This is a genomic window from Mesorhizobium sp. M1E.F.Ca.ET.045.02.1.1 (assembly GCF_003952485.1).
Lineage (GTDB): Bacteria > Pseudomonadota > Alphaproteobacteria > Rhizobiales > Rhizobiaceae > Mesorhizobium.
The window spans coordinates 1,031,391-1,257,947 of the sequence record NZ_CP034447.1 but is presented as its reverse complement, the minus strand read 5'-3'; the positions used below and the strand labels follow the sequence as shown (position 1 = coordinate 1,257,947).

Sequence of the window (226,557 nt, the reverse complement as noted above, 5' to 3'; positions counted from 1 at the left end):
TAGGCGAAGCTGACATTGTCGAATCGGATCTCGCCCGGACCTGGCCGTAGCGGCTTGGCGTCGGGTTTTTCGGCGAGAGTCAGCGGCCGGTCGGCAAGCTGGAACATCATGCGCACGCCGACGATGCCGGTTTCCAGCGAAATGCGCACGCGCGCCAGGCGCTTGGCCGGCTCATAGGCAAGCAGCAGCGCTCCAATGAAGGCCATGATGTTGCCGGGCATCTGGCCGCCTTGCAGCACCAGGAAACCGCTGACGAAAACGGCGCCGGCGATTGCCAGGCCGGCCAGCGTTTCCATCACCGGGCTGGTGGCGGCCTCCAGCGTGGCGATGTTGTTGGCGCGGTTCTCGACGTCGGAAACTGCCTTGTACATGCGCTTGCGCATTGCGCCTTCGAGATTGAAGGATTTGACGACGCGCACGCCGATCGCCGTCTCCTGCATCACATGCACGATCTGGCCGAGCGAGCGGAATTCCATCGAGGCGATCTTGCGGACGCGCTTCAGGATGCGGTTCACCCCATAGATTGCGACCGGCCCGATGACGAAGCAGATCAGCGACAGCGCCGGCTGCTTCCAGACCATAACTGCCACCAGGGCAATCAAAGTCACCAGATCACGCACATAGGATGTGACGACGAGATCAAGCACGCTGCGAGCCGCCTGCGCGTTGTTGGTCATGCGAGTGATCAGTTCGGACGATGAGGTCGCATGGTAGAACTCGATGCCTTGCGCGAGGATACGGTCATAGATCTTGCGTTGCCGGTCGGCGATGATGGCGTTGCCAACGCGGCTCATGAGGTACGCTTGGACGAAATTGGCGATGCCCTTGGCGATGAAGATCGCTGCGACCGCCAAGGCAATCCAGTTAACGCGTTCGACTCTTTTATAGATCACGAATTCATTGGTGATTACGCTAAGGATCCAGGCGCTGGCTGCGGTCGTGGCGGCAACCACCAGCATCGACACCATGGCGGCGCCATAGCCGAATTTATGCTCGTGGAAGGATTCCCTCACCAGCCTTGCGATGAGGTGCTGGTTTTCCGTCGAACGGAAGAAGCGAAACAACGGCAGATCCCACGCCTGTGATTTTCGGATTCGCCATGGGGGCGAGAGGCGGCTTATAGAGCGAGTTGCCGCCGGATGGAACCTTTCGCTATCGGCGATAGAAACCACTGCGGCAGGGTGTCTTTTCGGCCACGATGGCTGCTGATTCTACCAAGGGGATGACGAGAATGGATTTCGACCTCATCGTGCGCGGCGGCACGCTGCCGGATGGCAGGATTGCCGACATCGGCATTGCCGGCGAAACCATCCGCGCCATCGAGCCTCAACTGTCGGGCTCGGCCCATACCGAGGTCGACGCGCGCGGCAACCTTGTCTCGCCGCCTTTCGTCGATCCGCACTTCCATATGGACGCCACGCTCTCCTACGGCATCCCGCGCATCAACGCCTCCGGCACGCTGTTGGAGGGCATCGCGCTCTGGGGCGAGCTGAAGCCGCTGTTGACGCACGAGGCCGTGCGCGACCGCGCGCTCGCCTATTGCGACTGGGCGGTGTCGATGGGCCTGCTCGCCATCCGCAGCCATGTCGACGTCTGCGACGACCGGCTGCTCGCGGTGGAGGCGCTGCTCGACGTCAAGCAAACGGTCGCACCCTATATCGACCTGCAACTGGTCGCCTTTCCGCAGGACGGGCTCTACCGCTCGCCGACGGCGCGCGAAAACACCATCCGGGCGCTCGATCTCGGCGTCGACATCGTCGGCGGCATCCCGCATTTCGAACGCACCATGGCCGACGGCACCCGCTCGGTGACGGAGCTCTGCGAGATCGCCGCCAAGCGCGGCCTGATGGTCGACATGCATTGCGACGAGACCGACGACCCGCTGTCGCGCCATATCGAGCAGCTCGCCTATGAAGCGCAGCGCCTCGGTCTGCAGGGCAGGGTGGCCGGCTCGCACCTCACCTCCATGCACTCCATGGACAATTACTATGTCTCGAAGCTCTTGCCGATGATTGCCGAAGCCGGCGTCTCGGCGATCCCCAACCCGCTGATCAACATCATGCTGCAGGGGCGTCACGACACCTTCCCGAAGCGGCGCGGCCTGACCCGGGTGAAGGAGATGCTGGGGCTCGGCATCCGCGTCGGCTGGGGCCAGGACTGCGTGCTCGACCCTTGGTATTCGCTAGGCACGGCCGACATGCTCGACGTCGCCTTCATGGGCCTGCATGTCGCCCAGATGTCGAGCCCGGCCGACATGGCGCGCTGCTTCGACATGGTGACCAATGTCAACGCCGCCATCATGGGCCTCGACCATCTCGGACTTGCGGTCGGCAAGCGCGCCAGCCTTGTCGTGCTCGACGCCGGCAATCCGATCGAGGCCGTACGCCTTCGCCCCGAACGTCTTTGCGTCATCGCCAGGGGCAAGGTGGTGGCGGAGCGCACCAGGCAGGAGACCAGGCTGTCGATCGCCGGGCGGCCGGAGAGCGTCAACCGAAGGCATAAGTCTGCTTAGTGTCTCCGCGTGGAGCAGGGAACGAAGCGACGCGTAAAGCCGCTACAAGGTCGAAGAACGCGGCGCGCAACGTGAGATTTGCAGCGTTCCTTCGCGCCCCCCTCTGGCCTGCCGGCCCCTCAAAGTTCCTGCATCGCCGCAACGCCCTGTGCACTCACCACTAGAACCGGCGGCTTTCCGCCGCTGGTCTTACGGATTTCGCTCGTCAAGCCGCCGGCTTACGGCTAGGGAGCCGGCATGGCCCAGACCATCGCCCGCAATTTCACGATCCGCAACGTCCTGCTCGCCGGCATCCTCTTGATGCTGGCCGGCGACTTCATGTTCGCGCTGAACGACGCGATGGGCAAATGGCTGGTTGCCTCCTTCTCCGTCGGCCAGGTGGTGCTGATCCGCTCCATCGGCGCCTTTTTCGTGCTAGGGCCGATGATCGCCAACCAGGGCGCGGGCAAGCTGTTCCAGATGGAAAGGCCGCTGCTGCAGCTCCTGCGCGTGGTGGCGACCACGCTCGATACCGGGCTCTTCTATGCGGCTGTCGTCTATCTGCCGCTCGCCGACGTGATGAGCTTCTACATGGCCGGACCGATCTATGTCGCCGCGCTCTCGCACCTCCTGCTTGGCGAGAAGGTCGGCTGGCGGCGCTGGCTGGCGATCCTGGTCGGCTTCTGCGGCGTGCTGATCATCCTGAAACCCTCCTCGGCGGCCTTCTCGCTGTCGTCGACCTACGCCCTGATCGGCAGCATCGCCTTCGGCTTCGCCATCATCCTCGGCCGGCGTTTGCGTGGAACGAGTGACACGACCCTGGTCACATGGCAGACAATCGGCACGCTGATTGTCGGCGGGGCGTTCACCATCGGCACCTGGCGGACACCCTCCAGGCTTGATTTCGGCGCCATGCTCTTGCTCGGCGTCGTCTCCTGCGCCGCCCATCTGATGATCACCAGGGCTCTCAAGCTGGCGCCGGCCTCGACGCTGGCGCCGCTGCATTACAGCCTGCTTCTGTGGGCCATTGTCTTCGGCCTGGTCTTCTTCGGCGACGTGCCGAGCCCGCGCATCCTCGCCGGCTCGGCGATCGTCGTGCTCGCCGGCATCTTCATCTTCCATCGCCAGAAGGTGGTCGAAACCGTCGTGCCGCCCGAGAACGTGCCTAAGGGCGTCAACTAGAGCAATTCCAGGAAAAGTGTGTAACGGTTAGGCTCGGCGACTTCGCCGTAGCCTTCCGTCCGGAATTGCGTCGAAACAATCCGTTTCCGTGGAACGGTGAGCTCAACGGCAATTTCACGAAAGCATTTTACGGTGCAAATCGCCTGTCGAATGCAATCGGCGATTGATTCTTGGCGGGACAGGCAGGATATTCGCAACCTGGGAAACCGGGGTATAGGGGGAATGATGGGTAGTTTCTCTATATGGCATTGGCTTATAATTCTGGTCCTTATCGCCTTGCCGTTGGTATTTGTCTTAAGAGCGCCGCCCTCTGGAGCCAATCGTTTCGGAGACACGCCGCCTTCAATGAATTTCGGTGAGGCTGTTTCAAGTTTTTTCCGAAACTATGTGAATTTTTCCGGCAGGGCCAGTCGGTCGGAGTTCTGGTACACCTACCTCTTCATCTTCATCGTCGGCGTCATTGTGGTCATAGTTGATGCTGTTGTCGGAAATGAAGCTGTCTCATCGATCTGGAATCTTGCCATCCTTGTGCCGACGCTTGCCATGACAACTCGCCGGCTGCATGACATCAACAGAAGCGGCTGGCATCAACTTCTTGCATGGTTATTCCCCGTCGGTACCATCGCTCTGCTTATTTGGTATTGCAGAAAGTCTGACGAGACAGGGTCGCTGAATGAGATCCAGAGGGTTTTCACGTAAGGTCGCTGGAACTCTGCAACCGATCTCATTTGGAACTGCTCGAGCCCAGCCGCACGGCCGCAAGATGGCGTGAGAATTCGGATGTCTCCATCAGCGCCTTGCAGCGGGCGAAGCGGCCGTCGGCATAGGCGCGGAAATCGTCGACCGGGTTGTCGTTGGCGAGTTGGATCAGCCCCCACAGCGTCCAGAGCAGGTCGCACATCGCCTTGTGGATGACGACGCGGCCGCGCTCGGCCGGCCTCGCCTCGCCGCCGAAATAGGCGCGCATCATCTCCTCGTCCTGGGCGGCGTCGAACTTGCCCTCGACGGAGAGGTCGCCGAGGTCCCACAGCGGATCGTTCATGCCGGAATATTCCCAGTCGACGATCCACATCCGCTCGCCCGTATCGAGGAAGTTCTCGCAAAGCGGATCGCAGTGGCAGGCGGCGAGCTGGATCGGGTGTGCGGCCAATGCTTCGCGCACGCTGCCTGCCTCGCGCACCACGTCGTGATAGCCCGGTGGCAGCGCGACATCCTTGGTCGACAGCACCTTCAGATAGTCGTCGATCATCGCGAACAGCTCGAAGCGGAAAGGAAAGACGGCGCCGGACGAATGCAGCTTGCGGAAGGCCTCGCCCGCGCGCGCCGGGCTCCCCTTGCGCGTCTTGAACTTCTCCGGCGACATCGTCTCGGCACCGGCGATGAAGCGCGTCGCCATCACGCCCGATGCCGGATCGGCATAGAGCACCTCGGGGCTGACGCCGGCCTTGGCCGCCTCGCGCGCCGCTACCGCCTCATTGGCGCGGTTGATGTATTCCTGCGTGCCCTTGCCGGGAATGCGCAGGCAGACGTCGCCAGCTTGGTAAACACGGTTGGTGAGGCCGCCCAGCCGCTCCAGCGGACCCTCGTAGCCGGCAAGCGCCGGAATGGCGGCCAACGCCGCGCGCGCCTCTTCCATCGTCACCCCCTTTACCATCACGCCATGTTTATGGCGAAACGGTTCCACAGTTTTTGCCGCTTGGCTACCATGGGGCGCGCGAATCGGCAGCGGGAGCGGCAATGACGGACGGCAAGCACAACAGCGCGCTGGGCGCGGCTTACGCGGCGACCCGGCCGGACGAAGTGGCGGCGATCTACGACAACTGGTCCGAGACCTATGACGCCGACATGTCGGCCGCCGGCTATCGCCATCCGACGATCTGCCTGGCGCTGCTTGCCCGGCATCTGCCGCGCGGTGCCGAACCCTTGCTCGATGCCGGCGCCGGCACCGGCCTGATCGGCGAGTGGCTCGCCATCACCGGCTATCCTCAGGTCGAGGCGCTCGACATCTCGCAGGGCATGCTGGACAAGGCTGGGGCGAAGGGCGTCTACACGGCCCTGCATCGCCTGGCGCTGGGCGGACCTTTGCCCTTCGCCGACGGCTATTACGCCGGCATCGTCTCGGCGGGCGTCTTCACCTCGGGCCATGTCGGGATCGACGGCCTGGACGAGCTGATCCGCATCTGCCGCCCGGGCGGCATCATCGTGCTGACGGTCAAGAACACGCTCTGGCAGTCCGGCTTTGCGGAGCGGATCGCCGACTTCGAGAAGCAGGGCGTCATAAGCCGCGTCGAAGAGACACGGCCTTACGCCTCGATGCCCGGCGAGGCCGACACGGTGCCGAGCCGAGGCCTGGTGCTGCGCGTCGGCTGACCGCTTCCCGAGCTTAGGCCCTGATCTTCTCTCCCGCCGGATCATACATCGGCTCGAGATGGATCTTGGCCGGCGTGCGTTCCATCGCCACCACCAGCTCGTAGTCGCCGGAAGCGAGGAAATCGTCGCTGACGCCATCGGCGTTGCGCACGTAGCCGTAGCCGATGTTCTTCTCCACCGTGTAGCCGTAGCCGCCGCTGGTGAGATAGCCGACCGCCTCGCCATTGCGCAGGATCGTCTCGCGGCCGAGCAGCACGATCTCCGGATCGGCCACCGTGAAGCCGGCAAAACGTTTGGCGAGCGGCTTGGCAGCCACTTTCTCCAGCGCCCGCCGCCCGACGAAATAGGTGTTCTTCCTGAGCTTCACAGCCCAGCCAAGGCCAGCCTCCTGCGGCGTGTCGTTAGGCGTGATGTCCGAGCCCCAGGCGCGGTAGCCTTTCTCCAGCCGGAGCGATTCCAGCGCCCGGTAGCCGACCGGCCGGATGTCATGCTTCTTTCCCGCCGCCATTAGCGCGTCAAAAATCTCGCCGGTAGCGGCGATAGGCACATGCAGTTCCCAGCCGAGCTCGCCGACATAGGTGACGCGCAACGCCCGCACCGTGTGGCCGGCAATTCCGACTTCGCGGGCGTGGCCGAAGGGGAAGGCTGTGTTCGAGACATCGGCGTCAGTTACCGCCGACAGCACGTCGCGGGCGCGCGGCCCCATCAGCGACAGCGTGCCGAACTCCTCGGTGACGTCTTTCAGCGTCGTGTCGAGACCCTGTTCGATATGGTCGCCGATCCAGGAAAAATCATGCGTGCGGAAGCCGGTGCCGGTGACGATGTAGAACCGGCTCTCGCCAAGCCTCGCCACGGTGAGGTCGGCCTCGATGCCGCCGCGCGTGTTGAGAAGCTGCGTGTAGGTCAGCCGTCCCACCGGCTTGTCGACGTCGTTGGCGCAGATCCAGGCGAGCGCCTTCAGCGCATCAGTGCCGGCCATCTCGTATTTGGCGAAGGAGGATTGATCGAAGATGCCGACCTTCTCGCGCACATGCTGGTGCTCGTCGCCGACCGGGCCGAACCAGTTCTGCCGCCCCATCGAGTAGATGTCTTCGGGCTCGACGCCGTCGGGCGCGAACCAGTTCGGCCGCTCCCAGCCGAGCTTCGAGCCGAACACGGCGCGGTGAGTCTTCAGCCGCTCATAGAGCGGCGAGACGATGCGCGGCCGGCCGGACAGGTATTCCTCATGCGGGAAGCCGATCGTGTAATGCTTGCCATAGGCTTCCAGCGTGCGGTCGCGGACCCAGTCGCGGTCGCGATGCAGCCCGGAAAAGCGCCTGATGTCGACCACCCAGAGGTCGAGCGGCGCCTCGCCGTCGACCACCCATTGCGCCAGCACCCAGCCGGCGCCGCCGCCGGACGCAATGCCGAACGCGTTGAAGCCGGCGCCGACGAACATGTTGGAGCATTCCGGTGCTGCGCCGAGGATGAAATTGCCGTCCGGCGTGAAGCTTTCCGGCCCATTGATCATCTGCTTGACGCCGACGTTGGCGAGCGCCGGCACCCGCTCGATCGCCTGGGCCATATGCTGCTCGAAATGGTCGTAGTCGTCATCGAACAGGCGGAACTCCCAGTCGTTGGGAACGTCGCCCCCGGGGAGATCAGTCGTCCAGGCCTGGGGGTTCGGCTCGTAGCCGCCCATCACCAGCCCGCCGACTTCTTCCTTGAAATAGGTGCGGCGGTCGGGGTCGCGGATCGTCGGCGCATCCGTCGCCAGACCCTCGATCTTCTCGGTGATGATATACTGGTGCTTGACCGGCTGCAGCGGCATGTTGATGCCGGCCATCGCGCCGACCTGCCTTGCCCATTGCCCGGCGCAGTTCACCACCTTGTCGCAGGCGATGTCGCCTTTTGAAGTCTTCACCGCGGTGATCCGGCCGTCCTTCATCGTAAAGCCGGTGACGCGCACACCCTCGAACAGCTTGGCGCCATGTATGCGCGCGCCCTTGGCGAGCGATTGCGTGATGTCGGAAGGGCTGGCCTGGCCGTCGGTCGGCAGCCAGGATGCGCCGACGAGGTCGCTTGTTTCCATCAGCGGCCACATGCGCTTCACCTCGGCCGGCGACAAGAGCTGCATGTCCATGCCGAAGCTCTTCGCGGTCGTCGCCAGCCGCTTGAACTCGGTCCAGCGGTCGGCATTGGTGGCGAGTCTGAGGCAACCGGTCATCTTCCAGCCGGTTGCCAGCCCGGTCTCGGCCTCGAGCCCCTTGTAGAGCTCGACAGAATATTTGAGCACGCGCGTGATCGAGGCCGAAGAGCGCAACTGCCCGACGAGGCCGGCCGCGTGCCAGGTCGAGCCCGAGGTCAGCTTGCCCTGTTCCAGCAGCACCACGTCGGCCTTGTGGTCGCGCGCCAGATGATAGGCGGTCGAGCAGCCGATGATGCCGCCGCCGATGACGACGATCCCGGCATGGCTGGGCAAGGTCATGGCCTGGTTCCGTATTTCGTCCGATAGTTTTCCAGCGCCGCGTCGAGCCGCACGAGGTTCTCCTCGGTATAGGCGACGTAGTCGATGCCGGGCGCGTCGAGATAGAGCTCGGAGACCATGCTCCACATCGCTTCGCGCAGCAGCGAGGCGCATTGCATGGCCGCATGCGAGCGGCGGATCTCTTTGTCCGGCTCCTTCATGAAATAGGCGGTCAGGAAGGCGAAGGACTCATCGTCGTTCATGCCGGCATTGGAGGCTGCCCCCGCGAGATCGAACATCGCGGTGTTGAAGCCGGCATACTCGAAATCGATCAGCCACAGCCGTTTGCCGTCGTCGAGGATATTCGCCGGCAAAAGATCATTGTGGCCGAAGACGATCGGCAACAGCTTCTGCGCCCGTTCGAGCTCGTCCGCCAGCGTGAGATAACGCGGCAGCTCCTCCTTCTTGCGGCTGCCGCCTTCGTCCAGCGTGCGGGCATAGTCGCGGATCACGTGGAACACCCAGAACATGAAGCCGGCGCCGGAGACATGGTTGGGCATCTCGCGGTGAAAGCCGCGCAGCAGCGCCGCCACGCGGCCGAGATTGGCGCGCACATCCTCTCCGAGAAAGGTCTTGGCGCCGAGAAATTCCGTCACCAGAATTCCAGGTTCGGCATAGTGCACGGCCGGCGCGAAGCCCGCCGCATGCGCCGCTCGCGCCGTCATCACCTCGCGCTCGCGAAAGACATGATGGAATGGAAAATCCTGGCCGAAGCGCACGACATGCCGCCCGGCGCCGTCCGTGACGACATAGTTGGCGTTGCTGAGACCGCCCGGCAGCGGCTCGATTTCGATGCTGCCGGTCCAGCAGGGCAGGGCACGGATGCGGTCTTCTGCTACTACCGGAGCACTCACGGGTTTGTTCCTGCTCCAGCCGGCTTTCGACAAAGCGATGGTGTGAGAGAACACAAAAGCCTCGTCGGTGCGAGACGCTGGGATCGATATCCCACGCCGCACCGACGAGCCCCTTGGCCAGGTTCAGGATCCCGGCGTCCGCCCCCGCGGATTCGAAAAAAACTCGCGCCAAGCACGTTCCAGAAGATCTGGTCGGTCGATTGCGGCTCTGCCATCACCCTCCCGTGGCAGTTCCGAGCCTGTCACAGAATGATCTCACGCCAGTGCGACGCGGCTGTCAATCGAAAGCTGTGACCTTTTTTGGGTGTTTTGCCCGAAAATATGAGCAATTCCTTTAAAAGCGTTAGGAATGCCTTAGAATCGGTCAAAATCCCGGACGTCCCTATGATCCACTCGAAACGGCATGGAGAGATCCTGCGGCTCCTCAGCGAGGAGGGCACGATCACCATTGCCAGCCTGGCCGAACGGCTGGGCGTGTCGTTGGAGACGGTGCGGCGCGACGTCAAGCCGCTTACCGATGACGGAGCGCTGCTCAAGATGCATGGGGCGGTCCGCCTGCCGTCGATGGCCGGCGAGGCGCCGTTTGAGCGCCGCATGCGCGAGAATGCCGAGGCCAAGCGCCTGATTGCCCGCATGGTCGCGGCCACCATCCGCGACGGCGAATCGATCATGCTCGACACCGGCACCACTACCTCCTTCCTGGCGCGCGAACTGCTCGGCCATCGCCGGCTGACGGTGGTCACCAACTCGTCCGACATCGCCCGCACACTGGCGACCGTGAACGGCAACCGGGTCTACATGGCAGGCGGCGAGTTGCGCAGCGATTCCGGTGCCGCCTTCGGTGCTACTGCGATCGACTTCGTCAGCCGTTTCTCCGTCGACCACGCGGTGATCTCCATTGGCGCGGTCGATGCCGTCGCCGGCCTTACCGACTATGAGCTCGCGGAAGCGGAATTCGCCCGCATGGTGCTGTCGCGCGGCCAGCGTTCGCTGGTCGTCACCGATCACACCAAGTTCGGCCGGCAAGGGCTGGTCCAGGTCTGCGGCTTCGACGGCTTTTCGGAGCTCGCGACCGACCAGCCGCCGCCGCACGACATCGCTGCGGCGCTCAGCCAGGCTGGCGCGCGTCTCAGCATCGCGGCGGCCTAGCGCTGGGAGCTGCCAATGCCTTCCCTTCCCGCCCGGGCCGGTGTTTAGTCCGACCATGGCTTTCACCATCCGCCAGCTCCAGTTCTTCGTCGCCGTCGCCGAGCAGGGCACGGTGTCGGGCGCCGCGCAGAACCTCTCGATTTCCCAGTCCTCGGTCACCGAGGCGATCAAGGAGCTGGAGAGCGATCTCGGGGTCGAATTGTTCGAGCGTCATCCGCGGGGCTTGAACATCACCCACAAGGGCCATCAGTTCCTGCGCCACGCCACGAAGATCCTGGCCGATGTCTCCGATGCGCGCCGCGCCTTCCTCGGCGACCAACTGACGGCCGGCGGTCGGCTACAGCTCGGCGTCACCTCGCTGGTCGCCGGCTATGTGCTTTCCGATTTGCTGGCGCGCTACCGCCGCGCCTATCCCGGCGTCGAGGTCTCGGCCATCGAGGACAATGGCGACTATCTCGAGCACCTCCTGGTCGGCGGCAAGCTCGACATCGCCGTCATGGTCACCTCCAATCTGCGCGACCGCACCGCGCTGCAGTCGGAAATCCTCGAGGTCTCGGCCTATCGGCTCTGGCTGCCGCTCAGCCACAGGCTCGCCAGCGCCGACATCATCGGTATCGGCGATATCGCGTCCGAGCCGCTGATCATGCTGACCGTCGACGAGATCGAGGAAAACACCGGCAAGCTGCTGTCGGCGATCGGCGCGAGACCCCATGTCGCCTTCCGCACCCGCTCGGTCGAGGCCGTGCGCAGCCTCGTGGCCACCGGCGCCGGCGTGGCGCTTTTGCCCGACCTCGTCTACCGCCCCTGGTCGCTGGAAGGCGACCGCATCGAATCCCGCGATATCTCCGGCTCGCTTCCGGTCGTCCAGGTCGGCATGGTCTGGCGCCGTGGCTCCAGCCTGCCGCAGTCCGCCCGCGATTTCATCGGCCTCGCCCAATCGCAACGCATGGTCCGCCGCTAGTGTGACCTACTCCAGGCTGACGTCGCCAGTCTTGCGCTTGCGCCTTGTTGCGGGAACGGCCTCCGCCTTGAACGGACCGATCGGAGCAACCTCGAAGCGGCCGGCACCGGCCAGCCTGACGGCGCGCCGGAACGTCGGACACTCCATCGGCCGGACGGCCGGACATCGGGCGGCGTGACGCAAAGCCTCTCGGATCGCGGTCAGGCACTGGATGGTCCGGTCCAGTTCGTTCGCTTTGGCATCCAAGCGCCGTTGATCCATTTTCGGCAGACCGTCGGGCGTCAGCATCGAGGAAATTTCGTCCAGTGCGAATCCACCCGCGCGTCCAAGCGCGATCAAGGCGAGCCGTTCCAGGACGGCCGGCTCGAACAAGCGGCGCAGGCCGCGACGGCCGATCGAGGCGATGAGGCCCTTCTCCTCGTAGTAACGAAGTGTCGAGGCGGGCACGCCGGTGCGGCGCGACACTTCGGCAATGTCCATATCTTTCATGCTTGACCTCAAGTCGGCTTGAACTCGTAGAGTGCTCGCGACGATCGGCGAGAGCAACAGAAAGCGAGGTCCGTTATGCCGCAATCCGCGCAGCCAAACACACAGCAAGCAGCTCTCTGGAATGACGTCAGCGGAAAGGCCTGGGTCGAGATGCAGCCGATCCTCGACGGGGTACTGGCGCCGTTCGAGCGCCTCGTAGTGGATGCCGGCTATCCCGGAGAAGGGGGCAATGTCCTGGATATCGGCTGCGGCGCCGGCGCCACGACTCTGGCGATGGCGCGCCGCGTCGGCAACGACGGACGTTGTGTTGGGCTGGATATCTCGCAGCCGCTTGTCGCCCTGGCGACGGAGCGCGCGCGGCTGGAAAAGGTGGCAAATGCAAGTTTTGAAGTGGGCGATGCGCAGACATATGCGTTCGAATCAGCGCGCTTCGACACTGTTGTCTCGCGCTTTGGTGTCATGTTCTTCGATGATCCCGTGGCCGCGTTCACCAACATAAGACAAGCCGCGAGGCGCGGTGGCAAACTCGCCTTTGTCGCTTGGCGCAGTCCGGTCGAGAATGATTTCATGACGACCGCTGCGCGAGCGGCCGCGCCTTTCCTGCCGCCCGCGCCCGTGCCAGACCCTGAGGCGCCGGGGCAGTTTGCCTTTGCCGACGGCGCCAAGGTGAAGCGGATCCTTGAAGCGAGCGGCTGGTCGTCAATCAAAGTCGAACAGGCGGACGTCCTGTGTCAGATCGCCGAAGGCGATCTGATGACATATGTCACCCGGCTGGGGCCGGTCGGCGCTGCGCTGCGCGAGGTAGACCAGGCAACGGCCGAAAAAATCACCACGGTCTTGCCTGGTGCATTCGCGCCTTTCGTGGAGGACGGTAAGGCTCGCTTCAATGCCGCCTGCTGGCTGGCGACGGCGGCGGCTTGAAGGCGTCCGTCTATCGGAAAAACCGATATCGACTTTCTGATAAATGAATTTGCGAAACCGGATTTTTCACAGCACTTTTTCGCCAGGGAACAAAAGCCGCTCGGGAGCGCGGCTGTCGGGGCACTGAGCTCTGGCGTTCAGGTTTGCGCATGATCCTTTTCGAAAACCGAAGCGGTTTCGGGGTCACGCGCCAAAATGGGAGATCGATGATGAATGCATTCCTGAAGTCATGCACGGCGTTGACGGTTGCGCTGGCCTTCTCGGGTCAGGCGATCGCCCAGGTCAAGGAACTCGGCAAGGGCGAGGGCGAGCTCAATATCGTCGCCTGGCCGGGCTACATCGAGCGCGGCGAGACCGACAAGAACTATGACTGGGTGTCTGCCTTCGAGAAGGAGACCGGCTGCAAGGTCAACGTCAAGACCGCCAACACGTCGGACGAAATGGTCTCGCTGATGAACGAGGGCGGGTTCGACCTGGTGACGGCTTCGGGTGATGCTTCGCTGCGCCTCGTCGCCGGCAAGCGCGTGCAGCCGATCAACACCGACCTCGTCAAGAGCTGGAAGACGGTCGACGACCGCCTGAAGGACGCGCCCTGGTTCACCGTCGACAAGGTGCACTACGGCGTTCCCTACCAGTGGGGCCCGAACATCCTGATGTACAACACCGACGTCTTCAAGGAAGCGCCCAAGAGCTGGAACGTCGTCTTCGAGGAGATGAAGCTGCCCGACGGCAAGTCGAACAAGGGTCGAGTGCAAGCCTATGACGGCCCGATCCACATCGCGGACGCCGCCAACTACCTGATGTTCCACAAGCCGGAACTGGGCATCAAGGACCCCTACGAGCTTACCGAGGACCAGTACAAGGCGGCGCTCGATCTGTTGCGCACGCAGCGCACGCTGGTCGGCCGCTACTGGCATGACGCCGCGATCCAGGTCGACGACTTCCAGAACGAAGGCGTGGTTGCTTCAGGCTCCTGGCCCTATCAGGTGAACACGCTTGTCGCCGCCAAGAAGCCGGTCGCCTCGACCGTGCCGGAAGAAGGCGTCACCGGCTGGGCGGACACCACCATGATGGAGGCCGACGCCGCCCATCCGAACTGCGCCTATATGTGGCTCGAGCACTCGCTCTCACCCAAGGTCCAGGGAGACGTCTCGGCCTGGTTCGGCTCGCTGCCGGTGGTGCCGGCCGCCTGCAAGGGTAACGAGTTGCTCGGCGAGGAAGGCTGCAAGACCAACGGCTACGACAATTTCGAGAAGATCAAGTTCTGGAAGACGCCGGTGTCGAAATGCGCCAGCCAGAACGACCAGTGCGTGCCTTACTACCGCTGGGTGTCGGACTATATCGGCGTCATCGGCGGGCGGTGATCGCTTTTACCCTCCCCCTTGTGGGGAGGGTCGACGCGCAGCGTCGGGGTGGGGGTCGGCGCAACCGCTTGTGCCAGTCACCCCCACCCGCAGCTTCGCCGCGACCTCCCATCGAGGGGGAGGTGAAGCGCGTGCGCTATCGCGATCCGACAGGAACCAAACCCGGCAACCGACTGACAGGCCCATGACCTCCGCCGTTTCCTTCAAACAAGTCTCGCGCCATTTCGGCAGCGTGCGTGCCGTCGATGCGGTCGATCTCGACATCGCGCCGGGCGAGTTCTTCGCCATGCTCGGACCGTCCGGATCCGGCAAGACGACCTGTCTTAGGCTGATCGCCGGCTTCGAGCAGCCGACGGCGGGATCGATCTCGATCTTCGGCGAGCGCGCCGAAGGGGTTCCGCCCTACCGCCGCAACGTCAACACCGTCTTCCAGGACTACGCGCTGTTCCCGCACTTTAACGTGCTCGACAACGTCGCCTACGGCCTGATGGTCAAGGGCGTCGGCAAGGCCGAGCGGCTGAAGGCGGCGGAAGAGGCGCTGTCGCTGGTGCGACTGCCGGGCTATGGCGCCCGGCGTCCCGGCCAGCTCTCCGGCGGCCAGCGCCAGCGCGTCGCGCTTGCCCGGGCGCTCGTCAACCAGCCCAAGGTCCTGTTGCTCGACGAGCCGCTCGGCGCGCTCGACCTCAAGCTGCGCGAGAACATGCAGGAGGAATTGAAGTCGCTGCAGAAGGTGCTCGGCATCACCTTCGTCTTCGTCACCCACGACCAGGGCGAGGCGCTGTCCATGGCCGACCGCGTCGCCGTCTTCAACGACGGCAGGATCATGCAGGTCGGGACGCCGGAGGACATCTACCAGCGGCCTAAGACGCGCTTCGTCGCCGATTTCGTCGGCTCATCGAATGTGCTGCCGCCGGATTTCGTCCAGCGCTATTCCGGCCAGCATTGCTGGGGGAGTCTCAGGCCCGAATCCATCCGCGTCACCCAAGCGACAAGCGGCGACGGCGTGGCGGCGCGTCTGGTCGGAACCAACTATCTCGGCGCCACCACCAGGCTGGCGCTCGATGCCGATGGGCTGAGGCTGCACGCCGTGGTGCCGGCGGGCACGGCGCTGCCGGCCGAGGGCGAGGCGGTGATGCTCACCTTCAACCGCGAGCACCTGCATCTGATGGATGAACAGGTATGAGCACGGTTTGCGCGAGGCACCCCCTCTGTCCTGCCGGACATCTCCCCCGCAAGGGGGGAGATTGGCTGTCACCATTGGCTTCGCCAACTTCCAAGGTTGCAGAACTGGCAAGGCAGACAAGCTGCTGATCTCCCCCCTGCGGGGGAGATGTCCGGCAGGACAGAGGGGGGTGCGAAGGAACTCGGCCTTACCGCCATTGATCCAATCGACGCGGCAGGCGCCCCATGACCATCGCCGCGCTCAACTCCAACCCCGCCCCTGCCATCCTGCCCGGCAGCGGCGGCTTGCGCGGCGCTTTCTCCGACCTGTTCTGGCGCCGGCCGAAACTCCTGCTTTTCCTGATGCTGCTGCCGCCGGTTCTGTGGCTGGGCATCGTCTATATCGGCTCGCTTTTCGCGCTGCTCCTGCAGAGCTTCTTCTCGATCGACGAGTTCTCCGGCCTCATCAATCGCGAGTTCACGCTGAAGACCTATGGCGACCTGTTCCAGGCCGCCAATCTCGACATCATCCTGCGCACGGTGACGATGGCGGCGCTCGTCACGCTCGCCTCGGCGGTCGTGGCGTTCCCCATCGCCTATTATGCGGCGCGCTATGCGCGCGGCCGCTGGAAGGCGCTGTTCTATCTCGGCGTCATGCTGCCGCTCTGGTCGAGCTACCTGGTCAAGATCTATGCCTGGAAGCTGATCCTCGCCAAGGAAGGCATCCTCACCTGGCTGCTGGTCAAGCTGAACCTGCTTTGGCTTCTGGACGGCTGGCTGTCGCTGCCCATCGTCGGCGGCAACTCGCTGTCTGTGTCCTTCACCGGCACCTTCATCGTCTTCGTCTATGTCTGGCTGCCTTTCATGATCCTCCCCGTTCAGGCGGCGCTCGAGCGCGTTCCCGGCAACCTGGTCGAGGCCTCGTCCGATCTCGGCGCCTCGCCCGGGCAGACTTTCCGCAACGTGCTGTTTCCGCTGGCGCTGCCCGGCATAGTCGCCGGTTCGATCTTCACCTTCTCGCTGACGCTCGGCGACTACATCATCCCGCAGATCATCGGCACCTCGCGCCTGTTCATCGGCCAGGCCGTCTATTCGCAGCAGGGCACCGCCGGCAACATCCCTTTAGCCGCCGCCTTCACCGTGGTGCCGATCGTCATCATGGGCTTCTACCTTTGGGGCGCCAAGCGCATGGGGGCCTTCGATGCGCTCTGATCGCGGCCAATCCGCCCCGCTTCGCCTGAAGATCGCCGCTGCCTGCGGCCTGCTCTTCCTGCACCTGCCGATCCTCTTGATCTTCGTCTACGCCTTCACGACCGAGGAGAAGAGCTTCGTCTGGCCGCCGCCGGGGCTGACCACGCAATGGTTCGCCGTCACCTGGAACCGCCCGGACGTGTGGGAGGCATTGTCGCTGTCGATCCGCGTCGCCGCCATCTCGACGGCGATCGCGCTGGTGCTCGGCACGCTCTGCGCCGCCGCCGTCTCGCAGACGCGCTTCTTTGGCCGCGAGACGATTTCGCTGCTGGTCATCCTGCCGATCGCGCTGCCCGGCATCATCACCGGCATCGCGCTGCGCTCGGCCTTCGCGCTGGCCGACATCCCGTTCTCGTTCTGGACGATCGTGCTTGGCCACGCCACCTTCTGCGTGGTCGTCGTCTACAACAACGCCGTTGCCCGCTTCCGCCGCACCTCCGGCTCGATGATCGAGGCCTCGATGGACCTCGGCGCCGACGGCTTCCAGACGTTCAGGCATGTCGTGCTGCCCAATATCGCGACCGCGCTCCTTGCCGGCGGCATGCTGGCCTTCGCGCTGTCCTTCGACGAGGTCATCGTCACCACCTTCACCGCCGGCCAGCAGCAGACCGTGCCGATCTGGATGCTGGAGGAATTGATCCGCCCCCGCCAGCGCCCGGTCACCAATGTCGTGGCCATGGTGGTCGTGCTGGTGACGCTGCTGCCGATCCTGTTGGCTTACTACCTGACCCGCGACGGCGACCAGATCGCGGGGAGTGGAAAATGAAAACAGCGAATAGGGAGTAGCGAATAGCGAATAGGGGACATCGGCGGTCAAACCCTACTCGCTACTCGCTATTCGCTACTCGCTCCTGATCAAGGAGAACCCAATGGACACCCAGATGCTGATCGGCTCGAAATTCGAGAAGGGCACCGAAACCGAGGAGCCGATCCTCAATCCGAAGACCGGGGCGACGATCCTCAACTTGGCCGAAGCGAGCCCGGCGCAGATCGATGCTGCTGTCAGTGCTGCCGAACAAGCGTTCGTCAGTTGGTCGCGCACGACGCCCGCGCAGCGCTCGGGCTACCTGCTCAAGATCGCCGACCGCATCGAGTCGGAAGCCAAGGAATTCGCCGCGCTCGAGGCGCTGAACTGCGGCAAGCCGATCAATGCCGTGCTGAACGACGAGATCCCGGCGATCGTCGACTGCTACCGCTTCTTTGCCGGCGCGGTACGCTCGATGCCGGGCCAGGTTGCGGGCGAATATCTGCCCGGTCACACCTCGATGGTGCGGCGCGACCCGATCGGCATCGTCGCCTCGATCGCGCCCTGGAATTATCCGCTGATGATGATGGCCTGGAAGCTGGCGCCGGCGATCGGCGGCGGCAACACGGTGGTCTTCAAGCCGTCGGAGCAGACGCCGCTGACGACGCTGAAGCTGGCGAAGATCCTCGCCGAAATCCTGCCCGAGGGCGTCGTCAATGTTGTGCTCGGCCGCGGCGACAGCGTCGGCAACGCGCTGATAAACCATCCCAAGGTCAACATGATCTCGATCACCGGCGACGTCGCCACCGGCAAGAAGGTGCTGCAGGCGGCCGCCAAATCGGTCAAGCGCACGCATCTCGAGCTCGGCGGCAAGGCGCCGGTCATCGTCTTCGACGATGCCGATCTCGGCGCCGTGGTCAACGGCCTGCGCGCCTTCGGCTATTACAATGCCGGCCAGGACTGCACCGCCGCATGCCGCATCTATGCCGGCAAGAAGATCTACGACAAGCTGGTCGCCGATCTCTCTTCCGCCGTATCGACCATCAAGTACAACCAGCCTGATGACACCGAAAACGAGATCGGGCCGCTGATCTCGCGCCGCCAGCGCGACCGCGTGTCGAGCTTCGTCGAGCGCGCTTCGGAACTGAAGCACATCGAGATCACCACCGGCGGCAAGCCGGGCGACGGCTCGGGCTTCTTCTATCAGCCGACGGTGGTTGCCGGCGCGCTGCAGGAGGACGAGATCGTGCGCCGCGAGGTCTTCGGCCCCGTCGTCTCGGTCACCCGCTTCTCGGATGTTGACGAAGCCGTGAGCTGGGCCAACGACAGCGACTACGGCCTTGCCTCGTCGGTGTGGACCAAGGACGTCTCCCGCGCCATGACGACAGCCGCCCGCCTGCAATATGGCTGCACCTGGATCAACACTCACTTCATGCTGACCAACGAGATGCCGCATGGCGGACTGAAGCAGTCCGGCTACGGCAAGGACATGTCGCTCTACGCGCTGGAGGACTACACCGCCGTCCGCCACGTGATGGTGGCGCATGGCTAGGCGCCTTTATCTCTCCCCTTGTGGGAGAGGTCGGATTGCCCCGATTTGCTCTTCGCAAATCGGTTGGCAATCCGGGTGAGGGGTAAGCCTGGCGCCAAGCTGGAACACCTCTCATCCGACCGAGATTCAACCAGGGAGGAAAACAACAATGCAACGCCGCCAGTTTCTGACATCCGCAGCCATCGCCGCTACGGTTCTCGCCGTGACGCCATCCTTCGCCGGAGACACCGCGCAGTCGGTGGTCGAGGCCTATGTCGCAGCCTGGAATGCGCATGACTCGGCCAAGGCCGCCGGCTACTTCGCCGACGACGTCACTTACTATGACGCCTCAGTCGGCAAGCCCGTCACGGGTAAAGACGCCGCCAAGACCGGCGTCATCGACAATTTCCTGAAGGCCGTTCCCGATGCCGTATGGACGATGAAGGGCAAGCCGCTGGTAGACGGCGACCGCGTCTCCTTCGAATGGGAGTTCTCCGGCACCAATACCGGCGCCTGGGCAGACGGCACCGCCGCGACCGGCAAGAAGTTCTCCTTCACCGGCGCCTCGATGTTTTCCGTCAAGGACGGCAAGATCGCGACCCAGAGCGACTATTACGACGCGCTCGGCTTCTACAAGCAGCTCGGCCTGATGTAGGGGCGAGTCGGTGCCCCCTTGCGGGGTCCGAAGGACGGGGCGAGACCCGTGGCTCGCCCCCGGGCGGTGGATTGTCGCGAAGCGACAAGACGGATGAGGGGTGTTCCAGCTTGGCGCCAAATCACCCCTCACCCGGATTGCCAACCGATTTGTGAAGGACAAATCGGGGCAATCCGACCTCTCCCACAAGGGGAGAGGTAGGCCAAGCAGGCCACTACTCGACGATCCGGAAGATCTGCCAAACGCTGGTGCCCGACACCACATAGGGCTCCAGCTCCTTGCCCCATTTGGCGTGCGCGTCGATCTTGCCGATCTTGGCGAAGAACTCCTCCAACTGGGCCAGGCTCTGGACCTGGTGATGCGTCTCGACGGTGGCTTCGCGCGCGCCGATCGAGCCGGTCATGATCTGGAACCCGAGATCGGCGATGCCGACCTGCGAGCCGATCTCGCGTTCCCATTGCCGCATCATCTCGAGCACCCTCTGCTTGTGACCGAACTTGGCGTCGATCTGCCATCTGGCGCTGAACATCTTGGTTCTCCTCCATGTTTTGGGTTGATCTACTCGTCCCACGCCTGCACGACCGTCTGCCGGGCGATGCGGCCGTTCTTCAGCTCCAGCATCGCCGCGCAGAACACCTTCGTGCCGTCCGGATAGACGCAGGCCTGGGTGAAGGCGAGGCTGTCGCCCTCGGCGATGGTGGTGTCGACCTTATGGGTCATCGCCCGGCTGCAGATGTCGTCCCAGAAGGTGCTGATCGCCGCACGGCCGCGGATTTCGCGCGGCTTGCTCGGCGGATTGTTGCGGTCGATCACCCGCACCAGCGCATCGTCGTTATAGAAACTCGCCAGCAGCTTGCCGTCACGGCCTTCGATCGCCTTCTTGATCGCCGCGCCGTCCACTGTTTGGGTCTTGGTCAGCATTTCATCCTCCATGTGTCCGTCTGACCGGGCGTTCGATTGAGGCGCCGCCCGGCGCGAATGCCGGGGCGGCGTTGCGTTTCACTGCGATTTGGCCTTGACGGCGGCAAACAGGTCGTCGGTCTGCTTCTTGAAGGTGGCGAGGTCGACCTGGCTGCCGTTGAGCATGGTCGACCAGTGGCGCACGATCGCCGCCATCGCTATGGCCTCCTTGATCTCCTCATCGCTCGCGCCGTTGGCCTTGGCCGCCAGCGTGTGGAAATAGATGCAGTACTGGCAGGGAATCTGCGAGGCCACCGCAAGGCCCATCAGTTCCTTGGTCTTGCCGTTAAGGGCGGTGTTCGGATTGAGCTGCACACCCTTGATCTCGGCCCAGGCGCCGGCGACCGCAACATCCGGCAGCGTCTTGAACATGTCGGGCACCGTGCCGAGCGTGGCCTGGATGTCCTTGTAGGCGGCGGTCGCGGTAGCGTCCTCGGCCTTCGCGGGAACAATGGTGAACAGCGCGCCAATGCTCGCCACGATCACCAGGGATTTGAGCTTCGACTTCTCCATTTCATCCTCCGTTGGCAGGTCCTTTTCCGGCCTGCATGGAGAGAATTCATAGCGCTCCAGCCCGCAGAGCCGCTTCGCCCGAAAGCGCCATGGCTCTCATGGCCCGTCCGGGCCAGCTTGCCTTGCCGAGAAAGCCGCCGCGGCAGCCCGCGACGGCAGGTCGAGCTTGAGCAGTATGTTGGCGACGTGCCGCTTGACCGTATGCTCGCTGAGCTTCAGTTCGGCGGCGATCGCCGCGTTGCTCATGCCGCCGGCGATCAGGTTCACCACCTCGCTTTCCCGCGCCGTTAGCGCGGCCGGCTCTGCCGGCCTGGATTTGGGGCGGCAGGCTGGTTCCAGATGCTGTTCCGACGTTGCCTGAACCACCGGCAGCGGTTCGCCCAGTTCGTCGAGACTGATGCGCCCGGCATCGACGAAATGCAGGCCGGAACCTACCGCGAGTTCGGAGACCAACCTGGAGGCGAGGATGTCGCCGCGTCCGGCATGGGTGGCGAGTTGCATGGTCACCCGCGCTGTCAGCCCGACCGGCGCGCCGCGCATTTCGATCTCGCCTACATGCACCCCTTGCGCGCTCGCAACGCCGATCTGATGCGCCGCGTCGCGCAGGGCCGCCGCGCAGCGTATGGCGCGCGCCGGTCCGTCGAAGCGCGAGATCATCAGCTCGCCATGCGTGCCGGTGACGCGCCCGCCATGGCGGCCGACCAGCAGCCGCCATGTCTCCTGGAAGCGCTGGCTCCGCTCGTTCCACATCCGGTCGCCGAGCTTGGCCGTGTCGTAGATGCGCGTCACCAGCAGCGCGGCGAGCACGCGCTCGGTGTCGGCCACCGCCGGCTGGCCGGTCAGGAACTCCTCGACCAGGTCGGCCACCCGGTCGACGTCCCCGGTCCAGATCGGATGGTCGCGTCCGGGTATCTCGACCAGCCGGGCGTCGTGGATCTTCCTGGCGAGGAAGCGGCTGGCCTCCGGGTCGACGCGCGCGTCGTTGCGGCGATGGATGAGGAGCGTCGGCGCGCTGATCGCCGGGAGGATCCCGCGCACGTCGATCCCCGCATTCATGCGCGCCAGCGCGGCAGCGGCCGTCGGGCTGGCCGACAGCCGCTCGAATCGTGCCCACCACCGGGAGAAGTGAGGATCGTCCACCCGGCCCGGAGCAAAGTTGGGCAGGGTCGCACCGGTACCCCACGATATCTCCGCCGTTTCGATGAAGGCTTCCAGGCGCTCCGGCGGCATCACCCATTTGTGGAAATGCGCATAGCCGCCATAGAGCACCAAAGTCCGCGTCCGCTCCGGATAGGTGGCCGCAAACAGCATCGCCATCGGCGCTCCTTCCGAGGCACCGAGGATCGCCGCGCGGCCGCTGCCGGCGGCGTCCATGACCGCGCGCACGTCGTCCATCCGGGTCTCTAGGCTGGGCAGGTGATGGGTATCGACGCGGTCGGAAAGCCCGGTGCCGCGTTTGTCGAACAGGATCAGCCGCGAGAAGGCCGAGAGCCGTTTCAACAGACGGCTGTAGCCTTCGTCCTCCCACTGCAGATCAAGATTGGAGATGAAGCCCGGCACGAAGACGAGATCGAACGCACCCTGGCCGATCACCTGATAGGCGATCCGCACGTCCCCGCTACGGGCGTACCTGGTCTCGATCGGCCTCACGCCACTGTCCCGCCCGGCCAGACGATTTCCTGTCGGCGACCATAGCAGAAGCAGGCCGTCGGCGGCAGCAAAACTTTAGAGAGCGGGAATATAAGACCTTTGGCGCCAAGGGACGCGGCAGCTCCTATTTGTGCGGAGCGGTGCTCCCGGCTTCAGCGGGTTTGGCATAGCCGAGGCTCTTGTCGGCCTGTTCCGGCGTCAGCGGACGCTTGATCTTGGCAGAGGCTGCGATCACCAGTTCGTCGAAATCCTCCGGGTCGCCGTCCAGCAGCTCGAAGAACTGCCGCCGCATCCTGGGCTCCCAGAACTTGTTGATGTGCTCGGCAACGCCGGCGATGCCTTCTTCGCGCGGCTTCGAATGGAAGAAGGTGGCGATCTGATTGGCCATGCGCACCAGCTTTTCCTTGGTGCTGGCGATGTGTTCTTCGTCATGCGACATGCTTGGCAACTCCGGAAGCCACCCGGTCCGGGTGGGTGAAAATATCGAAATCGTCGCCGCGCACCAGCGCCACCAGCGTCATGCCGGCGGCCTTGGCCGTGCGGATGGCCAGCGCCGTCGGCGCCGAGACGGCCATGATGATCGGGGCGCCGATGGCAGCCGTCTTCTGCACCATCTCCACCGACACGCGCGAGGTCACCACGACGGCGCCGCTCGCGCCGTCGATGCCGGCTTTCGCCAGCGCGCCGGCGAGCTTGTCCAGGGCATTGTGGCGGCCGACATCCTCGCGCGCCATCACGATGCCCTTGCCGGGAACATAGAAGCCTGCGGCATGCACTGCGCCGGTCTCAGTGTGCAGCGGCTGCAGCTTCGACAGAAGCTTGACCGAACGGGTCACGTCCTCGGCATCAAGCGTAAGCTTGGACGAACCGACCGCGTCGACCGAGCGCATCGCTTCCTCTATGGATTCGATGCCGCATAAGCCGCAGCCGACCGGCCCGGCAAGCCGACGCCGCCGCGCCTGGAAGCGCGTGTTGGCCTTGTCTTTCAGACGGATCTGGATGTCGATGCCGGCGCCGAGATCCTCGACTTCGATCGCCTCGATCTCTTTCGGGTCGGCAACGATGCCTTCGGTCAAAGAGAAGCCGAGCGCGAAATCCTCGAAATCGGCGGGGCTCGCCATCATCACCGCATGGGTGGTGCCGGCATAGGAGAACGCCACCGGCGTCTCCTCCGGCACCATGCGGTTCGCGGCCGCGGTGCCGCCGGCGCGATGCGCGAGACGAGAGATCTGAGAGACAGGAGGGCGGGTCACGAGGCGCCAACCTTTGGCCTGCCGGCCATTTCACTTAGGAAGCGTCTTGCTTCAACGGGCGATTGCTCTCCCAGGCCATCCCCCACTCCGTCGCTGCTTCGCAGCGCCACCTCTCCCCCCTCCGGAGGGAGAGGAAGGGAGCCTGTCGTACGCGCGCTTTCCTCTCCCCCGTCGATCGGGGGAGAGGTGTCGAGCGAAGCTCGACGGAGTGGGGGTCGATCAGCCGTCAAGATTGAAGCTCTTGCCTCGACACAAACTACTCCGCCGCCTGCAGCGGGGCGATGCGGCGGCTCTGGCGCGCCTGCTCGTTATACTCCGTCTGCCACTCGGTCGGGCCGTTGGACGGCGCCACCTGCACGGCGGTGACCTTGTACTCCGGACAGTTGGTCGCCCAGTCCGAGAAGTCGGTCGTGATCACGTTGGCCTGCGTGTCCGGGTGGTGGAAGGTCGTGTAGACGACGCCCGGCGACACGCGGTCGGTGATCAGCGCGCGCAGCGTGGTCTCGCCGGAACGGCTCGCCAGCCGCACCCAGTCGCCGTCGCGGATGCCGCGGTTCTCGGCGTCGTGCGGGTGGATCTCCAGCCGGTCCTCGGCATGCCACGCGACATTCTCGGTGCGCCTGGTCTGCGCGCCGACATTGTACTGCGAGAGAATCCGCCCGGTGGTGAGCAGCAGCGGATAACGCGGACCTGTCCGTTCGTCGGTCGCCACATATTCGGTGCGGATGAACTTGCCCTTGCCGCGCACGAAGCCGCCGACATGCATGATCGGCGTGCCGAGCGGCGCCTTCTCGTTGCACGGCCATTGCACCGATCCGACGCGGTCGAGCAGTTCGAACGACACGCCGGCGAAGCTCGGCGTCGTCTTGGCGATCTCGTCCATGATCTCAGACGGATGCGTGTAGTTCCAGTCGAGCCCGATGGCGCGGGCAAGCTCCTGCGTCGCCTCCCAGTCGGCATAGCCCGCCTTCGGCTCCAGCACCTTGCGCACCATGTTGATGCGGCGCTCGGCATTGGTGAAGGTGCCGTCCTTCTCGAGGAAGGTCGAGCCTGGCAGGAAGACATGCGCGTAGTTCGCCGTCTCGTTGAGGAACAGGTCGTGCACCACGACGCATTCCATCGCGGCCAGCCCTGCGGCGACATGCTTGGTGTCGGGGTCGGACTGCAGGATGTCCTCGCCCTGGATGTAGATGCCCTTGAAGGAACCGTCGACGGCGGCATCCAGCATGTTGGGGATGCGCAGGCCGGGTTCTTCGTCCAGCTTCACGCCCCACAGGCTCTCATAGATGTCGCGCACGGCCTCGCCGGAGATGTGGCGATAGCCGGGCAGCTCATGCGGGAAGGAGCCCATGTCGCAGGAGCCCTGCACGTTGTTCTGGCCGCGCAGCGGGTTCACGCCGACGCCTGGCCGGCCGATATTGCCGGTGGCCATGGCGAGGTTGGCGATCGCCATCACCGTGGTCGAGCCCTGGCTGTGTTCGGTGACGCCGAGGCCGTAGTAGATCGCGCCATTGCCGCCCTTGGCGTAGAGGCGCGCGGCACCCCGGATCAGCTCCGGATCGACGCCGGAAAGCTTGCCGACGGTTTCGGGGCTGTTCTCCGGCAAAGCGACGAAGGACGCCCAGTCCTGGAACTCGGCCCAATCGCAGCGTTCGCGGATGAAGGCTTCGTTGAACAGGCCCTCGGTGACGACGACATGCGCCAGCGCCGTCAGCACCGCCACGTTGGTGCCGGGCTTGAGCGGCAGGTGATAGTCCGCTTCGACATGCGCCGATTTCACCATCTCGGTCCGGCGCGGATCGATGACGATCAGCTTGGCGCCCTGACGCAGCCGCTTCTTCAGCCGCGAGGCGAACACCGGGTGGGCGGAGACGGGGTTGGCGCCGATGATGACGGCGACATCGGTGAATTCGACCGAGTCGAAATCCTGCGTGCCGGCCGAGGTGCCGTAGGTCTGGCCGAGGCCGTAGCCCGTCGGCGAATGGCAGACGCGCGCGCAGGTATCGACATTGTTGTTGCGGAAGCCCTGCCGCACCAGCTTCTGGACGAGATAGGTCTCCTCATTCGTGCAGCGCGAGGAGGTGATGCCGCCGATGGCGCTGCGTCCATACTGATACTGGATGCGGCGGAACTCCTTGGCAGTATGGGCGATCGCCTCTTCCCAGCTCACTTCGCGCCACGGATCGGAAATCTTCTCGCGGATCATCGGCGACAGGATGCGGTCCTTATGGGTGGCGTAGCCATAAGCGAAACGGCCCTTGACGCAGGAATGGCCGTGGTTCGCCTTGCCGTCCTTGTAGGGCATCATGCGGATGACCTCGTCACCCTTGACTTCGGCCTTGAACGAGCAGCCGACGCCGCAATAGGCACAGGTGGTGACGGCCGAGCGCTCCGGCATGCCCTTCTCGAGCACCGTCTTCTCACGCAGCGCATCGGTCGGGCAGGCCTGAACGCAGGCGCCGCAGGACACGCATTCGGAAGCGATGAAGTCCTCATGCATGCCGGCGACCATGCGCGACTCGAAGCCGCGACCCTCGATGGTCAGCGCGAAGGTGCCCTGCACCTCCTCGCAGGCCCGCACGCAGCGCGAGCAGACGATGCATTGTGCAGGGTCGTAGGTGAAATAAGGATTGGATTCGTCGCGGGCGATATAATCGACCGCCAGCGAGCCATGGCCGGGCGCGACGCCGTTCTCTTCCTTGACGTGATTGCGGCCTTCGACGCCGTAGCGGTTCTCGGAGAGCCCGACCGACTTCGCCACCGCGTCGAATTCGCTGGCGCCGGTGCCGGCCTTCTCGTTCCAGCCGGTCGGGTGGTCGGAGACGTAGAGCTCCATGACGCCGCGGCGGATGGCGTCGAGCCGGTCCGACTGCGTGCGCACCACGATGCCTTCGGCAACAGGCGTCGTGCAGGAGGCCGGCGTGCCGGCGCGGCCTTCGATCTCGACCAGGCAGACGCGGCAGGAGCCGAAGGAGTCCAGCATGTCGGTGGCGCAAAGCTTCGGGATCTCGACCCCGCCTTCCATCGCCGCGCGCATGATCGATGTACCTTCCGGCACGGTGATGCTTTGCCCGTCGACCGTCAGCGTGACCTGCTTCGTCGCTTTCGACTCCGGCGTTCCGTAGTCGATTTCTTCGATGAGTGTCGGGAAGTCGGCTTTGATGTTCATCTGCCAGCTCCTATTCGGCAGCCACGCGCGCCGGCGCCGGCTTGAAATCCTCGGGGAAATGCGTGATCGAGCTCATCACCGGGTAAGGCGTGAAGCCGCCCAGCGCACAGAGCGATCCGAACTTCATCGTGTTGCAGAGGTCGGTGACCAGAGCGAGGTTCTTCTCCGCTTCGATGCCGGCCGCGACCTTGTCGAGAACCTCCATGCCGCGCGTCGAGCCGATGCGGCAGGGCGTGCACTTGCCGCAGCTTTCGATGGCGCAGAATTCCATGGCGAAGCGCGCCTGCTTCATCATGTCGGCGGTGTCGTCGAACACAGTGATGCCGGCATGGCCGATCAGCCCGTCCTTGGCGGCGAAGGCTTCGTAGTCGAACGGCGTGTCGAACAGCGTGCGCGGGAAATAGGCGCCGAGCGGGCCGCCGACCTGCACCGCCTTCACCGGACGTCCCGAAGCCGTGCCGCCGCCGATCTTGTCGACGATCTCGCCCAGCGTCAGGCCGAAGGCGGTTTCGAACAGCCCGCCATGCTTGACGTTGCCGGCGATCTGGATCGGGATCGTGCCGCGCGAGCGGCCCATGCCGAAATCTTTGTAGTATGCGGCGCCCTTGTCCATGATGATCGGCACCGAGGCCAGCGAAATGACGTTGTTGATCACCGTCGGCTTGCCGAACAAGCCTTGAATCGCCGGCAGCGGCGGCTTGGCGCGCACCACGCCGCGCTTGCCTTCAAGGCTGTTCAACAGCGAGGTTTCCTCGCCGCAGACATAAGCGCCGGCGCCGACGCGGATCTCCATGTCGAAGGCATTGGGCGAGCCGAGCACATTGGCGCCGAGCACGCCGGCCTTGCGGGCGATCGCGACGGCCTTGTTCATCGTCGCCACCGCATGCGGATATTCCGAGCGGATATAGACGAAACCCTTGGTCGCGCCGGTGGCGATGCCGGCGATCGCCATGCCTTCGATCAGCACGAAGGGATCGCCTTCCATGATCATGCGGTCGGCGAAAGTGGCGCTGTCGCCCTCGTCGGCGTTGCAGACGATGTATTTTTGGTCGGATTTGGTATCCAGCACCGTCTTCCACTTGATGCCGGTCGGGAAGCCGGCGCCGCCGCGGCCGCGCAGGCCGGATTCGGTCACCTGTTTCACGATGTCGGGGGGCGCCATCGCCACAGCATTCTGCAGGCCGCTCAGCCCGCTATGCGACTTGTAGCTGTCGAGCGACAGCGGATCGATGACGCCGCAGCGCGCGAAGGTCAGCCGGGTCTGCTTGGCGAGGAAGGGAATCTTGTCGGGTGCGCCGAGCCAGCGCTTGTGCGGGCCGCCCTTGAGGAAGCCGCTGTCGAACAGGCTTTTGACGTCAGATGGCTTCACCGGCCCGTAGGCGACGCGACCCTCGGCTGTCGCCACCTCGACCATCGGCTCCAGGAAATAGGCGCCGCGTGAGCCGTTGCGCACGATCTTGGCTTCGACGCCGCGCTCCTTGAGCTCCTTCTCGATCGCTTTGGCGACCTTTTCGGCGCCAAGCGCCAGCGCGCCGGAATCCGCGGGAATATAGATGCGCGGGATCATGAACGCACCTCCGCGACAATCTCTTCGATCTTCTCGTCATCGAGCCGGCCGATCACTTCGCCGTCCAGCATTGCCGATGGCGAGCAGGCGCAAAGCCCGAGGCAATAGACCGGCTCCAGTGTAACCGATCCGTCGCGGGCGGTCTCGTGGAAATCGATGCCGAGCAACTGCTTGACCTTGGCGGCGACCGCCTCCGAACCCATCGACTGGCAGGCTTCCGCCTGGCAGAGCTTCAAGACATGCCGGCCGGCCGGCCGGGCGCGGAAATCATGATAGAACGTGACGACGCCGTGGACTTCGGCCCTGGACAGGTTCAGCCCGTCGGCAATAACCGGCAGGGCGGCCTGCGGCACATGGCCGAACTCTTCCTGGAGTTCATGGAGGATCGGCAGCAAGGGGCCTTCGAGGCCCTTCAACTCATTGACGATCGCCGCCGTGCGCGACGCGATCTCGGTACTTGCAGGCTGCATCGGCATGCAGCGCCCTCCCTGGTCGTTGGCGACCTAATGTATGTCACCCCAAATATAGAGCGGTTTTGGGGCAACGACATACACAGGACGCAATATCGCTAAGTCCTTACGAAATCAGAGGAAACCCCCGAGATCAATAAAGCCGTCCCGTCGATCGATAGAAAATTTCTATCAAAGACGATCGGTCCGCATTGTCTAACCTAGCGGTGGGCGCGGAAATCGTCTGCCAGCGCCATTGCCTCGTCCAGCAGCGCCTGCACCAGCGGCGTATGCGGCTCGCGCGGTGCCGCCACCAGCCCCACCGTGTGGCTGGCATCCGGCTCGACGATCGGAATGGCCCGGATCGGTTCGGAAAAGCCGAATGTTTCCGCAAGGTTAAGCGGCATGATCGACGACCATTTGCCGGTCCGGATATGTGAGAACAAGACGATCATCGAGTTGGATTCCAGCGTCGGCCACACCTGGACGCCCGCTTCCGCCAGATGCTGGTCGATGATGCGGCGGTTCTGCATATCCGGCGTCAGAAGGCAGAGCGGCAGCTGGCTGATCTCGGCCCACGACACTTTGTCGCGGTCGGAATAGGGGTTTCCGATCGCCGTGATCAGCTGGTAGCGCTCGTCATAGAGCGGCACGCTGGTCACCCGGCCGAGAGGCTCGTTGTCGAGATAAGTGATGCCGGCATCGATATCGAGATTGCCGAGCAGTGTCAGCACCTCGATCGAGGTGCGCGACAGCACCGAGAAGGTGACGCCCGGATGCTTCTCGCGGAACGGGGTTGTAAGCCGCGCCACCATGGCCAAAGCGGTGGGGACCGCCGCGATGCGAATGCGGCCGGACAAACCGCGCCGCGCCGCCCGCATCTCCTCCCGCATCGCCCTCGAATCGCCGACGATGCGGCGCGCCCATCCCAGCACCTGCTTGCCTTCCGGCGTCAGCCCCTGGAAACGCGAGCCGCGCAGCACAAGCATGACGCCGAGTTGCTCCTCCAGTTGCTTGATGCCGGCCGACAACGTCGGTTGGGTGACGCCGCACATCTCCGCCGCCCGGCCGAAATGCTCTTCCTTGGCTAAAGCGATGAAGAATTCCAGCTTGTCGATCATGTCATCCGGTCTCGGCGTTCCCCCAAAGTCGGGGAAATTGCCTTGCTTCGCAAGAAGCGCTTGAAGGCCGCATCGTCCACATTTTTGAGCCGGCTATCTGTTTTCCCGCGCCGCGCAAGGCGTTATGTGGGATAGGCGGAAGCAGGGAGGATGACATGCTGGGTTGGTTTCGCAAGCTGTTGCCGCGCGAGGATCGCTTCTTCGACCTGTTCGAACGGCATTCGCGCACGGTGGTTGGCGGCGCCGAGGCGCTCGAGCAGCTTCTCCAGGGCAAGGACACCGACCGTTGGTGTCAGAAGGTCGTCGATCTCGAGGACGAAGCGGACGGCATCACCGCGGAGGTGCTGCTTGCCGTCAGGCGCTCGTTCATCACCCCGTTCGACCGCGGCGACATCAAAGACCTGATCCAGTCCATGGATGACGCCATCGACATGATGCACAAGACGGTCAAGACCGTGAAGCTGTTCGAGAAGAAGGAATTCGATCCGCTGATGCAGGAGATGGGCGGTATCATCGTCCAAGCCGCCCGGCTGATCGCGGAGGCGATCCCGCTGCTCGGCAAGGTTGGGGCAAACACGGTACGGCTGAACGCCATCGCCGAGGAGGTCATGCGCGTCGAAGGGCGGGCTGACGATCTGCACGAGCAGGGTCTGAAGGACCTCTTCAAGCGGCATGGCCGCAGCGATCCCATGGCCTATCTCATCGGCAGCGAAATCTATGGTGAGCTGGAAAAGGTGGTCGACCGTTTCGAGGACGTCGCCAATGAGATCAGCGGCATCGTGATCGAGAACGTATAGGCGATGGACGCCAGCATCGCCTTTTCCCTGCTGATCGGCCTCGTCGCCGTCGCGCTGTTCTTCGATTTCCTCAACGGCCTGCACGACGCCGCCAACTCGATCGCGACTATCGTTTCCACCCGCGTGCTCAGGCCGCACTATGCGGTGTTCTGGGCGGCGTTCTTCAATTTCATCGCCTTCCTGTTCTTCGGCCTGCATGTCGCCGAGACTGTGGGCAAAGGCATTGTCAACGCCGAGATCGTGACGCCGGCGGTGATCTTTGCCGCGCTGGTCGGCGCCATCGTCTGGAATATCGTCACCTGGATCGCGGGCATTCCGTCGAGCAGTTCGCACGCGCTGATCGGCGGTCTCGTCGGCGCCGGCGTCGCCAAGGCCGGCCTGGGGGCCATCGTCTGGTCCGGGCTAGGCAAGACGGTCGCGGCGATCGTGCTCTCGCCGGCAACCGGTTTCGCGCTGGCGCTCGTCCTTGTCCTCGTCGTTTCCTGGCTGTTCGTGCGCCAGACCCCATTCGCCGTCGACAACGCCTTCCGCGTGCTTCAGTTCTTCTCGGCCTCGCTCTATTCACTGGGCCACGGCGGCAACGACGCGCAAAAGACCATGGGCATCATCGCCGTGCTGCTCTATTCGCAAGGCATGCTCGGCCAGACCTTCTACGTGCCGCTTTGGGTGGTCATCACCTGCCAATCGGCACTGGCGCTGGGTACGCTGCTCGGTGGTTGGCGCATCGTTCACACGATGGGCTCGAAGATCACTCGGCTGAACCCGATGCAGGGTTTTTGCGCCGAGACCGGCGGCGCCATCACCCTGTTCGCGGCTACCTGGCTCGGCGTCCCGGTGTCGACCACCCACACCATCACCGGCGCCATCATCGGCGTGGGCGCCGCCCGCCGCGTCTCGGCTGTGCGCTGGGGCATAGCCGGCAACATCGTCGTCGCATGGGTGATCACTTTGCCGGCGACGGCAGGGATTTCCGCGCTCACCTATTTCGCCACGAGGCTGGCCGGATGATGCGGCCTGCCTGCTTCTGCGGGCGAAGCTATTTGCCCACGAGATTTAGAATGTTGCCGTCCGGATCCTTGAACCAGGCGACTTTCATGTCGTAGCCGACATGAATATCGCCCTCGAGGGTCAGGCCGGGCATTTCGTAGTGCTCGAAGCTGACGCCCTTCGACTTCAGGGACTTGACGATGGGCTCGATCTGGCCGCCGACCGCCCAGGTCACCGCCGTCGCCTTGTTGGTGCCGGCGAATTGCGAATGATAGACATTGATGACCGTGTCGCCGCTTTTGTAGACGATCAGCTCGCCGGCCATGTCGTCGACCTGCTTGAGGCCGAGCGTTCCTTCATAGAAGGCCTTTGCCTTCTCCAGGTCCTTGACCGCGAGATTGGCCGTTGCGTTGCTGTTTTCGAGCATGACTGTCTCCTTTGACGGTTGTCGTGCCGATGTTGATGGCAATCGAAATAGCGCGGGCGCCCCGTTTATCTATGACCGAGCCTGAAACCGGTTTCGGCCGGTCGGCAAGCCGACACCATCCGTCGATTTCCGAGGCACATCGGAAGAGCCATTGCTCCACGGCTTGGTTCTCTCCGAGAACTGCACTATCTGGAATGCCAAACCCCGAGGAAAGATCATGACCGTCACCAAGGAAACCGTCATCGAGCACCTGAAGACGGTCAACGGGCCGGATTTCACCGGCAATATCGTCGACCTCGGCCTGGTCTCCGAAATTTTCATCGCCGATTCCAAGGTGTTCTTCTCGATCACCGTTCCCGCCGCCCGCGCGCAGGAACTGGAGCCGCTGCGCGCCGCCGCCGAACGCACCGTCAAAGCCATTCCCGGTGTCGCCAACGCCGTTGTCGCGTTGACGGCCGAGAAGAAAGGCGGCGGCATGGAAGCGCCGGTTCCGCCGCGCCCGGCGCAACGGCCCGCTCCGCAGCGTTCCGCCCCGCAGGCGCCCGCTTCGCACAGCCACGGCAAGCGCGGCGTGCCCGGCATCGATGCGATCATCGCCGTCGCGTCCGGCAAGGGCGGCGTCGGCAAATCGACCACCGCCGTCAACCTGGCGCTCGGCCTTGCCGCGAACGGCCTGAAGGTCGGCGTGCTCGATGCCGACATCTACGGACCGTCGATGCCGAGGCTGCTCAACATCCACGGCCGGCCGCAGACCGTTGACGGCAAGATCCTGAGGCCGATGCAGAATTACGGCCTCAAGGTGATGTCGATGGGCTTCCTCGTCGACGAGGAGACGCCGATGATCTGGCGCGGCCCGATGGTGATGTCGGCGCTGACGCAGATGCTGCGCGAGGTCGAGTGGGGCGCGCTCGACATACTGGTCGTCGACATGCCGCCCGGCACCGGCGACGCCCAGCTCACCATGGCGCAGCAGGTGCCGCTCGCCGGCGCCGTTATCGTTTCGACGCCGCAGGATCTGGCGCTGATCGACGCCCGCAAGGGCCTCAACATGTTCAAGAAGGTCGACGTGCCGCTGCTCGGTATCGTCGAGAACATGAGCTATTTCCTCGCGCCCGACACCGGCAAACGCTACGATATTTTCGGCCATGGCGGCGCGCGCCGCGAGGCTGAACGGCTCGGCGTCACCTTCCTGGGCGAAGTGCCGCTCGAAATGGGCATTCGCGAGAGTTCGGACGCCGGCGCCCCGGTCGTGGTTTCGAAGCCCGACGGCGCCGAGGCGAAGATCTATCGCGACATCGCCTCGAGGGTCTGGGAGAGGGTTCAGGAGGAACGCGGCGCGGCGGAAGCCGCCGTACCCTCGATCGTGTTCGAGTAGGGACGGCTCAGCCGTTCCCCACCCTGTTGCCGAACGTCGTGAAGAACTGCCCGGCGAGCTTCTTCGAGGTCGATTCGATCAGCCGGCTGCCGAGCTGGGCGATCTTGCCGCCGACATCGGCCTTGGCTGCGTATTTGAGCACTGTCGTGTCCGCGCCGTCGGCGGTCAGCGTCACGTCGGCGCCGCCCTTGGCGAAACCGGCAATGCCGCCCTTGCCTTCGCCCCGGATGGTGTAGGAATGCGGCGGCTTGAGGTTCTTCAATGTGACCTCGCCGTTGAAGGTCGCCTTGATCGGCCCGATCTTCAGCACCACCGTCGCGGCCATCTCGGTGTCCGATTTCTTCTCCAGGCTCTGGCAGCCGGGAATGGCCTCCTTGAGGATGCCCGGGTCGTTGAGGGCTTTCCACACTTTCTCGACAGGTGCGGCGATGCGTTCCTCGCCTTCGATCACCAAAGCCATCAAGACCTCCCGCATTGCTGATGCCCATTGGTCGTAGCGCGCGGCCCTTTATCTGTCTATCGCACCAAAGTGCGGGGTCGCGGCGCTTGTACCTCTTGCCTGCATGAGCGCATTGGCATATCGATTTGTCATACAAATACGGAGACCACGATGGCAGGCGCCCCCACCAAGAAGAAGAAATTTCGCTCGCAGGAGTGGTTCGACAATCCCGACAATCCGGGCATGACGGCGCTCTATCTCGAGCGTTACCTGAATTACGGGCTGACGCGCGCCGAGCTGATGTCGGGCAAGCCGCTGATCGGCATCGCCCAGACCGGCTCCGATCTCTCGCCCTGCAATCGTCACCATCTCGAGCTCGCCAAGCGCGTGCGCGAAGGCATCGTGTCCATGGGCGGCATCCCGTTCGAGTTCCCGTGCCATCCGATCCAGGAGACCGGCAAGCGCCCGACCGCGGCGCTCGACCGCAACCTCGCCTATCTCAGCCTGGTCGAGGTGCTTTACGGCTATCCGATCGATGGCGTCGTGCTCACCATCGGCTGTGACAAGACCACGCCCGCGCTGCTGATGGCGGCGGCCACCGTCAACATTCCGGCGATCGCGTTTTCGGTCGGTCCGATGCTCAACGGCTGGCACAAGGGCAAGCGCACGGGTTCCGGCACCATCGTCTGGGAATCGCGCCAACGGCTGTCGGCGGGCGAGATCGACTATGACGAGTTCATGGACATCGTCGCCTCCTCGGCGCCGTCGACCGGCTATTGCAACACCATGGGCACCGCCACCACGATGAACTCGCTGGCCGAGGCGCTCGGCATGCAGCTGCCGGGCTCGGCCGCCATCCCCGCGCCCTATCGCGAGCGCGGCCAGATGGGCTACGAGACGGGCAGGCGCATTGTCGAGATGGTGCATGAGGACCTGAAGCCGTCCGACATCATGACCCGCAAGGCCTTCGAAAACGCCATCGTCGTCAACTCGGCCATCGGCGGCTCGACCAACGCGCCGATCCACCTCAACGCCATTGCCCGTCATCTCGGCGTGCCGCTCGACAATGACGACTGGCAGAATGTCGGCCTCAACATTCCGCTCCTGGTCAACTTGCAGCCGACGGGCGAATATCTCGGCGAGGACTATCACCATGCCGGCGGCGTGCCGGCGGTGGTGGCCGAGCTGATGAAGGGCGGCCTGCTGCCGCACCCCGATGCGATCACCGTCAACGGCAAGACCATGGGCGACAATTGCAGGGATGCCGCCAACGAGAACCCGGATGTGATCAGCAGCGCCGCCAAGCCGCTCAAGGCCAATGCCGGCTTCATCAATCTCAAGGGCAATCTGTTCGATTCCGCGATCATGAAAACCAGCGGCATCTCGCCGGAATTCCGCGAGCGTTATCTCTCCAACCCGAACGACCCCGAGGCCTTCGAAGGCAACGCCATGGTCTTCGACGGCCCGGAGGATTACCACGCCCGCATCGACGATCCGGCGCAGGGCATCGACGAGCACACCATCCTGTTCATGCGCGGCGCCGGTCCGGTCGGTTATCCGGGCGGCGCCGAGGTGGTCAACATGCAGCCGCCGGCCTACCTTATCAAGAAGGGCATCCATTCGCTGGCCTGCATCGGCGACGGTCGCCAGTCCGGCACGTCCGGCTCACCGTCGATCCTCAACGCCTCGCCGGAAGCCGCCGTCGGCGGCGGCCTGGCACTGCTCAAGACCGGCGACCGCGTCCGCATCGACCTGAAGAAGGGCACGGCCAACATCCTCGTCAGCGACGAGGAGATCGCCAGGCGGCAGGCCGAGCTGCAGGGCAATGGCGGCTATCACTATCCCAAGCACCAGACGCCTTGGCAGGAGATCCAGCGCGGCATGGTCGACCAGTTCTCGGCCGGCATGGTGCTGAAGCCGGCGGTGAAGTACCAGGACGTCGCGCATACCAGCGGCGTGCCGCGCGACAACCACTGAATTCAGAGCACGGCGAAAATCGAAGGGCGGTCCGCTATCCGGCGGGCCGCCCTTTGTCATGGCCCTTGTTTCGGCCGCGGGGCGTCTACAGATAAGCCCGATCTCGGCGGTCCTACGAAGGAGCGGCAATCCATGGCGAAACGGCGCTCTTCACTCGGCTTCCTCGGTATGTTCGGCCGCTCCGGCGACCTGCGCCAACTCGACGACGCCCTGCGCCAGGCGGACCTGCATCCGGCCTTGGTGCCAGAGGGAGTTAAACTCACCATCGTCAATTTGATGAACGACCGCTGGCCGGACGAGCCGCCGCTTCAGGCCTATCAATCGGTGGCGCAGCTTTGCAGCTATTGCGTCGCCGGACCGGAGGTGTTCGAGCAGGCCAATGGCAGAGAGCCGACGCTGGAAGCCGAGCGCCGCATCGAGGCCGCGCTCGAAGCCGGCGACAGCTTCGATGCCCAGATCGTGCTGATGACGCTGCACGCGAAGCTGATCAACGCCGAAGTCGTCGAGCGCTACGGGTTGAGTGCGGAGTAAGGTTCTAGCCGCCCATCCTGTTGCGCGGCAGCTTGATCATCTCGCCGAAGCGGGCACGCAGCTTGTCATCGAGAATGCGCGACACATGGCGCGGAAAACGCTCGGCCAGCACACGCTTCTTCTCGGCGATCGCCCGTTGCAGGATGTCTGGCCGGCCCTTTTCGTTCCATTCCTTCGGCGAGAAACGGTCGCCGACGGCGGGGTAGAAATATTCGGTCTGCATCAGCTTCAGCGTCTGCTCGTTGCCGAGGTAGTGGCCGGGACCCTTGAGGCAGACATCGGTGATGGTGTCGATCGACAGCGCCTCATCCGTCACCTCGATGCCGCGCACGCAGCGCAGGCAGTGGCCGAGCATGTCGTTGTCGATGATCAGGCTTTCGAGGCAGAAGCCGAGCAGCGAGGCATGCATGCCGGCCGATTCGTAGACGAGGTTGAGGCCGGAAAGCCCTGCCATGACATTGGTGATGCCCTTCTCGTAGCCGGCCTGGATGTCGGGCAGCTTCGAGTCCGTCATGCCGGCTGCAGACCCGCCCGGCAGGTCGTAATATTGCGCCATCTGCGCGCAGGCCGCGGTCAGCACCGACTGCTCGGCCGAGCCGCCGGACATGGCGCCGGTCCGAAGATCGGAGACGAACGGCCAGGTGCCGAAGATCGCCGGATGGCCGGGCTTGATGGCGTTGACGTAGACCAGGCCCATCAGCACCTCCGCCACCGCCTGGACGACGGCGCCGGCAATCGCGGCGGGAGCCGTGGCACCGGCCTGGCCGGCCGAGAGCAGCAGGATCGGAATGCCGCCATCGACGCAGGCTTCGAGCACGCCGCAGGCATCCTCGGCGAATTTCATCGGCGGCACGACGAAGCAGTTCGAGTTGGACACGAACGGCCGCGCCCGGAAATTCTCCTCGCCGCCGGCGATCGCATAAAGCATCTCCAGCGCCGGCTTGACGTTCTCGCGCACCGTGAACGAAGTGCCGACATGCTTGGATGTCCCCATCACGCAGGCGTAGAGCGTGTTGAAGTCCATCTCGAGCGGATCGGGGATGTCGCGCGGCACCATGGTGCGCTGGAAGAAATGGATGTTGTCGAGCCCGTCGACGAGGCGAGCGGCGTCGTAGATGTCCTGCAATTGCGATTCGCGGTACTCGCGCTTCTCGACATCGACCAGATGCACCGCGGCGCCCGCCGTGCCGTAATGCACGCGCTTGCCCTGGATCACCATGTCGTGCTTGGGGTCCTGGCCGTGGAGCGTGAAGTGGCGCGCGGCCTTCTTGATTGTGTCGAGCACCAGCGCGCGCGGCAGGCGGATGCGGCCGTCATCGCCATAGGTCGCGCCGACCCTGGTCAGCGCCTCGATGCAGGAGGGGATGGCGTTGGCGAAGCCCACCGTCTCCAGAAGCGTCAGCACCGCCTCGTGGATGCGCTCGCGATCATTCTGGCTCAATGGCCCGTAGCTGCCGCCTTCGAGGCCGGGCCGAACCGGACGGATGTCGTCCGCGAGCGGCGCCGCCCGCATCGCGCGGCGCGCTTCGCGCCCGCCGGACCGCCGCGAACGCTGGTCCGACGACGCGTCCTGCTTCTCAAGAGCCACTGACATGGGAGGCACTCCACCTTTAGCTTTCAGGGGCAGGGTGCGTGGCGGTTGGTCCACCATCGGCCTGCCTCGTCCCCTATGGCCTCCGACTATGCCGCCGGCATTGGTACAGCCTATGAGCCAGCCTATCCCGTCGAATATGCCAGAGTGCTAAAGCAAACCGCGCGCTAAACAAAAGGGAGCCGGCACGCGCCGGCTCCCTTTTTAAGAAATCTGTCCGCGGTCAGGCCGCAGCGGGCCGGCGTCCGGCTGCCGTGGCGAGTTCCCGGATACCGGGCTCGATGTGCTGCAGCGAGATCGAGGAGATGCCCAAGCGCATGAAACGAGAGGGCTTTTCGCTGCGGTCGAAGAACCGGTCACCGGGCTCGATGATGACGCTGCGCGAAGCGGCCGCCTCGGCCAGGCCGCGTGAATCGGTGCCGCGCGGACCCTCCAGCCAGAGCGATGTGCCGCCCGCGGAGTCGGTCGAACGCCAATCTGGCAGGAAAGCGGAAATCGCATGGACCAGACGCTTGCGCCGCTCGTCGAAGGCGGCGGAGAGCCTGCGCACCAGCGCCTCGTGATGGCCGAGCGACAGGAAGAGCGCAACGGCGCGCTGGTTGTTCGCCGGCGGATGCCTGAGCATGAAGCGGCGCAACGCGCGCAGTTCGGCGATCAGCCCCGCCGAGGCGACGATGTAGCCAAGCCTCAAGCCAGGAGCCAGCGTCTTCGACATCGAGCCGACATAGATGACGCGGCCCGAGCGGTCGAGGCTCTTCAGCGCCTGCTGCGGCGCCTCGTCGAGAAGCTGGCTGTCATAGCCGTCCTCGATGATGATCTGGTTGTTGCGGTTGGCCCGCGCCAAAAGATCCTGCCGCCGCTCGGCCGAAAGCGGCACCATGGTCGGGCAATGGTGGCTGGGTGTGACGAAGACGAAGCCGGAATCTGCGGGGATCGCCGAGGTCACGATGCCCGACTGATCGACCGGAACCGCCTGGATGTCGGCGCCCGCCAGCCGGAAGATCGAGCGGGCATCCGGATAGCCGGGGTCTTCCATAGCCACCTTCGAGCCCTTGGTCATCAGCAGCGAGGCGAGCATGTAGAGCGCGTTCTGCGCGCCCAGCGTCACGATGATCTCATCCGGATTGGCGAAGATGCCGCGCCGCGGCAAAAGCCGCGCCTGGATCTGCTCGATCAGCAGCGGATCGTCGCGGTCGACCATGTCGGACGCCCAGTTGCGGATCTCCAGCACTGCGAGCGCCATGCGGTTGCATTCGCGCCATTCGGCGGTCGGGAACAGCGCCGGGTCGAACTGGCCATAGACGAATGGATAGGAAGACTTGATCCAGTTGTCGTGCTTGGCCGGCGGCGGCATGTCGCTGGCAGCGATCTGCCGGCGTGCCTTCCAGTCGATCTCGTTCTGCTGGTCGGGCGCCTTCTGGTGCGGCTTGGCGGGGGTGGCCAGCACGTCAGGGTTGACGAAATGGCCGCGCCGCTCGCGCGCCACCAGGAAGCCCTGGTCGACCAGCTGCTGGAAGGCGAGCACCACCGTGCCGCGGGCAACGCCAAGTTTTTCCGCCAGAATCCGGCAGGACGGCAGCGGCATCGAAGCGGCGATTTGGCGATCGAGGATGGCTGCGACGATCGCCTGGCGGATCTGTGCCTGGAGGGTTTGTCCGGATTCGGCCGAAATCCGGAACAGGCCGGACCATATGGCCGTGTCATTGCGCTGTGGCATGGGAGAACTTCCTCGGATGGCCAGCTGTTTTCACTTGGCTGGACCAGTCGAGTGTATGGGTGGCACAAGGGGTTGCGCCAATCAATTTTTCTGATCGCTGGGATTTATGCCAGTGATCCATTGGCTCCCGAAACTGTGTTGCAGCGCATCATCAAAGCGTGATGCGATGCGTCATCGCCGCGCTTGAACGAAATGGAAATCGGCTCAATAGAATGACGCGCCGACACGCGCCGGAAACATCCGGCCTGTTAAAATGGTCTAAAAACCCGCCAGGAGCCCGCCAGTGGATCAGTCATCTTTCGACAAGCAGCTTGCCGCCCTGCGCGCCCAGCGCGCCGCAGCCAAGGGCAGCATGCGCGAGGCCTTCGCCGCCGATCCCAGGCGCTTCGAGAAATTCTCCGCCACCGATGGCGACCTCCTACTCGACTGGTCGAAATGCGCGGTCGACGCCGACACGATGGCGATGCTGGAGAAACTTGCGGGCGCCGCCGATCTCGAAGGCCGCCGCGCCGCGATGTTCGAAGGCAGGAAGATCAACATCACCGAAGGCCGCGCCGTGCTGCACACGGCGCTGCGCAATCTGACCGGCAAAGGCGTGGTGGTGGATGGCCAGGACACCAAGGCCGATGTAATTGCTGTGCTCGATGCCATGGGCGCCTTCGCCGACGACATTCGCTCAGGCAAGGCGGCCGGCGCCACCGGCAAGAAGATCACCGACGTCGTCAATATCGGCATCGGCGGCTCGGACCTCGGACCGGCGATGGTCACGCTGGCGCTGGCGCCCTACCATGACGGGCCGCGTGCGCATTACGTCTCCAATGTCGACGGCGCCCATATCCACGATACGCTGAAGGGCCTTTCGCCCGAAACGACGCTGTTCATCATCGCTTCCAAGACCTTCACCACGGTCGAGACGATGACCAATGCCGAGACGGCGCGCAAATGGGTGGAGAAGGCGCTGGGCAAGGAAGCGATCGGCAAGCATTTCGCCGCCGTCTCGACCGCGCTCGACCTGGTGTCGAAGTTCGGCATCGAAAAGGATCGCGTCTTCGGTTTCTGGGACTGGGTCGGCGGCCGCTACTCGGTCTGGAGCGCCATCGGCCTGCCGGTGATGATCGCCATCGGTCCGCGCAACTTCCGCGCCTTCCTCGACGGCGCGCATGAGATGGACGAGCATTTCCGCTCAGCACCCCTGCAAAAGAACCTGCCGGCATTGCTGGGGCTGATCGGCTGGTGGCACCGGGTCGTCTGCAAATATCCGGCGCGCGCCGTTATCCCTTACGACCAGCGCCTGTCGCGCCTGCCGGCCTATCTGCAGCAGCTCGACATGGAATCGAACGGCAAGAGCGTCACGCTGGACGGCGGCGCGGTCGCCACGCCGACCGGCCCGCTGGTCTGGGGCGAGCCCGGCACCAATGGCCAGCATGCGTTCTTCCAGCTTCTGCACCAGGGCACCGATTTCATCCCGGTCGAGTTCCTCGCCGCCGCTGTCAGCCATGAGCCCGAGCTGAAGAACCACCATGATCTGCTGCTCGCCAACTGCCTGGCGCAGTCCGAAGCCTTCATGAAGGGCCGCACGCTGGAGGAGGCGCGCGCGCAGATGCTGGCCAAGGGCATGAAGCCGGCCGATGTCGACCGCATCGCGCCGCACCGCGTTTTTTCGGGCAACCGACCTTCGGTGACGATCCTCTACAAGAAGCTCGATCCGCGCACGCTCGGCCGTCTGATCGCGCTTTACGAGCATCGCGTCTTCGTCGAGGGCACGCTGTTCAACATCAACTCGTTCGACCAGTGGGGTGTCGAACTTGGCAAGGAATTGGCGACGGGCCTGCTGCCTGTCGTGGAAGGCAAGGAGACTGCCGCAAAACGCGACGCCTCGACTGCTGGACTGGTGGGACATATCCACCAATTGCGCGGCGCGGAGTAAAAGGCTTGGCGGACATCAAGGGAATTCTATTCGACAAGGACGGCACGCTTGTCGATTTCAACGCAACCTGGCTCGGCATAGCCGATTTCATGGCCATGGACGCCGCCGAGGGCGACCGCTGGAAGGCCGACCGGCTGCTGGCCGCCGCCGGCTTCGATTTCGTCAGCAAGCGCTTCAAGCCCGACTCGATCTTTGCTTCCGGTTCGAACATGGATGTCGTGGAGCTCTGGTTCCCGCGCCTGTCCGACGAGGATCAGATGCTGGCCGTTTCCCGCTTCAACGAGATCACCTCGGTGCAGGGCTCATCGATGGCGGTCGCGCTTCCCGGGATCATCGATTCGCTGAGGACGCTGCACAAGAAATCCTTCCGCATGGGCGTCGCCACCAACGATTCCACCAGCGGTGCCGAGAAGACGCTTGCCACGCTCGGCGTCGCGCAGCTCTTCGAGGCCGCCTTTGGCTATGATGCCGTGGCGAACCCGAAGCCGGCGCCCGACACCGTTGTTGCCTTCTGCGACCTGACGGGGCTGAAGCCAAGCGAGATCGCCATGGTCGGCGACAACCGCCATGATCTCGAAATGGCGCGCGCCGGCGGCTGCGGGCTGGCGGTTGGTGTTCTCTCCGGCACCGGCACGCGCGACTCGCTGTCGCCGATCGCCGACGTCATCCTGGATTCGGTGGCCGACCTGCCGGATTTCCTGTCGGCGCGGGTGAGCGTGCCGGCGGGCTAGCGTGGGAAACGTGCAGCCGTCCGTTGGGGAGCGCCTCACGAACCTTCGCGAACGAAAATACTGCGGCCTTCAGGGTCCTTCACGATCATGCGGCGCATGCCGGGTTCAACGTCCCGCCATAACGGAATGCCCGCCGCCAGCACGCTCTCTCGAGCATGGTCAAGATTGGCGACGTCCACGCCGATCATGATCCCGGAGCCGACGACATCCTTGCCGGGATAGATTTCAAGAACCGTCGCGCCGCTCGTGCAGGCCAGATGCTCGGGTCCTGACCCATGCCGTTCCGTCACGAATTCACACCCGAGCAGGCGATAGATGTCAGCCGTGCGCTCGATATCATGAGCAAAGATTGTGACGAAGCTGATCATGGTTGGGCTCTCTCTTTGAGGAGCAGTTTCCGCCTGGGCTGCTTGAAAGATCTAGTTTGAGGATTTCAGTTCAAACGCAAACACCCCACTCGGCTTCGGCGCGCCGCCGCCGTTTCCGCCGACATCGGGCACCTGATACTCGCCAAGCAGGCGAAGCCGCGCCCTGGGCAGCCAGGCGCGGCCCGGATCGCCGACCAGCACCTCGATGCCGGCGGCGAGGCAGCGGTCGAGGAAGGGGATGACCCGCCGCGCCACCGCCTGCCCGTAGAAGACGTCGCCGGCCAGCACCAGGTCGACCGCCGGCGGCGGCCCGGCTGTAATATCCTCGCCCATTGTCGTGATGACGACGCCGTTGGCCGCCGCGTTGAGGCCGAGCGCGACGACGCCGTTGCAATCGATTTCCGTCGCGAGCACCTCGCGCGCGCCGGCTTTGGCCGCGGCGATGCCGACCAGCCCCGAGCCGGCGCCGAGATCGAGCACGCGGCGGTCCATCACGATCGAAGGCCGGTCGAGCACATAGCGCGCCAGCACGGCGCCGCCCGCCCAGGCATAGGCCCAGTAGGGCGGTTCGGCCGCGCTTTCCTCGGCGTCGCCGTCCGGTTCCAGCAGCCGCCTCAGCCCGCTGCCAGGGTGGGCCATGTAGAGGCGGATTTCGGGCAGCGACGGCACCGGCGTTAGCCGCATGTTCGCCTTGATGAATTCCGCCGGATCGGGGCTTCCGCGGCGCGCCGGCGCCACGTCGGCAGCGTGTTCGCTCAAATCTATTCCCGCAATGCGCGCCGCAGGATCTTGCCGACCGGTGTCTTCGGCAGTTCGGTGCGGAATTCGATGTATCTCGGCCGCTTGTAGCCGGTCAGGTTCTCGCGGCAATAGGCGGTCAGCGTCTCGACGGTGAGCGCCGGATCCTTCTTGACCACGAACAGTTTCGGCACCTCGCCGGAATGTTCGTCAGGCACGCCGATCGCCGCCGCCTCGAGCACGCCGGGATGCTGCGCGACGACCTCTTCCAACTCGTTCGGATAGACGTTGAAGCCGGAGACCAGGATCATGTCCTTCTTGCGGTCGACGATCTTGGTGTAGCCGCGCTCGTCCATGAAACCCATGTCGCCCGACTTGAAGAACCCGTCCCTGGTCATCACCTTGGCGGTCTCGTCGGGCCGGTTCCAGTAGCCAGCCATCACCTGCGGCCCGCGGATGCAGATCTCGCCGACTTCGCCGAGCGGCACGTTGTTGCCGTCGTCGTCGCGGATGGCGATCTCGGTCGAAGGCAGCGGCAGGCCGATCGTGCCGGTGAACTCGCTGGAGCTGAACTTGTTGGCGGTCGCCACCGGCGAGGTTTCCGAAAGCCCGTAGCCTTCGCTCACCGGACAACCGGTCAGCGCCTTCCAGCGCTCGGCCACGCCCTTCTGCACCGCCATGCCGCCGCCAAGCGTCAGGATCAGCGGCTTGAAGTCGAGCTTGCGGAAATCCTCGTTGTTGAGCAGCGCGTTGAACAGCGTGTTGAGGCCGGGGAAGATGTGAGCCGGATATTTCTGCAGTTCCTTGACGAAGCCCGGAATGTCGCGCGGGTTCGGGATGAGCACGTTCTGGGCACCTTGCTGCATGCCCATCAGCGCGTTCACCGTCAGCGCGAAGATATGGTAAAGCGGCAGCGCGCAGATGAAGTTTTGGTGGGCCGGCTTCGGCTTGAACCTGTAGGCATCCTCCACCCAGAGCGAATTCTGCGCCACGTTGGACAACACGTTCCGGTGCAGCAGCGTCGCGCCCTTCGAAATGCCCGTCGTGCCTCCCGTATATTGCAGGAAGGCGATATCGTCGCCCGAAACCGCCGCCGGCTTGAAGGCGCTTGCGGAGCCGGCCTTCAGCGCGGCGTTGAACCGGACATGGCCGGGCAGAGACCAGGCGGGAACCATCTTCTTCACCCGCCGAACGACGAGATTGACGATCGTGCCCTTGAGGCCGCCCAGCAGGTCGCCCATCGCCGCCACCACCACATGCTTGACCGGCGTCCTGGCGATGACCGCCTGCAGCGTGTTGGCGAAGTTTTCCAGGATGACGATGGCCTGCGCGCCGGAATCCTTGAGCTGATGCTCCAGCTCGCGCGGCGTGTAGAGCGGGTTGACGTTCACCACCGTGAAGCCGGCGCGAAGCACCGCCATCATCGCCACCGGATATTGCAGCACGTTCGGCATCATCAGCGCCACGCGAGCGCCCTTCTCCAAGCCTTTCGACTGCAGAAAGGCGCCAAAGGCGGCCGAAAGCCGCTCGAGCTCGGCGTAGGAAATCGACTTACCCATGCACACATATGCCGGCTGGGCGGAAAACTGCTTGCAGGCACCGACCAGGAAGTCGCCGATGGAATTGTAGGGCAGCGGGCCGATCTCGGCCGGCATGTTCTTCGGATAGTTTTTCAGCCACGGCTTCTCCGGCAGCCCGGCGGTGAGCTCCGTGATCGCCTTCGGCAGCCGCCTAGCCGGCGCCGAGGCCGGTTTTGCGGTTGTGGGCTTGCCGGCGGCCGCCGGCTTGTCGGTCTTTGTGGTTGCAGCCTTGGTGGCGGATTTGGGGCTCGTTGCAGCGGCCTTCGGCTTGGAGGTGGCCTTTGCAGGTGAAGACGCTTTGGCTGGTGAAGCGGCCTTGGAAGGTGAAGCCTTGGGCGCGCCGGCATTAGCGGCCGCGGCCTTGGCTTTTGCCTTCGCCGGGGGCGTTGTCTTTGCTGCTTTTGCCACCAAATCCCTCCCTGGTATCCTTGGTCTCACAGTCTCGTGTCGCGCCCGCCTCCAATGTCAGAGGCCTCCTCCGCTGGCGCCGATTGCGGATTCCCCAAGAAATCCGGCATGCCGTCTATGTATTGCGTCTATCGGCGGCCGTGCAAGTCTTGCCCCAGCGGCAGCGGCGGAAAGATTTGCCGTCGAAACCTGTTCCTCCAACCGTCGCTTGAACTGCGCGCCGATTGCGAGCCGGATTGCGGGCGGGAAGCTCCCGGATCTGATTTCGGGAGGGGATCGATCAATAAAAAAATGCGGTCGTTAACAATGTCGTGAGCGGAAAATTCTACTCACTATTTCCGCTATTTGAGGAAAATCCGGATTCTTTTCCTGCTTACCATGGGGTACGCAAACGGGGTGTTCCAAAGCCCTAAAAACGGTGCTTATATGCGCGCTTCTCGAGCCTGATAGAGGGGCTTGGAAGAACATCAGGGAGTGCTCAATGAAAAAGACAATGACTTTTGCAGCCGCGTTGCTGGCTGCAAGCGTCCTGGGTGGCATGGCCAATGCAAAGACGCTTGTCTATTGCTCGGAAGCGTCGCCGGCCAATTTCGACCCGGGTACGACGACGGGCGGTAACGACTTCGACGCCTCGTCGCGCACCGTCTATTCGCGTCTGGTCGAGTTCAAGCATGGCGGCACCGAGATCGAGCCCGGCCTTGCCGACAAATGGGAAATCTCGGATGACGGCCTGGTCTATACTTTCCACCTGCATCCGGGCGTGAAGTTCCAGACCACCGACTATTTCAAGCCGACCCGCGACCTCAATGCCGATGACGTCGTCTTCTCGTTCGACCGCCAGTTCAACAAGCAGAATCCGTGGAACGGCGAGAAGTATCTGCCGAACCTGACCTGGGACTACTACACCGGCATGGACATGCCGAAATATGTCGCCAAGTGGGAAAAGGTCGACGACCTCACCGTCAAGCTGACGCTGACCGAGCCGAACGCGCCGATGCTGGCCAATCTCGGCATGGACTTCGCCTCGATCGTGTCGAAGGAATATGCCGACCAGCTCGAGAAGGACGGCAAGATGGCCGACTTCTCGACCAAGCCGATCGGCACCGGCCCCTTCCAGTTCGTCGACTACCAGCTGGATTCGGTCATCCGCTACGCGGCCAACCCCGACTACTTCAAGGGCAAGGAGAAGATCGACGATCTGGTCTTCGCCATCACGCCTGACGCGACCGCCCGCATCCAGAAGGTGCTGGCCGGCGAATGCGACGTGGCTCCCTATCCGAACCCGGCCGACATCGCCACCATCAAGGCCAACAAGGACGTGACCCTGCTCGATCAGGCCGGCCTCAACATCGGCTATATGAGCTACAACACGACGATCCCGCCGCTCGACAAGCCCGAGGTTCGCCATGCGCTCAATCAGGCGATCGACCGGGAAGCCCTGATCAAGTCGCTGTTCCAGGATGCCGGTGCTACGCCTGCCCAGAACCTGATCCCGCCGACCATGTGGTCTTGGGACAAGGACGTGAAGTTCGATTCCTATGATCCGGAAGCGGCCAAGAAGGTGCTGGCCGATGCCGGTCTGAAGGAAATCCAGCTCTGGGCCTCCGACCGCGTTCGTCCTTACAACCCGAACTTCCAGCGCGCGGCCGAACTGATCCAGGCCGACTGGGCCAAGGTCGGCGTCAAGGCCGAAATCGTCAACTACGAGTGGACGAAGTATCGCGAGGAAGGCAAGAAGAAAGAGCGTCCCGGCGCCTTCCAGATCGGCTGGACCGGCGACAACGGCGATCCGGACAACTTCTTCGCCACCCTCTTTGCCTGCTCGGCCATCGGTGTGTCGAACTACTCGAGCTGGTGCGACAAGGACTTCGAGGACCTGATCCAGAAGGCCAAGAAGACCAGCGACCAGGGCGAGCGCACCAAGCTCTATGAGCAGGCGCAGGTGATCTTCGCCAAGCAGGCGCCCGCCTTCCTCCTGGCCCACAGCCAGGTCTACTCGGTCGTTCGCAACAACGTCACCGGCTACAAGATGGACCCGCTCGGCATTCACCGCTTCGACGGCGTTGACAAGTCCGAGTAATATTGCGAACGGGGCGGCGCAAATTCCAGCGCCGCCCCATTCCATTTGACGATGCTCCGATATCTTCTCAACAAAATCGCCCTCCTGATCCCGACCCTGGTCGGCATCACCATCTGCGCCTTCGCTTTCGTCCGGCTGCTGCCCGGCGATCCGATCCTGGCCATGGCCGGCGAGCATGGCGTATCGCCGGCGCGCTACGAAGAGCTCAAGGAACAGTTCGGCTACAATCTGCCGATCTGGGAGCAGTACGCGCGCTATGTCGGCGAGGTCGCCACCGGCGATTTCGGCGTTTCCATTTCATCCAAGCGCCCGGTGATGGAAGAGTTCAAGACGCTCTTCCCGGCGACGCTGGAACTGTCCTTCTTCGCCATGATCTTCGCCATGGTGATCGGCATTCCGGCCGGCATATTCGCGGCCGTCAAGCGCGGCTCATGGTTCGACCAGTCGCTGATGGGCACTGCCCTTGTCGGCTATTCCATGCCGATCTTCTGGTGGGGCCTGCTGCTCATCATCTTCTTTTCCGGCTATCTCGGCTGGACGCCGGTATCGGGCCGCATGGGCCTGCAGTTCTTTCTGAAGCCGATCACCGGCTTCATGACCATCGACAGCATTCTCTACGGCAAGTGGGACGCGCTGCGCTCGGCGCTCAGCCATCTCGTCCTGCCGGCGATCGTGCTCGGCACCATTCCGCTGGCGGTGATCGCCCGCCAGACGCGCTCGGCCATGCTCGAGGTGCTGGGCGAGGACTACGTCCGCACCGCCCGCGCCAAGGGCCTTTCCGCCGCCCGCGTCATCGGCGTGCATGCCCTGCGCAACGCGCTGATCCCGGTGGTCACCACCATCGGCCTGCAGGTCGGCACGCTGCTTGCCGGCGCCATCCTTACCGAGACCATCTTCGCCTGGCCGGGCATCGGCAAGTGGATGGTCGATTCCATCTTCAAGCGCGACTATGTCGTCGTGCAGTCAGGGCTGCTTTTGATCGCGCTCATCGTCATGGCCGTGAACCTCATCGTCGACGTGCTCTACGCCGTCATCAACCCGCGTATCAGGGCGGCGTGATGAGCCAGTCGACCGAAATCGCCCCCATGGCCGCCGGCAGCCCGGACCGACTGACCGGCTTCAAGACCTTCTGGCACTATTTCTCGGTGAACCGCGGCGCTGTCATCGGCCTGTTCGTCTTCATCCTTTTGGTGCTGGCCGCGCTCTTCGCGCCGCTGCTTGCGCCCTACGCGCCCGACGTGCAGGACAAGACCGCGTTCCTCCGGCCGCCGGCCTGGCAGACGGGCGGCAGCACCCAATATCTGCTCGGCACCGATCCGGTCGGCCGAGACATCCTCTCGCGCCTGCTCTACGGGGCGCGCTTCTCGCTGCTGATCGGCGCGGTCGTGGTCACGCTGGCGCTCACCGGCGGCATCACGCTCGGCCTGCTTGCCGGTTATTTCCGTGGCTGGGTCGACGTCGCGATCATGCGCGTCATGGACCTGATCCTGGCTTTCCCGTCGTTGCTTCTGGCGCTGGTGCTTGTCACCATCCTCGGTCCTGGCCTGTTCAATGCGATGCTGGCGATCTCCCTGGTGCTGCAGCCGCATTTCGCCCGCCTCGTGCGAGCCGCCGTCATGGCCGAGAAGAGCCGCGAATATGTTGTGGCGGCCAAGGTCGCGGGCGCCGGACATCTGCGCCTGATGCTTCGCACCATCCTGCCGAACTGCCTGGCGCCGCTGATCGTCCAGGGCACGCTGTCCTTCTCGAACGCCATCCTGGAAGCCGCAGCACTTGGCTTCCTCGGCCTCGGCGCGCAGCCGCCGACGCCGGAATGGGGCACCATGCTGGCCTCGGCGCGCGAGTTCATCCTGCGCGCCTGGTGGGTGGTGACCTTCCCTGGCCTCGCCATCCTGATTACCGTGCTCGCCATCAACCTGATCGGCGACGGCTTGCGCGACGCGCTCGATCCGAAGCTCAGGAGGTCGTAATGGCATTGCTCGACATCCACAACCTCGTCGTCGAATTCCAGACCGCCTCAGGCCCGTTCCGCGCCGTCGACGGCGTATCGCTCCATGTCGACGAGCGCGAGGTGCTCGCCATCGTCGGCGAGTCCGGCTCCGGCAAGTCGGTGTCGATGCTGGCGGTGATGGGCTTGCTTCCGTGGACCGCCACCGTCACCGCCGACCGCATGACGTTTGGCGGCCGCGATCTCCTCAAGATCAGCCCGGCCGAGCGCCGCAGGATCATCGGCAAGGACATTGCCATGATCTTCCAGGAGCCGATCGCCAGCCTCAATCCGTGCTTCACCGTCGGCTTCCAGATCGAGGAGGTGTTGCGCTTCCATCTCGGCATGGACCGGGCGCAGCGCCGCGCGCGCGCCATCGAGCTTTTGAAGCAGGTCGGCATTCCCGAACCGGCCGAGCGGCTCAATTCCTTCCCGCACCAGATGTCGGGCGGCCAATGCCAGCGCATCATGATCGCGATGGCGATCGCCTGCAATCCGAAGCTCCTGATCGCCGACGAGCCGACGACGGCGCTCGACGTCACCATCCAGAAGCAGATCCTCGATCTACTGGTCTCGCTGCAGGCCAAATACGGCATGGGCCTGATCATGATCACCCACAATATGGGCGTGGTCGCCGAAACCGCCGACCGCGTCATCGTCCAGTACAAGGGCCGCAAGATGGAAGAGGCCGACGTGCTGTCGCTGTTCGAAAGCCCGAAGAGCAACTACACGCGCGCGCTGCTGTCGGCGCTGCCGGAGAACGCCGTCGGCGACCGTCTGCCGACCGTCTCCGACATGCTGTTCGAGCCGGCGCCCTCGGGAGCTAGTGCATGACCGGAGCCAACGCATGACCAAGGTTGTCGAAGGCAAGAACATCGTGCGCGACTACCATGTCGGCGGCGGCCTGTTCCGCCCCGCGCGCACGGTGCATGCGGTGAAGGGCGTCTCCTTCGGCGTCGAGAAGGGCAAGACACTCGCCATCGTCGGCGAGAGCGGCTGCGGCAAGTCCACGCTCGCACGCATCATAACGCTGATCGATCCGGCGACGGCTGGCGAGCTGTTCATCGACGGCAACAAGGTCGACATCGCCAGGGATGGGCTGACCAAGGAGATGCGCCGCAAGGTGCAGATCGTCTTCCAGAACCCTTACGGATCGCTCAACCCGCGCCAGAAGATCGGCGACGTGCTCGGCGAGCCGTTGCTCATCAACACCGACAAGCCGGCCGAGGAACGCCGCGACCTTGCGATGAAGATGCTGAAGAAGGTCGGCCTCGGACCGGAGCATTACAACCGCTATCCGCACATGTTCTCGGGCGGCCAGCGCCAGCGCATCGCCATCGCCCGCGCGCTGATGCTCAATCCCAGCCTGTTGGTGCTGGACGAGCCGGTATCAGCGCTCGATCTATCGGTGCAGGCGCAGGTGCTCAACCTGCTCGCCGACCTGCAGGACGAGTTCAAGCTGACCTATGTCTTCATCAGCCACGACCTCTCGGTCGTGCGCTACATCGCCGACGACGTCATGGTGATGTATTTCGGCGAGGCGGTCGAATACGGCTCGCGCGACGAGGTCTTCTCCGACCCCAAGCACGCCTACACGAAAACGCTCTTCGCCGCGACGCCGCGCGCCGACATCACCTCGATCAAGGCAAGGCTGGCGAAGAAGAAGGCGGCCTGATCCCCGCGTCGTCAATCCCAGGGCGGAGCAGGAGAATGGGAGGCTTGGCGATCCTTCGCGCCCCCCTCTCGCGAAGAGATCAGATCACGACAGCTTGGCGATAATCGCCCGCAGCGTCTCGCCGAAGCGGTGCACCTCCTCGACCGTGTTGTAATGCACCAGCGAGGCACGGATTGCGCCGCTGTCCATGGACAGGTTGAGCCGCTTCATCAGCCTTGGCGCATACATATGGCCGTCGCGGATGCCGATCTGCAGGGCCGCCATATCCTCGACGATCCTTTGCGGCGAGAGCTTGCCGATGTTGAAGCAGAAGGTCGGCACACGTTCGTGGATGCGGTCTTCCTCGGCGACGCCGTAGATCGTGGCGCCGCACGCCTTCAGCACCTTGAACATCTCGCGCGTCAGCGTCAGCTCGTAGTCGCGGATGGCGTTCATGCCGGCGACGATGTTGTCGCGGCGCGAGCGGTTGTTCTCGGGCAGAAAATTGCGGCCGACCGATTCCAGATAGCGGACCGCCGCGTCCATGCCGGAGACGTTCTCGTAGATGAAGGTGCCGGCTTCGACCTTGTAGGGCGGCTCGTCGGGAATGAAATCCTCGCGGAAGGTCGGCAGCCGCTTCAGCGTGTCGAAGCGACCCCACAGGAAGCCCATATGCGGCGAGAAATTCTTGTACCCGGAACAGACGAGATAGTCGCAATCCCAGGCCTGCACGTCGATCAACCCGTGCGGACCGTAATGCACGCTGTCGAGGAACACTTCGGCGCCGGCCGCATGCGCGATCCTGGCAACCGAAGCGACATCGACGATCGAGCCGATCGAATGCGCCGTCACCGTGCAGGCGACGAGCCGGGTGCGCTCCGACACCAGCGGCTCGAGGTCGTCGACATGGAGGTTGCCGTCCTCGCGCATGCGCCACCATTTGAACTTTGCGCCTGCGGATTCCAACGCCAGCCAGGTGGCGATATTGGCGTCGTGGTCCATGTCGGTGACAACGATCTCGTCACGCCCCATATCCACGTGCTTGGAAAGCATCTGGCCGATGCCGAGGCTGACCAGACGGATGAACGAGGTGGCGTTCATGCCGAAGCAGATTTCGGACGGGCTGTAGGCGTTGATCAAAAGCGCCACGCTCTCGCGCGCCTCAGCGACCGACCGGTCGACGGTGACGCTGCGGCCATAGCGGCCGCCGCGCTGCACATTGTGCGCGACCAGATGGTTGGTCACCGCGTCGAACACGCTTTGCGGGATCTGCGCGCCGGCGGCGTTGTCCATGAAGATGAAGTCGCCCGCCTGCCGGAGCGCCGGAAACATGGCGCGGACCTTTTCGACCGGGAACGCGGCGGCGTTGGTATTGTCGGTCTGATGCTTGTTCACGGGCAGGCTCCTGCGAAAGACTTGGATGGCTGGGGATCGGTTGGTGAGTTCAGCGCGCCTTCTCGTCCTTGAAGCGGCGCTCGAGCAGGCTGACGAGGCGGACCATCGGCCAGAGGAAGACGAGGTAGACCAGGGCCGCGCCGATCAGCGGAGAGGGGTTGGCATAGAGCGACTGCGCATTGGTCGCTTCCTTGAGCAATTCCGGCAACGCCACGGTGGAGGCAAGCGACGTGTCCTTGAACATCGAGACGCAGTTGCTGGTCATCGGCGGAATGACCACGCGGATCGCCTGCGGCAGCACCACCTTGCGCAGCGTCAGCACGAACGGCAGGCCAAGCGCCTGCGCCGCCTCGAACTGGCCGCGCGGAATGCTCTCGATGCCGGAGCGGAACACCTCCGCCGAATAGGCGGACATGATGATGGCGAATGCCGTCACCGCGGATGTCCATGACGAGAGGCGTATGCCGAGGAACGGCAGCGCGTAGTAGATCAGGATCAGCACCACCAGCACCGGCAGGGCACGGAAGATATCGATGTAGCCGACCGCGAGCAGCCGGAGCGGCTTCGGCGCGTAGAGCCGCACCAGGCTGATCGCCAGTCCGACAACTATGCCGATAATGATACTGAGCAGCCCGAGCAGAAGCGTATTGAGGAAGCCGCGCAACAGCGCCGGCAGGCTGGACGCGATGACGTCGGGATTGAAGAAAGTGTCGATCAGCGACATGGGAGCATTCCCCAACCGTGTTGCGCCCTACGACGCCGGAGCCAGACCCGGGGACACTGAGATCGGCTTGGCCGAACGGATAAGGGTTCCGGGAAAGTCATGCGTGAAAACGGACGTGCCGGCCTTTGGAGCCGGCACGTCGCTTGTTTGCCGGTAGCCGATCAGGCCTTGGGCAGCGGCATTTCCTTGACGGTGGAGGAATCGGCCGGAGCATCGCTGTCGAACCACTTCTTGTGGATCGCCGCGATCGTGCCGTCCTTCTTCATCGCGGTCAACGCGTCGTTCAGCTTGCCGAGCAGCGGATGGTCCTTGGTCATCATCAGGCCGTATTGCTCGCCGGTCTTGATGCGTTCCTTGACGACGAGATCCTTCATTTTCTTGAAGGAGTACTGCACGCCGGGTATGTCGCTGACGGCCGCGTCGACGCGTCCGGCGCTGAGGTCGAGCAGCAGGTTCTGCTGCGTGTCATAGCCCTTCACGTCGCTGAAGCCGTCGGCCTGCTGATGCTCCTTGACCCAGGTTTCTCCAGTCGAGCCCGACAAGACGCCGACGACCTTGCCCTTGAGGTCGGCTTCGGTGTTGATCGCGCTGTCGGTCTTGGTGGCGATGCCCATGTCGGAATCGTAGTAGGGCTGGGTGAAGGACTGTGACTTCAGCCTCTCCGCGGTGATCGTGATGGAGGATATGGCCACGTCGATGCGCTTCGACGTTGTCGCCGCGAACAGCGCCTGGAATCCGAGGTCGGCGATATCGGTGGTCATGCCGACGCGCTTCGCCGCTTCGTTGACGATGTCGACCTCGAAGCCCTCGAATGTGCCGCCCTCGTTCTTGTACTCGAACGGAGGATTGGTCGGGTAGGCGCCGACATTGAGCACGTCAGCGGCGTGAGACGCGGCGGGGCCGGCTACAATGCCGATGGTGGCGGCTAGCAGAAGCAGGTTGCGACGGGTAAAGTTCATATCTTGTTCCCTCTGTTGTTGAACGGGCGGGTTGGCCCCGCACGGTTTTTTGCCGCCCCGATTCCAGCAGGGCGTCAATTCATTGCGGCGACCATGCGGTCGAGCGCCGTTTCGATCTGGCCGCTGTCGCGGCAGACGCACATGCGCAGGAATGCCGCCGCCGAGTTGCCGAACAGGTGGCCGGGCGCGAGCCCGACACGCGTCGTCTCCAGAATCCGGGCGCAGGCGCGTCGCGCGTCGCTTTCGCCTTCCAGGGCGAAGAACGCGTACATCCCGCCGCGCGGCCTGGCCGGCAGCACGATGCCGGGAATCCGCGCCAGTCTGTCATAAGCGAGGTCGAGGCCGGTCGTGATCCGCTGCCTGATCTCCTCGACCAGCGGTTCGCCCTGGCGGATCGCGGCAACCGCGCCGGCCTGGATCGGAGCGGCCGTGCCGCTGTTGACATATTGGGTCATGGCGCCGAGCTGGTCGGTCACTCCTGACGGATGGGTGAGCCAGCCGATACGCCAGCCGGTCATCGCCCAGGCTTTCGAGAAACTGTTCACCGAAAGCACCCTGTCGCCGTCCTCGGCGATCTGCAGGATCGACGGGGCGACGTCGCCGTCGAAATAGAGCCGGCCGTAGACCTCGTCGGAGATGATCCAGATGCCTGTGCGCCGGCTGAATTCGAGCAGCGCCTGCATCTCCTCGCGCGACGCGGTCCAGCCCGTCGGGTTGGATGGCGTCGACAGGAAGATCGCGCGGGTCCGCGCGTCGCAGGCCGCGAATAGACGGTCGAGATCGAGCTGCCAGTCGCCTTTGAAATCGAGCGAAAACGGCCGTGGCTCACCGCCGATCAGATGGATCGCGTTGTGGATGTTCGGCCATTGCGGCGCGACATAGACGACATTGGTTCCGGTATCGACCAAAAGTTCCAGCGCCAGATAGAGCGCCTGCATGCCACCCGGCGTAACCGTGGTCCGCGCGATGGGGATCGGCTGGTCATGGATGCGCGTCTGGTACTCCGACAATGCGTCATTCAATGGCCCAAAGCCGCGCATGTCGGGAACGTAGAAAGTCAGCCCCTCGTCGAAAGCCGCCTTCGCTGCGTCGCGGATGAAGGCGGGTGTCACCATGTCGCCTTCGCCGTACCAGAGCGCGATCACGTCTCCCAGTTCGCGGGCGCGCAAGGCGAGGTTGGCAATGTTCTCGGTGTGAAGATCGCGGATTTGTGCGCGGACGCCTTCGAAAGCGTAACGCGCGCTGGCCAGAGATGATGACTGGGGCAGCATGAACGACAAGGACTGAACCTCGCACCCTGGACGCCGCGACAGGACCGGCAGCACACTTGGCCGCGGTCACCGTCGATGTTGAATGCTTATCCAAAGTCTCGGACTTTTCAAGGTAAAAGTTTTAAGCTTAAAAAATATCGCGCCTTGCCGCCAGTGACGCGCTGCAGCGGAGTTTAACGGTGTGCCGCTCGGGCGAGTTCGGCGGTTGCCGCCGCCTTTCCGGCACCGGCGCCCGCACCGAGAAACATCGTGTCGCTGGCAAGGACGAAGAAACTGGCGCCGATGGCCGCCCATGGGCCGGTGTCGTGCGGCTTGGCGCAAAATATGCCTGCCGTTCTGCCGTGTGCGACCGTTACGCCGATGATCGTCCGGATCGCCTGAGCCAGCTTGTCGGCGCCCGTCGGCCCAACCGCGTCGATCGACACCGAAAGGTCCCCAGGGCCGACGAAGATCACGTCGACGCCATCGACAGCGGCAATGGCCTCGATATTCGCAAGACCCTCCGCGGTCTCGACCTGAACCGCGACCACGGTCCTGTCATTGGCGGCGGCGAGATATTCCGGGATGCGATAGCCGTAGCCGGCGGCCCGCCCGGGTCCGACGCCGCGCTCGCCGGCTGGCGGGTAGCGCGAAGCCTGCACCGCCATCATGGCCTGGCCCGCGCTCGACACGCGTGGGACAAGCACGCCTTGCGCGCCGCTGTCCAGCGCCGCCGCTATGGCTTCGGATCCATGGCCGGGCACACGCACCATGGTCGGAACGCGATGGACATCCGCCGCCCGGACCATGCCTTCGACGAGATCCCGCGATATCTGAGCGTGCTCCCAGTCGATGCAAAGAAAATCGAGGCCGGACTGTGCCATCACCTCGATGGCGACGGCATGGGGTATGGCTGCGAAGGAGCCGACGAGGTTTTCTCTGCCCACGCACTTCCGGCGAAATTCGTTCATGTCTCTCTCTTGCGGTCGTGTCCCTGTTTCATACCCGCAAACGACGATGAGGCGAAGCTATTTCAGGCTTGAAATATTTTCGCGCGGGCCTAGCGTGGCCTATTCCAGAACGAGTTAGAGACATGATCAAAGTCCATCCGTTGCGAGGCCCGAACAGACTGAAGCTCGGCGTCTTCTCGACCAATGCGGATGGCGGCCTTGCCATCACCGACGTGCCCGAACGCTGGGCCGCCGGGTGGCGGGACAATCTGACGGCGGCGCAGATAGCCGACCGCGCGGGTCTCGAATTCATGCTGCCGATCGCGCGCTGGCGGGGCTTCGGCGGCCGCAACAAGGTGCGCGAATGGTCGTTCGAGACATTCACCTGGGCGGCCGCGCTCGGCGCCGCGACTGAGCGGATCGGCCTGTTCATGACCGTGCACGTGCCGCTGGTACACCCGCTCTACGCCGCCAAGGCGCTGGCGACGGTCGACCATATCAGCCAGGGCCGGGCCGGCCTCAATATCGTCTGCGGCTGGAACCCGAAGGAATTCGGCATGTTCGGCACGCCGCTGGTGGAGAAGGGCTACGACCAGGCGGCCGAGTGGATCGAGATCCTCGAAAGGCTCTACACATCCGACGCCCCGCTCGATTACGACGGAACCTACTATCGCCTGAAGGAGGCAGTGAGCCGGCCGGCCAGCCTGCAGGTGCCGCGCCCGGTGACGATGAACGCCGCCTTCGGTGGGCCCGGCCGGGATTTCGCCGCCGCCAGATGCGACTATCTGTTCACGACATTTTCCGAAATGGCCGACGCGGGCAAGCATGTGGCCGACATCAGCGAGCGGGCGGACAGGCTGGGCCGCAATGTCGGCGTCTACACGGTTGCGCATGTGGTGTGCCGGCCGACGATGGAAGAAGCTCAAGCCTATTATACGCGCTACGCGGTGACGATGGCCGATCATGAGGCGGTCGACGCCCATATGGCGGGCAAGAAGGAGTTCTCGCAATCGCATGACCAGCATGCCTATGAGCGCTACCGGCAGCGTTTCGCCGGCGGCGCCGGCACCTATCCCCTGGTCGGCACGCCGGAAACGATCGCGGCCGACATGATCGCCATTGCCGAGCAAGGCTACCAAGGCATCGCGCTTTCCTTCGTCAATTACACACAGGAACTGCCCTATTTCTGCGATTGTGTGCTGCCGCTGCTGAAGCGGGCAGGCTATCGCGAATAGCTCAGTCCGGAATGACCGCCGTAGCCTGTATCTCCACCTTGGCGCGGTCTTCGACCAGCGCCACCACCTGCATGGCGGCCATCGCCGGGAAGTGCCGGCCGATGATTGCGCGGTAGGCTTCGCCGATCCCCTTGAGGTTGGCGAGGTACTCGGCCTTGTCGGTGAAATACCAGGTCATCGAGGTGATGTGCTGCGGCTCGCCGCCGGCTTCGGCGAGAATGGCAACGACATTGGCGAGCGTCTGGCGCACCTGACCGACGAAGTCGTCGGTCTCGAACCGGCATTCGGCGTTCCAGCCGACCTGGCCGCCGATAAAGACAAGCCGGCCACGCGCGGCCACGCCATTGGCGTAGCCGATCGGTTTGGCCCAGCCTTCCGGCTGCAGGATAGTGTGCACGTCTAGCCTCCCCTTAAGTCGAATGCGGTTCGCAAGGCATGGTCTCACGCCGCTCCCATGACCTGCCTGGCGATCACCACCTTCTGCACGTCGGAGGCGCCTTCGTAGATGCGCAGCGCCCGGATCTCGCGATAGAGGCTCTCGACGATGTGGCCCTTGCGCACGCCATCGCCGCCATGCAGTTGCACCGCCTTGTCGATCACCTCCTGCGCCCTGTCGGTGGCGAAGAGCTTCGCCATCGCAGCTTCGCGCGTCACCCGCGCGGCCCCCATGTCCTTGGTCCAGGCGGCGCGATAGATCAGCAGGGCGGCGGCGTCGACATCGAGCGCCATCTCGGCGATGTGGCCCTGCACCATTTGCAGTTCGGCCATCGGCGCGCCGAACAGCTTGCGCTCGGCCGCCCTTTTGACGCTCTCGTCGAGCGCGCGCCGCGCGAAGCCGAGCGCAGCGGCGCCCACCGTCGAACGGAAGACGTCGAGCACCGACATGGCGATGCGAAAACCCTCGCCCGGCTTTCCAATCAGCGCAGAAACGGGAACGCGCACATTATCGAAGGAGAGCCGCGCCAGCGGGTGAGGGGCGATCACCTCCAGCCGCTCGGCAATGCCGAGGCCCTTCGTATCCGCAGGCACGATGAAGGCGGAAATGCCTTTGGCGCCGGGCGCCTCGCCGGTCCGCGCAAAGACGACATAGAGGTCGGCGATGCCGCCATTGGAGATCCAGGTCTTCTCGCCCGAAAGCACGTAGAAGTCACCGTCGCGGATCGCCGTCATCTCCATATTGGCGACGTCCGAACCCGAACGTGGTTCCGAGAGAGCAAAGGCCGAGATTGCCTGGCCGGCCCGCGTCTTCGCAAGCCAGCGCTGCTGGTCCGGTGTGCCGAAAAGCGAGATCGCGCCGGTGCCGAGACCCTGCATGGCGAAGGCGAAGTCGGCCAGCCCGTCATGGCGTGCGAGTGTTTCGCGGGTGATGCAGAGCGTGCGCACATCGAGCGGCCCGGGGTTGGCGGAGTCGAGCGCTGTCGGCTTCAGCCAGCCGTCGCGGCCAAGCATCGCCACCAGCGCGCGGCAGGCCGCGTCGACATCGTGGTGATCTACGGGAAGGTTCTTCGCGCACCAGGCGTCGAGCTTTTCTGCCAGCGCGCGATGGTGGTCTTCGAAGAACGGCCATGAGAGGAAGGAGCGGTCAGGCATGTCTGCCTCCGCAGTACTTCGGGGTTTGCGCTCTACGGCGCCCCCCTCTGGCCTGCCGGCCATCTCCCCCTCTAGGGGGGAGATCGGCTGTCATCGTCGCTTTCGCCAATCGCCAACGCTGCAGGATGGGAGCCGGCGCCCAAGCTGCCAATCTCCCCCCTTGAGGGGGAGATGTCCGGCAGGACAGAGGGGGGCGCTGTCCCGCCGACGTTTCCATCAAAGCAATCATCGCTAATTCCCCTCGAACACCGGCTTTTCCTTCGCCACGAAGGCCTTATAGGCGCGCTCGAAATCGCCGGTCTGCATGCAGATCGCCTGCGCCTGCGCTTCCGCCTCGATCGCCTGGTCGAGGCCCATCGACCATTCCTGGTTGAGTTGTGTCTTGGTGATGCCATGCGCGAAGGTCGGGCCGGAGACGATGCGCGCCGCCATGTCGAGCGCGTCGGCCTCGAGCGCAGCGGGCTCGACGAGGCGATTGTAGAAACCCCAGCGCTCGCCTTCGGCGGCGCTCATCGTGCGGCCGGTATAAAGCAGCTCCGCCGCTCGGCCCTGGCCGACGATGCGCGGCAGGATCGCGCAGGCGCCCATATCGCAGCCGGCAAGGCCGACGCGGGTGAACAGGAAGGCGGTCTTTGCCTCCGGCGTGGCGATGCGGATGTCGGAGGCCATGGCGATGATGGCGCCGGCGCCGACCGCCACGCCGTCGACGGCAGAGATGATCGGCTTACCGCAGTTAAGCATCGCCTTGACGAAGTCGCCGGTCATGCGCGTGAAGGCGAGCAGCGCCTTCATATCCATCTTGACCAGCGGCCCGATGATGTCGTGGACATCGCCGCCCGAGCAGAAATTGCCGCCATTGGGCAGGAACACGACGGCGTCGACATCGTCGGCATAGACGAGGTCGCGAAAAGTGTCGCGCAACTCGGCATAGCTGTCGAAGGTCAGCGGGTTCTTGCGTTCGGGACGGTCGAGCCGGACCCTGGCGATCCTGCCTTCCACCTGCCAGAGGAAATGCTTGGGTTTCAGGCCAGCCATCTTGCTCATTCGCGTCCCTCCCAATTGCTGCGGAACGATTTCAGCATGCCGGTCAGGCGGCGGGCCTCGTCCTCGCTGACATTGCCGAGCAGCTCGCCGACCCAGTTCTCATGCGCGGCGGCAATCTCCGCGAAGGACTTCGTACCTTCCTCGGTCAGCCGCACCATCGATGTGCGGCGGTCGCCGTTGCGGCGCGCGCGGGCGACGAGCCCTTCCGAAACCAGCCGGTCGACGATGCCGGTGACATTGCCGTTCGACACGAGCAGGAAGCGCGACAGGTCGCTCATCAGCATGCCTTCGGGCACGCGATAGAGCGCTGCCATCACATCGAAGCGGGGCAGCGTGGTGTCGAATTCCTTCTTCAGCCGTTCGCGCAGCTCGGCCTCGATCGTGCGCGAGGCGCGCAGCAAGCGTATCCACAGGCGCAGCCTGTCCTTGCCCGGCCCGGTGGATGTCGGTCCTGCTACCATGTCTCGCCTCCGGAAATCGAGATCGCCTGCCCGGTGATCGATCGGGCGGCGTCGCTGCACAGCCAGAGCACCGCCGCGGCGACCTCTTCGGGCTGGATGAAGCGCCCTTGCGGGTTCGTCGCGGCGAGGCTCGCCCGCGCCTCGTCGGCGGAGCGGCCGGTCTTCCCCACGATGCGCTGAACGGACTCCTCCAGCATGTCGGTTTCGACGAAACCCGGACAGACGGCATTCACCGTCACGCCGGACTTCGCGGTCTCGGTGGCTAAAGCCCGCATCAGCCCGACCACGCCGTGCTTGGCGGCGACGTAAGGAGCGACATAGGCGTAGCCTTTCAGGCCGGCCGTCGAGGCTACGAATATGATCCGACCCGCCTTCCGCGCGATCATGCCCGCCAGTGCCGGCTTCACCGTCAGGAAAGCGCCGGTCAGGTTGACGTCGAGCGTGCGCCGCCAGTCGGCCAGCGAGGTCTTGTGCGCCGGCGCGCTGCCCGCCATGCCGGCATTGGCGACGACGATATCGAACGGTCCGCGCGCCGCTTCCGCCTTCTCGTAAAGAGCCGCCATGTCTGCCTCATCGGTGACATCGGCGGCGAGACCAAAGATGCAAGCGTTCTCCTTCGCGACCTCGGCAAGCGCCGCCTCGCGCCGCCCGCATATGGTTACGTTGATGCCGACGCCGGCTAATGCCAGCGCGATCGCACGACCGACGCCGGAACCACCGCCGGTGACGAGGGCGTGTCTACCGGCGATCATAGCTCAATCCCCGAGGCGGGCGCTGCCCCTCACCCTTACCCTCTCCGCGGGAAGAACGCGGAGAGGGGGTCACCGGCGCTGGAGCAGGTCCCTTCTCCCCGTTCTTCACGGGGAGAAGGTGCCGGTAGGCGGATGAGGGGCGGCGCCGACGTGAAAACATGGAAGCACTCATACCTTGAGCCCTGCCGCCGCTTCGCGCTCGGCCAGGCGGTAGATCTGGTCGCGTCCGCGCAGATAGGGATCCGGCCATTTGACGCCGCGGTCGCCGAGGGTGACCGCCGCATGCAGCGTCCAGTAGGGGTCGGTAAGATGCGGCCTGGCCAGCGCCACAAGGTCAGCGCGCCCGGCCATCAGGATCGAGTTGGCGTGGTCAGGCTCGTAGATGTTGCCGACCGCCATGGTCGCCATGCCGACCTCGTTGCGGATGCGGTCCGAAAACGGCGTCTGGAACATGCGGCCGTAGACCGGCTTGGCGGCAATCGTCGTCTGGCCGGCCGAGACGTCGCAGAGGTCGATGCCGGCTTGATGCAGCAGTCTGGCGATCTCGACCGCATCGGCCGGCGTGACGCCTTCGATGCCCACCCAATCATTGGCCGAGATGCGCATCGAGATCGGCTTTTCCGCCGGCCACACGGCGCGCACCGCGTGGAAGATCTCCAGCGGATAGCGCATGCGGTTCTCGAGCGGGCCGCCATACTCGTCGGTGCGGTGGTTGGTCAGCGGCGTGATGAAGGCGGAGAGCAGATAGCCATGCGCGGCGTGGATCTCTAGCATGTCGAAACCGCAGCGCTTTGCCATCTCGGCCGAGGCGACGAACTGGTCTCGCACCATGTCCATGTCGGCGCGGTCCATCGCCTTCGGCATCTGATTCTGCGGCGACCAAGGCACCGCCGACGGCGCCATCACCGGCCAGTTGCCGGAAATGAGCGGCTCGTCGGTTCCTTCCCAGCCTAGGCGGGTCGAGCCCTTGGCGCCGGAGTGGCCGATCTGGGCGCAGATTTTCGCTTCCGTCTCGGCATGCACGAAATCGACCAGGCGCTTCCAGGCGACTTCGTGTTCGGGCTTGTAGAAGCCCGTACAGCCCGGGGTGATGCGCCCCTCGGGGCTGACGCAGGTCATTTCGATATAGATGAGGCCGGCGCCGCCCTTGGCGCGCTCGGCATAATGAGCAAAATGCCAGTCGGTCGGGCAGCCGTCGACCGCCTTGTACTGCGCCATCGGCGAGACGACGATGCGGTTGTTGAGCGCCATGTCGCGCAGCTTGAACGGCGCGAACATCGGCGCCCGGCGCAGCATGTTGCCGCCGGCGCCGGCCTTGCGCTGGAACCATTCCTCCGCTCCCGCCAGCCATTCGGCGTCGCGCAGCCTCAGATTCTCGTGGCTGATGCGCTGCGAGCGGGTGAGCAGCGAATAGTTGAACTGAACTGGATCGAGGCCGAGATACCGTTCGACTTCCTCGAACCATTCCAGCGAATTGCGGGCCGCCGACTGCAGCTTCAGCACCTCCGTGCGCCGCGCATCCTCGTATTTGCGGAAGGCCGCTTCGAGGTCCGGCTCGGACTCGACATAGTCGGCGAGCGCGACGGCGCTTTCCAGCGCCAGCTTGGTGCCGGAGCCGATCGAGAAATGCGCACTTGCCGCGGCGTCGCCCATCAGCGCCAGGTTCTTGTAGGACCAGCGCTCGCACAGCACGCGCGGGAAATTGATCCAGGCCGAACCGCGGATGTGATTGGCATTGGTCATCAGCGGATGGCCGCCGAGATGCTTTTCGAAGATGCGTTCGCAGGCCGCGATCGATTCCTGCTGCGTCATTTGGCCAAAGCCGAAAGCAGCCCAAGTCTGCTCGCTGCATTCGACGATGAAGGTCGCGGTCTCGCTGTCGAACTGGTAGGCATGCGCCCAGACCCAGCCATGCTCCGTCTTCTCGAAGATGAAGGTGAAGGCGTCGTCGAATTTCTGCGTGGTGCCGAGCCACACGAACTTGCACTTGCGGGTGTCGATGTCGGGCTTGAAGACATCGACGAAAATGGCGCGTGACTTAGAGTTCAACCCATCCGCCGCGACCACCAGGTCATGCGTTTCCATGAATGGCTTCGGATCTGAAATCTCCGTCTCGAACATCAGCTTGATGCCGAGCTCGCGCGCCCGCCGCTGCAAAAGGATCAAGAGCCGCTTGCGGCCGATACCGCAGAATCCGTGGCCGGTGGAAACGGTGCGCACGCCGTCATGGACGACGGCAATGTCGTCCCAATAGGCGAAATGCTTCTTGATCCAGACGGCGCTGACGGGATCGTTCCTGGTCAGATTGTCCAGCGTTTCGGCCGACAGCACCACGCCCCAGCCGAAGGTGTCGTCCGGGCGGTTGCGCTCATAGACAGTCACCTCGTGCGCGGCGTCGCGCAGCTTCAATGAGATGGCAAAGTAGAGGCCGGCCGGTCCGCCGCCGAGAACCGCAACCTTCATGTCTTGCGATCTCCTCTAGAGCAATTCCAGGAAAGGTGCGTAGCGGTTTTCCGTCCGGAATTGCGCGAAACGCTCTAAGGGTATCCGGGGGCGCCGGCAGCACCGGCGAACCCGACCGTCAGTATCGCGCGCGAAGGCAATTATTTCAAGCTTAAAGTTTTATAATTGAACAATTGCCTATGCGCATTGCGGATCGACTCACTTGGGCGGATCCTTGGGGCTCCACAGCACCGTCTCGGCGCCCTTCTCGTAGGCCATGCCTTGGGGATAGCTGATCGCTTCGAGCTGCAGCCCCCAGGGCGCCTGGAAATAGAGGATGGTCTCGCCGGCTGCCGGCCCTTCCTTGACCGGCAGCGGTCCGAGTCTGGTCTTCACGCCCTTGGCGTCAAGATAGGTTTTCGCCGCGCCGACGTCATCGACATAGAAGGCGATGTGGAAGCCGCCGATGTCGCTGTTCTTCGGCTGCAGGTCCTTCTGGTCGGGCGCGGTGTATTTGAACAGCTCGATGTTCGATCCCGTGCCGCAGCGGACCATGGTGATCTCCTCGATCACCGCCTTCGGGTCGACGCCGAGCAGGTCCTGCATGAAGGTGCCCTTGTCGTCGGCGAACGGGCCGAAGGACATCGCCTTCTTGCAGCCTACGACATTGGTGAAGAAATCGACGGCCTGCTTCATGTCGGGCACGGTGATGCCGGTATGGTCGTGACCGCGCATGCCGGGGATCGAGTCGGCCGACGCCGCTCCCATTGCGCCGAACAAAGTGGCTGCGAACATCGCGGCCTGGATTGCGTATTTCACGTCACCCTCCATTGGCGGGCTGGCTCTTTCACCGCGCACATCCGAGGCCCGCTGTTCGGCGTGCGGAAAGGTTAAGCTTCTCTCATGCGGGAGCCTTGGCAGGTGGCTGCAGCCAGTCAGCGTCGATCTCGGGCAACGGAATGGCGGCGAGCAGGTCGCGCGTGTACGCCTCCTTCGGATTGTCGAAGAGCGCATCGGTGGCGCTCGATTCCACGATCCTGCCTTCGCGCATGACGATGACTTGCTGGCAGAGCCGCCGGATCACCGACAGGTCATGGCTGATGAAGGCGACCGTCAGCCCCATCTCGGCCGCCAGCTTCTCCAGCAAGGTCAGGATCTGCGCCTGGGTCGAGACATCGAGCCCGGAGACGATCTCGTCGGCCAGCACGAATTTCGGCGACAGCGCCAGCGCCCGCGCGATGCCGACGCGCTGCCGCTGCCCGCCGGACAGTTCGTGGCGGTATCGGCTGGCAAAGTTCTGCGGCAGGCCAACGCGCTGCAGGGCGTCCGCGACGCGCTCCTTCAGCCTGTCGCCAAGCCCGTTTTGCCTCAAGGGTGCTGCGATGATGTTGAAGATCGTGTGCCGCGGATTGAGCGAGGACATCGGATCCTGGAAGATCATCTGCAGGTCGCGGCGCAGCGGCCTCAGCTCGGCCTCCGAAAGATGGCTGATGTCATGCCCCTCGAAGCTGATCGTACCGGCGCTCGGCTCGATCAGGCGCACCAGCGCTCGGCCGAGCGTCGACTTGCCCGAGCCGGATTCGCCGACGATGCCGGTGACCGATCCCTTCGGCAGGTCGAAGTCCAGCCCCTTGAGGATCTCGACCAGCGGCGCCCGGCCGATCAGCGGCTTGCGCGTCATATCGGGCAGCGCCACCTTCAGTCCGCGCACGGAAAACAGCGGCTCAGCCATGGCTTGGCCTCCATGCCTTGTCGGCAGCCGCGATCTCGGCCGTCAGCCCGGCAAGCACGGTCTCGTCCACCGGCTTCAGCGATGCGTAGGGATCGGTGTAGCGCGGCGTCGCCGCGATCAGCGCCCGGGTGTAGGGGTGCTGTGGCGCTGCGAAAAGATCGGCGGTCTCGGCCTCCTCGACTACCTTGCCTGCATAGAGCACCGACACCTTCTGGCTGATCTTGGCGACGACGCCGAGGTCGTGGGTCACGAACAGGATCGCCGTGCCATGGTCGCGCTGCAGTTGCGCGATCAGCCTCAGAATCTGCTTCTGCACGGTCACGTCCAGCGCCGTCGTCGGCTCATCCGCAACGATCAGCCGTGGCTCCGCCGCAAACGCCGCCGCGATCAGCACGCGCTGGCGCATGCCGCCGGAAAGCTCATGCGGATAGCTTTTCAGCACCCGTTCCGGATCGCGGATCTGCACTTCGTCGAGCAATTGGCGGACGCGCTTGTCGGCCCTCTCGCCACTCCAGCCGAGGATGCGCACCAGCCGGTCGGTCGTCTGCGGGCCGATGCGGCGCGACGGGTTGAGCGCGGTGAGCGGGTCCTGCGGGATCAGCGCCGTGCGGGCGCCGATCAGTGTCCGCCGCGCCCTCGCGTCGAGGCGGCCGAGATCCTCGCCCTCGACCAGCATCTCGCCTTCGACGATGCGCACGCTTTTCGGCAGGACGCCGAGCACCGCCTTGCCGATCATCGTCTTGCCGGCGCCGCTCTCGCCGACCAGCGCGCGCACCTCGCCGGGCTGCACGGCAAGCGAGACCGAGCGCAGCACGCGCTGGCCGTTTGGCAGCACGGCGCTGAGCGAGCGGATTTCGAGACATGGTTTCATGTCGGCGCTCATCGCAGCACCGGATCGAAGCGCGCCTTCAGTCCCTCGCCGAACTGGCTGAAGGAAAGCACGGTGAGGATCAGCGTGATGAGCGGGAACACCAGCACCCACCAGGCCTGATGGATCGACAGCCGGCCTTCGGCGATGATGCCGCCCCAGGTCGGATCATCGGTCGAGATCGACAGATTGACGAAGGACAGGATCGCCTCGACGATGACGGCGATGCCCATTTCGAGCGACAGCAGCGCGACCACCGACGGCACCACGTTGGGCAGCACCTCGCGCAGCATGATGCCGATGCGGCCATAGCCGGCGATGCGCGCGCTCTCGACATAGTCCATGCGCGACTGGCTCATCGCTTCGGCGCGGATCACGCGGCAGAAGCGCGTCCAGTCGATGACGGCAATCGCGATGATGACGGAGCTCAAGCCCGTGCCCAGAACGGCCACCAGCAGGATGGCGAACAGCACCGGCGGGAAGGCCATCCAGACATCGACGATGCGCGAGATGACGCGGTCGGCCCAGCCGCCGAAATAGCCCGCGATCAGCCCGAGCGCCGAGCCGACGATGCAGGCGGCGGACGCCGCGGCAAAGGCGACGATGAAGGCGATGCGGCCGCCGAAGATCAGCCGCGACAACAGATCCCGGCCGAGGCTGTCGGTGCCCAGCCAGTAGCCGGGCTCGGCGCCGTCCAACCAGAAGGGCGGCAGGCGCTCCAGCATCAGGTCCTGCGCCAATGGGTCCTGCGGCGCGATCAGCGGCGCGAAGATGGCCGCGAGCAGCGCGACGAGGAGCCAGCCGCCGGCCAGCCATAGCCTTGGGCTCAGGCCACGCCTCGAGATGCGAGCCTCATCCATGGCGCAGCCTCGGATTGAGCAGCGCATACATCATGTCGACGGCGAGGTTGATGAGAACGAAGAGCAGCGCGAAGACCAGCACGATGCCCTGGATCAGCGGCAGGTCACGGTTGATGACGGCGTCGATCGCCATGTTGCCGAGGCCTTCATAGGAGAACAGCCGCTCGACGATAACCGTGCCGCCGATCAGGAAGGTGAACTGCACGCCGACCAGCGTCAGCGTCGGCAAAGCCGCATTCTTCAGCGCCTCGCGCAGGATGACTTGCGTTTCCGAGAAACCCTTGACCCTGGCCAGCACGACATAGTCGAGGTCGAGCACTTCCTTCAGCGACTGTTTCAGGAGCTGCGCGATGATCGCTGCCAGCGGCAGTGCCAGCGCCACCGAAGGCATCAACATGTGCTTCAGCAGATCCCAGGTGAGATCGAAGCGGAGCCTGAGAATGCTCTCGGCGAGATAGAACTGGGTGACGAAGGGCAGGTCGAGCTGCGGCGACACGCGGCCGGAAATGTCGAAGACAGGCACCAGCACGCCGAACAGCAGGATCAGCACCAGGCCCCAGAGGAAGTCGGGGATGGAGAGCGTCGCGCCGCTGGCGATGTCAATGCCGGCCTCGACCGCCGTGCCGCGCGAGCGCGCGCCGAAGATCGCCGCGGGCACCCCGATCGCGATCGCCATCAGCAGCGCCACGGTCGCTAGCTCCAGCGTCGCCGGCAGCCGGTTGAAGACCAGGCCGAGCACGTCTTGGCGCAGCGAGATCGACGTGCCGAAATCGCCATGCAGCACGCCGGCGAGCCAGATGAAGAATTGCTGCACGATACCCTTGTCCAGCCCATAGAGCGCGCGCAACCGCGTGATGTCGTCATCGCTGGCGCCAGGCGGCAGCATCATGGCGATCGGATCGCCGGGCGCCACGCGGATGACGACGAAGACGACGACGGCCACGCCGAACAGTGTGACCAGCATCGTCAGGAGACGAACGAGGAATCTCTGCAGCAACATCTGCCAATACGCCCGGATGGAAATGCACGCCGCCTTCCGGACGGCGCGCGCGGCAATCCAAGGCCGACGATCAGGCCGGGCTCATCAGCGCCGGCAGCAGCGCGCCGGACACATGCTGCACGACATTGACCTTCTTCGAGTGTACGATCGGCTGCGCATACTGGATCAGCGGCAGCACATAGGCCTGCTCGGCGATGTATTTGTCGACGGCCTTCCAGCCGGCAATGCGCTTGGCCTCGTCCTTCTCACCCCACAGCGGATTGATCATGTCGACCAGGTCCTTGCTGTCCCACACCGAATGCGGGCTCGGCCCGTACATGGCAAAGCCGGTCGAGGTGGTCGGGTCGCCGATCGCGTTGCCCCAATTGTAGAAGGCGGCCGGCGCCAGCTTGTCGGCGGCGCGCAGCTCGTAGTGCTTGGCGATCTCGTAGACCTCGATATTGGCCTCGATGCCCACCTTCCGCCACATGCCGACGATCGCCTGGATCATCTCATAGTCCTTGGGTTTGAAGCCCTTGGTCGTCTGTATGGTGAACTTGACCGGCTTCTTGGCCGAATAGCCGGAAGCCGCGAGCAGCTCCTTGGCCTTTTCCGGATTGTGCTCGACCTTGATCGACGGATCGAAGGCCGTGTATTCCGGCGTCTCCAGCGTGGCGATCGGCTGGCCGTAGCCGCGCAGCAGCCGCTTGACCAGAAGCTCCTTGTCCACCGCCATCACCGCCGCCTGGCGGACGTTCTTGTCCAGCATTGCCTCGATGTCGTTGAAGAAGATCATGCCGATGTCGGAGACGTTCTTGATCGAGCCGGCGAGCCCGTCCTTGGCGATCAGCCGGTCATATTCCTCATAAGGAATTTCGAGCGTCACCTGCGAGGAACCGGACTCGATCTCGGCCACGCGGCTCGCCGCGTCGGTGACGAACTTGATCGTCACATTCTCGAAGGCCGGCTTGGTGCCCCAGTAATTCGGATTGGCCTTAAGCCGCAGGAAGGCGTTGCGCTCGAACTTGTCGACCATATAGGGGCCGGTGCCGATCGGCGCCTTCTCGAAGCCGTCCGGCCCGACCTTCTCGTAATAGGCTTTCGGCATGATGTAGCCGGTCAGGAACGACATCCACTTGAAATAGACCGGGTCGAACTGCACGACATCGCCGGTGATCTTGTTGCCGTCGATCTTGAAGTTGCTGACGTTCTTCCAGACGAACTGGATCGGATTGCCGGTCTTCTCGTCGCCGGCCCGCTGCAGCGACCACACAACGTCTTCCGGTGTGAAGGGCGAGCCGTCATGCCATTTCACGCCGTCGCGCACCGTCATCGTCACTTTGGTGCGGTCGTCGTTCCAGCCCCATTCGGTGAGCAGGCCGGGTGTGAAGGAGAGGTCCGGCTTTTGCGGGATGAACTGGTCGAACACCGACTGGTAGAGACCCTGGATGGTCGGGTTCACCGCCGAAGGTCCGGTCGTCGGGTCCCAGGAGGGCAGGTTGACGTTATAGGCGATGGTGAGCTCATCCGCCGCCTTCGCCGCCCTCGGCAGGCCGAGCGTGGCTGCACCGATCGCCGCCGCGCCATATCCAAGCAAATCGCGTCTGTTGATTGTCATGGTCGTTCCCCTTGTTGGTTGTTTGGCTGTCATTGTCCGCGCGGCGTTTCATTCGGTAGGTTCGGGTTGGTGGGCAACCGCGCCTTGTCCATCCTGGAATTCCCTGGCTGCTAGTTTCCTCCGAGCTGTTGCGCGAGCATGAAGCCCGATCCCGCACCGGTGCCGGCGCCGGGCCATGTAGCGGCTCCGGTGAGATGCAGATTGGCGATGGGCGTGTTCCAGCGCGCGAATGAGCGCGCCGGGCGGAAGAGAAAATTCTGCGCCAGATGGTGGCTGCCGCAAATCTGGTCGCCGCCGACGAGGTTCGGGTTCTCGCGCTCGAGGTCGAGCGGCGAGAAGATCGCGCGGCCAAGAATCTTGCTGCGCAAACCCGGCGCGTAGCTCTCGATGATGTCGAGCACGCGCTCGGCATAGGCCTCCTTGACCGCATCCCAAGAACCGGGCGCGATCTTGCCGGCCGCGTCGCCAAGGATCTCCGCCGGCAGCATGCGCACCTGCACCCAGAGTACATGCTTGCCTTCCGGTGCACGTGAGGGGTCGACGGCCGTCGGCTGGCCGACGACGAGCACAGGCTGGTCGGGCAACATGCCGGCGATCGCCTGCTGATAGGTGCGCGACATGGCGTCGAGCGAAGGCGCCAGATGCACATAGGCGAACCGGCGAAGCTCGGCTCCGGCGCTCCAGTCCGGCAGGTCGTCCAGCGCCAGATGGATCATCATCGTGCCCGGCGCATGGCGGAATTGCTTCATCGTCGCATCGAAACTTGCGTCGCCGGAGCCATTGGGCAGGAGCTTGCCGGGAAGCGCTTTCGGCGCGACGCCGGCGATGATGGCCTTGCCCGCGACATGGAAATCGCCGGAGGCGAGCCGCACGCCGGTCGCCCGGCCGCCGGCGACGGTGATCTCCGCCACTTCCGCCCCCGCCACGATCTTGCCTCCGGCCGCTTTGACCATGCCGGCAAGCGCGCGGATGATGGTGTCGGCGCCGCCCTTGCCCAGCACCATGCCGAAGCTCTGGTTGGCCATCGATTCCAGGTAGGGGAATACGGCGCCGCCTGCGATGTCGGGCGCGAAATCGAGATGCATGCCCCAGGCGGCGAGCGTCGTCCTGACATGCGGCGTCTCGAAATTTTCCTCCAGCCACGCGCGCGGCGAGGAGAGCAGCAGCCGGCCGGTGTCGAGCGCGCCGGCAAGACCTTTCTTGCGCCAGAGATTCCAGGCCGTGCCGGCCAGCGCCCGCGCGCTCATCGGCGATCCCAACAGACGGAACAGATGTTCGGCCTCGCCCGGAAAGACGCCGACCAGCCGACGCCATGCGGCGGTGTCGGCGGCGGAGAAGGCGGTCAGCCGCGATGCGGTCTTTTCGAGATCGTTGCTGACGCCGAACCATTTGCCGTCCGGGAAGGCGCTGGCGAAACAGTCGGCCACGGGTGCGAATTCCAGCCCGTGGCTTTTCAATTCATTTGCATATTTCCGGTGGAAGGCAGAGCCGGCGAACAGGCTCAGATTCATCGCGCCGAAATCGTGCCGGAAGCCGGGAAGCGTATATTCAGCGGTCCGGACGGCACCGCCGATCGTCTGGCTGCGTTCGAAAACCGCTGTTTTCCAGCCTTTGAGCGCCAGATGCGCGGCGCATGCCAGACTGTTGTGGCCCGCCCCGACAAAGATGGCGTCGAACTCGCTCACGCCCCGCCCCAAAAAGCTTTATGCTTAAAGATAATTGCAGATGCATATGTTTTCGTCTAGTAGGATATTAAGGGCCGCAACGAGCCTTGATCCTTACAAACAAGAGGGAACAGAGACATGGATACGCAAAAACTCCTCGGCGAGGTCGCCGGCCAGCTGCTCTCGGGCGCCATCAAGGTGGTCGACCTGTCGGCGCCTCTCGGGCCGGACACACCGCTGATCAAGCTGCCGCCGGAACTCGCCGTCGACACGCCGAAGGTCGAGATCCATTCCATCTCCAAATATGACAAGAACGGTCCGTGGTGGGCCTGGAACTGGCTCAAGCTCGGCGAGCATTCGGGCACGCATTTCGACGCGCCGCAGCACTGGATCACCGGCAAGGACTATCCGGACGGCGCCACCGACACCATTCCGGCACAGAATTTCGTCGGCCCGGTCAATGTTATCGACTGCTCGAAGGAAGCCGCCGCCGATCACGATTTCCTGCTCACCGTCGATCACATCAAGGCCTGGGAAGCCAAGCATGGCGCCATCAACCCCGGCGAATGGGTGGTGATGCGAACCGACTGGTACAAGCGCAACGGCTCTGAGGCCGAGTTCCTCAACGCCAATGAGACCGGCCCGCATACGCCCGGACCGACGGCGGAAGCCATCCAGTTCCTGATCAGCAAAGATATCAAGGGCTGGGGCTCAGAGACGATCGGCACCGATGCCGGCAAGGCCGGCGGCATGGAGCCGCCATTCCCGGCGCATACGCTGATGCACAAGGCCAACCGCTACGGCCTCGCCAGCCTCTGCAATCTCGACCAGTTGCCGCCGAAGGGCGCGATCCTGATCGCCGCTCCACTCAAGATCGAGCACGGCACCGGCAGCCCGATCCGCGCCCTGGCGCTGGTGCCGGGCAAATAGGCGAGGTGGCAGTCTTCGGGAGAAGATCATGCTCGTGGGCAACGAAGTGATGATCGGCGATGGGTGGCAGCCTGGCAAGGCTGGCGCTCACCCCCCTCTGTCCTGCCGGACATCTCCCCCGAGATTGGCAGTTTTGGCGTCTCGCACTGTCCTGCGACCTTGGAGATTGGCGAAAGCCGCGATGACAGCCAATCTCCCCCCAAGAGGGGGAGATGCCCGGCAGGGCAGAGGGGGGCGCGAAGGAACGCCATCCTGGGTAACTGGATCTCACTTCCCGCAGACGGGGAACTACCGCCGATGACCGCCGCCGATCACATCATCGTCGGCAGTGGCATCAACGCCCTGGTCTGTGCGGCCATGCTTGGCGCCAAGAGCGCCAAGGTGCTCGTGCTCGAGCGCAACGACCGCATCGGCGGCTGCATGCGCACCGAGGAGATCACGGCGCCGGGCTTCGTCCATGATGTGATGGCGACGACCTTCGTGCTGTTCATCACCTCGCCGGCCTTTGCGGCACTTGGCAAGGACCTCGCGCGGCATGGGCTGGAGTTCTGCCACACCGCAACGCCCACCGGCGTGCTTCGGCCGGACGGCAGCCATGCCGTGCTCACCACCGATCGCGCCGCCAACATCGCGGCGCTGAACCGGATCGCTTCCGGCGACGGTGACCGTCACGGTGGCGATGTCGGCGGGATCGAGCGCAATGCCGGCCTGCTGTTCGGCCTGCTCGGCGGTGCGCTCTGGTCCTATCCGACGACGAAGCTCTTGGCCGGCGAGGCCTGGCGGCGCGGCCCGCGCGGCCTCGCCGCTTTCATGGGCGAGGCGCTGGTGCCGGCGCGTGGCTGGCTGGAGACCGCCTACATGTCGGACACCGTCCGCGCGCTCTGGGCGCCCTGGGTGCTGCATGCCGGGCTCGGGCCGGAAGACGCCTTCTCCGGCCAGATCGCCAAGGTCATCGCCTTCGCGCTGGAGGCTGCCGGCGCGCCGATCGTCAAAGGCGGCGCCAAGAACCTGCTTGCCGCCTTCGAGGCGCTGATCAAGGAGCGTGGCGGCGACATCCGCGTCAACGCCGATGTCGCCTCGATCGCTCGGAAGGATGGCCGCGCCATCGGCGTGCAGCTCGCCTCCGGCGAGACATTGACGGCATTGGAGAGCGTCATCTGTTCGGTCACGCCGACGCAGCTTTACGGCCGCCTGCTCGGCAAGGATGCGCCGGAGGCCGCCGCCAAGGCAGTGAACGACTATCGCTATGGCAAAGGCAACTTCCAGATCCACTATGCCCTGAACAAGCCGCCGGCCTGGCGGGGCGAGGGTCTCGACAAGGTGGCGCTGCTGCATCTGACGCCGGGGCTCGACGGTGTCTCGAAGGCCTGCAACGAGGCGGTGCGCGGCCTGCTGCCGGAGGTGCCGACCATCTGCGTCGGCCAGCCGCACGCGCTAGACGCATCGCGCTGTCCGGAGGGCAAGGCGATCCTGTGGCTGCAACTGCCCGAAGCGCCGCGCGTTATCAAAGGCGATGCGGCGGGCCAGTTGGAGACACCGGCTGACGGACAATGGAGCGACGCATTGCGCGAAGCCTTTGCCGATCGGGTCGAGGCGATCCTCGCCCACCACATCGACGACTTCAGGGAGACGGTCATTGCGCGCCGCGCCTATTCGCCGGCCGATCTCGAAGCGATGAACATCAACCTTGTCGGCGGCGACCCCTATGGCGGTTCGTCGACAATCGACCAGTCCTTCCTGTGGCGGCCGTTCAAGGCAAGTCGCAACCACGAGACCGGCATCAAGGGTCTCTACCATATCGGCGCCTCAACCCATCCGGGCGCGGGGCTTGGCGGCGGCTCCGGCTTCCTGCTGGCGGGGAGGCTGTGATGGACGGGAAGCTTCCCGAAACGCGCCAGCGCATCTCAACCCTCGGCCAGATCGGCCTGCAGCAGTTCGCGCCCTATCTGATGAACCGCATCATGGGCCGCTACAACGCCACGCTGCGCGAGGATTTCCGCAAGCAGGGCCTGACCATTCCGCAGGTGCGCACGCTGGCTGTGCTCTCAGTCACCGACGGCGTCACCGTCAACGATCTGTCTGTCTATACGGTGATCGAGCAATCGACCTTGAGCCGCACGCTCGACACGCTGGAAGGCCAGGGCCTCGTCCGGCGCGAGCAGGGCGTCACCGACAGCCGCTTCCGCCATGTGTTCCTGACCGATGATGGGCGCGCTTTGTTCACCCGCGCATGGCCGGCCATGCACGACGCTTTCGAGGCGATGTTCGACGGTGTCGACGATGCCGAATATGCCGCGCTGATCGCGATTCTCCAGAAGATGCTGAAGAATATCCGCAAGCACGACATTTGAGTTTGACGTACGCGCCGCCAGCTAACGGCGGCAACGGAAGGAGGCAGAGATGGCCGAACGGTCTTTTGCCAAGGAAGTCGAGAGGCTGAGGTTAGGGGCCGGCGAGGAATTCGCGGGCGAAGGCATCCTCGCCATCACCAAGGCGCTGCTGCAATGCGGTGTCGGCTATGTCGGCGGTTACCAGGGCGCGCCGATCAGCCATCTGATGGACGTGCTCGCCGACGCGCAGGACATTCTGGGCGAGCTCGGCGTGCATTTCGAGGCGAGCGCCTCGGAGGCGACCGCCACCGCCATGCTTGCCGCTTCCGTGCATTACCCGATCCGGGGCGCGGCCACATTCAAGTCGACGGTCGGCACGAACGTCGCCTCCGACGCGCTGGCAAACCTCGCCTCGGGCGGCGTCACCGGTGGCGCGCTGATCATCGTCGGCGAGGACTATGGCGAGGGCTCCTCCATCATGCAGGAGCGCAGCCATGCCTTTGCCATGAAGAGCCAGGTCTGGCTGCTCGATCCGCGCCCGAACCTGCCCTGCATCGTCAAGGCGGTCGAGGACGGCTTCGAGCTGTCGGAGGCGTCGAACACGCCGGTCATGCTGCAGGTGCGCATCCGCTGCTGCCATGTCCATGGCCATTTCATCGCCAAGGACAACAAGCGCCCGCCAATGTCGGTCGCCGATGCGCTTGCAGCGCCGCGCCGCGACACCGGCCGCATCGTGCTGCCGCCCGCTTCCTTCCTGCACGAGAAGGAGAAGGTCGCCAAGCGCTGGCCGGCGGCCGTGAACTTCATCCGCGAGCGCAAGATCAACGAGATATTCGGTTCGGACCACGGCTCCGTCGGCATCGTCATGCAGGGCGGCATGTATAATTCCGTCGTCCGCGCGCTGCAGCGGCTCGGCCTCGCCGACACTTATGGCGACACCGACGTGCCGCTCTATGTGCTCAACGCCGTCTATCCGCTGGTCGATGACGAGTTCCTCGCCTTCTGCGAAGGCAAGCAGGCGGTGCTGGTCGTGGAGGAAGGCCAGCCCAACTATATCGAGCAGGCCTTTGCCGCCATGCTGCACAAGGCCGGGCGCGGCACGAAGCTGGTCGGCAAGGAGCATCTGCCGATGGCCGGCGAATATACCGGCCAGGTGATGCTCGACGGCATTGGCTCCTTCCTCCGCGCCTATGCGCCGCATCTGCTGCCCGGCGAGGTTCGCGCGCCGAACAAGCTGGGCGAGGGTGTCGATACCGCCGATCTCGTCAATGTCGTTCCTGGCCGCCCGCCAGGCTTCTGCGTCGGTTGCCCCGAGCGGCCGATCTTCGCCGCGACCAAGCTGGTCGAGCAGGAACTCGGCAAGCACCACATAGCTTCCGACATCGGCTGCCACCTGTTCTCGATCATGCCGCCCTTCGAGCTCGGCGCCACCACCATGGGCTACGGGCTTGGGCCGGCCTCGGCATCGGCCTTCAACTCGCCGGAGGCCAAGCGCCGTTCGATCTCCTTCGTCGGCGACGGCGGCTTCTGGCACAACGGCCTCACGTCCTCGATCGGCAACGCCGTCTTCAACAAGAATGACGGTGTCATCGTCATCGTCGACAATTTCTATTCGGCCGCTACCGGCGGCCAGGACATCCTGTCCTCGCGCGCCTCGAACCGGACGAAATCGACCAAGCATCCGATCACCGAGGCGGTGAAGGGCATGGGCGTCAAATGGCTGCGCCACATCGACCGCACCTATGATGTCGGCAAGATGCAAGCCGCGTTGCGCGAGGCGCTGACCACAGAGGAGAAGGGGCCGAAGGTCATCGTCGCCTCGTCGGAATGCATGCTCAACCGCCAGCGCCGCGAGAAGCCGCTGGTCGACAAAGCGATCAAGGCGGGCGAGCGCATCGTCAAGCCGAAATTCGGCGTCGACGAGGACATCTGCACCGGCGACCACGCCTGCATGCGGCTGTCCGGCTGCCCGTCGCTGTCGGTGAAGTCGCTCGACGATCCGCTGCGCGACGATCCGGTCGCCAGCATCGACCAGAACTGCGTCGGCTGCGGCAATTGCGGCGAGGTGGCGGATGCCGCCGTGCTCTGCCCGTCCTTCTATCGCGCCGACGTCGTCCACAATCCCGGCCGCTGGGACCGTTTCCTGGAAAGCGCGCGCCGCGCTGCGATCGGCCTTTTGCAGCGCCGCCGCGAGAGCCGCCGTTTGATGTTCGCCGATGCTTGAACAGGCCTCACCCTTGCGCCCGAAGGTGGGCGCTACTGATGACGAGCGGGTGATAAAACTCGCCGTGCTCGCGGTCGGCGGCCAGGGCGGCGGCGTGCTCGCCGACTGGATCACCGATGTCGCCGAGCGCAGCGGCTACATCGCCCAGTCGACGTCTGTGGCGGGCGTCGCCCAGCGCACGGGGGCGACGATCTATTACATCGAAATGGCCCGCGACACCGGCCGGCTGCCGGTCTTCGCGCTGTCGCCCTCCCAGGGCGACGTCGACATTTTGATCGCCGCCGAGCTGATGGAAGCCGGCCGCGCCATCATCCGCGGCTTCGTCACGCCCGAGCGCACGACGCTGATCGCCTCCTCGCACCGCATCGCCGCCGTCTCGGAAAAGATCGAGCCGGGCGACGGCCGCGCCTCATCGGAGAAGGTGCACGCGACGGCCGAGGCCGCCTCAAAACGCTTCATCGCCTTCGACATGGAAAAGATCGCCGTCGAGAACGGCACGATGATCTCGGCCAGCCTGCTCGGCGCGCTGGCCGGTTCCGACGCGCTGCCGTTCGCGCGCGAAAGCTACGAGCAGGCGATCGGCGCCGGCGGCCGCGGCGTCAAGGCAAGCCTCGCCGCCTTTGGCGCTGCTTACGATCGCGCGCGCGGCATCGCTGCGGCGCCGACCGGGGGTACGGCTGCGGCGAAACCCGCTGCTCCCGAGACTCGCCCAGTCGCGAAGGTCAGCGGCCCGGAAACCCTGCTGATTGGCTGGCAGGAGCTTGCTGCCCGCGTCGCGGCATTGCCAGAGCCGGTGCGCGACATGGCCGAACGCGGCCTGAAGAAGGTCGTCGACTTCCAGGACATCGCCTACGGCGGCGAATATCTCGACCGGCTGGACAAGGCGGTTCCGCTGGACAATGCGGAACGCGGCTACGCGCTGTCGATTGCCGCCGCCAAGCATCTCGCCAACGCCATGTGCTATGACGACATGATCCGCGTCGCCGACCTCAAGACGCGCTCGACCCGTGACAGGCGCGTGCGCAAGGAGATCGGCGTCAAGGAAGGCTCGGTCCTCCAGGTCACCGAATATTTCCATCCGCGCATCGAGGAGTTCTGCGGCACGCTGCCGGTGGGGCTCGGCAGCTACATCGAGAACCGGCCGAAGCTCGCTGCCTTCCTCGACCGCCGCATCAATCGCGGCCGCCATATCCGCACCGACAGTTTTGCCGGCTTCGCCACGCTCTGGTTCATCGGCGGCCTGCGCCGCTGGCGCCGCCGTCTGCTGCGCCACAAGGTCGAGATGGAGCATCTGGAGCGCTGGTACGAACTGGCGCTCGCCCATGCGCGCGAAAATTATGCGCTCGGCACAGAGATCCTGAACTGCCGCCGGTTGATCAAGGGCTACAGCGACACCCACGCCCGCGCCCAGTCGAAATTCGACCGTGTGCTCTCGGCGCTTCCCATGCTCAAGGGCAGAGAAGACGCCGCCGACTGGCTCCGCCGCCTGCGCGAGGCGGCGCTGAAGGACGAGAAGGGCGACATGCTCGACGGCGCGCTGAAGACCGTAGCGACGCTTGACGACAGCCCGGCTTTATAAGCATTCGAAAGTCGACAGCCTATTCACTTGCTTCCCGTCCCGAGACTTGCTCGACATGGATCCGGTAAAAAACGTGCGGCAAGTTATCTGACACGGGAGGCATGACAGGCTTGAGCGCACCGGGCTCCCACCAGTCCGCGTGCTTGCTCAGCACCGACCATGCATGCTCGCGCTGAGCCTTGTGGCCGACCAGGTCCGGCAGTTCCTCATAGCGGCCGTCGACAATCACGCTTCTCCATCCGCGCCCGTGGGTGTGTTCGTCGACCTGGGCGCACACCAGGGGATTGGCCCGCATCCAGTCGATTTTCTTACCCGGCAAAGAGAACGAATAGAGGTGATTGTCGGCGTAGGCATAGTTGAAGCACACGAGGTAAGGTTGTCCATCCTTCGCACATGCCAGATGGCCGGCACGATTGGCCGCCAGCAGTTTCGTGCATTCCAGAGTCGAGAGCGTGCGGATCATCATCGGCCCGATCTCCTATTCAGCCTTGTACATAGCGCACAAGTTGATCGATGTTGAACTCACGGTCCGCGATTATGCTTTTCATGAGGTCGCCAATAGATATCAGTCCTACGAGACGCCCATCACGCAAAACCGGGAGGTGCCTGATTCGTTTCTCGGTCATCAGGGCCATGCAAGCTTCGGTGCTCTGCCCCGGCTCCACATAGGCGACGTCCCGTTCCATAACGTCACGAATCCGTGTCTTCGGTGATGACCTGCCCTTCAGAAATACTTTCCTGGCATAATGTCGTTCAGTGAATATGCCGACGAGATTGTCGTCCTCTTTGACCAATACCGCCCCCACGTTTCTCCTTTCCATCATCTGGAGCGCATGCAAAACCGTGTCATCGGGGCGAACGAAGTAGATATCGTGGCCCTTGGCGTCGAGGATTTGCTGGACCGTGGTCATAACAACCTCCGTCGATCAGTTCCCGTCATCAAGCACCTACTAATAAATCTAGTGCGGGACACGTCATGGCTCATTGACGTGAATCAATTCGCCATGCGGCAAAGGCTTGCCGTGCCAATGGCAAACCGCCAGGATGCGCAGCCGTCGAAGGCAAGTGCCGCGATGCGCGGCTCGACATTCATGCCCGCGCCCAGTCGAAATTTCGACCGCGATCTGTCGGCGCTCGCCGTGCTCAAGGGCGCGACGATGCCGCCGACTGATCCGCCGCCTGCGCAAGCAGGCGCTGAAGGACGAGAAGGGCGACATGCTCGACAACGCGCTGAAGACTGTGGCGTCACCCAACGAAAGCGTCCGTCGATAACGAAGATGTGATCCGCCCCGCTCCGACGGGATTCGGCCGTGCCTTCCGTTTCACGGCGGTAGGGATGAATCACGGAGACGAACCTTATGCTGACCAGATATTTTTTGCCCATCGCATTGGCCGCCGACACCTTGCTGTCCGTCGCCGGCGCGCAGGCCGTGCCGATGGCAAAACCCAGTGCCGCGCCGCTGCCGGTCGAAACCGTCAGCTGGCGCTGCGGCCCCGGCTGGCACGTGAACCGCTGGGGCAGATGTGTGCCGAACCGCCGCGTGGTCGTTCGCCCTGTGCGGCATTGGCATCCGGGTTTCTGGTACCACCACCGCTGGCACCCCGGCTATTGGAGCTGGTGATCGCTTTCAGGGGACAGACGCCCCCGCCGGAAACGGCCCGGGCGTTTTTGTTGAGCTTCTCACACGAGGGTCACTTCGTGGGCTTCGCGCAAACGTTCGTGATTGGCCGAAGCCCCTCAGCTTCGTCATCCACGGGCGGAGCGGGAGCGAAGCGGACGCGGAGACCCAAGGATCCATTCCGTGACTTTAGCCGAGGGATGCTGCGGGGCAGAATTCTGCACCGCGGCGACGCCTCAACGTCACGGAATGGATTCTAGGGTCCGCGCGCGTCGCTTCGCTCCTTGCTCCGTCCATACATGACGAATGACAGCAGATGCCGCACCTGTCACCGATGGGCAAACTCAGAACTCACACCACCAGGTTCGGCATCGGCCTCACCGCCGCCGAATCCGGAAACACCTTGTCGCCGAGCACCGCAGCCGACAGCCCGAACTGGTCGGCTAAGAGGCCCTTCAGCACCGCGCGGACATCGCTTGTCGGCGCGAGGTCGCGCTGTTCGTAAAGCTGAGCCGGCTTCAGGCCGGGCCAGTCGGCGATGACACGGCCGCCCTTGATCGCGCCGCCGGCGAGCAGCACCACCGTGCCGGTGCCGTGATCCGTGCCGACCGTGCCGTTGATGCGGGCGGTGCGTCCGAATTCGGTGATCGCCACGATCGCGGTATCCTTCCAGCTCGAGCCAAGCCCCGTCTCGAATTCCTCGAAGGCGCCGTCGAGGCCGCCGAGCAGATTGGCGAGCCGGCCGGTGGCGCCGCCCTCGTTGACATGCGTGTCCCAGCCGTCGAAGGCAAGTGCCGCGATGCGCGGCCCGTCGTCGGCAGCCATCAGCTTCGCCGCACCCTGCGCGGACTGCCGCATGCCGGCGGCGTTGTCGAGGACGCCTCTCGGTTTCATCGCCTTGCCGCCGATCTGGTCGCACATCGCCATCCGGTCGGCGTCGAGGCCCTTCTGCAGCGCCGCCGCCAGCACCGGGTCGCGATGATTGTAGAGGTCGAGCACACGCTCTGCCAGCGCGTCGCCGGGCGCCGGCAAGGCCTGCGGCGCCCAGCCGAGCACGGGTGCGGCGCCGCGGATCACCAGCGGCGTCGACGGCCCGATTGCGAGCCCGCCGGCTTTCGCCACGCGGTCGCCTGACGGCAGGCTGGCAAGCGCCCGGTTGAGCCAGCCTGTCGTGGCATTGCCCGGCCCCGGCAGGCCGCTTTCCAGCACGTCCTGGCCGTCGAAATGCGAGCGTTCGCGGTAGCCGGTCGCGGCCGCGTGCACGACCGCTGCCTGGCCCGCCTTGAACAGCCGCGCGAACACCGGCATCGCCGGATTGACGGTGAAGAAGCCGTCGAGCGGCAGCGCCGGGTTGGGGCCTGAGAGCGAGAGCGCGATATCGCCATGCAGGCCGGCATAGTCGGGGTCGCCGACCGGGCCGACCGTCGACAGCCCATCGAGTGCGCCGCGCAGCACGATGACGATCAGGCGCGGGTCGCGATTGTCGGCGGCGCGCGCGAAGCGCGGCAGATAGGCCCAGGCAAACAGCGCGCCGCCAGTCATCAGCACGGCGCGGCGGGAGAGATTGGGAGTTTCACAAAGAAGGCTCATGGCGGCATCTCCGCTCATCGAGGTTGGAACTATCTGCGTTGGAATTCCGGAGCCATCAGCAACAACGCCAGACCCTGCTGTCTGGATTCGGCGCGCGCGATCGCCTCTCGCGTCTCGGCCGATGCCGAAGCACCGATCAGGGTGGAGAGCATGTCGCTGGGATTGCCGATATCGTCGGCCTGCTTCGCGGCCTGCCAGGCGATGTCGAGCCGCGTCTTCAGGCCTTCGGCTGAAGCCCAGTTGTCGGTCCGGTCGGGAAAGCCGTTCGGGCCGGGCGGCTGCCAGAGCGGCTCGCCCAATGCTCTTAGCCAGCGAAGCGTCCGTTGCGGTTCGTTGCCGGCGGGCGGACCGATCGCCCGCCGGACCGCAACGACATAGTCGAACGGCGCACGCAGCTTGGTCAGCGGCATCGACCAGGCCTCGGTCATGTCGATCAGCGCCAGCGCCAGCGCGTGCAGGTCGCCATCCGTCTTGGTGAAGACTTCGGCGAGATGCGCGACCGACCGAGGAGGTGGCTCGTCGGCGATGAAATGGCATGCGAGCTTGCCGGCGATATGTCGCGCGGTCGCCGGATGGCGCGCGATATCGTTGAGCGCGGCTTCCGCCTGGCCCATGCCGCCGTCCGGATAAGTCTTGCCGAGCAGCACCGCCTTGCCGGGCTGATGCGCGTTGGCGTTGAAGACGAAGCTGCCGGGTTCGCCCAGACGCCCCTCGCGGCCGGCCATCGTCCAGCCGGTCAGCATGCCGGCAAAGCTGGTGACGTCGGCTTGGGCATAGCCGCTGCCGACGCCCATCGTGTGCAGTTCCAGGATCTCGCGGGCAAGGTTTTCGTTGAGGCCGCGGCCGCGCCTCTTGCCGGCGCGCGAATCCGGCCCGATCGACTGCTGGTTGTCGAGATAGAACAGCATCGCCGGATGGTGCTCGACCGCGAGCAGCATGTCGGCGAAGCGGCCGAGCACGAAGGGGCGGATGGCCTCGCGCTCGAAGGCGCCGGCGCAGCCCCGCACGATCTGGCCCTTGGCGGCCGAGACGCAGAAATGGTTCGACCAGAAACCGACCAGCCGTTCGACGAAGCCGGGGCCGGCGTTGATCGCCTTGTCGAAACGGGCCTGCGCCTCGTCGCGATAGATATCGGCCTCGACCGGCGGCACGACCGGCTTGTTTTTTGCGTCGGCTGAGCTGTCCGGAGCGTCTGTTGCGGGCTGCATGGCGGGCGCCGCCTTCTCTCCCCGCGCCGCCTTGCGTTCGGCGGCGGCGGCCATGCTGGCCTGGATCGCGGCGGTGCCGTCCAACAACCCGGCATTCTTTGAATCGTCGGCCGAGACAAGCGCGATATCCGGCTGCTTGAGTTCCGTCTTGAGGCAGCCGCGTGCGTCGGCCGCGACCTTGCCGAGCTCGTCGCCGGGCCTCGCGCCGAGCCCGAAGCGGTTGAGCGCGACAAGCGCCGGGTCGGGCGGAGCGGCATTTGAAACGGGTAGGGCCAATGCAGCCTCCGTCGCAGGGCCGACGCAGATCGCGTCGGCCGACCAGTTCTGAAAGATCACAAGCTCACGATCCGGCGTCGGCGCCGGCATCGTGAGCTGGGCCGGGCTTCACCAGCGGCGCCAGTGATGCCAGCGGTGGTACGGGTGCCAGACCGGGCCGATATAGACCCTCGGTCCGCCCCAATAGTAGTAGCCCGGATAGATGACGCGGCGATTGGGCACGCAGCGTCCCCACGGGTTGGGACGCCAGCCCGGACCGCAGCCCCAGGCCACATGCTCGACCAGCGCCGGCGCAGCAACCGGCGCGATCGGCATTGCGGAAGCCGCACTTGCCGCGACCGTCCCGCCGACGGCAAGGGCTGCAGCGAGCGAATATTTCGTCAGACCGTTCATGGGATACTCCCCAAGTTTCTCAAGGTTGAAACCAACCTGTCCCGCATTCGCGCGGCAGCAGGCGTGTCCCTCTTCCCTTGAACGGAGGGTAGCGGCGGTTTCCGTCGCTCCTCAGGGCGTATTTTTTGCAGGCGGCGACCGCTGCCTGCCGACTTGGCGCAGCAAGGCGTCGGCCAGGAGCTTGCGGTCCTGCGGCGAGCTCGATGCGGCGAATTCGACGATGCGCTGTTCGAGCCGGCTGCGGATGGTGGCGTCGGCAGTGCGCGCCCGCTCGAGGGCGGCGGCCAGAGCGTTCGCGTCGAGTGTCGGCTGTTGCAGAAGGTCGGCCGCTTCGCGCCGTGCCTGCTGCCCGTCGAGGATGACCGCGCGGGACTCGCGACGCACCTCGCGCAGCGCCTGGCGGAACGCCTTGCGATCGGCGGCGGGCAGCCTGCCGCCTGCAGATTCCAGCCAATAGCCCGGATTGGACTTGCCGATCAGCCAGCCGGCGCCGCCGGCGAGCGCGCCGATCAGAAAGACGTTCAGCACCAGCGATGCCGCGAAAAGACGAGTGCTCATAGGTTCTCCGTGTCGGCGTCGGGACCGGCATCGCCGAACGACGTTGCGTTGGCGTCCATCACATAATGGTCGGACGGCGCATCGGGGGTAACGACGGTGACCAGCGCCAACCCGGCAACCGCGCCTGCAAGCCCGACGCCGGCGAGCCCGAAGCCCAGCCACCAGAGTCGGCGGTGCCGTCCCTGCCTGATCTCGGACGTGGCGTTGGCGACAATCTTGCCATGCAGCGAACGGCTGGGGGCTTCGACATGATGCCGGTCGAGGATGGCGTCGAGCCTGCCGGCGCTCGCCAAGATGGCGCGGCCCTCTTCGCTTTCGGCAAAAAGCGTTGCGGCGGCCTGCTCGGTCCGCGGCCAGCGATGCAAGGCGCTGCCATAGGCGTCCGCCAGCGCGGCGAAGCGCTTGGCATCCAGCTGCACGTCGGTGGTCTTCCGGTTCTCAGCCATCTCGTTCCCCCTTCCACGGCTCTAGCGTGGCCCCCCACGCCTTCATCCAAAAATTCGGCAATGCCTTCGCCGTCTCAGTCATCGCCATCATCTCCGATGAGCAGGGCCTGCAGCGCGCGGCGACCCCGCGCGAGCAGGCTTTCCAGCGCATCGACGCTGACCTGCATGGCGCCGGCGGCTTCGATGTTGGACAGCTCCTGATAATAGACGAGCACGATCGCCTCGCGCTGGCGCGGTGCGATGCGTAGCAACGCCTGCTGGACGCGCCGGCCCTCGTCTCCGGCAAGGGCGTCGGGAAGCGGTCTCTCATCGGCCACCTCCGGCAGTTCGTCCGTCGTCCATTCGCGGCGCCGCCGCAGCCGGTCGTAGCAGAGGTTGAGCGCCACCCGGTGGATCCAGGTGTCGAAGCGCGCGTGCCCCTGGCGCCAGCCGGAGGCATGGCGCCAGATGCGCACGAAGGTCTCTTGGGCAACGTCTTCGGCCTCTGCCGCGTCGCCCAGCATGCGGGTGGCGAGCGAAAGCACGCGCGGCAGCTTGCGCGCCACCATCGCCTGCACGGCGGCTTGGTCGCCGGCACTGATGCGCCGTACCAGTTCCTCGTCCGGATCGGCGCCCATCAGCCTGGGCGCTCCCGATGATCATCGTGCCGCATAACCTCTCGGTCATTGCTCCTGATTGGGAGCGGTTTTGTGGCCCGGCGTCTCGTCCGCGCCGAGCACGCCATCGGCGTTCTTGTCGAGCCTGGCGAAGCGCTTGGCGAGGAAAGCGTCGAGCTCCGACTTGTCGACGAACTCGTCCTTGTTGGCATCCATCCGCGCGAAGGCTTTGGCCGGATCGCCCCTGGCCTTGCGCTGGGTTTGGAATGCCGTCCACTCGGCCAAGCCGACCTTGCCGTCGCCGTCGGTGTCGGCGGCCATGAACGCCTTTTCCCGGCGCGCCTCGAACTTCTCCAGCGTGGTGCCGGGCTTGGCGGCAGCCGAAGTGCTTGGCGCCGGTTGGGTCGGCGCGGGGGCGGGGGTTGGCGTCGTTGTCTGGGCGGCCGCGGCAGCCGCCTGCAGGCCAAGGGCAACGACAAGTATGGAAGGGCGGATCATGCTCTCGTCTCCGGTTGCGCGCGGCCATTTGCGGCTACGCTTCAGCCGTTAAACGCGGTGACACAGAAAATCCGTCGGTCGTTCCGCCATACGAGATCGGCGGGCCTGGCGGCGCCCGAAAGCAGCCCTTCAGGGGCGCTGAAACTATTTCCGTTCGTTGACCACCACCAACTGGTCCGGCTTGAAACCGGCATGCTGCGGGGTCCAGACGTCGCCCTCGCGGTTGAACCAGTGGCACAGATACGTGCCCGAGGCAGCGCCATCGCTCACCGTCATGTCCGGGCCTCCGGATTTCAGCCTGACGACGTCTCCAGTCTTGAAACCATTGGGCATTTTGACCTCCCATGCTGACACCGGGAGTTTCCCACCAACAGCGATTCCCGACAATGGCCGAGATGCACCTACAACGTGGTACAGGGCTGGAAATGCAAGGAAAACTGGTGCCGCTTGCGTGACTCGAACACGCGACCCCATCATTACGAATGATGTGCTCTACCAACTGAGCTAAAGCGGCCCGGGAAGCGATTAGGCCTCCAAGATGCGCCGGTTGATAGACTCAACCGTCAGCTAATTCAAGATGGCTGGCGGCGAAATCCGGCGCCCATGCGCGGCAATTTCGGCCGGCTGCAGCCGCATGACAATCTCTGGCGCCGGCCGCGGCGGCTTGCCGGTCGGCGTCCGGTCCGCCGGAGTCGATCCGGTGGCGGTGACAAAAATGTTGATTCTTCAACAAAAAACGCCGAAATGGGCTTTGGATGCGTCGGCAAGACTGCCGCTCGCCCGTTGATTGATTGGTCGCCTGCGGCTAACGATCGATGAACTGTGAGCGAACGCGCAGAGGGAGCTCGCTTGGACGCCATCGAGAAAGCGATCCGCAACGCCTTCGCGAAAGGCAATGCCGAGGACCGGGCGTTTCGCGAGAAGGTCTATCGCTCGGCCTTTGCCGCGCTGGATCGCGTCCTGCAGGCCAATCCGAATGTGACGGTGGAGGCCGCCATCAACCGCCGCAAGGCGGTGCAGGCCAAGATCGCCGAGATCGAATCCGAATTCCTGCCGGCCGTCCAGGCAGTCCCCGACGTCACGCTTCCGTCCGAGAGCGGCACGCCCGCCGGCAACGCGGCGCCGGCGCCCTCGATCGACACGCCAACCCAGTCTCCCGCGCCGTCGGTGGATGCGCCGCGACCGCCGGCGCAAGCGGCGCCGTCGCCGTCGATCACTGTCGACGGTCCGGTGCAGCCGGATGCTTCGGACGCGCCGCGCTCGCGCGTGCTGCCCCGCGTGCCCGACATCATGCCGGACGAGACGGCACTTCCCGACGCGCCGACCCTCGATGATTCTCCCGGAGCCTCCGTCGGCAACGGCGCCGAAGTGGCGCCGGATCGCGACGAGCGGCGGATCAGGGGACGGCGCCTGCCGCTGACGGCGATCTTCGTCGTAGCGACGCTGCTTGCGGCAGCCGGCATCGGCGGCTACTTCGCCTTCCAGACTGGCGTCTTCAAGACGGCGGCTGAGCTCGACACCGGTCCGCCGGAGGCGCCTCCGACGCTGGAAGGGGAGGAATCCTCGCAGCCCGCCGACACGGGCTCGCCGCAAAAGCCGGGCGAGGCGGACCAGTCGAAGAACTGGATCAACGTCTTCTCGCCCGCCGATCCGACTCATGTCAGCACGCCGTCCGACGCCGGCGCCGAGGTGATGAAGGACGACACCGGCCAGTTCCTGCGTATCCGCTCCGGCGCGTCCGGCTCGGCGATCGCCTTCGACGTCGGTCAGGGCGTGCTGGAAAAGCTCGCCGGCAAGCACGCCATGTTCGACGTCATCGCCCGCTCGGAAGAAGGTAAGGAAACCCAGATTTCGGTCGACTGCAATTTCGGCGAGTTCGGCGATTGCGGCCGCAAGCGCTATGCCGTCGGCCACGAGCGCAACGAATACCTGTTCGACGTGCAGTTCCCGAACAAGCATCCGGGCGCAGCCGGCACCATCGCCATCAATTCCGACTTCGACAAGCAGGGCAAGTCCGTCGACATCTACGAGATACGCGTTTCGATCGCGGAGTGAGCGTGTCGTTGTAGCGTGTGTCGTTGAACACGACCGACGCCGGCGCCTCGCCCCACCCGGCGCTTCGCGCCGACCTCCCCATCGAGGGGAGATAGGGATTGGCGCCACGCCTCACCTCCCCTTAATGGGGAGGTCGCGCCGCAGGCGCGGGTGGGGTGAAGCGCCCACGTTGGATTAGCTGTCGAGTAGCGCCTGCAGCGTCTCGATGCGATCGGCTTCGGCGGCCGGCTTGTCCCAGCGCAGCCGCGATATGCGGGGAAAGCGCATCGCGACACCCGATTTGTGGCGCGTCGATCGGTTGAGGCCTTCGAACGCCACTTCCAGCACCAGGCCGTTCTTGCGGTCGGCGCGCACCGAGCGCACCGGGCCAAAACGTTCGACCGTGTTGTCACGGACATATTTGTCGATCTGCTTGAGCTCCTTGTCGGTGAAGCCGAAATAGGCCTTGCCGACCGGCACCAGCTCTTCCGCGCCTTCCGGTCCGGCCCAGACACCGAACGTGTAGTCTGAATAGAAGCTCGAGCGTTTGCCGTGGCCGCGCTGCGCGTACATCAGCACCGCGTCGACCGTATGCGGATCGCGCTTCCACTTGAACCAGGGGCCTTTCGGCCTGCCGGCGAGATAGGGCGAATCCCAGCGCTTCAGCATCACGCCTTCGATGATCGGATGCGGCGGCGCCTGGCGCAGCCGCTCCAACGCCTCCCAGTCGGGGAATTCGACCAGCGGTGAGAGGTCGAATCGGCTGGGCTCGAGCGTCCCGACGAAGGCTTCGAGCCGGCTTCGGCGCTCGGCGAAGGCGAGGCCGCGCAGATCCTCGCCGTCGATGTGCAGGGCGTCGTAGCAGCGCATGAAGGCCGGATATTGCTGCTGGATCTTCGGTGACACGCTCTTGCGGTTCAGCCGCTGCTGCAGGTCGGAGAAGGTCCCGGTCGCCGCGCGCGGATCGCCGACCAGCAGTTCGCCGTCGAGCGCTGCCTCGAAGTTCATTGCCGCGGCGAGATCCGGGAAGGCGGCGGACACGTCGTCGCCGGTGCGCGAATAAAGCCGGCGGATGCCGCTTTCGCATACCGCCTGCACGCGGATGCCGTCCCATTTCCATTCCGCCGCGTAGTCGGCGTGGTCGAGTCTTTCGAGGTCGCCGTCGCCGACGGCGTTGGAGAGCATCACCGGCCGGAACAGCGCGAACGCCGCGCTCTTCGGCTTTTCCGCGCGCCCTTCCAGCCACGCAAACAGCTCGCTGTAGGGCGGCGTCAGCCCGTGCCACAGCTCCTCGATCTCGGAAACGTCGACTTTGCCGAGATCGGCCAGCGCCTGCTTGGCGAGCCTTGCCGACACGCCGATGCGCAAGCCGCCGGTGACCAACTTGATGATGGCGAAGCGCGCCGAGATGCTGGCGCTGTCGAGGAGCCGCGCCAGCACCTGCGGCCCGTCGGACCGGCTCGCCGCCTGCAGCCTGGCGACCACCTCGGCGAGCGTCGGCGCATGGTTCGGAAGATGACCGGTGGGCTGCGGCCAGACCAGCGACACGGTTTCGGCAAGGTCGCCGACATAGTCGTAGGAATAGCCGAACAGCACCGGGTCCATGCGCTCGACCACCAGCGCGCGCAGCATCGCCGGCTTCACCGCCGCGATCGAAAGATCGCCGGTGATCGCCGCCAGCGCCAGCCCGCGGTCCGGGTCCTCGACGCCGCGGAAATAATCGGTAAGCAGCGTCAGCTTGCCGTTGCGCGACGGCGTCAGCACCAGCCGGTCGAGGAGTTCGGCGAAGCGGTTCATGGCGTTGCAGACCACGCCGATAGCGAAAGCCGGCGCGCGACACCCCCCTCTGGCCTGCCGGCCATCTCCCCCTCAAGGGGGGAGATCGGATGTTGCGCCGGCTTTCGCCAATCTCCGGCGTTGCGGGTGATGCGCCGGCGCTGGAGCTGCCAATCTCCCCCCTTGAGGGGGAGATGTCCGGCAGGACAGAGAGGGGCGCCGTAGAGCTCGGCGGCGGAGATTGGCGAACTGTGTTGCATCAATCGCCCTCGTCCTCGTACCCCACCAGATGCAGCGGCCGCGCAGTGATGCCCTCGAGCTCGCACCAGCGCACCAGCGCCTCCTCGCGGCCATGCGTCACCCAGATCTCCCCGGCGCCGGTTTCCTTGATCGTGGCGATGAGTTCGTCCCAGTCGGCATGGTCGGAAATGATCAGCGGCAGCTCGACGCCGCCTTGCTTGGCGCGCTGGCGGATGCGCATCCAGCCCGAGGCGAAGCAGGAGATCGGATCGGGAAAACGCCTCGCCCAGCGGTCGGCGAAGGCGGCCGGCGGGCCGACGACAATGGCGCCGGCGAAATCGGCCTTGCTGCCGGTCTCCACGGTCCCCGGCTCCAGCTTGCCGAGGTCGATGCCTTGGCTCTGGAAGTATTCGCTGAGCTTTGTCAGCGCGCCGTGGATATAGATCGGCTTGTCATAGCCGGCGTCGCGCAACAGGCGCATCACGCGCTGCGCCTTGCCGAGCGCATAGGCGCCGATCAGGTGCGAGCGCTCGGGAAACTGCGCCGCCGATTTGAGCACGCGGCCGATCTCCTCATGGTCCGGCGGATGCCGGAACACCGGCAGGCCGAAGGTCGCCTCGGTGATGAAGACGTCGCACGGGACCGGCTCGAAGGGCCGGCATGTGGCGTCCTTCTGCCGCTTGTAGTCACCGGAGGCGACGATGCGCATGCCTTGGTACTCGACGGCGATCTGCGCCGAACCCAGCACGTGCCCCGCCGGATGGAAGGTCACGGCGACGCCATTGATGCCGATCGTCTCGCCGAGCGTCGCGGCCTGCGTCGTGCCGGCAAAATCCTCGCCGTAGCGCAGGCCCATGATGTCGAGGGTCTCTTGCGTGGCCAGCACCGCGCGGTGGCCGGAACGGGCATGGTCGGAGTGGCCGTGCGTGACCAGGGCGCGGCCCACCGGCCGCACCGGGTCGATGAAGAAATCGCCTGGCGGGCAGTAGAGCCCTTCCGGTCGTGGCTTGAGCAGGTCGCTGGCGCGCATGGCTTGAAGATAATGGCTAAATTCCCCGCGGAAAGCCTGTTGCAAGAGACTGCTGACTCATCCTACAGCCGGCCGCCGGTTCGAACGCCGGTGGGATCAAACGAACCATGAAACCGTTTCAGGCTTCGTCCGGCGACTCGAACGCCGACCGTCGCGCCGACTTCGCCGAGATGCTCTTCGTTTCCGGCGAGGCGGCGCAGGCGGCGGAGCTTCTGCTCGGTGCGCTGGAGCTGGCGCCGCAATGGGCGGCCGGTTGGTTCCGCCTCGGCGAGATGCAGGAGGCGGCAGGTTTTCTGGACCAGGCCGCCCAGGCTTGGACGATGGCGCTGAAGCTCGATCCCGCGGACCGGCTGGGCGCGTCGCTCAAGCTGCAATTGATCGGCAATGCGCCGGCGGCAGCGGCTCCGCCCAGCGCCTTCGTCGAGACCCTCTTCGATCACTACGCCGACCGTTTCGAGGAAGCGCTGGTCGAAAAACTCGGCTACCGGATGCCGGACTTTCTCGACCGGGCCATTCGCGCGGCAAGGCCGGGCCGTTTTCACCTAGCCCTCGACCTCGGCTGCGGCACCGGCCTGATGGGCGAAAGGCTGCGTCCGATCGTTGATCGGCTCGAGGGCTACGACATCTCAGCCGGCATGTTGCGGAAGGCGCGCGCCAAAGGCATCTACGACCTGCTTTCCAAGGCCGATCTTCAGCATTTTTCCCACGCCGGCCCGAAAGCCGACCTCGTGGTCGCGGTCGACGTGTTCATCTACTTAGGCGCGCTCGAACGCGTTGTCGGAGCCGTTGCCGAGAGCTTGGTCGATAAAGGCGTCTTCGCATTCTCGGTAGAAACCACCGCCGGCGACGATGACTTCGCCTTGCTGCCGTCGCGGCGCTACGCGCATTCCGAGGCCTATGTGCGGCGCGTTCTCGCCGTCAGCGAGTTTGCGATCCTGTCGCTGGAGAGCACGACCATCCGGCATGACCGCGGCGAGCCTGTAGGAGGCTTGGCTGTCGTGACCGGGAAAGGCCATGCGGTATAAGGAATCGCTGCTGCGAAAAAGCCCGAATCGCGTGTCGGTTTAAGCATGGGGGCGGATACCGCACGGAGGGATACCATGCGCTGGAACATGGTGGTGTTGGCGTCTTGCCTGATGACGGCCGGCTGCGTGGGCGGCACCTCGATGGCCGAAAGGCAGGACGAGAACGTCCAGTCCTCGCTGCAATATGACAGCGTGCCCTGCGACCAATTGTTGGCGCAGCGCAATCAGGTAGCGCAGCAATACAATCTGCCGGTCACGGCTAAGCCGACTTTCTCCAATCCGGCGATGGGCTTCGGTCCGTTCACGCCGGACATGCGCTCCAAGGCGCAGCGCGACAGCGACAAGGCGAGTGGCGAGATCGACGCCATGAGTCGCTCGATCGAGCGCCGCGATTGCGGCGAGCCGAAGAAGAAGGACAAGCTCGAGCTGCCCGGCTCGAAGCCTGCTTAATGCATGTCGCCCAAAAATGCGCTGCGGTTTTGGGAAAACGACATGCACCAAAACAAAGACCTAGACTAAAGCGTGGTGCCTGAATCCGTTTCAGCGCTACACGCTTTGGGTGCTCAATAACCCGCTTCGCGGTCGACCAGGTTTTCGAGCTTTTCGCCGCGCTCGAATGCATCCATCTGCCGCAGCATGATCGGCACGAGATGCACGGGGTCCGAGGTCGCCGCCGCATGCGGCGTCACGAACACTTTCGGGTGGCTCCACAGCGGGCTTGTCTTCGGCAGCGGCTCGACCTCGAACACGTCGAGGCTCGCTTCCTTCAGCATGCCGTCGTTCAGCGCGCGCAGGATGTCGGCATCCTTCTGCAGCCGGCCGCGGCCGGCATTGATCAGCACCGTTCCGCCGAGCCCGTTGCGCCTGCGCAATTCCTTCAGCACGCTGTAATTGATGATGCCCTGTGTGTTGGGGGTGAGCGGCAACAGCACCACCAGGATATCCGTGGCGTTGAGGAACGGGATCAGCCCGGCTTCCCCGGAAAAGGTCGAAACGCCCGTCATCGGCCGCTCAGTGCGCGACCAACCGTTGACCGCAAAGCCCAGCGAGAGCAGCACCGAGGCCGCTGCGCGGCCGAGATTGCCGAGGCCCATGATGCCGACGGAGATGTCTTCCGCCGCGCGCTGCGGCAGCTCTCGCCAGATCTTCTTCTGTTGTTGCGCGCGATAGTGCATGCTCTGGCGGTGGTGGTCGAGCACCCGCCAGACGACATATTCGGTCATATGCTGGGTGAGATTGTCGGCGACGACCCTGACGATCGGCACGTCGGGCAGGCCGGGATCGGCGAAGATGTGATCGACGCCGGCGCCGATCGAGAAGATGGCGCGCAGATTGGGCAATCCCGACAACAGGTTCGGCTTCTGCTTCCACACCACCGCATAGGTGATCGAGGGGTCGCTGGGGCCATCCGGCTCCAGCACCACCTCGCGCTCGGCCGAAAGCAGTTCGCGCCAGCGCTGCGGGTGAAAGCCGGTGAGGGCAAGCAGGATTTTGCCTTTTTCCATTCGCGGATGTTCTTCCCTGTTATGTAAGCCGGGCGGGCCTATTGGCTGACCACGCCGGTCGGCGCCGTCTCGATCCTGAAGGCCGCCGAGATCAGTGCCCGGGTATAGTCGGTCTGCGGGCTGCCGAAAATCTGATCGGACGGCCCGGCTTCGACGATCTGGCCATTGCGCATGACGATCACATCATTGGCAAGGGCGCGGATGACTTTCAGGTCGTGGCTGATGAACAGATAGGCGAGGTTGTGCTTGGCCTGCAGGTCGCGCAAAAGGTCGACCACCTGCGCCTGGACGCTCATGTCGAGCGCCGAGGTCGGCTCGTCGAGCATGACGAAGCGGGGGTTGAGCACCATGGCGCGCGCGATGGCGACGCGCTGGCGTTGGCCGCCGGAAAATTCATGCGGATAGCGGTGCCGCGTTTCGGGATCGAGGCCGACCTCGTTCAGCACTTCGACGACCTTGTCGTCACGCTCGTCGGGCGACAGTTTTGGCTCGTGGATCTTCAGCCCTTCCTCGATGATCTCGGCGATCGACATGCGCGGGCTCAAGGATCCGAACGGGTCCTGGAACACGATCTGCAACTCGCGCCGCAGCGGCCGCATGGCGCTGAAGGAAAGCTGGTTGATGTCGCGCCCGTTGAAACCGATCGTGCCCGTGGACGAAATCATCCGGGCGAGCGCCAGGCCGAGCGTCGTCTTGCCGGAACCGGATTCACCGACGACGCCGAGCGTCTGGCCCGCGCGCACGGTGACGTCGATGCCGTCCACCGCTTTCACATGGTCGACGGTGCGGCGGAAGAAGCCGCGCTTGATCGGGAACCAGACCTTGATGTCCTTGCCGGTCATCACAGCCTTGGCAGCGGCATTCGCCGCCGGCGGCTTGCCTTTCGGCTCGGCGGCCAAAAGGTGCTTGGTATAAGCGTGCTGCGGGTTGGCGAAGATATCCTTGGTCGGCCCGGTCTCGACGATTCTGCCCTTGGTCATCACGCAGACGCGGTCGGCGATTTTTCTCACGATGCCGAGATCGTGGGTGATGAACAGCATCGACATGCCCTTGCGGCTTTTCAGGCCCGCCAGCAGTTCGAGTATCTGCGCCTGCACGGTGACGTCCAACGCTGTCGTCGGCTCGTCGGCGATCAGCAATTCCGGCTCGTTGGCCAGGGCCATGGCGATCATGACGCGCTGCCGCTGGCCGCCGGAGAGCTGGTGCGGGTAGGCATCGAGCCGCTTCTGCGGATCGCGGATGCCGACCTCGGTGAGGAGTTCGAGCACACGCGCCCGCGCCTGACGGTCGCCGAGACCCTGGTGCAGCTTCAGCACCTCGACGATCTGCTGCTCGATCGTGTGCAGCGGGTTGAGCGAGGTCATCGGCTCCTGGAAGATCATGGTGATCTTGTTGCCGCGCACGCCACGCAAGGTCTTTTCGTTGGCGCCGAGCAGATCGGCGCCGTGGAACAGGATCTTTCCCGAAGGATGGCTGGCCGCGGGGTAGGGCAGCAGCTTCAGCACCGACAGCGCCGAGACCGATTTGCCGGACCCGGATTCGCCGACCAGCGCCAGCGTCTCGCCCTTGGCGATGTCGAAGGAGATGTGGTCGACGGCCGTCGATTGCGTGCCGCCTTGCGCGAAGGCGACACTCAGATCGCGGACGGAAAGCAACGACTCGCTCATTTGAACGTCTTGCGCGGATCGAAGGCGTCGCGCGTCGCCTCGCCGATGAAGACCAGCAGCGACAGCATCAGCGAAATGACGATGAAGCCGGAGATGCCGAGCCAGGGCGCGTTGAGATTGCGCTGCGCCTGCTTCAGCAGCTCGCCGAGCGAGGCCGAGCCGGGCGGCAGACCGAAGCCGAGATAGTCGAGCGAGGTCAGCGTCGAGATCGAGCCTGAGAGCAGGAAGGGCAGAAAGGTCAGCGTCGCCACCATGGCGTTGGGCAGGAGGTGGCGGAACATGATGGTGAGATTGGGCACGCCGAGCGCCCGCGCCGCGTTGACATATTCGAAGTTGCGCGCGCGCAGGAATTCGGCGCGCACCACGCCGACCAGCGCCACCCAGGAGAACAACAGCATCAGGCCGAGCAGGATGAAGAAGCCCGGCGGCAGGATCGCGGAGACGATGAGCAGGAGATAAAGCACCGGGATCGCCGACCAGATCTCGATGAAGCGCTGGAACAAAAGGTCCGTCCAACCGCCGAAATAGCCCTGCACCGCGCCCGCTGCGACACCGACCAGCGAGGAGCCGAGCGTCAGGACCAGCCCGAACAGCACCGAGATGCGGAAGCCGTAAAGCACGCGCGCCAGCACGTCGCGCGCCTGGTCGTCGGTGCCCAGCCAGTTCCAGTTGCCGATGGCGCAGTTGGGGTCGGCCTCGCCTTGCGGATACTGGCTGCAGCGCGCCTTCCTGTCATAGAGCCAGGACGGCTTGGCCGGCGCCGCTTCGGGGATCGCGTTGTTGACCGTCTGATAGGAGTAGCGCACCGGCGGCCAGATCATCCAGCCATTGGCATTGATCTCGTCCTGGATGACCGGATCGCGATAATCGGTGACGGCATAGAAGCCGCCGAACTTCTCTTCCGGATAGGCGACCAGCACCGGAAACAGGATCTCGCCCTTGTAGGAGGCGACGATCGGTTTGTCGTTGGCGATCAGTTCGGAAAACAGCGACAGCACGAAGAGGAGAAGAAAGATCCACAGCGACCAGTAGCCGCGCCGGTTCGCCTTGAAGTTCTGCAGCCGCCGCTGGTTGAGCGGCGACAGTCGCGGCCGGGCTGCGCGGGCCGGCTTGGTTTCGGCCGAGGCTGCCGTCATCAGATGTCTCTCCGCTCGAAATCGATGCGCGGATCGACCCAGGTATAGATCAGGTCCGACAACAGGCCGACGAACAGGCCGAGCAGCGAGAAGATGTAGAGATTGGCAAAGACCACCGGATAGTCGCGGTCGATCACCGACTTGAAGCCGAGCAGGCCGAGCCCGTCGAGCGAGAAGATGTTCTCGATCAGCAGCGAGCCGGTGAAGAAGGCCGAGATGAAGGCGCCGGGAAAGCCGGCGATGACGATCAGCATCGCGTTGCGGAAGACATGGCCGTAGAGCACCTTGCGCTCCGAAAGGCCCTTGGCCCTCGCCGTCACCACATATTGCTTGCGGATTTCTTCAAGGAAGGAGTTCTTGGTCAAAAGCGTCGTCGTGGCGAAAGCCGACAGCACAAGTGCGGTGAGCGGCAGCGTCATGTGCCAGAAATAGTCGAGGATCTTGTCCGGCCAGGACAACTGGTCCCAATTGTCGGAAACGATGCCGCGCAGCGGGAACCAATCCCAGAACGAGCCGCCGGCAAACAGCACCATCAGAAGGATGCCGAACAGGAAGCCGGGGATGGCGTAGCCGACAATGACGATGCCGCTCGTCCAGACATCGAATGTCGAGCCGTCCTGCACCGCCTTGCGGATGCCGAGCGGGATCGAGATCAGGTAGGACAGAAGCGTGATCCACAGTCCGATCGAGATCGACACCGGCATCTTTTCCAGGATCAGGTCGAGCACGGAGATGTCGCGGAAATAGCTGTCGCCGAAATCGAAGCGGGCATAGTTCCACAGCATCATGCCGAAGCGCTCGAGCGGCGGCTTGTCGAAGCCGAACTGCTTTTCGAGCTTCTTGATGAATTCCGGGTCCAGCCCTTGAGCGCCGCGATATTTCGAGCTGACATCGCCGGCGACATCGAGATTGGTGGCGCCGGCATCGCCTCCGCCGCCGCCGAGGCGATCGGTGCCGCCCTGATTGGTCAGCCTGGCGATGACCTGCTCGACCGGACCGCCCGGAGCGAACTGGATGACGGCGAAGGAGATCGCCATGATGCCGAACAGCGTCGGGATCATCAGAAGAATGCGGCGCAGGATATAGGCGCCCATCAGCTTTTACCCTCCCCCTTGCGGGGGTCCGAAGGACGGGCGAGACACGTGGCTCGCCCCGGCAAGTCGATCCGCGAAGCGGAGCGGGGTGGGGGCATTACCGGGCGGGCGCACGCTGTCGGCCCCCCACCCCGGTTCACCATCCGCGCTGGGCGCGGATTGCTCACCGACCCTCCCCACAAGGGGGAGGGTAAAGTGCTGCGCAACAGCTCACCCTTTGCCAATTTTTGCCGCCTTGCCCTTGTCGATCCACCACAGCGCTTCGACCGGAAAGCCGAAATCGGGTTTCTGCTCGGGAAAGCCGAACATATCCCAATAGGCGCTTCGGTGATTCGCCAGATACCAACTTGGAATCCAATCGCGCCGCGCGCGCAAGACCCGGTCGAGCGCCCGCATTGCCGCCGTCAGGCTTTCGCGGTCCTTGGCGGCGCCGACGGCATCGATCAGCGCGTCGATCGCAGGGCTCGATGTTCCCGGCAGGTTGCGCGAGCCCGAAACGGACGCGCTTCGCGAATGGAAGAAGATCTCGAGGTCATCGCGGGTCGGAGTCGCGCTGAACGAGAAGGCGGCGGAGATCAGGTCGAAATCGAACGTGTTCTGCCGCAATTGATACTGCGCCGCGTCGACCAGCCGGATGGAGGCATCGATGCCGACAGCCTTCATGTTGTCGACCCAGGGCGAGTAAATCTGCACGAACGCTTCGTCGTCGACGAGGATTTCGGCCGACAGCCGCCCGCCCTTGTCGTTCGCGACGAACTCACCGGACCGCTTCCAGCCGGCCTCGGCGAGAAGCTTGACCGCCTTGCCCAGCAATTGACGGTCGCGGCCGGAGCCGTTCGACATCGCCTGGGTCACGGCTTCACCGAAAGCCTCCGGCGGAATCTTGTCTCGCAGCGGCTCCAGCAGTGCGAGTTCCTGCGGCGACGGCACGCCTTCGGCGCGAAAATCCGATTTCTCGAAGCAAGACTGCGAGCGCTCGTAGGAGCCGTAGAAGAAATTGCGCCGCGTCCATTCGAAGTCGAAGCAGAGCCCGATCGCCTGCCGAACACGGGAGTCCCGGAACTGTTCCCGCCGCTGATTGACGGCGGTGGCCTGCATGGAAGGCACCTTTTCCGCCGGGAATTCGTGCTTCACCACCTTGCCGGCCGTGACGGCCGGAAAATCGTAACCCGTTGCCCATACACGCGAAACGGATTCCTCCCTGTAGAGGATCTCGCCCTTCTTGAACGCTTCGAATGCGGCGTTGCGGTTCTGATAGGATTCGATGCGGATGCGCTGGAAATTGTTCTGGCCGCGATTGACCGGGAGATCGTTGCCCCAATAGTCGGTCACCCGCTCGTATTCGATCCAGGTCCCGGCTGACCAGCGGCCGACCTTGTAGGCGCTGGAACCCAACGGAGGGTTCATCTGCGAGGAATCGAAGGGATTGGCCGTGTAGAAGGCTTTCGACAGGATCGGCATCTGGACGATGTTGAGGATCGTGCGGGAGGCTTGCTTGCCCGAGAATTTAAGCTCCAGCGTGTGCGCGTCCACCGCCGCCGCATCCGCCAGATGCGTCAGCGACAACGCGTAGTCCGGGTGCCCCTTGTCCTTCAGCAACTTGAAGGTGAAGGCCGCATCATCGGCCGTCAGCGGCGTGCCGTCATGGAAGCGGGCCTGCGGGCGCAGCGAAAAGGTGAAGCCGTTGCGGTCGTCGGAAATCATGACGTTTTTGGCGATCAGCCCATAGACGGCGTCGGGCTCGTCGAGCGCCCGCACCATCAGCGCATCGAAGCACATTTCCATGCGCTGCGGCGCGTCGCCCTTGGGGACGAATGAGTTCAGCGTGCTGAAGGTCAGCGGGGTCTGGTTCGCCCCCCAGTTGAATGGCAGGAAGTTGAACGTGCCGCCTTGCGGCGCATCGACATTGACATAGTCGAAATGCGTGAAATCCGGTTTGTATTTCAAATCGCCGAAAGCCGACAGGCCATGCAGTTTGACGCCGGTCGGCGTCTCGGCAAAGGCGCGGCCGGGGAGCAGCGATGCGGCCGCCGCCGCCGTGCCGAGTGCCAGGAAGTCGCGACGAGGGAGCATTTTCTGCCGCCCCATCAATTGAGGCCCTTGTACTTGGCGGCCAGCGCCTTCTCTTTCGCTGTGTCGACCCACCAGGAGTCGATATCGGCGCCTCGGTAGGCAGGCTGCTTTTCAGGCATGCCGAACTTGTTCCAATAGGCGAGCCACACCACCGCGCGATAGTATTGCGGAACGACATAGTAGTTCCACAACAGCACCCGATCGAGCGCGTGGGTAGCGGCGACGAGATCGTCGCGGTTGGCGGCGAAGATGATATGGTCGACAAGCGCATCGACGACCGGGTTCTTGATGCCGGAATAGTTGCGCGATCCCGGCGTGTCCGCCGCCTTCGAGCTCCAGAAGTCGCGCTGCTCGTTGCCGGGCGATTCCGACTGGCCGAGCTGGCCGATGATGACGTCATAGTCGAAATTGTTGCGGCGGTTGATGTACTGGGTCGGATCGATGATCCGCAGCGTGGCATCGACGCCGATCTTGCGCAAATTGGCGATCCAGGGGCTGGAAATCACCTGGTCGGTGTCGCCCGAACCCAGTATCTCGACCTTGAACGGCTCGCCGGTCTTGGCGTTCACCATCTTGCCGCCCTTGATCACCCAGCCAGCCTTGGCAAAGAGGTCGACCGCCTGCTTCAGATATTTCCGTTCCGCCTGCGGCGAATCATAGACCGGCAGCTTGAATTCCTGCGTGAACAACTCCGGCGGCAGCTTGTCGCGATACTTCTCCAGGATTTCCAGTTCCTTGCCTTGCGGCAGCCCGCTCGACGCCAATTCCGTGCCCTGGAAATAGCTCTGGGTGCGCGTGTTCGAATTGTAGAACAGCGTCCGGTTCATCGTCTCGAAGTCGAACGGATAAGTCAGCGCGGCGCGCGCCAGCCGATCCTGAAACAGAGGGCGCCGCTGGTTGAGCATGAAAGCTTGCATCGGCTCCGGTGAGGTGGTCTTGAACTCTTGCTTGATGACGTCGCCGGACTTAGCTGCGGGGAAATTGTAGAATGTCGCCCAGCGCCGTGAGCTGTTCTCCGGCTTGATATCTTGAAGTCCGCCTTTGGTGAAAGCCTGCCAGGCGGCATTGTCGTCAAGGATATAGGTGAAGCGCTGGGTGTCGAAATTCTCGCGGCCGATCTTCACCGGCAGCTTGGCGCCCCAATAGTCGGGCACGCGCTGCCAAACGATCTCCGAGCCTGGCTTGAAGCTGGCGATCTTGTAAGCGGCGGAGCCCAGCGGCGGCTCGAGCGTCGATTTGGTGATATCGCGCTTCTTGCCGCTGGCGTCGGTGCCTTCCCACCAGTGCTTCGGCAACACGACGAGGTCGCCGAGGATCTTGGGCAGTTCCCGATTGCCCTTCTGGTTGAAATGGAACTCGACCTCGCGGTCGGAGACCGCAACAGCGTTGGTCACATTCTCGAAGTACCGGCTGTACATCGGGCTGTTGGCCTTCAGCACCTGGAACGACCAGATCACGTCGTCGACGGTGATCGGCTGGCCGTCATGCCATTTCGCGCGCGCGTCGAGCCGGTAGGTCGCGGACGAATAGTCCGACGGGTATTTATAGGCCTCGGCGATCAGCGGATGGCTGACGCTGCCTTCGTCCGTCGCCTGATCCATCAGCGTGTCGTAGAGCAGTCCGCCGCCGAACTCTGCGAAGCCGGCGGCCGGCGCACCCTGCACGATGTAGGGGTTGAAGCTGTCGAAGGTGCCGGTAACCACGGAATTGTAGGTTCCGCCCTTCGGCGCGTCCGGATTGACGTAGTCGTAGCGCTGGAAATTGTCGCCGTATTTGGAGGGGCCGATCAGCGAGGAGGTGGTGTGCCATTCGTCGGCGAAGCCGGCCTCAAGGCTCGCGGCGAAGGCGACCACCAGCATCGATGCGAAAAATGTCCGGGAGCGGCCAACCGTCATGCGTTCTCCTCGTCGCGAGCTCTGGGAGCGTTCATCGTTTCACGACGACCGCTCCTTCGCTTTGTTTCGACGCAATTCCGGACGGAAACCGGTTCCCACTTTTCCTGGAATTGCTCTGCCCACCGGCAATCTAGATCATTTGACGCCGGTGAAAACCGCAAGCGCCGGCTTTTGTCGCCGCATATGCGGTTTTCCTAACAGAAAAGCCGGGACGAACCCGGCTTTTCCAAGGAAGTCTCTATGACAAATTGTTTATTGAGCGGGAGCAGCCGGCTTGGCCGGAGCGGCGCCTTCGGCGGGCTTGGCCGGAGCGGCGCCTTCCGCGGGCTTGGCGCCTTCGGCAGGCTTGGCGCCTTCGGCAGGCTTGGCCTCGGCCGATGCACCCGGCTGCGGCAGCGGCTTCGGATTGTCCGACAGCGTGCGCAGATAGGCGATCACGTTGGCGCGGTCTTCATCCTTCGGCAGGCCGGCGAAGCCCATTGCCGTGCCCTTCACGAACTTCTTCGGCGAAGTGATGAAGTGGTTGAGGTTGTCATAGGTCCACTTCTCGGCGCCGCCCTTCGAAAAATCCTTCATGCCGGCGGAATAGGCGAAGCCCTCATGCTCGGCGACAGGGCGGTCGACGATGTCCCAGAGGTCCGGACCGACCTTGTTGGGGCCGCCCTTTTCGCCGGAGTGGCAGGCCTGGCACTTCTTGAAGATGGCGGCGCCAGCCTCGGCATTGGCGGCGGCGAGCAGATCGGCGATCGGCTTGGCTTCGGCGGCCGGGGCGGCGGCGCCGCCGCCTTCGGCCGGCTCCTGGGCCTCGATGGCGAAGCCGGGCTTCTCGGGCGCGGGGGAAGCAAACAGCGCGTTGGACACGATGCCCACGGAAAAGACGACGAAGCAGGTTCCGAGGAATCCGCCGAGCAGCTTGTTGACTTCGTTGGAATCCATACGCCCCTTGCTCCCTTTTCCGGCGGACCGTCCCGTCCACTCCGTCCGTCGGTATCGCTAAAGGCCCGGGAGGGCCAGTCAAATCGCGCGGAAACTAGGTCTTTTGCTTCGGCGTTGCAACACCTATAAGGGCGCTTCCAGTGAGACCTTTTGCCACTTTTCCATCCGCTTTCCCGGCCGTCCCGAAGTCCCATGTCGACATTGATCCTGATCCCCGCCCGCATGGCCTCGACGCGCCTGCCGGGCAAGCCGCTGGCCGACATCGCCGGCGTGCCGATGATTGTCCATGTCGCCCGCCGCGGCGCCGAGGCCGGGCTCGGCCGCGTGGTGGTGGCGACCGACACGGAGGCTGTGGCGCAAGCGGTGCGGTCGCATGGTTTTGAGGCGGTGATGACCCGTGCCGACCACGAATCGGGTTCCGACCGCATCTTCGAAGCCCTCACCGCGCTTGATCCGGAGAAAAAGGTCGAGACGATCGTCAACGTTCAGGGCGATCTGCCGACCATCGATCCTGAAATCATCGGCGCATCGCTGCGGCCCTTCACCGATGCCGCGGTCGATATCGCCACGCTTGGCGTCGAGATCGTCCGCGACGAGGAGAAGACCAATCCGAACGTGGTCAAGATCGTCGGCTCGCCGCTCTCCGCGACGAGGCTGAGGGCGCTCTATTTCACCCGCGCCACGGCGCCTTGGGGGGAGGGGCCGCTCTATCACCACATAGGCCTCTACGCCTATCGGCGCGCCGCGCTCGAGCGGTTCGTGGCGCTGAAGCCGTCGCCGCTCGAGCGCCGTGAGCGGCTGGAGCAACTGCGGGCGCTGGAAGCCGGCATGCGCATCGATGCCGAGATCGTCCGGTCGCTGCCGCTCGGCGTCGACACGCCCGACGACCTGGAGCGCGCGAGAAAGATCCTATCAAACTGAGATCCGTAAGAAAGACATCGGCGTATGCCTGAAAAGACCAACAGAATCGCCTTCCAGGGCGAGCCCGGCGCCAACTCCGACACCGCATGCCGCAACATGTTCCCATCAATGGAGCCGTTGCCCTGCCCGACCTTCGAGGACGCCTTCAACGCGGTGGAGACCGGCAAGGCCGATCTCGCCATGATCCCGATCGAGAACACGATCGCCGGGCGCGTGGCCGACATCCACCATCTTTTGCCGGAATCGCGGCTGCACATCGTCGGCGAGTATTTCCTGCCGATCCACTTCCAGCTGATGGTGCTGCCCGGCGTCAAGCGTGAAGAGATCAGAAGCGTGCACAGCCACATCCACGCGCTCGGCCAGTGCCGCAAATACATCCGCAAGAACGGCTGGAAGCCGGTGGTCGCGGGCGACACGGCGGGTTCGGCCAAGATGGTCTCCGAGGTCAGGGATCGCACCATGGCCTCGCTGGCGCCCGCGCTCGCCGCGGAGTTCTACGGCCTCGACATCATCCAGAGAAATGTCGAGGACACCGACTCGAACGTCACCCGCTTCGTCGTGCTGACCAAGAACAAGCAGTGGGCCGAGCGCCCGTCGCCGGACGCCAAGATGATGACCACCTTCATCTTCCGCGTCCGCAACGTGCCGGCCGCGCTCTACAAGGCCATGGGCGGCTTCGCCACCAACGGCATCAACATGACCAAGCTCGAGAGCTACCAGCTCGGCGCCTTCACCGCGACGCTGTTCTATGCCGATATCGAAGGCCACCCCGACGATCCGCTGGTGAAGCTCGCGCTCGACGAATTGCGCTTCTTCTCGCGCGAGATGCGCATCCTCGGCGTCTATCCGGCGAGCGCGTCGCGCGAGCAGTGGAAGGTCGCGGACTAAAGCATGTCTCCCGAAAGTGGTAACCGGTTTCGGGACAAAGACATGCGAAAAATCAAAAACCTAAAGCGCATGGAGCGAAGCTGAAAGATCGCGACGCGCTTTAGGCCCGCAACGCGTTAAAATCCGAGCGGCACGTAGTCGATCTCCATGAACGCCTCGACCTCCGGCACCCAGCGGTCGCGCACGAACGCGACATGGTCGGGATGCTCGTTGTACCTGGTGTAGGCGGCCTGGTCGGCGAACTCCATCGAGAAGCCGAAGTGATAGTCGTTCTTGGGGCTCACCTGGCGCAGCTGCTCGAAATGCGCCACGCCCTTGATCGCGGTGAGGATCTTCCTGGCATCGTGGAGGAACCGCTTCGCCTCCAGCGAATGCGGCGGATGCTTCAGCGTGAACACGACAGTGTGACGGATCATTTTTCGGCCCCTGCTTCTATTCGCTGTCGACCCAGGCGCGGATAAGATGGTGGGCGATCGCGCCCTTCGGCGGCGTGAGCAAGCCACCGGCATGTGTCCTGTCCAGCATCGAGCGCACCTCATCGCGGAAAAACCAGCGGCAGTCCTCCAGCTCGTTGAGGTCGGCCTGGATATCCTCGTTGAGCGGCTCGCTGAAGCAGCCGATCATCAGCGAATAGGGAAACGGCCAGGGCTGGCTGGCGTGGTAGACGACGCGGCCAAGCCTTATGCCGGCCTCCTCCAGCGTCTCGCGGCGCACCGCCGCCTCGATCGTCTCGCCGGGCTCGATGAAGCCGGCAAGGGCCGAGTACATGCCCGGCGCGAAATGCCGACCGCGCCCGAGCAGGCATTTCTCTGGCGTCACCGTCAGCATGATCGCCACCGGATCGGTGCGCGGGAAATGCTCTGTGCCGCAGGCCGGGCAGTGCCGCCTGTAGCCGCCGGCACGCATTTCCGAACGGTTGCCGCATTTCGAGCAAAAACCGTGACTGGCGTGCCAGGCGAGCAGCGCCGCGCCCTGCGCCAGCGCGCCGGCGGCCGCATCGTCGATCAGCCCCTGCATATAGACGGAGCGGTAGTCGATCGCCTTGACCGTCTCCGGCAATTCTTCCGGTTCGATGCCGGCGGGCACGGCAAGTACCGGACCGCTGTCCGAAAAGCCGAGCAGCACGCCGCGGTCGAGCGAAACCTCGAAGGGTTGGCCTTCCGCCGCCTCGAACCACGGGTCGAACCTGCCGTCGCTGAGCTTCAGATAGAGCTTGCCGCCATGCATCAGCAACAGCCGCGCCGTTCGATCGGCAAGGGCTTTCTCCACCGCGTCGTCGGCGCGGTTTTCCGATTGCCGGTCGATCTGGTTTCCGGCGAAACCGACGAACTGGCTCGGCTCGCGCAAGGGCGCGTCAAACAGACGAAAGCGCATGGGGTCTCGGGGTTCTGATGGACACTGGTCGGCTTATAGCGCTGCCTTGATCGTTTCGGCAAACCGGCGGATGTCGGGGCGTTGATAGGGCTCGCGCATGCCGTGCCCCCAGACCGGCCCCGGCCAGCCGGGGTCGCCTTCGGTGCGGGCGATGACGTGGACATGGAGTTGGCGCACGATGTTGCCGAGCGCGCCGGTGTTGATCTTGGTGCAGCCGGTCACCCGCTTCAGCGCCTGCGCCACCATGTTGGTCTCGAAGGTCAGCATCGCCTGGTCGAGCGGCGTCAGCTCGTGGATTTCCTCCACGCCTGGCCGCTGCGGCACCAGGACCAGCCACGGCCAGCGGCGATCGTTCATCAGCCTGAGTTCGCACAGGCCGAGCCACATGAGCTGCTCACTGTCCGCCTCCAATCGGGCGTCCAGCGTGAATCCGGCCTTGAGGCCAGGCAGCATGGGCGTTTCCTTCGCTTTTGTTATATTTTCCAAGCCGAGGAACGCTAGAGCGGCGGCAAGATGGCTGCAAGCGAATCATTGGCCGCTATTGCGGATTTCAAGGCTGTCGCGCCTGCGCGGCCCGGCCGGCCGTTTACCTCTGCCCTTGCATTTCGCCGCTGAATTGCCGATATGGAGCGTGGGAGGCTGGTGGTGGACGATCCACTCGCCAACCGGGTCAGGTCCGGAAGGAAGCAGCCCTAACGAGCCCGGAACGGGTCATTGTTCCAGCCTCCCGCCTCTTCGCCTTTCTCCCGCGACATTGACGGCGCCGAGCCGTGCGGGCGAGACTATGCGCAGGAATCGGTCGCCTGCGGTCCTTGGAGCTTTTGACGGCGAATGAGCGAAGCCGGAAATTTGGGGCCAAAAAATCCGGAGACGGAAAAGGCCGACGCCTATCGCGTGCTGGCGCGCAAATATCGCCCCTCGAATTTCTCCGAGCTGATCGGCCAGGAGCCGATGGTCCGCACGCTCACCAACGCCTTCGCTACCGGCCGCATCGCCCAGGCCTGGATGCTGACCGGCGTGCGCGGCGTCGGCAAGACGACGACGGCGCGTATCCTCGCGCGGGCCCTGAACTATAAAACCGCGACCGTCGACCAGCCCTCGGTCGACCTTTCGATCCCTGGAGAGCATTGCCAGGCGATCATGGAAGGCCGCCATGTCGACGTCATCGAGATGGACGCCGCTTCCCACACCGGCATCGACGACATCAGGGACATCATCGACCGCGTGCGCTACGCCCCGGTCTCGGCCCGCTACAAGGTCTACATCATCGACGAAGTGCACATGCTCTCCACCCAGGCCTTCAACGGCCTGTTGAAGACGCTGGAAGAGCCGCCGCCGCACGTCAAATTCATCTTCGCCACCACCGAGATCCGCAAGGTGCCGATCACGGTTCTGTCGCGCTGCCAGCGCTTCGACCTGAGGCGCATCGATGCCGGCGCGCTGGTTGCGCATCTTGCGGCGATCGCCGCCAAGGAAGGCATTTCCGTCGACGACGAAGCGCTGGCGATGATTGCCCGTGCCGCCGAAGGCTCGGCGCGCGATGCGCTCTCGATCCTCGACCAGGCGATTGCCCACGGCAGTGGCTCGGTCAGCGCCGAGGCGGTGCGCGCCATGCTGGGCCTGGCCGACCGCGCCCGCATCATCGACCTGTTCGAGCATGTCATGAAGGGCGACGTGGCGGCTGCTTTGACCGAATTCCGGGCACAGTACGATACCGGCGCCGATCCGGCCGCGGTACTCACCGATCTTGCCGAATTCAACCACCTCGTCACCCGCCTGCGTTTCGTGCCGGCCGCGGCCGACGATGCCTCGCTCTCCGAGGACGAGCGCCGGCGCGGCGCCGAATTCGCGAACGCGCTGTCGGTGCGCGTCCTGTCGCGAACCTGGCAGATGCTGCTCAAGGGCATTCCCGAGGTGCAATCCTCCAACCGCCCGGTCAGTGCTGCCGAGATGGTGCTGATCCGGCTTGCCCATGCCGCCGAGCTGCCGACGCTGGACGAGGCGCTGAAATCGCTTGAGGGCGCGGCTCCGGTGGCGAGCGGCGCGCCGCGCGGCAACGGAGCACCGGCAAGTTCCGGCAATGGCGGCGGCGCGAGTGCTGTGGCGCAGGCGCGGATGCCGCCCTCCGCCGGTGGTGCGCAGACGATGCGGCTGGTCGAGGCTGAGCCGGTGCCCGCCGCCTTCGTTCCGGCGCCGGCGCCGGTGGCCGAAACCCCTGCCGTTCCGGTGAAGTCGCTGGCCGACATCGCGGCCCTTGCCGACGCCAACCGCGACATGGCCTTCAAGGTGCTCTTGAAACGCTGCGTTCGGCTGGTTCGCCTCGAGCCCGGCCGCATCGACGTCAGCCTGACCGACGATGCGCCGAAGATGCTGCTCAATGACCTGACGGCCAAGCTGCGCGCCTGGACGGGCCGCAACTGGCTGGTCTCGCTGTCGAAGGAGGAAGGCGGCCAGACGCTGGCCGAGATGGAGACGACGAAGCGCGAGAATGCTTTCTCCGATGCTAGGAGCGACCCGACGGTCGCCGCCATCCTCGCCCGCTTCCCCGGCGCCAAGATCATCGACGTGCGCATTCCGGATGTGCCTGAAGTGGAAAGTACTGACGCCGACCTGCCGGTCGAGCCCGCGGCCGATGATGATGAAATCTAGAGCATGATCCCGAACCGAAGGACCGTGTCAGCGAAAATGGGAACCGGTTTTCGGACAAGATCATGCTCCCACAAAAGAAACTAAGAGGACATTTGCGATGAAGGATCTTCTCGGCCTGATGGGCAAGGCGAAGGAAATGCAGGCCAAGTTCCAGGCCATGCAGGACGAGATCGCCACGCTCGAAGCCACGGGGCAGGCGGGTGGCGGTCTGGTCAGCGTGACGCTGACCGGCAAGTTCGAAATGAAGACGCTGAAGATCGATCCCTCGCTCATCAAGGCTGACGAGGCCGAGATCCTGGAAGACCTCATTCTGGCCGCTCACAATGACGCCAAAAATAAGGTCGAGCAGGTGATGCAGGAAAAGACCAAGGCCTTGACGGCGGGCCTGCCTATACCGCCCGGAATGAAATTGCCGTTCTGAGACGCCCGCCGCCAGTTAATTGATTATGAACGATAATCGAGCCCGGCCCGCAATATTAACCATTTTGCCGGCGTTGCTCACGGGCTCATTTCGCTGCATTCATAAAGTTTTACCCAAGTCCAGGGATTGCTAACCATCTAGCCATCTTTTTGCCTGAAAGAGTCTCATTCTTGCCACATCTCGGGGCGGGCTGGCATCTGGAAATGAGGCTTTTTTGTTGATCGCGACGCGATGGAAGACGCCGCTGCTGCTTATTGGCATCGCCGCTTCCCCCTTGTTCCTGGCCGGCTGCAGCCAGACCGCTTCACACGGTATGTCGGTGGCGAGCCTTGCCGACGCCGTCACGCCGAGCTTCCTGAGCTCCCGTTCCTACAAATATACGATGAAGGACAAGGAATGCCTGCAAAGGGCGATGTTCTTCGAGTCCAACCGGTCAAGCCGTGACGGCATGATCGCCGTCGGCACCGTCGTCATGAACCGGCTGCGTTCCGGCCAGCACGGCAACACCATTTGCGAGGTTGTCGGCGAGAGGGGCCAGTTCGCGCCCGGCGTGCTGACGCGGCCGATGAATTCGAGGGCGCTGCCCGATGTCGAGGAAGCCGCCGAGGCGGTGCTGAAAGGCGAGCGCAAGGCCAAGCTCAAGAACACGATGTTCTTCCACACCGCCGGCCTGCGCTTCCCTTACAACAACATGCACTACACGATGGTGGCCGGCGGCAACGCCTTCTATGAGAAGCGCGGCCGCAACTGGCAGCCGCTGCCGGACGAGCCCATGGTCGCCATGGCCTCCGGCAAGTCGCAGAAGACCGATCCTGCCGCTCCAGTGCTCGTCGCTTCCGCCGAACCGGTGGTCAAGACCATTGTCCATGCCGATCCGGCCAAGCAGGCCGCAATGACCGCGGTTGCCGCGCCGTCCCCTGCCGAGCAGACCTACATGACGGCCTCCATCGCGCCGGCGCAGAAGTCGGGCCGCGTCACGGCGAAGCAGACGGTGGTGGCGATGCAGGAGCCGATGGAAGAGCCTGATGCGTCCCGCTTCGGCGGTACGTTGAAAGGTCGGTATATCACCTCGGTGCCCAGCGCCCCGCAGGAAGCGGCGATGGGATTCCAGTCGACGCCTGAGAACACCGACGCCATCGGCGCGCTGATCGTCAGCCAGAACCGGCCGCTCTAAACCTATTGAGTCGACCATCGATGCACGACCCGCATTGGCAGCAAGGCGGGTCGTGTGCCGTTACGAACTGTTCCAAAGCGCTCTGAAAAATCCTGGATCATCGTTTCACGGAAACGGCGAACTGATCCACCTTTTCGTTTTGACGCAAGTCCGGACGGAAAACCGCTTCGCACTTTTCCTGGAATTGCTCTCTAAAGCGCGTCGCGTCGAAACGGATTCGAGCGACGCGCTTTAAAACTTTGTTTTTATGCATGTCGTTTTCCCGAAACCGCTACACACTTTTGGGCGACATGCATTAGATCAGAGCGATGTCAAAGCGAATCGCCGGTCCAGAGATCGAACGCCTGATCCAGCTCCTGGCCAAGGTGCCGGGGCTTGGACCGCGTTCGGCACGCCGTGCGGCCCTCCATCTCATCAAGAAGAAGGAGCAACTGCTTCAGCCTTTAGCCGCCGCCATGGGCGAGGCGGTCGACAAGGTGCGCATCTGCTCGACCTGCGGCAATGTCGACACCTCCGATCCCTGCATGATCTGCACCGATCCGCGCCGCGACGCCGGCACGCTGATCGTCGTCGAGGACGTCTCCGACCTCTGGGCGCTCGAACGCGCCGCCGCCATGAACGTGCGCTATCACGTGCTCGGCGGCACGCTGTCGCCGCTCGACGGCATAGGCCCCGACCAGCTTAACATCCGCTCGCTGGTCGACCGTGTCGCCGGCGGCGAGGTCAAGGAGGTGATCCTCGCCGTCAACGCCACCGTCGAGGGCCAGACCACGGCGCACTACCTGACCGACCAGCTCTCTGGCTTCGACGTCAAGGTGACACGGCTTGCGCATGGCGTGCCGGTCGGCGGCGAGCTCGATTATCTCGACGAAGGCACGCTGGCCGCCGCGCTGCGATCGAGGACGGCGTTTTGAGGTGGCTAGACAGGAGGATGCGCGTCGTGACTGGAGTGCATCCTTCGAAGCTGGCCCCAAGCACCCCCCTCTGTCCTGCCGGACATCTCCCCCTCAAGGGGGGAGATTGGCAGCTTCACCGATGCCACTCTCTTTCTTACGTTGGTGATTGGCGAAAGCCGAACCAACAGCCAATCTCCCCCCTTGAGGGGGAGATGTCCGGCAGGACAGAGGGGGGCGCGACAGAACGCGGCTTTTCCAAATTCAGCCTCGCGTTTCTTCTGCTCGCAATATTCAGCCTCATTTTCACCACCCCCTCCCGCGTCGCCCCCATCGACGATCAATTCCAGACATGGCTGCAGACCGACCTCTGGCCCGAGGCCAAGGCCAAGGGCATCTCCAAGAAGACCTTCGACGAAGCCTTTATCGGCGTGAAGCCGAACCTCAAGCTGCCCGACCTCGTCGTGCCCGGCGAGAAGCCGACGACACCCGAGAAGCAGCATCAGGCCGAGTTCGGCCCGCCAGCCAACTATTTCGCCGAGAAGATCATTCGCGCCGTCACTGGCGGAGGACGGACGCGCGAGAGCGCCAACGCGAGGGTGCTCGGGCTGATCGAGAAGCGCTACGGCGTGCCGGGTGACTTGGTTCTGGCGATATGGGGCCGCGAGACCGGCTTCGGCGCGGCCAAGATGCCATACGACGCCTTCGAAGTGCTGGGCACCAAGGCGTTCATGTCGACCAAGAAGGACTTCTTCCGCACCGAGGTGCTGGCGGCGCTCGAGATCGTCGAGCGCGGGCTGGCACCTGTCAACGCGATGAAATCGTCCTGGGCCGGCGCGCTCGGCCAGCCGCAATTCATGCCGACCTCCTTCCTCAAGCACGCCGTCGACTTCGACGGCGACGGCAGGCCAGACATCTGGAATTCGACCCCTGACGTGCTCGCCTCGATCGCCAACTATCTCGTCCATTATGGCTGGGTGAGGGGGCGCGGCTGGGGCGTCGAGGTGATGGTGCCGGCCAGTGTCTCCTGCTCGCTCGAAGGACCCGACCAGGGCAAGAAGATTTCCGACTGGGCGGCGATGGGCATCAGGCGCGCCGACAACAAGGCGTTCCAGGCGAGTGAGCTGAAGGCCGAGGGCTTCCTGCTGATGCCGGCCGGGCGCAGCGGTCCGGCCTTCATCGTCACGCCGAACTTCTATGTGCTGAAGGAATACAACACCAGCGACCTCTATGCGTTGTTCATCGGCCACGCCGCCGATCGCATCGCCAAGGGTGACGCCACCTTCGCCGGCACGTGGGGTGCGGTCGGTGATCTCCACCGCTCCGATATCGCCGCGCTCCAGCGGGCGCTGGAGGCCAAGGGCTACGACGTCGGCAGCGCCGACGGCCTGCCCGGCTTCAAGACGCGCCGCTCGATCGGCTCCTGGCAGGCAAGGAACGGCAAGGCCGCGACCTGCTTTCCCGATGCGAGCCTGATTGCGCAGCTGAAATGACGACGGCTTCCAAGCGTCAGGGTTTAGCAGATTTTTCCTGATTGGAGGTTTCGATTAGCCGGCGCACGGGTCGACACGTGGCGCCCCATTCTGGCCCAATAGGCTCTCTCGCAAAAATGCGCGTTGCTGCTTCAGCGCCGCCGAATAGGGTGTTGACCAACTGGACAAAAACCACGACGGTACGTCGTCCAAGCCGCCGTCGGCTTCGCAAAGAATAATGCAGTTCTGAGCCGGGAACTCAGGTCAACAAAACAGGGAACGATCATCATGATGCTGGAAAAGTTTGCTCTCCGTGGCTTGCTTGCGGGTGTGGCGATGTCGGCGCTGCTCGCTACGCCCGCTTTTGCGGTCTCGCCTCCCGACACGCTGGTCGAAGGCTTCGCCATCGACGACATCATCTCGATGGATCCGGGCGAGGCGTTCGAGCTGTCGACCGCCGAGGTCACCGGCAACACCTATGATCTCCTGGTCCGCCTCGACCTCAGCGACACCTCCAAGGTCAAGGGCGACCTTGCCGAGAGCTGGACCGTTTCCGACGACGGCCTGACCTACACCTTCAAGCTCAAGCCCGGCATGAAGTTCGCCTCGGGCAATCCGATCACCGCGGCCGACGTTGCCTACTCCTTCGAGCGCGCCGTCAAGCTCGACAAGAGCCCGGCCTTCATCATCGAGCAGCTGGGCATCAGCGGCGACAACGTCACCGAGAAGGCCAAGGCGGTCGACGACACGACTTTCCAATTCGTCGTCGACAAGGCCTACGCGCCGAGCTTCGTGCTGAACTGCCTGTCGGCAACCGTCGCTTCCGTCGTCGACAGCAAGCTGGTCAAGGAACACGTCGCGGCCGCCACGCCGAGCGCCGACTACAAATGGGACAACGACTTCGGCAATGCCTGGCTGAAGACCGGCTACGCAGGCTCGGGCCAGTACAAGCTGCGCGAATGGCGCGCCAATGAAGCCGTCGTTCTGGAACGCAACGACAATTACAATGGCGAGAAGGCCAAGCTCGCCCGCGTCATCTACCGCAACATGAAGGAAAGCTCCGCGCAGCGCCTGGCGCTTGAGGCCGGCGACATCGATGTCGCCCGCAACCTCGAGCCGAACGATCTCGACGCCATCGCCAAGAACGCCGACCTCACCACTACCAGCGCGCCTAAGGGCACGGTTTATTACATCAGCCTCAACCAGAAGAACGCGAACCTCGCCAAGCCGGAGGTTCGTGAGGCGTTCAAATATCTGGTCGACTATGATGCCCTGAGCTCGACCATCCTCAAGGGCATCGGCGAGATCCACCAGTCCTTCCTGCCCAAGGGCGACCTGGGTGCCGTCGATGACAATCCCTACAAGCTCGACGTCGCCAAGGCCAAGGAACTCTTGGCCAAGGCCGGCCTGCCGGACGGCTTCAGCGTGACCATGGACGTGCGCACCGGCCAGCCGACCACGGGCATGGCGGAATCGATCCAGCAGACGCTGGGTCAGGCCGGCATCAAGCTGGAGATCATCCCCGGCGACGGCAAGCAGACGCTGACCAAATACCGCGCTCGCAACCACGACATCTATATCGGCAACTGGGGCCAGGACTATTTCGATCCGAACTCCAACGCCCAGACCTTCGCCTCGAACCCGGACAATTCCGACCAGGCCAAGATCAAGACGCTCGCCTGGCGCAATGCCTGGGACATTCCGGACCTGACCAAGGAGACCGAGGCCGCGCTGCTGGAGAAGGATTCGGGCAAGCGCGCCGACATGTACAAGGATCTGCAGAAGAAGATCCTCGACACCAGCCCCTTCGTCATCATCCATCAGCAGCTCGAAGTGGCCGGACTGCGCAAGAGCCTCAAGGGCTTCGTGCTCGGCCCGAGCTTCGACGCCAACTTCGTCGGGGCGGTCTCGAAGGAATAGCGTCTTCGGACACGCAGCGTGAGCGTAGCTGAAAACCAGGCGGCGGCAGGGCGCGACAGCGCCCGCGGCGTCGCCATTGCCTCGTCGATCGGCCGTTTTCTGGTCATCGCGGTGACGACCTATCTCGGTCTCCTCGCGGTGACCTTCTTCATCGGCCGCGTCATCCCGATCGATCCGGTGCTGGCCGTTCTCGGCGACCGGGCTCCGACCGCCGTCGTCGAGCGCACGCGCCGCGAGATGGGTCTCGACCTGCCGCTGATCGAGCAGTTCTACATCTATGTGAAAAGCGCGCTGAGCGGCGATTTCGGCACCTCGGTGCTGACCACCAATCCGGTGATGTCCGATATCCGCCGCGTCTTTCCGGCCACGATCGAGTTGGCGACGCTGGGCACGCTGATCGGCGCCGTCATCGGCGTGCCGCTCGGCGTGCTGGCCGCCGTCAAGCGCGGCAGCCTGATCGACCAGATCGCCCGCATCGTCGGCCTCATCGGCTATTCCGTGCCGATCTTCTGGCTGGGGCTGCTCGGGCTGGTGCTGTTCTACGCCAAGCTGCAGTGGATCGCTTTCCCGGCGCGGCTCGATGTCGTCTACGAGTACACCTTCACGCCGATCACCGGCTTCTACCTGCTCGACGCGGCGATGCAGGGCCAGTGGGATGTCTTTTATGACGCCTACCGCCACATCATCCTGCCGGCCTCGCTGCTCGGCTATTTCGCGCTCGCCTATATCAGCCGCATGACGCGCTCCTTCATGCTGAACGAAATGGCGCAGGAATACATCGTCGCCGCGCGCGCCAAGGGCCTGTCGGAAACGCGCATCATCTGGGGCCATGCGCTTCGCAATGCAGCAGTGCCGATGGTGACGGTGATCGCGCTCTCCTATGCCAGCCTGCTTGAAGGCTCGGTGCTGACCGAGACCGTTTTCTCCTGGCCGGGCATCGGCCTCTACATCACCAATTCGCTGCAGAACGCCGACATGAATGCGGTGCTCGGCGGCACCATCATCATCGGCTCGGTCTTCATCGGCATCAATCTTCTGTCCGACCTGCTCTATCGGCTTCTTGACCCAAGGACGAAGGCCGGATGAGCAGAGCTATCGCATTTTCGGGCTTGGCTGTGGCCAATCACTCCCACTCCGGCCCTTCGGGCCAACTCTCCCCCGGTCCGGGGGAGAGGAGAAGCCGGTCGCGCGCTTGGCGCCTTTCCTCTCCCCCGTCGAACGGGGGAGAGGTGGTCTGCGAAGCAGACCGGAGCGGGGGTCGACAGCTTCAAGAGGCATCGTCATGACCGCCTCCGACGCCGGCTCCCTCTCCCGCCGCGAATGGTTGCTGTCGGAGCGGCCGACCTCGCGTGTGCAGGCACGGCTCGGCCGCGCCTATGTGGCGTGGCGGCGTTTTTCCGCCAACCGGCTGGCCTTCGTCGGTCTGCTGATCATCCTCGCGCTGGTGGCGGTCGCGGCCTTTGCCGATGTGCTGGCGCCCTATTCGCCGACCGTGGGTGACCTAAAGAACGCCCGCTTGCTTCCGCCGGGCGCTGCGCATTGGTTCGGCACCGACGACCTCGGCCGCGACATCTATTCGCGCATCGTCTATGGCGCGCGCTGGACGCTTTATGTGGTGGTTCTCGTTGCTGTCATCGCCGCTCCCATAGGCCTTCTGGTCGGCACGGTTGCCGGCTATGCAGGCGGCTGGACCGACGCCATCCTGATGCGCATCACCGACATCTTCCTCGCCTTCCCGAAGCTGGTGCTGGCGCTCGCCTTCGTCGCGGCGCTCGGCCCCGGCATCGAAAACGCCGTACTGGCAATAGCCATCACTTCCTGGCCGCCTTACGCGCGCATAGCCCGCGCCGAGACGCTGACGGTGCGCAACTCCGACTACATCAAGGCGGTGCAACTGATGGGCGCTTCGCCCTTCCGCATCGTGCTGCGCCACATCATGCCGCTCTGCATCTCCTCGCTGATCATCCGTGTGACGCTCGACATGGCCGGTATCATCCTCACCGCCGCCGGCCTCGGCTTCCTCGGCCTCGGCGCGCAGCCCCCGCTGCCCGAATGGGGCGCGATGATCGCGTCAGGCCGCCGCTTCATCCTCGACCAGTGGTGGGTGGCTGCCGCGCCGGGTGCTGCCATCCTCATCGTCAGCCTCGGCTTCAACCTGCTCGGCGACGGCCTGCGCGATGCGCTCGATCCCCGGAGTGGCGACCAATGAGCGGTGATCAATGAGCGGCAATCGGGACGCACAGCCAAAGGGAACGCTGCTCGAAGTCGACGATCTGCGCGTCACCTTCCCGACCCGCACCGGCCTCGTGCAGGCGGTGCGCGGCGTCTCCTTCTTGCTCGGGCGCGAGCGGCTGGGCATCGTCGGCGAAAGCGGCTCCGGCAAGTCGCAGACCGGCCGCGCCATCATGGGCCTGACCCCGCCGCAGGCTGAGGTGTCGGCGAAGAAGCTCAGCTTCGACGGCATCGATCTGCTCTCGGTGTCGCCCAGCCAGCGCCGGGCGCTGCGCGGCAACCGCATCGCCATGATCCTGCAGGATCCGAAATATTCGCTCGATCCGGTGATGACCATCGGCCGCCAGATCGTCGAGACGCTGCGCACGCATGAGAAGGTCTCCAAGGCCGAGGCGCGCGAGCGGGCTTTGGAGATGCTGCGAGCGGTGCAGATCCGCGATCCGGCTCGCGTCTTCGACCTCCACCCGCACGAGGTCTCGGGCGGCATGGGCCAGCGCGCGATGATCGCCATGATGCTGATCGCCGGTCCGGAGCTGATGATCGCCGACGAGCCGACCTCGGCGCTCGACGTCACCGTGCAGCTCGACGTGCTGAACATCCTCGACAGGTTGGTCGCCGAGCGCGGCATGGGGCTGATCTTCATCTCGCACGATCTGCGCCTGGTTTCCTCTTTCTGTGACCGCGTCGTCGTCATGTATGCCGGCAAGGTGGTCGAGCAGCTCAAGGCCTCCGAGTTGCGCGACGCCCGGCATCCCTATACGCGCGGCCTGCTCAACTGCATGCCGAGGATCGGCTTCGAGCGTCATCCGCTGCCGGTGCTCGACCGCAAGCCGGAGTGGGCGGCATGACCGCGGCGCTTTCCGTCCAAGGGCTGGAAGTCGTCTTCGACCGTTTTCGCGCACTCAAAGGTGTTAACCTGGAAGTCAGGGAAGGCGAATCCTACGGGCTGGTCGGCGAAAGCGGCTCCGGCAAGTCGACCCTGCTGAGGGCAATCACCGGCCTTGCTCCTGTCGCCGGCGGCACCATCACCATCAACGGCAAAACGCTCGGCAAAACACGCGACAAGGCCTTCTACCGTAATGTGCAGATGGTGTTCCAGGATCCCTACGGCTCGCTCCATCCGCGCCAGACCGTCGACCGGCTGCTGCAGGAGCCTCTAGCGATCCACGGCATTGCCGACGGCGAGAAGCGCATCGAGCGCGCGCTGGACGAGGTCGGCCTCGGCAAGGGCTTCCGCTTTCGCTACGCGCACCAGCTCTCCGGCGGCCAGCGCCAGCGCGTGGCGATTGCCCGCGCGCTGATCCTCGAACCCTCGATCCTTTTGCTTGATGAGCCGACCTCGGCGCTCGACGCCTCGGTGCAGGCGGAGGTGCTGAACCTGCTCGAAGAGGTGCGGCGCCGGCGCAAGCTCACCTTCCTGATGGTCAGCCACGACCTCGCCATCATCACCCATATGTGCGAGCGGCTGATGGTGATGCAGAACGGCGAGGCGGTGGAGACGCTGACCGCAAGCCAGCTGATCGGCCATCGGGTGAGCGAGGACTATACGCGCAACCTGCTCAGGGCGAGCGAGGGGTTTGTGCGGGTGTAGCCCGTCTCGCAGAAGCCTCGTTTCTTCCCACCCCCCCTCTGGCCTGCCGGCCATCTCCCCCGCAAGGGCCCGCAAGGGGGGAGATTGAGCGCACAGTCGATTTCGCCAATCGCCAACGCTGCAGGATAGATCAGGGCGCCAGAACTGCTGATCTCCCCCCTTGCGGGGGAGATGCCCGGCAGGGCAGAGGGGGGTGTGACGGAACTCGACTTACCTCACGTCTCCGCAACAGCAGCGCTGTCTACCACAGCGCCATCCCGCACGTGCCTCGGGGGCTCCTTGACCCTGAACCATGTCACATAAAGCGCCGGCAGGAACAGCAGCGTTATCGCCGTGCCGGCGATGATGCCGCCCATCATGGCGTAGGCCATCGGCCCCCAGAACACCTCGCGCGCGATCGGGATCAGCGCCAGGCTTGCGGCCGCCGCCGTCAGCGCGATCGGCCGCATGCGGTGCTCGGTCGCTTCGATCACCGCCGCCCAGCGGTCCTTGCCTTCGGCGACGAGGTCCTCGATCTGCACGATCAGGATGACCGAGTTACGGATCAGGATGCCGATCAGCGCCAGCACGCCGAGGATGGCGACGAAGCCGAGCGGCGCACCGCTTGGAACCAGCGCCGCCACCACGCCGATCAGGCCGAGCGGCGCCACCGCCACCACCAGGAAGAGGCGCTGGAAGCTCTGCAACTGCACCATCAGGATGGTCGCCATGATGAACAGCATCAGCGGCACGACGGCGGCGATCGGTCCCTGGCTGTTGGCGCTTTCCTCGACGGAGCCCGCGGTCTGCACCGAATAGCCGGGCGGCAGCTTGGCGATGAAGGCGTCGACCGAGGGCTTCAGCTCGTTGACGACAGTCGCCGGCAGCACGTCGCCGACCATGCCGGCGCGCACGGTGATCGTCGGCGTGCGGTTGCGCCGCCATACCGTCGGCTGCTCGAGATCGTAGCGGAAGTTGGCGATGGCCGCCAAAGGGATCGACTCGCCCGTGCCGGTCGGCAATTGCATGTTCTGCAGCGTCGAGATCGAGCTGCGGTCGGCCTCGCGCGAGCGCGCCACGACATTGATCAGATAGGTGGCGTCGCGCACCTGCGTGATCGTCGCGCCGCCGACGGTGCTGTTCAGCGCGCTGGCGATGTCGGACGAGGTGATGCCGAGCTGGCGCGCCTTGTCCTGCAGCACGCCGACTCTCAGCACCCGCTGCGGCTCGTTCCAGTCGAAGGTGGGTGCTCCAAGCTTCGAGTTGGCCGAAATCAAGCCTGCGAATTGCTGCGCCAGTTCGCGCACGGTCTGGATGTCGGGACCGCCGACGCGGTACTGCACGGGGCGTCCGACCGGCGGCCCGAGCTCGAGCGGCTTGACGAAGGCATCGGTGCCGACGAACTCCTCGCGCAGCAGCTTTTCCAGCGCCGGCTTCACCCGGTTGCGCGCCTCTATGCTCTTGGTGACGATGACCGTCTGGCCGAAATAGGGGTTCGCCGGCTGCACGTCATAGGCGAGCAGGAAGCGCACCGCGCCCTGGCCGATATAGGACGAAAAATGGTCGATGTCGGGATTGCCGACCAGCGCCCGCTGCTCGAAGCGCTGCATCTGGTCGCGCGTCTCGGCGATCGACGAGTTTTGCGGCAGATTCCAGTCGACGATCAGCTCCGGCCGGTCGGAAGGCGGGAAGAACTGCTGCTGCACCAGCCCGAAGCCGGCTATGGAGGCTGCGAAGAGAAGCACGGTCGCGATGATGGTCAGCCAATGGCGCCGCACCGAGAGGACGAGCACGCGCCGGAACATGGATGTGAATCGCCCCGGCTGGTCATGATGCTTCGCCTTCATCGTCGCCGGCAGGATGGTGACGCCGAGCAGCGGTGCGAACAGCACCGCAACGATCCATGACACCAGGAGCGACACGGCGATGACCACGAACAGCGTGAAGGTGTACTCGCCGGCCGCGCTCGAGTTGAGGCCGATCGGGATGAAGCCGGCGACCGTCACCAGCGTGCCGGTCAGCATCGGAAAGGCGGTCGAGGTATAGACATAGGTCGCCGCCTTGCGCAGATTGTCGCCGACCTCGAGCCGCGCCACCATCATTTCCACCGCGATCATCGCGTCGTCGACCAGCAGGCCGAGCGCGATGATCAAGGCGCCCAGCGAAATGCGCTGCAGCGAGATGCCGAGATAGGCCATGACCGTGAAGGTGATGGCTAAAACCAGCGGGATCGACAGCGCCACGACGAAGCCGGCGCGCAGGCCGAGGCTGATGAAGGAGACGGCGAGCACGATCGCTACCGCCTCGAACAGCGCCCGCGTGAAGCCCGACACCGCTTCCTCGACGATCACCGGCTGGTCGGCCACCAGATGCACGCCGACGCCGACCGGCAAATCGGCCAGCACCTTCTGCATCTCCTCGTGCAGCGCCTCGCCGAATTCGAGCAGATTGGCGTTGGGCTTCATGCCGATGGCGAGCCCGATCGCGTCCTGGCCGTTGAAGCGGAATAGCGCCGTCGGCGGATCGACATAGCCACGCCTGATCGTCGCCACGTCGCTCAGCCGGAAGAAGCGGTCGTTGACGCGCAGATTGATGGCGCGCAGGCTCTCCTCGGAGGTGAACTGGCCGCCGACGCGCACGCTGATGCGCTCCGGCCCCGACTGGATGACGCCGGACGGCGTGATGGCGTTCTGCGCCTGCAGGCTGGCGACGATCTGCTGCTGGTTGAGGCCGAGCGCGGCGATCTGGCGGCTCGAGAATTCGAGATAGATCGCTTCGTCCTGGGCGCCGACGAGGTCGACCTTGCCGGCGTTCGGCACGGTCAGGATCTTGGTGCGGACATCCTCGACATAGTCGCGAAGCTGGCGCGGCGTCAGCCCGTCGGCGGTGAAGGCGTAGATGTTGCCGTAGACGTCGCCGAAGCGGTCGTTGAAGAACGGCCCCTGCACGCCTTGCGGGAACTGCGCCGAGATATCGTCGACCATGTTGCGCACCTGCAGCCAGGTCGGCGCGACATCGCGCGCCTTGGTGGTCGGCTTCAGGTTGACGAAGATGACGGTCTTGCCGGCGGTGGTGACGGATTTGGTGTAGTCGAGGCTGTCCAACTCCTCGAGCTTCTTTTCGATGCGGTCGGTCACCTGGCGCACCGTCTCGTCGACGGAGGCGCCCGGCCAGTTGGCCTGGATCAGCATCGTCTTGATGGTGAAGGCCGGGTCTTCCTCGCGTCCGAGGTTGAGATAGGAGAAGATGCCGGCCACCACGAAGACCAGCATGAAATACCACACCAGCGAGCGGTGGCTAAGCGCCCAGTCGGAGAGGTTGAAGCCCTTCATGAGGCCCCTCCCTCGGGCACTTTGACCTTCTGGCCTTCGGCGAGGCTGTGGACACCTGCCGTGACGACGCGCATGCCGGCCTCGAGCCCCGAAGCCACCGTGAAAGTGCCGCTGCTCTTCGAGGCGATCTTGATCTCGCGCGCGCTGACGCTCGATGTTTGCGGATCGACGATCCACACTTTCTCGGCGCCGTCTTTTTCGAGCAGCGCCGACATCGGCAATTCGATCGTCGGCGCTACCTTGGTCATGCGCGTCGCCGTGATCGTCGAGCCCAGCCGGAACGCCGTCGGCGGATCGGTGAGCGTCAACCGTACGCGGCGGGTACGGGTCGAGCCTTCGGCCTGCGGCGCGATCTCGCGCAGCTTGGCCTCGGTCGTGATCGAGGGCAGCGACTGCAGGATGATCTGGAACGGCGTGCCGACGGTGAGATCGCCGGTGAGCTGGTCGGGAATGTCGACCACCGCCTCGCGCGGATCGGTTCGCGCCACGGTGACGACGGTCTGTCCCGGCGAAACCGTCTGGCCGACCTCGGCGCCGACCGCGGTGACGACGCCGTCGAAATCGGAGAACAGCCGCGCATAGCCGAGTTGCTCTCGCGACTTGGCCAAGGCGGCATTCGCCCGCTCGACGCCGGCTGCCGCGGCTTGCCTCGCCTGCTGCGCGGCATCATAGACGGCCTGCGAGGTGTTGGCGGAGGCGAGCAGGGCGCGCTGCCGCTCCTCGCTCGCCGAGGCATTGGCGAACTGCGCCTGGGCATTCGACAAATCCGCTTTCGATGCCTGGAGTGCAAGCTCCAGCGCCGTCGGATCGAGCGCGGCGATCGTCGTTCCCTTGCTGACGATGTCGCCGACCTTGACGTCGCGCGAGACGACGCGGCCGAGCAGGCGGAAGGAAAGGTCGGCGCTGTACTGCGGTTCGACCGTCCCGGCAAAACCAAAAGTCTCCACGGACTTCGGTTCGACGACCACCGACAACACCGGTCGGACGATCTCGGGCGGCTTGTCTTCCGAGCGCGAGCAGCCGGCAAGCGATGCGACGAGAATGAGAGCGGCGACGCAAGGCGACCGTCTCATTGTCCGGCTCCCGCTGTCGCGATCGTCTGTCCCGGGCTGAGCAACTGCCCGCCTGCGGTGACGACGCTCTGGCCGGCCTCGAGCCCGTTGTCGACGACGACCACGCCGGAATCAAAGGCCAGCACTTCGATCGGCGTCGTCGCCACCGCCTTTGTCGACGGGTCGACGATCCAGACGGCGGGCTTGCCGGCGCTAGACGTCAGCGCCTGCCAGGGGAGCAGCACGGCCTTCACGGGCTTGGCGCTGACGGTGCCGATGACGGCCGCACCCAGCGGCATGCCTGCCGGTGTGTCGGGTATGCCGACCTTGACCCGGATCGATCCCGACGCGGTATCGACCGCCGGCGAGATTTCCCTGACCTTGCCCCTCGCCTTGACCTGCGGGTCGGAGAGCAGCGTGATCGTCACCGCGGGTGACGAAGGCGTCTGGGCAACGAGCGTCTCTTGCACGTTGAAGACGGCATCGCGGTCGCCGTCCTCGGCGATGGTGAAGACGGTTTGAGCCGCCTGCACCACCTGCCCGGCCTCGACCTGTCGGGCGGTGATCACCCCGGCGGCACCCGCCTTGAGCTCGGTGTAGGAGAGGTTCTCCTTGGCGTTGGCTAAAGCGCTTTGCGCGGCATCGACACTGCCTTGCGCAACCTTCATCGTCTGGTCGGCGCTGTCGAAGTCGCGCCTGGTCGTAAAACCCTGCGAAAGCAGCGTCTTCTGCCGCTGGTAAGCGGCCGCGGTCTGGGTGAGCTGCGCCTGTGCCGCGTCGAGGTCGGCCTGAGCCGAGCGCAGGTCGGATTCCTGCTCCTGCGGATCGATGCGGGCCAGCATCGCGCCCTGGTCGACATGCTGGCCGACATCGACCAGCCGTTCGGCGACGCGGCCGCCGACGCGGAACGACAGATTGTTGAGCGTGCGGGCCGCGATCACGCCGGTGAGCGAGGTTCTTGGCGCATAATCGGCAAAGGCGACCGTCTGCGTGCTGACCGTCACCGGCAGCTTCTTTTCCGCCGCCTGCTGTTTCTGGCAGCCTGACGTCAGCAGCGCTGCGGCGGCGCAGGCCAACAGCAGCAAGGTGTTTGGACGAGACAAGGGGCGGGGCGGTGAAGACGGCGAGGCGGACGATGTCGCGATCCTGCTCATGGTTCCCTCAGCCCGCAGAAGGCCGCCCCTGACGACGGCACGTCGCGGATAAAGCGAGGATAGTCGATCGGCCGGAAAAGAAAACTGTTTCCGCCTGGCGATCGAAGATCGATTTCCGGCCGAGACAGGACCAATCGACTGGGCCAATGTGCCGACTTGAGGAAAACCTGAAATAAGGCCAGAAGAGGCTTTGACGGCATCAAAACAGAGCGGGCGTGTGCCCGATGAGGGATGAGATGAAAAATTCAGCCATTTCCGAACGCAAGAACCAGTCGATCTCGCGCGGCGTCGGCATGACGACGCAGATCTACGCCGACCGCGCCGAGAATTCGGAAATCTGGGATGTCGAGGGCCGCCGCTACATCGACTTCTCGTCCGGCATCGCCGTGGTCAACACCGGCCACCGCCACCCGAAGGTGATCGAGGCGGTCAAGGCGCAACTCGACCGCTTCACCCACACCTGCCACCAGGTCGTGCCTTATGAGAGCTATGTGCGCCTCGCCGAGCGGTTGAACGGCATGCTGCCCGGCAAGTTCGACAAGAAGACGGTCTTCGTCACCACCGGCGCCGAGGCGGTTGAGAACGCGATAAAAATTGCCCGCAACGCCACCGGCCGCCAGGCGGTCATCGCCTTTTCCGGCGGCTTCCATGGCCGCACCTTCATGGGCATGGCGCTGACCGGCAAGGTCGTGCCCTACAAGGTCGGCTTCGGCGCCATGCCGGCCGATGTCTTCCATGCGCCGTTCCCGGTCGCGCTGCATGGCGTCTCGGTCGCGGATTCGCTTGCGGCGCTCGACAAGCTGTTCAAGGCCGATGTCGATCCGGCCCGCGTCGCCGCCATCATCGTCGAGCCGGTGCAGGGCGAGGGCGGCTTCTACGAGGCGCCGCGCGATTTCATGACGGCGCTGCGCAAGATCTGCGACCAGCACGGCATCCTGCTCGTCGCCGACGAGGTGCAGACCGGCTTTGCCCGCACCGGCAAGATGTTTGCGATGGAGCACCACGACGTGGCGCCCGATCTCACCACCATGGCCAAGAGCCTTGCCGGCGGCTTCCCGCTGTCGGCCGTCACCGGCCGCGCCGAGATCATGGATGCACCAGGCCCGGGCGGGCTCGGCGGCACTTATGGCGGCAGCCCGATCGGCGTGGCGGCGGCCCATGCCGTGCTCGACGTCATCGAGGAGGAAAAGCTCTGCGACCGCGCCAACGCGCTCGGCGCCAGGCTGAAGCAGCGGCTGGAATCGATCCGCGACGACGTGCCGGAGATCGTCGACATCCGTGGTCCCGGCTTCATGAACGCGGTCGAGTTCAACGACGTCAAGAAAGGCCTGCCTTCGGCCGAATTCGCCAATGCGGTGAGGCTGAAGGCGCTCGACAAGGGCCTCATCCTGCTCACCTGCGGCGTCTACGGTAATGTGATCCGCTTCCTGTCGCCGATCACCATCCAGGACGGCGTGATGACCGAGGCGCTCGATATCCTGGAGACTTCGATCCGCGAAGCGCGTTCCGCCTGAAGGGCGATCCCGCATTGCTCCTGACGGCTTGCGTCGAGGCGCGAGAACGCGCCGTCAGGAGTTCGGATTCTGTAGCCAGGCCGGAATGTTCATCTTGGCGTGCAGAACCCGCCACACATCGATATGGTCGGCCTGTTCCATATAGAAGATCAGGTACGGATAGCGCTTGAACTGCAGGCTGCGCAGACCGGGCAATCCAATTTCATAACCATGCCTCAGAGAGCCCGATGCCGGATGACTGGCTATCAGTTCGTAGGCATTTTGAAGATCCTCGACATTGCCCAACGCCACGTGCGAACCGGCTTCACGTGCATAATAATCAACAGCGTCCTCGATATCCCGCAACGCAAGACTTCGAGGAACAATTGCCTTTGGGATCACTAATTTATTGACCCTGCGCTCGTTTTCGCAGCGCTGCGAAATAGTCATCGTCAACCGGGGTGCCCGGCGAGGATGACGCGCCCTCGAGGAGCAAACGGCGCAGAAGTTGACGATCCTGATCGTGGCGGATCAGTTCACGCACATACTCGCTGCTCGTGCCATAGCCGCGGTCCGCCACTTGCTGATCGACATAATGCTTCAGGTTGTCAGGCAGTGAGATGTTCATGGTGCTCATTTTGCCATTTTATGGCGAATGGCAAAAATTGGCAACGCTACGCATCTGCCTTGGCCGGCTCCATGGTCTGAAACCCGGCAAGTGCCGCCTTCAGCGCATCCGGCCCAGCCGCGACCGTCTGCGGCGTCGGCGAGAAGCCTGCGCCGAGCATCTTGCGGCCGAGCATGTGGTCGGCCGGACGGTTGACGGATTCGATGCCGAGCAGCCGGCTCCCGGCATAATGATAGATCGAGAACTTGTTCTCGGCCGGCTCGCCCAGCACGACATGGCTGTCGCCACCTTGCGTCAGCCCCACCATTTGCAGCTTCATGTCGCCGATATCCGACCAGAACCACGGCACGGCGGAGAAGGGTTCTGCATGTCCAAGGATGGTGCGCGCGGCAAGGCGCGCCTGGTCGGTGGCGTTCTGCACCGATTCCAGCCGCACATCGCCACCGGTGAACCAGTGCCGGTAGGATGCCGCATCGCCGACCGCGAGGATTTCGGGCGTTGAGCTCTGCATATGCTGGTCGACGCGGATGCCGTTGCCGATAGCCAAGCCGGCGGCCTCCGCCAGCTCGACATTGGGCACCACGCCGATGCCCATGATGACCATCTGCGCCGGCAGGCGTTCGCCGCTGGAAGTGATCGCGGCCGAGACGCGGCCTCCTTCGCCGTCGAGCCTTGCAACAGTGGTGCCGGTGAGCACGCGTACGCCCATCGCCTCAAGGCGCTGGCGCACATGCGCGGCGATCGCCGGCGCGACGGCGCGGCCGAGCAGCCTGTCGAGAGCCTCGACGACGGTGACCCGGCGGCCGGCGGCCCTCAGCGTCGCCGCAATCTCCAGGCCGATGAAGCCGCCGCCCAGGATGACCACGTCCTCGCTCAGCGCGCTGAGCTCGCGGATCAGCCGCGCGTTCGCCAGCGAGCGCAGCGACACCACGCCAGCAAGCTCCGCGCCGTCGAGCTTGAGAAGACGGGGCCGCGAGCCGGTCGCGAGCACCAGCCGGTCGAAGGCAATTGCGCCGCCGCCGGAAACGTCGAGCCTGCGTGCGCCAATATCGATCCTGTCGATCCGCACGCCCGGCCGGTAATCGATGGCGCTGCCGGAATAGAAAGCTTCGCCGCGCAAGGGCTGCGGCTTGGCTTCGGCATCCTTGATGAAGGTCTTGGACAGCGGCGGCTTGTGATAGGGCAGTTCGTTCTCGTCGCCGATCAGGATGACCGGCCCGTCATAGCCTTCCTCGCGCAGGCTCGCAGCCGCCTGCACGCCGGCATGACCCGCACCGACAATGACCACCCCGTTCTTCATCGCAGTCTCTTTTTGCGTTCAAATCTAGGATCTTCCGCCAGGTGGCGATTGTCTGCCGCCGCCGCAAGAGCCGTGGTCCGGGTCGCACCCAGAATGCCTGCCTGTCAATGCGGATGTTCGGCAGCGTGACCGGGCTTAAAGTTGATAATTGCAGTTTAGAATTATTCTAAACTGTTGTTTCAATTGATTTTTCCTGTCGCGCCAGTTGACTTCCTGCCGCTCCGCCGCTTTATGGGGAGCTTGCGCTCCTGGCGCACCCCTTTGATGTCTGGGCCTTGAACCCTTTCGATTGGAGGCATTTCGGTGTCTTTTGCTGATTGGCCGCGCCATTGCGCGGCAACCTTGCCTTTACGGTCATTCGTGTTTGCGCTGGCGCCGCGTGCCCGCGGCCGCATGCCTATGTCGTTGAATTTCTGAGGAGATGGGGTTGATGAAAGCGATGATCACGCCACGAGTTGTTACGTCACGCTGGGGCAGCAGGCTTGCCGCGATCGGCGCCACTGCGGCGCTGACGGCTGCTGTGTTCGTGCTGCCGGCGAAAGCCGAAACCGATGCGAAGGCGGTGATCAAGACCTATGCCGACATCGCATTGGCCAAGTACGACGATTCGCTGACCACCGCGCAGGCGCTCGACAAGGCCGTCGATACGCTCATCGCCAGGCCCTCGGCCGAAACGCTCAACGCCGCCCGCGAGGCCTGGAAGGCGGCGCGCGTCCCTTACCAGCAGACCGAGGTCTACCGCTTCGGCAACAAGGTCGTCGACGACTGGGAAGGCCGGGTGAATTCCTGGCCGCTGGATGAAGGCCTGATCGACTATGTCGCCAAGAGCTATGGCACGGAGTCGGACGAGAACTCGCTCTATACGGCCAATGTCATCGCCAACAAGGAGATCGAGATCAACGGCAAGAAGGTCGACGCCTCGAAGCTGACGCCCGAATTCCTTTCCGGCACGCTGCAGGAAGCCGGCGGCGTCGAGGCTAATGTCGCGACCGGCTATCACGCCATCGAATTCCTGCTCTGGGGCCAGGATCTGCACGGCACAGGCCCCGGCGCCGGCGAGCGTCCCTACACCGACTACGATCTCAAGAACTGCACCGGCGGCAACTGCGACCGCCGCGCCGAATATCTGAAGTCGGCGAGCGACCTGCTGGTCTCCGACCTGCAGGAAATGGTCAACGACTGGAAGGAAGACGGTGCGGCGCGCAAGGCCCTTACCGATGGCGAGCCGAATGCCGGCATCGCCACGATCTTCACCGGCATGGGCTCGCTGTCCTATGGCGAGCTGGCCGGCGAACGCATGAAGCTCGGCCTCTTGCTGCACGATCCGGAGGAGGAGCACGACTGCTTCTCCGACAACACCTACAACTCGCATCTCAATGATGCGATCGGCATCCGCGCCGCGTATCACGCCAGCTATACGCGTCTCGACGGCACCGTGGTTTCCGGCCCGTCGGTATCGGACATGGTCAAGGCCGCCGATCCGGCGATCGACAAGGAACTGTCGGACAAGCTCGACGTCACGGTCGCCAAGATGGAAGCGATCAAGGCGCGAGCGCTGGCCGGCGAGGCCTATGACCAGCAGATCGCCGAGGGCAACGCGCAAGGCAACGCCACGGTGCAGGCGGCGATCGATGCGTTGATCGACCAGACCAAGTCGATCGAGCGCGCCGTCGGCTCGCTCAAGCTCAACGCCATCGCCTTCGAGGGTTCCGACAGCCTTGATGCGCCCGATAAAGTCTTCAAGTAACGTCGGGCGAGTAACAGCCAAGCGGCGCCGGAGCGGCGCCGCCAGCCAGAGCAAGTAAATGCTGATCTGCCACTGCAACATCATCACCGAAAAGGAGATCGAGCAGATGATTGTCGGTCTGCTGGATGAAGATCCCTGGCAGCTTATTGTGCCGGCGAAGGTCTATCATGCCATGGGCAAGCGCGGCCGCTGTTGCGGCTGCTTCCCAAATGTGGTGGAAACGATCATTCGGGTCACCGAGAACTACCACGCCCGTTCAGAGGGGAGCGGCGTGGACATCGTTTCACACCTGGACCGCGTGAGAGGCTTGCGCGTCCAATACGGGAGCAGATTCCATGAAAGGCGAACCGCAGATCATCGAGCGGCTTAACGAAGCCCTGTTTCTGGAGCTCGGGGCCGTCAACCAGTACTGGGTCCACTATCGTCTGCTCGAGGATTGGGGATACACCAGGCTGGCAAAGAAGGAGCGGGCGGAATCGATCGAGGAAATGCATCATGCCGACCGGCTGGTGGCCCGCATCATCTTCCTCGAAGGCCATCCGAACCTGCAGTCCGTAGCGCCGCTGCGCATCGGCCAGAACGTGAAGGAAGTGCTCGAATCCGATCTCGCCGGCGAATATGACGCGCGCACCTCCTACAAGCGCTCGCGCGAGATCTGTCAGGATGAGGGTGACTACGTGTCGATGAAACTGTTCGAGGACCTGCTTGCCGACGAGGAAAGCCACATCGACTTCCTGGAGACGCAGCTCGATCTGCTCGCCTCGATCGGCGAGGAAAAATACGGCCAGCTCAACGCCGACCCGGCCAACGAGGCGGAGTAAGGACATGCGGGAATGCGGCGCCCCGTAAAGCTTTTGCGCCGCGCGCTGCGGGCCGGAATCGATGGCCTGCCGCTCCCGAGAAATCCGCGATACAGCAATTGTCGCGGGGCCTTGCTTTTGCTTGCGATCGCGCTGTCCGCCTCGGCCATGGCTGGCGAGCCGCAACCAGCGGGCATTGCCTCCAGCCGAACCGACCTGACGCCGAAGGATCGGGCGCGGGTTCTGGCCGTCACCCGACCGGCCACTGATTTTTCCAAGCCCGAGCAGTTCGAGCTGATGCAGGGCGGCGCAGGTACGTCGCGCAAGGACGTCAACCGGGACGCCTTCTCGCAATCCTCCGCCAACATCACCTTCGAGGAAGAGGCGACCTTCAAGCTCGGTAACGCGCTTTTCCGCAAGAACTGGGTATCGTCGCCTTCGTCGACGCAGGCCTCTGACGGGCTCGGCCCGCTGTTCAACGAACGCGCCTGCCAGAACTGCCATCTGAAGGATGGCCGCGGCCGTCCGCCCGAGGGCAGCGTTGGTTCCACCTCGATGTTCCTGCGGCTGGCGCGCGACGCAAGCAACGCGGAGGAGAAGGCAGCGCTTGCCGACCATAGGGCGCTGAACTTCCCCGATACGGTTTACGGCTCGCAACTGCAGGATCTCGCGGTTCCCGGCCTCAAGGGCGAGGGCCGCATGCGCGTCGAATATCAGGAACAGAAAGTTACGCTTGCCGACGGCACGGTCGTTTCGCTGCGCAAACCGAGCTATTCGATCGAAGACCTGGCCTATGGCCCGCTCGATCCAGGCACCACGCTCTCGCCGCGCCTGACACCACCGATGATCGGCCTCGGCCTGATCGAGCAGATCGATCCGGCCGATATCCTTGCCCATGCCGATCCGGACGACCGCGACGGCGACGGCATCTCCGGCAGGCCGAACATCGTGAGTGACGCGCCAGGCGGCGAACCGGCACTTGGCCGCTTCGGCTGGAAGGCGCAGGCCGCATCGATCCGCGAGCAGGCCGCCGACGCCTTTGCCGGCGACATCGGCATCTCGACGCCGGAGGTACCGAAGCCCTGGGGCGACTGCACCGCAACACAGAAGCATTGCCTCGCCATGCCGAACGGCGTGCAGGAGCGCCTGGGTGCTGCGGAGGCGCCGCCGCCGGTCATGGACCTCGTCGCCTTCTATTCGCAGAACCTGGCCGTGCCGGCGCGCCGCGATATCGGCACACGGCAAGTTCTTGCCGGCAAGAAGCAGTTCTACGAAATGGGCTGCATTTCCTGCCACACGCCGAAATTCGTCACCCTGCGCGGCACGCCCAACAAGGCGCAGGCCTTCCAGCTGATCTGGCCTTATTCCGACTTCCTACTGCACGACATGGGTGAGGGTCTGGCCGACGGGCAGCGGGTGGGGGAAGCGAGCGGCAGCGAATGGCGCACGCCGCCGCTTTGGGGCATCGGCCTGACCGCGACGGTCAACGGCAATACGTTCTATCTGCATGATGGGCGCGCCCGCACGCTCGAGGAGGCGATCCTCTGGCACGGCGGCGAGGGCAAAAAGGCGCGCGACCGCTTTGCCGCCGCCGCGGCGGCCGACCGCGATGCGCTGATCAAATTCCTGGAGTCGCTCTGATGTTGAAACGGCTGGCCGCCGCGCTTGCTCTTCCCCTGTTGCTGGCCGCGCCGGCCTCGGCGGCGGTCAAAGCCTCCGATGTCATCGGGAGGGCGATCGACGGCTTTGTCCGCCCGGCCTATGCCAGCCTCGATGACCGTGCGACGAGCCTGACCAAGACGATGCACCAGCTTTGCGCGGCACCTTCCGGGCAAAATCTCGAAGCGGCGCGCTCGGATTTTTCCGCCACGGTCGAGGCCTGGTCGGTGGCCGAGATCATCGCCTTCGGGCCGGTCAAGGAGAACAACAGGCTGGAGCGCATGCTCTATTGGCCGGACCGTAAGAGCATCGGTTTGAGACAGGTGCAGGCGACGCTCGCCGCCAAGGATCCTTCCGCCACCGATCCGGCGCAACTGGCGGGAAAGAGCGTCGCCATGCAGGGGCTCGGCGCGCTCGAATATGTGCTTTTCGGCGATGGCGCCGAGACGCTTGCCAAGAAAGATGATCCCTATCGCTGCGCCTACGGGGCGGCGGTTGCCGGCAACATCGAAACGATCGCCGGAGAGGTTCGCGACGCCTGGAACAAGCCGGACGGTTTTGCTTCGCTCTGGGCCAATCCGGGGCCGAAGAACCCGCTCTATCGCGACGGCACGGAAGCGGTGACGGAACTGGTCGGCGTCTTCATCAACGAGCTGGACATGATCCGCGACGTGCGCCTCAAAGGCTTCCTCGGCGCGAAGCCGGACGCCGACAAGCCGAAGCAGGCGATCTACTGGCGCTCGCAGAACACGGCGACTTCGCTGGCCGGAAATCTGTCCGGCATCGACCGGTTGTTCCAGGCCTCGAGACTCGGCGACGCGCTGCCCGCCGATGCACGGTGGATGGCCGAATCCATCCACATCCAGCTCGCCAACGGCGTAGCGACGGCGAAGTCCGTCAACGGACTGATCGACAAGGCGCTCGCCGATCCGGCGCTGCGCGGCAAGCTCGAGCACTTCGCGCTGATCACTTCCAGTCTTTCGACGTTGATCGGCACCAGGATGACCGCCGAGTTCGGCCTGACCGCCGGCTTTTCGTCACTGGACGGGGATTGATGCTTTGAGGACCTCGCTCATCGATCGCCGCGATTTCCTGCGCGCTGCCGGAGCAGGGTTCGCCGCCGCCATGGCGCCGCGCGCCTGGGCGGAAACGCTTGCTGCTGACGCCGTCTTTGCAACGGCCTTCGTCAAGCGCGACGGCAGCTTCGGCGCCGCCGTGCTCTCCGAGGCCGGCAAGATCCTGCACACCGTCGATCTGCCCGACCGTGGCCACGACGTCACTTTCGATCCGGTATCGAAACGCTCGGTCGTCTTTGCGCGCCAGCCCGGCACCTTCGCGGTCGTCTTCGACCATGCCGGCCGCGAGCCCCCCTTGACCATCGCCAGCATCGCCGGCCGGCATTTCTTCGGCCACGGCGTGTTCTCGCCCGACGGCGTGCTGCTCTATGCCACCGAAAACGACTTTGACAACGCCGCCGGTGTCGTCGGCGTTTATGACGCGAAGGCGAAGTTCAGCCGCGTCGGCGAATTCCCGACCTACGGCATGGGGCCGCACGAATTGCTGCTGCTCGGCGACGGCCGAACGCTCGCCATTGCCAATGGCGGCATCGAAACGCATCCGGATTTCGGCCGCGCAGAGCTAAACATCGCAACGATGAAGCCGTCTTACACGCTGGTCGACCGCATCACAGGCGACCTGATCGAAAAGCATGAGCTCCCGCCGGCGCTGCACCAGCTCTCGATCCGCCACATGGACCGCGACCAGGCGGGCACCGTCTGGTTCGGCTGCCAGTATCGCGGACCGGCGACCGATCGCCCCGCGCTGGTCGGGCGCGCCGCACGCGGCAAGGAACTCGAGCTGCTGGAGATGCCGCAGGACGTGCTCTCCGGCTTCCGCAACTATATCGGTTCGGTCGCCGCCAATCCCGCCGCCGGCACGCTCGCCGTCACCTCGCCGGAGGGCAATTCGCTCGCCGTCATCGACGCCGCCAGCGGGCGGATTGTCGCGACCAAATCGCTTGTCGAGGTTTGCGGCCTGGCCCCCGACGGTGCCAGCTTCATGGCGACGACGGGCGCCGGCGAGATCGTTGGCGGTGCTGGTGCCGCGCGCTCCGAGCCTGACTATGTCTGGGACAACCACATGCTGCGCATCGCGACCGCGGCCTGATGGCCGGCTTCGCCTCTGTATTGGTTGGAAGCAAAGCCGCTTAACATTTATGCGGCCTGGCCCTTGCGGCGGCGGGCCATGCCGGGCAGAGGGAAAGCGTTCGTTAACCGGCCATATGAAGCTGCCAACATGAAGCTGCTCGCCATCGACTGCGCCGCCAATCTCTGCGCCGCCTGCGTCTATGATGCGGGCGCGGGTATCGAGCTTGGCCGCCATGTGCTCGACCTCGGCAAGGGGCACGCCGAGCATTTGATGGCCGCCATCGAGGCCGCCTTGAAAGCCGGTGGGATCGGCTATCAAGACCTGGATGCCGTCGCCGTCTCGATCGGGCCCGGTTCCTTCACCGGCCTGCGCGTCGGCGTCTCGACCGCGCGCGGCCTGGCGCTGGCCCTGAAGATCCCGGCCATCGGCGTGACGACCCTGGAAGCGCTGGCGGCGGAGGCCGCAAATACCTTTCCTGGCCGCGCCGTGCTTGCCGCGCTCGATGCCGGCCGAGAGGAGCTCCATGCGGCTCTTTTCGACAAAGCGTTAGTCTTGACTTACGGTCCTGCGGTGGCCACGCTTTCCGAAGCGACCGCAATGGCGGTCGACGCGACCGCGGTCCTCGCCGGCACCGCCGCGCCGCAGATCGCTGCGGCCGCCGAGGGTACCTTCGACATCGGGCCCGTCGCCGCCACGGCCGAGATCGCGACCTATGCCCGGCTGGCCGCCGCCAAGGGGCCAGGCGAAAAGCCGAAGCCGCTCTATCTGCGCGGCGCCGACGCCAAGCCGCAGGCCGGGTTCATATTGCCAAGACAGCACCATGATCCCCAAAAACGGAATCCACGGGGAAAACAGTCCTGATGCGCATCCCTTTCTTTCAGCCGCGCCGCAGGGACTATGCGCTGGAGCCGCTGACGGTCGCCGACAGCGCCGCCGTCTCGGTGCTGCATCGCGAGGATTTCGTCCGCCCCTGGACCGATGGCGAATTCGCGGCGCTCCTCGAACAGGACACCGTGTTCGGTTTCGCAGCGCGCGAGACCGGACAGGGGGCAAAACCTCCAGTCGGGTTCGTGCTGGCGCGGCTCGCGGCGGGCGAGGGCGAGATCCTGACGGTCGCCGTCGCCCGCGCGCATCGCCGCCAGGGGCTCGGCTGGCAATTGATGGACGCGGTACTGCGCGAACTGCACGCGCAGCGCGCCGAGGCGCTCTTCCTCGAGGTCGACGAGACCAATGCGCCGGCGATCGCGCTCTACCGCAGGCTCGGCTTCCGCCAGGTCGGCCAGCGTCCGAACTACTACCGGTCGACCGAGCACGGCCCAACCGGCGCGCTTGTCATGCGCCGCGATCTTCGCTAGCCAAGCGGCGCGATAGGGCCGGAGCGAAATGATCAGGAAATTGCGGATTTTCATGGCGTTCGGCCTCGTCGCCGCCGGCACGCTGGTGATGGTGCCGCTGCAGCTCCTGTCGATGAAGACCGGGCTCTGGCCGGAAACGGTCGTCCTGAAGATCTGGCACGGCATGATCCTCAAGGCGCTCGGCATGCGCGTGCACGTGAAGGGCGCGCTGTCGAAGGAGCGCCCCTTGCTCATCGCGGCCAATCACATCTCCTGGACCGACATCATGGTGCTCGGCTCGTTTGTCGATGTGAAGTTCATCGCCAGGGCGGACATGAAAGGCTGGCCGATGATCGGCATGCTGTCCAAGCTGCAGCGCACCGTCTTCATCGAGCGCGAACGCAAGCGCAGCTCCGGCGACCAGGCGAGCGAGATCGCCAGGCGCATGGCCAAGGGCGACGCCATGGTGCTGTTTGCCGAGGGCTCGACCGGCGACGGCAATCTGGTGCTGCCGTTCAAGAGCACCTTGTTCGGCGCTGCCTCGATGGCGATCTCGGAAGGGGCCGCGGACCATGTGTTCATCCAGCCGGTGGCGATCGCCTATACCCGGGTGCATGGGGTGCCGATGGGCCGCCGCCACCGACCGATGGCCTCCTGGATCGGCGATCAGGACCTGATGCCGCATCTGAAGGTCCTGCTTGCCGAAGGCGCTGTCGATGCCGAGGTGCATCTTGGCGAACCGGTGCCGTTCGCCAAAGGCTCGAGCCGCAAGGAAACGGCAAGATTGATGGAAGCGAAGGTGCGCGAGATGATGCAGGCCGCGCTCGCCGACCCACGTCCCAGCCGCTAGCGGCTGACCCAAAAACCGAACGCGCGGCGCCATAACCCACCAGAATCGTCTGTTTTTTGTCACGGAAAGGCGTTAGAAGCCGGCCGATGGAATTGAACACGATCGAAAGTCACGACATCGGCACGGCGCCTGAACGCGAGCCGGCGCCTGTCAGGGCGGCGAAGAAGGTCTTCGTCAAGACTTATGGCTGCCAGATGAATGTCTACGATTCCCAGCGCATGACCGATGCGCTGGCCGCCGACGGCTATGTCGCGACCGACGCCGTCGAGGATGCCGATCTGGTGCTGCTCAACACCTGCCATATTCGCGAGAAGGCGGCCGAAAAGGTCTATTCCGAGCTTGGCCGCATCCGCGACATGAAGGCCGAGCGCGCCGAGGCCGGCCGCGAATTGCTGATCGGCGTCGCCGGCTGCGTGGCGCAGGCCGAAGGCGCCGAGATCATCCGCCGCGCGCCCGCGGTCGACCTCGTCATCGGCCCGCAAACCTATCACCGGCTGCCCGACGTTCTGGCAAGGGTCCGCGGCGGCGGAAAGATCGTCGAGACCGACTACGCGGTCGAGGACAAGTTCGAGCATCTGCCGCAGCCGAGGCGCGCCGAAGTGGCAAAGCGCGGCGTCACCGCCTTCCTCACCGTGCAGGAAGGCTGCGACAAGTTCTGCACCTTCTGCGTCGTGCCCTATACGCGTGGCTCGGAAGTCTCGCGGCCGGTGGCGCAGATCGTCGCCGAGGCAAGGCGCCTGGCCGAGGCCGGCGTACGCGAGGTGACGCTGCTCGGCCAGAACGTCAACGCCTGGCACGGCGAGGGCGAAGACGGCGAGGAATGGGGTCTTGGCCGGCTGCTCTTCCGCCTGGCGGAAATCCCCGGCCTGGCGCGGCTGCGCTACACCACCAGCCATCCGCGCGACATGGATGACGAATTGATCGCCGCGCACCGTGACCTGCCCGCCCTGATGCCCTATCTGCATTTACCGGTGCAGTCTGGTTCCGACCGGATACTCAAGGCGATGAATCGCAGGCATACGGCACGCGACTATCTGGCACTCATCGAGCGCATCCGCGCGGCGCGCGGCGATATCGCCATGTCGGGCGACTTCATCGTCGGCTTCCCCGGCGAGACGGACGAGGATTTCGAGGCGACGCTCGAGCTGGTGCGAGAGGTGAATTACGCTTCGGCCTTCACGTTCAAATATTCGCCGCGTCCCGGCACGCCGGGCGCCGAGATGGACGATCATGTGCCCGAAGCGGTGAAGGATGAGCGGCTGCAGCGCCTGCAGTCGTTGATCAACGAGCAGCAGCAGAGTTTCATCGCCGGCCTGGTCGGCCGCACCGTCGGCACGCTAATCGAGAAGCCGGGTCGTCGGCCCGGTCAGAAAGTCGGCCGCTCGCCATGGCTGCAGCCTGTTATTGTTGACGACAAGGCCGGCGGAATCGGTGACATTATTGACGTGCGAATCACGAAGACAGGTCAAAACAGCCTGTTCGCCGAGTTGGCCTGATGCATGTCGCCCAAAAGTGCTCGCGGTTTTGGGACAACGGCATGCATAGCCACAAGCCTCGGCAGATGAGGAGAGACGGTTGAGCGCTGCTGAACTGAAGAACCCGCCCCAGAACCAGGCATCCGGGGCCTCCGACATGGCGCACATCGTACTGACCTTCGACAACAACAAGCTTGCCAGCGCCCTCTACGGCCAGTTCGACGAGAACCTGGCCCGGCTCGAGCAGAAGCTCGGTGTCGACATCCGCTCGCGCGGCAACCAACTTGCGATCAAGGGCTCGGCTTCCGCCGCCGAGCAGGCGCGCCGCGCGCTGGATACGCTCTACGGCATCCTGCAGAAGGGCGTCGACATCGGCCAGTCCGACGTCGACGGCGCCGTGCGCATGGCGATCGCCGCCGACGACCAGCTGACGCTGCCGACCATGGAGCGCAAGGGCAAGGTCTCGGCCGCCCAGATCGCGACACGCAAGCGCACGATCTATGCCCGCTCGCTCAACCAGGACGCCTATATGCGGGCGCTGGAGCGCTCCGAAATGGTCTTCGGCATCGGCCCGGCCGGCACCGGCAAGACCTATCTGGCGGTGGCGCACGCGGCGATGCTGCTCGAGCGCGGCATGGTCGAGCGCATCGTGCTCTCGCGCCCGGCGGTCGAAGCCGGCGAGCGACTGGGCTTCCTGCCCGGCGACATGAAGGAGAAGGTCGATCCGTATCTGCGGCCCCTCTATGATGCGCTCTACGACATGATGCCGGCCGACAAGGTCGAGCGGGCGATCGCCGCCGAGGTCATCGAGATCGCGCCTTTGGCCTTCATGCGCGGCCGCACGCTGGCGCATGCGGCGGTGATCCTCGACGAGGCGCAGAACACCACGCCGATGCAGATGAAGATGTTCCTGACCCGTCTCGGCGAGAACTCGCGCATGATCGTCACCGGCGATCCGACGCAGATCGACCTGCCGCCCAACACCAAGTCGGGCCTGGTCGAGGCGCTGCGCATCCTCGACGGCGTGCCGGGCATCGTCACGGTCCGCTTCAACGAGGGCGACGTCGTGCGCCATCCGCTGGTCGCCGAGATCGTCAAGGCCTATGATCGCGACGGCAAGCTGGCGAGAGGCTTGGGCGCCGAGAACTAGAGCATGATCCCGAAAAGTGTGTGCGGTTTTCGGGAAAGATCATGCTCAGACAAGAAATAAAGCCCCATGGCTGAAAATCCGGGATCCAGCGGCGAGACGCCGCTCGACATCGATATTTTCATCGAGGCCGGCGACTGGCCCGAGGAAGCGGAGTTGGCACGACTGGTAGATCGAGCGGCCGCCGCCGCCCTTGCCGAGGCCGGCTCGAACGGCGCCTCGGAGCTCAGCATCGTTTTTTCCGACGACGCCCATATCCAGACCCTCAACGCCGAATGGCGCGGCAAGGACAAACCGACCAACGTCTTGTCTTTTCCGGCTTTTTCCTTCCCGAAAGGAGGCAAGCTGCCGCCGATGCTGGGCGACATCGTGCTGGCCTCCGAGACGGTCGCGCGTGAGGCCACCCTGGAAGACAAGCCGCTGGCGAACCATATCACCCATCTCGTCATCCATGGCCTGCTGCATCTTCTGGGCTATGATCACGAGACCGACGCCGAGGCCGAGGAGATGGAAGCAATCGAGCGCGCGGCGCTTGCGAGGCTTGCCATTCCCGATCCCTACGCGTAACAAAAAAGACCAATTGACCCGATGGCGATGAACGACAAACCAGAAACTGCCGCCCGTCCGGAAGCTGGCAGTGCGGCCAAGCCTTCCGAAAAGACGGAAGACGGCTCCAGTCCGAGTATTCCGACCGGCAGCGCGGCCGCTGAGCCCTCGCATGCCGGTCCTTCGCTCTTCGATCGCGTGCTTGGCCTGTTCCGGCACCGCAACGGCACCAACCTGCGCGAGGAGATCGCCGGCGCGCTGGCCGAGACGGCGAGCGATGCCGAATCCTTTTCGCCCGGCGAGCGCGCCATGCTCAACAACATCCTGCGGCTGCGCGAGGTGCGCGTCGAGGATGTGATGGTGCCCCGCGCCGACATCGAAGCGGTCGAGATCACCACGTCGCTCGGCGATCTGCTTGGCCTTTTCGAGCAGTCCGGCCATTCCCGCATGCCGGTCTATTCCGAAACGCTCGACGATCCGCGCGGCATGGTCCACATCCGCGACGTTCTTGCCCACATCACCAAGGTCGCCCGCGTCAAGAAGGGCCGCGCGAACAGGAAGACCCCGACGCCGACCGTTCTCGATCTCGCCCAGGTCGATCTCGCGCGCACCATAGGCGATCTCGACCTGATCCGCCCGGTGCTGTTCGTGCCGCCCTCCATGCTTGCCTCCGACCTGATGGGGCGCATGCAGACGACCCGCACCCAGATGGCGCTCGTCATCGACGAATATGGCGGCACCGACGGCCTCGCCTCGCTGGAGGACATCGTCGAGATGGTGGTCGGCGACATCGAGGACGAGCACGACGACGACGAGCCGATGATCACCCAGGCCGGCGACGGCGTATTCGTTGTCGACGGCAAGGCCGAGATCGACGAGGTCGCCAAGATGATCGGCGAGGATTTCGCCGCCGGCGAGCATGGCGAATATGTCGACACCATCGGCGGCATGATCTTCAACACGCTTGGCCGGGTCCCGGCCCGAGGCGAGGTGGTGCAGGCCATACCGGGCTTCGAATTCCACGTGCTCGACGCCGACCCGCGCCGCGTCAAGCGGGTGCGCATCGTGCAGAGCCCGAAGGGCGAACGGCAGCGCCGCCGCGCGGCACGCACCGAGCAGGCCTGACATCTTAGGGCCATGCCGGTCGACGACCCGTTCAAGCACGCAGTCCTGGGCTCCGGCGCCTTCTATCGCGATCCGCGCGCGGCTCTGGCGTGGCTTCAGGCAGCCTTCGGTTTCGAGCCCAGCATGGTGGTGAGCGATGCCGACGGGCGGCTCGTCCATGCCGAAATGCGGTTCGGCGAGGGCTACATCATCGTCGATTCCGAATGGGTCGAGCATATTGCCAGCCCGGCCTCGGTCGGCGGCAAGAACACCCAGTCGGTTTACATCCGTCTGCGGGAAGGCCTCGACGCTCATTGCGAAAAAGCGCGCATGGCGGGGGCCGAAATCATTGAGGAGCCCGTCGATCATTTCTACGGCGAAAGGCAATACCGGGCTTGCGATCCCGAAGGCCACGTATGGACATTCACCCAGACCATGCGCGTGGTCTCGAAGGAAGAGGCCGAGCAGCTGAGCGGCCTGCGGATCGATGGCTGGCATCGTTGAGGATTTTGCAGCCAAGCGGAATCGCGTGGCGTTGCAGAGATGCGGCTGGTCAAAAAGCGAGAGCGGCCGCGCTCTCGCGCGACCGTGAATTAGGCTGCGCTCATCCGTGTTTGGATCACGCGGCGCGGCCTGTTAAATCTCAGGCTGCCTGATTCGCGCGACTTGGGAAGCTATATGCAGCGCTTTGCCGGCCGGATAATTCTGCTGTGGGGGTGGCGGCGGGCGCTGGTGGCGTTTGCCGCCGGAGCGCTCGCGGTGCTCGCCCAGGCGCCCTACGATTTCTTCGCTGCCTGCTTCGTCTCGTTTCCGGTGCTCGTCTGGCTGCTCGACGGCTCAACGGGCGAAGGCTCAGACGGTTGGCTGCGCCGCCTTCGGCCGGCTTTCGCCATCGGCTGGTGGTTCGGTTTCGGCTATTTCCTCGCCGGCCTGTGGTGGATCGGCCAGGCCCTTCTCGTCGAGGCCGACAGCTTCGCCTGGGCCTTGCCCTTCGCCGTGGTCGGCATCCCCTTCGCGCTCGCCTTTTTCTACGGCTTCGCGGCGGTCGTGGCTCGGCTTTTCTGGAGCAGCGATATCGGCCGCATAGCGGCGCTCGCCTTCGGCTTCGGCCTCGCCGAGTGGCTGCGCGACTTCCTCTTCACCGGCTTTCCGTGGAATGCCGTCGGCTACGCCGCGATGCCGGTGCCGCTCCTGATGCAGAGCGTGTCGGTGACAGGCATGATCGGTATGAACGCGCTTGCCGTCTTCGTCTTTTCGCTTCCCGCTCTTGTCGCCGCGCGTCGGCACCTGATGCTGGGCCTTGTCCTGTTCGTCACCCTTGTCGCCGCGCATGTCGGCTTCGGCTATTTCAGGCTTGCCGTCCCGGCCGAGCCGGCAACCCGCTCGATCGACGTCCGCATCGTCCAGCCCGCCGTCGATCTCAGCGAGAAATGGAACGCCTCGGTGCGCGACCGCATCTTCGCCACGCTGATGGGGATATCGGCAAAGGCGCCGGATCAGGGCCATGCCAGGCCGCAACTGATCCTGTGGCCGGAAACATCCGTGCCGTTCCTGTTCACCGAGCGTCCCGACGCGCTGACGGCGCTGGGCGACATGCTGAGCGATGGCCAGATGCTGATCGCCGGCGTCGTGCGCGAGGAGGGCGGCTCGGGGAGTGCCGGCAGCAGCCGTTATTACAATTCCGTGGTGGCGATCAACGACAAGGGCGAGATCGTCGATGCCGTCGACAAGGTGCATCTGGTGCCGTTCGGGGAGTATCTGCCCTTTGAGGGCCTGTTCGAGCGTTTCGGCATCGGCCAGCTCGTCGCCGGGCCGATGAATTTCGCCGCCGGCAACGAGCGGCATTCGATCGCGGTGCCGAATGGCCTGCGGGCGGTTCCGTTTATCTGCTACGAGGTCATTTTTCCCGATCTTGTGGCGGCTGATGCTGCATCATCCGAACTTATTGTGAATGTGACCAACGACGCCTGGTTTGGCGACACGCCAGGTCCGTACCAGCACTTCAGGCAGGCGCAGGTCCGTGCGGTGGAGAACGGATTGCCTTTGTTGCGTGCGGCCAACAACGGCATCTCCGCCATTGTCGATTCGCGCGGGCGTATCGTCGATGCTTTGGCTGTCGACGCGCGCGGCGCCATCGATGCGCATGTGCCGGTTTCTGGGCGCGCCCTCCTGCCCGCCGGCCAGCGGCGCATTAACGGATTGCTGATCATGTTGCTCTTTGCCCTTGCGGCCTTCACATTGAATGTAAGGCAGCGGCTACGGGTGAATTGACAGTCGGCACATTAGAAACTCATACTGTAACGCCTAAAATTTTCTCGAAGTCGGTTGGAGGGGTCTGTTGGGGCAGGTGGCTCCGGCTTCGTTGGGCGGCAAAAATAGAAAAAGCCGGAAAAATTCGGCGAGGAAAAAATGACAGAAGAGAACAAGAAGAAGCCGAATCCGATCGACATCCATGTCGGGAGCCGTATTCGGTTGCGTCGCAATATGCTTGGAATGAGCCAGGAAAAACTGGGTGAAAATCTCGGCATCACGTTTCAACAGATACAGAAGTACGAAAAGGGGACGAACAGGGTCGGTGCCAGCCGTCTGCAGGCGATTGCCTCCATCCTGAGCGTTCCCGTCGCCTTCTTCTTCGAGGACGCCCCGGGTCAGGAGGCCGGGGCCGGCAATCGGGGATTCGCAGAGGACGCCTCCATGGCCTTCGCCATCGAGTTCTGCGGCAGCCCGGAGGGGCTTCAGCTCAATCGTGCCTTCGTCAAGATTCCCGACGTCAAGGTGCGGCGCCGGATAATCGATCTTGTGAAGTCCCTTTCGCCGGACGAAGCCGAGTGATTCCAGGCTCATGCCGCTGGCGGTGCCCTGCCGCCGGTGGCACAAGCCGATTGTGCCGACATTCATGCCAGATCCGTCGCGCCGCTTGACGAGCGACGCCCGGCACCGCTAACACGTGGCGCGCCAAAATCGGCAGCCCTGCCGATCTTTTTCAAGAGGGGACACCCGTGACGCGGCAGAATTATCTCTTCACCTCGGAATCCGTTTCCGAAGGCCATCCCGACAAAGTCTGTGACCGTATCTCCGACGAGATCGTCGATCTCGTCTATCGCGAAGCCAAGAAGACGGGCATGGACCCGTGGAAGGTGCGCGTCGCCTGCGAGACGCTGGCCACCACCAACCGCGTCATCATCGCCGGCGAGGTCCGGGTTCCCGAGACGCTGCTGAAAAAGGACAAGGCAGGCAACATCCTGAAGGATGCCGCCGGCCACCCGGTCGTCAATCCGGCCAAGTTCAAGTCGGTCGCCCGCAAGGCGATCCGCGAGATCGGCTACGAGCAGGCCGGCTTCCACTGGAAGACGGCCAAGATCGAGGTGCTGCTGCACGGCCAGTCGCCGGACATCGGCCAGGGCGTCGACAATGCCGCCGACCGCCAGGGCGAGGAAGGGGCCGGCGACCAGGGCATCATGTTTGGCTACGCCTGCCGCGAGACGCCCGACCTGATGCCGGCGCCGATCTATTACAGCCACAAGATCCTCGAACTCCTGGCCGCCGCGCGCCATCAAGGCAGCGGCGAGGCCGGCAAACTCGGCCCGGATGCCAAGAGCCAGGTTACCGTGCGCTATGCCGACGGCAAGGCGGCGGAAGTGACGCAGATCGTGCTCTCCACCCAGCATCTCGATTCGAGCTGGGATTCCAAGCAGGTCCGCAAGGTTGTCGAGCCTTACATCATCGAGGCGCTTGGCGATCTCAAGATCGCCGACGACTGCAACTGGTACATCAATCCGACCGGCAAGTTCGTCATCGGCGGTCCTGACGGCGATGCCGGCCTCACCGGTCGCAAGATCATCGTCGACACCTATGGCGGCGCAGCGCCTCATGGCGGCGGCGCCTTCTCCGGCAAGGACACCACCAAGGTCGACCGTTCGGCTGCCTATGCGGCGCGCTATCTCGCCAAGAACGTCGTGGCGGCCAAGCTTGCCGACCGCTGCACCATCCAGTTGTCCTACGCCATCGGCGTCGCCCAGCCGCTGTCGGTCTATGTCGACCTGCATGGCACCGGCAAGGTCGACGAGGCCAGGCTCGAGGAGGCGCTGCGCAAGGTGATGGACCTGTCGCCGTCCGGCATCCGCCGCCACCTCGACCTGAACAAGCCGATCTACGCGAAAACCTCGTCTTATGGCCATTTCGGCCGCAAGGCCGGCCGCGACGGTTCCTTCTCCTGGGAGAAGACCGATCTGGCCAAGGCGCTCAAGGACGCGGTCGCCGCCTGACACGAGTGGACCCGAAGGACCGGCCGAGCCGCGCGACCGAAGCTTTTTTCGGCCGCCGGCACGGCAAGACCATTCGCCCGCAGCAGGCCGCGGCGCTTGAAAGCGGCCTGCGCGCCTACAGGCTCGATCTGACGGCAGGGGCGCCGGCGGACCTCAGGACGCTGTTCAAGGCAAAGGTTTCGGCACTTCAGCTCGAGATCGGCTTCGGCGGCGGCGAGCATCTCCTGCATCGCGCGACGGAGGCGCCGGCGACCGGCTTCATCGGCGTCGAGCCCTTCGTCAACGGCATGGCCAAGATGATGACGGCGCTCGGCAAGGCGCCGCTCGCCAATCTCAGGGTCTATGACGACGACGCCACGCGTCTGCTCGACTGGCTGCCGCCGGCCTCGCTCGATGGCATCGACCTGCTCTATCCCGATCCCTGGCCGAAGAAGAAGCACTGGAAGCGGCGCTTCGTCAGCCCGGCCAATCTCGACCGGTTCGCCCGGGTGCTGAAGGCTGGCGGCAGCTTCCGCTTCGCCTCCGACATCGACAGCTATGTGAACTGGACGCTGCTCGCCTGCCGCGCCAATGGCAACTTCGCCTGGCAGGCGAACGAGGCCGCCGACTGGCTCACCCCCTATGAGGGCTGGCCCGGCACGCGCTACGAGGCCAAGGCCATCCGCGAGGGAAGGCGGCCTGCCTATTTGACCTTTATCCGGAAGTAGCCCCGGAAAATCTCGAAAGGGCCGCGAAGCGCCCCCGTTATTTGCCGCTTGGAAGTCATCCGCCGCTCAGAAGCGGCCGATCTTGTCGAAGGCGGTCGGGTCGATGCCGAGCTTCTTCAGGTCGCTGCGGCGCGGCTTGCGTCCGGCCTCGACGGCGCGCGATGCGGCTGCGGCGCTGCCGAATGTGGTCAGAAAATCACCGATCACGAAAAACAATCCACGGTCCATGGCGACTACCTTTCGCGCGCCACCGCGCACGACCTTTCTTTTGCACTGCAGCATAAATGGGTGCTGGCAGGCCCCAATCACAGGGGCGCCGGCGCATAGCCGTCATGCTCCAGAAGCAATGCTGATCCCGCTGCGGTGAGGCCGGCGCAACCGTCAGGCTTGAAACACCGGCCGCAATCGTCTATATCAGCCTCAAATTCTTGGTCGGTATGACGAAGAGTGGGTCCACCCGGTCCCGCTCTTTTTTGTTACCTGCCGGCCGGAGCGACAAAACGACAGGGATCCGATGACCGCAGCGGCAAGCGAAGCCGACGACCGTATCATCCGTGAAAGCGGCATCGATGCGCGCATTGCGATGATCGTGCAGCCGGTGCTCAAGGTCATCGGCTTTCGCCTCGTGCGGGTGCAACTGACGGGACAGAACGGGCTGACGCTGCAGATCATGGCCGAGCGCGAGGACGGCACCATGACCGTCGAGGATTGCGAAGAGGTCAGCCGCGCGGTTTCGCCGGCGCTCGATGTCGAAGATCCGATCGAAAAGGCGTATCATCTCGAAGTGTCGTCGCCGGGCATCGACCGGCCGCTGGTGCGCAAATCGGATTTCGCCACCTGGACCGGCCATCTGGTCAAGATGGAGACGTCGGTCCTCATCGGCGACCGCAAGCGCTTCAAGGGCAAGATCGCCGGGGCGGACGCCGACGGCATTCTGCTCGAGCGCGACAAGGCGGCCTATGGCGAAGAGCCGATGGTGCGGGTGCCCTTTGACGCCATTGCCGAGGCGCGGCTCGTGCTGACCGACGATCTCATCCGCGAGGCCCTGTCGAAGGACAACAGGGCCCGCAAGGAAGCAAAAAAGCGCCGGGGCGACGCGGAAGAAGCCGCCGCCGGCGAAGGAAACGAAACCGAACAGGAAGGTTGATTGAGCTTTCGGGCCGCGTGTCCGGAGCGAAGTCGGGAGAAAGACAATGGTTGTAAGCGCCAACAGGCTCGAACTGCTGCAGATCGCCGATGCGGTCGCGCGTGAAAAGTCGATCGACAAGTCCATCGTCATCGCCGCCATGGCCGATGCGATCCAGAAGGCGGCGCGTTCGCGTTACGGTCAGGAAACCAACATCCGGGCCGACATCAATCCCAATACGGGCGAGATGAAACTGCAGCGGCTGATGGAAGTAGTCGAGAAGGTTGAGGACTACGCGACGCAGATCGCCCTCTCCACGGCGCGCGAGCGCAACCCCGACGCCCAGCTTGGCGATTTCATCGCCGAACAGCTGCCGCCCATGGATTTCGGCCGCATCGCCGCCCAGTCGGCCAAGCAGGTCATCGTCCAGAAGGTGCGCGAGGCCGAGCGCGATCGTCAGTATGACGAGTACAAGGACCGTATCGGCGAGATCGTCAACGGAACCGTCAAGCGCGTCGAATACGGCAACGTCATCGTCGACCTTGGCCGCGGCGAGGCGATCATCCGCCGCGACGAGCTGATCCCGCGCGAGAACTACAAGTACGGCGACCGCGTCCGCGCCTATGTCTACGACGTGCGCCGCGAGCAGCGCGGCCCGCAGATATTCCTGTCGCGCACGCATCCGCAGTTCATGGCCAAGCTCTTCACCATGGAAGTGCCGGAAATCTACGACGGCATCATCGAGATCAAGTCGGTGGCCCGCGATCCGGGCTCGCGCGCCAAGATCGCCGTCATCTCGCGCGATTCCTCGATCGATCCGGTCGGCGCCTGCGTCGGCATGCGCGGCAGCCGCGTCCAGGCGGTGGTCGGCGAGCTGCAGGGCGAGAAGATCGACATCATTCCGTGGTCGCCCTCGGCCGCCTCCTTCATCGTCAACGCGCTGCAGCCGGCGGAAGTCGCCAAGGTGGTGCTCGACGAGGATGCCGAGCGCATCGAGGTGGTGGTGCCTGACGACCAGCTGTCGTTGGCCATCGGCCGCCGCGGCCAGAATGTGCGCCTTGCCTCGCAGCTCACCGGCTGGGACATCGATATCCTGACCGAGCAGGAAGAGAGCGAGCGTCGCCAGAAGGAATTCGTCGAGCGTTCGGCGCTCTTCATGGAAGCCCTCGACGTCGACGAGATGGTCGGCCAGGTGCTTGCCTCCGAAGGCTTCACCAGCGTCGAGGAAGTCGCCTATGTCGATTCCGGCGAGATCTCCTCGATCGACGGCTTCGACGAGGATACCGCTTCGGAAATCCAGACGCGCGCCCGCGAATATCTCGAAAAGATCGAGGCCGAGCACGACGAGAAGCGCAAGGCGCTCGGCGTCAAGGACGAACTGCGCGAGATCCCCGGCATCACCACGGCCATGATGGTGACGCTCGGCGAGGACGGCGTGAAGACGATCGAGGACTTCGCCGGCTATGCCGCCGACGACCTGATCGGCTGGAAGGAGCGCAAAGACGGCGAGACCAAGGTGTATCCGGGCGTGCTTGCCGATCATGGCGTCTCGCGCGCCGAAGCCGAAGAGATGGTGCTGGCTGCCCGCAGGAAGGCCGGCTGGATTTCCGAGGAAGAACTGGCCGCTGAAGAAGCCGCGGCCGGCGAAACCGTCGGTGCGTGAGGTGATCACCAATCGCAGAGCCCGTGGACGAGATGAACGATCGCACCTGCATCGTCACGCGCAGGCAGGCCGAAGCGGATGAACTGATCCGTTTCGTCGTCGGCCCGGATTCTGCCGTCGTTCCGGACATCAAGAGAAATCTGCCCGGCCGCGGTTGCTGGGTCACCGCCGATCGCCTACATATCGACAAGGCAGCGGCGAAGAACCTGTTTGCGCGGGCCTTCAAGGCGCAGGTTGCCGTCCCCGCCGATCTCGGGGGCATGGTCGACGGACTGCTTTCCAGATCCGCTCTGGGTATGCTGGGTCTTGCTCGCAAGGCCGGAGCGGTCGTTCTTGGCGCCGCCAAGGTGGAGGCTGCCGTGCGCGACGGGCAGGCGCTCTTCGTGCTGCACGCTACCGAAGCCTCGGACGATGGCGTCCGCAAGATCAGTCAGGCGCGGCGGGCAACCGTCCATCTCGGCGGCCCGGCTATCCCTGCCTACAAACTTTTACCCGAAGCCGAGTTGAGCTTGGCATTGGGGGGTACAAATGTGATACATGCTGCCGTCCTCGCGCAGGACGCGGGTAAGGCGGTTCAGAAGCGCATGGTTGCGCTCGACCGGTATCGGGGCGGAACCCCGGACGATTTGGCAATGCTTGCGGCCGTTGCTGACGAAGATGATGCCGCAGAGGATATGGAATGAACGATACGAAATCGGGCGACGACAAGACGTTGAGCGTTACGCCGAAGAAGACCTTGACGCTGAAGCGCCCCGGCCTCGAGCAGGGCACCGTGCGCCAGAATTTCTCGCATGGCCGTACCAAGTCGGTCGTGGTCGAGACCAAGAAGCGCAAGTTCTCGCTGCACGGCGACAAGCCGGAGCCGGTGGCGCCGTCGGTCTTCACGCCGAAGCCCGCAGCCGCGGCACCTGCCCCTGCCGTGCAGGAAGCGCCGAAGGCGCCGCCCCCGCAGCCGGAACGCTCCGGCATGGTGCTGAACGAATTGTCGCGCGGCGAGATGGAAGCCCGTCGCAGGGCGCTCGAAGGCTCCAAGGCGCGTGAGGTCGAGGACCGCCAGCGCGCCCAGGAAGAGGCCAAGCGCCGCGCCGAGGAAGAAGAGCGCCGCAAGCGCGAGCGCGAGGAATCCGCGCGTCGTCAGGCCGAGGAAGAGGCTCGCCTCCAGGCCGAGGCCGAGTCGCGTCGCCGTGCCGAGGAAGAGGCCCGCCGCCGCGCGCCGGTGGCCGCGGATAGTGCCGCGGCCGATGAAGACGAGGAAGTCAAGCCGAGGCGTACCGGCGCTGGTGCTGGTGCCGGTGCGCCGGCCCGCCGTCTCGCCACGCCCGAAGTGGCGCGTCCGGCCAAACCCACCAAGGGTGAGGAAGACCGCCGCCGCGGCAAGCTGACGCTGAATTCCGCGCTTTCCGACGAGGACGCGCGCGGCCGTTCGCTGTCCTCGATGCGCCGCCGCCAGGAGAAGTTCAAACGCGCGTTGCACAACGAGCCGCGCGAGAAAGTCATGCGCGAAGTGATCCTGCCCGAAACCATCACCATCCAGGAACTGGCGCAGCGCATGTCCGAGCGCGCCGTGGACGTGGTCAAGTTCTTCATGAAGCAGGGCCAGATCCTGAAGCCGGGCGACGTCATCGACGCCGACACGGCCGAACTGGTCGCTTCGGAATTCGGCCACACGGTCCGTCGCGTTGCCGAGTCCGACATCGAGGAAGGCCTGTTCAACATCGCCGACCGTCCGGAAGACCTGGTGTCGCGTCCGCCTGTCGTGACGATCATGGGCCATGTCGACCACGGCAAGACCTCGCTGCTCGACGCCATCCGCAATGCCAATGTCGTCTCCGGCGAGGCTGGCGGCATCACCCAGCATATCGGCGCCTACCAGGTCGAGAAGAACGGTCAGAAGATCACCTTCATCGACACGCCCGGCCACGCCGCCTTCACGGCCATGCGCGCCCGCGGCGCCCAGGTCACCGACATTGCCGTGCTGGTGGTTGCGGCCGACGACAGCGTGATGCCGCAGACGATCGAATCGATCAGCCACGCCAAGGCGGCCGGCGTGCCGATCATCGTGGCGATCAACAAGATCGACAAGCGCGACGCCGACCCGCAGAAGGTGCGCGCGGAACTCCTGCGCCATGAAGTGTTCGTCGAATCGATGGGCGGCGAGGTGCTGGACGTCGAAGTGTCGGCGATCAAGGGCACCAACATCGACAAGCTGCTCGAGGCGATCCTGCTGCAGGCCGAGATTCTCGACCTCAAGGCCAACCCCGACCGTACCGCCGAAGGCGCGGTCATCGAGGCCAAGCTCGACAAGGGCCGTGGTCCCGTCGCTACCGTTCTGGTGCAGACCGGCACGCTGATGCCGGGCGACATCATTGTCGCCGGCAACGAGTGGGGCCGTGTCCGCGCGTTGGTCAACGATCGCGGCGAGCACGTGCCGGAAGCGCCGCCGGCAATGCCGGTCGAGGTGCTCGGCCTCCAGGGCACGCCGCAGGCGGGCGACCGCTTCGCCGTCGTCAACAACGAGGCGCGCGCGCGTGAAATCACCGAGTACCGCCAGCGCCTGGCGCGCGAAAAGGCGGTGGCCAAGCATGCCGGCCAGCGCGGCTCGCTCGAGCAGATGATGTCGCAGTTGCAGACGAGCGGGCTCAAGGAATTCCCGCTGGTCATCAAGGGCGACGTGCAGGGTTCGATCGAGGCGATCAATGCCGCGCTCGAAAAGCTCGGCAACGACGAGGTGCGGGCGCGCATCGTGCACGCCGGCGCTGGCGGCATCACCGAAAGCGACGTCTCGCTCGCCGAGACTTCGGGTGCGGCGATCATCGGCTTCAATGTCCGCGCCAATGCTCAGGCGCGTGCCGCAGCGGCCGCCGCGGGCATCGAGATCCGCTACTACTCGATCATCTACAACCTCGTCGATGACGTGAAGGCGGCGCTTTCCGGCATGCTCTCGCCGGAGCGGCGCGAGACCTTCATCGGCAATGCCGAGATCCTCGAGATCTTCGACATCTCGAAGATCGGCAAGATCGCCGGCTGCCGCGTCACCGAAGGCAAGGTCGAGCGTGGCGCGGGTGTCCGCCTGATCCGCGACAATGTCGTCGTCCATGAAGGCACGCTGAAGACGCTCAAGCGCTTCAAGGACGAGGTTTCGGAAGTGCCGGTCGGCCAGGAATGCGGCATGGCCTTCCAGAACTACGAGGACATGCGCGTCGGCGACGTCATCGAGTGCTTCCGCATCGAGATGGTGACCCGGACGCTCTAAATTCGGATATATTTGTCGAGATGACCGGCGGCGGCCGAAAGGCTGCCGCCCAAAGCCTTATATTTCATAGTTGAGACATGTGGCGCGGTCCCATCCCGCGCTTCACGATTTCAGGACTGAAGAAAATGCCCCGTTCTACAACATCAGGCCCTTCCCAGCGCATGCTGCGCGTCGGCGAGCAGGTGCGCCATGCGCTGTCCGAAACCCTGCAGCGCGGCGAGATCATCGATCCGGTGGTCGAGAACGCCGTCGTCTCGGTCTCCGAGGTGCGCATGTCTCCGGACCTCAAGATCGCCACCGCTTTCGTCTCGCCGCTTGGCGCCGGCGACGCCGGTGCCGTTGTCGAGGCGCTCAACAGGCACGCGAAATTCATCCGCGGCCGCGTCTCCGGCGCGCTCAGGCAGATGAAGTACATGCCGGAAGTCCGCTTCCGGCTTGATACGTCATTCGACAATTTCGCCAGGATCAACGAATTGCTGAAGTCGCCCGAAGTCGCGCGCGATCTCGACGACCAGAATAAAGACAAGGACGAGGAATAGGTGGCGCGTCGCGGCAAGAAGAAGGGGCGGCCGGTTTCCGGCTGGGTGGTGCTGGACAAGCCGGTCGGCATGGGCTCGACCGAGGCGGTCTCCAAGATCAAATGGCTGTTCCAGGCGGAGAAGGCCGGCCATGCCGGCACGCTCGACCCGCTGGCCTCCGGCATGCTGCCGATCGCGCTCGGCGAGGCGACCAAGACCGTGCCCTATGTGCAGGATGGCGCCAAGGTCTACCGCTTTGCCGTCGCCTGGGGCGAGGAGCGCTCGACCGACGATCTCGAAGGCCCGGTGACGAACACCTCCGACCGGCGGCCGGCCGAGGCCGAGGTGAGGGCGCTGCTGCCGAAATACACCGGCGTCATCATGCAGACGCCGCCGCAATTTTCGGCGATCAAGATCGCCGGCGAACGCGCTTACGACCTCGCCCGCGACGGCGAGACGGTCGACATTCCTGCCCGCGAGATCGAGATCGGACGGCTCGATCTCCTCGAGCACAATGGCGACCGCAGCGTCTTCGAGGTCGAATGCGGCAAGGGCACCTATGTGCGCTCGCTGGCGCGCGATATGGGCCGCGATTTGGGCTGCTTCGGCCACGTTGCCGAACTCCGGCGCGTCGAGGTCGAGCCGTTCACGGCCGAGGATTTCGTCACCGTGGCCGAGCTCGAAGCGGCGCGCTTCGGCGGCAAGACGGATGAAGGCGCGGAAGAGACCGAGGCTCCGATCGACTTCAGCGCTGTCGACGCGCTGCTGGTCGACACCGCGGCGGCCCTCGATTGCCTGCCGCAGGTCGCGGTCAGCGACGACGCCGCGACCAAGATTCGCCTCGGCAATCCCGTCATCATTCGCGGCCGTGATGCGCCGGTCGAGGCCGAGGAGGCCTGCGCCACCGCGCGCGGCAAGCTGGTGGCCATCGGCGCCATCGAGCAGGGCATGTTCAAGCCCAAACGGGTCTTTGCCGGGTGATGGCGCTCGGTTAAGCAATTCCAGGAAAAGTGTATCGCGGTTTTCCGTTCGGAATTGCGTAAAACGTTAAAGCAATTCCAGGAAAAGTGTATCGCGGTTTTCCGTTCGGAGTTGCGTAAAACGTTAAAGCAATTCCAGGAAAAGTGCGTAGCGGTTTTTCAACCGGAATTGCTAAGAAGCAAAGACCAATTCAGTTGGACTTTGCGCCCGAGGAACTCATGGCAAAGGTTGATACCGTCAGGAAGCGGGCGCCGCTGAAAACCCACCGGCCGCCGGTCGGCGCTTCCCCCGGCACGCTGATCGCCGATCCGGCGGCGCGGCGCAGCGAGCTTCGGCTGACGTTGATCTCGCCCGAAAAATTCAAGACCATCGACAATGCCAGCATCGACGAGCTCAATACCCATTGCGACCGGTGGCCAGTCGTCTGGCTGGACTGCACGGGGCTTGCCAACATCCCGCTGATCGAGGAGATCGGCCGGATCTTCAACCTGCACCCGCTGGCGCTGGAGGATGTCGTCAACACCGGCCAGCGGCCGAAGGTGGATTTCTTCGAGGATCATGCCTTCGTCGCGTTGCGCATGATCGACGATGTCACCGCCCATCGCTACGAGCAGATAGCGGTGTTCTTCGGCAGGAATTTCGTCGTCACCTTCCAGGAGCGCGAGGGCGATCCGTTCGACCCGGTGCGCAAGCGTATCGTGGCGTCCATGCCCAACCGGTTGCGCTCGCGCGGCGCCGACTATCTGGCCTATGCGCTGATCGATGCCATCGTCGACAGCTATTTCCCGCCGATCGAAGCGGCGAGCGAAACGGTCGACGGCATCGAGGACCAGATGCTGAACACGCCGCACAAGCATCAGATGCGGCAGTTGCACGAGTTGCGGCGCGACGCCAACGTGCTGAAAGGCGTGTTGTGGCCGATGCGCGATGCCCTGGCGACATTGATCCGCAACGACGTGCCCTTTGTGACGGCCGAGACCAAGATATTCTTCAACGACACGCTCGATCATTCGCTGCGGCTGATCGAGCTGGTCGAGAACCAGCGCGACATGCTGACCGGCCTGATCGAGATGCATCTGTCGCTGACCCAGGCGCGCACCAATGACGTCATTTCCTATCTGACGATCGTCTCGGTGATCTTCATGCCGCTCACCTTCCTCGTCGGCGTCTGGGGCATGAATTTCGAACCGGAAAGCTCGCCCTGGAACATGCCGGAGCTGAAGGCCTATTACGGCTACCCTGCAGCACTTCTGTTCATGCTCGCCGTCGCAATTGGGCTTGTCGCCTTCTTCAAGTGGAAGAAGTGGCTGTAGTCCAGGGCAAACCTTTGTTTTGGCGGCAGGACCTGCGACAAGCCGGCTTGACAATTGGGCTGGTGTTTTGCCGGGAATTGCACTATATGCGCCGCAGCTTCGCGCCCTGACGCGTTGCTTGCACCGGCCCCTGCTGGACGACATCCCGGCTGAGGGCGTCCCGTTTCCTCGAACAGATAAGGAAAAACACGATGTCGATTACTGCCGATCGCAAGAAGGAATTGATGACCGAATTCGCAACTGCCAAGGGCGATACCGGATCCCCGGAAGTCCAGGTTGCCATCCTTTCCGAGCGCATCAAGAACCTGACGGAGCACTTCAAGGACCACAAGAAGGATAACCATTCCCGCCGTGGCCTGCTTGCTCTCGTCTCCCAGCGCCGCAGCCTGCTTGACTACCTCAAGCGCAAGGACGACGCGCGCTATCAGACGCTGATCGACAAGCTCGGTCTCCGTCGCTGACGAATTGACCGGCGGGCTCTCTGCGGAGGGCCCGCCGGTCGCGCATTGGCATCGGATGATCCGGTGTGCCGATGCTGGGAATGGAGCGCAATGCGCTCTCGAAATTTGCATTCGCGCACGGCGCGTTCCGAAAACCAAGGGTTTTCGGCGTCATGCGCAAGGCCGGCCGACCGGTCGGCCAGACCCGGTTCCGAAAGTGCAGAGGGCCATTCGGAACCGCCCATGGACGGTCATGGGGCAGGATTGCAGGATGCTCGCTCGGCTGTGAGCCGGATTTATCGAGCTTCCCGTTGTCTTGCCCGTGGCTGCCCGAAGGAAGCCAGGAAAGGGATATCCGCGACCGTTGAGACGGCGCGACCCTTTCCGCATATGAAGGACAAGATATGTTCAATCATCACAAAGTGGAAATCGAGTGGGGCGGCCGTCCGCTCATCCTGGAGACGGGCAAGATCGCACGCCAGGCTGACGGCGCGGTGCTTGCTACCTACGGCGAGACCGTGGTCCTCGCCACCGTCGTTTCGATGAAGGAGCCGAAGCCCGGCCTGGATTTCTTTCCGCTCACCGTCAACTACCAGGAAAAGACCTATGCCGCCGGCAAGATCCCGGGCGGCTATTTCAAGCGCGAGGGCCGTCCGAGCGAGAAGGAAACGCTGGTTTCCCGCCTGATCGACCGCCCGATCCGCCCGCTTTTCGCCGACGGCTACAAGAACGACACCCAGATCGTCGTCACCGTCGTCCAGCACGATCTTGAAAACGATCCGGACATCCTGTCGATCGTCGCCACCTCGGCGGCTCTGACGCTGTCGGGCGTGCCCTTCATGGGTCCGATCGGCGGCGCCCGCGTCGGCTACATCAACGGCGAATATGTGCTCAACCCGCATATCGACGAAATGCAGGAATCCAAGCTCGACCTCGTCGTCGCCGGCACCGCCGACGCCGTGCTGATGGTCGAATCCGAGGCCAAGGAGCTCAGCGAGGACCTGATGCTCGGCGCCGTCGTGTTCGGCCACAAGAGCTTCCAGCCGGTGATCGAGGCGATCATCAAGCTGGCCGAGGTCGCCGCCAAGGACCCGCGCGACTTCACCGCGCCCGACTATTCCGCGCTCGAAGGCGAGATGCTGAAGATCGTCGGCGACGAGCTGCGCGAGGCCTACAAGATCACCGACAAGCAGTCGCGCTACGCCGCCGTCGACGCCGTCAAGGCGAAGGTCAAGGCAGCGTTCGCACCGGCTGAGGGCGAGGAGGCCAAGTACTCTTCCGAGCAGATCGGCACGGTGTTCAAGGAGCTCCAGGCCAAGGTGGTGCGCTGGAACATCCTCGATACCGGGTCGCGCATCGACGGCCGCGATCTCAAGACCGTCCGCAAGATCGTCTCCGAGGTCGGCGTTCTGCCGCGCACCCATGGTTCGGCGCTGTTCACCCGTGGCGAGACCCAGGCGCTGGTTGTCGCCACGCTCGGCACCGGCGAGGACGAGCAGTTCGTCGATTCGCTGACCGGCATGTACAAGGAGAAGTTCCTTCTCCACTACAATTTCCCGCCCTATTCGGTCGGTGAAACCGGCCGCATGGGCTCGCCGGGCCGCCGCGAGATCGGTCACGGCAAGCTGGCCTGGCGCGCGATCCGCCCGATGCTGCCCTCCGCCGACCAGTTCCCCTACACGCTGCGCGTCGTCTCGGAGATCACCGAGTCCAACGGCTCGTCCTCGATGGCGACCGTCTGCGGCACCTCGCTGGCGCTGATGGATGCCGGCGTGCCGATCGCCAAGCCGGTGGCCGGCATCGCCATGGGCCTGATCAAGGAAGGCGAGCGTTTCGCGGTGCTCTCCGACATCCTCGGTGACGAGGACCACCTCGGCGACATGGACTTCAAGGTCGCCGGCACCGCCAACGGCGTCACCTCGCTGCAGATGGACATCAAGATCGACGGCATCACCGAGGAGATCATGAAGATCGCGCTCGGCCAGGCCAAGGACGGCCGTCTGCACATCCTCGGCGAGATGGCGCATGCGATCTCCGGCGCCCGCGCCGAGCTCGGCGAGTTCGCGCCGCGCATCGAGGTCATGCACATCCCGACCGACAAGATCCGCGACGTCATCGGCTCCGGCGGCAAGGTGATCCGCGAGATCGTCGAGAAGACCGGCGCCAAGATCAACATCGAGGACGACGGCATGGTCAAGATCGCTTCGGCCAACGCCAAGGAGATCGAGGCGGCGAAGAAGTGGATCCACACCATCGTCGCCGAACCGGAAGTCGGCGAGATCTACGAAGGCACGGTCGTCAAGACCGCCGACTTCGGCGCCTTCGTCAACTTCTTCGGCCCGCGCGACGGCCTCGTCCACATCTCGCAGCTCGCCAACGAGCGCGTCGCCAAGACCTCCGACGTCGTCAAGGAAGGCGACAAGGTTTGGGTCAAGCTGATGGGCTTCGACGAACGCGGCAAGGTTCGCCTGTCGATGAAGGTCGTCGACCAGGCCACCGGCAAGGAAATCGTGCGCGAGAAGAAGCCGGAAGGCGAGGAAGACGCCGCCTGATCGGCTTGACCGGTTAATCGAAACGGGCGCGCCGCAAGGTCGCGCCCGTTTTGTTTAAAGAGTTATGTGAATGGCCGCGGAGCCGCTGAAAACGCTGTTTTATCCGTTCGAGGCCGAGGCCCTCCCTCTGCCGCGAAAAGGCGCCCGCGTTCTGTTTCTCGGCGCCGAACCAGGCTTTCGTTTGCCTGACGGGTTCGATGCGGCGCTGCATCTCGTGCAAGGCTTTCGACCGCATTTTCGCACCCTGCAGGCGGCCGGCTGCACGGTCACGCCGCGGGCGGAAGGCTCCGGCTTCGATGCCGCCCTGGTTCTCGCCGGGCGCCATCGCGGCCAGAACGAGCTGCGCATCGCCGAAGCTCTTGAGCGTGTCGCGCCAGGCGGGCTGATCGTCGTTGCCGGCGGCAAGGACGATGGCATCGACAGCCTGCGCAAACGCATCAATATTTTGGTGGCGCTCGAAGGTCATCTGCCAAAGCATCACGGTGTCGCCTTCTGGTTCCGCCAGGCCGGAAAGGAGGCGGCCGAGGCGCTTCGGGCCGCCAATCCCGATCTGATCGTGGAAGAGCGCTTTCGAACCGCGCCCGGCATGTTTTCGTTCGATCGCGTCGACGCCGGTTCGAAGCTCCTGGCGGAACGCCTGCCTGACGGTTTGACGGGCAATCTCGCCGATTTCTGCGCCGGCTGGGGCTATCTGGCGGCGGAAGTCGCGGAACGCTCGCCGGGCCTTTCCGGCCTCGACCTCTACGAAGCAGATTTCGAAGCGCTGGAAGCAGCCAGGCTCAATGTCCGCAATGCCGTCGAGCCGCGTTTCTTCTGGGCCGATCTGCTCACCGAAACCGTTGAGCGGCGCTATGACGCCATCGTCATGAACCCGCCCTTTCACAGTGGCCGGGCGGCCGAGCCCGGTATCGGCGCCGGCATGATCCATGCTGCATCTAGGGCGCTGAAGTCGGGCGGGCGTCTGCTCATGGTCGCCAACCGGCAATTGCCCTATGAACAGGTGCTGGCGGCCGCCTTTTCCAGCCATGCCGAGATTGCCCGCGACGGCATGTTCAAGGTGTTTTCGGCGCGACGGTAAAAGCAGCGCAGCGGTTTTCCGTCCGCAACTGAATATCGACGATCTGAACCGGGGATTATTGCAGGCTGACGAGGCGTGCGGGCTCGCGAGTGCCGTAGGCGGCGCGCGCCTGTCCAAGTTCGATCTTGAGCGGCGCCGGCCGGCCGAACAGATAGCCCTGCACCACCTCGCAGCCCGCTGCCCTCAGCAGCGTCGCCTGGTTCTCGGTTTCGACGCCTTCGGCAATGATACCGACGCCCAATGCCCGCGACAGACCGACGATTGTCGAGACCACCGCGCCGGAGCTGGCGTCGGTGTCGATGCGACTGACGAAGGAACGATCGATCTTCAGCTTCCCGAACGAGAAATCGATCAGGTAGCTCAGGTTCGAATAGCCGGTGCCGAAATCGTCGACGGCGACCGAGATGCCCATGTCGGCGAGCTGCTGCAGGATGACGGCCGCACGGTCGCGATCCTGCATCATCGCCGTCTCGGTGACTTCGAGCTCCAGCCGCGACGGCTTGATGCCGGTCGATGCCATCGTTTCGCGCACGATACCGACGAAGTCCTTGGTCATGAACTGGACCGGCGAGATGTTGACGGCGACGAAGCAATCTTCCGGCAGATACTGGGCGTCGCTGCAGGCCTTGCGCAACACCCATTCGCCGATCGGATTGATCATGCCGGTTTCCTCGGCGATCGGGATGAACTCCATCGGCGGGATCATGCCGCGTTCCGGGTGCTTCCAGCGGATCAGCGCTTCGTAGCCGACGACGCGGCCGCTCGGCAGGTCGAATTGCGGCTGGTAATGGAGATTGAAGTCGCCGCGGTCGAAGGCGGTTTTCAGCTCGGATTCGATCCATTGCCGATAGTCCGCCACCCGCCCCATATCGGCATGGAAGACCGACCAGTTGCCGATGCCGCTTGCGCGCGCATTCTGCAGCGCCAGGTTCGAGCGACGGAGGATGAGCACCGGATCGACGCCGTCCTTCGGCATTGCCACGATGCCCATGGACATGCTGACGGACTGCAGGTGCGTCTGGAGCTGGTAGGGCTCCGTCATCTGGTTGATGAGCTTGTCGAGGGATCGCTCAAGCGATCCCCGGATCTCGCGGTCAGGCAGCAGCACGGCGAATTCGCCGGCGCCGATGCGCCCGATCACCGCGCCCTCGGGCATGTTGTCCCTCAATCTCTTGGTGAAGGCTCGGATCAGTTCATCGCCAAGGCTGTAACCGATGGCATCGTTGATCTGCTTGAAGCGGTCGATGTCGATATCGATCAGGTAGACCGGCTCGCCGGTTCGGATCGTGTCCGACGCGGCCGCGGCGATCCTGCCGACCATGGCCGGGCGCGACAGCAGGCCGGTCAGCTTGTCGAAATGCGTTTCCTTGAAGACATAATCGGCCGATTCATCGATGCCCGCGAAGAAGGAGAGCGCGGCACCGCCGGCGGAAAGGGCGCAGAGCGCGGCGATGACGCCCGCCATCGTCTCCGCCGGCATGCCGGCCAGACCATCGCCGAATCCGAACCGCAGCCCCCAGAGTCCGAGGATAAAACTGCCCATGCCCGAGCTGGCCACGGTGATCAGCCGGAACAGCGGCGTCCGCCTCGGATTGCTGACTGCGGTCATGCAAGGCCCCCAGATTGCAGGACCTTCTAGCGGATATCTCCTTAAAATGAGTTTCCGCCAATGCGCGCAATTTTACTGGAAAGGACTGTTTTCAATAGCGAACTATTCGCGGCCGCCATCGGTCTGCTTCAGTTCCTCGAGCGCCGGCATGGAGACGATGTGGTAGCCGGAATCGACATAGTGGATCTCGCCTGTAACCCCCGAGGACAGATCTGAGAGCAGGTACAGCGCCGACCCGCCGACCTCGTCGATGGTCACTGTGCGCCGCAGCGGCGAATTGCGTTGCTGATAGGAGAACATGTGGCGGGCGTCGGAAACGCCGGAGCCGGCGAGCGTCCGCACCGGCCCCGCCGAGATGCCGTTCACCCGGATGCCGCGTGGGCCGTAGTCATTGGCGAGATAGCGCACGCTTGCCTCGAGCCCGGCCTTGGCGACGCCCATCACATTGTAGTTCGGCATGACCCGAACCGACCCGGCATAGGTCAGCGTGATCATCGAGCCGCCGTTCGTCATCAGCGCGGCGGCATTGCGTGCAACCTCGGTGAAGGAATAGCAGGAGATCACCATGGTGCGCACGAAGTTGTCGCGGCTGGTGTCGGCGTAGAGGCCCTTGAGCTCGTTCTTATCGGAAAAGCCGATGGCATGGACGACGAAATCCAGCCCGCCCCAGGCCTCGCCGAGCGTCTCGAAGGTCGCGGTGACCGAGGCGCTGTCCTCGACGTCGCAAGGCACGACGAGCGAAGCGCCGAGCCTCTCGGCAAGCGGCTTGACCCGCCGTCCGAATGCGTCGCCCTGGTAGGTGAAGGCAAGCTCCGCCCCGTGCTCGGACAGTTTTTTGGCGATGCCCCAGGCGATCGAATGATCGTTGGCGACCCCCATGACAAGCCCGCGCTTGCCCTTCATCAGCCCGTCCATAAAAGGCAATCCTTATGCGGAATAGCGCTGGAAAATCAGCGTTGCGTTGGTGCCACCGAAACCGAAGGAATTGGACAAAACGGTGTCGATCCTGGCGTTGTCGATGCGCTTGCGCACGATCGGCATGCCCTCGAACTCCGGATCGAGCTCCTCGATATGGGCGCTCTCGCCAATGAAGCCGCCCTGCATCATCAGGATCGAATAGATCGATTCCTGGACGCCGGCAGCACCCAGCGAATGGCCGGTGAGGGACTTGGTCGAGGTGATGAACGGCATCTTGTCGCCGAATACTTCGCGGATGGCGCCCATTTCCTTGGAATCGCCGACCGGCGTCGAGGTGCCGTGCGTGTTGATGTAGTCGACCGGAGAAGACACCGTGGCAAGCGCCTGCCGCATGCAGCGCACAGCGCCTTCTCCCGAAGGAGCAACCATGTCGTAGCCGTCGGAGGTCGCGCCGTAGCCAACGATCTCGGCATAGATCTTGGCGCCGCGCGCCTTGGCGTGCTCCAGCTCCTCCAGCACCAGAACGCCCGCGCCGCCGGCGATGACGAAGCCGTCGCGGTTGACGTCATACGCACGGGAAGCAGTCGATGCTTTGTCATTGAATTTCGACGACATGGCGCCCATGGCGTCGAACAGGTCCGACATCGTCCAGTCGAGATCCTCGTGGCCGCCGGCGAACATCATGTCCTGCTTGCCCCACTGGATCAGCTCATAGGCATTGCCGATGCAGTGCGCCGAGGTCGAGCAGGCCGACGAGATCGAATAGTTGACGCCGTGGATCTTGAACCAGGTGGCCAAAGTGGCCGAAGCGGTCGACGACATCGCCTTCGGCACCGCGAATGGACCGATGCGCTTCGGGCTGCCGTTCTTGAGTGTCGTTTCGGCGGCCTCGACGATGGTCCTGGTCGACGGTCCGCCGGAGCCCATGACGATGCCTGTGCGGTCATTGGTGATGTCGCTTTCGCCGAGCCCGGCGTCCGCGATGGCCTGATCCATGGCGACATGGTTCCAGGCCGCACCTTGGCTCAGGAAACGCATGGCGCGGCGGTCGATCATCGGCGACGGGTCGAGTGTCGGCGCACCCCATACCTGGCATCGGAAGCCGTGCTCAGCGAAGGAATTGGAAAAGCTGATGCCGGACTTGGCATCGTAAAGCGAGGCCTGCACCTCATTGGCGTTGTTGCCGATCGACGACACAATGCCGAGGCCTGTCACTACGACCCGTCTCATTCACAACTCCTTCCGGCGCACTTGGCGAAAACCTAGTCGGTTTTCGCCTTCGATCATACGCAAAATAAACTGCCGCGGCGGCTTCGCGCATCCGCCGGACACGCGAGGCCTCGTGGCGAAAAGCGATCAGGCGGCCGACTGCTTGGACAGGCCGACCTTCAGATCCGTTGCCGCGTATATGGGTTCGCCATCCGCCTTGAGCCAGCCATCGGCGATGCCGAGCACGAGGCGGCCGCGCATCACGCGCTTGAAGTCGACGCCGTATTCGACCTTCTTGACCGACGGCGTCACCATGCCTTTGAACTTCACTTCGCCGGTCGACAGCGCCATGCCCTTGCCCGGCTCGCCGAGCCAGCCGAGATAGAAGCCGGTCAATTGCCACATGGCGTCGAGGCCCAGGCAGCCCGGCATGATCGGATTGCCGATGAAATGGCAGGCGAAAAACCAAAGATCCGGCTTGATGTCGAATTCGGCGCGGATGAAACCCTTGTCGAAGGCGCCGCCGGTCTCGCTGATCTCGGTGATGCGGTCGAACATCAGCATCGGCGGGTAGGGCAGCTGGGCGTTTCCCGGTCCGAACAGCTCGCCGCGGGCGCAGGCAAGCAGTTCTTCGTAATCGTAACTGGACTTTTGACCCGCCATTGACTCCGTCCCCGTTTTCGTTCCGGGCGGCAGGGCGCCCTCGGTCGTTGGTTTCCTAACACACTCTGTTTGTGGCCGGAAACCGGCGTTTGCGCTTAACCCGTGCGCCTGCCTGGGTCAATGCGCGCTATTGATCGCATTTGGACGACAGAATATATGTCGGGAGGTGTCCAGTTTTTGGCGATGACGTCTTTTTGCCATTCTGGACCTGTCTATGGGGCTGGGCCACGGGCTTCGACGGGATAGATGGATTCGGACTGCCGGAAGGAAAATGTCGCTGTGGACAAGCGGGTTCGCGAAGCCGGCCTGAGGCCGACGCGTCAGCGTATCGCGCTGGCCGATCTGCTTTTCGCCAAGGGCGACCGTCATCTCTCGGCCGAGGAACTGCATGAAGAGGCGATCGCCGCCGGCGTGCCGGTTTCGCTAGCGACCGTCTACAATGCGCTGCACCAGTTCACCGAGGCCGGGCTGCTGCGCATCCTCGCCGTCGAAGGGTCCAAGACCTATTTCGACACCAACACGTCCGATCACCATCATTTCTATGTCGAGGGCGAGAACCGGATCTTCGACATCGCCAGCGGTCCGGTGAGCGTCTCCAACCTGCCGGAGCCTCCGGAAGGCATGGAGATAGCCAATGTCGACATCGTCGTGAGGCTGCGCCCCAAGCGCCGCGATTGATCCGCGCGATGCGGTCCCTCGATCTGACGATCCGGCTGGAATGGGTCGCCGCCGCCGCGGCCGCAATCGTCTTCTACAAAATGACCGGTGTCTCGTGGTGGCTGTTTGCGCTGCTCATCCTGGTGCCGGACCTGTCGATGCTGGGCTATCTCGCCGGGCCGCAGATCGGTGCGATTGCCTATAATGCCCTGCACATCCTGATTGCCCCGCTCGTCCTTGCGCTCGCCGGCGTCCTGTTTGGCGGTCCGGTCACGACGGCGGTGGCGCTCGTCTGGATCGTGCATATCGCCATCGACCGCGCCCTTGGCTACGGTTTGAAGCTATCCACCGGTTTTCAGGATACGCATCTCGGCCGCATCGGGCGCGACCGGGGCAAGCTCAGTTCTTGACCTTCTCGCCCGGATAGGCGCCCCAGACCTGCGACTGGGCGATCCAGCCAGTATGGCCGTCGAAGGTCATCTCGCACCACTGACCGTCGCACTTCTTGATCGAGCCCATGACGCCCGGCTCGAGGATGGCGACGACGCCGGCATCCTTGTCGGGGTCATCGAGCAGATTGATTCGGCCGCCCTTGCTGCGCTGCCACGGAGCGACGATCGCCGTGCGACGGCCCGAAAGCAGTGACTGGTTGATCCAGCCCTCGGAGCCGTCCGCGTCCCGCACACGACGCCAGGTGTCGAATTCCTGGATGATTTCCATCGGCAGCCCGGCCTTCATGTACATCCAGTCGACCGAATAATTGGCGCCTGGGCCGACGCGCGAGTTGACGCGGCCCGATTTCAGGCTGACGAAACGCGGCAGTGGCAAGCCGCTCGGCCCCAAGGTCACTGTCTGTGCCGGCGTGGCCGCGCCCTGCGCGGACGCCTGCGGAGCACAAAGCAAAGCGCCGAGGACGGCTGCGCTGAAAGCCAGGCGAAGCGACGCGAAACCAGACACCTTGTTCCTTTCGGCGCCGTTCCGTAGGGATGAGCGCCCCTTTTTCTTTGTCTTCGGCGGCACCGCTTGTTACAGGAGTGGGCTGATGCCGCGATCGGCTACAAGTTTCGCCGGTCTTGGTTAAAGAGGTCTCAACGAGATCGGTTTCGAGGAAGCTTCGGGGATAAAATGGCAGGCAAAAAACGGCCCCTCGTCGTCATCACGCGCAAGCTGCCCGATCCGGTCGAAACCCGCATGCGCGAGCTGTTCGACGCGCGGCTCAATGTCGAGGACCGGCCGATGACCCAGCCGGAGCTGGTCGCGGCGGTCAAGGAAGCCGACGTGCTGGTCCCGACCATCACCGACCACATCGATGCCGCGCTGATCGCCCAGGCCGGCGAGAACCTGAAGCTGATCGCCAATTTCGGCAACGGCGTCGACAAGATCGATGTCGCGGCGGCTGCCAAGAAAGGCATCACCGTCACCAACACGCCGAATGTGCTCACCGAAGACACCGCCGACATGACCATGGCGCTGATGCTGGCAGTGCCGCGGCGGCTGGCCGAAGGCGCCAATGTGCTCACCGGCGAGAAGAAATGGGCCGGCTGGTCGCCGACCTGGATGCTCGGCCGTCGCATCTGGGGCAAGCGGCTCGGCATCGTCGGCATGGGCCGCATCGGCACGGCGGTCGCCAGGCGCGCCAAGGCGTTCGGCCTGTCGATCCACTACCACAACCGCCATCGCGTGCTGCCGGCGGTCGAGGACGAATTGGAAGCGACCTACTGGGAAAGCCTCGATCAGATGCTCGCCCGCATGGACATCATCTCGGTCAACTGCCCGTCGACGCCGGCGACCTTCCATCTGCTGTCCGCCCGGCGCCTGGCGCTGATGCAGCCGACCGCCTACATCGTCAACACCGCGCGCGGCGACATCATCGACGAGGAATCGCTGGTCAAGCTGATCCAGGACGGCAAGATCGCCGGCGCCGGCCTCGACGTCTACGAGCATGAGCCGGCGCTGAACAGCAAGCTGTTGCGGCTCGCCCACAAGGGCAAGGTCGTTCTCCTGCCGCATATGGGCTCGGCCACGCTCGAGGGCCGCATCGACATGGGCGAGAAGGTGATCATCAACATTCGCGCCTTTTTCGACGGCCACCGTCCGCCGGATCGCGTTCTGCCGCTCAGGACCTGAAATTCAGGCGGCGACGATGAGGGCGCCGTCTCCGGCGACTTTGACGATGCTGCCGCGATAGGCGTCGAACGCGCCGTGCCCAAGCCGCACCGCCATGGGCGTTTCCCAGCCCATCTCCCGGGCGACGATCAGTCCGAGCAAAAGGATGGCGTCTGGCTCATGCAGCACCAGCGCCGCCGGCGCGCGGCCGTTGTGGACCAGCTCCATCAGCACCGCCGAAGCCGACGACGAGCCGATGGTGCCCGGCAGGAACAGCACGCGGCCGGAAACCGTCTCGCCATGCTGCGGGTGGCGGACATCGGCGATGCAGCCGGTCTTCGGGTCGACGCCGCCCCAGAAGCTGATCGGCGCCGTCAGCACCAGGGCTTCGCCTTCGCCGGCCTTGCCCGGCACCAGGATTTCGGTGGCGGCGCTCATGCGGCGATATCCGTGAAGCGCGGCTTGCCGACGATCGCGCTTTCGACGCAGTCGGCGAGCGAGGCATAGAGCACCGCATAGCCGGTGTTGCCGGGGGCGTAATGCGCGAACTTCCCCGAATTGGTCATCAGCACGCCGTTGCTGAGCTCCGGCATGATCGGCGTCACCACCACGCAGGTGTCGGCGACGATGACGACTCCGCTTGTTTCGAGCCGCTGCCGCCGGCCGTCCTGCTCCAGCGAGGCAAGCACGTGACGGCCGGTGCAGGCGTAGATCGGCACGGCGAGCCGCCTTTCGGCGATCAGCCGCTCCAGCATGTCGAACTCGGCATGCGACAGATGCGGGCTGCCGATCGCGACCGCGTCGATGGCTTTTGGCGCAGCCGCCGTCGACAGGCCGTCGCGCGCCTTCGCCACCATCTGCGGCGTGACGCGGATCGTCGCCTCCGGTTCCGGCCCGGCCAGAACGGTTTCCAAATCCGGAGCCTCGGGCGTGACCCCGGCAATGTGGAACAGGCCGACGGCGCCGGATGATGCCGCGGCAGCGCCGAACGCCTTCAGCGCATCTTCGCCGGGATGATTGGTTACGCCGGTGACGACGGCTATGGCATTGCCCACTTCACGGCCATAGAGGCTGCCCAGCACCGGCCAGGCGATCTCGGAAGCGAGAAAGGTCGCCGAGAGGCCAGAGACGTCGAATACCAGCCTTGCCCGCCTGTTCTCCGGGCGATGCAGGCCATAGTCCGGCGCCCGGCCGGTGATGGCACAGGCAATGTCGAGGAAGTCGCCATAGCGGTTCGTGCGGGCGCCCAGCACGGAGTTGCAGAACACCACGGCATTGGACTCACCCCAGGCGACGTCGCTGCCAAGCATTGGCCTGTGCCCGGCCTGATAGGGCGCGCAGGTCCAGCTCTGCTCGCAGCCGAGCCTGCGATAGGCCTCCATCATCCGCCGCGCCATGCCGCGCTGCGGCTCTTCCAGCCGGATACGCGAGCAGCCCATCAGGTCGAGCGCCCCGACATTGAGCGTCGAGCGCACCGCGACCCTGGCGCCGCCTTCGACCAGCCGCTCGGCGAACAGCGTGCCGGAATCGCCGTGATAGAGCGCGCCGTCTATATGCGCCGAGGCGATCGGGATCAGCCGCGGCGCCCCCAGCAGCCGCGCGCTCTCGGCGACGATGCGCATCGCCATGGCGGCGCCGTCCTTGCCGGCGACAATTGCCTGTTCTTCAGGGCTGAGCGCGAGGCTCAAGACAGCACCTTGCGCATGGTAATCGAAGTCGGCCGGTCATAGCCCTCATGCGCCGTGCGCCCGGTCTCGCGAAAGCCGAGCCGGGCGAAGGCCGCATGATTCTCAGTCAGTTCGATGCGCGTCTGCAGCTCGATGGTCTGCTTGCCGCGCCGGCGGGCAAGATCCTCGACAGCCTGCATCAGCCGCCCGCCTATCCCCCGCCCCTGCAGGCCGGGCTCGACGGCAAGCTTGCCGACATAGAAATCCTTCTCCCTCTCCAGCGCGAAGATGCAGCCGACGATCCGGCCGTTTTCCACGGCCAGGAAACCCGTCTCCTGCTCCGCCTTGCGCCTGAGGCTTTCCGGCGTCAGCCGATGCGCCGAGGATGGCGGGTCGATGACGCCGTCCATATAGGCGAAGGCGCGCCGGATCAGCGCCAGCAATTCGTCCCACTCCGCGAAGTCTGGCGGAAGCTTGGCGACAAGGGGAGCGGCCAACTGGTCCATGGGCTCAGACCGCCTTGTAGCGGACGGTGTCGAAGCGGGCGGTGAGCCCGTCATAAAGCAGCAGCCGGCCGACCAGCGGCTCGCCGATGCCGGCAATCAGCTTGATCGCTTCCATCGCCTCCAGCGTGCCGACGACGCCGGTCAGCGCGCCGACGATGCCGGCAACGGCGCAGGACGGCACCAGCCCTTCGGGCGGGGCTTCCGGGAAAAGGTCGCGGTAACCTGGATTGCGCTTGCCGTCGGCGCCGGTCTCGTACGGTTTCAGCACCGTCACCGAGCCGTCGAAGCGGCCGACGGCGGCGGTGACCAGAGGCTTGCTTTCCAGCGCGCACGCATCGGCCAGCGCATAGCGTGTCTCGAAATTGTCGGAACCGTCGACGACGACATCGTAGCGGGCGACGAGGGCAGGGGCGTTTTCCGCCGTCAGCCTGAGGCGATGCAACTCGACTTTGACGTTGGGATTGATGCGCATGATCGCTTCCCTTGCACTGTCGGTCTTCGCCATGCCGATCGTGTCGCTGCCATGGATCACCTGCCGCTGCAGGTTGGACAGTGAGACATCGTCGTCATCGACGATGCCGAGCGTGCCGACGCCGGCCGCGGCAAGATATTCAAGCACAGGCGCCCCCAGCCCGCCGGCGCCGATCACCAGCACCCGCGCCCGCTTCAGCTTCTGCTGGCCGGGGCCGCCGATTTCCGGCAGCACGATGTGGCGGGCATAGCGTTCGAGCTCTTCGTCGGTCAGGGCGGCATCGGTCATGGCTGGACCTTATAGCTGGTGCAAAGCCTTGTCATGTACGGGCAAGGCGAAGCCTTGTCCCGCAGGGCATGTACGGGCAAGGCGAAGCCTTGTCCCGCAGGGCAGGTACGGGCAAGGCGAAGCCTTGTCCCGCAGGGCAGGTACGGGCAAGGCGAAGCCTTGTCCCGCAGGGCAGGTACGGGCAAGGCGAAGCCTTGTCCCGCAGAGCAAGTACGGGCAAGGCGAAGCCTTGTCCCGAAGGCAAGCGCTGACGCCCACTGGGTTCCTCAAAAGGTTAGCCGGTCGGCCCGACACTGCCGTGGTCGACCGTCAGGAACTGCGCGCGTCCGGCGAGGCTGGAAAACAGCGCGGCGTCGGTGCCGGTCATGAAGGCCTGGCAGTTCAGCTCCTCGAGGATGGAGAACAAGGCGGCACGCCGTCCGCTGTCGAGATGCGCGGCGATCTCGTCGAGCAAAAGGACGGGCGTCAGACCTGACATCTCGCCGGTCAGCCTCGCATGCGACAGCACGATGCCGACCAAAAGCGCCTTCTGCTCGCCGGTCGAGCACAATTCGGCCGGCATCGACTTCGGCCGGTGACGCACCACGAGGTCCGAGCGATGCGGACCGTCGAGCGTGCGACCGGCGGCGCGGTCGCGCTCGCGGCCATTGGCGAGCATCGCGCGGAAACGCTCCTCGACATCGACCGCCGGCGCGACGGCGATCCCACCCTCCAATTCGCCGGACAGGCTGATGTCGGCTTGCGGAAACGGGCCGCTGCCGGGCAGCCTGTCGATCATGGCGGCAAGCAGCCGCACCAGTTCCGCCCGTGCCGCGGCGATCGCCACCCCGGTTTCGGCCATCTGTGTCTCGATCGCGTCGAACCAGGCGCTGTCGCGCGATCCTTCGGTAAGCAGGCGGTTACGGTCGCGCATCGCCTTTTCGTAGTCGAGGGCCCGCTGGCCATGGTTTGGATCGATCGCGAGCACAAGACGGTCGAGGAAGCGGCGGCGGTCGGCGGCCGGCCCTGGAAACAGCCCGTCCATCGCCGGCGTCAGCCAGACGACCCGCAGCCACTCCAGCATATCGTCAGCCGACTTCGCCGGCGCGCCGTTGATGCGAACGCGTCTGCCGCCTTCTCCGGTGGCATCTGCACCGGAAACGCCGGTGCCGATTTCGACCTGGCCTTCCGGCCCCTCGATCCGGGCATGCAGGGCAAAGCCGCCATCGCCGCCTTCGCGCGCCACGTCGGCATAGGGCGCGCGGCGCAGCCCGCGTCCGGGCGTCAGCAGCGAGATGGCTTCGAGCAGATTGGTCTTGCCGGCGCCATTGTCGCCGGACAGCACCACGGCGCCAGGGTCGAGCTCGAGCGAAAGTCCCGCATAGTTGCGGAAGTTTGTAAGTGTTAGCTTACTTATATGGGTCTGTTCCGGCAACCGCTGTCCGCCCGTGCAAGCCGCCGCAATCATCATTCCATCGCCAGCCGGCGCGAAACCCGATGCGCTACACCCGCATCGGCATCAGCACATAGAGCGCGGTCTCGTCGGCCATGTCGTGGATCAGCGTCGGCGACCCGGCATCCGCCAGCATGAACTTCGCCTCCGAACCGGTGAGTTGGGCGGCGACGTCGAGCAGATATTTGGCGTTGAAGCCGATCTCGATCGGATCGGACGAATAGTCGGCCGCCAGCTCCTCGGTGGCGCTGCCCGAATCCGGATTGTTGACGGCGAGCGTGAGCTGGCCGTCGTTGATCGACATTTTCACTGCCCGGCCGCGCTCCGACGAAATGGTCGAGACGCGGTCGACGGCGGCGGCGAAGCTCTGGCGGTCGATGATCAGCTTCTTGTCGTTGCCGGTCGGGATGACGCGCTGATAGTCGGGGAAGGTGCCGTCGATCAGCTTCGAAGTCAGGATGACGCTGCCGATGGTGAAGCGGATCTTGGTGTCCGACAGCTCCGTCGTCACCGCCACATCCGGGTCGTCGACCAGCTTCTGCAGCTCGCTCACCGTCTTGCGCGGGATGATGATGCCGGGCATGCCTTCGGAGCCTGCCGGCGCGTCGATTTCGGCGCGCGCCAGGCGGTGCCCGTCGGTCGCGACCGAGCGCAGCTTCAGCTTGCCGCCCACCTCATGCGTGTGCAGGAAGATGCCGTTGAGATAGTAGCGCGTCTCTTCGGTCGAGATGGCGAACTGGGTCTTCTCGATCAGGCCTTTGAGCGCCGCCGAGTCGAGCCGGAAGATGTGCGAGAAGGAGCCGGCCGAAAGTTCCGGGAAATCGGACTGCGGCAGGCACTGCAGGCGGAAGCTGGAGCGGCCTGACGTGACCGTCATCGCATTGCCGTCCTCGTCGGTCTTCAGCATGACCTCGGCGCCGTCGGCGAGCTTGCGCACGATGTCGTAGAGCAGATGCGCCGGGACCGTCGTCGCGCCGCCGCGCTCGACCTTGGCGGGCGTGGCTTCCGTCACCTCGAGGTCGAGGTCGGTCGCTTTCATCTCGAGGCTCGCGCCTTCTGCGCTGAGCAGCACATTCGACAGGATCGGTATGGTGTTGCGCCGCTCCACCACGCGATGAACGTGGTTGAGGGACTTCAGGAGATTGGACCGTTCCAGGATAACACGCATGACGAAACAGGCTCGCTTCAATGAATGGGCGGGGCACCAAGGGGTGGCATCCCGCGACAGCTCCGAAAAGCTCAGAATCTGTGTAAGCTGACAGTAAAAAGCCTGCAAACGCAAGCCCGCGACACCGGTTCCGGCCGGTTGCGCGGGCTTTCTGGGGATAAAGCCGGCGAACTGCGCCGCCGCCCCTTTTTCGGACCGCTCAGGCCTGCTCGTTGATCAGCCTTCGGAGCAGTTCGAGCTCCTGCGCCAGCGTGTTGTCGGCACCGGAAAGATCCTCGATCTTGCGCACGGCATGGAGCACCGTCGTGTGGTCGCGGCCGCCGAAACGCCGCCCGATTTCCGGCAGCGAGCGCGGCGTCATCACCTTCGACAGATACATTGCCACCTGCCGCGGCTTGACGATGGTGCGCGTGCGCCGGTTGGACAGCAGCTCCGTCTTCGACACGTTGTAGTGGCGCGCCACGATGCGCTGGATGTCCTCGATGCGCACCCGCTTTGGCTCGCCCGAGCGGTAGATGTGGCCGAGGATCTCGTCGATGCGGTCGATGGTGATCTGCGGCTCGAAGGACTGGCGGAACAGAAGCTGGTTGAAGGCGCCTTCGAGCTCGCGTCCGCTGCCTGTCACCGTGCGCGCGACGTGATCGAGGATATCGTCCGAAATGTCGAGCGAGGCATCGTCGACCTTGGCGGTGGCGAGGCGCAGCTTCAGCATGCCGAGGCGCATGGCGAAATCCGGCGCCGACATTTCGAGCGCCACGCCGCCATTGAGGCGCGAACGCACGCGCGGCTCCAGCGATTCCAGTTCCGACGGCGGCCGGTCGGCGGCGACCACCACCTGCTTGGCGCTGTCGAGCAGCATGTTGATCAGGTGGCAGAACTCATGCTGGATCGACTTGCCCTGCAGGAACTGCATGTCGTCGATGATCAGAAGATCGATATCGCGCAATTGCTCTTTGAGGGTGAGCGCATTGTTGTCGCGGATGGCGGTGGCGAAGCGCCACATGAAATATTCCGCCGTTAGATAGACCACGCGCGATTTCGGGTTGTGCCGCAGCGATTCCGCCGCGATCGCCTGCAAAAGGTGCGTCTTGCCCAGTCCGACGGTCGCGTGAAGGAAGAGCGGGTTGAAGCGCACGGCGCTCGACTGCGATTCCGCCACCGCCTTGGCGGCCGCGAAGGCGACCCGGTTCGAGGGTCCTTCGATGAACGAGGCGAAAGTGTAGCGCGGGTCGAGTGGTGACCCCAGCACATTGTGGCGGAACTCGGTCTCCACCGGCGCGCCGCCCTGGCGAGGCGCCGGCGCCCGCTCCACCCGGCCGTTGCTTGCGGTGCCGGCGGCGAGCACGGTCTGCGTCTGTTTGGTCATCTTGCGCGCCGGCGCGATCTCCGGCTCGACATTGTTGCGGCCTTGGCGCGTGGCGGTCCGCACGACGATCTCGATCTTGAGAACGTCGGCATCCTCATGCCTCCAAAGTTCGGCAATAAGGTCGAGATAGTGGCCGTTGATCCACGACCGCAGGAAGGCCGTGGGCACGGAAATACGGACAATGCCGCGCGAAGCCTCGGCAACCTTCATGCGGCCAAACCAGCTCGAATAGACCTCGGCTCCCAGACGCGCCTTAAGCTGGGCCTTGACCCGCTCGAACTTCTGTTCAGCGTCGCTGGATGCCGCCATGCCGTCCCCTCCGACGAAGGTTGTAGGGAATGGGAGTTCGCTCGCTATCTCCCTTTCGATGCCGCTCTGCATGATCAACGTTCCTTGTCTTCTCGTACCCTTTTTCCCGCCGGGAGTGCGCCTCCTGCACCCTCTGGTCCGGCGACGTTTTCGCTGCATCTCCATCGCCGCCGCCGGCGATCTTGTCGCAACGTTGCGCAAGGGACCGATGCCGGCTCTTGCCAGCCGGCTTGATCATGCCAAGGCAATACAACGCCGTCCGGCGAAAACGCCGGCCCAACGTCGACTGCGATGTACAATTACGCCAGTCCCCTACCCACCGAAGAGACAAACCAAGCCGCACGCGGAATTACTCCACGTCATGAATTCCGCCATTTTTTGGTGGCCGATTCAGGCTGGGTCAGGGGCTGAATGCCCGTCCCTTCGATGGATGGACATTACCGAAATCGCTGTGGATAGGGCAAGGCCACGTCTAACCGATTTTTAACGAATCTGGTTAGCGGAGACGCGTTCGAAGCAGGTGCCGTTGGGACAGCTTTTGACAAAGCCATTGTGATTCAAACCCTTTTCCGGCGAATATGAAAAAGGCCGGCCGATACGAAATTTTCTGAAATAATTCGCTTGACAGCTACTTGTCCCCCGCCGCTCCTGCGCGCGTTGAACAAGCTGTGGATGACCATCCGTAATCTTTTGAAAAATAAGCAGAATTTGTGACAGGCCAATTTGCGGCCATGCCTGTATCCGGCAGGCGAAGATATCAGCGATTATGTATATGCCGGCAAAATATTCGCAACTTTGAAATTCGGACCGGACGTCGTTACGCGGACGTTCTTTTTAAGTACTTGCCGGCAAACGAAAAAACCCGGCCTGCGCGGCCGGGTTCAAAGATAACGGTTCCGAATGGAAGTCGGTCAGGCCGACAGCACCTTGACGCGCTGGGCCAGGCGCGAAACCTTGCGGGACGCCGTGTTCTTGTGGATGACGCCCTTGGTGGCGGCACGCATCAATTCCGGCTCCGCGGCCTTGAAGGCTTCCAGCGCCGCGGCCTTGTCGCCGGCGGCGAGCGCCTCTTCGACCTGGCGGACATAGGTGCGGACGCGCGAGCGGCGGTTCTTGTTGATCGCCGCGCGGCGGGCGATCTTGCGCGTTGCCTTTTTGGCCGAAGACGTATTGGCCATGATGCCTCTCTTCTGATCTGGTGGGCGCCAGCGGGGTGCCGCAGGGCGCAAAAAACAAACGGGCAGCCACGGGGCCGCCTCGGTTGGTGCGGCTTATAGTTCAGCTTTTCCGGCGCGTCAACGCCGCGTCGCGGTCTTTTTGGCAACACCTAGCGGTTGGTGAAGTTCGGCTTCCGCTTCTCGACGAAGGCGGCCATGCCTTCCTTCTGGTCGTCGAGCGCGAACAGCGAATGGAACAGGCGGCGCTCGAAGCGCAGGCCTTCGGCAAGCGTCGTCTCATAGGACCGGTTGACGGCTTCCTTGGTCATCATCACCGATGGCAGTGAAAAATCAGCGATCTTCGCCGCCGCCTTCATCGCTTCCTCGACCAGTTCGCCGGCCGGCACGACCCGCGACACCAGCCCGCAGCGTTCGGCTTCGGCGGCGTCCATCATCCGTCCGGTCAGGCACATATCCATCGCCTTCGACTTGCCGACGAAGCGGGTCAGCCGCTGCGATCCGCCCATGCCCGGCATGACGCCGAGCGTAATTTCGGGTTGGCCGAACTTCGCATTGTCGGCGGCGATGATGAAATCGCACATCATGGCCAGTTCGCAGCCGCCGCCCAGCGCGTAGCCGGCCACCGCCGCGATGATCGGCTTGCGGGCACGCGTGAGCTCTTCCCAGCCGACGAAGAAGTCTTGGGTATAGGCGTCCACGAAGGCGATCGCCTGCATTTCCTTGATGTCGGCGCCGGCGGCGAAGGCCTTTTCCGAACCCGTAAGGACCATCGCGCCGATGCCGGCATCGGCGTTGAACGCATTCACCGCGGCTACGACTTCCGTCATCACCTGCGAATTCAGCGCGTTGAGCGCCTTCGGCCGGTTCAGCGTGATCAGCCCGACCTTGCCGCGTGTCTCCGCGAGAATGGTTTCATAGGTCATGGCGTGGTCTCCTCGCTTCGGTTGAGGAGACCGGTCTAGCTCACCGCTGACAGGTCCGGCAATAGAATGTCGAGCGGCCGCTCTGCACGATGCGCTCGATATGGCCGCCGCACCCTGGCTTCGGACATGACTCGCCCTCGCGGTCGTAAACGGCGAAGGAATGCTGGAAATAGCCGAGCGATCCATCGGCCTGGACATAGTCGCGCAGCGACGATCCGCCGGCGGCGATCGCATCGGCGATGACCGAGCGGATCGCTTCGGCCAGGCGTTCGCATTGCTCTTTGGCTTTCTTGCCGGAGCCGGCGATGGTGCCGGCTTCGCGCAGCGGCGACAGGCCGGCGCGCCACAGCGCCTCCGACACATATATATTGCCGAGCCCCGCGATCAGCCGCTGGTCGAGCAGTGCTGCCTTGAGCGGCGATCTGCGGCCCTTGAGCAGCGAGGCGAGCAGGGGGCCGTCGAGCGCGTTGCCGGTCGGCTCGATGCCCAGCCCGGCCAGCATCGGATGCGCGTCCGGCGCCCCCTCGGCAAACAGCATGAAGCCGAAACGGCGCGGGTCGTTGAAGATGACACGGGACCGCTCGCCCTTCGGCGAGGCGACATCGAACACGACATGGTCGTGTGCCGCGCTCTTCGACCGTTCGTGGCGAAAGGCGCCGGGGATGTCGCTGCCCTCGGCGGTTTCGATTCGGAACGATCCGGACATGCCGAGATGACAGATCAGCACCGGACCGTCTTCGATATGCATCGTCAGATACTTGGCGCGCCGGCCAAGCGCCGTCACGGTCTTGCCGGTAAGCCGCTCCGAGAAGCGCTCGGGAAAAGGAAAGCGAAGATCGGGCCTGCGCGCCTCGACGTTGACGAGGCGGGCCCCCTCCAGAACCGGCTGCAGCCCCCGCCGCACGGTTTCGACCTCGGGCAGTTCAGGCATGGCCGCCTGTCGTTGCAAGGAAAGAGGTGCCGTGACGGCCGGGCGCCAGGCCAAGATGGTCGGCGACGGTTTCACCGATGTCGGCGAAGGTTGGCCTCAGCCCGATGTCGCCGCCCTTCAGCCCCGGCCCGATGCCGATCACCGGGACGCGTTCCCGCGTGTGGTCGGTCCCGCGCCAGGTAGGGTCATTGCCGTGATCGGCGGTGAGGATGAGCAGGTCACCCGGCCTGATGCGCGACAGCGCCTCCGGCAGCCGGCGGTCGAAGGCCTCGAGCGCTCCGGCATAGCCGGCGACATCGCGCCGGTGGCCGAACTCGGTGTCGAAATCGACGAAATTGGCAAAGACCAGATCGCCCTCGCCGGCGTCGTCCATGGCGCCCAGCGCCTCGTCGAACATCGCCATGTTGCCGCCCGCCTTGCGCACCTCCGAGATGCCGCGATGGGCGAAGATGTCGCCGATCTTGCCGACGGCGATGACCTTGCTGCCACGTTTCGTCAGCCGGTCGAGCAAGGTCGGCTCCGGCGGCGGCACGGCATAGTCGCGGCGGTTGTGGGTGCGCTGGAAGGTGGCTGACGTCTCGCCGACGAAGGGCCGCGCGATCACCCGCCCGATCTTCAGCGGATCCACCAGCCGGCGCACCGTCAGGCAAAGCTCGTAAAGTCGCTCCAGGCCGAAATGCGTCTCGTGCGCTGCGATCTGCAACACGGAGTCCACTGAGGTGTAACAGATCGGCTTGCCGGTGCGGATGTGCTCCTCGCCGAAGCGCTCGATGATCTCGGTTCCGGGCGCATGGCAATCACCGAGGATGCCCGGCACCTGACCTTCGCGGATGATCGCTTCCGTCAACGCGGCCGGGAAGGCCGGCGCGGTATCGGGAAAATAGCCCCAGTCGAAACGCACCGGCAGGCCGGCGATCTCCCAATGGCCCGAAGGCGTGTCCTTGCCGCTCGAGACCTCCTGGGCGGCGCCATGGAAGGACGAGGCAAGCAACGGCATGTCGAGGTCGAGCTTCAGCCCTGTCGCCGTCTCTGCCGCCCGCGCGAGCCCGAGCGAGACCATGTTGGGCACGGCGAGCGGCCCCCGGCGCAACCCTTCGCGATCCGCCCGGCCCTCGGCGCAGGCCTGCGCGATATGTCCGAACGTGTTGGCGCCGGTGTCGCCGTAGCGTCCGGCGTCGGCTGCTCCGCCTATGCCGAAAGAATCGAGAACGAATAAGAAAGCCCGCGCCATAGGGTGCCGTCGTTGCCAGTCCAGGCAGCCAGACATAAGGTTCCATGGCGGCATTGGCAAATCGGAAACCGAACCGCAACCGGCTTGGCGCCATAGTCCAGCAATCGGGCGCAGTGTCGGCGGGAGTACGGCGAGGATGGGCAAGGGCGAAAGATCCGCGGCAAGCCTGGCTTTGAGGACGTGCGCGGCGGCCTTCGCAGTGCTCTGCGCGGCCTCGTCCGCGCGCGCCGACTGGCGCGGCGACATCGGCACGTTTCGCATCGGCATCGTCGCCGAGCCCGGTGGCGGCAATACTGTTCCCGGGCTGGCACGCCTGACGGATGCCTATACAAACGCGCTCGGCATGAAGGTGGAGTTCGTGGTGGCCCGCGACTATGCGGCGCTGATCGAGGCGCAGGCGAGCGGCCGGGTCCAATATGCGATCTATTCGGCGCTCGCTTATGCCGCGGCTTCCGAGCGATGCGGCTGTGTTGAGCCGCTGGTGGCTCCGGTCGATACCGATGGAGCCGTCGGCATCCGTTCCGTGCTGGTGACGCGCGACGGCAAAGTGCCGGACCTCGCCGCCATGGCCTCGCATCGGATCGCGATCGCTCCCGCCGACAATGTCGGCGGTTCCCTGCTGCCGCTGACCGGGCTGGCTGGCGAAGGCGCAAAGATCGCGGAAGATTCACCCTTCCTGACCCGTGCCGTCTCGGCCACGGCGGCCGAGACGATGCTCAGCGACGGCGAAGCCGACGGCCTGTTCGGCTGGGAACCTGTCGGCGCCGATGGCCAGCCCACCGGTACGGGAGGCACGATCGTTCGGCTCGAGGCCGCCGGTGTCCCGAAGGCATCGCTTCGGGTGCTATGGACCTCGGCTCCGATGCGATATGGCCCTCATGCCGTGCGCAGCGATCTCGATGCCGAAGCGAAGCGTAGGCTGGCCGTCTTCCTGACCAATCTCAGGTCGCTCACTCCCGACGTCTACGATCTCCTGGAGTCGGAGCATTCCGGCGGGTTCGAGCTCGCCGCATCAAAAGACTATGCAGCGGCGCTGGCCATCCTGCGGCGGGAAGCGGGCGGCCAGGAATAGTCTTGTCAGCAGTCGCTGCAGGGGACCGTGGGACCGCGCCGAGGCCTCAGATAGTAGGTTTCGCCCATCGATATGTTGTTGAAGGCCGAGGTCAACCCAAGCGCTTTCGAATCGTTGGCGGACCAGGTGATGATCGGCTTATAGCCGAGGTCGCTTTCCACACGGACAAGGAAGGTGTTGCGGATCTTCAGCGTCGTCGGAACCGTGGTGATGCTGTCCTTCGCCGCGTCGGCGCTGTAGGTGCTGCCCACCAGCTTGCGTGACCACGCGACCTGTACCTTTGGCGACGCCTCGTCGGTGATCTGGACCCCGGTAATGATGATCGTCGGCGTGGAGCGGTTGTAGGGCTGCAGCGTCGACGTGCCGATCTTCATTATCGCATCGAGATCGGCTTTCTGGACCGCCGTCTGCTGCGTGACGAGATCAGCCACCATGCTGCCGATGCGACTGACCTTCTTGCTGGTCTCGATCGCCTGCGAGGCCTCCATCGTGATGAAATACATGATGAGCAGCACCGGCACGATAAACGCGAACTCGATTGCCGCGACGCCACTGCGATCACGGCAAAACCGCGCAGCCCCTGCAGCGATGGCTGAAATTCCCCGGTGTGCCCCCGCACGGTACATTTTTACCTCCACGCCGCCACAGTCTCAGCCGGCGAGCAGTCTCAGTTGTCGTCGAATGGTTCGTTCTGCCAGGTCACAGACGCGAAATGCAGTGTCTTTCCGTCCTTCAGATTGGCCATCTGCTTGGCCAGGAAATCGGTCATGACGGGCCATTTGTAGAAAACCCTCAGCATATTCCTGGTTTCCGCCAGCCCGGGAGAAACCGAGAAAGTCGTCGAGTTCGTGCCTTGCGTCAGCACGATGTCGCCGTCCACGATCTTGAAGCCGGCCGAGGCGGCGTCGGCGAAGGTCGGGTATTCGCGAAGGTCGACCAGCAGTCCGGGGCAATTCTTGGCCACCATGATCTCCATCCTGCTGCAGATCAGCTGCTTGATCGAGTCTTCCGTGACGGTTGCCTTCCTGAGCTGTCCGGTCCGCAACTGGCGCGCGACATCGTCGGTGATGTTGGCCATCACCTCCTGGCCGGCGAAGGAGATACAGCTTTCGAGGATGGCGAAGACGAGCAGGGCGAACGGTATGGCCAGCAGCGCGAATTCCATCGCGGTGCTGCCACGCTTGTCGCTGAAGAAGCCATGCCGGGGCTTTGCCCGCGCCTTACCGCCCCCGGATGCCGGATCCTTGCTCATATCCCGTTCCTGCCGATCCCCCTGCAATGTCGGCGGCAACATAGCGGCAACCCATTGAGGTCCTGTTTGGAAGAGCGCTAAATTCGCTGGCCGACCTTTAACCCGCTATTAACAGCGCGGGTACCGCCGGCCTCTCAGCGGCCGGCGTTCATTTCAGTTTCGGAAGCTCTCTCGGCGTCCGTCTTGTACGAGCTCTCGCAATAGGGCGTGCAGGACATGGTCTGGACTTCGGAGCGCCTGTAGATGCGCACCGAAGACGCGGCCTGCCGGACGACCGTCACCTGCTCATCGATGATGGGGCTGCCGTCCGAGTCGAGCACGACCAGATTGGTGACGCCGAAACCCTTGCCGGTGAGAACGACCGTCGAGGCATCCTGCACCGAGGCGTCGGCGATTGCCGGATTGCCGATGACGATCGTATCGGCCGCGCGCGCCAACTTGACGATCTTTGCCTGATTCATGGTGACCTCGATGCCGGCGCCGGCATTGGCTGGCATGACGAACGCGGCAATTGCCACCAGCGCGGCAACTGAAAATGATCTCGACAAGGTCATCGATGCGCTCCGGGGCGGCAGACTGTTCAACGGAACATGAACGAGATTGGTGAACCAACGGTTAAACGCTGGGTGGGCGCGATAAGGATTGGTCGCCTTGAGGCCCAGGCCAAGCAGCATGCGCTGTTTTAGCATTGTCGCGGGTGTGCCGGAACTGCGCCCTTTTTCTGCCCGTCGGTCTGCTTCTGGAGGTTTAGGCCACGGTTAACCAAGCAACGGGTTCGCCGCCGGAAAGGAATCGGTAAGGGTATTTATTAAGCCGATTGAAAGGGCTTCTCCCTAGATTCGCAGCATCCGATCAACCGCCAAGAGAAGTTGACGGAAGTGCTGTAACACGTGGAGTAGGAGCTCTCGAATGTCTAACCTCATCGCACGTTTTGTGAAGGATGAATCCGGCGCGACCGCCATCGAATATGGTCTGATCGCCGCTCTCATCGCGCTCGCCATCATGGTCGGCGCCGGCTCGCTTGGCACCGCCCTGAACAGCAAGTTCACGGCCATTGCAAACGCCGTTTCCAACGCCCCGTCGGGTGGTTGATAAGATCGCGCATTTCGAATGCGAGGGGCCGCCTTTGGGCGGCCCTTCTCTTATGCAGCCCGACGATTTGAACATCCGGTCTCATCAATCGTTAATTCGCCGAGCCTAGACTGGCGGTCGATTCCCATGCGGGTCCTTCGTCCATGCTTGTAGCCGTGATCTTCGTCGTCTTTCCCTTCTGCATGCTGTTTGCTGCCGTCTCCGACACCTTGTCGATGACGATTGCCAACCGCGTGCCGGTGCTGCTCGTGGCGACGTTCGCCGTGGTGGCTCCGTTGACCGGGATGGACTGGGCAACCTACGGTTGGCACTTGGCGGCCGGTTCCCTGGTGCTGGCGGTGACCTTCGGCCTGTTCGCGCTCGGGGGCATGGGCGGCGGCGATGCCAAGCTCCTGGCGGCGACCGCCGTATGGATGGGGCTCAACATCAATCTCGTCGGCTATCTGGTGACCTCGACATTGATCGGCGGCCTGCTGACGATCGCCATTCTGGCGTACCGGAAATCACCGCTTGCGATCTACACCGGCCACAACCGTTTTCTGCGCCATTTCGCCGACGAGCGGGTGGGCATTCCCTATGGCGTCGCGCTTGGGCTCGGTGGGCTCATCACCTTTCCCGATTCTCCGCTGATGGTCTGGGCGCTGAACAGGCTCACCACCTAAGGTGCATCGCGATCTTTCAGATACGGCCGGTGCGCTTTGGGTTTTTGATTTTACGCATATTTTTGTCCCGAAACCGGTTCCCGCTTTCGGGAGGCGTGCTTTTGCTTGTCCCATGAGCAAGAGGGTTTCTCGAGGCGGCGTGGCCGCCTTTTTCGTTAACGGCAAGCGGTTCCATCTAATTTGAGTAAACCTTAAATTAATCACGATCGTAAGCATTGCATTAACCTTGTTTTGACGATTGCGGCTGCAAAGTCCGGCCTGGCGAGGTGGTTTGCCTTGAGGCGAAGGGTTCGGACGAAATGCCAGCATCCCGACTGATTATTCTGGGCGTGGCGGTGGCCGCGGCGGGCGGCGCGGGTTATGTCGCAAAGAACATGGTAGCGGCGCCGCCGCCCCAGGTCGTCCTCGACGCTCCCAAGGAACCGGCGATCGCGCTGCAGGACGTGCTGGTGTTGTCCGGCGACGTTGCGATGGGCAGCCAGCTCGACAACAACATCGGCTGGGAGCAGTGGCCGGCCAGCGGCGTCAACGCCAATTTCATCACCCGTGCCGCTGAGCCGGACGCGCTCGAAAAGCTCAAGGGTTCGGTCGCCCGCGTGGCCATGTATACCGGCGAGCCGCTGCGGCGCTCCAAACTGGTCGGCGAAGGGCAGAGCTTCATGTCGTCGATCCTGCCGTCCGGCATGCGCGCCGTGGCGACCGCGATATCGGCAGACACGTCGGCCGGCGGCTTCATCCTGCCGAATGATTTCGTCGACGTCATCATGACCCGGCGCTCGGATACCGGCAATGGCGGCAGCGGCTTCAGCACCGAGACCATCCTCAAGAACATCCGCGTCCTGGCCATCGACCAGACCATCCAGGAGGACGAGGAGGGCAAGAAGACCAGGGTCGGCCAGACCGCGACGCTGGAGCTGACACCGCAGCAGGCCGAGATCATCACGGTGGCGCAGCAGATGGCGGACCGCCTGACATTGGCACTGCGTCCGATCGTGGACACGAATGAGAAGAACCTGGGCGAGGCCGACTATCTGGTGAACGGCAACGGCCGGCGCGGCACGGTGCGGTTGATCAAGTCGGGCGAAGTTTCCGAAGTGGGAGCAAGGAAATGAGGCTAAACGGTAAACTGCCCGTCATGGCGGCAGCGGCAATCGGCCTGTTCCTGCTCGGCGCCAATGCACCCGGCCTCGTCGAGGCCAAGGCCGCGAACAGGGCGGCAGGCGTGACGGCCTCGGTTGCCACGCAGCGCGTCAAGCTCGGTCTCAACAAGTCGGTGGTCATCGATCTGCCGAACGACGCCTACGACATCCTCGTCGCCAATCCGGCGGTCGCGGATGCGGTCACGCGCACGGCGCGCCGCATCTATCTGTTCGGCAAGGCGGTCGGCGAAACCAATATCTTCGTCTTCGGCCCCAACGGCGAACAGATCGCCAGCCTCGACCTGGCGGTCGAACGCGACGTCGCCGGACTGGAAGACTATCTCAAGCGCTTCCTCCCGACGTCGCAGATCAAGGTCGAGCTGCTGAACGACAACGTGATCCTCACCGGCGACGTGGACACGCCGCTCGACGCCAAGCGCGCCGTCGACCTGGCCACCATCTTCGTCTCGGGCGGTGAAGCGACAACCGGCCAGTATTCGCAGACAGCCGCCGGCGGCTCGGCCAACGGCGGCGTCGACATCAACAATCCCGACGCCGAACGCCGTGTCTCCAAGATCGTAAATCTGCTGCAGATCATCGGCGACGATCAGGTGACGCTGAAGGTGACGGTAGCCGAAGTCAGCCGCTCGGTGATGAAGCAGCTCGGCGTCAACATGGTCGGCAACGGCGGCAGCAACGGCATTTCCTGGGGCGCGCTCAGTGACAATTTCACCGGCCTCGGCAAGCAACTGTCCAATTCGGGCGTCAATTTCGGGACGTCCTCGATCCAGGCCTATATCAATGCCATGGAATCGGCCGGTGTCATGAAGACGCTGGCGGAGCCCACGCTCACCGCTGTGTCCGGTGAGAAAGCGACCTTCAAGGTCGGCGGCGAATACAACATGGTGACCGGTGTTTCCGCCAACGTCTCCAACGACAACCAGACCGGTCTGAAGACCTTTTCGCTCGAGAAGATCGAATACGGCATCGGATTGGAGTTCCAGCCGGTGGTGCTGTCACCGGGTCGCATCAGCCTGAAGGTGAGGACCGCCGTTTCCGAGCCGACAACAGAGGCATCGGTTTCGCTTTCGGATGGCGGGAGGAGCCCTGGCATGAACGCCTTGTCGCTGCGCAAGCGCCTGGCCGATACGACGGTGGAACTGCCTTCCGGCGGCTCGATGATGATCGCGGGTCTCGTCCGCGACGATGTCAGGCAGGCTGTCAACGGATTGCCCGGGCTCACCAAGATCCCCGTCCTCGGCGCGCTCTTCCGCAGCCGCGACTTCGTGCGCAACGAGAGCGAGCTCGTCATCATCATCACCCCCTATCTGGCGCGGCCGGTGGCGCGCAACGAACTGGCGAAGCCCGACGATAATTTCAATGCGCCGAGCGATGGCGCCGGCATGTTCCTTGGCCGTGTCAATCGCGTCTACGGCACCATGCAGACCGATAGGCCGGCGGGCCGTTACCACGGCGTCGTCGGCTTCATCTACAAATGAGCGGGAAGGCGGACATGTCTCAGTCAGCATCTAAGGCCATCACGATCGCGACGGCAGGATCGGGCCGCGAGCGGATCCGCCGGTCTGTCGTCCCGGCCCTGGCGATCGCGCTTGCGGCCTCGCTCGCCGGCTGCGCCAACTGGCACCGCGACAGCGTGACGGTCGGCGCCATACCGGACGACTATCGCACCAATCATCCCATCGTCATCGCCGAGAAGAACCAGAAGATCGACCTGCCTGTCGGCGCTGGCGATCGCGGCATGACCGGTGCCCAGCGCGACACGCTTCTCGGCTTCCTCGGCGGCTATGACAAGAGCGCCGCCCCATCGCTTACCATCGCGATCCCGAGAGGGGCCGCCAACGAAGTGGCGGCACTTGTGGCGGGTCGAGATTTCGCCAGGGTTGCCGCGGCCGCCGGCGTCAGGCGCGACCGGATCGTCATGACGTCCTATCAGTCGGCCGTGCCCGAGGCTTCGGCTCCGATCCGCGTCGCCTTCGTCGCGGTGAGAGCGCAGACCGACAAATGCGGGCGCTGGCCGGACGACCTGCTGCAGACCTCGGAAAACCGGCACTATGCCGATTTCGGCTGCTCCTATCAGAACAACCTTGCCGCTCAGATGGCCAACCCCAATGATCTGCTCGGGCCGCGCAAGCAGACCGATATCGACGCCGAAAATCGCGGCGCGGTGATCGACCTTTATCGCGCGAGAGGCATTTCGAACGAGTTCCTCGGCAATTCGGAAGTGACATACTGAGCCGCGCCGATGACGGAAAGAGCATGACGATGAGCAATCTCGCCTACGACACGCCCTCGGATACCGGCGATCTTTCGCAGCAGGACATTGCGGCCATGCAGGCGCTGCGTCCGGTGCCGCGCATCTCGATCCAGGCCTTCTGCGAGACCGAGGGCGTCGCCAACCCCATCGAGCGCGCCGGCGAGGATCGCCGCATGGCCAAGGCCCATCTCAAGGTTCATATGGGCGGCATCGCCACCGCGATCGAATTCTACCAGTCGGCACCGACACCCAACCTGATCCTGCTGGAATCGCGCAGCGAGCCGAAACAGCTGCTCGAGCAACTCGCTCAGCTCGCGGAACATTGCGATCCGTCTTCTAAGGTCGTGGTTGTCGGCCACTACAACGATGTCGGCCTCTACCGCGAACTCATCCGCTCCGGCATTTCCGAATATGTCATCGCGCCGGTCTCGATGACCGATATCGTCAGCGTCGTATCGTCGATCTTCGTCGATCCCGAGTCCGATCCGATCGGCCGCTCCATCGCCTTCGTCGGCGCCAAGGGCGGCGTCGGCTCCTCGACGATCGCTCACAACGTCGCGTGGGCGATGTCGTCATTGTTCAAGTCGGAAGTCGTCGTAGCCGATCTCGACCTCGCTTTCGGCACCGCCAACATCAACTTCGACCAGGATCCCGCGCAGGGTATCGCCGAGGCGGTGTTTTCGCCCGAGCGGGTCGATGAGGTCTATCTCGACCGGCTGCTCGCGCAGTGCGCCGAGCATTTGTCCCTGCTCGCGGCACCCTCTACGCTCGAGCGCGTCTACGATTTCGATGCAGACGCCTTCGCGCAGATCATCGAAACGGCGCAGCGCAGCGCGCCTTTGCTCGTGCTCGATGTCCCTCATATCTGGAGCGGATGGTCGAAGAGCACGCTGATCAAGGCCGATGAGATCGTCATCACGGCCACGCCCGAACTCGCCAATCTGCGCAACACCAAGAATATGGTGGACGTGCTGAAGCGGCTGCGCCCGAACGACCCGCCGCCGAAGCTGATCATCAATCAGGCAGGCGTTCCGAAGCGGCCGGAGATCGCGGCTTCGGATTTTTCCGAACCGCTCGGCATCACGCCCATGGCGGTGATCAATTTCGAGCCTCTGCTGTTCGGCAACGCGGCCAACAACGGCCGCATGCTTGGCGAGATGGACGCCAAGAGCCCGGTCGTCGGCACGATCAACGAAATCGCCCATGTGCTGACCGGACGCAGCGAGATCAAGACGAAGAAGAAGGCCGGGCTGGGTTCCATCCTAGGCAAGCTGTCGCGCAACAAGAAGTGACGCTCATGGGGCCGTATCGGGTAGTCGATCATGTTTGGTAAAAGAGGCAAAGACGACGGCAACCGGGCAGCTCCCGAATTCCGTCCGCCGGCACCTCCTCCCGCCGCGCCCGTTTCGGCCGGGACGATGGCTGTCGATCGGCCGGCCGCGCCGGCGCCCAGCACGCCTGCTGCCTCGCCCGCCCGCCGTCCGGTCGAGGCGCCGCCGATGGCGCCCGAGCCGCCAAGGAGGGTCCAGCGCGAGCGCAGCGAGACCTATTACGACACCAAGAGTCAGGTGTTTTCCGCGCTGATCGACACGATCGACCTGTCGCAACTCGCCAAGCTCGATCCCGAAAGCGCGCGCGAGGAAATCCGCGACATCGTCAACGACATCATCGCGATCAAGAACTTCGCGATGTCGATCTCCGAGCAGGAAGAGCTGCTCGAGGACATCTGCAACGACGTGCTCGGCTATGGGCCGCTGGAGCCGTTGCTCGCGCGCGACGACATCGCCGATATCATGGTCAACGGCTCCAAGAACGTCTACATCGAGGTCAATGGCAAGGTCGAACAGACCGGCATCCGCTTTCGCGACAATCAGCAGCTGCTCAACATCTGCCAGCGCATCGTCAGCCAGGTCGGCCGCCGCGTCGATGAATCGAGCCCGATTTGCGACGCGCGTCTTCCCGACGGTTCGCGCGTCAATGTGATCGCGCCGCCGCTCTCCCTCGATGGCACCGCGCTCACCATCCGCAAGTTCAAGAAGGACAAGCTGACGCTCGACCAGCTGGTCAAGTTCGGCGCCATCTCGCCGCAGGGCGCGGAGATCCTCAAGATCATCGGCCGCGTCCGCTGCAATGTCGTCATCTCCGGCGGTACCGGCTCGGGCAAGACGACGCTGCTCAACTGCCTGACCAACTACATCGATCGCGAGGAACGCGTCATCACCTGCGAGGACTCGGCCGAGTTGCAACTGCAGCAGCCGCACGTAGTCCGTCTCGAAACCAGGCCGCCCAATCTCGAGGGCGAAGGCGAGGTGACGATGCGCGACCTCGTCAAGAACTGCCTGCGCATGCGGCCCGAACGGATCATCGTCGGCGAGGTGCGCGGACCGGAAGTGTTCGACCTTCTGCAGGCCATGAACACCGGCCATGACGGTTCGATGGGAACGATCCACTCCAACAGTCCGCGCGAGTGCCTGAACCGTATCGAATCGATGATAGCCATGGGCGGCTACTCGCTGCCGCAGAGGACCGTGCGCGAGATCGTCGTCGGCTCGGTCGACGTGATCATCCAAGCGGCTCGCCTGCGCGATGGCTCGCGCCGCATCACCCACATCACCGAGGTGATCGGCATGGAAGGCGACGTCATCATCACCCAGGATATCGTCCTCTACAACATCAAGGGCGAAGACGCGAACGGCCGTCTGATCGGCGAGCATGTCTCCACCGGCATCGGCCGGCCGCATTTCTGGGATCGCGCCCGCTACTATGGCGAGGAGCAGCGCCTCGCCAACGCGCTCGAGGCGATGGAGAAACGCGCTGACTGATGCATCTGGAGGTGTGAAGCAATTCCAGGAAAAGTGTGAAGCGGTTTTCCGTCCGGAATTGCGTCTAAACAAAGAAATAGGGCGGTTCGCCGTTTCTTTGAAACGGCGAAATGTCCTGGGGATCCCGATCGATGTTCGGAATTGACACCACGGTTCTGGCTTTCGTCGTGCTCGCCGGCTTCAGCGCCGGCGCGATGGCCTATGCTTTCCTGTTGACGCGCATCGATAACGAAAAGCAGGCCGGCAAGCGGCTTGAGACGATCAAGACGGCCGAGACCGACCGGTCGGTGGTGAAGGCCTCGCGCGACCGGGCGGCGGAGGCGGTCAAGCGGCGCAAGAGCCTTCAGGATTCGCTCAAGCAGCTCGATGAAAAGCAGAAAACCAACGACCGCAACGTCAAGAAGCCGCCATTGAGGGCCCAGATCCGCCAGGCCGGCATGACGGTTTCCATCGAGCGCTTCTACGTCTACTCGGTGATCTGCGGCGTCGTCCTGACATTCCTTGCCTATCTTGGCGGCGCGCCGCTGTTTGCGCTGCCGGGCGCTCTGCTGGCTGGCGCCTTCGGCCTGCCGCGATGGTTCGTCTCGTTTCGCCGCGCGCGCCGGGTGAAGGCTTTCCTGGAGGAGTTCCCGAATGCCCTCGACATTATCGTGCGCGCGGTCAAGTCGGGCCTGCCGCTGAACGACGCGATCCGCCTGATCGCCAATGAATCTCCCGAGCCCGTCCGGGCCGAGTTCCGCCGCATTGTCGATTCCCAGCAGATGGGTCTGTCCATCCCCGATGCCACCTTGCGCATGTCCGAGACCATGCCGTGCACCGAGGCGGGCTTCTTCGGCATCGTCATCCAGATCCAGTCGCAGGCCGGCGGCAACCTCTCCGAGGCGCTGGGCAACCTTTCGCGCGTGCTGCGCGACCGCAAGAAGATGAAGGCCAAGGTTCAGGCGCTGTCGATGGAAGCGAAGGCATCCGCCGTCATCATCGGCGCCTTGCCGTTCGTCGTCGCCTTTCTCGTCTATCTTTCGAGTCCGAACTACATCATGCCGCTGTTCACGACCAGCGTCGGCAACCTGATCCTCGGCTGTTCCGGCGTCTGGATGTCGATCGGCATCCTGGTGATGCGCAAGATGATGAATTTCGAAGTGTAGGAACGCGGATCCAATGACAGACCAGGTCGTCAAGACGCTTACCGATCCTTCCTTCCTGATCGCGCTCCTGGTTGGCATCGCGGTTTTTGCGACCGTCTTCACGCTCATGCCGGCGCTTGGCGGCAATCAGCTCAAGGCGCGCATGAAAACCGTGGCGCTCGAGCGTGACGAGCTGCGCTCCAAGCAGCGTGCGCGCCTCGCCAACGAAGCCGACCGCCGCCGCAAGGGCCTGCGCGAGGAGCAGTCGATCGGCATGCGCAACATTGTCGACCGGCTGGATCTGAGGCGTGCGCTGGCCGATGAAGGCACGCTGCAAAAGCTCAAGGTCGCGGGTTTCCGCGGCCAGAATCCGCTGACGCGCTTTCTGTTCTTCCGCCTGGTTCTGCCCTTCGTCGGTTTCGCCCTGGCGGCCATCTATGTCTTCGTGCTCGGCGGATTGCCGCAGCAGCCGGCCTTCATCAAGCTGTTTGTCTGCATTCTCGTCGCCTATGCCGGCTTCTACGCGCCGATACTCTACGTCAACAACCGCGCGACAAAGCGCAAGCAGTCGATCCAGCTGGCGTGGCCGGACGCGCTCGACCTGATGCTGATCTGCGTCGAATCCGGCATGTCGGTGGAAGCGGCGCTGCGCAAGGTTGCCGACGAGATCGGCGCGCAGTCGGTGGCGCTCGCCGAGGAGTTCGTGCTTACCAATGCCGAGCTCTCCTACCTGCAGGAGCGCAAGGTTGCCTATGAAAATCTGGCGAGCCGCACCGGCCTGGAATCGGTGAAGTCCGTATCCCAGGCCCTGGTTCAGGCCGAGCGCTACGGCACGCCGGTGGCGCATGCGCTGCGCGTGCTGGCCTCGGAAAGCCGCGACATGCGCATGAACGCGGCCGAGAAGAAGGCCGCAGCACTTCCGCCGAAGCTTACCGTGCCGATGATCCTGTTCTTCCTGCCGGTTCTGTTCGCCATCATTCTGGGACCTGCCGGCATCCAGGTCAGCCAGCGCGGCATCTTCGGCGACCAGCACAGTTCCAGCAGTCAGTAGAAGCCACAGCCGAATGGAGGAAGGCCGCGCGGGGAATGCCGCGCGGCTTTTTCAGGAAAAGTGCAGCGGTTTTTCCGTCCGCAATTGCGTCGCGCGCGGTCAGTTCGTCGCGACCTTTGCCTTGTCCTTGTCCTGATCCTTGAGCTGGCTCCAGGCATTCTGCTGGGCAAGCATCTGGCGCAGATAAGCGATGTTGGCCTGCGCCTGTTCCGGCGAGAGCTCCTGCGAGGCGATCTTCTCGGCCTCGTCGAAGCGGCCCTGCAGGCCGACGACCAGCGCCAGGTTCTGCCGCACGCGGCTGTCGGCGCTCGGCTGCTGCGCTGCCGAGCGCATGTAGGTTTCCGCCGTGCGCAGGTCCCCTTCGAGCACGTAGGACATGCCGAGGTTGGAGAGGATGGAAGGTTCGTTCGGCTTGAGCTCGAGCGCCTTGCGATAATCCTGGCGCGCTTCGTCGCGCTGGCCCATCTGGTCGAGGATAGCGGCTTCCGCCGACACCAGCCGCCAGTCCGGATATTCCGGCGTCTGCGCGCGGCGCACGGCATCGAGCGCCTGCTCGAACTGCCCATTGGCGGCAAGCGCCTTGCCATAAGCGGCGAGCACGTCCCGGTCCTTGGGGTAGGCGATCGCGAGCTTGCGCATCACCGCCAGCGATTGATCGGCATCGCCATCCATCTGCAGTGCCGCGGCGAAATTCGTGGCGATGCGTTTGTCGTTCGGGTTCCTGGCATAGGAATCGCCAAGCCTGGCCGTCGCGCTGTGCAATTCGTTGGCCGACATCGTTTCCAGCGGCCTGTTGTCGGATCGGGAAATGGAGCCCGTCGTGAACTTGCTGGTGCTGCCGCAGCCCGCTACGCTGGCCGCCAGCGCTACCATCAATGCCGTGGTGATCAGATGCTTGTTTGTAACGTTCGGCGCTTTGATCGGCATCGGCACCTGCCCTCCATTCCTGTGCGGCCGTTGGCTGGCCGTCCCGAAGAAATATTCTGTTAACCCTAACGGACCGTTAAAAAACCGACTCGCCATGCCCTGCCGGAGACCATCGAATGCCTGTCGAACTCGTTGATCAGAAACCGGAAGCCTCCCTGCCAGTGTATCTGGTGGGAAAGGACGGCCTCGACGACACGGACCTTCCGCCTTCCGCCGTGGCCTGGGCAAGGGCGAACGGCTTTTCCGGCGAGGCGGGCCGCACGCTGGTCCTGCCCGGCGAGAATGGATCTCTGGCCGGCGCGCTGTTCGGTACCGGTGACGGCGAGAGCCTGCTTGCCGTCGGTGTCCTGGCGAGGTCGCTGCCCGAGGGCGAATGGCATTTTGACCAGGATCTGCCCGCGCCGGATCTTGCCGCGCTTGCGCTCGTCCTCGGCGGCTACGTCTTTACCCGCTACGGCAGGAAGCCCGGCAAGGCGTTGCGCTTCGCGCTGCCGTCGGGGGCCGACGGCGCGCATGTGCGCCGCATCGCCGAGGGTGTTTTCCTGGCGCGCGATCTCGTCAACACGCCGACCAGCGACATGGGGCCGGCGGAATTGGAAGAGGCGGCACGGACGCTCGCGGCAGCGCACGGGGCCGACATCTCCGTCATCGCCGGCGACGACCTGCTGGCGCGGAATTTTCCGATGATCCATGCCGTAGGCCGCGCCTCGACCGGCGCGCCGCGGCTGATCGACATGACATGGGGACCGGGCGATGCACCAAAGGTGACGCTGGTCGGCAAGGGGGTGTGCTTCGATACGGGCGGCCTGGACATCAAGCCGTCGTCGGGCATGCTGTTGATGAAGAAGGACCTGGGCGGTGCCGCAAACGTGCTGGGGCTCGCCTCCATGATCATGGCGGCGAAACTGGACGTCAGGCTGCGCGTGCTGATCCCGGCCGTCGAGAATTCGATCGCCGGCAACGCCTTTCGGCCAGGCGACGTGCTGCGGAGCCGCAAGGGCATCACCGTCGAGATAGGCAACACCGACGCGGAAGGCCGGCTGGTCCTGGCCGACGCGCTGTCGCTTGCCGACGAGGAAAGGCCGGCCTTGCTGATCGACATGGCGACGCTGACCGGGGCGGCACGGGTTGCGCTTGGCCCCGACCTGCCGCCCTTCTACACCGGCGACGAGGCCCTGGCTTCCGACCTGGCAGCGGCTTCGCTCGCGGTCGAGGATCCGTTGTGGCGCATGCCCTTGTGGCGCCCCTACGATGCCAAGCTGTCGTCGAAGGTCGCCGATATCAACAATGTCACGACGGATGGCTTTGCCGGATCGATCACCGCGGCGCTCTTCCTCAAGCGCTTCGTCGAGAAAACGCCAAGCTGGGCGCATTTCGACATTTTTGCCTGGAACCCCGCAGATCGTCCGCACGGACTGATGGGCGGCGAGGGACAGGCCATTCGCGCGCTGGAGCGGATCATCGCGAAGCGCTTCGGTCGCTAGCCCACGAAATGCCGTTACTGAAACGGAACCGAAACAATTTGCCGTCATGCTGGGGTGATGTCGATCTCGATGCGCCCGAGCCAGGCCTTGCGACTGTGGCAGCAGGTGATGCTGTCGCAGGTGCGCAACGGCGCGCCCGATCTCACCATGCGCCAGACCGCGATCCTGCTCACCATCTATCTCGATCCGCCGCCGCACACGGTGCGCGGGCTGGCCGCCAGGCTCAACGTCACCAAGCCGGTCATCACCCGCGCGCTCGACACGATGGGCGCGCTGAAGCTGGTATCACGGCACCGCGACGAGCTCGATAAGCGCAACGTGCTGATCCGGCGCACAGTGGAAGGCGCGCTCTTTGTCGAGCGCTTCGGCGATGGTATCGTTGCGAAGGCGCATGAACTGCCCATCTGACGGATCACCAAGTTGACTGGATTGCCGATTTGACTGCCAGGGATGCCCGCCTTCACGCCTTTCGTTCCGATCTCGCCGACGCCAGGCTGAAAGGAGAAGTCTCAGCTGATCGCTTCGTCGCCGGCCGGCCGGCGCGGATCACTGCCGCCGTCGCCGATCTGCGCAAGGCGCCGCGACCGGACGCCGGGGTCAATACCCAGGCGCTGTTCGGCGATCACGTGCTCGTCTTCGAGGATGCGGAAGGCTGGGCTTGGGTGCAGGCCGAGCGCGACGGCTATGTCGGCTATGTCGCCGACAACGTTCTTGGCCCGCGCGAACAGGCGCCGACCCACATCGTTTCCGCGCCGCGCACCTTCCTCTATCCGGGGCCCGATTTGCGCTTTCCGATCAGCGGGCAACTGTCGATGGGCTCGACCGTGACCGTGGCGGGCGCCGCCGAAACGCGCGGCACGCACTACGCGCTGCTGCCGTCGGGGCAGGCGGTCATCGCCCGCCATTTGCAGCCGCTCGCCGAGGTCGCCGATGACTATGTCACGGTCGCGGAAAGCTTTCTCGGCACGCCCTATCTCTGGGGCGGCGTCTCCGGCTTCGGCATCGACTGCTCCGGCCTCGTGCAATTGTCGATGCGCATGGCTGGCAAGGAAGTGCTGCGCGACACCGACATGCAGTCGGCATCGATCGGCACGCCGTTCGAGCCGGGGCCGGATTTCTCCGGGCTGGAGCGCGGCGACCTCGTCTTCTGGAAAGGCCATGTCGCCATCATGACCGACGCGAAGGATATGATCCACGCCAACGGCCACACCATGCTGGTCTCGCGCGAGCGGCTGAAGGAAGCGGTCGAGCGCATCGGCTATCTTTTTGGCGGGCCGACAGGGTTCAGGAGGCCGTAGCGCAGACCTCGCCTTCTCCCCTTGTGGGAGAAGGTGTCGCCGAAGCTCGGCCGGATGAGGGGTGCTCCAGCTTGGCGGCCACGCTTCATCGTCGTCCAATCTCCCGGCGCCTCATTTCTTCCAACACCCCTCATCCGTCTCGGCGCTTCGCGCCAATCCACCTTCTCCCACAGGGGGCTAGCGTGCGCACACATTTGCTTCGGGCTCATTTTTGCGAGGCCAGAACGAAGCCGTGTGTGATGGCGTTGAAGCGTCTGAGGCCGTGGGTGAAGGTGATGGGCCCTGGCGGGCGTTCCTTTTCGTAGCCGTTCCAGCCTCCGAGCCTGGCGATACACCAGGCGGCCCAGGCGAGCGTGTGCGTGGGGTGCGGGTTCTTCTGCTTTTGGGTCTTGCCTTCGAGCTTGGCGATGAGCACTTCCAGGACGGTGATCTCGGTGGGATCGAAGAGGTGTGCGGCCTGGAAGCGCTGGCCCGGCGAACCACGCCCGTGTACGAGTTGCATGACCTTGGTGGCGACGACCAGAGCGGTGGCGGCCAGACGTTCGAGTGCATCGCCGTCGGCGATGAGACTTTCCTCCAGATCGATGGCCTGCGACTTCACGGTCCGAAACAGCTGTTCGACGCTCCAACGCGAGCGATACAGGTCGACGATGCGGCAGGCATCGGCGAGCGTTTCGACGCTGTGGGTGGTCAACAGCCGCCAGATCACCGCGTCCTTGGCCGAAGGTGGATCGATCTCACGCACTTCCACCATGTTGAGCGTGAGTTCGCGCGGATCGCGGCTGTCGGCGCCAAGGCGGGGCTGGCGCAAGCTCACCGCGGTGAAGCGAACGGCCAGTTCGACGGTGCGGGCCGGCCGGCCGGGTCGGGCCTGCAGTTCGAAGGCAATGCGGCCGGCTTCCGGCGTCTTGGCGATCGCGCCGAACAGGCGCTCGCCCCGCGTGCCCAAGGCCCGATCCCGTACAGCGCGGATGAGCACATGGGTGCGCTCGTCGGGCAGCCTTGCAAACACTTCGTAGATGTCGGCCTCGCGGTCGCCGATCACCGTCATCTGCGGCGCGTCGGTCAGCGCCTGGCATGCCGCCTTGGCGGTGCCGATCCACTTGTGGCTTTCCTTGGCTTCGATCGGCAGCGCCTGGTAGTCATCCGCCTTCTCTGCCTCGCGCCGCCAGATCGTGGCGCCTGCAAGGCCAAGGACCGAGCCGTCCACGGCATCCACGGCCAACGCCGGATGCACGAACAGCCCGATATCGGTGCCATTGCCGACACGACCGAGGCCGCGCTTGCGCGAAGCCTTGGCTTCATAGTTGATCTCGCTGCTGTCCTCGATGATCAGCACGTGGCGGCCGGCGGCCAGTTCGGCGGTTCGCGCCGCCGCCGTGCGGATGATCTCTTGCGTGCTCACGTGGCGATTGCGAAACAGGCGTGTGAACGCGACCTTCTCGGCGCGCGTGTCGGCCAGCCGGCGCATGCCCGTGCTGACACGCGCAAACATGCGCTCCAGAACCATGCTCCCCTTTTTTGCAGGCGCAGGTCGCCGAAGTAGCCAAGCAACGAAGCCATCGTCGAAACCTCCAGAATCAACAATGGCGGCTACAGAATCACATACAATTCAACCGCTTCAAGCCATTTTCCGACGGCGCCTCTTCACGCTTGACCACAGCACGAAGCAAATGTGTGCGCACGCTAGCCCACAGGGGGAGAAGGCAAGAACGATCCCCTTTTGTTCCGATTTTTCTTGGCGATTGCTCACCGTCGCGCTACCTCTGGCGCGTGACAGAGCAGCCGCGCCTTGCCGAACAGAATGCCGCCGTCCTGCTGCCCGAGCCATTCGTCAAATGGTTCGGTGAAAAGGGCTGGTCGCCGCGTGTCCATCAGCTCGAGCTGCTGGCCAAGGCTCAAGGCGGACAATCGGTACTGCTCATCGCGCCGACCGGCGCCGGCAAGACGCTGGCCGGCTTCCTGCCGTCGCTTACCGAGCTCGCGAAACGTCCGCGCCGCAAGCCTGGCGAAGCCCATCGCGGCATCCATACGCTCTACATCTCGCCGCTCAAGGCTTTAGCCGTCGACATCGAGCGCAATCTCGGCAAGCCGGTCGAGGAGATCGGACTGCCGGTCACCATCGAGACGCGCACCGGCGACACGCCTTCGCACAAGCGCCAGCGACAGAAGCTGGTGCCGCCCGACATCCTGCTCACCACGCCCGAGCAGCTCGCCTTGTTGATCGCCTCAAACGACGCGAGGCGCTTCTTCGAGGATTTGCGCTATGTCGTGCTCGACGAATTGCATTCGCTTGTCATCTCGAAACGCGGGCATCTCCTGGCGTTAGGCCTGGCGCGGCTGCGCGCCTTCGTTCCCAAGCTGCAGACCATAGGTCTGTCGGCCACCGTGGCCGAACCGGATGAGCTGCGGCGCTGGCTGGTTGCGCAGAACCCGCCCAAAAATTCAAACAACCCCGAGATGGCAGGGCTCATTACGGTCGCCGGCGGCGCCAAGCCCGACATCTCCATCCTCGACTCGCGCGAGCGCGTGCCATGGTCGGGGCACTCGGCCCGCTACGCCATCCCTGAGATCTATGAGGCGATCAGGAAGCACCGCACCACTCTGCTCTTCGTCAACACCCGCAGCCAGGCGGAGCTTTTGTTCCAGGAGTTGTGGCGTGCGAACGAGGACTCTTTGCCGATCGCGCTGCATCACGGCTCGCTCGATGTCGGCCAGCGCCGCCGCGTCGAGAAGGCGATGGCCGACAATGCGCTGCGCGCCATCGTCGCCACCTCGACGCTCGACCTCGGCATCGACTGGGGCGATGTCGATCTGGTGGTACATGTCGGCGCTCCGAAGGGCGCCAGCCGCTTGGCGCAGCGCATCGGCCGCGCCAACCATCGCATGGACGAGCCGTCCAAGGCGATCCTGATCCCGGCCAACCGCTTCGAGGTGCTGGAATGCCGCGCGGCGCTCGACGCCAACTATCTCGGCGCCCAGGACACGCCGCCGCTGGTCAAGGGCGCGCTCGACGTGCTGTCGCAGCATGTGCTGGGCGTCGCCTGCGGCGGGCCGTTCGACGCCGACCTCCTGTTCGAGGAGGTGCGCGGCGCCGCGCCTTATGCGGCCCTGGAGCGCGAGACCTTCGACCGCGTCATCGACTTCGTCGCCACCGGCGGCTACGCGCTGAAGAACTACGAGCGCTATGCCCGCATCCGCCTGAACAAGGACGGCCTGTGGCGCGTCTCGCATCCGAGCGTCGCGCAGCAATACCGGCTGAATGTCGGCACCATCATCGAGATGCCGGAGCTCAATGTCCGTTATGTCAGGCAGGGGCGCGGCATGGCCGGCCGTGGCGGGCCGGTGCTCGGCAAGATCGAGGAATATTTCGCCGAAACGCTGCGCCCCGGCGACAACTTCCTTTTTGCCGGCAAGGTGCTGCGCTTCGAGGGCATTCGCGAGAACGAATGCGTCGTCTCCAACGGCGCCGGCGCCAACATCATCGTGCCGTCCTATGCCGGCGGCAAATTCCCGCTCTCGACCTATCTCGCCGAGCAGGTGCGCGCCATGCTGGCCGACAGCGATCGCTGGAAGGTCTTGCCCGAACAGGTGGCCGACTGGCTTCGGATTCAAGAAGAGAAGTCGGTTTTGCCAAAGCGTGGCGATCTCCTGGTCGAGACCTTTCCGCGCGGCAATCACCATTACATGGTCGCCTATCCCTTCGAGGGCCGGCTGGCGCACCAGACGCTCGGCATGCTCCTGACGCGTCGGCTGGAGCGCGCTCATGCCAGGCCGCTCGGCTTCGTCGCCACCGATTACTCGCTGGCCGTCTGGGCGCTGGACGACATGGCGGCTTTGTTCAAGGCGAAGAAGCCGTCGCTGGCCGCACTTTTCGACGAGGACATGCTGGGCGACGATCTCGAAGCCTGGCTGAACGATAGCTGGATGCTGAAGCGCACTTTTCGCACCTGTGCCGTCATCGCCGGGCTGATCGAGAAGCGCTACCCCGGCCAGGAGAAGAGCGGGCGCCAGGTGACGGTCTCGGCGGACCTCATTTACGATGTGCTGCGCAGCCACGAGCCGGACCATATCTTGCTGCAGGCAACGCGAACCGATGCCTCCGCCGGGTTGCTCGATGTCAGCAGACTTGGCGAGATGCTCTCGCGCGTGCGCGGTCGAATCATGCATAAGCATCTCGACCAGATCTCGCCGCTGGCGGTGCCGGTAATGCTGGAGATCGGCAAGGAGTCGGTCAATGGCGGCGCCAACGACACGCTTTTGATGGAAGCCGCCGACCTGGTCGAAGAAGCGATGGGTTCAGGGCACTAAGCGGAGAACGGAGAGGGGATGAATTTTTCGCTGTCGCGCGCAACGCTGATTGCCGAGGCCGACCTTGTCGGCATCGCCGGCGAGCGCGCGGTTTGCGACCGGCGCGGCGTGCTCTATTTCCCCGACCTGCGGCTGCTCGCGGTCTCCGACCTGCATCTCGAAAAGGGCTCGTCCTTCGCCAGGCGCGGCGCGCTGATCCCGCCTTACGACACCGGAGCCACTTTGCTCCGGCTGCAGGCGGTGATCGCCGACTACCAGCCGCGGATCGTCGTCAGCCTGGGCGACTCCTTCCATGACGGCGGCGGCGCCGAGCGCATGCATGAGAGCTTCCGCGAGCGGCTGGAAGCGATGATGGCCGGCCGCGACTGGTTCTGGGTCGCCGGCAATCACGATCCGGACGCGCCCGCCGACCTGCCTGGCGATACGGTGAAGGAACTCGCCATCGGCTCGCTGCTCTTCCGTCACGAGCCTTCGAAGCTGCGGGTGGAAGGCGAGATCGCCGGTCATCTCCACCCTTGCGCCCGCATCGTCCAGCGCGGCCGTTCGGTCAGGCGGCGTTGCTTTGCCGGCGACGGCGGCCGCATGATCATGCCGGCCTTCGGCGCCTATACCGGCTCGCTCAACGTGCTCGACCGCGCCTATGCCGGCCTGTTCCGGCTGGAGACGCTGATGGCCTATATGCTGGGCGCCGACCGCATCTTCGCCATCTCCGGATCGATGCTCCGGCCGGGTTGAGACGCTACTCCCGACCGTAGTAGAGCGTGACTGTGTGCTTCGCCTCGGCGAAGAACAGCCAGCGCTCGACCAGCATGCCGGCAAGCTGGGCGATGGCCGCGAGCGTCGACGCAATGGCGGCGAAAGGCCACGGTAAGACAAGCGCGGTAGCAAGCAAGACAGCCGGCGCGGCGAAAGCCAGCACCTGCGTGATCCGCCTCAGCTTCGCGCTGTGCTTGCGCGCGATGCGGAATCCCATCTCCTTGAGCAAATAGTTTTCTTCCGTATGCGGCCATTCGATCGACCGCACCGTGCCGCCGGCCAGGCCGGTCGCCGTGCTGGCCGTGGTCGGGATTTCCAGCCGGTCGTTGTATCGCCAGGTCGCGATCTTCCATGCCCAGCCGGCGAGTGTGGCGAGCAGCGCGCCGGTCAGCACCACCGTTGAATCCATGGCGAAACCCTGGAGAAGGGCGCTCAGCAACACACAGCCTGTCATAGCCGAGAACATAAGATAAGCCGGCAAAGTATAGCGGCTGTGCCACTGCGCGATCGGCTTCAGCGAGGCATAGATCATGCCTGTCGCGCAGACTGTCGTCACCGCACCGGCGGCCGCCAGCAGCCCGGCGACGGCCACCCAGCCGCCGCTGCGGCCGAAAAATACCCAGCCGATACCGAACAGCCCGGCCGGGATGAAAGTCGCGACCGACGCCACGCCTTCGCGCGACAGCCACGAGCTGCGCCATTGCGAGAAAGCGCGCCAGGCTCGTTCGGGACGGCCGAGATGGGCCGTGGAGGAGAGTAGGCCAGCCGCGATCAGGCCGAGCGCAAGCGCCATGCCGGCAAGGCCGAACCAGAAATCGGGCTGGATGAAGCCCAGTCCGCCAAGCAGACCGAGCAGCGCCAGCAGGCCGTAGCCGGCCCCGGTGGCGGTGGTGAAGAAGACGACCGAGAAAGCGGGATGCATGGTGGGTGAAGCTAATTCGAAAGCATGCGATCGATCCAGCCGAGGAAGCCGCCCTCGGCCCGGATGGGCTCCAGCGCCGGTGCGTCCACTCGTGCCGCGCGTTCGCTGTGGGCGCGCGGCGGCAGGTATCTGTTGGTCGGCTTGTAGCCAAGCTCCGGCATCAGCTCGACGCCACCGCGCTCGACGACAAGCTGCGAGATCGCCGAGGTGGGGTCGCCGAGATCGCCGAAATGCCGGGCGCTGGTCGGGCATGCCGCGACGCAGGCCGGCACGCGGTCTTCTTTGGCCAGATTGTCGTTGTAGATGCGGTCGACGCAGAGCGTGCATTTCTTCATCACGCCGACATCCGTGTCGAACTCGCGCGCGCCATAGGGGCAGGCCCAACTGCACAGCTTGCAGCCGATGCATTTGTCCTCGTCGACCAGCACGATGCCGTCCGAGGCGCGCTTGTAGGAGGCGCCGGTCGGGCAGACGGTGACGCAGGCCGGCTGCTCGCAATGCAGGCAGGAGCGCGGGAAATTCACCGTGCGGCCGCCCATCTCGGTCACGTGCTCATAAGCGTGCACGCGGTTGAACCAGACGCCGTCGGCATGACCGCCATAGGGATCGGTGTCGGTCAGCGGCGCCATATGGCCGCCGGTGTTCCATTCCTTGCAGGCGGTGACGCAAGCCTGGCAGCCGACGCAGGTATCGAGGTCGATGACGAGGCCGAGCTTCTTCTCGGTTTGGGCGGGAAGGCAGGTCATTCGGCGGCTTCCCTTTTCATGCGAAATTCGGCGCCAAAGCGAAGGATTTCGGGCACGGCCGGGACGTGCGGCGGCTGCCGGAACCGCTCGAACTGCGGCTCGGTGAAGCCGGCTTCTTCGGGCGCGCATTTGGCAATCCGAACCCTGACGTCGAACCAGGCCGCCTGTCCCGTGACGGGATCGGAGTTGGAATAGCGCTTGCCGTTGGCGTCGGCCGAGGTCTGGTCGCCGATGATGTGGTTGAGCAGGAAGCCGCGATTGCTCTCGGCCGCATCGTCCTTCAGGCCCCAGCTGCCGCGCCGCTTGCCGATGGCGTTCCAGGTCCAGACCGTGTCAGGGTTCACGCCGTCGATCAGCTTGATCTGGCCCTTCACACGGCCATTGATGCTTTCGATCCACACCCAGTCGTCGTCGGCAAGGCCGAGTCCGTCGGCCGTCTCCCGGTGCACGAACAGCCGGTTCTGGCTGGTGATCTGTCTCAGCCATGCATTCTGCGAGCCCCAGGAATGGTACATGTGCATCGGCCGCTGCGTCAGCGCATGCAGCGGATATTTTTGCAGATCGACGGCCTCGTCCTCGAAAGGCGCGTACCAGAAAGGCAGCGGGTCCATGTAGGTCTCGATCCGATCGCGCTCGGCTTCCGGCGGCTGCGCTTTTCCATGGCCGCGCGCGGCGAGCCGGAAGCGCTGCATCGGCTCGGAATAAAGCTGGAAAACGATCGGCTCGGCCTTCGCGATGAAACCCATTTGGACGGCAAAGTCGAGATAAGCGCCGTTGGCCATCTTGTAATAGCGCTGGTCGTCGGCAAAGGCGTGATGCCAGAAGCCGCCATTGTCGATGTAGCGCTGCAACTGCCCGGGATTGGCCTCGCCCTTACCGATTGAGCCGCCATCCTTGCCGCGCCAGCCGGCCAGCGGTCCGATGCCCGGCGTGCGCTCGTGGTTGACGATATAGTCGGCATAGTCGCGGTATTTCGCCGAGCCGTCCTCGTTGGCGAAGCCGGGCAGGCCGAGCCGCGCGCCGAGCTCGATCAGCACGGACTGGAACGGCCGCACGTCGCGGTCCGGCTGCACCACCGGATGGCGGACGGCGTCGGCCGGCCCGTCGGCATGGCTGATCGGCCGATCGAGCAGGCTGATGCAGTCATGCCGCTCGAGATAGGTGGTGTCGGGCAGCACCAGATCGGCGAACGGCACAGTCTCGGAATAGTAGGCATCGGAATAGATGATGAAGGGGATTTTGTAGTTTCCGGCTTCATCCTTGTCCGTGAGCATGGCGATGGTCTCGACCGTGTTCATCGAGGAATTCCAGGCCATGTTCGACATGTACATCATCAGCGTGTCGATCGGGTAAGGATCGCCCGCCCAGGCGTTGCGGATGACGCTGTGCATCAGCCCGTGCGCGGCCAAAGGCGCTTCCCAGGAATAGGCCTTGTCGATGCGGGTGGGCCGGCCGGCCTCGTCGACGAGCAGATCGTCGGGCCCGCAGACAAAGCCGAGCGGCGTGCCTTCCAGCGGTGTCATCGGCCGGACGTTCTTGCCGGACGGCTTTGGCCCCGGAGGCGCGCAACGGGGATAGGGCGGCTTGAAGCGGAAGCCGCCGGGCACGTCCACGGTGCCCAGAAGTACCTGCAACAGATGGATGGCACGGCAGGTATGAAAACCGTTGGAATGGGCCGAGATGCCGCGCATGGCATGCATCGACACCGGCCGCCCTTTGATCGTCTCGTGGCGCCGGCCCGCCCAGTCGGTCCAGGCGACCGGCAGCTCGATCGTCTGCTCGAAGGCGACATGCGCCAGCTCCGCCGCGATGCGGCGGATCGTATCGGCGCTGATGCCGCAGCGCTCTGCGACTGCATCAGGCGAGTAGCTGTCGTCCATGTATCGGTCGGCGATGAGCTGGAACACTGGCACGCAGTGGCGGCCATTGACCGTGTAGCTGCCTGTCAGTGCCGGCCTTGCCTCGGGATCGGCTGCGCGTACCGGTGCTTTCGCGCCCCTGTCCCAGGCTAGAAGATCGCCGCTGCCGTCCCGAACGAACAGTCCGTCCTCGGCAGCACCCGCCTCCTGGATCACGAGCCCGGCGGCGTTGGTGTAGCGCAGCAGATAGTCGAGATCGACGCGGCCGGCCTTGAGCAATTCGTGGACGAGGGCGAGCACGAACAACCCGTCCGTGCCCGGCCGGATACCGATCCAGTCGTCGGCGATCGCGTTGTAGCCGGTGCGGCACGGGTTGATCGACACCACCTTGGCGCCGCGTGCCTTCAGCTTGCCGAGGCCGATCTTGATCGGGTTTGAATCATGGTCCTCGGCAACGCCGAACAGCATGAAGTACTTCGTGTTGTCCCAGTCGGGCTCGCCGAACTCCCAGAACGAGCCGCCGATCGTGTAGAGGCCGCCGGCCGCCATGTTGACCGAGCAGAAGCCGCCATGCGCGGCGAAATTCGGCGTGCCGAACTGGCTCGCCCACCAGCCTGTCAGCGACTGCGACTGGTCGCGCCCGGTGAAGAAAGCAAGCTTCTTCGGGTCCGTGCGCCGGATCGCCGACAGCCGCTCGGTGGCTATGATGAGCGCTTCGTCCCATTCGATCTCGCGGAATTCGCCGGAGCCGCGCGGGCCGGTGCGCTTGAGCGGCTTCTTCAGCCGCGCCGGGCTGTAGTGCTGCATGATGCCGGCGCTTCCTTTGCCGCAGATCACGCCGCGGTTCACCGGGTGGTCCTTGTTGCCGTTGATGTAGCGCACCTTGCCGTCCTTGATATGGACGTCGATGCCGCAGCGGCAGGCGCACATGTAGCAGGTGGTCTTGGCGATGCGGTCGGAGACGCTTGGCGAGGTCTCGACGCCGTCGCCCTCGTGGGGCGCTTGGCTGTCGGCCAGCGGCTGCTGGGACGGTGCGGAATTGGCGCCGCGCGGCGATGTTCGGCTCATGATCCGCGAACGCTCTTGCCGCTCGCCATTCTGGCTTTCGTCTTAGGGCCCGGCCCGCGCATGTAGTGGAGCTCGGGATGGTAGCGGTCGCCGGCGAATTGCCGCTTCAGCCGGCGGCTCCAATGCGCGAAAAGGGATTTGAAGCGCCCGATCATTTCCAACCTTGGCCGCCGAAATGCCAAATTTTTCCAACTTCCGGCAAAAACTTAGAACAAAGCAATTGATCTGTCTAACAAGCGGCTCTTGTAATTCTGATCGATTTTGCTTCTTAGTTGGGCATGACTCTCGATCAGTTGCGCATCTTCGTCGCCGTCGCCGAGCACGGCCACATGACCAAGGCGGCCGAATTGCTCGGCATCTCGCAGTCGGCGGCCTCGGCGGCCATCCGCGCGCTCGAAAGTCAGCATGGCGTGCGCCTGTTCAACCGGGTCGGGCGCAACATCGAGCTCGCGCAGACCGGCCACCGTTTCCTGCCCGAAGCCAAGGCGGTCCTTGAGCGAGCGGCGGCTGCGCGCGACGTCCTGGAGCACGTGTCGCAGACGGTTACCGGCAGCCTGTCGATAGCGGCCAGCCAGACCATCGCCAGCTACTGGCTGCCGCTGCGCCTGGCGGCGTTCCATGAAGCCTATCCGGCTGTGCGCCTCAGCGTTACCATCGGCAACACACGGCAGGTGGAGACCAATGTGCTGGACGGCCGGGCCGATTTCGGCCTGGTCGAAGGGCGCACCGAGTCCGACATCCTGCGGCGTGTCACGGTCGACGAGGATCGCATGATGCTGGTGGTGGCGCGCACGCATCCCGAAATCCCGATGACGCCGGCTGGAAACCTCGACATCAGGGCGTTGCGCTGGATCATCAGGGAGGGCGGTTCGGGCACGCGCGAGGCGCTGGAGGATTTCGCGCGCGGCGAAGGGGTCTCGCCGGCGGAACTGCAGATCTTCCTGGTCCTGCCCAGCAACGAGGCGGTGCGTCAGGCGGTGGAGGCCGGCGCCGGCGCCACCATCATCTCGGAGCTGGTCGTCGCGCGCTCCCTGGCGGAGGGGAGTCTCAGGTCCGTGCCGGTCGATCTGCCGAAGCGCGATTTCGCCATGATCACCCACCGCGACCGGCAGGCGAGCCTCGCGCAGATGGCGCTGAAGGCGTATCTCACCGGCAAGGCGCATGCGTCGTCAACGGGCAGGGGCTAGTGGTGGACGCGCTCTCTATTTTGGGGGCTCTATGCGGTGGATGGTCGATCCCGATACCCAGAGCGAACCGGCACCGTAACGAATAGCGTCGCCGAACGAGTTACCTTTGAACTTGCGGACAAGTGTGTTGGCTTTGGGATCGATCTGGGCGACCGGCGTTCCCGGCGTCGAGACCCACACATAGCCGCCGCCGCAAACGATATCGCCGCCACTGCCCGATAGGCCTGTTTGAATCGTCGCCAGCAGCTCGCCGGTCTTTCCATCGATTCGCTGAACCGAGCCATCGCCTTGATTGAGGACCCAGATCGAGCCTTCGCCCGAAGCGATGAAGCGCGGCGACGAGTGAAGCTTGATGGTCGAGATCACCGTGTTGGTTTTTGGATCGATCCTGTACAGCTCGCTGTTGCCGAAACCGGTCACCCACACGGAACCAAAGTCAACGACGACGCCGGCGCTCAATGCCGGCAAATGAATATTCGCATCGACAGCGCCACTGCGGGAATTGAATCGAGTCAGCGTCGTGTTGCCGATGCCCTTCCCTGTGACGACCCAAACCCCGCCTTCGCCGACGCCGATGCTCCCCTCGTTGCTGAGTATCTGGGCGGGTATTTCCTGGACCAGCTTATTGGCGATCGGGTCGACTTTGAGGATCATCTTCTTGCTCGTCGCGGGCACCCAGACAGCACCTTCGCCGATTCCGGGGGCTTGAGATCCACCGCGGCCGTTGACGTCGATATCGATGACGCTGTTGTCCGCAGCGTTGACGCGCTCAAGGAGGCTGCCGCTCATCATCCAAAGGGAATTGAACCCGAACCCAATAAAATCGCCGCCTCTCTGGATTTCCGCCTGGATCACAAGCGTATCGGCGGGAAATTCTTCCGCCGCGATGCTCAATCCTGGCGTTAGCGAAAGAATTGACAGTAGGATCAGGGACTTGATCTGGCGCATTTTCGTCCTCCCGACATTGAGGCTCATCGGCTCTGCAGCCAAATTGAACGTCGAGAACACAGGTGATTGCCTGCGAGCTTAGGCAGATCATTATACTTGGTTCCGCCCTAATGTCCGTGCCAATTCGGGCGCACCCATCCGAGGGGCCGCTCACCACCCAAAACGGCAGTCTTTGTCGGGTACCAAGCGTCGGGCTTTCACCAGAAAAGAAACCTCAGGCGAACTTCCGTTGCGCATCCAGCGCAAGACCAAGCCCGACCGAGCCGAACATGTCGCCTTCGATGACCGAGGCCTGCGGCACCAGCGAAAGGATCCGCCGCTTTGCCAATGGGATTGCGGTCGAACCGCCGGTGAGGAACACGGCGGTGATGGCGGAAGCGGAAATGCCGGCGTCGGCGATCGTCTGCCTGACCGTTGCGGTCACCCGGTCGATGTCCGCCCCGATCGTCTCTTCCAGGCCGGCGCGCGTGATCCCGGCCGCGAAGCGCGCGCCGGGCAGCGACACCTTCACTTCGGCCGAAGATTGGTCGGTGAGCGCGATCTTGGCCCGTTCGACCAGGCCGGCCATCGCATGCCCGTAACGATGCGCGACAATATGGATGAAGCGGTCGACAAGGTCGGCCCGCTCGGCCTCGAAGCGGATCTGCCTTAGATCCGACATTGCCTTGGCGGTGTAGACCAGGTTGATGCGCTGCCAGGTCGCGAGGTCGATGAAATAGCTCGCCGGCAGATTGCGTTTGTGGTCCTTGGTCCGGGTCAGATAGCCGAGCTCGGGCATGACGTTGGCGATGCTGAGCAGCCGGTCGAAGTCGGTGCCGCCGATATGGATGCCGCGATTGGCGAGGATGTCGCCCTTGCGGTCGTCCGAGCGGGCGCGCTCCGGCGAGACGCGAACGACGGAGAAGTCGGAGGTGCCGCCGCCCATGTCGACGATCAGCGCCAGCTCTTCCCGCGCGACGTTCTGTTCATAGTCGAGCGCCGCCGCGATCGGCTCGAACTGGAAGGCGATGTGCTTGAAGCCTTGCGCGCGCGCCGCCTTTTCGAGTTCGCCCTCAGCTTTCGCATCCGCCTCGGCATCGTCGTCGACGAACTGCACCGGGCGGCCGAGCACGACCCGCTCGACCGGGCCGCCGGCATCCTCTTCCAGCCGCTTCTTCAAATGGCTGATGAAGAATCCGATGATGTCGGTGAAACCGATCAGGCGCGCCTTGATGCGCGTCTTGTCGTTGGCCAGCGAACTGCCGAGAACGCTTTTCAGCGAACGCATCAACCGGCCTTCGACGCTGTCGGTGTAGTCGGCGATCGCGCGGCGGCCGAAATAGGTGTGGCCGTCCTCGAAGTTGAAGAAGACGGCGCTTGGCAGAGTGGGCTGCTCGCCTTCCAGCGCCACCAGTCGCGCCCGGCCGTCGCGGATCACGCCCACCGTGGAATTGGACGTGCCGAAATCGATGCCGCCGAATGCCGATTGCATCGCAGCCTCCTGTCATTGCTTCGCGGCAGCGGATCGCCGGCGTCGGAAAATGCGCCGTCATCCGGATGGCCGGACCGCTCTGCCGAAAAATGAATGTGTGTGCTTGCCCCTGACTTGGGAGGCGGCGATTTATCGCAAAACCGGGAAAAGGGGAACCCCTCTTTTCACGGGAAAAATGGTCTTCCCATTTTCCCTGGGAGCATCAATCCTTGCGGAAGACGAGCCGACCGAGCCAGCCGGTGAGCATGGCGAGCGACACCGCGAACACGCCGTAGAGGAAGGAATAGTCGTGCGCGACGCGGAAGATCGACTGTTCGAAACCGGACTTGCGGATTTCGAGCTGGGCGGAGCTTTCCTTCACGAACATGCCGCTCTTGAACAGGAAGGCGCGCGCCTTGTGCGTGCCGACCGGAATGTTGGGCGCGAGCCGCACGGTGGCGCGGAACAGGCTCTGCGACAGGAACTGCACGCCGCCGACATTCTCGCTGTAGAGGCCGGCTGCCGTCTTGCGCTCGCGCAGTGCCGCCGTGAATTCCTCGATCGTCGCCGGGCTGTCGGTCTCGTCGGCAGGCTTCATGTAGAGGTTCTGTGAACCCAACGAGAGCTGCTTGTACTTGGTCGGATCGGCAATGTCCTGCAAGGGCCGCGTCGTGGCGACCGAATAGGACACCGGCACATTCTCGAAGGTCTCCGATTCCAGGTTGATCCAGACGCCGAGCACTCTGTCCTTGCGGCGGACCACGACCGGCCGTGGCGGCCCCTCGAGCACGACGACGACGTCGTAACGCCCCTGCCGCGAAACCAGCGGGTCGGGATTTTCGAGCGATCCGAAGATGGTGAGGTCGGCGCCCGAGAAGCCGGCGGTGATCGATATGGCGTCGGTAGACAGGCCGATCTGGATGCCTTCGGCGGGCGGCGGCGTTTGTGCCGTCGCCGGCGACAGGGCGAGGAACAGCGAAAGCGAAATTGTTGCTGCGAACGCCCTCAACCCCGCCATCAGCTCAGGCCCGCGGCGGAGAGCGAGTAGGGATTGGGCGGGGTCGCGAAGAGGTCGATGGCAAGGCGGATGGCGACGGCCAGCACCAGCAGCGCCAAAAGCGCCCGCAGCTGCTCGCCGCGCAGCCTCTGGCCGGCCTTGGCGCCGTATTGCGCGCCGGCAACGCCGCCGGCCATCAGCAGGAAGGCGAGGATGACGTCGACGGTCTGGTTGGTCGTGGCATGCACCAGCGTGGTGTAGGCCGAAGTGAAGATGATCTGGAACAGCGAGGTGCCGATAACGACGTTGGTCGGCACCTTGAGCAGGTAGATCAGCGCCGGCACCATGATGAAGCCACCGCCGACGCCCATGATCGAGGACAGGAAGCCGATCGCCGCGCCGAGCCCAAGCACGGGGATGACGCTGACGAACAGCTTCGAGGCGCGGAAGCGCATCTTGAACGGCAGCCGGTGGATCCAGTTGTGCTGGCCGGATTTCTTCATCACGGGCGCTGCACCACTGCGCGCGGCGCGCAGCGCGTTGACACTCTCGACCAGCATCAGTCCGCCGACGGTGCCAAGCAGCGCGACATAGAGCAGCGAGATGAACAGGTCCAACTGGCCGAGCCGGCGCAGCAGCGCAAAGACGTAGATGCCGGCGGTCGAGCCGACGATGCCGCCGGCCAGCAGCACGCCGCCGAGCTTGAAGTCGAGCGTGCCGCGTTTGAAGTGCGACAGCGCGCCGGAGAAGGAGGAGGCGATGACCTGGTTGGCGCCGGTGGCCACCGCGATCGCCGGCGGGATGTTGTAGAAGATCAAGAGCGGCGTGATGAGGAAGCCGCCGCCCACCCCGAACATGCCCGACAGGAAACCCACCGCCGCGCCCATCGCCAGCAGCACGAAGACGTTGACGGAAATTTCCGCGATCGGGAGATAGATGCCCACCCGTCTGTCTCGATCAGTTTGCCTGTCGGCGAATGCCGCCGTCCCCAGCAGTTTCGCACCGAAAAGCCAATTTTTTCTTGCGCCGGCGCGGCGGCGGAGTCAAACCCCGCCGCCGCGTCGAAACAAAAACCATCTCAATCAGTTAACAGGCAAATCTGTGGCAAGGCGTCGTGTATGCGACGCATCTGCCGTTATTTGTGCGCCAGCAGCGCCTTGACGAGCGGTGCGTCGATTTCCCCGGTCGGCTTCATCTTGTTGTCGGTCTGGAAGGCCATGATGGCGCTCTTGGTCTTGCCGCCCATCACGCCATCGGCGCCGCCGGCCTCATAGCCGTTCTTGTTGAGGATCAGCTGGATGTTCTTCACCGCCTTCGTCATGTCGATGCCGGCGGTCGTCTGCGGCGTGTTGTCCTGCCACGATTCCGGAACATCGGCCGAGTTGGCGGCCGCGTTGAGCGGCTTTGCCTTCCACAGTTCCGTGGCGGCGCGGGCCCGCTCGAGCTGCTCGGGTCTGAGCGCATTGGCGATCTCGTCACGCTTGGCGGCGGCGTCCTTGTCGCCGGTCTTGGCGACGAGCGCGAACCACTTGTAGGACTCCTCCAGGTTCTGCTTCATGCCGACGCCCTTGGCCGAAAGGATGCCGAGATTGAACTGGCTGTCCTTGACGCCGAGGTCCGCCGCCTCCTGGAACCAGTGCGCCGCCGATTCATTGTCGGTCACGCCGTCTGCGGCCATGGCGAACAGCACCGCCAGATTGTGCATGGCGCTGGCGTTGCCCTGCTCGGCGGCAAGCTGGTAGTAGGTCTTGGCCTTCTTGACGTCGCGCGCGACGCCGATGCCCTTCTCATAGAAATTGCCGATGCGGTATTCGGCCGGCGCGAAGCCCAGTTCGGCCGACTTCTCGTACCATTTGGCGGCCGCCGCCATGTCTTCCTTCACACCGCGCGATTCCGCATAGCGCGAGCCGATCTCGAACAGCGCCTTGGCGTCGCCGCCCGCGGCTGCGTCGTGCAGCGCCACCGGGCCGATGTCGGCCGGGATGTCGATCTTGGCGGCCGAAATTGCGGTCTGGCTGGTGGCCGGCGGGACGGTGCCCGTGGTGTCGGCGGACGTGGTTGCCGGCGTGCTGGCCGAAGGCGTGCCGGTTGCCGGAGCGCTCGCCGCAGCCGGTGCGCTGGTCGTGGGCTGCGCATCCGTATCCGTGTCCATGGCCGGCGCGTTCGCGGCCGGGGCGACCGGCTCGGACGGCATGGTCGAAGCCATCGGCGCTGGCACAGGCTGGGCGGGCGCGGCAAGCGCCATCGGGGCAGGCGCCGGCTCGCCTAGCGCCGCGGCGGCAGGCATCTCGGGACCGGACGGCTGAGCGGCGGCCTGCGGCGCCGGATCGTCCTTCAAGGGCTCGGCCTGCCTGACGGCGCGGGCCGGTGCGCTCTCGGGCTTCGCGGCGTCCGTCTCGGTCTTCGGCGCGCCAGCGGCATTGAGCGAAGCGGTTTCGACCGACTGTGTGGAGACGACCGGCGCGACGTCGTTGCTGGCGACCGGCGCCGGGTCGGAGAAGAAGGCTTTGCCGAGCTGCAGGCCGGCCAGCGCCATCATGATCGCGGCCGCAGCCATCAGGATCGGCTTGCGTCGCGCCTTGAGCAGATCGCCGATCCTCAGCGCCTTCACCGGACCGGTCATCGTCGACTGCCGCTTCAGCGCGTCGGCTTCCGCGGCGGCGGCCTGCGCCGCGCGGCGGGCGGCCGCAATAAAATCGGATTTGGCGGCGTCGGTCTCGCTGCGCCTGGCCGGCTGGTTGCCGCGCTCGTCGCGCACACGTTTCATGATGGCATTGAGGTCCGGCGCGCCCGAGCCCGGCTCCAGCGGCCGGTTGGCCGCTTTGGGATCCAGCGGTTCGTCGATGTCAACCGTCGGAATGTCGCCAGCCGGCGCCGAACCGGCAAGCGGCGGCGTGTCCGCGTCCTTCTTGCCCTTGAAGGCGCGCGCCAGCCCGCTGAACATCGACTTCTTGCGACCGGTTTTCTCGGCCCTCTCGCCGATCGCGTCCGACCCAAGCGCGGCCATGGCGGCAGCGGCAGCGGCCTCGGCGGGCGTACGCGGGCCAGGCTCGTCGCGCGTAACAGGCTCGTCCCGCGTAACAGGCTCGTTGCGTAGGATGGAGGCGGTGCGCGCGTCGAGATCGGCGATGTCTCCGCTCAAGGGCAGCGGCTGGTCGATATCCATCGACGGTGCGTCCTGCACCGCGATCTTGCCGGCGCGGGCCCGCTTGCCGACGGGCTGCGGGTCGACGAGTTCGCTGACCGCTTCGCTGGGACCTTCGGCCTCCAGCGAGCCTAACCGGTCGACGATCTTGAGCAGCGTGTCGTGGATGGCCTCGAAGGTCCGTGAATTGCGCTCGTCCGAACGGCGGGTGAGCGCTTCGAGCGTCTTCAGGTCCTGTGCGAGCCCGCCCACGGCGACCGCATTGGAAGCGGCCGTGCTGGAGCTCGATTCGGCCAGCGACCTGACGGCGTTCTCCGCCGCCTCGCGCGCGACGCTGAGGATGGAATCGCGCGTGCCGGCCAGCGACTTCTCGATCTCGTTGAGGCGCGGGCTGATGTCCTCGAAGTCGGGCAGCGGCGCGCTTGGCCTGGAAAGATGCGCCGAAAGGGCGGTCACCTGCGATTCCAGGCTGCGGATCAGCGCCGGATCGATGCCGGCGACCTGCGCGGCAGACGATTCCAGCCGGCTGGAAATGTCTTCGAGCCGGCTTTCCAGGCCGCGGATCGCCATATCGTTGGCGGGATCTGGCGTGCGCGTCTCGATGCGCTTGGCAAGCGCGGTGAAGCGGGCGTCGATCGCCTCCATGATGCCGGTGCTGTCATCCTGCTGCATGCGCTGGTCGAGCCTGTCGGCGACTTCGTCCAGCCGCCGCTCGAGTTCGCGGAACAGCATGTTGCCCTGCTCGATCGCATCGCCCTGGCGGCGCTCCAGCAGCGTCGACAGCGCGTCGAAGCGCTGCTCCAGGCCCTGGAAGATATGGTCGGCGTCGGGCATCACCGGCGCCCGGTCTATTCTGTCGGTGATCAAAGCGATCTGCTTGCCGAGACGCTCCATCGCCTGCTCCGGCAGGTTGGTGCGGCCGGCGAGCTCGTCCACCCGGCTGGACAGAAGATTGAGGCGGTCGATGACCTCGGCGCCGGGCCGCGCCTGCGCGACTTCCTCGATCTGCTGCGCCAGCGAGGCCATGCGCTTCTCGATCCGCCCAAAGGTTTCGGGATCGAAGGCATTGGCTTGCGCCGCCACCGTCGAGGCGACGATGGCGCGCGAGATCTCGTCCAGCCGCTCGTCGATCATGGCGAGCGTCTCGCCGCCGCGCATGGTCTGCTGGCTGGCGAAGCGGTCGACCGCGCCGGCAAGCGTGCGCACCTTTTCCTCCAGCGAGCCGAGCGACAGCGATTGCGGCAGGTTGTTGACCGCGCTGCTGATCTGCTCCAGCCGGTCGGTGAGTGCCGAAAGGTTGGGCCCCTCGGCACGCTGGCGCTGGTCGGCGTCGACGCGATCCTCGAAGGCGCTCCAGCGGCGGTCGAAATCGTCCCAGCGGCGGTCGACGGCCCGCACGCTTTCCTCTCGCGCCAGCGTATCGAGCGCCGCCTTGACCTGCTCCAGCTCGAGCCGCAACAGGTTGACGCTGCGGTCGTCACTCTTTTCGGCGAGCGTGTGGATGGCGCCGGAGAGCCGCTCGAACTCGAGGCCGAGCTCGGCGCTGCTCTTGTCGGCGCGAGCGCCATGCTGACTCGCCGCCTGCATGGCGCGATCGATATCCTGGCGCAGCGCGTCGAATTCGCGCTGCAGGCCGGCGGTCATCTGATGGCGCAGTTCCTCGCGCAGGCCGCGCAATTCGACGGCGATCTTGCCCACCATCGCGACGCCGTCCTCCTGCCCGCGCACCCGGTCGATGTCGCGGGCAATGGCCTGATAGTTGGGGCCAAGGCCGGAGGGTGCCTGGTTTTGCGGTCCCCGATTTTTTTCGCTCTGCGTTGAGTAGGGGTCTTCGTACCAGCGAGACTGCCCATAAGGTTGCGCGGCGGCGTAGCGTGGCTCGGCGGCCGGCCGCCGCGGATCCGGGCGTTCGGGCGTGTCGGTGCGGGTCCGTTCCAACCGCTGCTCCAGCGTCTCAAGCGAGCGGTTCAGATCCTCCAGCGAGGTGTGTGGCCGGCGTTGTCTGCCGGCGTTGAGTGTATCGAGATAGGACCGCTTGCTGTTCATCGATGCGCCCGTGTTCAGAATGACCGGCCGCGGCCGGTTTCCCAAAGTCCTGCCGGGAACGAAGGCGGCCGCTCGGTTCTGCTGCGGAGGAAGACGGGCTTCCCGGGTTTTCACCCACGCCTCGAAAAACCGTGAAAAATTCGCTACAGGATAAACACGGATGACCGACATGCGCACATTTCGCCCAACGTGGTAAACAAGGCGTTAACCAAGCTTAAGAAGTCGGGCATAAATCCTGAGCCGCCTGGCCAGCCGGGCATCCGGGGTGCGGCATAAAGTTCCGTTCCGACAACGCCCTTGCGTCACCTGCCGGCTGTCGGTATAGAATTGACGTAAACGTAAAAGGTGCGAAGCCGTGCCTCTTGCGATTGATTTGTCGAAACCACGATTGGAAGCACGCCCCCGCTTCCACTCAGGCGACGCTTGGTCCGGGACCGCGACGCCATCAGGGGAAAGCCAGTGACCATGAAACTTGTTTCGCCCGGCGAAGCCGCGGCCAATAGCAATCACCTACCGGCCGAGGCCGGTGAGGAATTCGTCCGCATCGGCGAGATGGCCAAGAAATACGGCGTGACCTTGCGCACGCTCCGTTTCTACGAGGACAAGGGCCTCCTCAATCCGAAGCGCGACGGCTCCACCCGTCTTTACACGCGTCGCGACAAGGCTCGGCTGAAGCTGATCCTGCTCGGCCGCAAGGTCGGGTTCTCGCTGCGCGACGTCAAGCAGATGATGGACCTCTACGATCCGACCGGCTCCAACACCAAGCAGTTGCGGCTGGCGCTCGACAAGTCCGAGAAGCAGCTTGCCCGCCTGCAGAAGCAGCGGGCGTTGATCGAGGACGCCATCAACGAGCTGAGCAATTCGATGACGTCGGTGCGCCAGATGCTTGCCGAACGGGCCGCGCCACAGGCAAGCGCCGCCGGTTGATCATTTCGCGCCGCAACGGCGACTAGCCAAAAGCAATAGCCGCGCAGCCATGGCCGCGCGGCTTTTTTGTTGCCTTGCATGCGCCCGCTCACCAAAAATCTTCCGGCTGCGACAAGATTGACGTTTACGCAAACGTCAATTTTTGCTATCGGGGCGTCGACATTGGCTCGGCCTCCCATCCGGACCTGGATCGGGAACTTGCTGGCTGGCCAGGACCGCAAGGGTGGAGGAAGACATGACGATCTACAGGGCGCCCGTCCAGGACACGCTGTTCGTGCTCAACGACGTGCTCGGCTATCAGCGCTATTCCAATCTGCCAGGCTTCTCGGATGCTACGCCCGACGTGGTCGAGGCGATCCTTGCCGAAGGCGCGAAGCTTGCCGAGAACGTCATGCATCCGCTGAACCGCGTCGGCGACATGGAAGGCTGCGCGCGTCATGACGACGGCTCGGTAACGACGCCCAAGGGCTTCAAGGATGCCTTCGACCAGTATCGCGAGGGCGGCTGGATGGGGTTGGCCGCGCCCGCCGAGTTCGGCGGCCAGGGCCTGCCTTACACGGTCCACACCGCGGTCTCCGAATACATGGTCTCGGCCAACATGGCGCTGATGATGTATCCCGGCCTCACGCAGGGCGCTATCGCGGCTATCGTCACGCACGGCACCGACGAGCAGAAGGCCACCTGGCTGCCCAGGCTGATCGAGGGCGCTTGGACCGGCACCATGAACCTCACCGAGCCGCATTGCGGGACCGACCTCGGCCTGCTGCGCACCAAGGCGATGCCGAATGGCGACGGCACCTACAAGATTTCCGGTCAGAAGATCTTCATCTCCGCCGGCGAGCACGACATGGCGGACAACATCGTCCATCTGGTGCTGGCCCGTGCCGAGGGCGCGCCGGAAGGCGTCAAGGGCATCTCGCTGTTCATCGTGCCGAAATTCAAGCTCGATGCCTCGGGCAATCCCGGCGAGCGCAACACGCTCTCCTGCGGCTCGATCGAGGAGAAGATGGGCATCCACGGCAATTCGACCTGCGTCATGAATTATGACGAGGCCGAAGGCACGCTGCTCGGCGAGTTGAACGGCGGCCTGAAGGCCATGTTCACGATGATGAACGAAGCCCGGCTCGGTGTCGGCCTGCAGGGGCTTTCGGTCTCCGAGATCGCCTATCAGAACGCCGTCTCCTACGCCAAGGACCGTCTCCAGGGCCGGTCGCTGTCCGGCGCCAAGGCGCCTGACAAGAAGGCCGACCCGATCATCGTCCATCCCGATATCCGCCGCTCGCTGATGACCATGAAGGCGTTCAACGAGGGTGGCCGCGCGCTGGCGCTGTGGACGGCGATCAAGTCGGACGTTGCGCACCGCTCCGGCGACGACAAGGATCGCCAGGCGGCCGACGACTACACCGGTCTGATGACGCCGGTGGTCAAGGGCGTGCTGACCGACAAGGGCTTCGACCACGCCGTGATGGCGCAGCAGGTGTTCGGCGGCCATGGCTATATCGAAGAGCACGGCATGAGCCAGTTCGTGCGCGATGCCCGCATCGCCATGATCTATGAGGGCGCCAACGGCATCCAGGCGCTCGACCTCGTCGGCCGCAAGCTCGCGCTAAATGGCGGTCGCGCGGTGCAGGCCTTCTTCAAGGAGGTCGGCGAGTTCTGCGAGGAGAACCGGGCGGACGAGAAGATAGCGTCCTTCACCAAGGCGCTTAAGAAGGGCCTCAACGACCTGCAGGCGGCCACCATGTGGCTGCTGCAGAACGGCATGGCCAAGCCCGACAATGCTGGCGCCGCCTCGACCGACTACATGCATCTCTTCGGCCTGGTCGCGCTGGGCTATATGTGGGGCCAGATGGCCAAGGCTGCCCAAACCAAGCTCGCCGAAGGCGCCAATGGGGCAGCGTCGTTCTATGACGCCAAGCTGGTGACGGCGCGCTTCTTCATGGAGCGGATCATGCCGGAAACGGCGACGAGGCTTGCCCGCATCTCCAGTGGCGCCGACACGCTGATGGCGCTGCCGGCCGAAGCGTTCTAGAAATGCCCGGCGTCCCCTCCCCCTTGAGGGGAGGGTGGCCCGAAGGGCCTGGAGGGGTCTCCCGCGGTAGCGCGCCGACCCCGTCTCTGATGACATGCCTTGTGAGGAGAAGAGCATGACCAACCCCGCCGAAATTCTTGGCTTGCCGAAGCCCGCCTGGGCGGCGGACGAGGTCGGCATGCTCTACGACATGGCGGTCCGCTTCATGTCGGAGGAGATCGCGCCGCGCTACGACGAGTTCGAGAAGAACGAGATGTTCGACCGCGAGAGCTGGCTGAAGGCGGGTGCTGCCGGCCTGCTCTGCGCCTCGATGCCGGAGAAATACGGCGGCTCGGGCGGCACCTTCGCGCATGAGAGCGCCATAATCGAAGCGATCGGCCATGTTGGCGTCGACGGCTTCGGCATCGGCCTGCACAACTCGATCGTTGCCCCTTACATCCTGCATTACGGCTCCAAGGAGCAGAAACAGAAGTGGCTGCCGAAACTCGCGACCGGCGAGCTGATCGGCGCCATCGCGATGACCGAGCCCGGCGCCGGCTCGGACCTGCAGGGCGTCAAGACGCGCGCCGAGAAGGACGGCAACCACTACAAGATCAGCGGCTCCAAGACCTTCATCACCAATGGCCAGCTCGCCAATCTGATCATCGTCGTCACCAAGACCGATCCGGACAAGGGCGCCAAGGGCACCTCGCTGATCGTCGTCGAGACCGACGAGGTCGAAGGTTTTCAGCGCGGCCGCAACCTCGACAAAATAGGGTTGAAGGCCAACGACACGTCCGAGCTGTTCTTCAACCACGTGCGCGTGCCGACCTCAAACCTGCTTGGCCATGAGGAGGGCAAGGGCTTCGTCCAACTGATGCAGCAATTGCCGCAGGAGCGGCTGCAGATCGGCACCGGGGCGATCGCCATGGTCGAGCGGGCGCTGGCGATCACCATCGACTACGTCAAGGAGCGCAAGGCCTTCGGCAAGGCGATCATCGATTTCCAGAACACGCAGTTCAAGCTGGCCGAGCTCAAGACCGAAGCTACGATTGGCCGCGTCTTCTACAATGACTGCGTCGCGCGCCACATCGATGGCGGCCTCGATCCGGTCACGGCCTCGATGGCGAAGTACTGGCTCTCCGACCTGCAGGGCAAAGTCGTCGACGAATGCCTTCAACTGCATGGCGGCTATGGCTACATGAACGAATATCCGATCGCCCGCATGTACCGCGACGCCCGCGTCCAGCGCATCTACGGCGGCACCAACGAGATCATGAAATTGCTGATCGGCCGCTCCCTCTGAGCGCGGCGACCGGCAAACCCAAGGAGCACGAAAATGGCCGAAGCTTACGTCTATGACGCCGTGCGCACGCCGCGCGGCAGGGGCAAGAAGGATGGCTCGCTGCACGAGGTGCCGGCGGTGCGGCTCGCGGCGAAGACGCTTGAGGCGCTGCGCGACCGCAACGGGCTCGACACCGGCAATGTCGACGACATCATCTTCGGCTGCGTCGATCCGGTCGGCGAGGCCGGCTCGGTCATTCCGCGCGCCGCGGCCTTCGAGGCCGGCTACGACACCAAGGCACCGGGCATGCAGATCTCGCGCTTCTGCGCATCCGGTCTCGACGCCATCAATTTCGGCGCCGCCAAGATCGCGCAAGGGGCGGACGAGATCGTGATCGCCGGCGGCGTCGAATCCATGTCGCGTGTCGGCATGGGCATGTCCGGCGGCTCCTGGTTCATGGACCCGTCGGTCGGCCTGCCTGGCTGGTTCGTGCCGCAGGGCATCTCGGCCGACCTGATCGCCACGAAGTACGGTTTCAGCCGCGACGATGTCGACGCCTACGCCGTCGAGAGCCAGAAGCGCGCCGCCAAGGCCTGGGAAGAGGGCCGCTTCAAGAATTCGGTGATCTCGATCAAGGACCAGAACGGCCTCACCATCCTCGATCATGACGAGCACATGCGGCCTTCGACCGACATGCAGTCGCTCGCTTCGCTCAATCCGTCCTTCGTCATGCCAGGCGAGATGGGCGGCTTCGATGCGGTGGCCGTGCAGAAGCATCCGGAAGTCGAAGAGGTCAACCACGTCCACCATGCCGGCAATTCCTCGGGCATCGTCGACGGCGCCGCCGCCGTGCTGCTCGGCTCGAAGAAGGCCGGCAAGGCGATGGGGCTGAAGCCGCGCGCGCGCATCCGCGCTTTCGCCAATATCGGCTCCGAGCCGGTGCTGATGCTGACCGGTCCGGTCGACGTCACCGAGAAGCTCCTGAAGCGCGCCAAGATGAAGCTGTCGGACATCGACCTGTTCGAGCTCAACGAGGCCTTCGCTTCCGTTGTGCTGCGCTACATGCAGGCCTTCGACATTCCGCACGACCAGATCAACGTCAACGGCGGCGCGATCGCCATGGGCCATCCGCTCGGCGCCACCGGCGCGATGATCCTGGGCACCGTGCTGGACGAGTTGGAACGCCGCGACCTGAACACCGCATTGGTCACGCTCTGCATCGGCGCCGGCATGGGCACCGCCACCATCATCGAACGCGTCTGACGGGGAGAGAAGAAGATGAGCTACACCAATTTCACCCTCGACGTGGACGCCGACGGCATCGCGCTTATCACCTGGGACATGCCGGGCCGCTCGATGAACGTCTTCACCGAAGAAGCGATGCTCGAGCTCAATTCTATCGTCGACAAGGTTGCCGGTGACGCCGCCATCAAGGGCGCGGTGATCACTTCCGGCAAGGACAGCTTTTCCGGCGGCGCCGACATCACCATGCTGCAGAAGATGCTCGCCACCTTCGCCGTCGACAAGGAGAAGGACCTCGAGAAGGCGACCAAGGCGCTGTTCGACAATGCCGGCTATATGACCGGCCTGTTCCGCAAGATCGAGACCTGCGGCAAGCCGTGGGTGTCGGCGATCAACGGCACCTGCATGGGCGGCGCCTTCGAAATGTCGCTCGCCTGCCACGGCCGCGTCGCCGCCGATTCCGACAAGGTGAAGATGGCGCTCCCCGAGGTAAAGATCGGCATCTTCCCCGGCGCCGGCGGCACCCAGCGCGTGCCGCGGCTGACCGACCAGCAGCAGGCGCTGCAGATGCTGACCACCGGCCAGAATCTCACACCGCAGAAGGCGAAGTCGATGGGCCTGATCCATGAGATCGCTGAGCCGAAGAAGCTGATCGAGACCGCCAAGGTGATGATCAGGAACGGGCTGAAGCCGGTTGCGCCCTGGGACGAGAAGGGCTTCAAGCTGCCCGGCGGTCCGATCTATTCGGCCGCCGGCGCCAATCTCTGGCCGCCGGCCATCGCCATCTTGCGTCGCGAGACCTATGGCAATTATCCGGCCGCGGCCGCGATCCTGAAATGCGTCTATGAAGGCCTGCTGGTGCCCTTCGATACCGCGCTCAAGATCGAGCAGCGCTATTTCACCGAGATCATGCAGACCAAGGAAGCGGCGGCGATGATCCGCTCGCTGTTCGTGTCGCTGCAGGAACTGAACAAGGGCGCCCGCCGCCCGGCCGGCGTGCCCGATACCAAGTTCAAGAAGATCGGCATCCTCGGCGCCGGCTTCATGGGCGCCGGTATCGCCTATGTCACGGCCAAGGCCGGTATTCCGGTCGTGCTGCTCGACCGCGACATGGAGTCGGCCGAGAAGGGTAAGGCGCATTCCGACAGCCTGATGGCTGATCAGGTGAAGAAGGGGCGCGCCAAGCCGGAGGACAAGGACAAGCTGCTCTCGCTGATCACGCCGACGGCCGACTATGCCGACCTCGCCGGCTGCGATCTCGTCGTCGAGGCCGTCTTCGAGGATTCGGCGGTCAAGAAGCTCGCCACCGAGAAGGCGGAAGCGGTGCTGAAGTCCTCGGCGATCTTCGCCTCCAACACCTCGACCATCCCGATCACGTCGCTGGCGAAGAATTCGGCGCGTCCGAAGAATTTTGTCGGCATCCACTTCTTCTCGCCGGTCGACAAGATGATGCTTGTCGAGATCATCCTCGGCAAGAAGACCGGCGACAAGGCTTTGGCCGTCGCGATCGACTTCGTTCGCGCCATCAAGAAGACGCCGATCGTCGTCAACGACACACGCGGCTTCTACGTCAATCGCTGCGTGCTCCGCTACATGTCCGAAGCCTACAAGATGCTGATCGAAGGCGTCCCGGCGGCGATGATCGAGAACGCCGCCAAAGCCGCCGGCATGCCGGTCGGGCCGCTGGCGCTGACCGACGAGACGGCGATCGACCTCGCCCAAAAGATCATGAAGCAGACCATCAAGGATATCGGCGAGAAGGCCGTCGACCCGAAGCAGATGGCGCTGATCAACACCATGGTCGACACGCATGGCCGCTTCGGCCGCAAGAACGGCAAGGGTTTTTACGACTATCCCGCCAAGCCGGCGAAGAAGAAGCTGTGGCCGGGCCTCAAGGATCTCTATCCGCAGCTCAAGCCGGAAAAGGTCGACTATGAGGAGCTGAAAGAGCGGCTGCTGGTCACCATCGCCCTGGAAGCGGTGCGCGTGATGGAAGAAGGCATCGTCACCGATCCTCGGGAGGCCGATGTCGGTTCGATCCTCGCCTTCGGCTTCGCTCCCTTCACCGGCGGCGCGCTCTCCTATATCGACGGCATCGGCGCCAAGCGTTTCGTCAAGATCGCCAAGGGCCTGCAAAAGAAATACGGGGCCGAGTTCAAGGCGCCCAAGCTGCTCATCGACATGGCCGAGAAGGGCGAGACCTTCTACCAGCGCTTCGACCCTTATCAGAAGGGCGAGGTGAAGAAGGCAGCCTGACGTCCAGTCATGTATGTCTGGGGGCGCCTCGCGCGCATGATGGCCACGGCGTCCAGCCGTGGCCCTTACGTGGTCGGCGATCAGAGTCGGCTGGCCTTCCGTTGCCTGCCGACCGACATCGATTTCAACAGCCATCTCAACAATGCGCGCTATATGATGCTGGCCGACCTTGGCCGCATCGATGTCTTTCTTCGCGTCGGTCTGGTCGCGCTCGCGCGCCGCAACGGCTGGGCGCCGATGATCGGCGGCCTGCAGGTGACCTATGTGCGCGAGATCAGGCTGTGGCGACGCTTCGAGGTGGTGTCCTCGATCGAGACCTGGGAAGGCACTTCGGTGATCGGCAGGCACCGCTTCGTCCTCGACAATGGCGAGACGGCGGCGCTGATCTTGACCACCGGCGGCGTCTACGACCGGCGTGGCCGCCGCTTTCTCGGCATCGACGAGGTCGTGGCGGCACTTGGCCGTTCCGCGCAGCCGCGTCCGCCAACTGAAGCCGAGCGGGCGTTCATGGCCTCGCACCGGAATCTGCGCGAGCAGGCCAAGCGAGCCTGATTGTCGGCGATCCGACGCTTCGCCAGTGGACAATCAACCAGCCGCGCGCTAGACAGCGTTGAGGCATTTTTTCCTGTTTCAAAGGGAGAGCGAACTTGCTCTCACACGATCGCGTCTGGGCTGCAATCGACGCTCTTGCCGAGCGCTATTCGCTGTCCGCTTCAGGTCTCGCCAGACGCGCGGGTCTCGATTCGACCGCCTTCAACAAATCCAAACGCCTGTCCTCCGACGGCCGGCCGCGCTGGCCCTCGACCGAATCTCTGGCCAAGATCATCGAGGCCACCGGCGCCTCGCTGGATGAATTCACCGGGCTGGTCGAAGGTCGCAGCGGCTCCGCCGCGCCGCAGCGCACGGCCGTGCCGCTGCTTGGCTTTGCCCAGGCCGGTGCCGGCGGCTTCTTCGACGATGCCGGCTATCCCTCGGGGCAGGGCTGGGATCTGGTGGAGCTTCCGACGCGGGCGGCGGAAACATCCTATGCGCTGAAGGTCCAGGGCGATTCCATGCTGCCGCTCTACCGCAACGGCGACGTGCTGATCGTCGAGCCGGGGGCGCCCACGCGCAAGGGCGACCGCGTCGTCGTCAAGACCACCGCTGGCGAGGTCATGGCCAAGGTGCTCGATCGGCAGACCGCCAAGGCGATCGTGCTGGTCTCGCTCAATCCCGCTCACCCGGACCGCGACATCCCGATGCGCGATGTCGAATGGGTGGCGCGGATCGTCTGGGCCAGCCAGTAGGTCCGGGCTGGTGCGGGTCCCCCATCTTGCCCTCGCGCTTGTGGCGGTTCCGGCAATGGCGGCGATGGTCGTCGCCGGAGGCCGCTCGCTGAAGGGCAGCGAAAGCGTCGTCACGGTCGACCAGATCGATCCGGTACCGGGGCAAGGCGCTGATGCGGCGCCCGAGGAGCCAGCGACCTCCGCCATTTTGGCGCCGGCCGCTCCGCAGCTGCCGAAGCCCCCGGCCCATTCGCGGGCAATCGATCCAGAGGTCGTGGTGCCACCCGAACTGCCCGCGGGGGAACTCGAGCGGGTCGAACCACGCGCGCCGCTCAGCGATCTGGCGCTGGCCGGCCCGCCCAAGCCGCGCAAATCGAAGATGCCGGATGGCCAGGATGGCACCAAGCTGGTCCAGCCCGTCGCCTCCGCCGCAGGCGTTATCGAGTCGAAAGGCTATTCTGTCACCGTTTCAGGTATCGACGTCGTGAAGGACAACGAGACTTGCAACGACGACGAAGGCAAATCCTGGGCGTGCGGTGCGCGTGCCCGGACCGCATTCCGTGCCTTCCTGCGCGGACGGACAGTAGCCTGCGCCGTGCCTTCGAAAGGCGGGGGCGGTGCTGTTTCCGCCGAGTGCTGGGTCGGCAACAAGGATGTCGGCCAGTGGCTGGTGGAAAACGGCTGGGCGCGACCTACGCAAGGCGGCCCCTATGCCGAGGCGGGCGACAAGGCGCGCGCGGCGAAGAAAGGCATCTTCGGCGCGGCGCCGAAACTCGGCGGCCTGCCGGCGCTGCCGGCCGCCAGCCCCGCGCCCGCCGCGCCGGATTCCATCCTGCCGTCGGAAGACGGGGCCGTTATGCCGCCAACTGACCAGCCAGCGCCCGCTCAATAAGCGCGCGCGTCTCGGCGATGCCGTAAAGCGCCGCGAAGGAGCCGAAGCGCGGTCCGCGTTCCTGTCCGATCAGCACCTGGTAGATCATCTGGAAGAAGGCGACCGACACGCCGGGGCCGCCTTCCGGGCTCTGCTTGGAATGGTCCTGATAGCGCTCGATCCGCCGCGCGACGTTGAGCGCCGCGTTCTGGATCGCCTCGCCGTCAGCGCCTTGCGGGAGCGCGCCGAGCGCCTCCGACAGCTTCGCCAGCGCCTCGCGCTCCACGTCGTCGGCGGCACGATAGACCTTGGTCGGCTTCACGAAGTCGTCGAAGTAGCGGATCGCATAGCCGGTCAGCCGGTCGAGCTCCGGGTGCGTCCTCGGCGTCACGCCGGGGGCATGGCGCGAGATGAAGCCCCACAGCACCGCCTTGTCATGCGCGTTGGAGGCGCTGACCAGATTGAGCAGCAGCGCGAAGGGCACCGGCAGGTCGATCGCCGGCGGGTTGCCGTCATGCATGTGCCAGACCGGGTTGCCGAGCCGTTCCTTCCAGTCCTGCCGCGGATAGGCGGACAGGAAGGCGTAGTATTCGTCGACCGCTTTCGGGATGACGTCGAAATAAAGCTTCTTGGCCTGCCGCGGCCGCTGATACATGTAGAGGCCGAGGCTCTCGGTCGGCGCGTAGGTCAGCCACTCGTCGATGGTGAGACCGTTGCCCTTCGACTTCGAGATCTTCTGGCCGTTCTCGTCGAGGAACAGCTCGTAGACGAAATGCTCGGGCGCGCGGCCGCCAAGGATGTTGCAGATGCGGTCGTAGATCGCCGCGTTGGTCTGGTGGTCCTTGCCGAACATCTCGAAATCGACGCCGAGCGCAGCCCAGCGCATGCCGAAATCCGGCTTCCACTGCAGCTTCACCTTGCCGCCGGTGACCGGCAGCGTGGTCTCGGAGCCTTCGTCGTCGAAGGTGATCGTGCCGGCCTTGGCATCGACATGCTTCATCGGCACGTAGAGCACGCGTCCGCTCTTCGGCGAGATCGGCAGGAACGGGCTGTAGGTCGCCTGACGCTCCGGCCCAAGCGTCGGCAGCATCACCGCCATGATCTCGTCATAGCGCTCGGCGGCGCGCAGCAGCACTTCGTCGAAGCGGCCGGACTTGTAATACTGGGTTGCGCTGGCGAATTCGTAGTCGAAGCCGAACGTGTCGAGGAAGCGGCAAAGCATCGCGTTGTTGTGGTCGGCGAAGCTCGCATAGTCGCCGCCGAATGGATTGGGCACTGCGGTCAGCGGCTTGTGCAGATAGGGCTCGAGCGCTGCGCGATCCGGCACGTTGTCGGGGATCTTGCGCATCCCGTCCATGTCGTCGGAGAAGCAGAGCAGCTTGGTCTTGACCTTGTCCCCGGTCAGCACTCGGAAGGCGTGCCGCACCATCGTGGTGCGCGCCACCTCGCCGAAGGTGCCGATATGCGGCAGGCCGGACGGGCCGTAGCCGGTTTCGAACAGGACGGTCTCGGGGAAATCCTTGTCCTTGTAGCGCGCAATGATCTTCTTGGCTTCCTCGAACGGCCACGCCTTGCTTTCGGCGGTAGCCGCAAGCATCTCGGGATTGAGATCGATGATGTTTGATCCCGTCATGTCACTTTCCAGCTCATGTGCCGGCTTGGCGGCACCAAAGATTTTTCAAACCGGTCTCTAGGCGCGACGGGCCGGAGCGTCAACGATTTGCGGCGGTTTTCCTTGCGGCGCCACAACGAGGCCCCTACGTTGAGGGCACCAATATCGAGGAGTTTTGAATGCGTTCACTGACGCCGCACGAAGCCATGATCTACCTGATGGTCATCACCTCGGCTTCGGACCGCGACATGACCGATGTCGAGCTGGCGCGGATCGGCGACGTCGTCCGCTCGTGGCCGGTGTTCATCGATTTCAACCAGGACAGGCTGGTCGCGGTGGCGCAGGAATGCCAGAAGGCGCTGAATGACGAGGCTGGGCTGGAAGGCGTGCTTGCGCGTGTCGCCGAGACATTGCCGGAGCGGCTCCGCGATACCGCCTATGCGGCCGCTTTCGAAGTGGCCGCCGTCGATCTCGAAATGCGCATGGAAGAGGTGCGGGTGCTGCAGCTCATCCGCCTCAAGCTCGACCTCGACACATTGACCGTTGCGGCTATAGCGCGCGCGGCGAAGGCGCGCCTGCGTACGCTGACCTGATATTGGCACGGACCGAGGGCTACTGAGATTCAGGTCAGGCCGAGCCGAAAGTAGTGGGTTCCGAGAACCGGAGTGGAGCGTACTTGAAGTACGTGAGCACCGGCCTACCGGCTGTAGCCTTAATTTAACTGCCACGCCGCTCCTAAGTGCTTCGACCGGCGAAGGCCGGAAGCGTAGGAACTCGCTACTTGCAGGCCGGCCTCACCTGAATATCGGCAGCCCTCAGAAGAAGCTCACCGGGAAATAGCGCAGGTAGAACTCGGCGAAGATGCCTTTGATCGAGATTTCCTGCAGCGCATAGTCGAACGCTGCCGCCAGCGCCGGGTCGCCCGCCCTGGTGGCGATCGCCATGCCCGAGCCCAGATATTCCGGCGCCAGATACGGCCCGCCGGCGAAGCGGCAGCAACCGGCGGCATTCGAGCCGCCCAGCCAGAAGGCAAAGCGCATGCCGTCGCCGAAGGCGGCATCGATCTTGCCGGCCTTGAGGTCGGCGTAGAGGTCCTCGGGCTTGTCGAAGGGCACCACCTGCACTGTGCTGAAATAGTCGCGCAGCATCTTCTCATGCGCCGAGCCTGCCATGACGCCGACCCGCTTGCTGCGCAGCTTGTCGAGGATCGGCTCGGTGAAGGCCTTGGCCTTCGGCATGATGAAGCGCGCCGGAAACTGCAGGTACGAACGCGAGAAGGCATATTTCTCGCGGCTTTCCGGCGTCGCCGCGATGCCGGCGATGATCGCCTCGCCTTCGCCCTTCTGCAGCGCGCCTTCCAACTCGTTCCAGGGCAGCGCCTGGATCTGACATTTCTCGACGATGCCGAGTTCCGCGCAGATCGCCCGCGCCAGGTCGATATGGAAGCCCGACAGCCGGCCGGCGCCGTCGAGGAAGTTGAACGGCGGAAAATCGGTGGTGGTGAGGAATCTCAATCGCGGCAGCGCGGAAAGGTCGGGCTTGGGCAGTCGTTCCTTGGCGTCCCACAGCACCGGCACCTTCGGCTCCGCGGCCTGAGTCGCGCCGGCAAGCGGCGTCCCCCCGATCAGCGCCGAGATCAGGGCTAGAAATATCCACCGGAAAGTCACGATAAGGTTCCGCCCAGTCATGTTCCTTGGCTTTTCGTACGAAAACAGTGCAGGCACAACGGTTTTTGATTTCAAACGGGCGAATTCGGCGTATGGTTTAGCACATCTGCAAGTGGCAGCATGCGCGCCGGCAACGGGGGAGGTCACCGGCGTCACGAAAAAGCTTGCGATGCGGGGGTTGATGGCGAAGGGTGGTTCGGGCATCTACCGTCGGTCATGAAGCAAAAGCAACATGGGGTAGATGTTGCGATGAGCATGTTCGATAGAACTCTGGAATACATAGACCAATTGCAACGCGCCAACACTGCCGCGGCGGTGTGCGAGCGGCTGCTCGGCGTCACCTCGAAATTCGGGCTGACGGCGCTGATGGCCGGAACCGTGCCGCAGCCCGGCACGCCGCGCGGCCAGCAGAAAGATCATGTGCTTCTCTGTGACTGGCCGGGCGAGTGGCTGGAGCGCTACGTGGCGCGCAACTATGTCGACCATGATCCAGTCGTCAGCCACATGAAGCAATTGCAGGCCCCGTTCCAGTGGCGGGAGGCCTCGCAGGCCATCATCATCGACAAGAGCAGCGACGAGGTCATGGGCGATGCCCGCGAGTTCAAGCTGCGCGATGGTCTCGCCTTCCCGTTGGTCACGCTCGACGGCCAGATCGTCATGGTCTCGTTGGGCGGCGAGTCCGTCGAGCTGTCGGAAGCCGAGTTCGGGATGGTCTCGCTGGTGTCGACCTACGCCGTCGGCCGTGCCATGCAGCTTCATACGATGGCCGGCAAGGTCATCGATCACATAGAATTGACGCCGCGCGAGCGCGAGTGCCTGCAATGGGCCGCGGTCGGCAAGTCCGAGTGGGAAATCTCGCAGATCCTCGGCATCTCGGAGCACACCTCCGAGAAACACCTTCTTAACGCCAAAAGCAAACTCGGCGCCGCCAATCGTGTGCAGGCAGTCGCCGAGGCGATCAGGCGTGGCTATATTAGCTAGGCTGGTCGTTTCGGCCTGGAAATGCTTGCCTGCGCCAGCACGCAACATTTTCGGGAAAGCCCGGCCGTATCTCCTTCCGGGAGACGGCTAATGCTTTCTTAACGCAAAAGCAAACTCGGTGCCGCCAACGGGTCCAAGCTGTCGCGGACGCCATTAGGCGAGGCTATATTAGCCAGGTCGGCCGTGCT

At 64.4% G+C, this 226,557-nt stretch carries 209 protein-coding genes, 1 tRNA gene and 1 other RNA gene (1 of these 211 cut by a window edge); 109 read left to right on the top strand and 102 right to left on the bottom strand.

What is annotated here, in order from left to right; translation table 11 throughout:
* Positions 1-1,064, bottom strand: partial view of an ABC transporter ATP-binding protein gene (locus tag EJ070_RS05870; protein ID WP_126090481.1) — the 5' portion only. 691 nt of this gene lie to the left of the window's left edge; the window shows 1,064 of its 1,755 coding nt (coding positions 1-1,064); the start codon lies at positions 1,062-1,064; its stop codon lies off the left edge, out of view.
* Positions 1,065-1,231: 167 nt separating this feature from the next.
* On the opposite strand from EJ070_RS05870, the gene EJ070_RS05865 reads away from it, so the two are divergent.
* The 3 genes from EJ070_RS05865 (at position 1,232) to EJ070_RS05855 (ending at position 4,372) form a co-directional block, all read left to right on the top strand.
* Positions 1,232-2,512 (top strand): amidohydrolase family protein, encoded by a 1,281-nt coding sequence (locus EJ070_RS05865; RefSeq protein WP_126090480.1) that lies wholly within the window; start codon positions 1,232-1,234, stop codon positions 2,510-2,512.
* Positions 2,513-2,749: 237 nt separating this feature from the next.
* The gene (locus EJ070_RS05860; RefSeq protein WP_126090479.1) at positions 2,750-3,673 is read left to right on the top strand and encodes a DMT family transporter; all 924 of its coding nucleotides are present in this window, start codon (positions 2,750-2,752) and stop codon (positions 3,671-3,673) included.
* 225 nt (positions 3,674-3,898) lie between these two features.
* Positions 3,899-4,372 (top strand): DUF805 domain-containing protein, encoded by a 474-nt coding sequence (locus tag EJ070_RS05855; RefSeq protein ID WP_126095655.1) that lies wholly within the window; start codon positions 3,899-3,901, stop codon positions 4,370-4,372.
* Positions 4,373-4,397: 25 nt separating this feature from the next.
* Here the strand turns inward: EJ070_RS05855 and EJ070_RS05850 are convergent, their stop codons facing one another.
* Positions 4,398-5,315: a phosphotransferase family protein gene (locus EJ070_RS05850; RefSeq protein WP_126095654.1), complete on the bottom strand. Its 918-nt coding sequence runs from the start codon at positions 5,313-5,315 to the stop codon at positions 4,398-4,400.
* Positions 5,316-5,410: 95 nt separating this feature from the next.
* On the opposite strand from EJ070_RS05850, the gene EJ070_RS05845 reads away from it, so the two are divergent.
* A complete protein-coding gene (locus EJ070_RS05845; RefSeq protein ID WP_126090478.1) occupies positions 5,411-6,043 on the top strand; it encodes a class I SAM-dependent methyltransferase in 633 nt (210 codons plus the stop codon).
* A gap of 13 nt (positions 6,044-6,056) precedes the next feature.
* Here the strand turns inward: EJ070_RS05845 and EJ070_RS05840 are convergent, their stop codons facing one another.
* Together EJ070_RS05840 and EJ070_RS05835 are read right to left on the bottom strand one after the other, a co-directional pair.
* A complete protein-coding gene (locus EJ070_RS05840; protein WP_126090477.1) occupies positions 6,057-8,510 on the bottom strand; it encodes an FAD-dependent oxidoreductase in 2,454 nt (817 codons plus the stop codon).
* On the bottom strand, positions 8,507-9,403 hold the full coding sequence (locus EJ070_RS05835; RefSeq protein ID WP_126090476.1) for a phosphotransferase family protein: 897 nt from the start codon (positions 9,401-9,403) through the stop codon (positions 8,507-8,509). Before EJ070_RS05835 ends, EJ070_RS05840 begins: the two co-directional genes overlap by 4 nt.
* A 384-nt stretch (positions 9,404-9,787) precedes the next feature.
* Between EJ070_RS05835 and EJ070_RS05830 the strand changes: the two genes are divergently transcribed.
* Together EJ070_RS05830 and EJ070_RS05825 are read left to right on the top strand one after the other, a co-directional pair.
* Positions 9,788-10,552 carry a DeoR/GlpR family DNA-binding transcription regulator gene (locus EJ070_RS05830; protein ID WP_126090475.1) on the top strand — a complete coding sequence of 255 codons (765 nt, stop codon included), beginning with the start codon at positions 9,788-9,790 and terminating at the stop codon, positions 10,550-10,552.
* A gap of 55 nt (positions 10,553-10,607) precedes the next feature.
* Positions 10,608-11,513 carry a LysR substrate-binding domain-containing protein gene (locus tag EJ070_RS05825; RefSeq protein ID WP_126090474.1) on the top strand — a complete coding sequence of 302 codons (906 nt, stop codon included), beginning with the start codon at positions 10,608-10,610 and terminating at the stop codon, positions 11,511-11,513.
* A 6-nt stretch (positions 11,514-11,519) separates the two neighbouring features.
* Here EJ070_RS05825 and EJ070_RS05820 read toward each other — a convergent pair whose 3' ends face one another.
* The gene (locus EJ070_RS05820) at positions 11,520-12,002 is read right to left on the bottom strand and encodes a helix-turn-helix domain-containing protein (RefSeq protein WP_126095653.1); all 483 of its coding nucleotides are present in this window, start codon (positions 12,000-12,002) and stop codon (positions 11,520-11,522) included.
* Positions 12,003-12,077: 75 nt separating this feature from the next.
* On the opposite strand from EJ070_RS05820, the gene EJ070_RS05815 reads away from it, so the two are divergent.
* The 7 genes from EJ070_RS05815 to EJ070_RS05780 all read left to right on the top strand — a co-directional run bounded on the left by EJ070_RS05815 (position 12,078) and on the right by EJ070_RS05780 (position 19,630).
* Complete coding sequence (locus EJ070_RS05815; RefSeq protein WP_126090473.1) at positions 12,078-12,923, top strand: class I SAM-dependent methyltransferase; 846 nt, start codon at positions 12,078-12,080, stop codon at positions 12,921-12,923.
* 209 nt (positions 12,924-13,132) lie between these two features.
* The gene (locus tag EJ070_RS05810; protein WP_126090472.1) at positions 13,133-14,287 is read left to right on the top strand and encodes an ABC transporter substrate-binding protein; all 1,155 of its coding nucleotides are present in this window, start codon (positions 13,133-13,135) and stop codon (positions 14,285-14,287) included.
* Between the two features lie 184 nt (positions 14,288-14,471).
* A complete protein-coding gene (locus EJ070_RS05805; RefSeq protein ID WP_126090471.1) occupies positions 14,472-15,470 on the top strand; it encodes an ABC transporter ATP-binding protein in 999 nt (332 codons plus the stop codon).
* Between the two features lie 224 nt (positions 15,471-15,694).
* Entirely contained in the window at positions 15,695-16,660 is a 966-nt protein-coding gene (locus EJ070_RS05795; protein WP_126090470.1) for an ABC transporter permease, read from the top strand.
* On the top strand, positions 16,650-17,465 hold the full coding sequence (locus EJ070_RS05790) for an ABC transporter permease (protein ID WP_126090469.1): 816 nt from the start codon (positions 16,650-16,652) through the stop codon (positions 17,463-17,465). The genes EJ070_RS05795 and EJ070_RS05790 overlap by 11 nt, the downstream gene beginning before the upstream one ends.
* A 103-nt stretch (positions 17,466-17,568) precedes the next feature.
* Positions 17,569-18,996 carry a gamma-aminobutyraldehyde dehydrogenase gene (locus EJ070_RS05785; protein ID WP_126090468.1) on the top strand — a complete coding sequence of 476 codons (1,428 nt, stop codon included), beginning with the start codon at positions 17,569-17,571 and terminating at the stop codon, positions 18,994-18,996.
* A gap of 148 nt (positions 18,997-19,144) precedes the next feature.
* Complete coding sequence (locus EJ070_RS05780) at positions 19,145-19,630, top strand: ester cyclase (RefSeq protein ID WP_126090467.1); 486 nt, start codon at positions 19,145-19,147, stop codon at positions 19,628-19,630.
* 214 nt (positions 19,631-19,844) lie between these two features.
* On the opposite strand, the gene EJ070_RS05775 is transcribed toward EJ070_RS05780, so the two are convergent.
* The 10 genes from EJ070_RS05775 to EJ070_RS05725 form a co-directional block, all read right to left on the bottom strand.
* Positions 19,845-20,159: a hypothetical protein gene (locus tag EJ070_RS05775; protein WP_126090466.1), complete on the bottom strand. Its 315-nt coding sequence runs from the start codon at positions 20,157-20,159 to the stop codon at positions 19,845-19,847.
* 29 nt (positions 20,160-20,188) lie between these two features.
* A complete protein-coding gene (locus EJ070_RS05770; protein WP_126090465.1) occupies positions 20,189-20,551 on the bottom strand; it encodes a nuclear transport factor 2 family protein in 363 nt (120 codons plus the stop codon).
* Between the two features lie 78 nt (positions 20,552-20,629).
* Positions 20,630-21,103, bottom strand: coding sequence for a carboxymuconolactone decarboxylase family protein (locus tag EJ070_RS05765; protein WP_126090464.1), 474 nt, complete (start codon positions 21,101-21,103; stop codon positions 20,630-20,632).
* A gap of 96 nt (positions 21,104-21,199) precedes the next feature.
* Positions 21,200-22,753, bottom strand: a complete 1,554-nt coding sequence (locus tag EJ070_RS05760) for an alpha/beta fold hydrolase (protein ID WP_126090463.1) — start codon at positions 22,751-22,753, stop codon at positions 21,200-21,202.
* A gap of 124 nt (positions 22,754-22,877) precedes the next feature.
* Complete coding sequence (locus EJ070_RS05755) at positions 22,878-23,192, bottom strand: formate dehydrogenase subunit delta (protein WP_126090462.1); 315 nt, start codon at positions 23,190-23,192, stop codon at positions 22,878-22,880.
* Positions 23,182-24,006: a formate dehydrogenase accessory sulfurtransferase FdhD gene (gene fdhD / locus EJ070_RS05750; RefSeq protein ID WP_126090461.1), complete on the bottom strand. Its 825-nt coding sequence runs from the start codon at positions 24,004-24,006 to the stop codon at positions 23,182-23,184. Before fdhD ends, EJ070_RS05755 begins: the two co-directional genes overlap by 11 nt.
* A gap of 256 nt (positions 24,007-24,262) precedes the next feature.
* On the bottom strand, positions 24,263-27,175 hold the full coding sequence (gene fdhF / locus EJ070_RS05740; RefSeq protein ID WP_126090460.1) for a formate dehydrogenase subunit alpha: 2,913 nt from the start codon (positions 27,173-27,175) through the stop codon (positions 24,263-24,265).
* Positions 27,176-27,185: 10 nt separating this feature from the next.
* Complete coding sequence (locus tag EJ070_RS05735; RefSeq protein WP_126090459.1) at positions 27,186-28,742, bottom strand: NADH-quinone oxidoreductase subunit NuoF; 1,557 nt, start codon at positions 28,740-28,742, stop codon at positions 27,186-27,188.
* Positions 28,739-29,218 carry a formate dehydrogenase subunit gamma gene (locus tag EJ070_RS05730; RefSeq protein ID WP_126090458.1) on the bottom strand — a complete coding sequence of 160 codons (480 nt, stop codon included), beginning with the start codon at positions 29,216-29,218 and terminating at the stop codon, positions 28,739-28,741. The genes EJ070_RS05735 and EJ070_RS05730 overlap by 4 nt, the downstream gene beginning before the upstream one ends.
* Positions 29,219-29,412: 194 nt before the next feature.
* A complete protein-coding gene (locus EJ070_RS05725) occupies positions 29,413-30,312 on the bottom strand; it encodes a LysR family transcriptional regulator (RefSeq protein ID WP_126090457.1) in 900 nt (299 codons plus the stop codon).
* 155 nt (positions 30,313-30,467) lie between these two features.
* On the opposite strand from EJ070_RS05725, the gene EJ070_RS05720 reads away from it, so the two are divergent.
* Positions 30,468-31,109: a DUF47 domain-containing protein gene (locus EJ070_RS05720; protein ID WP_126090456.1), complete on the top strand. Its 642-nt coding sequence runs from the start codon at positions 30,468-30,470 to the stop codon at positions 31,107-31,109.
* A gap of 3 nt (positions 31,110-31,112) precedes the next feature.
* Positions 31,113-32,117, top strand: a complete 1,005-nt coding sequence (locus EJ070_RS05715) for an inorganic phosphate transporter (protein WP_126090455.1) — start codon at positions 31,113-31,115, stop codon at positions 32,115-32,117.
* A 28-nt stretch (positions 32,118-32,145) separates the two neighbouring features.
* On the opposite strand, the gene EJ070_RS05710 is transcribed toward EJ070_RS05715, so the two are convergent.
* Complete coding sequence (locus EJ070_RS05710; protein ID WP_126090454.1) at positions 32,146-32,523, bottom strand: VOC family protein; 378 nt, start codon at positions 32,521-32,523, stop codon at positions 32,146-32,148.
* A gap of 214 nt (positions 32,524-32,737) precedes the next feature.
* Between EJ070_RS05710 and EJ070_RS05705 the strand changes: the two genes are divergently transcribed.
* Positions 32,738-33,898 (top strand): Mrp/NBP35 family ATP-binding protein, encoded by a 1,161-nt coding sequence (locus EJ070_RS05705; protein WP_281059663.1) that lies wholly within the window; start codon positions 32,738-32,740, stop codon positions 33,896-33,898.
* A gap of 7 nt (positions 33,899-33,905) precedes the next feature.
* Here EJ070_RS05705 and EJ070_RS05700 read toward each other — a convergent pair whose 3' ends face one another.
* A complete protein-coding gene (locus tag EJ070_RS05700) occupies positions 33,906-34,358 on the bottom strand; it encodes a carbon monoxide dehydrogenase subunit G (RefSeq protein ID WP_126090452.1) in 453 nt (150 codons plus the stop codon).
* A 150-nt stretch (positions 34,359-34,508) separates the two neighbouring features.
* Between EJ070_RS05700 and EJ070_RS05695 the strand changes: the two genes are divergently transcribed.
* Positions 34,509-36,314, top strand: a complete 1,806-nt coding sequence (locus EJ070_RS05695) for an IlvD/Edd family dehydratase (RefSeq protein ID WP_126090451.1) — start codon at positions 34,509-34,511, stop codon at positions 36,312-36,314.
* 132 nt (positions 36,315-36,446) lie between these two features.
* Positions 36,447-36,845, top strand: coding sequence for a hypothetical protein (locus EJ070_RS05690; protein WP_126090450.1), 399 nt, complete (start codon positions 36,447-36,449; stop codon positions 36,843-36,845).
* Between the two features lie 4 nt (positions 36,846-36,849).
* Here EJ070_RS05690 and EJ070_RS05685 read toward each other — a convergent pair whose 3' ends face one another.
* Together EJ070_RS05685 and EJ070_RS05680 are read right to left on the bottom strand one after the other, a co-directional pair.
* Positions 36,850-38,439 carry a trimethylamine methyltransferase family protein gene (locus tag EJ070_RS05685; protein ID WP_126090449.1) on the bottom strand — a complete coding sequence of 530 codons (1,590 nt, stop codon included), beginning with the start codon at positions 38,437-38,439 and terminating at the stop codon, positions 36,850-36,852.
* Between the two features lie 220 nt (positions 38,440-38,659).
* Complete coding sequence (locus EJ070_RS05680) at positions 38,660-40,153, bottom strand: PLP-dependent aminotransferase family protein (protein WP_126090448.1); 1,494 nt, start codon at positions 40,151-40,153, stop codon at positions 38,660-38,662.
* 283 nt (positions 40,154-40,436) lie between these two features.
* Here EJ070_RS05680 and pgi point away from each other — a divergent pair, with 283 nt between their 5' ends.
* Both pgi and EJ070_RS05670 read left to right on the top strand, forming a co-directional pair.
* On the top strand, positions 40,437-42,080 hold the full coding sequence (pgi, locus tag EJ070_RS05675) for a glucose-6-phosphate isomerase (RefSeq protein WP_126090447.1): 1,644 nt from the start codon (positions 40,437-40,439) through the stop codon (positions 42,078-42,080).
* Between the two features lie 5 nt (positions 42,081-42,085).
* Positions 42,086-42,811, top strand: coding sequence for an HAD family hydrolase (locus tag EJ070_RS05670; protein WP_126090446.1), 726 nt, complete (start codon positions 42,086-42,088; stop codon positions 42,809-42,811).
* A 35-nt stretch (positions 42,812-42,846) separates the two neighbouring features.
* Here the strand turns inward: EJ070_RS05670 and EJ070_RS05665 are convergent, their stop codons facing one another.
* From EJ070_RS05665 to EJ070_RS05655, 3 genes are all read right to left on the bottom strand, one after another.
* Positions 42,847-43,179, bottom strand: coding sequence for a glyoxalase (locus tag EJ070_RS05665; protein WP_126090445.1), 333 nt, complete (start codon positions 43,177-43,179; stop codon positions 42,847-42,849).
* 51 nt (positions 43,180-43,230) lie between these two features.
* Positions 43,231-43,863: a 50S ribosomal protein L11 methyltransferase gene (locus EJ070_RS05660; RefSeq protein ID WP_126095651.1), complete on the bottom strand. Its 633-nt coding sequence runs from the start codon at positions 43,861-43,863 to the stop codon at positions 43,231-43,233.
* A gap of 77 nt (positions 43,864-43,940) precedes the next feature.
* Positions 43,941-45,905, bottom strand: a complete 1,965-nt coding sequence (locus EJ070_RS05655) for a long-chain fatty acid--CoA ligase (RefSeq protein WP_126090444.1) — start codon at positions 45,903-45,905, stop codon at positions 43,941-43,943.
* Between the two features lie 481 nt (positions 45,906-46,386).
* On the opposite strand from EJ070_RS05655, the gene EJ070_RS05650 reads away from it, so the two are divergent.
* From EJ070_RS05650 to EJ070_RS05630, 5 genes are read left to right on the top strand one after another with little or no spacing between them, the layout of a single operon-like run.
* A complete protein-coding gene (locus EJ070_RS05650) occupies positions 46,387-47,985 on the top strand; it encodes an ABC transporter substrate-binding protein (RefSeq protein WP_126090443.1) in 1,599 nt (532 codons plus the stop codon).
* Positions 47,986-48,036: 51 nt separating this feature from the next.
* The gene (locus EJ070_RS05645; protein ID WP_126090442.1) at positions 48,037-49,044 is read left to right on the top strand and encodes an ABC transporter permease subunit; all 1,008 of its coding nucleotides are present in this window, start codon (positions 48,037-48,039) and stop codon (positions 49,042-49,044) included.
* Positions 49,045-49,070: 26 nt separating this feature from the next.
* Complete coding sequence (locus EJ070_RS05640) at positions 49,071-49,955, top strand: ABC transporter permease subunit (RefSeq protein ID WP_245464923.1); 885 nt, start codon at positions 49,071-49,073, stop codon at positions 49,953-49,955.
* Positions 49,955-50,806 carry an ABC transporter ATP-binding protein gene (locus EJ070_RS05635; RefSeq protein ID WP_126090440.1) on the top strand — a complete coding sequence of 284 codons (852 nt, stop codon included), beginning with the start codon at positions 49,955-49,957 and terminating at the stop codon, positions 50,804-50,806. The genes EJ070_RS05640 and EJ070_RS05635 overlap by 1 nt, the downstream gene beginning before the upstream one ends.
* A gap of 13 nt (positions 50,807-50,819) precedes the next feature.
* Positions 50,820-51,647, top strand: coding sequence for a dipeptide ABC transporter ATP-binding protein (locus EJ070_RS05630; protein WP_126090439.1), 828 nt, complete (start codon positions 50,820-50,822; stop codon positions 51,645-51,647).
* Positions 51,648-51,731: 84 nt separating this feature from the next.
* On the opposite strand, the gene EJ070_RS05625 is transcribed toward EJ070_RS05630, so the two are convergent.
* The 5 genes from EJ070_RS05625 to EJ070_RS05605 all read right to left on the bottom strand — a co-directional run bounded on the left by EJ070_RS05625 (position 51,732) and on the right by EJ070_RS05605 (position 56,925).
* Entirely contained in the window at positions 51,732-53,021 is a 1,290-nt protein-coding gene (locus EJ070_RS05625; RefSeq protein WP_126090438.1) for a cysteine desulfurase-like protein, read from the bottom strand.
* 49 nt (positions 53,022-53,070) lie between these two features.
* Positions 53,071-53,745, bottom strand: a complete 675-nt coding sequence (locus EJ070_RS05620) for an amino acid ABC transporter permease (RefSeq protein WP_126090437.1) — start codon at positions 53,743-53,745, stop codon at positions 53,071-53,073.
* 161 nt (positions 53,746-53,906) lie between these two features.
* Positions 53,907-54,704: an ABC transporter substrate-binding protein gene (locus EJ070_RS05615; protein WP_126090436.1), complete on the bottom strand. Its 798-nt coding sequence runs from the start codon at positions 54,702-54,704 to the stop codon at positions 53,907-53,909.
* A gap of 74 nt (positions 54,705-54,778) precedes the next feature.
* Positions 54,779-55,975, bottom strand: a complete 1,197-nt coding sequence (locus tag EJ070_RS05610) for a pyridoxal phosphate-dependent aminotransferase (RefSeq protein ID WP_189350598.1) — start codon at positions 55,973-55,975, stop codon at positions 54,779-54,781.
* Positions 55,976-56,148: 173 nt separating this feature from the next.
* Positions 56,149-56,925: an HpcH/HpaI aldolase/citrate lyase family protein gene (locus EJ070_RS05605; RefSeq protein ID WP_126090434.1), complete on the bottom strand. Its 777-nt coding sequence runs from the start codon at positions 56,923-56,925 to the stop codon at positions 56,149-56,151.
* Positions 56,926-57,047: 122 nt separating this feature from the next.
* Between EJ070_RS05605 and EJ070_RS05600 the strand changes: the two genes are divergently transcribed.
* Positions 57,048-58,139 carry an LLM class flavin-dependent oxidoreductase gene (locus EJ070_RS05600; RefSeq protein WP_126090433.1) on the top strand — a complete coding sequence of 364 codons (1,092 nt, stop codon included), beginning with the start codon at positions 57,048-57,050 and terminating at the stop codon, positions 58,137-58,139.
* 1 nt (position 58,140) lies between these two features.
* Here EJ070_RS05600 and EJ070_RS05595 read toward each other — a convergent pair whose 3' ends face one another.
* From EJ070_RS05595 to EJ070_RS05530, 13 genes are all read right to left on the bottom strand, one after another.
* Entirely contained in the window at positions 58,141-58,536 is a 396-nt protein-coding gene (locus tag EJ070_RS05595) for a RidA family protein (protein WP_126090432.1), read from the bottom strand.
* Positions 58,537-58,580: 44 nt separating this feature from the next.
* Entirely contained in the window at positions 58,581-59,729 is a 1,149-nt protein-coding gene (locus EJ070_RS05590; protein ID WP_126090431.1) for an acyl-CoA dehydrogenase family protein, read from the bottom strand.
* Between the two features lie 231 nt (positions 59,730-59,960).
* Positions 59,961-60,773 carry an enoyl-CoA hydratase family protein gene (locus tag EJ070_RS05580; protein WP_126090430.1) on the bottom strand — a complete coding sequence of 271 codons (813 nt, stop codon included), beginning with the start codon at positions 60,771-60,773 and terminating at the stop codon, positions 59,961-59,963.
* On the bottom strand, positions 60,770-61,234 hold the full coding sequence (locus tag EJ070_RS05575; protein ID WP_126090429.1) for a MarR family transcriptional regulator: 465 nt from the start codon (positions 61,232-61,234) through the stop codon (positions 60,770-60,772). Before EJ070_RS05575 ends, EJ070_RS05580 begins: the two co-directional genes overlap by 4 nt.
* On the bottom strand, positions 61,228-61,986 hold the full coding sequence (locus EJ070_RS05570) for an SDR family NAD(P)-dependent oxidoreductase (protein ID WP_126090428.1): 759 nt from the start codon (positions 61,984-61,986) through the stop codon (positions 61,228-61,230). The genes EJ070_RS05575 and EJ070_RS05570 overlap by 7 nt, the downstream gene beginning before the upstream one ends.
* 168 nt (positions 61,987-62,154) lie before the next feature.
* Complete coding sequence (locus EJ070_RS05565; RefSeq protein ID WP_126090427.1) at positions 62,155-64,449, bottom strand: bifunctional salicylyl-CoA 5-hydroxylase/oxidoreductase; 2,295 nt, start codon at positions 64,447-64,449, stop codon at positions 62,155-62,157.
* Between the two features lie 198 nt (positions 64,450-64,647).
* Positions 64,648-65,247, bottom strand: a complete 600-nt coding sequence (locus EJ070_RS05560) for a VOC family protein (protein WP_189350393.1) — start codon at positions 65,245-65,247, stop codon at positions 64,648-64,650.
* 82 nt (positions 65,248-65,329) lie between these two features.
* Positions 65,330-66,160 (bottom strand): ATP-binding cassette domain-containing protein, encoded by an 831-nt coding sequence (locus EJ070_RS05555; RefSeq protein ID WP_126090426.1) that lies wholly within the window; start codon positions 66,158-66,160, stop codon positions 65,330-65,332.
* Complete coding sequence (locus tag EJ070_RS05550) at positions 66,153-67,031, bottom strand: ABC transporter ATP-binding protein (RefSeq protein WP_189350391.1); 879 nt, start codon at positions 67,029-67,031, stop codon at positions 66,153-66,155. Before EJ070_RS05550 ends, EJ070_RS05555 begins: the two co-directional genes overlap by 8 nt.
* A gap of 8 nt (positions 67,032-67,039) precedes the next feature.
* The gene (locus EJ070_RS05545; RefSeq protein ID WP_126090424.1) at positions 67,040-67,888 is read right to left on the bottom strand and encodes an ABC transporter permease; all 849 of its coding nucleotides are present in this window, start codon (positions 67,886-67,888) and stop codon (positions 67,040-67,042) included.
* On the bottom strand, positions 67,881-68,888 hold the full coding sequence (locus EJ070_RS05540) for an ABC transporter permease (RefSeq protein WP_126090423.1): 1,008 nt from the start codon (positions 68,886-68,888) through the stop codon (positions 67,881-67,883). The genes EJ070_RS05545 and EJ070_RS05540 overlap by 8 nt, the downstream gene beginning before the upstream one ends.
* Before the next feature lie 70 nt (positions 68,889-68,958).
* Complete coding sequence (locus EJ070_RS05535; RefSeq protein WP_126090422.1) at positions 68,959-70,485, bottom strand: ABC transporter substrate-binding protein; 1,527 nt, start codon at positions 70,483-70,485, stop codon at positions 68,959-68,961.
* 110 nt (positions 70,486-70,595) lie between these two features.
* The gene (locus EJ070_RS05530) at positions 70,596-72,170 is read right to left on the bottom strand and encodes an NAD(P)/FAD-dependent oxidoreductase (RefSeq protein ID WP_126090421.1); all 1,575 of its coding nucleotides are present in this window, start codon (positions 72,168-72,170) and stop codon (positions 70,596-70,598) included.
* 117 nt (positions 72,171-72,287) lie between these two features.
* Between EJ070_RS05530 and EJ070_RS05525 the strand changes: the two genes are divergently transcribed.
* The 5 genes from EJ070_RS05525 (at position 72,288) to EJ070_RS05500 (ending at position 79,212) form a co-directional block, all read left to right on the top strand.
* A complete protein-coding gene (locus EJ070_RS05525) occupies positions 72,288-73,079 on the top strand; it encodes a cyclase family protein (RefSeq protein ID WP_126090420.1) in 792 nt (263 codons plus the stop codon).
* A 297-nt stretch (positions 73,080-73,376) separates the two neighbouring features.
* Positions 73,377-74,948: an NAD(P)/FAD-dependent oxidoreductase gene (locus EJ070_RS05515; protein ID WP_126090419.1), complete on the top strand. Its 1,572-nt coding sequence runs from the start codon at positions 73,377-73,379 to the stop codon at positions 74,946-74,948.
* A complete protein-coding gene (locus EJ070_RS05510) occupies positions 74,948-75,430 on the top strand; it encodes a MarR family transcriptional regulator (RefSeq protein WP_126090418.1) in 483 nt (160 codons plus the stop codon). Before EJ070_RS05515 ends, EJ070_RS05510 begins: the two co-directional genes overlap by 1 nt.
* A 49-nt stretch (positions 75,431-75,479) precedes the next feature.
* Positions 75,480-77,633, top strand: a complete 2,154-nt coding sequence (locus EJ070_RS05505; protein ID WP_126090417.1) for an indolepyruvate ferredoxin oxidoreductase subunit alpha — start codon at positions 75,480-75,482, stop codon at positions 77,631-77,633.
* Positions 77,626-79,212, top strand: a complete 1,587-nt coding sequence (locus tag EJ070_RS05500; protein ID WP_126090416.1) for an indolepyruvate oxidoreductase subunit beta family protein — start codon at positions 77,626-77,628, stop codon at positions 79,210-79,212. Before EJ070_RS05505 ends, EJ070_RS05500 begins: the two co-directional genes overlap by 8 nt.
* 19 nt (positions 79,213-79,231) lie before the next feature.
* Here EJ070_RS05500 and EJ070_RS05495 read toward each other — a convergent pair whose 3' ends face one another.
* Complete coding sequence (locus tag EJ070_RS05495; RefSeq protein ID WP_126090415.1) at positions 79,232-79,678, bottom strand: pyridoxamine 5'-phosphate oxidase family protein; 447 nt, start codon at positions 79,676-79,678, stop codon at positions 79,232-79,234.
* Positions 79,679-79,694: 16 nt separating this feature from the next.
* Positions 79,695-80,123 (bottom strand): CBS domain-containing protein, encoded by a 429-nt coding sequence (locus EJ070_RS05490; RefSeq protein WP_126090414.1) that lies wholly within the window; start codon positions 80,121-80,123, stop codon positions 79,695-79,697.
* A gap of 78 nt (positions 80,124-80,201) precedes the next feature.
* Here EJ070_RS05490 and EJ070_RS36175 point away from each other — a divergent pair, with 78 nt between their 5' ends.
* Entirely contained in the window at positions 80,202-80,495 is a 294-nt protein-coding gene (locus EJ070_RS36175) for a hypothetical protein (protein WP_189350389.1), read from the top strand.
* 75 nt (positions 80,496-80,570) lie between these two features.
* Positions 80,571-80,834, top strand: a complete 264-nt coding sequence (locus EJ070_RS05485) for a hypothetical protein (RefSeq protein ID WP_126090413.1) — start codon at positions 80,571-80,573, stop codon at positions 80,832-80,834.
* A 348-nt stretch (positions 80,835-81,182) separates the two neighbouring features.
* On the opposite strand, the gene EJ070_RS05480 is transcribed toward EJ070_RS05485, so the two are convergent.
* The 9 genes from EJ070_RS05480 to EJ070_RS05440 all read right to left on the bottom strand — a co-directional run bounded on the left by EJ070_RS05480 (position 81,183) and on the right by EJ070_RS05440 (position 86,910).
* Positions 81,183-82,421, bottom strand: a complete 1,239-nt coding sequence (locus EJ070_RS05480) for a DUF1501 domain-containing protein (protein ID WP_126090412.1) — start codon at positions 82,419-82,421, stop codon at positions 81,183-81,185.
* 29 nt (positions 82,422-82,450) lie between these two features.
* A complete protein-coding gene (locus EJ070_RS05475) occupies positions 82,451-83,905 on the bottom strand; it encodes a DUF1800 family protein (RefSeq protein ID WP_245464922.1) in 1,455 nt (484 codons plus the stop codon).
* Positions 83,906-84,013: 108 nt separating this feature from the next.
* Positions 84,014-84,298 (bottom strand): hypothetical protein, encoded by a 285-nt coding sequence (locus EJ070_RS05470; protein WP_126090410.1) that lies wholly within the window; start codon positions 84,296-84,298, stop codon positions 84,014-84,016.
* 111 nt (positions 84,299-84,409) lie between these two features.
* Positions 84,410-84,856, bottom strand: a complete 447-nt coding sequence (locus EJ070_RS05465; protein ID WP_126090409.1) for a periplasmic heavy metal sensor — start codon at positions 84,854-84,856, stop codon at positions 84,410-84,412.
* A complete protein-coding gene (locus EJ070_RS05460) occupies positions 84,853-85,302 on the bottom strand; it encodes a hypothetical protein (protein ID WP_126090408.1) in 450 nt (149 codons plus the stop codon). Before EJ070_RS05460 ends, EJ070_RS05465 begins: the two co-directional genes overlap by 4 nt.
* A gap of 74 nt (positions 85,303-85,376) precedes the next feature.
* Positions 85,377-85,919, bottom strand: coding sequence for an RNA polymerase sigma factor (locus EJ070_RS05455; protein ID WP_126090407.1), 543 nt, complete (start codon positions 85,917-85,919; stop codon positions 85,377-85,379).
* Positions 85,920-85,964: 45 nt separating this feature from the next.
* The gene (locus EJ070_RS05450; RefSeq protein ID WP_126090406.1) at positions 85,965-86,396 is read right to left on the bottom strand and encodes an acid-shock protein; all 432 of its coding nucleotides are present in this window, start codon (positions 86,394-86,396) and stop codon (positions 85,965-85,967) included.
* Between the two features lie 144 nt (positions 86,397-86,540).
* Positions 86,541-86,729, bottom strand: coding sequence for a DUF2158 domain-containing protein (locus EJ070_RS05445; protein ID WP_126090405.1), 189 nt, complete (start codon positions 86,727-86,729; stop codon positions 86,541-86,543).
* Positions 86,730-86,834: 105 nt separating this feature from the next.
* Positions 86,835-86,910: transfer RNA gene (locus EJ070_RS05440), tRNA-Thr, on the bottom strand.
* A gap of 120 nt (positions 86,911-87,030) precedes the next feature.
* Between EJ070_RS05440 and EJ070_RS36170 the strand changes: the two genes are divergently transcribed.
* The gene (locus tag EJ070_RS36170) at positions 87,031-87,183 is read left to right on the top strand and encodes a hypothetical protein (RefSeq protein WP_189350388.1); all 153 of its coding nucleotides are present in this window, start codon (positions 87,031-87,033) and stop codon (positions 87,181-87,183) included.
* Positions 87,184-87,245: 62 nt separating this feature from the next.
* Complete coding sequence (locus EJ070_RS05435; RefSeq protein WP_126090404.1) at positions 87,246-88,451, top strand: hypothetical protein; 1,206 nt, start codon at positions 87,246-87,248, stop codon at positions 88,449-88,451.
* A 174-nt stretch (positions 88,452-88,625) separates the two neighbouring features.
* Here the strand turns inward: EJ070_RS05435 and EJ070_RS05430 are convergent, their stop codons facing one another.
* Together EJ070_RS05430 and EJ070_RS05420 are read right to left on the bottom strand one after the other, a co-directional pair.
* Entirely contained in the window at positions 88,626-90,227 is a 1,602-nt protein-coding gene (locus EJ070_RS05430; RefSeq protein WP_126090403.1) for a cisplatin damage response ATP-dependent DNA ligase, read from the bottom strand.
* A gap of 238 nt (positions 90,228-90,465) precedes the next feature.
* The gene (locus EJ070_RS05420) at positions 90,466-91,476 is read right to left on the bottom strand and encodes a ligase-associated DNA damage response exonuclease (protein WP_126090402.1); all 1,011 of its coding nucleotides are present in this window, start codon (positions 91,474-91,476) and stop codon (positions 90,466-90,468) included.
* Positions 91,477-91,583: 107 nt separating this feature from the next.
* Between EJ070_RS05420 and EJ070_RS05415 the strand changes: the two genes are divergently transcribed.
* Both EJ070_RS05415 and EJ070_RS05410 read left to right on the top strand, forming a co-directional pair.
* A complete protein-coding gene (locus EJ070_RS05415) occupies positions 91,584-92,501 on the top strand; it encodes a methyltransferase domain-containing protein (RefSeq protein ID WP_126090401.1) in 918 nt (305 codons plus the stop codon).
* A gap of 75 nt (positions 92,502-92,576) precedes the next feature.
* The gene (locus EJ070_RS05410; protein ID WP_126090400.1) at positions 92,577-92,951 is read left to right on the top strand and encodes a hypothetical protein; all 375 of its coding nucleotides are present in this window, start codon (positions 92,577-92,579) and stop codon (positions 92,949-92,951) included.
* 113 nt (positions 92,952-93,064) lie between these two features.
* On the opposite strand, the gene EJ070_RS05405 is transcribed toward EJ070_RS05410, so the two are convergent.
* The 7 genes from EJ070_RS05405 to EJ070_RS05375 form a co-directional block, all read right to left on the bottom strand.
* The gene (locus EJ070_RS05405) at positions 93,065-94,006 is read right to left on the bottom strand and encodes a glyoxylate/hydroxypyruvate reductase A (RefSeq protein ID WP_126090399.1); all 942 of its coding nucleotides are present in this window, start codon (positions 94,004-94,006) and stop codon (positions 93,065-93,067) included.
* Positions 94,007-94,044: 38 nt separating this feature from the next.
* The gene (locus EJ070_RS05400) at positions 94,045-95,673 is read right to left on the bottom strand and encodes an ABC transporter ATP-binding protein (RefSeq protein ID WP_126090398.1); all 1,629 of its coding nucleotides are present in this window, start codon (positions 95,671-95,673) and stop codon (positions 94,045-94,047) included.
* Positions 95,670-96,809 (bottom strand): ABC transporter permease, encoded by a 1,140-nt coding sequence (locus tag EJ070_RS05395; protein WP_126090397.1) that lies wholly within the window; start codon positions 96,807-96,809, stop codon positions 95,670-95,672. The genes EJ070_RS05400 and EJ070_RS05395 overlap by 4 nt, the downstream gene beginning before the upstream one ends.
* Positions 96,809-97,903 (bottom strand): microcin C ABC transporter permease YejB, encoded by a 1,095-nt coding sequence (locus EJ070_RS05390; protein WP_126090396.1) that lies wholly within the window; start codon positions 97,901-97,903, stop codon positions 96,809-96,811. Before EJ070_RS05390 ends, EJ070_RS05395 begins: the two co-directional genes overlap by 1 nt.
* A gap of 210 nt (positions 97,904-98,113) precedes the next feature.
* Positions 98,114-99,976 (bottom strand): extracellular solute-binding protein, encoded by a 1,863-nt coding sequence (locus EJ070_RS05385; RefSeq protein ID WP_126090395.1) that lies wholly within the window; start codon positions 99,974-99,976, stop codon positions 98,114-98,116.
* A 14-nt stretch (positions 99,977-99,990) separates the two neighbouring features.
* On the bottom strand, positions 99,991-101,871 hold the full coding sequence (locus EJ070_RS05380) for an extracellular solute-binding protein (protein ID WP_126090394.1): 1,881 nt from the start codon (positions 101,869-101,871) through the stop codon (positions 99,991-99,993).
* Between the two features lie 252 nt (positions 101,872-102,123).
* Positions 102,124-102,807 carry a cytochrome c family protein gene (locus EJ070_RS05375; RefSeq protein ID WP_126090393.1) on the bottom strand — a complete coding sequence of 228 codons (684 nt, stop codon included), beginning with the start codon at positions 102,805-102,807 and terminating at the stop codon, positions 102,124-102,126.
* 192 nt (positions 102,808-102,999) lie between these two features.
* Here EJ070_RS05375 and EJ070_RS05370 point away from each other — a divergent pair, with 192 nt between their 5' ends.
* Positions 103,000-103,728 (top strand): 3-deoxy-manno-octulosonate cytidylyltransferase, encoded by a 729-nt coding sequence (locus tag EJ070_RS05370; RefSeq protein ID WP_126090392.1) that lies wholly within the window; start codon positions 103,000-103,002, stop codon positions 103,726-103,728.
* A 24-nt stretch (positions 103,729-103,752) separates the two neighbouring features.
* The gene (locus tag EJ070_RS05365; RefSeq protein WP_126090391.1) at positions 103,753-104,616 is read left to right on the top strand and encodes a prephenate dehydratase; all 864 of its coding nucleotides are present in this window, start codon (positions 103,753-103,755) and stop codon (positions 104,614-104,616) included.
* A 116-nt stretch (positions 104,617-104,732) separates the two neighbouring features.
* Here EJ070_RS05365 and EJ070_RS05360 read toward each other — a convergent pair whose 3' ends face one another.
* The 3 genes from EJ070_RS05360 to EJ070_RS05350 are packed head-to-tail and all read right to left on the bottom strand — an operon-like array spanning position 104,733 to position 106,443.
* On the bottom strand, positions 104,733-105,032 hold the full coding sequence (locus EJ070_RS05360) for a Dabb family protein (RefSeq protein WP_126090390.1): 300 nt from the start codon (positions 105,030-105,032) through the stop codon (positions 104,733-104,735).
* A 16-nt stretch (positions 105,033-105,048) separates the two neighbouring features.
* Entirely contained in the window at positions 105,049-105,990 is a 942-nt protein-coding gene (gene nudC, locus EJ070_RS05355) for an NAD(+) diphosphatase (protein WP_126090389.1), read from the bottom strand.
* A 33-nt stretch (positions 105,991-106,023) separates the two neighbouring features.
* Positions 106,024-106,443: an HIT family protein gene (locus EJ070_RS05350; RefSeq protein ID WP_126090388.1), complete on the bottom strand. Its 420-nt coding sequence runs from the start codon at positions 106,441-106,443 to the stop codon at positions 106,024-106,026.
* 181 nt (positions 106,444-106,624) lie between these two features.
* On the opposite strand from EJ070_RS05350, the gene ffs reads away from it, so the two are divergent.
* From ffs to EJ070_RS05330, 4 genes are all read left to right on the top strand, one after another.
* Positions 106,625-106,721, top strand: an RNA gene (ffs, locus tag EJ070_RS05345) — signal recognition particle sRNA small type.
* 100 nt (positions 106,722-106,821) lie between these two features.
* Entirely contained in the window at positions 106,822-108,639 is a 1,818-nt protein-coding gene (locus EJ070_RS05340) for a DNA polymerase III subunit gamma/tau (protein ID WP_126090387.1), read from the top strand.
* A 97-nt stretch (positions 108,640-108,736) separates the two neighbouring features.
* Entirely contained in the window at positions 108,737-109,060 is a 324-nt protein-coding gene (locus EJ070_RS05335; RefSeq protein WP_126090386.1) for a YbaB/EbfC family nucleoid-associated protein, read from the top strand.
* Between the two features lie 217 nt (positions 109,061-109,277).
* Entirely contained in the window at positions 109,278-110,234 is a 957-nt protein-coding gene (locus EJ070_RS05330; RefSeq protein WP_126090385.1) for a cell wall hydrolase, read from the top strand.
* A 97-nt stretch (positions 110,235-110,331) separates the two neighbouring features.
* On the opposite strand, the gene EJ070_RS36165 is transcribed toward EJ070_RS05330, so the two are convergent.
* Entirely contained in the window at positions 110,332-110,487 is a 156-nt protein-coding gene (locus tag EJ070_RS36165) for a hypothetical protein (protein ID WP_189350386.1), read from the bottom strand.
* A gap of 55 nt (positions 110,488-110,542) precedes the next feature.
* Here EJ070_RS36165 and recR point away from each other — a divergent pair, with 55 nt between their 5' ends.
* From recR to EJ070_RS05290, 7 genes are all read left to right on the top strand, one after another.
* Positions 110,543-111,148: a recombination mediator RecR gene (gene recR / locus EJ070_RS05325; RefSeq protein WP_126090384.1), complete on the top strand. Its 606-nt coding sequence runs from the start codon at positions 110,543-110,545 to the stop codon at positions 111,146-111,148.
* Positions 111,149-111,342: 194 nt separating this feature from the next.
* A complete protein-coding gene (locus tag EJ070_RS05315; RefSeq protein ID WP_126090383.1) occupies positions 111,343-112,620 on the top strand; it encodes a lytic murein transglycosylase in 1,278 nt (425 codons plus the stop codon).
* A gap of 267 nt (positions 112,621-112,887) precedes the next feature.
* Positions 112,888-114,519, top strand: a complete 1,632-nt coding sequence (locus EJ070_RS05310; protein WP_126090382.1) for an ABC transporter substrate-binding protein — start codon at positions 112,888-112,890, stop codon at positions 114,517-114,519.
* Positions 114,520-114,537: 18 nt separating this feature from the next.
* The gene (locus EJ070_RS05305; RefSeq protein WP_126090381.1) at positions 114,538-115,605 is read left to right on the top strand and encodes an ABC transporter permease; all 1,068 of its coding nucleotides are present in this window, start codon (positions 114,538-114,540) and stop codon (positions 115,603-115,605) included.
* Positions 115,606-115,801: 196 nt separating this feature from the next.
* Complete coding sequence (gene nikC / locus EJ070_RS05300; RefSeq protein WP_126090380.1) at positions 115,802-116,728, top strand: nickel transporter permease; 927 nt, start codon at positions 115,802-115,804, stop codon at positions 116,726-116,728.
* A 10-nt stretch (positions 116,729-116,738) separates the two neighbouring features.
* Positions 116,739-117,599, top strand: coding sequence for an ABC transporter ATP-binding protein (locus EJ070_RS05295; protein WP_126090379.1), 861 nt, complete (start codon positions 116,739-116,741; stop codon positions 117,597-117,599).
* A complete protein-coding gene (locus EJ070_RS05290) occupies positions 117,596-118,342 on the top strand; it encodes an ABC transporter ATP-binding protein (RefSeq protein WP_126090378.1) in 747 nt (248 codons plus the stop codon). Before EJ070_RS05295 ends, EJ070_RS05290 begins: the two co-directional genes overlap by 4 nt.
* Before the next feature lie 215 nt (positions 118,343-118,557).
* Here EJ070_RS05290 and EJ070_RS05285 read toward each other — a convergent pair whose 3' ends face one another.
* Genes EJ070_RS05285 through EJ070_RS05275 form a run of 3 tightly spaced genes read right to left on the bottom strand, consistent with a single transcriptional unit; the run spans position 118,558 to position 123,859 of the window.
* Positions 118,558-121,653: an efflux RND transporter permease subunit gene (locus EJ070_RS05285; protein ID WP_126090377.1), complete on the bottom strand. Its 3,096-nt coding sequence runs from the start codon at positions 121,651-121,653 to the stop codon at positions 118,558-118,560.
* Complete coding sequence (locus tag EJ070_RS05280) at positions 121,650-122,726, bottom strand: efflux RND transporter periplasmic adaptor subunit (protein ID WP_126090376.1); 1,077 nt, start codon at positions 122,724-122,726, stop codon at positions 121,650-121,652. Before EJ070_RS05280 ends, EJ070_RS05285 begins: the two co-directional genes overlap by 4 nt.
* Positions 122,723-123,859 carry an efflux RND transporter periplasmic adaptor subunit gene (locus EJ070_RS05275; RefSeq protein ID WP_126090375.1) on the bottom strand — a complete coding sequence of 379 codons (1,137 nt, stop codon included), beginning with the start codon at positions 123,857-123,859 and terminating at the stop codon, positions 122,723-122,725. The genes EJ070_RS05280 and EJ070_RS05275 overlap by 4 nt, the downstream gene beginning before the upstream one ends.
* Before the next feature lie 236 nt (positions 123,860-124,095).
* Here EJ070_RS05275 and EJ070_RS05270 point away from each other — a divergent pair, with 236 nt between their 5' ends.
* Complete coding sequence (locus EJ070_RS05270; protein WP_126090374.1) at positions 124,096-125,373, top strand: 4-aminobutyrate--2-oxoglutarate transaminase; 1,278 nt, start codon at positions 124,096-124,098, stop codon at positions 125,371-125,373.
* A 54-nt stretch (positions 125,374-125,427) separates the two neighbouring features.
* Here the strand turns inward: EJ070_RS05270 and EJ070_RS05265 are convergent, their stop codons facing one another.
* From EJ070_RS05265 to EJ070_RS05255, 3 genes are read right to left on the bottom strand one after another with little or no spacing between them, the layout of a single operon-like run.
* The gene (locus EJ070_RS05265) at positions 125,428-125,802 is read right to left on the bottom strand and encodes a type II toxin-antitoxin system RelE/ParE family toxin (protein ID WP_189350596.1); all 375 of its coding nucleotides are present in this window, start codon (positions 125,800-125,802) and stop codon (positions 125,428-125,430) included.
* Entirely contained in the window at positions 125,759-125,989 is a 231-nt protein-coding gene (locus tag EJ070_RS05260) for a type II toxin-antitoxin system ParD family antitoxin (protein WP_126090373.1), read from the bottom strand. Before EJ070_RS05260 ends, EJ070_RS05265 begins: the two co-directional genes overlap by 44 nt.
* Before the next feature lie 37 nt (positions 125,990-126,026).
* Positions 126,027-127,280 carry an FAD-dependent oxidoreductase gene (locus EJ070_RS05255; protein ID WP_126090372.1) on the bottom strand — a complete coding sequence of 418 codons (1,254 nt, stop codon included), beginning with the start codon at positions 127,278-127,280 and terminating at the stop codon, positions 126,027-126,029.
* Positions 127,281-127,719: 439 nt separating this feature from the next.
* Here EJ070_RS05255 and EJ070_RS05250 point away from each other — a divergent pair, with 439 nt between their 5' ends.
* The 18 genes from EJ070_RS05250 (at position 127,720) to EJ070_RS05165 (ending at position 145,062) form a co-directional block, all read left to right on the top strand.
* Positions 127,720-129,027, top strand: coding sequence for an imelysin family protein (locus EJ070_RS05250; protein WP_126095648.1), 1,308 nt, complete (start codon positions 127,720-127,722; stop codon positions 129,025-129,027).
* 58 nt (positions 129,028-129,085) lie between these two features.
* Positions 129,086-129,397 carry a (2Fe-2S)-binding protein gene (locus EJ070_RS05245; protein WP_126090371.1) on the top strand — a complete coding sequence of 104 codons (312 nt, stop codon included), beginning with the start codon at positions 129,086-129,088 and terminating at the stop codon, positions 129,395-129,397.
* A complete protein-coding gene (bfr, locus tag EJ070_RS05240; protein ID WP_126090370.1) occupies positions 129,363-129,848 on the top strand; it encodes a bacterioferritin in 486 nt (161 codons plus the stop codon). The genes EJ070_RS05245 and bfr overlap by 35 nt, the downstream gene beginning before the upstream one ends.
* Before the next feature lie 12 nt (positions 129,849-129,860).
* Positions 129,861-131,468 carry a di-heme oxidoredictase family protein gene (locus EJ070_RS05235; protein WP_126090369.1) on the top strand — a complete coding sequence of 536 codons (1,608 nt, stop codon included), beginning with the start codon at positions 129,861-129,863 and terminating at the stop codon, positions 131,466-131,468.
* Positions 131,468-132,541: an imelysin family protein gene (locus tag EJ070_RS05230; RefSeq protein ID WP_126090368.1), complete on the top strand. Its 1,074-nt coding sequence runs from the start codon at positions 131,468-131,470 to the stop codon at positions 132,539-132,541. The genes EJ070_RS05235 and EJ070_RS05230 overlap by 1 nt, the downstream gene beginning before the upstream one ends.
* Before the next feature lie 4 nt (positions 132,542-132,545).
* Positions 132,546-133,652, top strand: a complete 1,107-nt coding sequence (locus EJ070_RS05225; protein WP_126090367.1) for a DUF1513 domain-containing protein — start codon at positions 132,546-132,548, stop codon at positions 133,650-133,652.
* 129 nt (positions 133,653-133,781) lie between these two features.
* On the top strand, positions 133,782-134,495 hold the full coding sequence (gene tsaB, locus EJ070_RS05220; RefSeq protein WP_126090366.1) for a tRNA (adenosine(37)-N6)-threonylcarbamoyltransferase complex dimerization subunit type 1 TsaB: 714 nt from the start codon (positions 133,782-133,784) through the stop codon (positions 134,493-134,495).
* Positions 134,495-134,989: a ribosomal protein S18-alanine N-acetyltransferase gene (gene rimI / locus EJ070_RS05215; protein ID WP_126090365.1), complete on the top strand. Its 495-nt coding sequence runs from the start codon at positions 134,495-134,497 to the stop codon at positions 134,987-134,989. The genes tsaB and rimI overlap by 1 nt, the downstream gene beginning before the upstream one ends.
* A gap of 28 nt (positions 134,990-135,017) precedes the next feature.
* Positions 135,018-135,818 carry a lysophospholipid acyltransferase family protein gene (locus tag EJ070_RS05210; protein WP_126090364.1) on the top strand — a complete coding sequence of 267 codons (801 nt, stop codon included), beginning with the start codon at positions 135,018-135,020 and terminating at the stop codon, positions 135,816-135,818.
* An 86-nt stretch (positions 135,819-135,904) separates the two neighbouring features.
* Positions 135,905-137,314 (top strand): tRNA (N6-isopentenyl adenosine(37)-C2)-methylthiotransferase MiaB, encoded by a 1,410-nt coding sequence (miaB, locus tag EJ070_RS05205; protein ID WP_126090363.1) that lies wholly within the window; start codon positions 135,905-135,907, stop codon positions 137,312-137,314.
* 136 nt (positions 137,315-137,450) lie between these two features.
* Positions 137,451-138,443 carry a PhoH family protein gene (locus tag EJ070_RS05200; protein ID WP_245464920.1) on the top strand — a complete coding sequence of 331 codons (993 nt, stop codon included), beginning with the start codon at positions 137,451-137,453 and terminating at the stop codon, positions 138,441-138,443.
* Between the two features lie 66 nt (positions 138,444-138,509).
* The gene (ybeY, locus tag EJ070_RS05195; protein ID WP_126090361.1) at positions 138,510-139,007 is read left to right on the top strand and encodes an rRNA maturation RNase YbeY; all 498 of its coding nucleotides are present in this window, start codon (positions 138,510-138,512) and stop codon (positions 139,005-139,007) included.
* Positions 139,008-139,034: 27 nt separating this feature from the next.
* Positions 139,035-140,111, top strand: coding sequence for a hemolysin family protein (locus tag EJ070_RS05190; protein WP_126090360.1), 1,077 nt, complete (start codon positions 139,035-139,037; stop codon positions 140,109-140,111).
* A 12-nt stretch (positions 140,112-140,123) separates the two neighbouring features.
* Positions 140,124-140,594, top strand: coding sequence for a VOC family protein (locus EJ070_RS05185; protein WP_126090359.1), 471 nt, complete (start codon positions 140,124-140,126; stop codon positions 140,592-140,594).
* Positions 140,595-140,768: 174 nt separating this feature from the next.
* Positions 140,769-142,361: an apolipoprotein N-acyltransferase gene (gene lnt, locus EJ070_RS05180; RefSeq protein WP_126090358.1), complete on the top strand. Its 1,593-nt coding sequence runs from the start codon at positions 140,769-140,771 to the stop codon at positions 142,359-142,361.
* A 138-nt stretch (positions 142,362-142,499) separates the two neighbouring features.
* On the top strand, positions 142,500-142,922 hold the full coding sequence (locus EJ070_RS05175) for a helix-turn-helix transcriptional regulator (RefSeq protein ID WP_040973463.1): 423 nt from the start codon (positions 142,500-142,502) through the stop codon (positions 142,920-142,922).
* 167 nt (positions 142,923-143,089) lie between these two features.
* Positions 143,090-144,355 (top strand): methionine adenosyltransferase, encoded by a 1,266-nt coding sequence (gene metK / locus EJ070_RS05170; protein WP_126090357.1) that lies wholly within the window; start codon positions 143,090-143,092, stop codon positions 144,353-144,355.
* 5 nt (positions 144,356-144,360) lie between these two features.
* Positions 144,361-145,062, top strand: coding sequence for a tRNA (guanosine(46)-N(7))-methyltransferase TrmB (locus tag EJ070_RS05165; protein WP_126090356.1), 702 nt, complete (start codon positions 144,361-144,363; stop codon positions 145,060-145,062).
* A 66-nt stretch (positions 145,063-145,128) separates the two neighbouring features.
* On the opposite strand, the gene EJ070_RS36160 is transcribed toward EJ070_RS05165, so the two are convergent.
* The gene (locus EJ070_RS36160) at positions 145,129-145,269 is read right to left on the bottom strand and encodes a hypothetical protein (RefSeq protein WP_189350767.1); all 141 of its coding nucleotides are present in this window, start codon (positions 145,267-145,269) and stop codon (positions 145,129-145,131) included.
* A 307-nt stretch (positions 145,270-145,576) separates the two neighbouring features.
* Here EJ070_RS36160 and rimP point away from each other — a divergent pair, with 307 nt between their 5' ends.
* From rimP to EJ070_RS05115, 10 genes are all read left to right on the top strand, one after another.
* On the top strand, positions 145,577-146,209 hold the full coding sequence (gene rimP / locus EJ070_RS05160) for a ribosome maturation factor RimP (protein WP_126090355.1): 633 nt from the start codon (positions 145,577-145,579) through the stop codon (positions 146,207-146,209).
* A gap of 46 nt (positions 146,210-146,255) precedes the next feature.
* Entirely contained in the window at positions 146,256-147,851 is a 1,596-nt protein-coding gene (gene nusA, locus EJ070_RS05155; protein ID WP_126090354.1) for a transcription termination factor NusA, read from the top strand.
* Between the two features lie 32 nt (positions 147,852-147,883).
* Complete coding sequence (locus EJ070_RS05150) at positions 147,884-148,534, top strand: RNA-binding protein (protein ID WP_126095647.1); 651 nt, start codon at positions 147,884-147,886, stop codon at positions 148,532-148,534.
* Positions 148,531-151,104, top strand: coding sequence for a translation initiation factor IF-2 (gene infB / locus EJ070_RS05145; protein ID WP_126090353.1), 2,574 nt, complete (start codon positions 148,531-148,533; stop codon positions 151,102-151,104). The genes EJ070_RS05150 and infB overlap by 4 nt, the downstream gene beginning before the upstream one ends.
* A 125-nt stretch (positions 151,105-151,229) precedes the next feature.
* Positions 151,230-151,643 (top strand): 30S ribosome-binding factor RbfA, encoded by a 414-nt coding sequence (rbfA, locus tag EJ070_RS05140; protein WP_126090352.1) that lies wholly within the window; start codon positions 151,230-151,232, stop codon positions 151,641-151,643.
* Complete coding sequence (gene truB / locus EJ070_RS05135; protein WP_126090351.1) at positions 151,644-152,603, top strand: tRNA pseudouridine(55) synthase TruB; 960 nt, start codon at positions 151,644-151,646, stop codon at positions 152,601-152,603.
* A gap of 218 nt (positions 152,604-152,821) precedes the next feature.
* Positions 152,822-153,916, top strand: a complete 1,095-nt coding sequence (gene corA / locus EJ070_RS05130; protein WP_126090350.1) for a magnesium/cobalt transporter CorA — start codon at positions 152,822-152,824, stop codon at positions 153,914-153,916.
* 149 nt (positions 153,917-154,065) lie between these two features.
* Positions 154,066-154,377 (top strand): 30S ribosomal protein S15, encoded by a 312-nt coding sequence (rpsO, locus tag EJ070_RS05125; protein WP_277816125.1) that lies wholly within the window; start codon positions 154,066-154,068, stop codon positions 154,375-154,377.
* A gap of 383 nt (positions 154,378-154,760) precedes the next feature.
* Positions 154,761-156,908 (top strand): polyribonucleotide nucleotidyltransferase, encoded by a 2,148-nt coding sequence (pnp, locus tag EJ070_RS05120; RefSeq protein ID WP_126090349.1) that lies wholly within the window; start codon positions 154,761-154,763, stop codon positions 156,906-156,908.
* A 70-nt stretch (positions 156,909-156,978) separates the two neighbouring features.
* Positions 156,979-157,986, top strand: coding sequence for a class I SAM-dependent methyltransferase (locus EJ070_RS05115; RefSeq protein ID WP_126090348.1), 1,008 nt, complete (start codon positions 156,979-156,981; stop codon positions 157,984-157,986).
* Positions 157,987-158,041: 55 nt separating this feature from the next.
* On the opposite strand, the gene EJ070_RS05110 is transcribed toward EJ070_RS05115, so the two are convergent.
* From EJ070_RS05110 to fabA, 4 genes are all read right to left on the bottom strand, one after another.
* A complete protein-coding gene (locus EJ070_RS05110) occupies positions 158,042-159,595 on the bottom strand; it encodes a bifunctional diguanylate cyclase/phosphodiesterase (RefSeq protein ID WP_126090347.1) in 1,554 nt (517 codons plus the stop codon).
* Positions 159,596-159,697: 102 nt separating this feature from the next.
* The gene (gene fabI, locus EJ070_RS05105; RefSeq protein WP_126090346.1) at positions 159,698-160,510 is read right to left on the bottom strand and encodes an enoyl-ACP reductase FabI; all 813 of its coding nucleotides are present in this window, start codon (positions 160,508-160,510) and stop codon (positions 159,698-159,700) included.
* Between the two features lie 12 nt (positions 160,511-160,522).
* The gene (fabB, locus tag EJ070_RS05100) at positions 160,523-161,743 is read right to left on the bottom strand and encodes a beta-ketoacyl-ACP synthase I (protein WP_126090345.1); all 1,221 of its coding nucleotides are present in this window, start codon (positions 161,741-161,743) and stop codon (positions 160,523-160,525) included.
* 126 nt (positions 161,744-161,869) lie between these two features.
* Positions 161,870-162,385, bottom strand: coding sequence for a 3-hydroxyacyl-[acyl-carrier-protein] dehydratase FabA (gene fabA, locus EJ070_RS05095; protein ID WP_027165888.1), 516 nt, complete (start codon positions 162,383-162,385; stop codon positions 161,870-161,872).
* A gap of 246 nt (positions 162,386-162,631) precedes the next feature.
* Between fabA and irrA the strand changes: the two genes are divergently transcribed.
* The gene (irrA, locus tag EJ070_RS05090; RefSeq protein WP_126090344.1) at positions 162,632-163,063 is read left to right on the top strand and encodes an iron response transcriptional regulator IrrA; all 432 of its coding nucleotides are present in this window, start codon (positions 162,632-162,634) and stop codon (positions 163,061-163,063) included.
* Positions 163,064-163,071: 8 nt separating this feature from the next.
* Entirely contained in the window at positions 163,072-163,452 is a 381-nt protein-coding gene (locus EJ070_RS05085; protein ID WP_126090343.1) for a DUF4260 domain-containing protein, read from the top strand.
* Here the strand turns inward: EJ070_RS05085 and EJ070_RS05080 are convergent.
* Positions 163,442-163,999: an SH3 domain-containing protein gene (locus EJ070_RS05080; protein ID WP_126090342.1), complete on the bottom strand. Its 558-nt coding sequence runs from the start codon at positions 163,997-163,999 to the stop codon at positions 163,442-163,444. The genes EJ070_RS05085 and EJ070_RS05080 overlap by 11 nt on opposite strands.
* A gap of 168 nt (positions 164,000-164,167) precedes the next feature.
* On the opposite strand from EJ070_RS05080, the gene EJ070_RS05075 reads away from it, so the two are divergent.
* The gene (locus EJ070_RS05075) at positions 164,168-165,169 is read left to right on the top strand and encodes a D-glycerate dehydrogenase (RefSeq protein WP_126090341.1); all 1,002 of its coding nucleotides are present in this window, start codon (positions 164,168-164,170) and stop codon (positions 165,167-165,169) included.
* Positions 165,170-165,172: 3 nt separating this feature from the next.
* Here the strand turns inward: EJ070_RS05075 and EJ070_RS05070 are convergent, their stop codons facing one another.
* The 11 genes from EJ070_RS05070 to EJ070_RS05020 all read right to left on the bottom strand — a co-directional run bounded on the left by EJ070_RS05070 (position 165,173) and on the right by EJ070_RS05020 (position 176,619).
* Positions 165,173-165,586, bottom strand: a complete 414-nt coding sequence (locus EJ070_RS05070; RefSeq protein ID WP_126090340.1) for a DUF126 domain-containing protein — start codon at positions 165,584-165,586, stop codon at positions 165,173-165,175.
* Positions 165,583-166,836, bottom strand: coding sequence for an aconitase X catalytic domain-containing protein (locus tag EJ070_RS05065; protein ID WP_126090339.1), 1,254 nt, complete (start codon positions 166,834-166,836; stop codon positions 165,583-165,585). Before EJ070_RS05065 ends, EJ070_RS05070 begins: the two co-directional genes overlap by 4 nt.
* Entirely contained in the window at positions 166,833-167,321 is a 489-nt protein-coding gene (locus tag EJ070_RS05060) for a GNAT family N-acetyltransferase (protein WP_126090338.1), read from the bottom strand. Before EJ070_RS05060 ends, EJ070_RS05065 begins: the two co-directional genes overlap by 4 nt.
* Before the next feature lie 4 nt (positions 167,322-167,325).
* Positions 167,326-168,081, bottom strand: coding sequence for a molybdopterin-synthase adenylyltransferase MoeB (locus tag EJ070_RS05055; protein ID WP_126090337.1), 756 nt, complete (start codon positions 168,079-168,081; stop codon positions 167,326-167,328).
* Between the two features lie 274 nt (positions 168,082-168,355).
* Positions 168,356-169,495, bottom strand: coding sequence for a DNA replication/repair protein RecF (gene recF / locus EJ070_RS05050; RefSeq protein ID WP_126090336.1), 1,140 nt, complete (start codon positions 169,493-169,495; stop codon positions 168,356-168,358).
* 67 nt (positions 169,496-169,562) lie between these two features.
* Positions 169,563-170,681 (bottom strand): DNA polymerase III subunit beta, encoded by a 1,119-nt coding sequence (dnaN, locus tag EJ070_RS05045; protein ID WP_126090335.1) that lies wholly within the window; start codon positions 170,679-170,681, stop codon positions 169,563-169,565.
* Positions 170,682-170,880: 199 nt separating this feature from the next.
* Positions 170,881-172,356: a chromosomal replication initiator protein DnaA gene (gene dnaA, locus EJ070_RS05040; protein ID WP_245464820.1), complete on the bottom strand. Its 1,476-nt coding sequence runs from the start codon at positions 172,354-172,356 to the stop codon at positions 170,881-170,883.
* 911 nt (positions 172,357-173,267) lie between these two features.
* Entirely contained in the window at positions 173,268-173,534 is a 267-nt protein-coding gene (rpsT, locus tag EJ070_RS05035) for a 30S ribosomal protein S20 (protein WP_124996039.1), read from the bottom strand.
* Positions 173,535-173,683: 149 nt separating this feature from the next.
* Positions 173,684-174,457 carry an enoyl-CoA hydratase gene (locus EJ070_RS05030; protein ID WP_126090333.1) on the bottom strand — a complete coding sequence of 258 codons (774 nt, stop codon included), beginning with the start codon at positions 174,455-174,457 and terminating at the stop codon, positions 173,684-173,686.
* A 40-nt stretch (positions 174,458-174,497) separates the two neighbouring features.
* Positions 174,498-175,388: a bifunctional DNA-formamidopyrimidine glycosylase/DNA-(apurinic or apyrimidinic site) lyase gene (gene mutM / locus EJ070_RS05025; RefSeq protein ID WP_126090332.1), complete on the bottom strand. Its 891-nt coding sequence runs from the start codon at positions 175,386-175,388 to the stop codon at positions 174,498-174,500.
* Positions 175,381-176,619, bottom strand: coding sequence for a phosphopentomutase (locus EJ070_RS05020; protein WP_126090331.1), 1,239 nt, complete (start codon positions 176,617-176,619; stop codon positions 175,381-175,383). Before EJ070_RS05020 ends, mutM begins: the two co-directional genes overlap by 8 nt.
* A 136-nt stretch (positions 176,620-176,755) precedes the next feature.
* Here EJ070_RS05020 and EJ070_RS05015 point away from each other — a divergent pair, with 136 nt between their 5' ends.
* On the top strand, positions 176,756-177,691 hold the full coding sequence (locus EJ070_RS05015) for a PhnD/SsuA/transferrin family substrate-binding protein (RefSeq protein WP_126090330.1): 936 nt from the start codon (positions 176,756-176,758) through the stop codon (positions 177,689-177,691).
* A gap of 5 nt (positions 177,692-177,696) precedes the next feature.
* Here EJ070_RS05015 and EJ070_RS05010 read toward each other — a convergent pair whose 3' ends face one another.
* The 3 genes from EJ070_RS05010 to EJ070_RS05000 all read right to left on the bottom strand — a co-directional run bounded on the left by EJ070_RS05010 (position 177,697) and on the right by EJ070_RS05000 (position 179,497).
* Positions 177,697-178,317: a TadE/TadG family type IV pilus assembly protein gene (locus tag EJ070_RS05010; RefSeq protein ID WP_126090329.1), complete on the bottom strand. Its 621-nt coding sequence runs from the start codon at positions 178,315-178,317 to the stop codon at positions 177,697-177,699.
* Between the two features lie 41 nt (positions 178,318-178,358).
* Entirely contained in the window at positions 178,359-178,943 is a 585-nt protein-coding gene (locus tag EJ070_RS05005) for a TadE/TadG family type IV pilus assembly protein (protein WP_126090328.1), read from the bottom strand.
* 134 nt (positions 178,944-179,077) lie between these two features.
* Positions 179,078-179,497: a pilus assembly protein N-terminal domain-containing protein gene (locus EJ070_RS05000; RefSeq protein ID WP_126090327.1), complete on the bottom strand. Its 420-nt coding sequence runs from the start codon at positions 179,495-179,497 to the stop codon at positions 179,078-179,080.
* Positions 179,498-179,852: 355 nt separating this feature from the next.
* Between EJ070_RS05000 and EJ070_RS04995 the strand changes: the two genes are divergently transcribed.
* The 9 genes from EJ070_RS04995 to EJ070_RS04955 all read left to right on the top strand — a co-directional run bounded on the left by EJ070_RS04995 (position 179,853) and on the right by EJ070_RS04955 (position 189,108).
* The gene (locus EJ070_RS04995; RefSeq protein WP_126090326.1) at positions 179,853-180,035 is read left to right on the top strand and encodes a Flp family type IVb pilin; all 183 of its coding nucleotides are present in this window, start codon (positions 179,853-179,855) and stop codon (positions 180,033-180,035) included.
* Between the two features lie 143 nt (positions 180,036-180,178).
* Positions 180,179-180,697, top strand: coding sequence for a prepilin peptidase (locus EJ070_RS04990; RefSeq protein WP_126090325.1), 519 nt, complete (start codon positions 180,179-180,181; stop codon positions 180,695-180,697).
* A gap of 299 nt (positions 180,698-180,996) precedes the next feature.
* Positions 180,997-181,809, top strand: a complete 813-nt coding sequence (cpaB, locus tag EJ070_RS04985) for a Flp pilus assembly protein CpaB (protein WP_126090324.1) — start codon at positions 180,997-180,999, stop codon at positions 181,807-181,809.
* The gene (locus EJ070_RS04980) at positions 181,806-183,335 is read left to right on the top strand and encodes a type II and III secretion system protein family protein (RefSeq protein WP_126090323.1); all 1,530 of its coding nucleotides are present in this window, start codon (positions 181,806-181,808) and stop codon (positions 183,333-183,335) included. Before cpaB ends, EJ070_RS04980 begins: the two co-directional genes overlap by 4 nt.
* Positions 183,336-183,349: 14 nt before the next feature.
* Complete coding sequence (locus EJ070_RS04975; RefSeq protein ID WP_126090322.1) at positions 183,350-184,090, top strand: CpaD family pilus assembly protein; 741 nt, start codon at positions 183,350-183,352, stop codon at positions 184,088-184,090.
* Positions 184,091-184,119: 29 nt separating this feature from the next.
* Positions 184,120-185,403, top strand: a complete 1,284-nt coding sequence (locus EJ070_RS04970; protein WP_189350593.1) for a CpaE family protein — start codon at positions 184,120-184,122, stop codon at positions 185,401-185,403.
* Positions 185,404-185,433: 30 nt separating this feature from the next.
* Complete coding sequence (locus tag EJ070_RS04965; RefSeq protein WP_126090320.1) at positions 185,434-186,933, top strand: CpaF family protein; 1,500 nt, start codon at positions 185,434-185,436, stop codon at positions 186,931-186,933.
* Positions 186,934-187,064: 131 nt separating this feature from the next.
* Positions 187,065-188,078: a type II secretion system F family protein gene (locus EJ070_RS04960; protein ID WP_126090319.1), complete on the top strand. Its 1,014-nt coding sequence runs from the start codon at positions 187,065-187,067 to the stop codon at positions 188,076-188,078.
* Positions 188,079-188,091: 13 nt separating this feature from the next.
* Positions 188,092-189,108 (top strand): type II secretion system F family protein, encoded by a 1,017-nt coding sequence (locus EJ070_RS04955; RefSeq protein WP_126090318.1) that lies wholly within the window; start codon positions 188,092-188,094, stop codon positions 189,106-189,108.
* A 99-nt stretch (positions 189,109-189,207) separates the two neighbouring features.
* Here EJ070_RS04955 and EJ070_RS04950 read toward each other — a convergent pair whose 3' ends face one another.
* On the bottom strand, positions 189,208-190,035 hold the full coding sequence (locus EJ070_RS04950; protein ID WP_126090317.1) for a tetratricopeptide repeat protein: 828 nt from the start codon (positions 190,033-190,035) through the stop codon (positions 189,208-189,210).
* 116 nt (positions 190,036-190,151) lie between these two features.
* Between EJ070_RS04950 and EJ070_RS04945 the strand changes: the two genes are divergently transcribed.
* The 3 genes from EJ070_RS04945 to EJ070_RS04935 are packed head-to-tail and all read left to right on the top strand — an operon-like array spanning position 190,152 to position 192,817.
* Positions 190,152-191,519: a leucyl aminopeptidase family protein gene (locus EJ070_RS04945; RefSeq protein ID WP_126090316.1), complete on the top strand. Its 1,368-nt coding sequence runs from the start codon at positions 190,152-190,154 to the stop codon at positions 191,517-191,519.
* 57 nt (positions 191,520-191,576) lie between these two features.
* The gene (locus tag EJ070_RS04940) at positions 191,577-191,927 is read left to right on the top strand and encodes a MarR family winged helix-turn-helix transcriptional regulator (RefSeq protein ID WP_126090315.1); all 351 of its coding nucleotides are present in this window, start codon (positions 191,577-191,579) and stop codon (positions 191,925-191,927) included.
* A gap of 29 nt (positions 191,928-191,956) precedes the next feature.
* Positions 191,957-192,817 (top strand): NlpC/P60 family protein, encoded by an 861-nt coding sequence (locus tag EJ070_RS04935; protein WP_126090314.1) that lies wholly within the window; start codon positions 191,957-191,959, stop codon positions 192,815-192,817.
* Between the two features lie 205 nt (positions 192,818-193,022).
* Here EJ070_RS04935 and EJ070_RS04930 read toward each other — a convergent pair whose 3' ends face one another.
* On the bottom strand, positions 193,023-194,327 hold the full coding sequence (locus EJ070_RS04930) for an IS4 family transposase (RefSeq protein ID WP_126090313.1): 1,305 nt from the start codon (positions 194,325-194,327) through the stop codon (positions 193,023-193,025).
* A 263-nt stretch (positions 194,328-194,590) separates the two neighbouring features.
* Between EJ070_RS04930 and EJ070_RS04925 the strand changes: the two genes are divergently transcribed.
* Together EJ070_RS04925 and pdeM are read left to right on the top strand one after the other, a co-directional pair.
* The gene (locus EJ070_RS04925; RefSeq protein ID WP_126090312.1) at positions 194,591-197,128 is read left to right on the top strand and encodes a ligase-associated DNA damage response DEXH box helicase; all 2,538 of its coding nucleotides are present in this window, start codon (positions 194,591-194,593) and stop codon (positions 197,126-197,128) included.
* An 18-nt stretch (positions 197,129-197,146) separates the two neighbouring features.
* Positions 197,147-197,863 carry a ligase-associated DNA damage response endonuclease PdeM gene (gene pdeM, locus EJ070_RS04920; protein ID WP_126090311.1) on the top strand — a complete coding sequence of 239 codons (717 nt, stop codon included), beginning with the start codon at positions 197,147-197,149 and terminating at the stop codon, positions 197,861-197,863.
* Positions 197,864-197,867: 4 nt separating this feature from the next.
* Here pdeM and EJ070_RS04915 read toward each other — a convergent pair whose 3' ends face one another.
* The 3 genes from EJ070_RS04915 to EJ070_RS04905 are packed head-to-tail and all read right to left on the bottom strand — an operon-like array spanning position 197,868 to position 202,479.
* Positions 197,868-198,806, bottom strand: coding sequence for a DmsC/YnfH family molybdoenzyme membrane anchor subunit (locus EJ070_RS04915; protein ID WP_126090310.1), 939 nt, complete (start codon positions 198,804-198,806; stop codon positions 197,868-197,870).
* An 11-nt stretch (positions 198,807-198,817) separates the two neighbouring features.
* On the bottom strand, positions 198,818-199,552 hold the full coding sequence (locus EJ070_RS04910) for a 4Fe-4S dicluster domain-containing protein (RefSeq protein ID WP_126090309.1): 735 nt from the start codon (positions 199,550-199,552) through the stop codon (positions 198,818-198,820).
* Positions 199,549-202,479: a molybdopterin oxidoreductase family protein gene (locus tag EJ070_RS04905; protein WP_126090308.1), complete on the bottom strand. Its 2,931-nt coding sequence runs from the start codon at positions 202,477-202,479 to the stop codon at positions 199,549-199,551. The genes EJ070_RS04910 and EJ070_RS04905 overlap by 4 nt, the downstream gene beginning before the upstream one ends.
* A 77-nt stretch (positions 202,480-202,556) precedes the next feature.
* On the opposite strand from EJ070_RS04905, the gene EJ070_RS36155 reads away from it, so the two are divergent.
* Together EJ070_RS36155 and EJ070_RS04900 are read left to right on the top strand one after the other, a co-directional pair.
* A complete protein-coding gene (locus tag EJ070_RS36155) occupies positions 202,557-202,703 on the top strand; it encodes a hypothetical protein (protein ID WP_189350384.1) in 147 nt (48 codons plus the stop codon).
* 54 nt (positions 202,704-202,757) lie between these two features.
* Positions 202,758-203,666: a LysR family transcriptional regulator gene (locus EJ070_RS04900; RefSeq protein ID WP_126095646.1), complete on the top strand. Its 909-nt coding sequence runs from the start codon at positions 202,758-202,760 to the stop codon at positions 203,664-203,666.
* A 15-nt stretch (positions 203,667-203,681) separates the two neighbouring features.
* Here EJ070_RS04900 and EJ070_RS04895 read toward each other — a convergent pair whose 3' ends face one another.
* The 5 genes from EJ070_RS04895 to EJ070_RS04875 all read right to left on the bottom strand — a co-directional run bounded on the left by EJ070_RS04895 (position 203,682) and on the right by EJ070_RS04875 (position 212,252).
* On the bottom strand, positions 203,682-204,614 hold the full coding sequence (locus tag EJ070_RS04895) for a hypothetical protein (protein WP_126090307.1): 933 nt from the start codon (positions 204,612-204,614) through the stop codon (positions 203,682-203,684).
* A 214-nt stretch (positions 204,615-204,828) separates the two neighbouring features.
* On the bottom strand, positions 204,829-206,085 hold the full coding sequence (locus EJ070_RS04890; protein ID WP_126090306.1) for an Hsp70 family protein: 1,257 nt from the start codon (positions 206,083-206,085) through the stop codon (positions 204,829-204,831).
* Positions 206,086-206,287: 202 nt separating this feature from the next.
* Positions 206,288-207,082: a TIGR02186 family protein gene (locus tag EJ070_RS04885; protein ID WP_126090305.1), complete on the bottom strand. Its 795-nt coding sequence runs from the start codon at positions 207,080-207,082 to the stop codon at positions 206,288-206,290.
* On the bottom strand, positions 207,082-208,005 hold the full coding sequence (locus EJ070_RS04880) for a sulfite exporter TauE/SafE family protein (RefSeq protein WP_126090304.1): 924 nt from the start codon (positions 208,003-208,005) through the stop codon (positions 207,082-207,084). The genes EJ070_RS04885 and EJ070_RS04880 overlap by 1 nt, the downstream gene beginning before the upstream one ends.
* 191 nt (positions 208,006-208,196) lie before the next feature.
* A complete protein-coding gene (locus EJ070_RS04875; RefSeq protein WP_126090303.1) occupies positions 208,197-212,252 on the bottom strand; it encodes an SEL1-like repeat protein in 4,056 nt (1,351 codons plus the stop codon).
* 465 nt (positions 212,253-212,717) lie between these two features.
* On the opposite strand from EJ070_RS04875, the gene EJ070_RS04870 reads away from it, so the two are divergent.
* The 8 genes from EJ070_RS04870 (at position 212,718) to EJ070_RS04835 (ending at position 222,130) form a co-directional block, all read left to right on the top strand.
* Positions 212,718-213,179: a MerR family DNA-binding transcriptional regulator gene (locus EJ070_RS04870; protein WP_126095645.1), complete on the top strand. Its 462-nt coding sequence runs from the start codon at positions 212,718-212,720 to the stop codon at positions 213,177-213,179.
* 235 nt (positions 213,180-213,414) lie between these two features.
* The gene (locus tag EJ070_RS04865) at positions 213,415-215,211 is read left to right on the top strand and encodes an acyl-CoA dehydrogenase (protein WP_126090302.1); all 1,797 of its coding nucleotides are present in this window, start codon (positions 213,415-213,417) and stop codon (positions 215,209-215,211) included.
* A gap of 115 nt (positions 215,212-215,326) precedes the next feature.
* Positions 215,327-216,496, top strand: a complete 1,170-nt coding sequence (locus EJ070_RS04860; RefSeq protein ID WP_126090301.1) for an acyl-CoA dehydrogenase family protein — start codon at positions 215,327-215,329, stop codon at positions 216,494-216,496.
* Positions 216,497-216,529: 33 nt separating this feature from the next.
* Positions 216,530-217,738 carry an acetyl-CoA C-acetyltransferase gene (locus EJ070_RS04855; protein ID WP_126090300.1) on the top strand — a complete coding sequence of 403 codons (1,209 nt, stop codon included), beginning with the start codon at positions 216,530-216,532 and terminating at the stop codon, positions 217,736-217,738.
* 15 nt (positions 217,739-217,753) lie between these two features.
* The gene (locus tag EJ070_RS04850; RefSeq protein ID WP_126090299.1) at positions 217,754-219,973 is read left to right on the top strand and encodes a 3-hydroxyacyl-CoA dehydrogenase NAD-binding domain-containing protein; all 2,220 of its coding nucleotides are present in this window, start codon (positions 217,754-217,756) and stop codon (positions 219,971-219,973) included.
* A 9-nt stretch (positions 219,974-219,982) separates the two neighbouring features.
* Positions 219,983-220,525, top strand: a complete 543-nt coding sequence (locus EJ070_RS04845; protein WP_126090298.1) for a thioesterase family protein — start codon at positions 219,983-219,985, stop codon at positions 220,523-220,525.
* A 95-nt stretch (positions 220,526-220,620) separates the two neighbouring features.
* Positions 220,621-221,259 (top strand): helix-turn-helix transcriptional regulator, encoded by a 639-nt coding sequence (locus tag EJ070_RS04840; RefSeq protein WP_126090297.1) that lies wholly within the window; start codon positions 220,621-220,623, stop codon positions 221,257-221,259.
* A gap of 10 nt (positions 221,260-221,269) precedes the next feature.
* Positions 221,270-222,130, top strand: a complete 861-nt coding sequence (locus EJ070_RS04835; RefSeq protein WP_348639588.1) for a thermonuclease family protein — start codon at positions 221,270-221,272, stop codon at positions 222,128-222,130.
* Here EJ070_RS04835 and EJ070_RS04830 read toward each other — a convergent pair.
* Positions 222,093-223,742, bottom strand: coding sequence for a lysine--tRNA ligase (locus EJ070_RS04830; protein WP_126090295.1), 1,650 nt, complete (start codon positions 223,740-223,742; stop codon positions 222,093-222,095). The genes EJ070_RS04835 and EJ070_RS04830 overlap by 38 nt on opposite strands.
* A gap of 158 nt (positions 223,743-223,900) precedes the next feature.
* Between EJ070_RS04830 and EJ070_RS04825 the strand changes: the two genes are divergently transcribed.
* Entirely contained in the window at positions 223,901-224,314 is a 414-nt protein-coding gene (locus EJ070_RS04825) for a tellurite resistance TerB family protein (RefSeq protein WP_126090294.1), read from the top strand.
* 222 nt (positions 224,315-224,536) lie between these two features.
* Here EJ070_RS04825 and EJ070_RS04820 read toward each other — a convergent pair whose 3' ends face one another.
* Positions 224,537-225,388: a transporter substrate-binding domain-containing protein gene (locus tag EJ070_RS04820; RefSeq protein WP_245464819.1), complete on the bottom strand. Its 852-nt coding sequence runs from the start codon at positions 225,386-225,388 to the stop codon at positions 224,537-224,539.
* Positions 225,389-225,637: 249 nt separating this feature from the next.
* Between EJ070_RS04820 and EJ070_RS04815 the strand changes: the two genes are divergently transcribed.
* Positions 225,638-226,369, top strand: coding sequence for a LuxR family transcriptional regulator (locus EJ070_RS04815; RefSeq protein ID WP_126090292.1), 732 nt, complete (start codon positions 225,638-225,640; stop codon positions 226,367-226,369).
* Positions 226,370-226,557: the final 188 nt, after the last annotated feature.

What these genes read in the sequence shown, in the direction of transcription:
- EJ070_RS05730 (WP_126090458.1), bottom strand. Translation starts at nt 29,218, where the DNA reads ATGCCGATGCAGCCTGCAAGTACCGAGATCGCGTCGCGCACGGCGGCG.
- ybeY (WP_126090361.1), top strand. Translation starts at nt 138,510, where the DNA reads ATGGCTGAAAATCCGGGATCCAGCGGCGAGACGCCGCTCGACATCGAT.
- EJ070_RS05605 (WP_126090434.1), bottom strand. Translation starts at nt 56,925, where the DNA reads ATGAACGAATTTCGCCGGAAGTGCGTGGGCAGAGAAAACCTCGTCGGC.
- rpsT (WP_124996039.1), bottom strand. Translation starts at nt 173,534, where the DNA reads ATGGCCAATACGTCTTCGGCCAAAAAGGCAACGCGCAAGATCGCCCGC.
- EJ070_RS05280 (WP_126090376.1), bottom strand. Translation starts at nt 122,726, where the DNA reads ATGAGACGGTCGCCTTGCGTCGCCGCTCTCATTCTCGTCGCATCGCTT.
- EJ070_RS05020 (WP_126090331.1), bottom strand. Translation starts at nt 176,619, where the DNA reads ATGGCGCGGGCTTTCTTATTCGTTCTCGATTCTTTCGGCATAGGCGGA.
- EJ070_RS05735 (WP_126090459.1), bottom strand. Translation starts at nt 28,742, where the DNA reads ATGATCCCGCGCATCTATATTCCCGCGGATTCCGGCGCGCTGGCGCTT.
- EJ070_RS05390 (WP_126090396.1), bottom strand. Translation starts at nt 97,903, where the DNA reads ATGGGCGCCTATATCCTGCGCCGCATTCTTCTGATGATCCCGACGCTG.
- EJ070_RS36165 (WP_189350386.1), bottom strand. Translation starts at nt 110,487, where the DNA reads ATGCATAAAAACAAAGTTTTAAAGCGCGTCGCTCGAATCCGTTTCGAC.
- dnaA (WP_245464820.1), bottom strand. Translation starts at nt 172,356, where the DNA reads ATGGCGGCATCCAGCGACGCTGAACAGAAGTTCGAGCGGGTCAAGGCC.
- EJ070_RS04955 (WP_126090318.1), top strand. Translation starts at nt 188,092, where the DNA reads ATGACAGACCAGGTCGTCAAGACGCTTACCGATCCTTCCTTCCTGATC.
- EJ070_RS04855 (WP_126090300.1), top strand. Translation starts at nt 216,530, where the DNA reads ATGGCCGAAGCTTACGTCTATGACGCCGTGCGCACGCCGCGCGGCAGG.
- EJ070_RS05545 (WP_126090424.1), bottom strand. Translation starts at nt 67,888, where the DNA reads ATGGATGAGGCTCGCATCTCGAGGCGTGGCCTGAGCCCAAGGCTATGG.
- EJ070_RS05380 (WP_126090394.1), bottom strand. Translation starts at nt 101,871, where the DNA reads ATGACGGTTGGCCGCTCCCGGACATTTTTCGCATCGATGCTGGTGGTC.
- EJ070_RS05110 (WP_126090347.1), bottom strand. Translation starts at nt 159,595, where the DNA reads ATGACCGCAGTCAGCAATCCGAGGCGGACGCCGCTGTTCCGGCTGATC.
- infB (WP_126090353.1), top strand. Translation starts at nt 148,531, where the DNA reads ATGAACGATACGAAATCGGGCGACGACAAGACGTTGAGCGTTACGCCG.
- EJ070_RS05780 (WP_126090467.1), top strand. Translation starts at nt 19,145, where the DNA reads ATGCAACGCCGCCAGTTTCTGACATCCGCAGCCATCGCCGCTACGGTT.
- EJ070_RS04970 (WP_189350593.1), top strand. Translation starts at nt 184,120, where the DNA reads ATGAGCAATCTCGCCTACGACACGCCCTCGGATACCGGCGATCTTTCG.
- EJ070_RS04960 (WP_126090319.1), top strand. Translation starts at nt 187,065, where the DNA reads ATGTTCGGAATTGACACCACGGTTCTGGCTTTCGTCGTGCTCGCCGGC.
- EJ070_RS04860 (WP_126090301.1), top strand. Translation starts at nt 215,327, where the DNA reads ATGACCAACCCCGCCGAAATTCTTGGCTTGCCGAAGCCCGCCTGGGCG.
- miaB (WP_126090363.1), top strand. Translation starts at nt 135,905, where the DNA reads ATGGAATTGAACACGATCGAAAGTCACGACATCGGCACGGCGCCTGAA.
- EJ070_RS05270 (WP_126090374.1), top strand. Translation starts at nt 124,096, where the DNA reads ATGAAAAATTCAGCCATTTCCGAACGCAAGAACCAGTCGATCTCGCGC.
- EJ070_RS05115 (WP_126090348.1), top strand. Translation starts at nt 156,979, where the DNA reads ATGGCCGCGGAGCCGCTGAAAACGCTGTTTTATCCGTTCGAGGCCGAG.
- EJ070_RS05510 (WP_126090418.1), top strand. Translation starts at nt 74,948, where the DNA reads ATGGACGGGAAGCTTCCCGAAACGCGCCAGCGCATCTCAACCCTCGGC.
- EJ070_RS05185 (WP_126090359.1), top strand. Translation starts at nt 140,124, where the DNA reads ATGCCGGTCGACGACCCGTTCAAGCACGCAGTCCTGGGCTCCGGCGCC.
- EJ070_RS04825 (WP_126090294.1), top strand. Translation starts at nt 223,901, where the DNA reads ATGCGTTCACTGACGCCGCACGAAGCCATGATCTACCTGATGGTCATC.
- bfr (WP_126090370.1), top strand. Translation starts at nt 129,363, where the DNA reads ATGAAAGGCGAACCGCAGATCATCGAGCGGCTTAACGAAGCCCTGTTT.
- EJ070_RS04910 (WP_126090309.1), bottom strand. Translation starts at nt 199,552, where the DNA reads ATGACCTGCCTTCCCGCCCAAACCGAGAAGAAGCTCGGCCTCGTCATC.
- corA (WP_126090350.1), top strand. Translation starts at nt 152,822, where the DNA reads ATGGCAAAGGTTGATACCGTCAGGAAGCGGGCGCCGCTGAAAACCCAC.
- EJ070_RS05690 (WP_126090450.1), top strand. Translation starts at nt 36,447, where the DNA reads ATGGCGAAACGGCGCTCTTCACTCGGCTTCCTCGGTATGTTCGGCCGC.
- dnaN (WP_126090335.1), bottom strand. Translation starts at nt 170,681, where the DNA reads ATGCGTGTTATCCTGGAACGGTCCAATCTCCTGAAGTCCCTCAACCAC.
- EJ070_RS05430 (WP_126090403.1), bottom strand. Translation starts at nt 90,227, where the DNA reads ATGAACCGCTTCGCCGAACTCCTCGACCGGCTGGTGCTGACGCCGTCG.
- EJ070_RS04815 (WP_126090292.1), top strand. Translation starts at nt 225,638, where the DNA reads ATGAGCATGTTCGATAGAACTCTGGAATACATAGACCAATTGCAACGC.
- EJ070_RS05450 (WP_126090406.1), bottom strand. Translation starts at nt 86,396, where the DNA reads ATGATCCGCCCTTCCATACTTGTCGTTGCCCTTGGCCTGCAGGCGGCT.
- EJ070_RS05715 (WP_126090455.1), top strand. Translation starts at nt 31,113, where the DNA reads ATGGACGCCAGCATCGCCTTTTCCCTGCTGATCGGCCTCGTCGCCGTC.
- EJ070_RS05485 (WP_126090413.1), top strand. Translation starts at nt 80,571, where the DNA reads ATGCTGACCAGATATTTTTTGCCCATCGCATTGGCCGCCGACACCTTG.
- EJ070_RS05010 (WP_126090329.1), bottom strand. Translation starts at nt 178,317, where the DNA reads ATGTACCGTGCGGGGGCACACCGGGGAATTTCAGCCATCGCTGCAGGG.
- EJ070_RS04875 (WP_126090303.1), bottom strand. Translation starts at nt 212,252, where the DNA reads ATGAACAGCAAGCGGTCCTATCTCGATACACTCAACGCCGGCAGACAA.
- EJ070_RS04890 (WP_126090306.1), bottom strand. Translation starts at nt 206,085, where the DNA reads ATGCAATCGGCATTCGGCGGCATCGATTTCGGCACGTCCAATTCCACG.
- EJ070_RS04865 (WP_126090302.1), top strand. Translation starts at nt 213,415, where the DNA reads ATGACGATCTACAGGGCGCCCGTCCAGGACACGCTGTTCGTGCTCAAC.
- EJ070_RS05360 (WP_126090390.1), bottom strand. Translation starts at nt 105,032, where the DNA reads ATGATCCGTCACACTGTCGTGTTCACGCTGAAGCATCCGCCGCATTCG.
- EJ070_RS05350 (WP_126090388.1), bottom strand. Translation starts at nt 106,443, where the DNA reads ATGCTGCCTGGCCTCAAGGCCGGATTCACGCTGGACGCCCGATTGGAG.
- EJ070_RS05710 (WP_126090454.1), bottom strand. Translation starts at nt 32,523, where the DNA reads ATGCTCGAAAACAGCAACGCAACGGCCAATCTCGCGGTCAAGGACCTG.
- EJ070_RS05575 (WP_126090429.1), bottom strand. Translation starts at nt 61,234, where the DNA reads ATGGTAGCAGGACCGACATCCACCGGGCCGGGCAAGGACAGGCTGCGC.
- EJ070_RS04885 (WP_126090305.1), bottom strand. Translation starts at nt 207,082, where the DNA reads ATGGCGGGGTTGAGGGCGTTCGCAGCAACAATTTCGCTTTCGCTGTTC.
- fabB (WP_126090345.1), bottom strand. Translation starts at nt 161,743, where the DNA reads ATGAGACGGGTCGTAGTGACAGGCCTCGGCATTGTGTCGTCGATCGGC.
- EJ070_RS05840 (WP_126090477.1), bottom strand. Translation starts at nt 8,510, where the DNA reads ATGACCTTGCCCAGCCATGCCGGGATCGTCGTCATCGGCGGCGGCATC.
- EJ070_RS04965 (WP_126090320.1), top strand. Translation starts at nt 185,434, where the DNA reads ATGTTTGGTAAAAGAGGCAAAGACGACGGCAACCGGGCAGCTCCCGAA.
- EJ070_RS05055 (WP_126090337.1), bottom strand. Translation starts at nt 168,081, where the DNA reads ATGACCGATGCCGCCCTGACCGACGAAGAGCTCGAACGCTATGCCCGC.
- EJ070_RS05315 (WP_126090383.1), top strand. Translation starts at nt 111,343, where the DNA reads ATGTCCGGCAGGACAGAGGGGGGCGCGACAGAACGCGGCTTTTCCAAA.
- EJ070_RS05265 (WP_189350596.1), bottom strand. Translation starts at nt 125,802, where the DNA reads ATGACTATTTCGCAGCGCTGCGAAAACGAGCGCAGGGTCAATAAATTA.
- EJ070_RS05235 (WP_126090369.1), top strand. Translation starts at nt 129,861, where the DNA reads ATGCGGCGCCCCGTAAAGCTTTTGCGCCGCGCGCTGCGGGCCGGAATC.
- EJ070_RS05685 (WP_126090449.1), bottom strand. Translation starts at nt 38,439, where the DNA reads ATGTCAGTGGCTCTTGAGAAGCAGGACGCGTCGTCGGACCAGCGTTCG.
- EJ070_RS05490 (WP_126090414.1), bottom strand. Translation starts at nt 80,123, where the DNA reads ATGACCACGGTCCAGCAAATCCTCGACGCCAAGGGCCACGATATCTAC.
- EJ070_RS05590 (WP_126090431.1), bottom strand. Translation starts at nt 59,729, where the DNA reads ATGCCTGACCGCTCCTTCCTCTCATGGCCGTTCTTCGAAGACCACCAT.
- EJ070_RS05470 (WP_126090410.1), bottom strand. Translation starts at nt 84,298, where the DNA reads ATGAACGGTCTGACGAAATATTCGCTCGCTGCAGCCCTTGCCGTCGGC.
- EJ070_RS04870 (WP_126095645.1), top strand. Translation starts at nt 212,718, where the DNA reads ATGAAACTTGTTTCGCCCGGCGAAGCCGCGGCCAATAGCAATCACCTA.
- pdeM (WP_126090311.1), top strand. Translation starts at nt 197,147, where the DNA reads ATGAATTTTTCGCTGTCGCGCGCAACGCTGATTGCCGAGGCCGACCTT.
- nusA (WP_126090354.1), top strand. Translation starts at nt 146,256, where the DNA reads ATGGTTGTAAGCGCCAACAGGCTCGAACTGCTGCAGATCGCCGATGCG.
- EJ070_RS05620 (WP_126090437.1), bottom strand. Translation starts at nt 53,745, where the DNA reads ATGTCGCTGATCGACACTTTCTTCAATCCCGACGTCATCGCGTCCAGC.
- EJ070_RS05525 (WP_126090420.1), top strand. Translation starts at nt 72,288, where the DNA reads ATGGATACGCAAAAACTCCTCGGCGAGGTCGCCGGCCAGCTGCTCTCG.
- EJ070_RS05820 (WP_126095653.1), bottom strand. Translation starts at nt 12,002, where the DNA reads ATGAAAGATATGGACATTGCCGAAGTGTCGCGCCGCACCGGCGTGCCC.
- EJ070_RS04940 (WP_126090315.1), top strand. Translation starts at nt 191,577, where the DNA reads ATGTCGATCTCGATGCGCCCGAGCCAGGCCTTGCGACTGTGGCAGCAG.
- EJ070_RS04995 (WP_126090326.1), top strand. Translation starts at nt 179,853, where the DNA reads ATGTCTAACCTCATCGCACGTTTTGTGAAGGATGAATCCGGCGCGACC.
- EJ070_RS05790 (WP_126090469.1), top strand. Translation starts at nt 16,650, where the DNA reads ATGCGCTCTGATCGCGGCCAATCCGCCCCGCTTCGCCTGAAGATCGCC.
- EJ070_RS05700 (WP_126090452.1), bottom strand. Translation starts at nt 34,358, where the DNA reads ATGGCTTTGGTGATCGAAGGCGAGGAACGCATCGCCGCACCTGTCGAG.
- fabA (WP_027165888.1), bottom strand. Translation starts at nt 162,385, where the DNA reads ATGGCGGGTCAAAAGTCCAGTTACGATTACGAAGAACTGCTTGCCTGC.
- EJ070_RS05175 (WP_040973463.1), top strand. Translation starts at nt 142,500, where the DNA reads ATGACAGAAGAGAACAAGAAGAAGCCGAATCCGATCGACATCCATGTC.
- rimI (WP_126090365.1), top strand. Translation starts at nt 134,495, where the DNA reads ATGCGCATCCCTTTCTTTCAGCCGCGCCGCAGGGACTATGCGCTGGAG.
- EJ070_RS05455 (WP_126090407.1), bottom strand. Translation starts at nt 85,919, where the DNA reads ATGGGCGCCGATCCGGACGAGGAACTGGTACGGCGCATCAGTGCCGGC.
- EJ070_RS05580 (WP_126090430.1), bottom strand. Translation starts at nt 60,773, where the DNA reads ATGAGCAAGATGGCTGGCCTGAAACCCAAGCATTTCCTCTGGCAGGTG.
- mutM (WP_126090332.1), bottom strand. Translation starts at nt 175,388, where the DNA reads ATGCCTGAACTGCCCGAGGTCGAAACCGTGCGGCGGGGGCTGCAGCCG.
- EJ070_RS04905 (WP_126090308.1), bottom strand. Translation starts at nt 202,479, where the DNA reads ATGAGCCGAACATCGCCGCGCGGCGCCAATTCCGCACCGTCCCAGCAG.
- EJ070_RS05600 (WP_126090433.1), top strand. Translation starts at nt 57,048, where the DNA reads ATGATCAAAGTCCATCCGTTGCGAGGCCCGAACAGACTGAAGCTCGGC.
- EJ070_RS05645 (WP_126090442.1), top strand. Translation starts at nt 48,037, where the DNA reads ATGCTCCGATATCTTCTCAACAAAATCGCCCTCCTGATCCCGACCCTG.
- EJ070_RS05540 (WP_126090423.1), bottom strand. Translation starts at nt 68,888, where the DNA reads ATGTTGCTGCAGAGATTCCTCGTTCGTCTCCTGACGATGCTGGTCACA.
- EJ070_RS05385 (WP_126090395.1), bottom strand. Translation starts at nt 99,976, where the DNA reads ATGCTCCCTCGTCGCGACTTCCTGGCACTCGGCACGGCGGCGGCGGCC.
- lnt (WP_126090358.1), top strand. Translation starts at nt 140,769, where the DNA reads ATGCAGCGCTTTGCCGGCCGGATAATTCTGCTGTGGGGGTGGCGGCGG.
- EJ070_RS05405 (WP_126090399.1), bottom strand. Translation starts at nt 94,006, where the DNA reads ATGGAAAAAGGCAAAATCCTGCTTGCCCTCACCGGCTTTCACCCGCAG.
- EJ070_RS05255 (WP_126090372.1), bottom strand. Translation starts at nt 127,280, where the DNA reads ATGAAGAACGGGGTGGTCATTGTCGGTGCGGGTCATGCCGGCGTGCAG.
- pnp (WP_126090349.1), top strand. Translation starts at nt 154,761, where the DNA reads ATGTTCAATCATCACAAAGTGGAAATCGAGTGGGGCGGCCGTCCGCTC.
- EJ070_RS05860 (WP_126090479.1), top strand. Translation starts at nt 2,750, where the DNA reads ATGGCCCAGACCATCGCCCGCAATTTCACGATCCGCAACGTCCTGCTC.
- EJ070_RS05550 (WP_189350391.1), bottom strand. Translation starts at nt 67,031, where the DNA reads ATGAAACCATGTCTCGAAATCCGCTCGCTCAGCGCCGTGCTGCCAAAC.
- EJ070_RS05695 (WP_126090451.1), top strand. Translation starts at nt 34,509, where the DNA reads ATGGCAGGCGCCCCCACCAAGAAGAAGAAATTTCGCTCGCAGGAGTGG.
- EJ070_RS05445 (WP_126090405.1), bottom strand. Translation starts at nt 86,729, where the DNA reads ATGCCCAATGGTTTCAAGACTGGAGACGTCGTCAGGCTGAAATCCGGA.
- EJ070_RS05795 (WP_126090470.1), top strand. Translation starts at nt 15,695, where the DNA reads ATGACCATCGCCGCGCTCAACTCCAACCCCGCCCCTGCCATCCTGCCC.
- EJ070_RS05410 (WP_126090400.1), top strand. Translation starts at nt 92,577, where the DNA reads ATGCGCTGGAACATGGTGGTGTTGGCGTCTTGCCTGATGACGGCCGGC.
- EJ070_RS05680 (WP_126090448.1), bottom strand. Translation starts at nt 40,153, where the DNA reads ATGCCACAGCGCAATGACACGGCCATATGGTCCGGCCTGTTCCGGATT.
- EJ070_RS05830 (WP_126090475.1), top strand. Translation starts at nt 9,788, where the DNA reads ATGATCCACTCGAAACGGCATGGAGAGATCCTGCGGCTCCTCAGCGAG.
- EJ070_RS05640 (WP_245464923.1), top strand. Translation starts at nt 49,071, where the DNA reads ATGGCCGCCGGCAGCCCGGACCGACTGACCGGCTTCAAGACCTTCTGG.
- EJ070_RS05805 (WP_126090471.1), top strand. Translation starts at nt 14,472, where the DNA reads ATGACCTCCGCCGTTTCCTTCAAACAAGTCTCGCGCCATTTCGGCAGC.
- EJ070_RS05340 (WP_126090387.1), top strand. Translation starts at nt 106,822, where the DNA reads ATGAGCGAAGCCGGAAATTTGGGGCCAAAAAATCCGGAGACGGAAAAG.
- EJ070_RS05495 (WP_126090415.1), bottom strand. Translation starts at nt 79,678, where the DNA reads ATGATGATCCGCACGCTCTCGACTCTGGAATGCACGAAACTGCTGGCG.
- EJ070_RS05660 (WP_126095651.1), bottom strand. Translation starts at nt 43,863, where the DNA reads ATGCGGCTAACGCCGGTGCCGTCGCTGCCCGAAATCCGCCTCTACATG.
- EJ070_RS05515 (WP_126090419.1), top strand. Translation starts at nt 73,377, where the DNA reads ATGACCGCCGCCGATCACATCATCGTCGGCAGTGGCATCAACGCCCTG.
- EJ070_RS05290 (WP_126090378.1), top strand. Translation starts at nt 117,596, where the DNA reads ATGACCGCGGCGCTTTCCGTCCAAGGGCTGGAAGTCGTCTTCGACCGT.
- EJ070_RS05075 (WP_126090341.1), top strand. Translation starts at nt 164,168, where the DNA reads ATGGCAGGCAAAAAACGGCCCCTCGTCGTCATCACGCGCAAGCTGCCC.
- recR (WP_126090384.1), top strand. Translation starts at nt 110,543, where the DNA reads ATGTCAAAGCGAATCGCCGGTCCAGAGATCGAACGCCTGATCCAGCTC.
- EJ070_RS05855 (WP_126095655.1), top strand. Translation starts at nt 3,899, where the DNA reads ATGGGTAGTTTCTCTATATGGCATTGGCTTATAATTCTGGTCCTTATC.
- EJ070_RS05190 (WP_126090360.1), top strand. Translation starts at nt 139,035, where the DNA reads ATGAACGACAAACCAGAAACTGCCGCCCGTCCGGAAGCTGGCAGTGCG.
- EJ070_RS05815 (WP_126090473.1), top strand. Translation starts at nt 12,078, where the DNA reads ATGCCGCAATCCGCGCAGCCAAACACACAGCAAGCAGCTCTCTGGAAT.
- EJ070_RS05005 (WP_126090328.1), bottom strand. Translation starts at nt 178,943, where the DNA reads ATGAGCAAGGATCCGGCATCCGGGGGCGGTAAGGCGCGGGCAAAGCCC.
- EJ070_RS05765 (WP_126090464.1), bottom strand. Translation starts at nt 21,103, where the DNA reads ATGGAGAAGTCGAAGCTCAAATCCCTGGTGATCGTGGCGAGCATTGGC.
- EJ070_RS05865 (WP_126090480.1), top strand. Translation starts at nt 1,232, where the DNA reads ATGGATTTCGACCTCATCGTGCGCGGCGGCACGCTGCCGGATGGCAGG.
- EJ070_RS05785 (WP_126090468.1), top strand. Translation starts at nt 17,569, where the DNA reads ATGGACACCCAGATGCTGATCGGCTCGAAATTCGAGAAGGGCACCGAA.
- EJ070_RS05665 (WP_126090445.1), bottom strand. Translation starts at nt 43,179, where the DNA reads ATGATCAGCTTCGTCACAATCTTTGCTCATGATATCGAGCGCACGGCT.
- tsaB (WP_126090366.1), top strand. Translation starts at nt 133,782, where the DNA reads ATGAAGCTGCTCGCCATCGACTGCGCCGCCAATCTCTGCGCCGCCTGC.
- EJ070_RS05565 (WP_126090427.1), bottom strand. Translation starts at nt 64,449, where the DNA reads ATGAAGGTTGCGGTTCTCGGCGGCGGACCGGCCGGCCTCTACTTTGCC.
- EJ070_RS05400 (WP_126090398.1), bottom strand. Translation starts at nt 95,673, where the DNA reads ATGAGCGAGTCGTTGCTTTCCGTCCGCGATCTGAGTGTCGCCTTCGCG.
- EJ070_RS05635 (WP_126090440.1), top strand. Translation starts at nt 49,955, where the DNA reads ATGGCATTGCTCGACATCCACAACCTCGTCGTCGAATTCCAGACCGCC.
- EJ070_RS04980 (WP_126090323.1), top strand. Translation starts at nt 181,806, where the DNA reads ATGAGGCTAAACGGTAAACTGCCCGTCATGGCGGCAGCGGCAATCGGC.
- EJ070_RS04975 (WP_126090322.1), top strand. Translation starts at nt 183,350, where the DNA reads ATGTCTCAGTCAGCATCTAAGGCCATCACGATCGCGACGGCAGGATCG.
- EJ070_RS05030 (WP_126090333.1), bottom strand. Translation starts at nt 174,457, where the DNA reads ATGACCTATGAAACCATTCTCGCGGAGACACGCGGCAAGGTCGGGCTG.
- EJ070_RS05465 (WP_126090409.1), bottom strand. Translation starts at nt 84,856, where the DNA reads ATGAGCACTCGTCTTTTCGCGGCATCGCTGGTGCTGAACGTCTTTCTG.
- EJ070_RS05755 (WP_126090462.1), bottom strand. Translation starts at nt 23,192, where the DNA reads ATGTCGCATGACGAAGAACACATCGCCAGCACCAAGGAAAAGCTGGTG.
- EJ070_RS05295 (WP_126090379.1), top strand. Translation starts at nt 116,739, where the DNA reads ATGAGCGGCAATCGGGACGCACAGCCAAAGGGAACGCTGCTCGAAGTC.
- EJ070_RS05650 (WP_126090443.1), top strand. Translation starts at nt 46,387, where the DNA reads ATGAAAAAGACAATGACTTTTGCAGCCGCGTTGCTGGCTGCAAGCGTC.
- EJ070_RS05260 (WP_126090373.1), bottom strand. Translation starts at nt 125,989, where the DNA reads ATGAGCACCATGAACATCTCACTGCCTGACAACCTGAAGCATTATGTC.
- EJ070_RS04900 (WP_126095646.1), top strand. Translation starts at nt 202,758, where the DNA reads ATGACTCTCGATCAGTTGCGCATCTTCGTCGCCGTCGCCGAGCACGGC.
- EJ070_RS05770 (WP_126090465.1), bottom strand. Translation starts at nt 20,551, where the DNA reads ATGCTGACCAAGACCCAAACAGTGGACGGCGCGGCGATCAAGAAGGCG.
- fdhF (WP_126090460.1), bottom strand. Translation starts at nt 27,175, where the DNA reads ATGAACATCAAAGCCGACTTCCCGACACTCATCGAAGAAATCGACTAC.
- EJ070_RS05415 (WP_126090401.1), top strand. Translation starts at nt 91,584, where the DNA reads ATGAAACCGTTTCAGGCTTCGTCCGGCGACTCGAACGCCGACCGTCGC.
- EJ070_RS36155 (WP_189350384.1), top strand. Translation starts at nt 202,557, where the DNA reads ATGGTAGCGGTCGCCGGCGAATTGCCGCTTCAGCCGGCGGCTCCAATG.
- EJ070_RS05230 (WP_126090368.1), top strand. Translation starts at nt 131,468, where the DNA reads ATGTTGAAACGGCTGGCCGCCGCGCTTGCTCTTCCCCTGTTGCTGGCC.
- EJ070_RS05480 (WP_126090412.1), bottom strand. Translation starts at nt 82,421, where the DNA reads ATGAGCCTTCTTTGTGAAACTCCCAATCTCTCCCGCCGCGCCGTGCTG.
- EJ070_RS05310 (WP_126090382.1), top strand. Translation starts at nt 112,888, where the DNA reads ATGATGCTGGAAAAGTTTGCTCTCCGTGGCTTGCTTGCGGGTGTGGCG.
- EJ070_RS05775 (WP_126090466.1), bottom strand. Translation starts at nt 20,159, where the DNA reads ATGTTCAGCGCCAGATGGCAGATCGACGCCAAGTTCGGTCACAAGCAG.
- EJ070_RS04930 (WP_126090313.1), bottom strand. Translation starts at nt 194,327, where the DNA reads ATGGTTCTGGAGCGCATGTTTGCGCGTGTCAGCACGGGCATGCGCCGG.
- nudC (WP_126090389.1), bottom strand. Translation starts at nt 105,990, where the DNA reads ATGCGCTTTCGTCTGTTTGACGCGCCCTTGCGCGAGCCGAGCCAGTTC.
- EJ070_RS05500 (WP_126090416.1), top strand. Translation starts at nt 77,626, where the DNA reads ATGCTTGAACAGGCCTCACCCTTGCGCCCGAAGGTGGGCGCTACTGAT.
- EJ070_RS04830 (WP_126090295.1), bottom strand. Translation starts at nt 223,742, where the DNA reads ATGACGGGATCAAACATCATCGATCTCAATCCCGAGATGCTTGCGGCT.
- EJ070_RS05150 (WP_126095647.1), top strand. Translation starts at nt 147,884, where the DNA reads ATGAACGATCGCACCTGCATCGTCACGCGCAGGCAGGCCGAAGCGGAT.
- EJ070_RS05370 (WP_126090392.1), top strand. Translation starts at nt 103,000, where the DNA reads ATGTCGACATTGATCCTGATCCCCGCCCGCATGGCCTCGACGCGCCTG.
- EJ070_RS04915 (WP_126090310.1), bottom strand. Translation starts at nt 198,806, where the DNA reads ATGCATCCCGCTTTCTCGGTCGTCTTCTTCACCACCGCCACCGGGGCC.
- EJ070_RS05375 (WP_126090393.1), bottom strand. Translation starts at nt 102,807, where the DNA reads ATGGATTCCAACGAAGTCAACAAGCTGCTCGGCGGATTCCTCGGAACC.
- EJ070_RS36170 (WP_189350388.1), top strand. Translation starts at nt 87,031, where the DNA reads ATGACAATCTCTGGCGCCGGCCGCGGCGGCTTGCCGGTCGGCGTCCGG.
- EJ070_RS05615 (WP_126090436.1), bottom strand. Translation starts at nt 54,704, where the DNA reads ATGAACTTTACCCGTCGCAACCTGCTTCTGCTAGCCGCCACCATCGGC.
- EJ070_RS04945 (WP_126090316.1), top strand. Translation starts at nt 190,152, where the DNA reads ATGCCTGTCGAACTCGTTGATCAGAAACCGGAAGCCTCCCTGCCAGTG.
- EJ070_RS05250 (WP_126095648.1), top strand. Translation starts at nt 127,720, where the DNA reads ATGATCACGCCACGAGTTGTTACGTCACGCTGGGGCAGCAGGCTTGCC.
- EJ070_RS05200 (WP_245464920.1), top strand. Translation starts at nt 137,451, where the DNA reads ATGGCGCACATCGTACTGACCTTCGACAACAACAAGCTTGCCAGCGCC.
- EJ070_RS05610 (WP_189350598.1), bottom strand. Translation starts at nt 55,975, where the DNA reads ATGCTGCCCCAGTCATCATCTCTGGCCAGCGCGCGTTACGCTTTCGAA.
- fabI (WP_126090346.1), bottom strand. Translation starts at nt 160,510, where the DNA reads ATGGACGGGCTGATGAAGGGCAAGCGCGGGCTTGTCATGGGGGTCGCC.
- cpaB (WP_126090324.1), top strand. Translation starts at nt 180,997, where the DNA reads ATGCCAGCATCCCGACTGATTATTCTGGGCGTGGCGGTGGCCGCGGCG.
- EJ070_RS05845 (WP_126090478.1), top strand. Translation starts at nt 5,411, where the DNA reads ATGACGGACGGCAAGCACAACAGCGCGCTGGGCGCGGCTTACGCGGCG.
- EJ070_RS05285 (WP_126090377.1), bottom strand. Translation starts at nt 121,653, where the DNA reads ATGAAGGGCTTCAACCTCTCCGACTGGGCGCTTAGCCACCGCTCGCTG.
- EJ070_RS05420 (WP_126090402.1), bottom strand. Translation starts at nt 91,476, where the DNA reads ATGCGCGCCAGCGACCTGCTCAAGCCACGACCGGAAGGGCTCTACTGC.
- EJ070_RS05630 (WP_126090439.1), top strand. Translation starts at nt 50,820, where the DNA reads ATGACCAAGGTTGTCGAAGGCAAGAACATCGTGCGCGACTACCATGTC.
- EJ070_RS04990 (WP_126090325.1), top strand. Translation starts at nt 180,179, where the DNA reads ATGCTTGTAGCCGTGATCTTCGTCGTCTTTCCCTTCTGCATGCTGTTT.
- EJ070_RS04845 (WP_126090298.1), top strand. Translation starts at nt 219,983, where the DNA reads ATGTATGTCTGGGGGCGCCTCGCGCGCATGATGGCCACGGCGTCCAGC.
- EJ070_RS05245 (WP_126090371.1), top strand. Translation starts at nt 129,086, where the DNA reads ATGCTGATCTGCCACTGCAACATCATCACCGAAAAGGAGATCGAGCAG.
- EJ070_RS05000 (WP_126090327.1), bottom strand. Translation starts at nt 179,497, where the DNA reads ATGACCTTGTCGAGATCATTTTCAGTTGCCGCGCTGGTGGCAATTGCC.
- irrA (WP_126090344.1), top strand. Translation starts at nt 162,632, where the DNA reads ATGGATTCGGACTGCCGGAAGGAAAATGTCGCTGTGGACAAGCGGGTT.
- nikC (WP_126090380.1), top strand. Translation starts at nt 115,802, where the DNA reads ATGACCGCCTCCGACGCCGGCTCCCTCTCCCGCCGCGAATGGTTGCTG.
- EJ070_RS05070 (WP_126090340.1), bottom strand. Translation starts at nt 165,586, where the DNA reads ATGAGCGCCGCCACCGAAATCCTGGTGCCGGGCAAGGCCGGCGAAGGC.
- EJ070_RS05210 (WP_126090364.1), top strand. Translation starts at nt 135,018, where the DNA reads ATGATCAGGAAATTGCGGATTTTCATGGCGTTCGGCCTCGTCGCCGCC.
- EJ070_RS05505 (WP_126090417.1), top strand. Translation starts at nt 75,480, where the DNA reads ATGGCCGAACGGTCTTTTGCCAAGGAAGTCGAGAGGCTGAGGTTAGGG.
- EJ070_RS05535 (WP_126090422.1), bottom strand. Translation starts at nt 70,485, where the DNA reads ATGACAATCAACAGACGCGATTTGCTTGGATATGGCGCGGCGGCGATC.
- EJ070_RS05015 (WP_126090330.1), top strand. Translation starts at nt 176,756, where the DNA reads ATGGGCAAGGGCGAAAGATCCGCGGCAAGCCTGGCTTTGAGGACGTGC.
- EJ070_RS05555 (WP_126090426.1), bottom strand. Translation starts at nt 66,160, where the DNA reads ATGGCTGAGCCGCTGTTTTCCGTGCGCGGACTGAAGGTGGCGCTGCCC.
- EJ070_RS05720 (WP_126090456.1), top strand. Translation starts at nt 30,468, where the DNA reads ATGCTGGGTTGGTTTCGCAAGCTGTTGCCGCGCGAGGATCGCTTCTTC.
- EJ070_RS04850 (WP_126090299.1), top strand. Translation starts at nt 217,754, where the DNA reads ATGAGCTACACCAATTTCACCCTCGACGTGGACGCCGACGGCATCGCG.
- EJ070_RS05460 (WP_126090408.1), bottom strand. Translation starts at nt 85,302, where the DNA reads ATGGCTGAGAACCGGAAGACCACCGACGTGCAGCTGGATGCCAAGCGC.
- EJ070_RS05335 (WP_126090386.1), top strand. Translation starts at nt 108,737, where the DNA reads ATGAAGGATCTTCTCGGCCTGATGGGCAAGGCGAAGGAAATGCAGGCC.
- EJ070_RS05570 (WP_126090428.1), bottom strand. Translation starts at nt 61,986, where the DNA reads ATGATCGCCGGTAGACACGCCCTCGTCACCGGCGGTGGTTCCGGCGTC.
- EJ070_RS05085 (WP_126090343.1), top strand. Translation starts at nt 163,072, where the DNA reads ATGCGGTCCCTCGATCTGACGATCCGGCTGGAATGGGTCGCCGCCGCC.
- EJ070_RS05365 (WP_126090391.1), top strand. Translation starts at nt 103,753, where the DNA reads ATGCCTGAAAAGACCAACAGAATCGCCTTCCAGGGCGAGCCCGGCGCC.
- EJ070_RS05395 (WP_126090397.1), bottom strand. Translation starts at nt 96,809, where the DNA reads ATGACGGCAGCCTCGGCCGAAACCAAGCCGGCCCGCGCAGCCCGGCCG.
- EJ070_RS04950 (WP_126090317.1), bottom strand. Translation starts at nt 190,035, where the DNA reads ATGCCGATCAAAGCGCCGAACGTTACAAACAAGCATCTGATCACCACG.
- EJ070_RS04895 (WP_126090307.1), bottom strand. Translation starts at nt 204,614, where the DNA reads ATGCGCCAGATCAAGTCCCTGATCCTACTGTCAATTCTTTCGCTAACG.
- EJ070_RS05825 (WP_126090474.1), top strand. Translation starts at nt 10,608, where the DNA reads ATGGCTTTCACCATCCGCCAGCTCCAGTTCTTCGTCGCCGTCGCCGAG.
- rimP (WP_126090355.1), top strand. Translation starts at nt 145,577, where the DNA reads ATGACCGCAGCGGCAAGCGAAGCCGACGACCGTATCATCCGTGAAAGC.
- EJ070_RS05810 (WP_126090472.1), top strand. Translation starts at nt 13,133, where the DNA reads ATGAATGCATTCCTGAAGTCATGCACGGCGTTGACGGTTGCGCTGGCC.
- rbfA (WP_126090352.1), top strand. Translation starts at nt 151,230, where the DNA reads ATGCCCCGTTCTACAACATCAGGCCCTTCCCAGCGCATGCTGCGCGTC.
- EJ070_RS05275 (WP_126090375.1), bottom strand. Translation starts at nt 123,859, where the DNA reads ATGAGCAGGATCGCGACATCGTCCGCCTCGCCGTCTTCACCGCCCCGC.
- EJ070_RS05725 (WP_126090457.1), bottom strand. Translation starts at nt 30,312, where the DNA reads ATGATCGACAAGCTGGAATTCTTCATCGCTTTAGCCAAGGAAGAGCAT.
- EJ070_RS05060 (WP_126090338.1), bottom strand. Translation starts at nt 167,321, where the DNA reads ATGGACCAGTTGGCCGCTCCCCTTGTCGCCAAGCTTCCGCCAGACTTC.